Below are 228,579 nucleotides of genomic sequence, written 5' to 3'. Positions count from 1 at the left end.
GCCCGGCACATGAACGGGAAGAGCGAAATCGATCTTCACCAAGGATTATGCGCGAATCGACGTCCTTCTGCGATGGACAATCGCTGATATTTGCGGCAAGGCCACGACAGAAGATTACGGGGGCAGACGGGCACAATGGGTTCCATCATCTACAAGATCGTTCCGACCTCGCTGTGGCAGGAAGCCAAGCGCAGCGGACGCTTCGACGGCGCACCCGTCGACCTTGCTGACGGCTTCATCCATTTCTCCACCGCCGAACAGGCCCTGGAGACGGCAGCGCGGCATTTCGAGGGACAGGAAGGCCTACTTTTGGTCGCCGTTGACGGCGACGCGCTCGGCGTGGAACTGGTCTACGAACCCTCGCGCGGCGGCGCCCTCTTCCCGCATCTCTATGCACCCCTCTTCCTCTCCGCCGTGGTCTGGGAAAAGCCCCTGCCGCTTGGCGCCGATGGCTCGCATATCTTCCCGGAACTTGACGCATGAATCCGCTTACCAATCTCGCCCGCCGCGGCCTCTTCCTGTTCGATCCTGAGGCCGCGCACGGCCTGTCGATCAAGGCGCTGAAGACCGGGCTCGTGCCCAGCTGTCCTTCCAAGGCCGACAAGCGGCTTTCCCAGACGGTCGCCGGCATCGAGTTCCCAAACCCGATCGGCATGGCGGCCGGCTACGACAAGAACGCCGAGGTGCCGGAAGCGCTCCTGAAGATCGGTTTTGGTTTTACCGAAATCGGCACCGTCACACCGAAACCGCAGTCCGGCAACGACAAGCCGCGCATTTTCCGGCTGGTCGAGGACGAGGCCGTCATCAACCGCCTCGGCTTCAACAACGAGGGTCATGGCGCGGCGCTGGCGCGGCTCAAGGCCTGCTCGCGCGCTGCGCTGATCGGCGTCAATATCGGCGCCAACAAGGACAGTGCCGACCGCGTTGCCGACTATGTGAACGGCATTCACGCCTTCTATTCGGTCGCCCGCTATTTCACCGCCAACATCTCCTCGCCGAACACGCCGGGCCTGCGCGACCTGCAGGCGCGCGAGAGCCTCGCCGCCCTGCTGTCCGCCGTGCTCGCCGCTCGCGACGAGGAAGCCCGCCGTAGCAACCGGTACGTTCCGGTGTTCCTCAAGATCGCGCCCGATCTGACGGAAGAGGGCATGGACGACATCGCAGCCGAAGTTCTCGCCCACAATCTCGACGGCCTGATCGTCTCCAACACGACGCTTTCACGCGAAGGCTTGAAGGACCAGAACCAGGCGAAGGAAGCCGGTGGCCTCTCCGGCAAGCCGCTCTTCGAGAAGTCGACCGCGGCACTTGCCCGCATGCGCAAGCGCGTCGGACCAAATCTGCCGATCATCGGTGTCGGTGGCGTCAGTTCGGCCGAGACCGCGGCAGAAAAAATCCGCGCCGGCGCCGATCTGGTCCAGCTCTATTCCTGCATGGTCTATGAAGGCCCCGCGCTGCCCGGCCGCATCGTGCGTGGCCTTTCCGATCTCTGCGACCGTGAGCGGCTCAGCTCGATCCGCGATATCAGAGACAGCCGCCTCGACTACTGGGCCGGCCGGAAGGTCTGACGCGCCTTCGAGGGAATTCTCGAAAGCAGGAACAGGCCGCGCAGCAGCAGGAAGAGATTGAGGCCGGCCCAAAGCCCGTGATTGCCGAAGACGGGCACGAGCACAGCCAGCACCGCCGCGTAGCCGACAAAGGCCGCGACCATCATGTTGCGCATTTCGCGCGACCAGGTGGCGCCGATGAAGACGCCATCCATCAGAAAGGCGAGCGCGCCGGTGGTCGCAGTGACAGCCGCCCAGGGCAGATACTCGTAAGCGGCCACGCGGACATCGGCGGCCGTCGTCAACAGATTGATGAGCCGATCGCCGAAAAGCAGAAGGACGATGGTGGTGACCAAGGCGAGCCCCAGCGACCAGGCAGCCGTCAGGCGTAGCGCGCGATCGAAGGCTGGCCGGTAGCGGGCACCGATCGAGCGGCCGATCAATTGCTCGGCGGCGTTGGCGAGGCCGTCGAGATAGTAGCCGGCGACCAGGAAGATCGTCATCAGCACCGCGTTTGCCGCAAGCGTCACCGGCCCAAAGGCCGTGCCGATGCGCGTCATCAGCGTAAAGGCAGCGAGCAGCACGAAGGAGCGGATCATGATGTCGCGGTTGAGGCCGAAGAGCGGCTTCAATCGCTCGCGATCGAAGATCAGCGCCCAGCCCGGCGCATCGTTGCGGTCGAAACGGCCATAGACGATCGCAAAGCCGGCAAGCGCCCCGATCACCTCGCCTGTGACGGTGGCAAGTGCGACCCCCATCACGCCCCAGCCAAGGACGAGACCGAGCAGGATCGACAGCACGATGTTAATGCCATTGATCAGCGTCTGCAGCATCAGACCGATGGTGCCTTCGCCGCGGCCAAGCACGAAGCCGAGGATGGCGTAGTTCGCAAGGGCTGCCGGTGCCGAAATGATACGACAGAGAAAGTAGGTGCTGGTGACGGCCGCCACCTCCGGCTCCGGTCCCATCAGCCAGAGGCCGCCGGATAGCAGAAGAGGTGAAATGAGAACGCTGACCGTGCCGCAGACAAGCGCGATCGTAAGCGACCGCCAGAACACCGCCTGCTGCTCACGTCTGTCACCACGGCCATAGGCCTGAGCAACGAGGCCGGTCGTGCCGGCGCGCAGGAAATTGAAGGTGGTAAAGATCAGGTCGAATATGATGGCGCCGATCGCGAGCCCCGCGAGCAGCGTCGCCTGCCCCATGCGGCCGATAACAGCCGTATCGACCAGACCCAGCAAGGGCGTCGTCAGGAAGCCGAGCGTCATCGGCAGCGCAATCGCCAGGATCAGCCGATGGGTGACGTGAAAGGCGCCGGCGGGATCGTTCGGCGAGGCGGGAGAGGCGGTCATCGAACGGTCCGGGCGTTATGGGTGAGTGACGACCGTTTTAGGGAAAGTGCATGGGAGGATGCAAGCGCGCCGAGCAGTTGCGACGAAAAGGTTTCAGCGCGCAAGTAGCCCCTCACCCTAGCCCTCTCCCCGCAAGCGGAGAGAGGGGACGTGGACAAGCCGCAACACCGCATCCCGAGCCGCTATCGGAAGAGCAGTCCAATCGCATGGTTGCTGGGGATAGAGGGGGTGCGGCAACCTGCCTTCTCCCCGCCTGCGGGGAGAAGGTCCCGGCAGGGGATGAGGGGCCAGGTGCGGTTCAGATGTCCGCTAAGGCCGAATCAGGCCGACAGCACCATGGCCCAGAAGGGGCGGTTGCCGGATGAAGCGTTCTGGGCGACGGCAACGCCGAGACCGCGATAGTTACCGAGCATGTTTTCCAGATGCTTGGGCGACTTGTACCAGGCATCATAGGCGCGTTCGGCGTCGTCCTGGCCCATGGCGATGTTTTCGGCTGCCGGAAGCGTCACGCCCTGGCCCTTCATCCGGTCGTAGAAACTGTCGTTCCAGCCGATCAGATGCTGCATCTTGCCGACCCGTGCCATGCGCGCCGCCTGGTTCATCGCGGCGACCGAGGCCGCGTGGTCCGCCACGAGCTCCGTCAGCCCCTTGCCCTTGCGCAGCTTGTTGACGTAGCCGAGGCTCGCCTCGGTCTGGTCGCTGCCAGTGCCACTATCGGGCGTCAGCAGTTGGGACGTCGTGCAGCCGGCAAGCGCGCCGAGCGAGAGGATGGCGGTTGCACGCAGCAGGCCGCGGCGTTCGATCAAGAGAAACCGGTCGTGCATCATCAGCGCCGGTAGCTCATAACACGCAGGATCACGAAGGCCGGAACGACGATCGCCGCACCGAGCAGCAGATAGTCGCCCACCCGGCCAAGTGCGGCAAAGCCGGTGTACCAGAGGTCGAGCAGGAAGTTGCGGACCGCGAAATAGATGTCGGTCGGATACCAGCCGAAGACGGTCATGACGAAGCCGACGAGGATCGACACCACGACGAGCTTGACCAGCACCCGCAGCGGCGAGTCACCCAAAAATCTGTTCATTCCGTCCGACATCCGCGAACTTCTCCTGTTTGTCTTCACATAAGCCGCGATCGGCAGCGTCGCAAGTCGGCCAGACCTTGCACAGCGCCCAAGCTCTCGGTTTCAGCCAGATTCCGCTTGTGTTTTGCAGCATCCGGCGTCAGAAGCGCTGATCGCAACCGATATCTCACATTGATGACGCTCAACCAGCTCTCCTCCGGCGACCTGATCGCCGACCGCCGCGCCGACTACGCAAAAATGCTTGCCGAAGGCGGCGAGCCCGGAAGTGCTGCCGAACTCATGGCACAGGCGCTGGAACGGGCGCCGGACTGGGCAGCCGGCTGGTTTCGGCTCGCGGACTATGAGGAAAAATCGGGCCGGAAAGAGGCGGCGATCGACGCGCTCAGAAAAACCCTGGCGCTGAGCCCTCAGGACATCTTCGGCGCCGGCCTGAAGCTGGCGCTTCTCGGTGCCGCCGCGGTGCCCGAACAGCCGCCGAGCCTCTATGTCGAGCGCCTGTTCGACGACTATGCCGATCGCTTCGACCAGGCGCTGGTGGAAAAGCTCGGCTACACGGTGCCGCAAAAGCTCGCGGCGCTGATCCAAAGCCACACCGGGGGCCTCATCTTCGAGCATGTGACGGATCTCGGCTGCGGCACCGGCCTCTTCGGCGAACGCATCCGGGATCAGGCGCAATTCCTTGAAGGTTTCGACATCTCCATCAACATGCTCGCCAAGGCCGAGGCGAAATCCACCTACGATCGGCTGGCACGCGCCGATCTTTCGCTCCCGCCGGAAGCTTCCGGCATCTTCGGCAACTTCGCGTCCGCCCGCGCCGATCTCGTCAGCGCCGCCGATGTGCTCATGTATCTCGGCAATCTCGACAGTGTCTTCGACATCGCGCTCCGTCTGCTGGCCGCCGGTGGCTACTTCGCCTTTTCCGTCGAGGATGCGGGCGATGGCGTGGATTTTCTGCTGCGCCCCTCGCTGCGCTACGCCCATAGCGAAGCCTGTATTCGCGGCCTCTGCACGGCGCACGGGCTGAAGCTGCTGGCCATCGAGCGTACCGTCATCCGCATGGATGCCGGCGAACCGGTTTTCGGCATCCTGTTTCTGGCGCGCAAGCCTGCATAAAACGCAAGGCAGAGTCGCAAAAATAAGTCAGCATTACTGACATATTTTTCTTGAATATTGTTGTGCGTTGCAGCATTGCTGCGGCCATCGCAATCGAGGTTTTGCCATGGCTCAGATCAGCAGCGTTTTCGGTATCTGGAACACCAGCCCGACCCGGCATACGGCGGTCGAGGACCTGCAGGGCATCTTCACCGGCAGCCTGATCGCCGCACTCGGCCTCTATTTCCTGGCAAGCGCCGGCCTGCTCACCGGCAGCACGGCGGGCGTCGCCTTCCTGCTGCACTATGCGTTCGGCATCAATTTCGGTCTTGCCTTCTTCCTGCTCAACCTGCCGTTCTTCTATCTGTCGCTGAAGCGGCTCGGCCCGGCTTTCACGGTCAAGACCTTCATCGCCATCGGTCTTACCTCGTTCCTGACCGACATCCAGTCGCGCCTCTTCCAGATCGGTACGATCCAGCCGGCCTGGGCAGCGCTGCTTGGCGGCCTGCTGCTCGGTTATGGCCTGCTCGCACTCTATCGCCACCGCGCGAGCCTTGGCGGCGTCGGCATTCTCGGCATCTACCTGCAGGAGCGCTTCGGCATTCGCGCCGGCCTCGTGCAGCTTGCGATCGACATGGTCGTGCTCGTTATCGCCTTTGGGGTGACGACGCCCACGGTGGTCGCCTGGTCGGTGCTCGGCGCGGTCGTGCTCAACCTGTTTGTGGCCATCAACCACCGCGCCGATCGCTACATCGCACTCTAGATCAGTCCAGTCGTCACGCGAAAACGATTGCTCGGCTGTCTCAGGCGACCCTTTGCCGGTGCGTCGACCGGATGCGGGGAGCGGAAGCCGCCGGCGATCCGGTTCCGAACAGGAGTCAATGTGCCGCCCGGCGGCAAGTCTTCCGGGCTTCTCTTTTGACGGATTTGATCTACCTTTGTTCTCCGTGAACAGGATCGATTCCAGAGAACCGCAGGGCGATGCCCTGACCTTGCCCGCCCCCTTTCTGCGCTGGTTCGGCGAGAAGGGCTGGCGGCCGCGCGCCCACCAGCTCGAGCTCCTGGCACGCGCCGAAGCCGGGAACAGCACGCTGCTGATCGCACCGACCGGTGCCGGCAAGACGCTTGCCGGCTTCCTGCCGTCGCTGGTCGATCTCACTCGCCGCGGCAGGATCCCGCCCGGCTCTGCCTTCGTCGGCATCCATACGCTCTACATCTCGCCTTTGAAGGCGCTCGCCGTCGATATCGAGCGCAACCTGATGAAACCGGTCGGCGAAATGGGCCTGCCGGTTCGCATCGAAAACCGCACCGGCGACACGCCCACCGCCAAGCGGCAGCGGCAGAAGCTCAATCCACCCGACATATTGCTGACGACGCCGGAACAGCTGGCGCTGCTGCTTGCCAATGGCGAGGCGACCCGCTTCTTCAAAGACCTGCGCTACGTCGTCTTCGACGAGCTGCATTCGCTCGTCACCTCGAAGCGCGGCCATCTCCTCTCCCTCGGTCTGGCGCGGCTTCGCCGGCTGGCGCCGAGCGTGCAGACGATCGGGCTTTCGGCAACGGTTTCCGATCCCATGGACCTGCAGCGCTGGCTGGCGCCACAGGAGCCGGACATGAACAACCATGCAGGGCTCGTGCTTGTCGAAGGCGGCGCCAACCCGCAGATCTCCATCCTCAAGACGGAAGAGCACGTGCCCTGGGCCGGGCACTCGGCGCGCTACGCCATTGCCGATGTCTACGCCGCGATCAAGGAGCACGGCACCACCCTGCTCTTCGTCAACACCCGCAGCCAGGCGGAGCTGCTCTTCCAAGAACTCTGGACGATCAACGACGACAATCTGCCGATCGCGCTGCATCACGGTTCGCTCGATGTCACCCAGCGCCGCAAGGTCGAGGCGGCGATGGCCGAGAACCGGCTGCGCGCCGTCGTCGCCACCTCGACGCTCGACCTCGGCATCGACTGGGGCGACGTCGATCTCGTCGTGCATGTCGGTGCGCCGAAAGGCGCGAGCCGCCTCGCCCAGCGCATCGGCCGCGCCAACCACCGCATGGATGAACCCTCGAAGGCGATCCTTGTGCCGGCCAACCGCTTCGAGGTGATGGAATGCCAGGCGGCGCTCGACGCCAACTATATCGGCGCGCAGGACACGCCGCCGGTCGGCAAGGGCGCGCTCGACGTGCTCGCCCAGCACGTGCTCGGCATGGCCTGTGCCGCGCCTTTCGACCCGCTGTCGCTTTACGACGAGATCACCAGTGCCTCGCCCTATAGGACGCTCGCCTGGGAGACCTTCGAGCGGGTGATCGATTTCGTCGCGACCGGCGGTTATGCGCTGAAGACCTATGAGCGCTACGCCCGGATCCGCAAGACCAAGGACGGGCTCTACCGCGTCTCCAATCCGCTGGTGGCGCAACAATACCGCCTGAATGTCGGCACCATCGTCGAGTCGCCGATGCTGAACGTGCGCATGGTCAAACGCAACCAGCGCGGCTCGCTCGGTCGCGGCGGCATGTCACTCGGCAAGGTCGAGGAGTATTTCCTCGAAATGCTGTCCCAGGGCGACACCTTCATGTTCTCCGGCAAGGTGCTGCGCTTCGAGGGCATTCGCGAGAACGAATGCCTCGTCAGCCAGGCCTTTACCTTTGACCCGAAGGTGCCGAGCTATGCCGGCGGCAAGTTTCCGCTCTCGACCTATCTGGCACAGCAGGTTCGCAGGATGCTCGCCGATCCGGCGCGCAGGGCGGCACTACCGGAACAGGTGCGCGACTGGCTCTCGCTACAGAAAGACGTCTCGATGTTGCCGCGCGAGGACGAGCTTCTGATCGAGACCTTCCCGCGCGGCAGCCGCCACTACATGGTCATCTATGCCTTCGAGGGACGACTGGCGCACCAGACGCTCGGCATGCTGCTCACCCGCAGGCTCGACCGCGCCGGCTTGAAGCCGCTCGGCTTCGTCGCGACGGATTACTCGCTGGCGGTCTGGGCGCTCGACGACCTCGGCGCCACCTTCAAGCTCAAGCGCGGCGCGCTTGCCGAGCTGTTCGACGAAGACATGCTCGGCGATGACCTCGAAGCCTGGCTGAACGAGTCCTTTCTTCTGAAACGCACCTTCCGCAACTGCGCCGTCATCGCCGGCCTCATCGACCAGCGTCACCCCGGCAAGGAGAAGACCGGTCGGCAGGTGACGGTCTCGGCCGACCTCATATACGACGTATTGCACGCGCACGAGCCGGATCACCTGCTGCTCGAAGCGACCCGCAACGATGCGGCAACGGGGCTTTTGGACATCGCTCGGCTCGGGGATATGCTGAAGCGAATCAAGGGCCACATCACCCACAGGCGTCTCGACCGGATCTCGCCGCTGGCGGTGCCTGTGATGCTGGAGATCGGCAAGGAAATGATCCAGGGCGAAGCGCAGGACTTCCTGCTTTCGGAGGCCGCCGACGACTTGATCCACGAGGCGATGGGCGGTCTGGATGTGGATTGATAGGAAAATGGCTTTGAGAACGAGCAGTCTAACGAATTGGGCCGGTCACTTCCGTCTCGACAGTCAGTCGCGTGCGGGATCGTGACCATGCACCGCCTCGCCCACGCCCTATCAGCTCAGACGACTGCCCCCCTCCTCCACGCCCAGACGATCGTGAACGGCGTCGTCGCGATCTGCGATCCGCTCGGCAGTCTCTACCTGCCCGAGACCGGCACGCTCGTGGTTTCCGACCTGCATCTGGAAAAGGGTTCGGCGTTCGCCCGCCGCGGCATGCTTTTGCCGCCCTATGACACGCTTGCGACGCTGCGCGTGCTGGAGGCGGCGATCGTGCGCCACGACCCGAAACTCGTCATCAGCCTCGGCGACAATTTTCACGATCGTGTCGGTTCGGCCGTGATGCCGGACGCCTTCCGGCACATGATCGCGGCGATGGCGCTCGGGCGCGAGTGGGTCTGGATCAACGGCAATCACGATCCGGATGGCGCCTTCGGGCTCCCGGGCGCCTCGATGGACGAGCTCAACCATGCGGGTCTTGCCTTCCGGCACGAGCCCAAGCGCGGCGATGCCGTTGGCGAGATCGCCGGGCATCTGCATCCGGCGGCAACGGTGGTGAGACGCGAAAGGGCCGTGCGCCGCGCCTGCTTTGCGACGGATGGCACGCGCATGTTGATGCCCGCCTTCGGGGTCACGACCGGCGGGCTAGATCTGCGACACCGGGCCATGACCGGCCTCTTCGACCGCAGCAGGCTGGTCGCCCACATGCTCGGTCGCGACCGGATCTATTCGGTCCGGTTTGCCAATCTGATTGCCTGACGCTTGGGGAAGGCGTGCGGTTCCGTCCGCACACCGCCGACCCCGTGATCAGAACGCGTTGAAGGTCAGCGTCGTCAACGAGCGCGAGATACCCGGCACCGTGGCAATGTTGTCGTTGATGAACTTGCCGATGTCCTGGCCTTCCTCGATGTAGACCTTGATGATCAGGTCGTAGTCGCCGCTGGTCGAGTACATTTCCGAAACGATTTCCTTGCGGTAGATCTCGTCAGCGACCTCGTAGGTCTTGCCGGGAGCGCACTGCAACTGGACAAAAATCGGTTTCATCGAGCTTCCTCTGTCTGTGTGGCGTCGCTTGCCGCTACTAGCGCAAGCATCGCCTTCTCGAACTTCAGCGCGCGTTCGGCGCGGCGTGTTCAGATCAACATGTTCGAGATGCCTGGGTATTTTATCCCTACAGCATCCTGCTGCCCTTTCTTTAAACGCACGCCGGGCAAAAGAAAACGCAGGGTAAGCTCCTGGCCCAACTATTCCTTGCGGAAGATCACGCTGGCACCCCAGCCGGTGATGACTGCGAGCAGCACGGCGACGAGACCGTAGAAGAGCGGTTGCTGATGCGCTGCCTGGGTAATGAACTGTTCCAGGCCAGTCTTGACGACACGCAACGGCAGCGCCTTGGCGGCGACGAAGACGCCGTCGCGAAAGAGGTAGGCGCGCACCACGTGGACGCCGTTCGGCACGTTCGCCGGCAGGCGCACCGACGCCTTGAACAGGCTCGCGCTGATAAACTGCACGCCGCCCGGATCGCGCTCGTAGACGCCGCTCGTTTCGCGGATGCGGCGAAAGGCGTTGCGGAACTCGCCGAGATTGCTGCCGTCGCCGACGAAGCCGAGCGGCACCAGCCGCATGTGGTCGACGCCGATGCCCATATTGCCCATCTCGCCGGGCGGCGCGATCGTTTCGATGTCGCGCGTGCTTGACAGCGAATAGGATTCCGGCACCAGCTCGAAGGTCATCGACCGCGTGTTTACCCAGATGCCGAAGACGCGCTCCTTCTTGCGCACCGTCGCATTGTCCTTGGGGCCTTCGAGGGACACGATGATGTTGTACCTGCCCTGGGCCAGCAGTCCCTGGTCGAAACCATCGACGGCGCCGAAGATCGTCAGATCCGCGCCGCGGAAATCCGAGGTGATGGCAATCTCGTCGGTGGAGATGCCGATCTCCAGCTTCTCGGTGAAATCGGCGTTCTCGTCCTGCAGTGCCGCATGGGTCGGAGCGGCGACGGCGAGTGCCAGAAGGGCGAGAGCTGTGCGCGCGAACCGGATCATCAGAAGCCGAGCCCCGCTGATACGACCGAATAGATATCCTTCGGCGGAATGACGAGCTCGATCGCCAGACGAATGCCGACGGCAAGGACGAGCAACGCCAAGAGCGCTCGCAATTGTTCGCCGCGCAGCTTCTGGCCGACGCGCACGCCGTATTGCGCGCCGATGACGCCGGCGATCATCAGGACGAAGGCGAGTACGATATCGACGGTATAGTTGGTCGACGCCTGGACGATGACCGTATAGGCCGAGACGAAGACGATCTGGAACAGCGACGTGCCGACGACGACGTTGGTCGGGATGCGCAGGAGATAGATCATTGCCGGCACCATGATGAAGCCGCCGCCGACGCCCATGATCGAGGTCAGGATACCGATGCAGAAGCCGAGGAAGGCAACCGGAATGACGCTGAGATAGATCTTCGACTTCTTGAAACGCATCTTCAACGGCAGGCCGTGCACCCAATTGTGCTGGCCGGGGCGACGCAGGGTCGTCGCCTCGTTCTTGGCGGCCTTGCGCATGGCGACGATGCTTTCCCAAAGCATCAGACCGCCGACAGTGCCGAGCAGCACGACGTAGAGCAGCGAGATCACCAGATCGAGCTGGCCGAGGCGGCGCAGCAGCGAAAACAGCCAGACGCCGACCGTCGCGCCCACGAGGCCACCGCAGAGCAACACCGTGCCGAGCTTGATATCGATGGTGCCGCGCCGAAAATGCGTGATCGCGCCGGATATCGACGAGGCAACCACCTGGTTGGCGCCGGTCGCCACCGCCACGACAGGCGGAATATTGTAGAAGATCAGGAGCGGCGTGATCAGGAAACCACCGCCAACGCCGAACATGCCGGAAAGAAAGCCGACGGCCGCGCCCATACCGAGAATGATGAGTATGTTCACCGACAACTCTGCGATGGGCAGATAGATCGTCACGCCGGGTCCTCGATATGCCAACGGCCCGCAATGCGGGCAAACCGGTTAGTGTGGCAAGCAATTCACCACGAATGAGGGATTATTCGAAAGGCCGGCACCTCTCCCGAGGGCGAGGCGGCTTCCGTCATGCACTCCTGCAGCGTTGCGCTTCCGCCAGGACATGCCAAGGTCACAACCGGACCTTGATTGCTGCATCAGTTCTTCCCTAGCCTGATTCCGATTAAGGAATTATGCAGCAGGCCCGACATTTCAACCTTTTCAGCCACATGGCAGACGGCTTCGCCACCCGCAACCCGTGTCGCCCGGCTCTGCGGCTTTATTACGGCGCAAGCCCAAGGGTCAGGAATTGCGCTTCAGCAATTCCTTGACCAACTGCTCGGTGATTTCGCCCGTCGGCTCCTGGCCGACCGACTTCTGGAAGGCCTTGATGGCAGCCACGGTCTTCTTGCCCATCTGGCCGTCGGGCTTGCCGGCGTCGAAGCCGTTGTTGTTCAGGATCGCCTGGATATTGCGGACCGCCTTGGTCATGTCGACGCTGGCGGTCTTGTTGGCCGGGCCGACCCAGGCATCCGGAACGTCGACCGTGTTCGCCTTGGCGTCGACCGGCTGCACCTTCCAGGCATCGGCCTTCGCCTTGGCGCTTTCGAGCTGCTCAGGCTTCATCGCCTTGGCAACTTCGTCACGCTTGGCGGCGGCATCCATGTCGCCTTCGCGGGCGGCGGCGGAGAACCATTTGTAGGATTCGGTCAGGTCCTGCGGCACGCCGTTGCCACGCGCATAGAGGACGGCGAGGTTGAACTGGCTATCGCGAATGCCGAGTTCGGCAGCCTTCGCGAACCACTTCGTTGCCTCGGCAAAGTCAGGCGAAGCATCGCGGCCACTCGCCAGCATGACCGCGAGGTTGTGCATGGCGCTGGCATTGCCCTGGCCGGCGGCGGCGAGATAGAGCGCCTTCGCCTTGGAGGCGTCACGCGTTAGGCCCATGCCTTTTTCATACATGCTCGCGAGGCGATACTGCGCCGGAACGACGCCGGCGTCGGCGGCGCGCTGATACCACTTGGCGGCTTCCGCCATGTTTTCAGGAACGCTGCGGCCTTCGCTAAAGCGGGCGCCGATTTCGTAGAAGGCAAGCGGGTCGCCGCCCTTGGCGGCCGTCACCAGGGCTGCCGGGCCGAAGCCTTCCGGCAGCACGATCTCGCTCGGTGCGGCCACCGGCGCCAGCGCGGTCGTTGCCGCGCCCTCGGCCGGAGAACTGATAAGGGCCGCACCACTGGCGGGTGCGTTGCCAGCGGGCGTCGCCTGGAACTCGGAGGCCGCCGAAGCGGTTTTCGTTTCTGCGACCGGCGCGAGCATCGGTGCCTTCTCTTCGGCCGGTGTCGCAATGGTGGTCGTCGGCACGGCCGTCGCCGGTACCGAGATCGAAGCTTCGGATACCTTCGCCGGGGCTTCAACGGAATCGACCGGTGCTGCGACTGCGATTTCGGATGCCGTGACCGGCGTTTCAGCCGGGGCTACGGCCGCGGTCTGCGGCAGAAGGCCTTCGACGATCTTGTTTTCGCGCGATTCCGGCACCGCCTGCTGCTCGATGATCGCGGCCGGCTCCACCGGTGCGGTCTCTTGCTTCTTCAGCATATTGCTGACCAGCGGATAGGACATGATCGCCAGCAGGACCGCGCCGACGGCCATGAGGATCGGCCGGCGGTGACGGGCAAAAGCGCCGCCGATGCCGGAGGTCTTTCCGCTTTGACCAACCTTGTTCAGGGTGTCGGCCTCTTCAACGGCGAGCTGGGCAGCACGGCGGGCGGCAGCGATGAAGTCCGACTTGTCGCCATCGCCAGGCTGAATACCTGCCTTGTTCATCTGCCCGGCGCGCACGCGTTCCAGGATCTTCTTGACATCGGGAACGCCGGAACCCGGCTCCAGCAGCTGGTTGGCTTCCTCGGGCGCAAGCATTTCGGAGGGATCGATCGACGGAGTCGGCTCGACGACCTGTCGGGACTGCTCCTGCTCGTGCACCGGCTCGGACCGCTTGCCGGAGAAGCGCCGGGTCAGGCCGGCGAGCAGGCCGGTGCGGGCTGCAGCGGCCGGTTCGCGCACATTTTCGACTTCAACGGTCGAGACCTGCCGGTCATCGGCAAAGGTCGTTGCCGGCTCGGCGGTCTGGGTGACCACAGCCTGATCTTCGGCCTGCAGCGCGCGGACGTTGCGCTGCAGATCCTCGTAGCGGTCATCGAGATCGTTGTCGCCGAAGGGAGCGAGTTCCGGCTGCGCGGCCCTCGGCATCTGCGCGGGTTCGCGCAGCACCGGCGTTTCAGCCCGTGCCAGCATTGCCGGCTCGCGATTTTCGATGCGCTCCAGCTTGTCGGCGATATGCACGAGGGTCTCGTGCAAAGCCTCGAAGGTGCGCGCCGTGCGCTCCTCGCTGGAGCGGCTGAGGTCCTCGAGCGTGCGAAGGTCTTCGGCAAGCGCCGAGATTGCGGCCAGATCTCCGCCGGAACCCCGCGGAGAGCCGTTCTTGGCATAGGCTTCCATCACCGCTTCGGCCGCCTGGCGAGCGGCCTCGACGATGTATTCGTCGCTGGTCGAGAGGTAGTCCTCGAGCGCGCTCATGCGGTTTTCGAAATCGACGGGCACCGCGCTCGCAGCGACGTCCGCGCGCGGCTGGCTGACCAGCGTCGACAGATTGGCGATCTGCGCTTCGAGGTTCTGCAGGGCGACACGATCATCGAACGGCGCAGCGTGGGTCTCTTCCAGACGCTGCGCGATGCCGACAAGGCGATCTTCCAGCCGGTCGAAGCGCGGATCGGAGGCCGGTTGAACGCCATGGGCGTCGAGTTCGTCGATCCGGCGTGCCAGATAGTCGAGCCGCTCGGCCAGTGTGTCGTTGACGCTGCCCTGGTCCAGGGCCTCGATCTTGCGCGAAATATCCGACAGATAATCGTTGAGATCCGACTGCGCGGTCCTGTTGCTGCGCTCCATCACCAGCGAAAGCTGGTCGAGACGCTCTTCGAGACGGGCGGCCGCCTTTTCGCCGGCGAGATCTTCGACCCGGGCGGTCAAGGCTTCCAGGCGGGCGCCGAGGCCGGAATCGTTCGGGCGCGACAGGCTGTCGATCTGACGGGACAGGTCGCCAAGCCGGCTTTCCAGCCGGTTGACGAAGCTACCGTCGAGACCCGTCGCCGTGCGACTGTTGGCAGCGATCGCGCGGCTGATTTCATCGAGCCGACCGTCGAGATCCGCAAACTGCGAAACGAGACGGCGGTCATCGGGTTGGATCTGGCGGCCCAGCATTTCGATGGCCTGGGCGACGGCGATCAGTTTGTCCTCAAGCGCGTCGACGGCCGAGCTGCCCTTCAGCGAGCCGATCTGCGACTTGATCTCGTCCAGGCGATAGGCCAGCGCCACCAGCTCGTCGTCGCGGTTCTGATCAAACGCGATCAGCCGATCCTCGACGCCGGTCCAGCGGTTTTCCATGCGGCGCATGCTGTCTTCACGCGCAAGGCCGTCGATCATCGCACGCAGTTCGTCGAAGTCGCCACGCAGCGCGTCGGCCTGGGCGGGCGAGGCCTGGCGGCCGAGCTGCTGGATGCTGTCGGCAAGACGCTGCATGTCGCCGCGCACGTCTTCGGCGAAGCTGTGATCCTGCGCCTGAGCCTTGATGCCGCGAATCTCGGACCTGAGCGAATTCATCTCGCGCGTGAGGCCATCGGTGATGTCGCGCTTCAGGTCCTGGCGCAGACCGACGAGCGCCTCGGCGATATCGTTGACGGCCAAAGACGGGCGCTGCGGCTGGCTGTGCAACGGTTGCAGGCGGGGCTCTTCGGTAAGACGGTCAGAGGCCGGACGTTCGGGAACATAGCGTTCCGGTTCGCGCGCCGACATTCGGTCGCGAAGCGGCGGGCGCTCGCGCGAAGCGCTGAGGCTGCGCTGGCGCTGCATGATTTCGGCGACGGCGTCACGGGGCGTTGCGGGTTCTCTGGCTGGTTCGCGGGCCGGAAGACGCTCGGCAGGCCTTGGCGCCACGTCGCGGGCAGCGCCGCTCATCAGGCCTTCGATCCGCGCCTCAAGTCCTTCGATGGTGCGGTTCAAAGCGTCGAGCGACGGCCGCTCGCTATAGGACTGGCTGCCTGCGCGCTGAGGATTTGATCGCGATCCATTCATGGTGTTCTTCGCCCCTGTCGTCGGCCATCCCGAAAGTCGTCACGGAAGAAAACAGCTTTCCTCACCCCTGTGGCGCTTCCGACGTGGGCAAAGCTACAACGACACGACGCCAGGACCGGTTGCAGCTTTGACCATCTCAACACGCACCTTTCACGAAACGTGGTAAATAAGCCGTTAATCTGCCCAGGATTTTTAACGATTTGGCAGGATCGTACCGTGAGCGCGGGTTGCCGGCGCCCCTTTCGGCTCCCCTGGTGCCGCGACGAAACTTCGCAGCCCGCAATTTTTGACGTTTACGCAAACGTCAAAATTTTGTAGCATCCGGCCAACGATGCGAGACCGCCCTGGAGCAGGCCGCTTTCCTGTGGAATCACTGGAAGGGAAAGATGCTCTAGAATCAAAGACGATGGCGGCGCATCCGGCATCCTGCAACCGGGCGTCGACGACGAGGTACGGCGCCCGAAGCACCAAAAGGCGAGGAAAGCATGCCCATCTACAAGGCCCCGGTCGACGATACCCTCTTCATCCTGAACGACGTGCTCGGCATCGAGCGCTACAACAACCTGCCCGGTTTTGCTGATGCGACGCCGGACATGATCGAAGCGATCGTCGGCGAGGCTGCCAAGCTTGCCGAGGAGGCCCTGTTCCCCGTCAATCTCTCCGGCGATCAGGAAGGCTGCAAGCGCCGCGACGACGGCTCGGTCAGCGTGCCCAAGGGCTTCAAGGAAGCCTTCGACCTCTACCGCGAAGGCGGCTGGCTCGGCCTCGCCGTTCCGGAGGAATTCGGCGGCCAAGGCTTGCCCTATACGCTGCATACCGCCGTCGGCGAGTACATGTCCTCGGCCAACATGGCGCTGACCATGTATCCCGGCCTCACCCAGGGCGCGATCGCGGCAATCCTCGTTCACGGTACGGACGAACAGAAGCAGGCCTATCTGCCGAAGATGGTTGCCGGCACCTGGACCGGCACGATGAACCTGACCGAACCGCATTGCGGTACGGACCTCGGGCTGCTGCGCACCAAGGCCGTTCCTGATGGCAACGGCTCCTACAAGATTTCCGGCCAGAAGATCTTCATCTCCGCCGGCGAACACGACATGTCGGACAACATCATCCATCTGGTGCTTGCCCGCATCGAGGGCGCACCGGAGGGCGTGAAGGGCATCTCGCTGTTCATCGTGCCGAAGTTCAAGCTCGATGCCGACGGCGAGCCGGGCGAACGCAATGGCGTTTCCTGCGGCGCGATCGAACACAAGATGGGCATCCACGGCAACTCCACCTGCGTCATGAACTATGACGAGGCCGAGGGCTACCTCATCGGCACGGAGAACAAGGGCCTCAACGCCATGTTCGTGATGATGAACGAAGCCCGCCTCGGCGTCGGCCTGCAGGGCCTGTCGATCGCCGAGATCGCCTATCAGAACGCCGCCAACTATGCCCGCGACCGCATCCAGGGTCGTTCGCTCTCCGGCCCGAAGGCGCCGGACAAGAAGGCCGACCCGATCATCGTGCATCCGGACGTGCGCCGCACGCTGATGACGATCCGGGCCTTCAACGAAGCCGGCCGCGCCTTCACGCTCTGGACAGCGCTCAAATCCGATATCGCCCACCGCTCCGACAATGAGGCGGACCGCCAGACGGCCGACGACATTCTCGGCCTGATGACGCCGATCCTGAAAGGCGTGCTCACCGACAAGGGCTTCGACCACGCCGTCATGGCGCAGCAGATGTTCGGCGGCCACGGCTATATCGAAGAACATGGGATGAGCCAGTACGTCCGCGATGCCCGCATTGCGATGATCTACGAAGGCGCCAACGGCATCCAGGCGCTCGACCTCGTCGGCCGCAAGCTCGGCCTCAATGGTGGCCGCGCCGTCATGGCGCTGTTCAAGGAAATCGGCGATTTCTGCGAGGAAAACCGCAGCAACGAGAAACTCTCCGCCTATACCAAGGCGCTGAAGAAGGGCCTCAACGACCTGCAGGCCGCCACCATGTGGTTCATGCAGAACGCGATGGCCAAGCCCGATAATGCCGGCGCCGGCTCGACCGACTACATGCACCTCTTCGGCCTTGTCGTGCTTGGCTACATGTGGGCAAAAATTGCCAAGACGGCTGAGGAAAAACTTGCCTCTGGCGAAACGACGCGCGCAGACTATCTGAAGAACAAGCTGATCACCGCGACCTTCTTCATGGAAAGGATCCTGCCGGAAACGGCCCTGCGCAAGGCCCGCATCGAGACCGGCGCCGACACGCTGATGGCGCTCGACGCGGCCGCGTTCTGAGCCGTTCGATTTCAAAATGTTTTGACGGGCAGCACCTGGCGGTGCTGCCGAAAGGGAGATGAGACATGACGAAAGTCTTCGTTTACGACCACGTGCGCACGCCGCGCGGCCGTGGCAAGAAGGACGGATCGCTGCACGAAGTGCCGTCCGTTCGCCTCGCCGCCAAGATGCTGGAGGCGGTGCGTGACCGCAACGACCTCGATACTTCGACCGTCGACGACATCATCATGGGCTGCGTCGATCCGGTCATGGACGCCGGTGCGGTGATTCCGAAGGCGGCCGCCTTCGAAGCCGGCTATTCCACCCGCGCGCCGGGCATGCAGATCTCGCGCTTCTGCGCCTCCGGTCTCGACGCCATCAACTTCGGCGCGGCCAAGATCGCCCAGGGTGCAGACGACATCGTCATTGCCGGCGGCGTCGAGAGCATGTCGCGCGTCGGCCTCGGCATGTCCGGCGGTTCCTGGTTCATGGACCCCTCGGTCAACCTGCCGGCCTTCTTCATGCCGCAGGGCGTTTCGGCCGATCTCATCGCCACGAAATACGGTTTCAGCCGCGACGACGTCGACGCCTATGCGGTGGAAAGCCAGAAGCGCGCGGCGCATTCCTGGGAGAAGGGTTACTTCAAGAAGTCCGTCGTGCCGGTCAAGGACGGGAACGGTCTGACCATCCTCGACCGTGACGAGCACATGCGTCCCGGCACCGACATGCAGGCGCTCGCCTCGCTCAACCCGTCCTTCCAAATGCCAGGCGAAATGGGCGGCTTTGAAGCCGTCGGCATCCAGGCGCATCCGGAAATCGAAAAGATCAACTACGTGCACCATGCCGGCAACTCGTCGGGCATCGTCGACGGCGCCGCAGCCGTGCTGCTCGGCTCCAAGGCCGGCGGCGAGAGCATGGGCCTGAAACCCCGCGCCCGCATCCGCGCCTTCGCCAATATCGGCTCCGATCCGGCGCTGATGCTGACCGGCCCGGTCGACGTCACCGAAAAGCTTCTGAAGCGCGCCGACATGAAGCTGTCGGACATCGATCTCTTCGAACTCAACGAAGCCTTCGCCGCCGTCGTGCTGCGCTACATGCAGGCCTTCGACATCCCGCACGACAAGATCAACGTCAACGGTGGCGCGATCGCCATGGGCCATCCGCTCGGCGCCACCGGTGCGATGATCCTCGGCACCGTGCTCGACGAGCTGGAGCGCCGCGATCTCAACACCGCGCTCGTCACGCTCTGCATCGGCGCCGGCATGGGCACGGCCACGATCATCGAAAGGGTCTGACGATGGACGTGATGCGCCGCTCTCTTCTCGCGCTGATGGGCCTGGGGCTGCTTGCAGCCGCTGGCTGCGTCTCCGACGAGGAAGGCAGCGACAGCTTCACGCTCACCGGTGCGATCACCAATGTCGCGAGCGGCCCGGTTCCGGCCGGCACCGTCACCATCAGGCTCGAAGAGCAAGGCGTGATGGACGTCGCTGCCAAGCTGATCGCGGAAACGTCCGTCGTCAGCGATGGCAAGGCCACCCGCGTGCCCTTCGTGCTGCAGGTGCCGAAGCCTGAACTCAATAAGGCCACCGATGCGGGCTTCACCATCCGCGTCGAGCGCGACGACCGGCTGATCGCCACCAATACCAGCAAACAACGTTACAGCGGCGGATCGAATATCTCGCTGCGCATCGAACCCATTCTCTACTGAGGGGGAGAACCATGACGAATTACACCAATTTCAAGATCGAGACCGACGCCGACGGCATCGCACTCGTCACCTGGGACATGCCTGAGAAGTCGATGAACGTCTTCACCCAGGAGGTGATGGAGGAACTCAACGCCATCGTCGACGCAACGACTGCCGACGCAGCGGTCAAGGGCGTCGTCTTCACCTCCGGCAAGTCGACCTTCTCCGGCGGCGCTGATCTGTCGATGATCAAGTCGATGTTCACCTTCCAGCAGGAAGAGAAGAAGAAGGATCCGGATAACGCCGCCCAGAAGCTCTTCGACCTCGTCGGCCGCATGACCGGGCTCTTCCGCAAGCTCGAAACCTCGGGCAAGCCCTGGGTCTCGGCGATCAACGGCACCTGCATGGGCGGCGCTTTCGAGCTGTCGCTCGCCTGCCATGGCCGCGTCGCGTCCAATTCCAAGTCGGTGAAGATCGCCCTGCCGGAAGTCAAGGTCGGCATCTTCCCGGGCGCCGGCGGCACCCAGCGCGTGCCGCGGCTCACCAATGCGCAGGACGCGCTGCAGATGATGACGACGGGCTCGTCGCTGACGTCGGCTCGCGCCAAGGCGCTCGGCCTCGTGCACGAAGTCGTCGATGCGGACAAGCTGGTCGACGCCGCCAAGGCGATGATCAAGAACGGCCTGAAGCCGGTGCAGCCCTGGGACGAGAAGGGTTACAAGGTACCGGGCGGCGGCATCTGGACGCCGGCCTCGGCCCAGCTCTGGCCGGCCGCTTCCGGGATCCTGCGCCGCGAGACCTACGGCAACTATCCGGGCGCCGTTGCCATCCTGAAATGCGTCTATGAAGGCCTGCAGGTGCCGTTCGACACGGCGCTCAAGATCGAGCAGCGCTACTTCACCGAGATCCTTCAGACGACCGAAGCCTTCTCGATGATCCGCTCGCTGTTCGTCTCGATGCAGGAGCTCGGCAAGGGCGCCCGCCGCCCGGCCGGCGTGCCGAAGTCGGAGTTCAAGCATGTGGGCGTCGTCGGCGCCGGCTTCATGGGCGCCTCGATCGCCTATGTGACGGCTGCCGCCGGCATTGCCGTCACGCTGATCGACCGCGACATGGAAGCGGCCGAGAAGGGCAAGGCCCACTCGGAAGGCCTGGTCAAGGATTCGGTCGGCAAGGGTCGCCTGACCAAGGAAGAAGGCGAAGCGCTGCTCGCCCGCATCACGCCTTCGGCCGATTACAACGACCTGAAGGAAGTCGGCCTCGTGGTCGAAGCCGTCTTTGAAGACCGCCAGGTCAAGAAGGATGTCATCGAGAAGGTGGAGGCGGTGATCGGCGAAGACACGATCTTCGCCTCCAACACCTCGACACTACCGATCACCGGCCTTGCCAAGAACTCGAAACGCCCCGGCCAGTTCATCGGCATCCACTTCTTCTCGCCGGTCGAAAAGATGATGCTGACCGAAGTGATCCTCGGCAAGGAGAGCGGCGACAAGGCGCTCGCTACGGCACTCGACTACGTCGCCGCGATCAAGAAGACGCCGATCGTCGTCAACGACACCCGCGGTTTCTATGTCAACCGCTGCGTCTTCCGCTACATCCACGAAGCCTATGACATGCTGATCGAAGGCGTGCCGCCGGCGATGATCGAGAATGCCGCCAAGATGGCCGGCATGCCTGTTGGACCGCTGTCGCTCAACGACGAAGTGGCGATCGACCTCAGCCAGAAGATCCTCAAGGCCACCGTCGCCGACCTCGGCGAAAAGGCCGTCGATCCCAAGCACATGGCGCTGATCAACAAGATGGTCGACGACCTCGACCGCCGCGGCCGCAAGAACGGCAAGGGCTTCTACGAGTATCCGGCGAAGCCCGCCAAGAAGTATCTGTGGCCGGAGCTGAAGACGCTCTACCCGCAAAAGAACGCCGACAAAATCGACATCGAAGTGCTGAAGCAGCGGTTCCTGGCGACGATCGCGCTTGAAGCCGCCCGCACCATGGAAGAGGGCATCGTCACCGATCCGCGTGAGGCGGATGTCGGCTCGATCCTCGGCTTCGGCTTTGCCCCCTACACGGGCGGCACGCTCTCCTACATCGACGGCATGGGCGTAAAGGCCTTTGTCAAGATGTGCGACAAGCTTGCCAAGGACTACGGCAGCCACTTCAAGCCGACGGCGCTCTTGCAGGAAATGGCCGAGCGCGGCGAGACCTTCTACGGTCGCTTCAACCCCTACGGCGAGAAGAAGCAGGCGGCGTAAGTTCCGCGCATCGAATTGGAAGCAGGCCCCTCGGGGCCTGTTTTCGTTTGGGCGACGGCTCGTCCAAGGCTCATGGCCTAACGCAGCGCCCGCATTCGCGTGACCATCAAGTTGTTATGGTTGCGATGTTAGACCTATTCGGGTTGAAGCCGCGCAAGTGATGAAGCCATGAACAAAGTCCTGCTCCGCCCCGCGATCGCCGGCGACGAACCCTATCTGCACTGGCTGGAAGAGGCCTGCATGCGCGACTATGCCATGGCGCTCTGGGGCAACTGGCGGCCGCGTCCGGCGGATGCGCTTATCCTTGACGAACATCGCATCATCGTTGCGAACGGCGAGGATGTCGGCTGCGTCTCGGTCACCGTGCGCAACGACCATGTCTGGGTCAACAAGCTCTATGTGGCGCCCGGCCATCAGAAACGCGGCAATGGCGCGATCGCGCTCAGGCAGGTGCTCGGCGAAGCAAGGGCGGTTGGCCTGCCCTTGCGCCTCAGCGTCCTGGCCACCAACCCCGCCGTCGCCTTCTACCGACGCGAAGGTCTCAGCATCTACGAGGAGACCGCAGAACGGCGCTTCATGTCGTCGCAGGTGCGTTAAGGCTACTTGCACCTCCCGATTGACGGCCTCCCTGCGCGGGCGCATGCTCGCCGGGATCAGAGGGGGACACGCCATGAGCGAGCCTGATCTCTATCTGCTTGGGCGCGCCGGGCCCGAGGAAGAACGCCTGAAGCGACAGATCGCCAATCTCGCCCCAGATTCCGACCAGCAGTTCGAACGGGTCGGCATCCAGCCAGGCGAACACGTCATCGATCTCGGTTGCGGTCCCGGTGGTGTGCTGCACCTGCTTGGCAAACGCGTGGGGCCCACGGGCTCCGTGCTCGGTATCGAGCGCGACCCGCACTTCGTCGAACTTGCGCGCCGTTTCGTCGCCAGCCACGCCCTGCCCCAGGTGGAGGTGCGCGAGGGCGACGCCTATGCGACCGGCCTGCCGCGCCGCTCCTTCGACGGTGCCCATATGCGGCTGGTGCTCGTCAACGTGCCGCGGCCGGAGCTCATCGTGCTCGAAATGGTGTCGCTGGTAAAACCCGGCGGCTGGATCGCGAGCTTCGAGGCCGATTTCCTGGCGCATGTCTGCGACCCGCCGCTTGCCGCCTGGGACCGGCTGCTTGCCGCCTATATCGCCTATTCGGCGGCCAGAGGCATCGACCTCCATATCGGCCGCCGCCTGCATCGGCTGTTCCGGGAAGCGGGTGTCGAGGCAATTTCCGTCGACGCCGTCGCACATGTCTACCCGCCTGGCCACGACCGCCGGCCGATCTTTAAGGATTTCATCAACAATGTCCGAGACGGTCTTGTCGCCGAGGGTTTCATCGACAAGGCCCAACTGGACGACGATCTCGCCGCACTCGACCGCCACCTGGCCGACCCGAACGTGCTTGTCACGTCCCATCTGTTCTTCCGGCTGACCGGCCGCGTGCCTGAAGCCCTCGTCATCAAGGCCTGAAGCGGCGTTCCATCGGGGCCGTACCGCTTCGATATCCTCTAAGCGGCAGCACCGGCGCGACGGTGCGCCAGGCGTTCGCCGACGATGATCAGCAGACCGGCCGCGAAGATCAGGCCGGCGCCTGCAAAGACATTCATGGCCGGCACGTCGCCCCAGATCAGGAAACCGAGGCCGAAGGCCCAGACGAGCGAGGTGTATTCGAAAGGCGCGATGACGGAGATCGGTGCTCGGCGCATGCCCTCGAACAGCGCATACTGCCCCGCGCCGGCAATGACGCCCGTGCCGGCCATCAGTGCCACGTCGAAGAGCGCCGGCGGCGTCCAGAAGAAGCCGACCGCAAGCCCGGTCATGGCGATGAAGAAGACGTTGGAGATGGTCATCTGCACCAGGGTCGTTTCCTGCAGCGCGGTCTTGCGCAGCATGACGGTGCCGATCGCCCAGAAGACGGCGGCGGTGAGCGCCAGGAACACCGGCAGCGACAGCTTCATGCCGGTGCCGAGCGGGTCACAGGCGATGAGCACGCCGACGAAGCCGATGAAAACGGCGAACCAGCGGATCGGCGGCACATCTTCCTTCAGGATCGGCACGGCAAGCAGCGTCACGATGATCGGCGCTGCATAGTAGAGCGTCGTCATCTCCGCGAGGCCAAGATCGCGCGCCGCGTTGAAATAGGAAAGCCAGGCCGCGAGCAGCAGCAGGTTGCGCACGAAGAGCGGCTTGATCACCGGAGATGAGATGGCGCTGCGCACCAGCTTGCCGCGGCCGATGACGAGGCAAAGCACGAGAATGGTGATGCTGCGGGTAAACAGGATCTGCCAGACCGAATAGCCGACGACGAGCCATTTGACCGACGCATCCTGCAACGAGAACAGGAAATAGGAAAACGTCGTCATGACGATGCCTGACAGTACGGTCTTGTTCATGGGAGGCCTCGATCGCGCCGGCGGGAGAGAAGCGGCAGCGTCCCGTCTGATAGCGCGGCCGCGACACACGCGGAAGAGGCATTCCCACGGACACGTGTGGCGATTTCTTGCGGGTAGATTCCGGTACTATCGGGCGCCACGCTTGATGGAGATCAAGAGCGGACGCTTGCGCGGCTGGTAGAAGACGGCGATAACGGCCACAAAACCAGGTTCAACGACATGCAGCCGCTCACCTTCGCCCTCGCCGCCCTGATCCTGCTCGCAACGCCGGGGCCGACAAACACGCTGCTCTGGCTGTCCGGCGCCTCTGCCGGTTTCCGCCGTTCGCTGCCGTTGCTCACCGGCGAGCTCGGCGGTTATCTCGCCGTCATCATCCCGGCCGTAGCACTATTGGCGCCATTCCTTGCCGCCCATCCGCAGCTCGGCCTTGCGCTCAGGCTCGTCGCCGCCTGCTGGGTTCTCTACCTCGCCTATGCGCTCTGGACCACCGATGCCGAGCGCAGCGAAGGTGTCGTCATCTCCATCCGCCAGGTCTTCGTTACGACGCTGCTCAATCCGAAGGCGCTGATCGTCGCCCTGGTGCTCTTGCCACAGACTGGACTGGCCGCCGTCTGGCCCTGGATCGCCGGCTTCTCGCTGCTGGTCGTCGCCGCCGGATCGACCTGGATCGGCGCCGGCGCCATGCTGGTGCAGATGTCGAAGGGCTTGTCGGCCTCGCATCTGCCGCGACGGATTGCTGCCGTTTGTCTCACCCTTTTTTCGGTGGGCATCGCCGGCAGCGCGATCGCGGCCATGCACTGAGACCCCCCGGAGACAGAAAGGTCTCGGGGGTTCAATGCGCTCACGAGACCGATTGCTGCGTCACGCAGCAACAGCCGCTTCGCCGAGTTCCTCTGCCAGTGCCACACCGATCAATTGTTGCCAACCGTCGCGCCGGTATTCGAGCTTGTCGAGCCCGTCGAGGAAGGCAACCTGTTCGGTGAAGACGAGGCGCGTACCGTTGCCTTCCGGCTGAATGTCGACGGTCGCGACGGACGCCGAGATCCTCTTGTCGTTCTCAGCCATCGTGTAAGCAAAGATGATCCGGCGGTTCTCGACGATGTCGAGATAGATGGTGTCGTCATGATAGATCGTTTCGCCGTCCTGGCTGAAGCGACCGCTCTCGCGACCGCCGACGCGGAAGTCATGGCTGAATTCGGCCACCGGCCCGTCAGCACTGACGAACCAGCGTTCCTTCGCAGCCGGCTCGGAGAAAGCCCTGAACACCTGTCCCGGCGTCGCCTTGAAGCTGCGCTCGATGGTGAAGCTCGCATGTTCCACGGATCTGTCGGTCATGTTCTCTCTCCTCTGATGTTCGAATACCGCTGGCCTTTGCCTAACTGGTTTCATTTAAAAACTGCTCTAATTTTGAAAGCAGTTGCACGATAGCCTCACTGATGCGATAATGCAAGCGGTTTTGAAGAGGTGCCAATGAAGGACGACATTCGCTCGGGTTGCCCGATCAATCTTTCGCTCGAAGTGTTCGGCGACAAATGGAGCCTGCTGATCATTCGCGACATGATCTTCGGCGGTAAACGGCACTTCCGGGAATTGCTGCGTTCCCAGGAGGGCATCTCGTCCAACATCCTGGCGGATCGGCTGAAGATGCTGGTCGAGCAGGGCATGCTGACCAAGGCGGACGACCCCACGCACAAGCAGAAGGCGATCTACAGTCTCACGGAGATGACGATCGCGCTGGTGCCGATCATGGCCCAGCTCGGCGCCTGGGGGCGGCGCTATCTGCCGGTCAGCGAAGAGCTCAGTATTCGCGCCGAGCAGATGGAAAACGGCGGTCCGGAACTCTGGGACCGCTTCATGGACGAGTTGCGACACGATCATCTCGGCGCGCTGCTCGATGGTCCGCCGCGGGTGCGCGCTACACTGCAGGCAGCCTATGAAGAGGTGGTGGCAAGAAAGGCACGCGAAAAGGCGACGGCCTGAGGCTATACGAACAGGCACTTCATCCGCTCAGAGCCCGATCACAGACAGCATGACGAAGGTCGCGAACAGCACGAAATGAGTCATGCCCTCAATGGCGTTGGTCTGGCCGTCGTTGAGGTTGATCGCGGCCACGATCAAAGTGACCGCCACCATCACCGTCTGCACCGGCGACATGGCCATCAGGAAGGGCTGGCCGGTATAGAGCGCGATCGCCTCCATGACCGGCACCGTCAGGATGACCGTCGAAAGCGATGCCCCGAGCGCGATGTTGACGACCGCCTGCATGCGGTTGGCGAGTGCCGCCCGCATCGCGGTCATGACTTCCGGCGAGGCAGAGATCACGGCAACGACGATGGCGGTCACCGCCGGCGGGGCGCCGCTCCCCTTCAGGCCCGAGGTCAGCAGCGACGACATCACTTCCGCCAGCACGCCGATCAACACGATGCCAAGGATCAGTATCACGATCGACGGCAGCACCGGCTGATCCGGCCCACCCTGTATCGCGCTCCCCTCGCCCTTCGCCTTCGGATAGCTGTAGCTGAAGAAGTAGCTGTGCACCCCCACCTGCATGCGCAGGAACAGGGCATAGAGGGTGATCATCGCGCCGATGGTGAAGGCCGAATAGAGATGCCATCTCGCCGCCGGCACGAACTCCGGAACGACCATCGAGATGCCCATCGCCGTCAGAATCATGACGCTGTAGGTGCGGGCGGAATCGTCGTTATAGGGCTGCTCTCCATGTTTCAGGCCACCAAGCAGGGCGGCGAGGCCCAGGATGCCGTTGATATCGAGCATGACGGCCGCATAGATCGTGTCGCGCACGAGCGTCGGCGAGGTCTCGCTGGTCATCATGATCGCCAGCACGACGACCTCGACCAAGACCGCCGAGAGCGTCAGGATCATCGTGCCATAGGGATCGCCGACCTTGGACGCCAGCACCTCGGCATGGTGCGACACGCGCAGCGAGGCGAGCACGATCGCCACCACGAGACCGGCGGCACCGAGAAGCGTTGCCAGGCGCCCCATTTCGAGAAGCTCATGCTCCAGCGCGATCCCGGCAATCGCCGCAGCGAGGGCCACGAACAGCAGACGCTCCGATCTCATGCGCGCCAACAAACGTTCCCTCCGATGAAAGCCTGTCCTGCCCGTCACGCGAACTATAGGGGCCGCCGCCCCCAAAGCAAATGACGGAGAAAGGACTATTTTCCTTCGGATTCTTTACCGGTACTTCGCGTTTCGATAGTGTGGTGTCGAACAAACCCAGCAAGTGGCCGCCTGTTCGGCCCGGACCTTTCGCATGTTGTCTCACGGCACGATCTGGCACGCCATCGATGCATTGGCCGAGCGCAATCAGCTCTCGCCTTCCGGTCTCGCCCGCCGCGCCGGGCTCGACCCCACCTCCTTCAACAAGTCCAAGCGCCACTCTGCCGACGGGCGGGAACGCTGGCCTTCGACGGAATCGATCGCCAAGGTGCTCGAGGCGACCGGCGCCACGATGGACCAGTTCACCAGCCTGTTGAGCCCGAATGACACTCAGGCCACCCCGGCGACTGCAAGTGCCGCGATCCCGCTGATCGGCTTCGCCCAGGCGGGTGCCGGCGGCTTCTTCGACGACGGCGGTTTTCCGGCCGGCCAGGGCTGGGACGTGATCGACTTTCCAACAGTGGCGGAACGCCGGACGGGCATCTACGCGCTTGAGGTGCAGGGCGATAGCATGCTGCCACTGTACCGCGACGGCGACACCCTGATCGTCGATCCGGGGGCGCAGGTTCGGCGCGGCGACCGCGTCGTGGTCAAGACACGCGAAGGCGAGGTCATGGCGAAGGTCCTGACACGCCAGACGCCGCGCACGATCGAACTCCTTTCCCTCAACCCGGAGCACCCGAACCGGGGCTTCGAGATCAGCCAGATCGAATGGATCGCCCGGATCATCTGGGCCAGCCAATAGGACGTTCTTCCTGATGCGGCAGCATTTATACTCCCTTGCCGGCGGCATCGCCGCGATCGCGCTTTTCACCGGCATCCTCTACGCGGGTGCAGCCGCCATTCGCGACCGCGAGAGTGCCGCCACGCCGGACTTCGTCCTCGAAACGCCCGACATGACGGAAATCGAGCCGGCGCCGGATGACGCCGAAACGGATGATAACGTACCGCTCGACTTGGGAACACCGACCGACGGCACCGCGCAGCCCGGTGCGGTTACGACCGGCGATCAACCGCAGACGTCGACGACGGAAAACGCCGCACGCGCCATCGAGCCGCAACAATTCGGTCTGCCCGACACCGTCACCGGCGCGCCGCTCGAACGCGCGGAGCCGCGTGCCCCGCTGTCAGAGCCGGAGAAGCAAGCGAAGGCGACCGCCGGGCCGACCATCCTCTATCGCCCCGTGGCGATCGCCGCCGGTGTGATCCAGTTCGACAAGCTCACGCTGCAGATCGATGGCATCGAGCCCGAGCAGGCAGAGAGAACCTGCGAAACCGGGGGGAAGAGTTGGCCCTGCGGCATCGTCGCACGGACGGCCTTCAGAAACTTCCTGCGCGCACGTGCGGTCAGCTGCGACATGCCCGAGGGAAGCGCCGGCGCATCGGCCACTGCTTCCTGCTCTCTCGGTGGACAGGATCTCGCAACCTGGCTCGTCGACAACGGCTGGGCGACGCCGGTACCCGGCTCGCCGCTGAAGAAGCGGGCCGACGCCGCGCACCAGGCGAAGCTCGGCTTCTATGGCGAAGATCCGCGCGACCTCAGTCACACGCCGATGACGTTTGACGACCCAACGCTCGGCACCGGGATGGACGAGCCGCAGCCGGACTTGTAAACAGCCGCGGCAATTCCCAGCTCTCAACCGTCCAGATCATCTGATCGTTGAGACAGTGAGATGATCCAACTCTTTGAAACTATGCAATTCCGGATGAAAAACCGCTTCACGCCGTTCCCGGAATTGCGCTACCGCTGGAAAGACCCATGCTGCCAAGCCTCAGCCACCACGAAGCGCTCATCTATGTCATGGTGATGATGTCGGCGGTCGACCGCGAGATGAGCGACGACGAATTCACCCGCATCGGCCGGCTGGTGCAGTTCCTGCCGGTCTTCGAGGGGTTCAACGAGGATCAGCTCGTCCATATCGGCCACGAATGCTCCGCCCAGCTCGCGGCCCCCGAGGGGTTGGACATCGCTCTGGAAATCGTGCGCGAGGCGCTTCCGGAAAAGTTCCATGAGACGGCCTACGCACTTGCCGTCGAGATCGCCGCCGCGGACCAGCGCATTCGCAACGAAGAGATCCGGCTGTTGCAGTTGCTGCGCGACCGCCTCGGTCTCGACAAGCTCACCTGCGCCGCCATCGAACGAGGGGCGCTTGCCCGCTTCCGCCGGTAGCTCATCATTTCCTGGCGTTCACGCCAAGCTGTCTACAGCGCTGCGCGTCTTATCAGACGCGCAAAGGTCGCTGTAGCACTTTGAATTGCTGCATGTTTTTGACCTTTGACCGGGTACGATTAAAGGAAACATGCAGTGGGCGCTCAATAGATGCCGTTGGGGAAGTAGCGCAGGTAGATTTCCTCGAGCCGGCCGCTGCGCGAAAGCGCCAGCAGCGCGTGGTCGATCGCCTGGGTCAGCGCCGGTTCGGATTTGCGGTTCATGATCGTCAGGCCTTCACCGAGAAAGCGTTGCGAGAAATAGGCACCATCGACGAGTGCGCAGCAGCCCCCGGCAGTCGTGCCTGAGATCCAGAAGGAAAGCTGCAAACCGTCGGAAAAGACCGCCGGCACCTCACCCTTCTGCAGTGCCGTGAGCATGGCATCGCGATCTGGGAAGACCTTGGCCCCGATACTCGGGAAGAACGCCTTGAACATGGCCTCATGGGTGGTGCCCGCCACGACACCGACCGTTTTTTTCCTGAGGTCCTTCGGACCCGTCACGGCGCCGGCCGCCTTGGTGTTGATGGCCAAGCGGGCCGGAAGCCGCATGAAGGCGCGCGAGAAGCCGAAGCGCTGGCGCAGTTCCGGGCCGACGGCGATACCGGCGGCAACCGCTTCGCCCTGCCCCTGCTCCAGCGCCGGCAGCAGTTCCGCATAGGTCACTGCCTGGATCTGGCATTTGGCTTCGATGTCGAGCTCGCGGCAGATCTCGCGCACGAGATCGACGTGAAAACCGGAGAGCTTGCCGGACTGATCGATGAAGTTGAACGGCGGAAAGTCGACCGTCGTCAGGAAGCGCAAGCGCGCAAGGCCCGTGAGATCGGGCTTGGCGATGCGTTCGCGCGCATCGAACAGAATGGGCAGGTCCCTGGGCTGGGCCGCAAGCGGCGTTGCGATCAGGGACGCGCAGAGAGCGAACAGGGAAAGAAATCTCATGGGCAGCGGGCCGGCACGGTTCTTGTCTCAGGGGCGGCGCTTGGAACCGCGGGATGATTCATCGAGCGGTAAAGTAACCGTCCGCAAGGCAACTGGCCATAGGTCTCGCTCGAACGAGGCAAAAGAGGCTTCAGGAAGGATTGGAGCGGGTGATCGGGATCGAACCGACGACATCAAGCTTGGGAAGCTGGCGTTCTACCACTGAACTACACCCGCGATGCCTGCGAAATTTCCCGAACCGGGACGATCTGTCAAGGACCCTTGCGCGGTATCGCACGAGGGTCCCGTGCAAAATCCCTACTCGGCGCGGAAATGTTTCGAAAGCTTCAGGCCCTGGGCCTGGTAGTTGGAGCCGACGCCGAGGCCGTAGAGACCGTCAGGACGCTCCAACATGTGTTCATAGATCAGGCGGCCGACGATCTGGCCATGTTCGAGGATGAACGGCACCTCGTGGCTGCGCACTTCCAGAACGGCGCGGCTACCGCTGCCACCGGCAGAGGCATGGCCGAAGCCGGGATCGAAGAAGCCGGCATAGTGCACGCGAAACTCGCCCACCAGCGGATCGAACGGCGTCATCTCGGCCGCGTAAAGCGGCGGCACATGCACCGCTTCGCGCGAGACGAGGATGTAGAACTCGTCCGGATCGAGGATCAGCTCGTCGCGTCCGCGGCTGTAGAGCGGCTCCCAGAAATCGAAGATCTTGTGCTGCGCCTTCTTGTCGACGTCGATGACCGCGGTGTGGTGTTTGCCACGGTAGCCGATCAGACCCTCCGGACCGGTGCCCTTGAGGTCGATCGACAGCGCAATGCCGCCGCCGCTGACATTCGGGCGTTCGCTCGCCACCAGCACGTCGCTTTCATGCAGCGCCAGCAGCTCCTGTTCGGAGAGCAGCGACTGGCCCATGCGGAAGCGGATCTGCGACAGGCGCGAACCACGGCGCACGACGATCGGGAAGGTGCGCGGACTGATTTCGAGATAGAGCGGACCGCTATAGCCGGCAGGAATCTTGTCGAACTCCTGGGCGCGGTCGGTGATCACGCGGGTGAAGATGTCGAGGCGGCCGGTCGAGCTTTTCGGATTGGCCGAGGCCGACATGCCCGCAGGCAGCGCCAGGCTCTCCATCAACGGCACGATGTACACGCAGCCGGTTTCAAGCACGGCACCGTCGGTGAGATCGACGACATGCAGCTTCAGCCGGTCGAGCTTGTCGGCGACGAGGTGGGACGGGCCGGGCATGAAGCTCGCGCGGACGCGGAAAGCCTTGGCGCCAAGGCGCAGGTCGAGGCTTGCCGGCTGGATCTGATCGTCATCCAGCGGCCTCTCGCTCTTCAGGCGCCCCGTTTCGAGCAGCGCGGCGATCGCGCGGTCGGCCAAAATCCCAGTATCGCGGGCCATTGCAGTCCTCTTTCCAGTTGCGAGACAAAACCAAACTCCGGGAATTGACGCAAGCGCACCCTAGCAGTATTGAAGCTTTATCCCGTGGTGATTTGGCCGGTCGGCTTGCAGCCACGTTAAACAAGTAGCTAAAAAGGCCGGGTGTCAAACCGGCCCATTTTTGCGGCCGGTTTTTTTTGTTTTTGAAGGTGATCGTCACATGAGCAAAAACTGGCGCCCGGCAACACAACTCGTCCACGGCGGAACCACCCGCTCCCAGCACGGCGAGACGTCCGAGGCGATCTTCCTCACCCAGGGCTTCGTCTACGAGACATCCGAGGCGGCAGAAGCGCGTTTCAAGGGCGAGACCGAAGGCTTCATCTATGCCCGCTACGGCAGCCCGACCAACGACATGTTCGAAAAGCGCATGTGCATGCTGGAAGGCGCCGAAGACGCGCGCGCCACGGCTTCGGGCATGGCTGCCGTTTCCGCGGCAATCCTCTGCCAGCTGAAGGCCGGCGATCATATCGTTGCCGCCCGTGCGCTGTTCGGTTCCTGCCGCTGGGTGGTCGAGACGCTGGCGCCGAAATACGGCATCGAATGCACGCTGGTCGATGGACGCGATCTCGCCAACTGGGAAAAGGCGATCCAGAAGAACACCAAGGTCTTCTTCCTGGAAAGCCCGACCAACCCGACGCTCGAAGTCATCGACATTGCCGGTGTGGCCAAGCTCGCCAACCAGATCGGCGCCAAGGTCGTCGTCGACAACGTTTTTGCGACGCCACTCTTCCAGAAGCCGCTGGAACTCGGCGCCCATATCGTCGTCTATTCCGCCACCAAGCATATCGATGGCCAGGGCCGCTGCCTCGGCGGCGTCGTGCTTGCTGACAAGGAATGGATCAACGAGAACCTGCACGACTACTTCCGTCATACCGGCCCGGCCATGTCGCCGTTCAATGCCTGGACGCTGCTGAAGGGCATCGAAACCTTGCCGTTGCGCGTGCGCCAGCAGACGGAAACCGCACGCCGCGTCGCCGACTTCCTGGCTGAGCAGCCGCAGGTGGCGAAGGTCATCTATCCCGGCCGCAAGGATCACCCGCAGGCCGACATCATCGCCAAGCAGATGACCGGCGGCTCCACCCTCGTCGCCTTTGAACTGAAGGGCGGCAAGGATGCGGCATTCGCGCTGCAGAATGCGCTCGAGATCGTGCGCATCTCCAACAATCTCGGCGACAGCAAGAGCCTGATCACCCATCCGGCAACGACGACGCACAAGAACCTGACCGACGAGGCCCGCGAAGAGCTGGGCATTTCCGCCGGCACGGTGCGTTTCTCGGCCGGCATCGAAGACAGCGAGGATGTCGTCGAGGATTTCGCCCGCGCGCTTGAGGCCGTCAAAGCCTGAGGCAACGAAAAGATACGGCCGCCACAACAGACGGCGGCCGTCGATCCCTCGTGGCGCTCATGCAGCGGGCGCCCCGCCATCCAATATGGCCTCACCAGCGGGATCGAGCGGGTTCGAACAGCCGATCCGGATACCCGCAAGCCCTTGCCCCAGAATGGGTATGCACAATCTTGCCGTTATTCTTGACGAAACCATCTTGCTGTAGAATACCCTGAAAGACCGAAGCAAGGTGTTGCCCATGTATCGCGCTTTGACCCGCGACATAGAAGTTACGGTGGAGCCGTACTATCTCGAAGAGCAGTCGGACCCCGATGACGGCCGCTATGTCTGGGGCTATCGCATTGTCATCTCAAACCATTCGGACGCAGCCGTGCGGTTGATGACCCGCTACTGGCATATCACCGATGAGAATGGGCAGGTCGATGAGGTCAGCGGTCCCGGCGTGATCGGCGAACAGCCGCTGCTCAATCCCGGCGACACCTATGAGTATTCGTCCGGCTGCCCGCTGGATACGCCGTCGGGCGTGATGTTCGGCCATTACAGTATGGAAGCGGAAGGCGGAGAGACCTTCAACGTGGCCATCCCCGCCTTCTCGCTCGATTCACCCGGGCTCGTGCGTACCCTGAACTAGCTTGATCCGGAGTGGCGCCGGCTACTGTGGACGCACTTCGCTTGCCTCGAAACGATAGGTCGTCGAGCAGAATTCGCAGGTGACCTTCACGGCCCCATCCTCGATGGTGCTTTCGATATCATCAGCGTCCAGATTGGCGAGCACCGAGTGCAGCTTCTCGCGCGAGCAGCTGCAACGGTCATAAACCGCCTGCGGCTCATAGACGCGAACGCCGCGCTCGTGAAACAGCCGGTAGAGCAAGCGTTCGGTTCCGACCATCGGGTCGGTCAGCTCGTCGGTGTCGATCGTCTCGACCATCACCTTGGCTTCCGCCCAGAGATCGTCATCCTCGAAGACGCCTTCCCCGTCATCGCCATCGCCACCGGAAAGATCAGGCTGGCGCATGCGCTCCGGCGCTTCCGGCAGGAACTGCGCGACCATGCCGCCGGCACGCCAGCGATGGCGCGGCTTGCCGCTTTCATCGCGGTCGAGCAGCTCGGCAACGCCGAGCCTGACCTTGGTCGGGATCTGCTCTGACTGGCGGAAATAGACGCCAGCGATTTCTTCCAGCGTGGCGCCGTCCAGCGCAACGATGCCCTGATAGCGCTGAGTATGAGCGCCCTGGTCGATGGTGAAGGCGAGTACGCCCTTGCCAAGCAGTTCATGCGAAAGGGTGCGGCCATCCTTCTCGGCGTCGGCAAGCGCATCTGCATCGTAGCGGGCATAGGCGCGCACGCGATCCGGCGTCGAGAAGTCTGCGACGACGAGATCGACCGGACCATCGCCTTTCGTCTGGACGATCAGCTTGCCTTCGAACTTCAGCGAAGTGCCGAGCAGAACCGTCAGCACGACGGTTTCGGCAACGAGCCGCGCGACCGGAAGCGGATAGTTGTGGCGCTCCAGAATTGCGTCGAGCATCGGGCCGAGCTGCACGGCGCGGCCGCGCACGTCGAGGCCTTCCACCTGGAAAGGCACGACGTGATCGTCACCGGCGAAGTCGAATTCACCAAGCCCTGGCGTCATGTCAGTCATGTCTTGCTCCTTGCCTCAGCAACTGCGTTGCGCCGGGGACATTCCTGTCCCCCGGCGCAACGTGCCCGCTGTCCCAATCGATCCCGCGATAAACGGATTGTCCACCGGATATGTGCCATCAGCCATTGCGCCGCGCACCACCCGTGGCAGTCGGCGCTTCACTGTTGCCAGGAGCGCCCTGCAGCCGCCTAGATCGTGTCGCACGGCGGCAATGTCAATAGCCAGCCTCACAGCCGCCGAAGCGCTGCGCCATCGCGCTCACCGCGGCGCTCGCAAGGGCCTAGACGAGCCCCATGCACCAGGCGATGATCGACTTCTGCGCATGCAGGCGGTTTTCGGCCTCGTCGAAGACCACCGACTGCGGACCGTCGATCACCTCGTCGGTCACCTCCTCTCCACGGTGCGCCGGCAGGCAATGCATGAACAGCGCATCGGATGCCGCTTGCTTCATCAGCGCCTCGTTGACCTGATAGGGCTGGAAGACGTTGTGGCCGCGGGCACGATGCTCCTGGTTCATCGACACCCAGGTGTCGGTGACAACGCAATTGGCGTTGGCGACCGCCTGCTCGGCATCGTGACACAGCAGGATCTCGCCGCCGTTGTTGCGGGCCCAGTTCAGGATCTTGTCCTGCGGCTCGGAGCCGAGCGGCACGGCCATGTTCATGCGATAGCCGAAGCGGGCGGAGCCTTCGATCAGCGAGTGCAGCACGTTGTTGCCGTCGCCGGTCCAGGCGATCGTCTTGCCCTTCACCGGTCCGCGATGCTCCTCGAAGGTCATGATGTCGGCCATGATCTGGCACGGATGGGTGTCATCGGTCAGGCCGTTGATGACGGGTACCGTCGCGTGTTCTGCCAATTCCAGCAGGCGGCGATGGTCGGTGGTGCGGATCATGATCGCGTCGACATAGCGCGACAGGACCTTCGCCGTATCGCCGATCGTCTCGGCGCGACCGAGCTGCATCTCCGTGCCCGAAAGGAACAGGGTTTCGCCGCCGAGCTGGCGCATGCCGACATCGAAGGACACACGGGTGCGGGTGGACGGCTTTTCGAAGATCATCGCCAGCATCTTGCCGGCGAGCGGCTTCTCGGCGGTTCCGGCCTTGGTCGTCGCCTTTCGGACGCGGGCATCATCGATGATCGTCCGAAGATCGGCGGCCGTCATGGCCGAAAGATCGAGAAAGTGTCTGGTGCCTGCCATCGTACTCGGTTCCTCAAAAAATCGAACCTATGTGCGCCACGCAGCGGCGTGAACGCACGAAGGTCATTCTACCATCCTGGGTCAGTCTTGGCCCTATCGGTCAGGCCGCAGCGTTACCACTTGCCTTCGTCACTGCTTCGGCGGCGCGCTCGATGCGTACGAGGCCCTCGCGTGCTTCCTCCGCCGTCACAGTCAACGGCGGCAGCAGGCGCAACACGTTGTCGCCGGCCGGCACGGCCAGGAGCTTCTCGGCGCGGATCTCCTTCAGGAGATCGGCCGAGGGGCCCTTCACCTTGATGCCCAGCATCAGGCCATCGCCGCGGATATCCTCGATGACATCGGGATAGCGATCCTTCAGCGAAGCAAGGCCCTGGCGGAAGACGAGCGCGACGTCGCGCACATGGGCGAGGAAGCCATCAGCGAGGATGACGTCGAGCACGGCGTTGCCGACGGCCATCGCCAGCGGATTGCCGCCATAGGTCGAGCCATGCGTGCCCGCCACCATGCCGGCGGCCGCCTCTTCCGTCGCCAGGCAAGCGCCGAGCGGGAAGCCGCCACCGATACCCTTGGCAACGGCCATGATATCCGGGCGGATGCCCGTCCACTCATGGGCAAAAAGCTTGCCGGTGCGGCCGACGCCGGTCTGAACCTCGTCGAGGATCAGGAGCAGGCCGAATTCGTCGCAGAGGGCGCGCAGTTCCTGCATGAATTCCTTGGTCGCGGGACGGATGCCGCCCTCGCCCTGGATCGGCTCGATCAGGATCGCGGCGGTCTCCTCGGTGATCGCATTCTTGACGGCCGCGATGTCGCCGAACGGAACCTGGTAGAACCCTGGGGCCTTTGGCCCGAAACCTTCAATGTACTTTTGCTGACCACCGGCGGCGATCGTCGCGATCGTGCGACCGTGGAACGCGCCCTCGAAGGTGATGATGTGAAACTTCTCCGGCTGGCCTTTGGCGAAGTGGTACCGCCGCGCCGTCTTGATCGCGCATTCCAGCGCTTCCGCACCGGAATTGGTGAAGAAGACCCGATCGGCAAAGGTGACGGCCGCCAAGCGGCGTCCAAGACTTTCCTGACCGGGAACTTCGTAAAGGTTGGAAAGGTGCCAGACCTTCTCGGCCTGCGCCTTCAGCGCCTCGACGAGATGCGGATGCGCGTGGCCGAGCGAGTTCACGGCAACGCCGGCGGCGAAGTCGAGATAGCGCGAGCCGTCTTCGGCGATCAGCCAGACGCCCTCTCCTCGCTCGAAACGCAACGGCGCGCGCATGTAGGTATCGTAAAGCGGCGTGGTTGCAGTCATGCGAGGCTCTCCTTACTCCAGTCGGCATCGGTCCCGCTGCTTCATGCGGCCCGATAAAAATCAAAAATGCCGCCTTTCGGCGGCGCAGGCACTATTCCTATTTCGCGCCGCAATGTCAATAAAACCAAGCCTTGCAGTGCAACAGAGAAGCCCGTTTCCCGGCGGCGAAAAAATCGCCCGGAAGGGCTTGCAAAAATGCAACGCCAGCCGAGCAAGTTGGGGAAAACTACGAAATCGATTCGGCGTGAATCCCGGGACTCTTGCCACGGAGTCCGACGGTCAGTACGTTAACATTCAATTACTAGACGCATGCGGCGGACCTAGTCACCAAAAGAGTTATCGCGTTTGCAACCTCGGGATTCAACCGGGGTGCGGTGAGGGATTCTGCCATCCCCAACGCTGAGAACGGAGAGTGCAGAAATGAACTGGACTGACGAGCGGGTGGAGAAACTGAAGAAGCTTTGGTCCGAGGGCCTGAGCGCAAGCCAGATCGCGGCACAGCTCGGCGGCGTCAGCCGTAACGCTGTCATCGGCAAGGTTCATCGCCTGAGCCTTCCAGGCCGTGCCAAAGCCGGCGGCAGCACCACTGCGGCGGCCCGCCCGAAGCGGCCGACCTCGGCGCCGCGCGCTCCGAACTACGCCTCGCGCGTTTCGACCCGCACCGTTGCCCGTCCGTCCGGCGCCACCGTTCTCAAGGAAGAGATCGAAGTCGATCTCGTTGCCGAGCAGGATTTCAGCATCCAGACCGACGTGGTCGTGCCGATGTCGCGCCGCCTCGAGCTAACCCAGCTCACGGAACGCACCTGCAAGTGGCCGATCGGCGACCCGCTGAAGGAAGAGTTCCACTTCTGCGGCAACGATTCCCCGGAAGCTTCGCCCTATTGCAGCTTTCATGCGCGGCTTGCCTACCAGCCGTCCGCCGAGCGCCGTCGGATGCGCTAAGGATCCGCACAGGACCAAAACGAAAGGGGCCGATCGGCCCCTTTTTTATTGACTTCTGTTTGCCCTTCTCAGCTTTCGAGCGAGTAGCCGGCGCCGCGCACGGTGCGGATGACATCAGGCATGGTCGAGAAGTTCAGCGCCTTGCGCAGGCGGCCGACATGCACGTCGACGGTCCGCTCGTCGACATAGATGTCGTGGCCCCAGACGCCGTCCAGCAACTGCGAGCGCGAGAAGACACGGCCCGGAGAGGACATCAGGAACTCCAGCAGGCGGAACTCTGTCGGCCCCAGGCGAACTTCGCGGCTGCGGCGATGGACGCGATGGGTTTCCCGGTCGAGCTCGATGTCGCCGCAGCGCAGCAGCGTCGAGAGAACTTCGGGCTTCGCCCGGCGGAGCATCGCCTTGACGCGGGCCATCAGCTCCGGCGTGGAGAAGGGCTTGACCACATAGTCGTCGGCACCGGTCGCCAGACCGCGAACGCGCTCGCTTTCCTCGCCGCGCGCCGTCAGCATGATAATCGGCAGCCGCTCCGTCTCCGGGCGCTGGCGCAACCTACGGCAAAGCTCGATGCCGGAGACGCCAGGCAACATCCAGTCGAGGATCAGAAGGTCGGGCAGGCGTTCCTGTAGCCGGATCTCCGCCTCGTCACCCCTGAGGATCGTATCGACGTCGAAGCCTTCAGCTTCCAGATTGTAACGCAGCAGGACGCTCAGCGCCTCTTCGTCTTCGACCACGGCGATTTTTGGCAACATCAGGTAACGTCTCCTTACCGCGAGCGCCGCGCGGGTCCAGCGGACCGGCCGGCACTCAGACACTCTAAATCTGGAGCACATCCGCCGTTTTCAAAGGCGGGGCGAAAACCGCATGCTTCAGATACAGGAATTCGGGGCCGCGACCGAAGCCGCGACCGGATGATATTCATGGGGCATGCATTGCGAACGGCGCGTTTAACGCCAGAGCGGGATGAGGAAAAGTGTATGCGGTTGTCCCCCGCATCCCGCTCCAACCTTCTAGTCGTTGACCGAGCCCAACGTCGACGTGTTGTCATCCTTCGGGCGCTCGCCCTCCGGCTGGGCACCCGTCGCCATGTAATAGATCGTCTCGGCGATGTTGGTCGCGTGGTCGCCGATACGCTCGATGTTCTTGGCACAGAACAGAAGATGCGTGCAGGGCGTGATGTTGCGCGGATCTTCCATCATGTAGGTGAGCAACTCGCGGAACAGCGAGGTGTAGATCGCGTCGATCTCCTCGTCGCGCTCACGAATGCTGTTGGCCTTTTCCGGCGAACGCGACGCATAGACGTCGAGCACTTCCTTGAGCTGCACCAGAGCGAGCTCGGCGAGGTGCTCGAGACCGCGGGCGAGCTTGCGCGGGATGCCCGAACCGGCAACCGCGATCACGCGTTTGGCAGTGTTCTTGCCGAGGTCGCCGACACGCTCCAGGTCGGAGGCGATGCGGATCGACCCCATGATCTCGCGAAGGTCGGCGGCGACCGGCTGGCGCTTGGCGATCGTGACGATCGCCTTCTCGCCGATCTGACGCTCGGCATCATCGAGAACAGTGTCGTCCGAGATTACCTTTTGCGCCAGCGCCAGGTCGGAATTGACCAGAGCGCGGACGGATTCGGCGACCATCTGCTCGGCGAGACCGCCCATTTCCGAGATGCGGCGCGTCAGGTACTTCAGTTCTTCGTCATAGGCGGACATGATATGCATGGACATGATCGTCGATCCTTACGGGCGCTTTCCAGTGACTGTTGCAGCCGTGATTGGCCTCAGCCGAAGCGGCCCATGATGTAATCCTGGGTGCGCTGGTCATCCGGATTGGTGAACATCTTGTCGGTGTCGTTCTCCTCGACGAGATTGCCGAGGTGGAACATGGCGGTGCGCTGCGACACGCGGGCGGCCTGCTGCATCGAGTGGGTCACGATGACGATCGTGAAGTTCGTGCGCAGTTCATGGATGAGTTCCTCGACCTTGGCGGTCGCGATCGGGTCGAGTGCCGAGCAGGGCTCGTCCATGAGGATGACTTCCGGGCTGACGGCAACAGCGCGTGCGATGCAAAGGCGCTGCTGCTGACCACCGGAGAGGCCGGTGCCCGGCTCCTGCAGGCGGTCCTTCACCTCGTTCCACAAACCTGCCTTCTGCAGGCTGGTTTCGACGACCTCGTCAAAATCCGCCTTGGTGCGGGCAAGCCCGTGGATGCGCGGACCGTAGGCGACGTTGTCGTAGATCGACTTCGGGAACGGGTTCGGCTTCTGGAACACCATGCCGACGCGGGCGCGCAGCTCGACCACGTCAATGGTCGGGTCGTAGATGTCGTCCTCATCGAGCGTGATCTTGCCGGTGACGCGGCAGTTCTCGATGGTGTCGTTCATGCGGTTCAGCGTGCGCAGGAAGGTCGACTTGCCGCAGCCCGACGGACCGATCAGCGCCGTTACCGTGTTCTCGCGGATGTTGAGGTTGACGTCGAAAAGCGCCCGCTTCTCGCCGTAGTAGACCGACACATCCTTGCCGATCATCTTGAAGGGAACCGTGTTCATTTTCTGATCCAAGGCTTTCTCGACCGCTGCTTCTGACATGATGTTCATAGTAATTACCTCACTACCAACGGCGCTCAAAGCGACGTCGCAACAGAATGGCGCCAAGGTTCATGACGACGAGGAAGATGAGAAGAATGATGATCGCGCCGGAGGTGCGCTCGACGAAGGCGCGTTCCGCCTCGTTGGCCCACATGTAGATCTGCACCGGCAGCGCTGTCGACGGCTCCATCGGCGAACCGGGATAGTCGACGACGAAGGCGACCATGCCGATCAACAGCAACGGCGCGGTTTCGCCAAGCGCGTGGGCCAGGCCGATGATCGTACCGGTCAGAATGCCCGGCATGGCCAGCGGCAGAACGTGGTGGAAGATGGTCTGCATCTTCGAGGCACCGAGACCGAGCGCCGCCGAGCGGATGGACGGCGGGACCGCCTTCAAGGCCGCGCGGGTGGCGATGATGATCGTCGGCAGGGTCATCAGCGTCAGCACGAAACCGCCGACGACCGCTGCCGAACGCGGCATGCCGGCAAAGTTGATGAAGACGGCGAGACCCAACAAACCGTAGACGATCGACGGAACGGCCGCGAGGTTGTTGATGTTGACCTCGATCAGGTCGGTGAGCCGGTTCTTCGGAGCGAACTCTTCGAGATAGATCGAGGCGGCAACGCCGATCGGCAACGACAGCACGAGCACGATCAGCATCATGTAGAACGAGCCAAGGGCGGCAACGCCGACGCCCGCCGCTTCAGGACGGCTGGAGGCGCCGAAGGTGAAGATGCCGGTGTTGAAGCTCTTCTTCAGGACGCCGGCGCTTGCGAGCTCGTTCATCCAGGTGACCTGCTGGTCCTTGACCTTGCGCTTGCTCTCTTCGACCTTGAGGTCGATCTGGCCCTTGTTGGCGGAGTCGATGTTGGCTTCGGCCAACAGCGTGACCGGAATGGTCTTGCCGACGATGGACGGATCCGCCACGACCATGTCGCGCAAGAGCGTACGGGAGCTCGCAGAAACCATGTCGGTCGCCTGCTTGACCAGCGGCCGTTTGGTCGCATCGATGCCGAGCTGCTTGACGAGCGCATCACGCACCAGCAGCGGATAGTTGGCGGTCATCAGTACCTTGCTGTCGGTCGTGCGTTCGCCGTTGGGGTCGATGACCTTTTCGGTGAATTCGATCGGCAGCGTGATCGTCGTCTGCTGGAACGCGGTGTAGCCGTTGGAAATGACGGTCCACAGCAGCAGCGCCAGGAAGAAGAGACCGGTGCTGATTGCCGCAATGCCGTAGGCGCGGAACCGGCGCTCGGCGGCATAGCGACGCTTGATGCCGATATCGCGCTTTGCGGATTCAGGACGGGCGGAGATCCGGACGGTCGGGGAAGCGATGTCGGTCATTCGTACTGTTCCCGGTATTTGCGCACGATGTAGAGCGCGTAAATGTTGAGGCCGAGCGTGATGACAAAGAGCGTGATGCCCAGCGCGAAGGCCACCAGCGTCTGCGGCGAGGTGAACTCGAGGTCGCCCGTCAACTGGTTGACGATCTTCACGGTCACCGTCGTCATCGGCTCGAAGGGATTGATCTGCATGCGGGCCGCGACACCGGCTGCCAGCACGACGATCATCGTCTCGCCGACGGCACGCGATGCGGTCAGAAGCAGCGCGCCGACAATGCCGGGAAGTGCTGCCGGGAGAATAACCTTCTTGACCGTTTCCGAGCGGGTGGCACCGAGACCGAGCGAGCCGTCACGCAATGCGCGCGGCACCTGGGTGATGATGTCGTCCGAGAGCGACGACACGAACGGGATCAGCATGATGCCCATGACGATGCCTGCGGTGACCACGCTCTGCGCCTGGATGAAGTTCTGGTAATTGCCGGTGGCAAGGCCGTTCAGCTGCGCCGAGATATCACGCAGGAACGGACCAACGGTCACGAGAGCGAAGAAACCGTAGACGATGGTCGGGATGCCGGCGAGCACTTCGAGCAGCGGCTTTGCGGTCGAACGCAAGCGCGGGCTTGCATACTCCGCCATGTAGATGGCTGCGAAGAGGCCGATCGGCACCGCAAAGAGCATCGCGACGAAGGCGATGTAGAGCGTGCCGGTGAGAAGCGGGACCAGGCCGAACTGACCGGAGGCGCCACCGCTGCCGGCAGCAGCGAAGCGCGGATCCCAGACCGTGCCGAAGAAGAATTCGAACGGCGAGACCATGGTGAAGAAGCGGCCGGCTTCCGACAGCATCGAGGCGACGATGCCGACCGTCGTCAGGATGGCGATGGAAGACGCGACGATCAGCGAGCCGAGAATGACCCGCTCGACCTGGTTGCGTGCACGGAAGCGGGTCGCGATGTTGCGGATGGCGTAGATGCCGCCGGCAATCGCGATCAACAGTACGGCCGCGGTCATCAGCCAGCGGTTGGCGGCGGCCATCGCGTTGAAATGCTGGGCGACGGTGACCATGTAGGGCTCGCCTTCGCCGGCCAGGGCGACGCCCTTGGCTGCGAGCGTCGAGCGGAGATTGGCGGCACCGCTTTGAAGTGCCGCAACCTCCTCGCCGCTCAGGCGCAGCAGACCACCGGCAACGGACTTGACCTGGCCGAGCGCGAGCTGAACCGCGGCGGTCCCCTGGCTCTGGACGGTGTCCGGCAGGGCCGCGCGCGTGCTCCCGTCAATATAGATAGGAGCGGCAATCAGCCAGGTGCCGAGAACGAGCGCCGCCGGCAGCATCGCCCAGATAGCGACGTAGCTGCCGTGATAGCCCGGCAAGGAATGAAGGTTGGAGAGCTTGCCGCCAGCCTGCGCCAGCGAACGTGCGCGACCGGCAAAATAGGCAATGAAACCAATAACAATAATTAGCAAAAGAAGGAGCGAGGTACTCATCCGCACGTCTCCCCGGTATCGCCCGCCATGGGCCGCCGGCAAATCGAATGAAGGCATGCCCCGGCGCGAAGGATATCGCGCCGGGGCTTGTCGTTATCAGAGCATGTTGCCGGCTGCGAAAGCCTTGCGGATTTCTTCGCGCTCGGCGTCCGGAGCAGCAACCAGGCCGTACTCGGCGAGCGGGCTGTCCGGGCCGATCATCTGGTCGTTGATGAAGAACTCAACATATTCCTTGAGGCCCGGGATAACGCCAAGGTGTGCCTTCTTGACGTAGAAGAACAGCGGGCGGGAAACCGGATACTCGCCGGAAGCGATCGTTTCGGTCGACGGTACGATGCCGTTGACGGTCGCGACCTTCAGCTTGTCGGCGTTGTTTTCGTAGAAGGACAGGCCGAAGACACCGATGCCGTTCTTGTTGGCAGCGATACGGGCGAGCGTCTCGGTGTAGTCGCCGTCGATGTCGACAGCCATGCCGTCCTTGCGGACCGCGACGCACTTGCTGTGCTGCTGCTTTTCATCGGTAACGGCAGCCTTGATGACGTCAACGGCGCCGGCGTTCTTGCAGCCTGCAGCCAGGATCTTCTCTTCGAAGACTTCGCGGGTGCCGTGCTTTTCGCCCGGGATGAAGGCGGCGATTTCAACTTCCGGAAGGGCGGAGTTGACTTCCGACCACTTCTTGTAAGGGTTGGCAACGAGCTTGCCGTCGACGACGACTTCAGCAGCGAGAGCCTTGTAGAGGTCTTCCGGCTTCAGGGCGAGGTCGGCATTGCCGGCGTCGGTCGCGAAGACGATACCGTCATAGCCGATCTTGACTTCCTGGATTTCGGTCACGCCAGCGGCCTTGCAGGCCTCGACTTCGCTGTCCTTGATCTTGCGCGAGGAGTTCGCGACGTCGATGGTGTCCGGGCCGACGCCCTTGCAGAATTCCTTCAGGCCGGCCGAGGAGCCGCCAGATTCAACGACCGGGGTCTTGAAGTCGGGGAAGGTCTCGCCGAACGTCTCGGCTACGATCTTGGCGTAGGGAAGAACGGTCGAGGAGCCAGCGACCTGAACCTGGTCACGGGCGGCGGCTGCGCCGGCAAATGCGGCAGACGCTACCAGCGCCGCGACAGTGAGTTTAAGAGCTTTCATAAAAGTTCTCCCGGAATGGGCTTGTGTTGGTGTGCGCCAAGCGTTGCAGCGCTCTTCGCCGTCTTATCGGCTGCCCCTAGTTAGCTGCCGATGGCCACACCTTTTATGTCAGTTTGACGAAACATTTATGACAGCTCATGTCATTGAAAATGCTAAGGGAAAATGAACGGTCCCGGGTTTTCCCGCGCCAATATGTCAGAACCGGACCGTAAAAGTCGTACCTTTGCCGATCTCAGAATGGATCAGCAGCCGGGCACGGTGCCGGGTGAGGATGTGCTTGACGATGGCAAGGCCCAATCCAGTGCCCTTTTTCGAGCGGCTCGCCTCGACATTGACCCGATAAAAACGCTCGGTAATGCGCGGGACATGCTCGGCGGGGATGCCCGGCCCATAGTCCTTCACGATCACCTCGGCCTGCGTGCCTTCTTCGCCGCCACGCAAGGTTATGTCGACCTTCTTGCCCTCCTGGCCGTACTTGCAGGCATTCTCGATCAGGTTCTCGAAGACTTCGATGAGCTCGTCGCGATCGCCCTGTACGATGACGGGCTTGTCCGGCACCACGAGAGAGACCGTGACGTTCAGGTCCTTCGCCAGCGGCAGGAGGCTGTCGCGGACATGGCCGAGCAAGGGCGCAAGGTCCACCGGATCGTCCGGCGCGATATGCGAGCGCAGCTCCAGTCGCGAGAGCGACAGGAGGTCGTCGACGAGGCGGCTCATGCGCGTCACCTGCTCATGCATGATGCCGAAGAATTTTTCCTGCGCCTTCAAGTCGTTGCGCGCGGGGCCCTGGAGGGTCTCGATGAAACCGCGAAGCGATGCCAGCGGCGTGCGCAGCTCATGGCTGGCATTGGCCACGAAATCCGACCGCATGCGGTCGATGCGGCGCGCCTGCGAGATATCGCGAAAGGTGATCAGGAAGATGCGGGGCGTCCGCCCCTCGCCGCCGATTTCGGCGGGTGCCACGCGCACGACATAGACGGCATCCGACGGCAGCCGCTCGGTATGCTCGATCTGGTTGGCCTTGCCGGTCGCCATCGTCTCGCGGATCATGTCGAGAACACCGGGCGAACGCACCCGGGCGGCCAGGTAAGTGTTCGGCGGAATGGTGCCGAAGGCTTTCTCCGCGGCGATGTTCTGGAAAACCACCGTCTCATCGGCGGCGACGACCAACACCGGCATGTCGAGCGCATTCAGCGCCGGCACCAGCGGATCGCTGGTCGGGCCATCGACGGCCACAGCCTTGGCCGGGCTCAAGATCACCGAGGCCGGCGCACTGCGGTTGAGCAGCGCCGCAACCAGAACGATCCAGAAGGGAAGCACGATAAGGAAATGGATGCCGGCAAAGGTCGCAAGGATCGCCAAAAGCAGGGTGAGGCCCAGCAGCCAGCGCTCAGCCTTCAGCCGCGGCACCAGGTCCCGCCAGAACGCTTTCGAACCGTCCACCTCGACATCCTCATGAATCACTTTGTCTTCCTCCCGGACCAAAATGATCGAGGAATAGCGATCCTTCATGACATGATTTTCACGACCGGCTTGAATCCGCAATGCAATTGTGGCCTCCTCCAAGGAAATCGGGCCTTGAGCACCGCGACTTTTCGGCGCTGCTTGGAGCTGCAGAAGTTTGAAAACGCGCATGATCCTGCCGATGATCGAAGCCGGTTTTCGGGCCCGTGCGCCAAGCCGAAGGGGCGAGCATATGGCGTTAGCGGAGACGGCGGAAAAGGCGGAAAGCCGCGCAGTGGAGCTGCAGATCGACGGCAAGAGCCGCGTCTTCGACATCGACAATCCCGAGTTGCCGAAGTGGATCGACGACGCAGCGTTTGCGTCCGATGACTATCCCTACAAGAAGAAGCTCGACGAGGAAGAATATCTCGAGACGCTGGAGAAGCTTCAGATCGAGCTCGTCAAGGTTCAGCTCTGGCAGCAGAAAACCGGAAAACGCATCATCGCGCTGTTCGAGGGCCGCGACGCCGCCGGCAAGGGCGGCGCGATCCATGCGACCATGGGCAACCTGAACCCACGCTGGGCCCGCATCGTGGCGCTGACGAAGCCGACAGAGACTGAGCGCGGGCAATGGTATTTTCAGCGCTATGTCGCGACCATGCCGACGGCTGGGGAATTCGTGCTGTTCGACCGCTCCTGGTACAACCGCGCCGGCGTCGAGCCGGTCATGGGCTTCTGCACGCCCGAGCAGCACAAGCAGTTCCTGAAGCAGACGCCTCGCTTCGAAAAGATGATCGTGCACGAGGATATCCAGTTCTTCAAATTCTGGATCAACATCGGCCGCGAGATGCAGCTCAAGCGCTTCCACGATCGCTGCCACGATCCGCTGAAGATCTGGAAGCTGTCGCCGATGGACATCGCCGCCCTCAACAAGTGGGACGACTACACGGCAAAGCGCAACGAGATGCTGAAGGCAACACACACGGACCACGCACCCTGGACCGTGGTGCGCGGCAACGACAAGCGACGCGCGCGCCTCAATCTCATCCGCCACATGCTCTCCACGCTCGACTATGACGGCAAGGACAAGGGCGCGATCGGTGAGGTCGACGACAAGATTGTCGGGTCCGGCCCGGGCTTTCTGAAGTAGCGCCCATACGACAGCGGCCGAAGGCGACGGCCCCGCCAGAGGGCGGCCAACGCGGTCAATTGGGGTCAGAGGCTCGAGGACGAAGAGGCCTCGTGCGGGACTTATTGGCCCGGAAGGACGCGTATGGCGTAGAGGGTGAGGCCCTTGCCCTCGCCGCTGATATCGCTGTTGATCACGATCCGGCCGGCGGAGTTCGGTGCAAGGCTGCGATCGAAGGTGACCTTGAACAGCATGTCGAGCCGTTCGTCATGCACCGTGAAGCGATGACGGCCGCATTCGCCAAGCGAGGAGAAATTGCACTCGACGGCAAACTCGGTCGTCTTGCCTGGCTGGGCCTGCACCGTCAGCGCCATGGTCGAGGTTTTGCCGGACAGCTGCGCCAGGACCGTTGCCGGGATTTCGATGGTGATGTCGCCTTCCGTTTCGGCAACCGAGGAAGTCAACTGGATGCGCTTGCCACCGTCGTCATCCACCGGCTCGGCCTTGGCGCGTGAGCCCGCCACGACCGCGGCAGTGTTTTCAGGCGCAAAGACTTCCACCCAGTCACCGGTGAAGCCCTGCTGGGCGCCGAGCGTTTGCAGACCGGCAGCGCCGTCGAAATCTTCCGATGCCACCGATGCCGGCGGGTTGGCGACGTTGGTGTCGCGTTCGGCCGCGGATTTCAGAAGATCATTGGTCTGCACCCACCAGGCGGCAGCACCTGCGGCTGCGGCAAGGGTGACGACCACCATGGTGAAGGACAGGAAGCGGCTGCGCTTGCGGCGGCGCTTTCGATCGGTATCTCCACGAACCTCGGGCGCGGCGGCGGCTTCCGCGCTCTTTGCAGCAGTATCCGCTGCCGCACGCGTCGAGACGACCGGGCCAACACGGTCGGCACGAAGGCCGCCGAGACCGCCGTCATTCGCCGCGGGACGGGACGCATCGGCAGCAAAGCCAGGCTCGCGGCGGTCCGCCGCCGGCGACTGCGCTTGGGCCTGAGGCCGGGATTGCGCTTGGGATTGCGGCTCGATACGCGCCTGCTCAGGGCCACGTGCGCGGACGTTATCATCGACACTGACGACGGGAGGTGTGGCAACTGGAGGCGCCGGTTGCCGCGCCCTGAGGGCGGCACGCTCCTCCGTTTCGATCGCATGGATCACCGCCTCCAGCCGATGGCGCTGCTGGGCGATGACGTTGCCGTCCTCAATTCCCTGTTTCTGCAGCCCGGCTTCCAGCGCCTGGCGGGCCGACTGGTAGATGCGCGCGCGCGTTTCCGCGCTGGCGCGGTCGGAGCGCTCAAGCGCATTTCTGATCGCAGTCTCAAGTCCGCTCACATCAAGTCCTCTGTGTAGGCAGGGCTTTGGGCCTGCCGGCGCGCTCTAGCTGATCGGTACCCCTCGATCTTTCTCCAAGGGCCTAACGGTTAAATCTGGAGGCACGCCGTTGGTTTTGTTAACAATTGCGTAACCGCTGCTTTCGGAATCCGCAAGTCCGGCGGCCCGGTCGACCGGCCAAGCCCGGGGAAAACGCGACAACTTCGCAGGCACAATGCAGGATAAGCCGGCGTCGCCGGCGCGAAAACCACCTCTTTGCAAGCGATGAACTTGCTGCTATCTGTTTTGACGTTTACGCAAACGTCAAAGTTCAATGCGCCAATCGAGGGATGGAGAAACCGATGCCGCTTCCGCCAATTCTTTCCGGAACGACGAGACTGCCGGTCGTCGGCGCGCCCCTGTTCATCATCTCCAATCCCCAGTTGACGATTGCACAGTGCAAGGCCGGCGTGATCGGCGCCTTCCCAGCACTCAATGCTCGTCCGCATTCGCAGCTCGACGAATGGCTTGCCGAGATCACCGAGACGCTCGCCGATCACGACGCCAAGAACCCGGGCCGGCGCGCCGCGCCCTTCGCCGTCAACCAGATCGTGCACAAGTCCAACGCGCGCCTCGAACAGGACCTGATGCTCTGCATCAAATACAAGGTTCCGGTGGTCATTTCCTCGCTTGGCGCCGTGCCCGAGGTCAACGCCGCGATCCATTCCTACGGCGGCATCGTGCTGCATGACATCATCAACAACCGCCACGCCAATTCGGCGATCCGCAAGGGCGCCGATGGCCTGATCGCCGTTGCTGCCGGCGCTGGCGGTCATGCCGGCACGCTTTCGCCGTTTGCGCTCATCCAGGAAATCCGCTCCTGGTTCGATGGCCCGCTGCTTCTTTCCGGCGCGATCGCCACCGGCGGCGCCATCCTGGCCGCCCAGGCGATGGGTGCCGACATGGCCTATATCGGCTCGCCGTTCATCGCGACGGAAGAGGCGCGCGCCACCGACGCCTACAAGCAGATGATCGTCGACAGCAACGCTGCCGACATCGTCTATTCCAATTATTTCACCGGCATTCACGGCAACTACCTGAAGCCCTCGATCGCTGCTGCCGGCATGGATCCGGACAATCTGCCGGAAGCAGATCCGTCGAAGATGGACTTTGGCGCCGCAACCGACAGCGCCAAGGCCTGGAAGGACATCTGGGGCTGCGGCCAGGGCATCGGCGCGGTCAGGGAAGTGACCTCCGTCGCCCGTCTCGTCGACCGGCTCGAGCGCGAATACGATGCGGCACGTACCCGCCTTGGCCTGAACGCCATGCCCGTCGCGGCCACCAACAAGGAATTTTCAAGTTCTCGAAACTGATGGCTTGAAATCTTGGCGCTTTGCGTTTATCAGCGCCTCACATTCGTTCCGCGGTCTTCCGCGGAACCGCCTCCGGGCCGCTTTAGCTCAGTCGGTAGAGCACATCATTCGTAATGATGGGGTCACGTGTTCGAGTCACGTAAGCGGCACCATTCTTCTCCGGAAATCAAATCGAACTCCATTCAGCAGCCTGGTGCGGTGGCTCCCAAGTCTGCGTTTCGGCGCTTTCGCTTGCGGCAAGGCGACCGTTTGCAGGTCGCGACGGAGAACGGCGCTATGCCGCGTGGATCTTCCAACCATTAGCCAGGTCCGACATGGCTCCAGGCGCACACACGCCGCCCAACCAAATTTCCAAACCCTTGGCGCTCGGCAATTGGCGCTTTTCCGGGAACCATGGCCGCTTTGTATCCACGGCAATAAGCACCCCTTCATCATTCCCTATGGCGGCAAAGCCGGGAGAGGCCGGTCCGAGCGTTGCGACCCCGAACGTCCGGGCGGCCTCGGCAACGACACTCCCGACGTCTTCGGTCGGAAGTCCGACCTCGCTGAGGCAGGATAAATCAGCGCCGCTGAACGGCCGCTTTCCAGTCGGGCGGATTAGCCTCCGGCGGCCGATCAATTCCAGCACCGAGCTATCGGGACCATCGAAGTAGATGGATTTTGACTGCCAATGCCCCTCAAGAACGAAGCACTCTCCGCTATCCGGTTCCCGTTGGAGAGGCGTACGTTCCTTCAGCCATTCTATTGCGGCATCGAACCGATCATAGGGCACATTGAAAGCCAGGTGCACGCCGTGTGGTGCATCTCCAACGGCCGAGACCAGCCGGATTTCGCTCCATCCCACTTGGATGGAATTCCCGGCTGTCGGCAGTTTCAGCACATCGCGAAAGAAGGCTACGCTCTTCGAGACATCCGATGCAGGGAGTGTCAGTTTATTTATGCGCATGAAATCCGATCCCGACGACGCAATTAGCTTTTCGAGCTCCTTGTTACGACCTCAACATAAGTTGAGGTCAAGAAGCTCGCGATACCAATTCACCGCTGCCGGCGCCGTGTGCGCAAATGCCGGCCGTCGCCAACTGTCCTCCGGGCACGATGGCCGCGAGGGGCACTGGCACCGGCCGCGCATCAGCTTGGTCGGGATTATTGCGCCACTTTGACGCCCGGCGGCTGCCAGGTGCCCTGGCCCGCCGGCAAGATCGAAGGTGGCGTAGGCTTCGGCCAATATAGGCGCATCACGAGATAGATTTTGTCGTCCGGCGCCGGAAGCCAATTGGACTCCTTGTCCGCACCGGGGCTGTCTTTTTGGATGTACAGCGTCAGCGAGCCGTCCGCCCCCTTTTTCATCGCCGGCAACATCGGAGAGTTGATGAGGTAGCGATTGATCGGATTCTTGACCAAGAGCTGGCTCTTGCCGTCGTACATCGTAACGGACCAAAACGCATTCACTGGCGGCAACTGATCGGGTGCGAAGGTGATCGTGTAGTTATGCTTGCTGGCGTCGAGCGGCTCACCGGTAGCGTCCGTTCGGGTATAGGGGTACATGGCTTCTACGGCATCGTTGCCATAGAGGCCGCCCTTGGCGGCGCCTGCCCGCATCAACCAATCGCCGTTGTAGAAGGCCTCGTCGCCAAAGAACGAGCCGATGTTCCAGCCGTTGATGTCCTTGTTTCCGCTGGCCAGCCATTTGTCGACTTTGTCATTTCCTTGCTTCATGGCCACCAGGAATTCGGCTCTATGTTCGAGCGATAGATCCTTGAACTCGAAGGTCTTGCCGGGACCGATGCCAATCTTGGCAAGTTTCGCACGAACCTCCTTGTCCCTTGCCGTCTCAGGGACGAACTGCAGGGCCGCGTCGAGATACTGGAAGAAGTTATCCTTGATCCCGGCAGTGGTGGCAGGAAGGAACTCGATCTTGGGCGCGGCAAGCGGGGCGGGTTGTCGAAGGAAAGCGGAAAGCGGCTGCGCCTTGTAGCCGGCCTGAATTTTCTCGACGTTCGGCATGTCGTCAGGGTGGAAGAGCTGGGTACGGAAAGCCGCGAACGTGAACGGCGTCGTCGATCGGAAGACCTGCTTGATTCCGGGGGGCGTTTCCCCTTTCCAGTCGGGGCCGACCACCAGATAGTTGCCCGGCTCAGTCCCCGTGGCGCGCGTGCCGATGTAGCCGAAATTGTAGGTGTTGCCGTCGATCAGTTGGACCGAGTAGTAGCGGTCCTTTTCGACCGTCGGCACAGAGATGACCATCGGTTCGGCGCGCAAATCCAGCCAGAGAATCGAGTAAGGAGTGTCGCTGTTCGGCGTGATGATTGCCGTGTCCGCCGGGGTGGCGACATGGTGCATGTTGTAAATTTCGTTGAACGGTGCCTTGAACTGCCCCGAGTTTCGGTCTACGGCATACTCCTGCATGACCGCATAGTTCATCACGAGCGGCAGGCCATAGATGAAGCCTTCCTCGGCAATGTCCTTGGCCTCGATGATGCCGGGATAGCTCTGCGCCATCAGCAGGCTTGGCCTCGCAATCGCAGCGCTAGCGGCGATCACCGCGGTGGATCGAAGTAGATCTCTCTTCGTCAACATTTACCGTACTCCTCCATTATTCGATGAGTTATCGAAACGACGAGAGCTGTGGGGCAGCTCAGGAACCCTGGACGCAATTGTGCAGTTCGTTGGCTGTTGGTGAGGTATTCGCGAGAGCTGTGCAGGCTGCAGTCGGGATCGCACCGACGCGCAATCCGGCGGGTGCTAATACAGAAATGCCCGCCGGTAGCCGCGCCTGGCCACGCCTGCATAAGAGAGCGGCGTCAACGGCATGCCGATGATGTCGATGAACACAGAGACCTCGGAGCCCTTCTCCGGCATTTCGCCACCAACCACCTTGACCGTGTAAGTCAAGTTATTGTCGTTCAGCTCCGGATTCTCCAGGACGACGACAACCTGTCGGAGCTTGTTCCCTTCGAGGATCGACAGGTCGGCATTCGGCGGATCGGAAAGGAAGCTGTCCTTGCCCTTGCTCCAGAACGGCAAGAAAGCGGTCGTGGCCATGTTCCCGGCAATGCGCTCCGGACGGTCAGAGAAAAACAACGTGGCGCCGCCAATACCTTCGAGCGTCAGCTTGCTCGTCGCCTTGTCGAATTTCATAGCGCTTGCGGTTTGAACGAACAGGAAGTCGGCCGCTTCATCGGTCGCCTGCGCCAGTCGCGGCATGAACGGCACTGTCGTCGCCGCGACAGCTGTGGCTGCTAGCAGTAGGTTCCGTCTGGTTGTCATAGTCGTACCCCTCCCATAGGTCGCAAGACGTTCAGATCTCTACTTGTGCTACTCACACGTTTTACGGCACTAAACAGTATTCGCAATACAAAACCACTCATTTTGCGCCACGGCTGTCTTATTTCTGGAGTGTTGCACGCATGGCTGAGATCCCGGTCATCTCCAACCGCATCCTGTCTGGTATGCCGGCCTTCATACGCCGTGAAATGGGGCAAAAGGCGCTGCTGCAGGCCAATCGTGCTATCGGGTTCGATCTCGAACTGACCGAGGGAGAGAACTGCTTCATCCCGCACGCGGCGGTAATCGGCTTCGTCGAGGCGGCCGCGCGGACAGCCGGTGAGGCCAACTTCGGAATTCTGATCACGCCGATGATGAACATCGCCAACTATGGCAGCTTCGGACACTACGTGCTTGGCGCCGACTCCTTGGGGCAGGCCATCGAGCGCAGCATTGCTGGCCTTCGTTTTCACAGTACGGTTGATAGGATGTCAGTCGCAGTGGTTGGCGACGAGGTACGGTACAGCTATGCGTTCGCTTTGGCCGGCCACTCTGGATATGCCAGTATTGTCTGTGCCGCCGCGGGCGTCCTGCTCAGCCTCTTCAAGCCTTATCTGCCCTCTGACTGGCGACCGCTGCGCGTCGAGCTTGACACCGACAGACCGCGCCAGACGGGCATTTTTGAAGACGTCTTCCAGTGTCCGGTTCTCTTCAACGCACCCGCGACAAGCATCGTCATGGATCGCCATCATCTTTCCGCTGCTCCAAGGGCCGCTTCGTGGCCAATTGTCACCATCGAGGATGTGGCGCGAGACCGGCAAGGCGGCGCTCCACGGGATCTGCTCGAGGTCATCGTGGAGCAGGTGCGGGTCCAAGTTCTCACCGGCAGCGTGTCGATCGATAGCGCCGCGCAAACATTGGACACCAGCGTCCGGACGCTGCAACGTGAACTGAATCGGGCTGGCACCGATTTTCGCGGGTTGGCGGGCGCCGCAAGGGTTCAGCGAGCCATTGAGCTGCTGCTGCATACGAACGGCTCGATCACGCGCGTCTCGGCGGAGTTAGGGTATTCGTCCCCAGCCAATTTTGCCCGGGCATTCCGAAAGGCAACCGGCAACGGACCGCGGGAATTTCGCTCGAATATCTCGCCTTGAAGGTACGGCCGTTGGCCGTTCAGCAGCGTGAACGGCTGCCAAGGTGAGAAGTATTTGGTCAGTCTTGCTCCATGGGAACTCGGTCCATTCGTATCTGCCGCAACAGGTTTCGTCCCGCGATCAGCAATTCAAACAGGAATGCGACAAGTGATCCAATGAGCGAGACTATGGCACCACCGAAAAACCAGAAGAGATTCTCCTGGCGCAGCCCGATGGCAAGAGCGCCAGCAAGGAGATTTAGGATTGCGCCGCCCGTGCAAATGCCGGCCATCTTCCACCGGCATGCCTCCCGGGCCGACGGGCATGCATCCCGTGCCCGATTTCATGACGCGCCTCAGCCGCCTGCAGGCCGTGACGATCGTTTCCATTCGCGGGCGGGCAAGCGGCATCGGCAGCGAACTGGCGCTTGCGGCCGACATGCGTTTCGCCAGCCGCGAGAAAGCGGTACTATCGCAGTTCGAAGTCGGTGCCGGCTGCGTCCCGGGCGGCGGGCCGATGGCCTACCTGCCTCGCCTCGTCGGCCGCGGCCGAGCGATCGAAATTCTGATCGGCGCGGATGATTTCAACGGTGAACTGGCCGAACGCTACGGCTACGTGAACAGAGCACTACCGGACGCGGAACTGATGCCTTTGTCGATGCCCTGGCGAAACGCATCGCCCCGTTCGATCAATATGCCATTGTCGAGACCAAGAAGCTGATTGACAGCGCCAGCCTGCCACCGCAGGCGGAAATGCAACCCGGGTGGGATGCGTTCATCACTTCGGTCCAGCGCCCAGCGGCGCAATCCCGCGTCAAGGCTTTGGTCGAGCAGGGACTGCAGCAACCCGGCGACATTGAAAGGAACCTCGGCCACTACACCGCGAAGTACCGCGAGTAGCCGGTGCCATGCCAATCGGCGGCTCAACGGGAGCCGCCGCGTCAAAGGGAGCGAAAGATGAAGATACTGATGGTTCTGACCTCACATGACCAGCTTGGCAATACCGGCAAACCGACCGGTTTCTGGCTCGAGGAATTCGCTGCGCCCTATTACGTTTTCCGGGATGCGGGCGTCGACATTACCCTGGCCTCGCCCAAGGGTGGGCAGCCGCCGATCGACCCGAAAAGCGACGATCCGGGCAACCAGACCGAAGCGATGGCCCGCTTCAAGGACGATCCCGCCGCGCAACGGGTCCTCGCCAACACCCACCGGCTTGCCGACGTCAAGGCCGATGATTTCGACGCGGTGTTCTATCCGGGCGGTCACGGACCGATGTGGGACCTCGCCAACGACGTGAACTCGATCGCGCTGATCGAGAGCTTCTACAATGCCGGCAAGCCGGTCGCTGCCGTCTGCCATGGGCCGGGGGTGCTCCGCAAGGTAACCTATCAGGGTGAGCCTATCGTCAAGGGAAAGCGCGTCACCGGCTTCACCAACTCGGAGGAGGAAGCCGTGCAACTGACGGATGTCGTCCCCTTCCTCGTCGAAGACGAATTGAAGCGTCTCGGCGGTCGCTTCGAGAAGGCAGCCGATTGGGCGGATTTCACGGTCGTCGATGGCCGTCTCGTCACCGGACAGAATCCGGCGTCCTCGACCTCCGGCGCCAAGGAATTGCTGAAGCTTCTGCGGTGAATGCGAGGTGGCGGCCGGCATTTCAGCCGGCCGCTACATTCACAACGGGACATCAAACCCAGACCAACCTGCCGTTTCAGCCGTCACTTCAGGTTGCCGTCGCCACTGCGATCCGCAGTCTTGAAGTCGGCCATCACCCTGTCCAGAAACTCCTTCTGGGTGACCTTGCCGTCGCTGTTGGCGTCGGTGGCAGCAAACTGCTGAGCGTTCAGCGCCTGCTTCGTCTCGTCGGGGCTGAGACTTCCGTCCTTGTTCTTGTCGAGGTTGGCAAAGGCGGCCGTCATGAAGCTCTCGTATTCGGAACGTTCGACCGCGCCGTCCTTGTTGCTGTCGAGCGCACTCATCTGGCCCTGGTTCATCGTTGCAGCCTGCTGCGCGACAGCGAGACCAGCCGGGTAGAACACAAGGACGCTGAAAAGAACGAGCTTTCTCATCCCTCAACCTTCCGCGATCAATAGTAGCGGCACGTCAGCGCATTGCCGGCTGCAGCGCCAAGTGTCGCACCACCGCCAACCGCCCAGAGCTGACCAGTACCAGAGCCGATCGTCGAGCCGATCAGGCCGCCGACGATTGCGCCACCCACCGTTCCGGCAATGCAGCCGAATTCGTTGCCCGTCGGGCCGCTCTTCGACACGTAGGCAGATTGGCACCCGGACAAGGCTAGGGCGCCGGCAAGAATGATAGTTACGGTCTGTTTGCTCATTTTATCCTCCAATATGGCCGTCTGTTTGGAATAGAGATCGGGCGGAGGCGCCATTGAGTGGCGTCGGATGTAAATAAGCTTCCGAGTATGCTCCCAGGATAAGGGAGGCTCTTCTGTTTTTTCTGAAGCAGCTCACCAATAAAACACATAGTCCGGAGACAAGGGCCCCAAACTTGACGGGCGAATACTACCCTTTGCCGCCGGCAATGACAATGTTCCGCGTAGTATTAGCTTTCCCGCCGCAATAACCCACAGCCTTGGCCAGGGACGTGCGCCGACGGACGAAAAATCCCCTCGCCCTAGATTTATTTGGGTCTCCCGCGAGATATCATCGTTTGTGGCCTAGCGGCGAGCGGGCTAGGTCTGGCTTGCCCGGCACGGGCCTCTTGCTTTCACCTCGCGTATCCACCGCACGGACGAAACGCACATTCAGCGGAACCGACCCGATTATCCGCTGCTGTTTCGGGCAGATGCCCGATCCGGCCAAACCATGGGCATCCCCGCCTTGCAAGAAAGAGCAGACCGAATGGATAGAATGACGACAATCAAATTAGGGCTTACTACTGCAATCCTCTTTTCACTCACCGCGACCGTCTTTGCCGCGGACGGCGAGCAGGCCCGAATTGCCGCCACCGTGGACAAGGCAATCCGACCGATCATGGGCGAATACAAGGTGCCGGGCATGGCGATCGCGGTCACCGTTGACGGCCAGCACTACTTCGTCAACTACGGCGTCGCCTCCAAGGAAACGAAGGCGCCCGTCACCGAAAACACACTGTTCGAGCTGGGCTCGATCAGCAAGACCTTTGCCGGCACGCTCGCATCCTATGCGCAGGTGCTCGGCAAGCTGTCCTTCGACGACCATCCCGGCAAATACATGCCAGATCTCAGCGGCAGCGCGATCGACAAGGCGACCCTGCTCAATCTCGCCACCTATACCGCCGGCGGCCTGCCGTTGCAGTTCCCCGACGAGGTCAAGAGCAACGCTGACATGCTGACTTACTTCAGCAACTGGAAACCGGGCGCCGAACCAGGCAAGGAGCGTCGCTACTCCAACCCGAGCATCGGCCTCTTCGGCCATGCCGCGGGCCTGGCGATGGGCAGCAATTTCGCCACGGCGCTCGAGACCGAGTTGTTTCCGAAGCTCGGCCTCAAGCACAGCTATGTCACCGTGCCCAGAAGCGCGATGGGCAGCTACGCCTGGGGCTACGGCAAGGCAGACAAGCCGATCCGGGTCAACCCGGGCATGTTCGACGCCGAGGCCTACGGCGTGAAATCCTCCGCGGCAGACATGATCCGCTTCGTCGAAGCCAATATCCAGCCGGAGCAGTTCGACGGCCCCGTTCGCAAGGCCCTAGAGGGAACGCATATCGGCTACTTCGATACCGGCAAGATGATCCAGAGCCTCGGCTGGGAGCAGTATCCCTACCCGGTTTCGCTGGAGCGGCTGCTCGACGGCAACTCCGGGACGATGGCCATGGAAGCCAATCCGGCTACGGCATTGAACCCTCCGAAGCGGCCCGATGGCGCGACGCTTTACAACAAGACCGGATCCACCAGCGGCTTCGGCGGCTATGTCGCCTTCGTTCCGGAAAAGAAGATCGGTGTCGTCATGCTGGCGAACCGGAACTTCCCGAATCCGGAGCGCATCAAGGCAGTGCATGCAATTCTGAAGACGCTGGCAACTGCGGCGGAATAGGCGGCCAAGCGTCCATCAAAGGCACCCTCCCCGTGTTGCGGCAGCCCGCAGCACGGGAGAACCTGCGCTCATCAACAACCCAACGGCGAAACCGCAATCCCCAGCCGCTTGCACATTAGCGCCGAGTGTTGTCATCTTCGTTTCGCGAAAGCGCGATCAGATGCGGCCAAGTTCAGGCGTATATGGGGATGCCGATGTTCGAGCGGGTGGGGTTTCAGGGTTCGCTGCAGCACGGATGTGCAAGAGGAGGGCGGACAACCTTCGTCCTGGCGGCTTTGGCATTGCTTGCCGGATGCGGTGGTCATGCCAAGGGCGTGATGGCACCTGTCGCGGTCACCGCTCCCACCCCCGGTACATCGACCGTAGACATGCTTGTCGCAACCACGCGCCAACCGTCCGGCGATCCGGCGACGCTGTTTTCCGGCGAGCGAGACGCCAATACCTTCCTCACCGACGTCGCGGTCTCGATCCCGCCGGACACGGTGCGGAAATCTGGCACCGTGCAATGGCCGCGCAAGCTGCCCCCGGATCCCGCCAAGGAATTCGCCGTCACGCGTGTGCGTGAGCTCCAGACACTCGATGAAGCCAAGTCCTGGTTTCTACAACACGACGTCGGCGGCCACGCCTTCGTCTTCGTCCACGGCTTCAACAACCGCTACGAGGATTCCGTCTACCGCCTTGCCCAGATCGTCCACGACTCGGAGGTCCAGGCAACGCCAGTCCTGTTTACCTGGCCGTCCCGTGCCAATGTGTTCGACTACAATTACGACAAGGAAAGCACGAACTATTCGCGCACGGCACTCGAAGACATTCTGAAAAAGCTCTCGGACGCGCCGAAGGTGAAGGACATCACCATCCTCGCCCATTCGATGGGGACCTGGCTGACGATGGAATCGCTCCGGCAGATGGCCATCCGCGACGGCAACGTGCCGTCGAAGATCGAGAACGTCATTCTCGCCTCGCCGGATATCGATCTCGACGTCTTTGCCAAGCAATTCGTCGAGATGGGCAAGAAGCGGCCGAAGTTCACGATCTTCGTTTCGCAGGACGATCGTGCGCTGGCACTTTCGAGTTTCATTTCCGGTGACGTATCTCGCCTTGGCGCGATCGACCCATCGGCGGAGCCCTACCGTACCCAGCTGGAAAGGGCCGGCATCACCGCCATCGACCTGACCAAGGTCAAGACGGAGGACGGCCTGCATCACGGCAAGTTCGCAGAAAGCCCGCAGATCGTTCAGCTCATCGGCACGCGGCTTGCCACGGGGCAGACGCTCACCGACTCCGACATCTCGGTCGGAACCGGCATTGCCGCGGTTGTTGCCGGCACGGCGAGAAATGTCGGCAATGTCGCTGCGGTCACCGTCTCGGCGCCGGTATCGATCCTCGAAAATCCGCAGCCGACGAAGAAGAAGAGGGTGGTCGTCGGAGATACGCTGTCAAGCGACACGCCGCAGCCCGTGAAGATCAAGTGACGGATCAGCGGCTGCCGCTCTTTGACGGCAGCCCGCCATCAACCGTCGTCGCCGACGAAGCGGTAGCCGACGCCCGGCTCCGTGCGGATGATCTTCGGGTCGGCCGGGTCACGCTCGATCTTGCCGCGCAACTGACCGATGAAGACTCTGAGATAGTGCAGGTCCTCGCCATGCGCGACGCCCCAGACCGAGGTCAGCAGCGTCTTGTGGGTGACGACACGGCCGGCATGGTGCGCCAGCATCACCAAGAGATCATATTCCTTCGGCGTCAGCCGCACCGGCTCGCCATCCTTCGTCACCACGCGCTTGATGGTGTCGATCGATACGCCATCGGCAGAAAGCTGCGTCTGGCCGCCCTCCATCTGGATGCGGTGACGCAGTGCCGTGCGGATGCGGGCGGTCAGCTCGCCGATGCCGAAGGGTTTTTCAATGTAATCGTCGGCGCCAAGGTCGAGCGCGGCGATCTTTTCGCTTTCACGGTCGCGGGCTGACAGGATGATGATCGGCACCTGGGACCAGCCACGCAGGTTTGCGATGACCTCCTTGCCGTCCATATCGGGCAGGCCGAGATCGAGGATGACGAGGTCCGGCGCCGTCGTTGCGGCCGCCTTCAATGCCTCGGCACCGGTCATGGCCTCCAGCACGTCATAGCCGGCAGCGCTCAATGCGGGCTTCAGGAAACGCTGGATCTGCGGTTCGTCGTCGACAACGAGGATACGCTCCACGCTCATGCACTGTCCTTTTCGGAGATTTCGGCCTTGGCGGCAGGAAAGCGCATGGAAATGCGCGTGCCGCGGCGGCGAAGCGCCGGGCTTTCCGCTTTGATCTGCCCGCCCATGGCCTCGACGAAGCCCTTGGCGATCGACAGCCCAAGGCCTGTCCCTGGCGTACGGCCATCCGCCTTGCCGCGGCGGAAGAATTTCTCGAAGACCTGCTCGAGATCCTTCGGCGCAATGCCCCTGCCGAGGTCGGTCACCGACAGCACGATCTCGTTGCCGTCCGAGCGGGCATAGATGCTGATCGGCTCGTCGCCGCCGTATTTGTTGGCGTTGTCGAGCAGGTTGAAAAGCACCTGCCCGAGAAGCACGCTGTCGCCGCGCATCAAAGGCAGGTCCGGCGCGATGCTGGTTTCGATCTCGCGCTCGGGAAAGTACTTGCGGGCACGATCGACGGACGCCCGCACTGCGTCGGCGACGTCGACCCAGTCGCGCTTGGCGTTGACGGTGCCCGCTTCGATGCGGGTCATGTCGAGCAGGTTGGCAACGAAGCGCGTCAGGCGCGCTCCCTCCTCCTCGATCGACTGCAGCAGGTCATCGCGGCTTTCCGGCGGCATGCGGTCGCCGAGTTGGCGCAGGCTGGTGACCGCGCCGGTGATGGTCGCAAGCGGCGTCCGGAGGTCATGGGAGATCGACGACAGGAGGGCCGCACGAAAGCGCTCGCCTTCGAGCTTCGCCGCCTGGTCCAGGCTTTCGCGCGACAGACGCGCCCGGTCGACAGCGATCGCGGTCTGGTCGAGGATCGCCGCCAGCGCGCGCTCCTCGTTGATTTCAAGCGGCTTATCCGCCTGAACGAAGCCGCAGACGCCGACGACACCGTGCGGGCTGGTCAGAGGGCGGAAATGAAACGGGCTGTTGGGCAGGGTGCCCGTACCATTGCCGGCCGGCTCCCTTTTGTCCATCGCCCAGCGCGCCGCCATGATATCGGTGACATCGAGCTCGGTATCCGGCGGCCAGGCAGCCTTCAATTGCAGGTCGCCCTCCTCCGGCAGCAACAGCGCCGAGCTGCGCCTGAGTGTGGTCTGCATCTGCGTCACCGCCGCCCAAAGCACGTCGTCGGCCTTGGCGGTGCCGGAAAGCTTGCGGGAGAAATCGTAGAGCGCCTGGGTCGCTGCGGCGCGCCGGCGGGCGGTCTTCGCCTGTTCGCGCACCCGCGATGCGAGGCTGCCGGCAAGGGCAGCGGCGACCAGGAAGATGACCAGTGCAAAAACCTCGTGCGGCTCGGCAATGGTGAAGGTACCGGTGGGCTTGATGAAGAAGAAGTTGTAGGCGAGCACCGAAAACAGCGAGGCGGCGATCGCCGAGATGTGGCCGGCATAGGTCGCCGAAGCGAGCACTGCTAGCAGATAAAGCAGCGAAATGTTGGGCAGGACGACGAAGTGGCCGAGCAAAAGGCCGACTGCCGTCGACACAGCCACTGACCCGGCGGCGATGCCAACGGCGCGCGCGGTTCCGGGCGGCAGCGTCCTCTTCGCAGCGGACCGTCGCTTGGTTGGCACCGTCTCACGATCGGTGACGAGATGAATGCCGACGCCGGACACGCGCTCGGCCAAGGCGTCGGGAAGCGACTGGCGGAACAGCCGCATCGGAAAGGACTGGCGGCGCGCGCCGATGACGATCTGCGTCGCATGTTCGCGACGCGCAAGCTTCAAGATCTCCTCGACGAAGTCGTTGCCGATGATGCGGCGCGTCTCGGCGCCAAGCTGTTCGGCAAGACGAAAGGTCTCGTCGAGCCGGCGCACATCCTCACCATCGCCGCTCTCACGGTCGGCGCGCTCAATGAAGACGACAATCCAGGGAGCGTTCAATCCCTCTGCCAGCCGGCTTGCGGTGCGGACCACCTTCTCGGAAAGCGCATCGGACCCGATGCAGACGAGCAGGCGCTCGCCGCTCGCCCAAACGCCTTCGATCGCATTCTGCTTGAGGTAGTCGACCATCTGGTCGTCGACCCGGTCGGCCGTGCGCCTGAGCGCCAGTTCGCGCAGTGCCGTCAAGTTGCCGAGGCGAAAGAAGCGATTGACAGCACGCTTGGCGCTGTCGGGCAGATAGACCTTGCCTTCCTTTAGCCGCTCGATCAGTTCGGCCGGCGGCAGATCGACGAGCAGCACCTCGTCGGCGCGCTTCAGCACCGTATCCGGCACCCGCTCGCGCACCGGTACCCCGGCGATCTGCGCGACGATGTCCGAAAGGCTTTCGAGGTGCTGGATATTGAGCGCCGTCCAGACATCGATGCCCGCAGCGATCAGTTCCTCGATGTCCTGATAGCGCTTCGGATGCCGGCATTCAGCCGGGTTGCTGTGAGCGAGTTCGTCAACGACGATGATCTTGGGACGTCGGGCAAGGGCCGCATCCAGGTCGAACTCGGACAGCACGCGGCCGCGATGGTTCACATCGCGGCGCGGCAAGATTTCCAGATCCTCAATGAGCGCGGCGGTCTCGCTGCGCCCATGGGTTTCGACAAGCCCGATGACGATATCGACGCCGTCCTGCTTGAGCCGGCGGGCCCGCGTCAGCATCGCATAGGTTTTGCCGACGCCGGGGGCTGCGCCGAGGAAAACTGTCAGCTTTCCTCGGCGATCCTGCGCGGCAAGGGCAAGCAGTGCGTCTGGGTCCGGGCGACTTTTGGCGTCGCGTTCACTGTCGGGCATTCATCGTCTCAGGCGTGAGATATCAGGTTCGGGCGCATCAAGGGCCAGATTGAGTTCTAGCACATTGACGCGCGGCTCGCCTACGACCCCGAGCAGACGGCCTTCCGTTGCCTTGTCAACCAGCGCGGTAACATCGGCTTCGGTGAGACCGCGCGCCTTGGCAATGCGGGCCACCTGCGCCTGGGCAAAAGCCGGCGTGATATGCGGATCGAGGCCGGAGCCTGACGTCGTCACCGCGTCGGCGGGAATTTCGCCGGCAAGGCCGGCGGTCTTCAGTCGCTCGACGTCGGCGGCGACGCGATCCTTCAGCTTGACCGAGGTCGTGCCAAGGTTGGAGCCACTCGAGGCGCCGGCATTGTAGGCTTCCGGTCCGGTCGCCGATGGGCGCGGCCAGAAATACTTGTCGGAAGTGAAGTTCTGACCGATCAGCTCGGAACCGATCAGGGCACCGTCCTTCTCGATGAGGCTGCCGTTTGCCTGTGCCGGCATCAGCACCTGCGACATGCCGGTGATGGCGAAGGGATAGGCAAGCCCGGTGATGAGCGTCAGGAGCAATGTCATCACGATGGCAGGGCGAAGTTGGTTCAGCATGGTTACACCAGATTGAGTGCGTTGACGGCGAGATCGACGAGCTTGATACCTGCGAAGGGCAACAGGATGCCGCCGAGACCGTAGACGAGGAGGTTGCGGCGCAAGAGCGCTGCGGCACCGACTGGCCGATACTTGACACCCTTCAGCGCTAGCGGGATCAGCGCGACGATGATCAGCGCGTTGAAGATGACCGCCGAGAGTATCGCCGATTGCGGCGAGCCGAGGTTCATGACGTTGAGTGCGGCGAGCGCCGGATAGGTGGTGATGAACAGCGCCGGGATGATGGCGAAGTACTTCGCCACGTCGTTGGCGATCGAAAAGGTCGTCAGCGAACCGCGGGTCATCAGGAGCTGCTTGCCGATTTCGACGATCTCGATGAGCTTCGTCGGGCTGGAATCGAGGTCCACCATGTTGGCGGCCTCGCGAGCGGCCTGCGTGCCGGTCTGCATGGCAACGCCGACGTCGGCCTGGGCAAGCGCCGGCGCGTCGTTGGTGCCGTCACCGCACATCGCGATGAGGCGGCCGCCGTGCTGTTCCTTGCGGATATAAGCAAGCTTGTCCTCTGGCGTTGCTTCGGCGAGGAAGTCGTCAACACCGGCTTCGGAGGCGATCGCCGCGGCGGTCACCGGGTTGTCGCCGGTCACCATGACGGTGCGGATGCCCATGGCACGAAGGGCGGCGAAACGCTCCTTGATGCCCGGCTTGACGACGTCCTTCAGATGGATGACGCCGAGCAGGCGCGGACCGTCGGCAACGGCAAGCGGCGTGCCGCCGGTGCGCGCCACCTGGTCGACGGCGCGGCGGAATTCGTTCGGCACGTTTTCGTCGCGGATGCCGGTGAACTTCAGGATCGAGTCGACGGCGCCCTTGCGCAGCCGGCGGCCGCCAAAGTCGACGCCCGAGAGCCTCGTTTCCGCGGCAAAGGGAATGACAGCGTCGATCCGGGTCGCACCAGCCGGGCTTGTGCCACCGCCAACGGCAAGCGCGACGACTTCACCCTTTCCGGACGCGGGAAGCGAAACGGCAGGCGCCTGGCGGCCGAATTCACCCGTCGCAAGCGCTGCAATCGAACGCCCCTCGGGCGTTTCGTCCGCAAGGCTCGCAAGCAGCGCTGCGTCGGCAAGCTCTGCCTCGGTGACACCCGGCACCGGCATGAAGTCGGCGGCCATGCGGTTGCCAAAGGTGATCGTACCCGTCTTGTCGAGCAGCAGCGTATCGACGTCGCCGGCGGCTTCAACTGCACGGCCAGAGGTGGCGATGACGTTGAAGCGGACCAGACGGTCCATGCCGGCGATGCCGATCGCCGAGAGCAGCCCACCGATGGTGGTCGGGATCAGCGTGACGAGCAGCGCAGACAGCACGGTAACCGACAGCAGAGTGCCGGAATAGCCGGCGAGCCCCCAGAGTGTGACGACGGCCACGAGGAAGATCAGCGTCAGGCCCGAGAGCAGGATCGACAGCGCGATCTCGTTCGGGGTCTTCTGGCGCTGTGCACCCTCGATCAGCGCAATCATGCGGTCGACGAAGGTATTGCCGGGCGCAACGCCGATACGGACCTTGATCCAGTCGGAAAGCACCTGCGTGCCGCCGGTGACGGCCGAACGGTCGCCGCCGGATTCACGAATGACAGGAGCCGATTCACCGGTAATCGCGCTTTCGTTGACGGAAGCGACACCCTCGACGACGTCGCCGTCACCGGGGATCAGTTCCCCGGCTTCGACCAGCACGACGTCGCCGACCTTCAGCGAGGTCGCCGGGATCGTCTGGGTTTCGCGACCCTCGGCCGATACGAGCTTGCGTGCCGTCAGTTCGGATTTGGTGCGCCGCAGACTGTCGGCCTGAGCCTTGCCGCGGCCTTCTGCGACAGCCTCGGCAAAGGTGGCGAAGAGCACGGTGAACCACAGCCAGGCGGCGATCTGCCCGGAGAAGAGCGGGCTTCCGGTGCCGGTCATAAGATCGCGGACAAAGAGGCCAGTGACCACGGCCGCAACCACTTCGGTGACGAAAATCACCGGGTTGCGCACGAGTTGGCGTGGATCGAGCTTGACGAAGGCCGCCTTGACAGCCGGCAGGAGGATTGCCGGATCCAGCAGACTTGGAGCAACTGGTTTGGAAGACATGTGTCGAATTCCTTTAGAAGGTCTGGCCGGCAAGCATGGAAAAATGCTCGACGATGGGACCGAGAGCGAGCGCCGGGAAGAACTGCAGCCCGCCGAGAATGAGGATGATGCCAACGAGCAGGCCGACGAAGAGCGGCGTGTCGGTCGGGAAGGTGCCCTTGGAGGCCGGTACACGGGTCTTGACCGCGATCGAGCCGGCGATCGCCATGACGGGCACCGCATAGGCAAAGCGACCGAGCAGCATGGCGAGACCAAGCGTGGTGTTGTACCAGGGCGTATTGCCGGTAAGGCCACCAAAGGCCGAGCCGTTGTTGCCGGCAGCCGAAGTGAAGGCATAGAGGATTTCCGACAGGCCGTGCGGGCCTGCGGTACCGATGCTTGCGACGGCAAAAGGCAGCATGGCGGAGACGGCGGCAAAGCCGAGGATCGTCACCGGCAGGATGAGGACCGCGAACATCGCGTATTTCATCTCGCGAGATTCGATCTTCTTGCCGAGCAGTTCCGGCGTGCGGCCAACCATCAGGCCGGCGACGAAGACGGCGAGGATGGCAAAGACGACCATGCCGTAGAGACCGGACCCAACGCCACCAGGCAGAACTTCGCCGAGCTGCATCAGGAACATCGGTACAAGACCGCCGATACCGGTGAGCGAGCCGTGCATCCCGTTGACGCCGCCATCCGACAGGCCGGTGGTGACCGCGGCATAGAGCGCCGTCATCGCCTGGCCGAAACGGACTTCCTTGCCTTCCATGTTGCCCTGGGCAGCATCGAGACCGAGTGTCGTCAGGATCGGGTTGCCCTGCGCTTCCGCCCAGTAGACCACCGCGACGCCCGATATCAAAAGGATGCCGGTAACGGCGATGAAGGCCCAGCCCTGGCGACGGTTACCGACCATCTGGCCGAAGGTGTAGACGAGGGCGGCCGAGATCGACAGCATCGCGAAGATGTTGAGGTAATTGGAGAGGGCCGTCGGGTTTTCGAACGGGTGGGCGGCGTTGACGTTGAAGAAGCCGCCACCATTGGTGCCGAGCTGCTTGATCGCCTCCTGGCTCGCGACCGGGCCGAGCGAGATCGTCTGCTTGGCGCCTTCGAGCGTCGTTGCGGTGAGGTCCGCGTGGAAGGTCTGCGGCAGGCCGGTCCAGACCATGGCAAGCGCCATGACGACGGCGATCGGCAACAGCACGTAGAGGGTCGAACGGGTGAGATCGACCCAGAAATTGCCGACGGTTGAGGCGTTCGAGCGGGCAAAGGCGCGGGTCACGGCGAGCGCCATGGCGATGCCGGTCGCCGCCGACACGAAGTTATGCACCGTCAGCCCCGCCATCTGGCTGAAATGGCTGAGCGTGGTTTCGCCGCCGTAGTTCTGCCAGTTGGTGTTGGTGACGAAGCTGACAGCCGTGTTGAAGGCGAGATCGGATGGCATGCCGGCAAAACCCTGCGGGTTCATCGGCAGGTAAGCCTGCAGCCGCAGAATCGCATAGAGAGAAACGAAGCCTGCAAGGCTGAAGGCGAGCATCGACATCGCGTAGGCGAGCCAGCCCTGCTCCTTGTTCGGATCGACGCCGGCGGCGAGATAAAGACCGCGCTCGACAGGACCGAGGACAGGTGAAAAGACGTTGCGTTCACCGGAGAAGACCCGCGCCATGTAAAGCCCCAGCGGCTTGATGACGATCAGGACGGCGATGAAGAGGAGGCTGATCTGCAGCCACCCGATGATAGACATGAGATTTCTCCGCGAAGGGCGTCAGAATCGTTCGGGGCGAACGAGGGTGACGACGAGATAGGCCGCAAGGGCGACGGCGACTGCGAGACCAATCAGGGCTTCGAACATGACGCCCTCCTCAAAGACGGCTCAGCGCGCGCGCATAAAGCGCAAACACGACAAAGCCGCCGATGCCGGCGGCAAGGAAAAGAACATCGGACATGCAAAAATACTCCGGACTATTGAAGTCCGGATCTTGCGTCCGCTCAGGGTCAATTATCGATTGCGATGGTTGGGAGGGGGTGTAAGGAAAAGATAAAGACGCCCGCCGACGACATTCCGAGAGAGGCGGAAAGCGCAGATACGAGGCATCGGATCATCTCGCGTTTCCAATGAAACAGGGAGACGGTCTCACCGGCCGCGCCCAGGCAACCGGCGGCTCAGCCATTGGTGACTCAGCCCTTGATGATGTGGTTGACGGTCGTGTCGGTGGGGGTGGGGGTGGTGACTTCACGCATCCACTCGCGCCAGATGGCAACCAGCAGCGCCATCAGCACCGGGCCGACGAAGAGGCCGAGGAAACCCATGGTCTTCACGCCGCCGACGAGGCCGAAGAAGGTCGGCAGGAAGGGAAGCTTGATCGGCCCGCCGACGAGGCGCGGACGCAGCGTCTTGTCGACGATGAAGAGTTCGGTCGTGCCCCAGGCAAACAGCGCGATGCCGTGAACCGGCGAACCGCTGGCGACGAGATAGACCGAGACCAGCGAGAAGCACAGCGGCGCACCACCAGGAACAAGCGCCATCAGGCCGGTGATGATGCCGAGCGTGACCGGCGACGGAACGCCGGCGAGCCAGTAGGCGACGCCGAGAACTATGCCTTCTCCGATGGCGATGATGCCCATGCCGGTGACTGTGGAGCTGATCGTCATTGGCACGACGCGCGACAAGCGCTCCCAGCGCATCGGGAAGATGCGTTCGCCGAGACGGTCGAGCTGGCCGGAGAAGGACTGGCCATCACGATAGACGAAGAACAGCGTGATCAGCATGAAGAGCAGCGTCAGGAAGGCGTGAAAGGTCGACGCGCCGACGACGAGGACGCCGCGGTAGATGTTGCCGATGTTGGAGCCGCTGACCAACTGGACCAGTTCCCCGAGCGCACCCGGATGACCGACATGCTTGACCCATTGTTCGCCAAGCCAAACGCCGGCAATCGGAATGCTGGTCAGCCAGGCGGGAACCACGGCACCGTTGGCATTGGTCTCGACGGCCCAGACGACCCAGTCGCGCACTTCGTCCACCGCATAGACGGCAGCAAGAGAAATCGGCACGACGATGAAGGAGATGACGCAGACGATGGCGATGGTGGCCGCAAGCGTGCGGTTGCCGTTCACGGCGGCAAGCAGCCGGCGATAGATCGGCCAGCTGGCAAAGCCGATGACGACGGCGGCCAGAACCGGGACGAGGAAACCGTGGAAAAAGTAAACGCCGGCAAGAAGAACGAAGACCAGCATCCAGCGGGCAGCCGTCATCGGTCCAACGAGGGCATGGCGCGAAATCGCGGTGTGCCCGAGAAGCCGTGGCTCCACGGCGAAGTTTTCTCGTTCGCGATTGCCCAATTGCACCAATGATCCTCCGTCTTTCGACGAGCTTACAACAATCCAGAGGCCTTGCCAGCCTTTGCAGCGCCAAGCGCGGCCCTTTGCCCCTGCTTTACGGTAGTTTGAGGGCGATAACTGACGCTAGCGGCGGGACATGACAGAAAAATTTAGGAGGGTTCAAGATCCCCAGGCTTTCTTTCGGCCTGATCGGTCATTCCGCCGCAGGCTTGGCACGCATGCCGGCCGGTTGAGCGCGATCGACAAAGACGGATGCGAGGAAGATGCCGAAGCCGGCAACGCCGAGAACGGCGCCGACGAGGCCTGTGGAGGTCCAGCCATAGCCTGCAGCGATCGAGGCACCGCCGAGCCAGGCGCCAAGCGCGTTGGCGAGATTGAAGGCGGAATGGCTAAGGGCGGCGGCAAGCGTCTGTGCCTCGCCGGCGACATCCATCAGCCGGGTCTGCACGCCCGGCACGACGGCGAAACCGCCGCCGATGAAGAGCACGTTGACGATCGCGATCCACGGATTGCCCATGGTGAAATAGAAAAGCACATAGGCGAAGATGTTGAAGACGATGGCGATGCCGATTGCCGGCAGCAGCGCCCAATCGGCCAGTCGCGCGCCGACGATGTTGCCGAGGATCATGCCGGCGCCGAAGACCGAGAGCATGACCGGCACATTGGCAAGAGAAACACCTGCGACCTCGGTCAGCGCCGGCGTGATGTAGCTGAAGACTGCGAACATGCCGCCGCAGCCGATGGCGCAGATGCCAAGCATCAGCCAGACCTGCAGCTTGCCAAGCGCGCCGAGCTCGCGAAGCGGCGTTGCCTTCGGATTGCCCTTGTCGCGCGGCACGTGGACGAAGGTCAGCGCCACGGTCAAAAGGCTGATGGCGCCGACGATGGCGAAAGCGGACCGCCAGCCGAGCGCCTGGCCGAACCACGCGACAAGCGGCGTGCCGAAGAGGGTTGCGATCGTCAGCCCCATCATCACCCGGCCGACTGCGCGCGCCCGCTGGTTCGGCGCCGCGAGGCCGGCGGCCACCAAGGCGGCCACACCGAAATACGCACCATGCGGCAGGCCGGCGAAGAAGCGCGCGGCGATCAGCGTGTAGAAATCCGGTGCGATCGCGCTTGCAAAATTGCCGACGGCGAAAACCAGCATCAGCGCGAGCAGCACGCGGAAGCGGGAGAAGCGGGCAGCAAGCACCGCGATCAGCGGCGCGCCGACGACGACGCCGAGAGCATAGGCGCTGATCACTGCCCCTGCCCGCGGCACCGAAACGGCGACATCCTCAGCGACCTGCGGCAAGAGACCCATGATCGCGAACTCGCCGGTGCCGATCCCGAAGCCGCCGACTGCAAGCGCCACTTCGGCAGCAGAAACACGGGCACGGCGCGGTTCGACGGCGGAAGAACAAGCTTCGTCACACATGAGCAATGGCCTGCGTCGTCCGGCCCGAGCGGACCGGAGAAGAATCTGGGGGATATGTCGGCGGATGTTGGATCGAACCAACAGGGATATGCTGCAATGCAATACAGTGTTTTGCCCTAGCAGGCAAAGGCTTTGCAGCTCTCGTCATACTTTTTCAAGGGCGCAATCCGCGCCCGTTAACCGTAAGCTCAGTTGACGTTTACGTCAAAGTTATATAATCCCGAATCTCAGCTTGAAGAGGTGTCTCAAAAGCATCATCTTCATCGGCATGAGAAGGTCAGGAGGGATTTTCTCAGGCCGCGAGCAGGCCAGCCTGTGGCGACCAGAGGGAGAGAGGTCATGGTGGAAGTCAGCGCACAACAAACGGGTACCAGCCCAGGCAAGATCTGGCTGAAATCCTATCCACCCGGCATAGCCGCCGAAATCGGCCCCCTGCCCTATAAATCGATCGGCGAATTTTTCGACCACGCCGTCGCCCGCTATTCGACCCGCCCAGCCTTCACCTGCATGGGCAAGACGCTGAGTTTTGCGGACCTCAATGCCGAATCCGCCAAGATCGGTGCCTGGCTGCAATCTCTCGGCCTCGTCAAGGGCGACCGTGTCGCCGTGATGATGCCGAACATCCTGCAGAACCCCGTCATCGTCTACGGCATTCTTAGAGCCGGCTTTACCGTCGTAAACGTCAACCCGCTCTATACGCCGCGCGAGTTGCAGCACCAGCTCGTCGATTCCGGCGCCAAGGCGATCTTCGTTCTGGAAAACTTCGCGCATACGGTGCAGCAGGTGGCCGACAAGACCTCGGTCAAGCACGTCGTCGTCGCAACGATGGGCGACATGCTGGGCCTCAAGGGCGCGATCGTCAATCTCGTGGTCCGTCGCGTCAAGAAGCTGGTTCCCGCCTGGTCGATCCCCGGTCACCTCTCCTTCAAAAACGTGCTCGCCAAGGGCGGCCGAGCCAAGTTGACGAAGCCGAACGTTGTTCCCAGCGACGTCGCCTTCCTGCAGTATACTGGCGGCACCACGGGTGTTTCGAAGGGCGCAACACTCACCCATTCGAACCTGCTCTCCAACATGGCGCAGATGGAGATCTGGTTCCACACGGCGTTCCGCTCACGCGCCCGCCCGGAAAATCTCGTCTTCATGTGCGCGCTGCCGCTCTACCACATCTTCGCGCTGACGGTGAATTCGCTGATGGGCCTTGCCACCGGCGGCAACAACATCCTGATCCCGAACCCGCGCGACATTCCGGGCTTCGTCAAGGAGCTCGGCAAGCACAAGACCAATATCTTCCCGGGCCTCAACACGCTGTTCAACGCGCTGATGAACAATGCGGAGTTCCAGAAGCTCGATTTCTCGTCGCTGATGCTGACCTTCGGTGGCGGCATGGCGATCCAGCGTCCGGTCGCCGAACGCTGGAAGCAGATGACCGGTTGCTCGATTGCCGAAGGCTACGGCCTGTCGGAGACTTCGCCGGTAGCAACGGCCAACATCCTCGACGCGACCGAGTTCACCGGCACGATCGGCATGCCGATCCCTTCGACCGAAGTCGAGATCCGCGACGACCTGGGCAACACGCTGCCGATTGGCGAAGTCGGCGAGATCTGCATTCGCGGCCCGCAGGTGATGGCCGGCTACTGGCAGCGGCCGGATGAAACAGCCAAGGCGATCTCGCCGGACGGTTTCTTCCGCTCGGGCGATATCGGCTTCATGAACACGGACGGCCTAGTCAAGATCGTCGACCGCAAGAAGGACATGATCCTCGTTTCCGGCTTCAACGTCTTCCCGAACGAGATCGAGGAAGTAGCGATGACCCATCCGGGCATTCTCGAATGCGCCGCGATCGGCGTTCCCGACGAGCATTCCGGCGAGGCCGTCAAGCTCTTCGTGGTCAAGAAGGATCCGGCGCTGACGGAGGACGACGTGAAGCGCCACTGCGCCGCCAACCTCACCAACTACAAGCGCCCGCGTTACGTCGAATTCCGCACCGAGCTGCCGAAAACCAATGTCGGCAAGATCCTGCGTAAAGACCTGCGCGGCTGAATTAGTCCAAAATTCAAACGATTTAATAAATCCTGAAAACCGCCACTTCGGCGGTTTTGCGGGCTTGATTTGAGCGGCTTAAAGCGAATAGCTACGCAGGCGATTGTCCGACACCCCTGTCCGACACAAGGAGCCCTGCGATGAAAGCGCTTGTCGACCAACTCAAAGCAACCGCCTCTGAGACCAACGCAACCGATATCCGCGCTGCCTTCGCCAGCGACGCCGAACGCTTCCAGCGCTTCAGCACCACGCTCGGCGACCTGCTGCTCGACTATTCGAAATGCGCCGTCAATGACAGGGTGCTTGACGGCCTCGAAGCGCTAGCCAAGGCGGCCAAGGTCGAGGAGAAGCGGGACGCCATGTTCCGCGGCGACATCATCAACATCACCGAGGAGCGTGCCGTGCTGCACACGGCGCTGCGCAACCGCGGCAACCGCGCGATCCTCGTCGACGGCAAGGACGTGATGCCCGACGTCAACGGCGTGCTCGACGCCATGGGCGCCTTTGCCGACGGCATCCGCTCGGGCGCGCTGAAAGGCGCCACCGGCAAGAAGATCACCGATGTCATCAACATCGGCATCGGCGGCTCCGACCTTGGCCCGGTCATGGCGACGCTGGCTCTCGCGCCCTTCCATGACGGCCCGCGCCTTCACTTTGTCTCCAACATCGACGGCGCCCACATCGCCGACACGCTGAAGCTCGTCGATCCGGAAACCTCGCTCTTTATCATCGCCTCGAAGACCTTCACGACGATCGAGACGATGACCAATGCCGCGACCGCCCGCGCCTTCATCGCCGACAAGCTCGGCGAGGTCGCCGTCGGCCACCACTTCGCTGCCGTCTCGACGGCGCTCGACAAGGTCGCCGCCTTCGGCATCGACCAGGCCCGCGTCTTCGGTTTCTGGGATTGGGTCGGCGGCCGCTACTCGATCTGGTCCGCGATCGGCCTGCCGCTGATGATCGCCATCGGCAAGGAGAATTTCGGGCGCTTCCTCGATGGCGGCCATGCCATCGACGAGCATTTCCGCACCGCCCCGATCCGCAAGAACATTCCCGTCCTGCTCGGCCTTCTCGGCTTCTATAACCGCAACGTGCTCGGCTACCCGTCGCGCGCGATCCTGCCCTATGACCAGCGTCTGTCGCGCTTCCCTGCCTATCTGCAACAGCTCGACATGGAATCGAACGGCAAGGCGGTAACGCTCGACAGCACCCCTGTGGAGTATTCAACCGGCCCGGTCGTCTGGGGCGAACCCGGCACCAATGGCCAGCACGCCTTCTACCAGCTCATCCACCAGGGCACGGACATCATCCCGGCCGAGTTCATGATCGCGGCAAACGGCCATGAAAAGAACCTGCGCCACCAGCACGAACTGCTGATTGCCAATTGCCTGGCGCAATCCGAGGCGCTGATGAAGGGGCGTACCCTGGCTGAGGCCAAGGCGCAGCTCACCGCCAAGGGCATGGCCGACGTCAAGGCTGACAAGATCGCGCCGCACCGCGTCTTCACCGGCAACCGCCCGTCGCTGACGATCGTTTACGACCAGCTCGACCCGTTCGCGCTCGGCCGTCTGATCGCGCTCTACGAGCACCGCGTCTTTGTCGAAGGCGCGCTCTTCAACATCAACTCCTTCGACCAGTGGGGCGTCGAACTCGGCAAGGAGCTGGCAACCGGCCTGCTTCCTGTTGTCGAAGGTAAGGAAAGCGCTGCCGGCCACGATTCTTCAACCGCAGGTCTGGTCGCAGCGTTGCTGAAGGCCGCTCGCTGAGGAGCATCCCCAAGCGGTTCCATCCTGAACCGCATCGCGTCAAACGATAAGGCCCGAAGCGCAGATCGCGCCTCGGGCCTTATCATATAGCGCAGGCCGGCAGCACCGTGGCGCCCGCCGGTTTCAGCACCTGCATCAGATCGAGATTCTGATAGGACCGGAAGATAGTATTCAACAGCAGGAAAAGGCAGGGATTTTTGAGAAATCGAAGAGGCATGGCACGACACCAAAATCACAATTGACGAGAATTACTTATTGTTTTACGATAAAAACACAAGCCAAACGATAAGGGAATTTTTATGACGGAAACCGCCGAGAGGCTGCGCAAGCTCAGTCGCTTCATGAAGCTCATGGTGGTGTTGAGCGGCGCACTGTTTTGCTCGGCAGTCGTCTATGCGCATTGGCAGATTTTCTTTGACAGGCAGGGCTTCGAGCAGGGCATTCGCGACGTCGTCTTTCCCCGCGTGGAGGTAATCACCCTTTCCTACCGCGCCATCGCCACCGTCATTTTCCTGACCGCGATCAACAATGCGCTCGTCATCGCCGGCCTCGCCTTCGCGTGGCAGCTGTTCGACGGCTTCCAGCGCGGCGAGATTCTCACCAGCCGCAATGGCGTGCTGTTGCGGCGCGTGGGGCTGACGGCGCTTGCGGGAGCACTATGCATGACGATCAGCAATGGCATCGGCATCCTGGCTGTCACCTACGACAACCCGGGCACCACGGGACATGCGGTGGTCTTCGATATCAGTGGCGGCGCTATCATCGTGCTGCTGATGGCGGGGCTCGTCGTCGGTCTCGGCCACGTCCTGGTCATCGCGTCGGGGGTCGAGGCGGAGAACAGGAGCTTCGTCTAGCGGATGCCGATCGTCGTCAATCTCGATGTGATGCTGGCGAAGCGCAAGGTCCGCTCACGCGATCTCGCCGAGCAGGTGGGGATCACCGAGCAGAACATCTCGCTGTTGAAATCGGGAAAAGTGAAAGGCGTGCGCTTCGATACGCTGGAGAAGATCTGCGCCGTGCTGGAATGCCAGCCGGGCGATATCCTGGAATACCGCCCGGAACAGGAAGAGTAGGCCAGAGAAAATGACTCAGAGGCCGATTTCGTGCTTCCACGGCGGGTTCGCGCCGGCGCGCGAGACGGTGACCGCGGCGGCCTTGGCGGCGAGCGCCAGCGCGTTGCGAACGGCAGTTTCGCTGAGATCGGCGACATCGGCCTTGGTCAGGAGACCGCCGAGCTTGAGGGATGCCAGCACGCCGGCATCGAACGTGTCGCCGGCGCCGACAGTGTCGACCACCGTGACCTTCTCGCCCGCAACTTCGACCTTGTGGCGCGCCGTGTAGCCGACGGCGCCATCGGCGCCCTTGGTGATCAGCACCAGCTTCGGTCCGCGCTTCAGCCATTCGGCGGCAAGGTCGTCGTGGCTGCCTTCCATGCCGAACCAGGCAAGATCTTCGTCGGAGAACTTGATGATATCCGACATCGCCGCCATGCGGTTCATGCGGGCGAGATGTGCCTCGCGGTCCCGGATGAAGCCGGGCCGGATGTTCGGATCGAAGGAGATGACCCGCTTCTCGTGCTCGCGCGTCATCAAGGCTTCATAGGTCGAGCCGCAGGGCTCGGGGATCAGGCTGATCGCACCGAAATGCAGCGCCTCGCAGAAATCGCCAAGCGCCGGCAGGTGCTCTGACGTGATCATCCGGCCTGCCGTGTTTTCATCAAAGAAGGCGTAGCTTGCATGGCCATTGACGAGCTTAACGAAGGCAAGCGTCGTATGCAGCGAAAGCGTCGCGCACGGACCGAAATCGACATTCGCCGCCTTCAGCGTTTCGCGCAGGATATCGCCGAACATGTCGTCGGAGAGGCCCGTGAAGAAACCGGTCTGGATGCCAAGGCGCCCGAGCGCGATTGCCGTGTTGAAGATCGCTCCGCCGGCATAGGGCGCAAACGCGCTCTCGCCCGCGGCCGTGTCCCGCGGCAGCATGTCGATCAGCGCTTCTCCGCAACATACGATCATCGGCTCTTCCTCCTCGATGGACTTCAATCGATTTAAAAACGAAAACTCAGGAGTTGCGAGGCCCCGGCATAGCCGGGGCCTCTTCAATCGTTAGGCCAGGGCGCTCACGCCGCCGTTGCGGCCGGACCAGGCGAGCGGCGCGTTGAGGAAGGCTTCGACTTCGCTCAGCGTCTTCTCGTCGAACAGCGCCTGCTCGCGGGCAACCGCAAGGACGTTGCGCCAGGTCGCGATCCAGTGCAGATCGACGCCCTTGCCCTTCATCTCGCCGACCGCTTCCGGGAAGATGTCGTAGTAGAAGAGCGCAATGCCGTGGTCGACGATGCCGCCGGCCGCACGAATGGCGTCGATGAACTTGAACATCGAACCGCCGGCCGTCGTCAGGTCCTCGATAACGAGCACGCGTGCGCCTTCCGGCATGTGCCCTTCGATCTGGGCGTTGCGGCCGTGGCCCTTCGGCGCCTTGCGGACATAGATCATCGGCAGGCCCAGGCGCTCGGCGAGCATGGCCGCGAAGGGAATGCCGGCCGTTTCGCCGCCGGCAACCACGTCGAATTTCTCGAAACCGGCCTGACGCAGGATCGTGGCTGCGGCAAAATCCATCACAGCCGAACGGATGCGCGGGTAGGAAATCAGCTTGCGGCAGTCGATATAGACGGGGCTCGCCATGCCGGACGACAGCTTGTAGGGCTCATCGGCACGGAAGTGTACAGCCTTGATCTCCCAGAGCATCTTGGCGACCAGCTCAGCCATAACGGCCTTGTCGGTGAACGCGTTGGAAAACATCAAACTCTCCTTCAAAACTCTACAGCGCCGCGCGTCTGTTCAGACGCGCAAAGGTCGCTGTAACATTTTTAACTGCTGCATAATTTTGTCCTTGGATCCATCCGATCCAAGGAATTATGCAGTGATCAGACGACGGCCCAGTGCAGCGGGAACATCGGATCGAAAACGGTGACCAGACCGGCGCCGGTCTCGATCTTCTTGGGATAGGTGACCGCTTCAGCCTGCTTGCGCAGCGTGATCGTTTCCTCGTTGACCGGCAGACCGTACCAGGTGGGGCCGTTCAGCGAGGCGAAGGCTTCGAGCTTGTCGAGTGCACCCTCCTCCTCGAACACATGCGCCAGGCAGCTCATGGTGTTGATCGAGGTGTAGATGCCGGCGCAGCCGCAGGCGCATTCCTTCAGCGGATCGACATGGGGGGCGGAGTCGGTGCCGAGGAAGAAGCGCTTGTCGCCGGAGACGGCGGCCGCGCGCAGCGCCAGACGGTGGTTCTCACGCTTGGCGACCGGCAGGCAGTAGTAGTGCGGCTTGATCCCGCCGACCAGGATCGCATTGCGGTTGATGATCAGGTGATGGGTGGTGATCGAGCCGGCAAGGTTTGCCTTCGACGCCTTGATGTAATCGATGCCGTCCTTGGTGGTGACGTGTTCCATCGTCACCTTCAGTTCCGGCAGCCGCTTGCGCAACGGATCGAGCACGGTCTCGATGAACACGGCTTCGCGGTCGAAGATGTCGACATCCGAGCTCGTGACCTCGCCATGGACGCAGAGCGGCAGGCCGACCTTCGCCATGCGCTCCAGCACCGGCATCGCTTCATCGATGTTGCGCACGCCGCTGTGCGAATTGGTCGTCGCGCCCGCCGGGTAAAGCTTGACCGCCTTGACGAGGCCGCTCCTGTGGCCGGCCTCGACGTCGTCAGGATTGGTGCCTGCGGTGAGATAGAGCGTCATCAGCGGCTCGAACCGGTCGCCCGCGGGAAGCGCGGCGAGGATGCGCTCGCGATAGGCGCTGGCGTCGGCGGTCGTCACGACCGGCGGCACCAGGTTGGGCATGATGATCGCGCGGGCGAAATGGCGGCTGGTATCGGCGATAACGCCTTTCAGCATGTCGCCGTCGCGCAGGTGAAGGTGCCAATCATCCGGCCGGCGGATAACGAGGTCTTGCATGGTCAGCGTTCTCCTAGCTCAGAACGGAATGCAGGCGGAAACCGCTTACACTCATCCCGCTCTGCTCGCGCCCGATCCGCGCGCGCGGCTTTGCAGCCGGCAGGTGCGGGTGGCGGGCGGTTACTCATGTGGTGGAACCGCGTCTCGATAACACCAATGCGCCAGGAAACACAATCCGCAATCCGACCATCGATCAGAAATCCGCAAGCACGAGATCTGCGCGTCGCTGGTGCTCGACGACGCGATGCGCGTTGGGGATGTCGTTGCCGTGGGCTTTCCGCTTCGCCGCCTCCTCCTCGTAACCGTGATCGTACCAGCGTTTCAAAAGACGCCGCTCCAGCTCCTCGATCCCCGGGTTGATAAAGATGGAGAAATCGAAGGCACCCGCGAGCTTGTTCCAGGGGGCCTCGTCGAGAAGCAGATAGTTGCCCTCCACGAGAACCATGCGTGTTTCGGGCGCAACGATCCGGGCCGAGGCGATCGCCAATTCCCGCGACCGGTCGAAAACCGGAACAAGCACCTCGCCGTCATTGGCGCGGACCGCCTGAACCGTCGACAGGAACGCCCTAACGTCAAACGTTTCCGGCGCGCCCTTGCGAGGGAGCAGGCCCTTTTCTTCCAGGACGGCATTGTCCATGTGGAAGCCGTCCATTGGCAGCACCGCCGCCTTTTCGCCGCGGGCGACCAGGGCCTCGGCGAGCGCGTCCGACAGCGTCGACTTGCCGGCACCCGGAGGGCCGGCAATGGCGACGACGAAACGGGCAGCACCAGCCGCCCGTTTCAGGATTTCGTTGGCGATCGGCTCGACGTTCATGCCGCGAGCGCTTCGCGCGGCGGCTCCTTCGCCCCGGTCATGAAGGCGACAGCATCCGACATCGTGTGCTCCTTCGGATTGATGACGCATAGCCGTTTGCCGAGACGATGGACATGGATTCTGTCAGCCACCTCGAACACATGCGGCATGTTGTGCGAGATCAGCACGATCGGCAGACCGCGGGAACGCACGTCGAGGATCAGCTCCAGCACCCGCCGGCTTTCCTTGACACCAAGTGCTGCCGTCGGCTCGTCCATGATCACCACCTTGGAGCCGAAGGCTGCGGCGCGCGCCACGGCCACACCCTGGCGCTGGCCGCCCGAAAGCGTTTCCACCGCCTGGTTGATGTTCTGGATGGTCATCAGACCGAGCTCGGACAGCTTTGCCCGTGCCCGCTTCTCCATCTCCCCACGGTCGAGCGTGCGGAAGAGCTTGCCCATGATGCCCGGCTTGCGAATCTCGCGGCCGAGAAACATGTTGTCGGCGATCGACAGCGCCGGCGACAGCGCCAGGTTCTGGTAGACCGTCTCGATGCCGGCCGAGCGTGCATCCATCGGCGAGCGGAAGTGGACTGGCTGGCCCTCGAGCATGATCTCACCCTCATCGGGCGTGACGGCGCCCGATATCGCCTTGATCATCGAGGACTTGCCGGCACCGTTGTCGCCGATCACGGCGAGGATCTCGCCGGGATAGAGGTCGAAGTCGGCATAGTCGAGGGCGGTCACGCGACCGTAGCGCTTGACGAGGCCGCGGGCTGTGAGAATGGGTTCCTGTGTCATCAGGCAGCTACCTTTCTGATCCACTGGTCGATGGCGACGGCGGTGATGATCAGCACGCCGGTGAGGAAGACCTTCCATTGCGGGTCAGCGCCCAGCATGTTGAGGCCCATGGAGACGACGCCGACGATCATCGCGCCGATCAGGGTTCCAAGGATCGACCCACGTCCGCCGAAGAGCGAGATGCCGCCGATCACGGCTGCTGTGATGGCCTGCAGATTGTAGTCGGTGACGGCTGCCGACGGCGAGATCGAACCATTGCGGCCGATCGAGACCCAGGCGGCGAGTGCGGCGATCAGCCCGGCCAGTGTATAGGCGCTGAGCAGGACGCGGCTGGTGCGGATACCGGAGAGCTTGGCCGCTTCCGGATCGTCGCCGACAGCGTAAAGATGACGCCCCCAGGCCGTGTGATTGAGCGCATACCAGAGGCCGAAGACCAGCAAGACCATCATCACCACACCGAGCGTGAACACAGCGGAGCCCACCTTGAAGCTGACACCGAAGACGTGGAGCATCTGGGTGACGGCCGTCACATCGGCCTCGCGGATCGTCGCATTGGCCGAATAGATGAAGTTCGTCGACATGATCACGTACCAGGTGCCGAGCGTGACGATGAACGGCGGAAGCTTGACCCTGGAGACGAGGAAGCCGTTGAGAAAGCCGCAGGCGCCGCCGACGACGAAGCCGAGGAAGATCGCGATCGGTGCCGGAAGCCCATAGGTCACGGCGCAGTTGCCCATGATGACCGCCGAAAGCACCATGATCACCCCGATCGAAAGATCGATACCGGCGGTCAGGATCACCAGGGTCTGCGCGGCGCCGAGGATACCGACGATGGCGATCTGCTGGAGGATGAGGGTCAGCGTGTAGGACGAGAAGAACTTCCCGCCGATGGCAATGCCGAAGATCAGAATTGCTGCGACAAGCACGATGAACGGCACGGCCGCCGGCGTCGAATGCAGGAAATGCTGGATCTTCTGGATCGCGGTCTTGTCATGCGTATCGAACGACGCGACCTGCGTCGAACTGTTGACCAGGACTTTTTCGAATTCCTGGGATGGTTGTGCGGCTGTGTTGGGCTCGCCCATGGACCTTCCTCCCGTGAACCCCGCTCCCAAGGGGTTGCGATGCAGTCGTGCACAGCCCGCCCACAAAGACGCGGGCATAAGCACTCTTAAGAAGCTGCGCGGTTTTCATCGCCGTGTCAAAGACATCGGCGCTTACGCGAAGGGCGGCCGGGGCCGCCCTTCCGTTAATGGCTCATGCGTTCGAAGAGCAAAGGCGATCAGCCCCAGCACTTCTCCGTGCCGACCTTGGTGTCGATCGACTCGACGCCGGCAGCCGGCTTGTCGGTGACGAGCGAAACGCCGGTGTCGAAGAAGTCCTTGCCTTCCGTCGGCTTCGGCTTTTCACCGGTATCGGCGAACTTCTTGATCGCCTCGATGCCGAGGGCCGCCATCATCAGCGGATATTGCTGCGAGGTGGCGCCGATGACACCTTCAGCGACCGACTTGACGCCCGGGCAACCGCCGTCGACCGAGACGATCAGCACGTCCTTCTCCTTGCCGACGGCCTTCAGCGCCTGATAGGCGCCAACGGCGGCCGGCTCGTTGATGGTGTGGATCACGTTGATGTCGGGATCCTTCTGCAGAAGGTTTTCCATCGCCTTGCGGCCACCTTCTTCGTTGCCGTTGGTGACGTCGTGGCCGACGATGCGCGGATCATCTTCGTCGCCGATCTTGTTCGGATCCTTCGTGTCGATGCCGAAGCCCATCATGAAGCCCTGGTCGCGCAGGACGTCGACCGTCGGCTGCGACGGAAGTAGATCGAGGAAGCCGATCTTGGCGGTCTTGGCACCCTCGCCCATGGTGGCGACGGCCCATTGGCCGATCAGCTTGCCGGCGAGCAGGTTGTCGGTTGCAAACGTCGCGTCGGCAGCGGTCGGCGGATCGAGCGGTGTATCGAGCGCGATCACGAGCAGACCAGCGTCCTGCGCCTTCTTCACCTGATCGACGATCGCCTTGGTGTCGGAGGCGGCGATCAGGATGCCCTTGGCGCCATCGGCGATGCAGGATTCGATTGCAGCCACCTGGCTGTCGTGGTCGCCGTCGATCTTGCCGGCATAGGCCTTCAGCGTCACGCCGAGTTCCTGCGCCTTGGCGGTAGCACCCTCCTTCATCTTGACGAAGAAGGGGTTGGTGTCGGTCTTGGTAATGAGGCAGGCGCCGACATCAGCAGCCTGTGCCGGCGCGGCGAAAACGACGCCAAGGGACAGCGCGCCGAAAGCAGCGGAAAGAACAGTCTTCTTCATGAAATCCTCCCAAGGATTGAAAATCGGGTCGGCGGACCGCCCCCAGGCCACGCGACAGCAACATTTTCCTCCGTTGCAATCGACGCTTCCGAGACAAAAACAAACATTAAAATTCCGGGGTGTCAATAAATAAATCAAATTGAATTATTATTTCGATGTGGCATTCTTGGGATGACGACGCTCCGTCCGAGAAGCGGAGCGTCAGACAAATTGACAGAGTCACAGCAAGCGGAAACAACAGACCTGCGCCAAGCGGGCACCAGAGCGGAATGAGGAAAAGTGCATGCGGTTTTCCGCCTGATCCCGCTCCAGCTTTTGAGAAGCGATCACGTCTATGGTTTTGGGTCGATCCGACCCTGAACCATCGTGATCTAATGCCAACGGGAGGAGACGGTGGCATGTCACTGACAGACGGTCCTGATCGGGGACCGATGCAACCTGAGGTCATTGACCCTAGCGGCGGGGCCAACCAGACGCGCGTGCGCGCCTATAACGAGCGCCTGGTCATGTCGCTGGTCAGGCGTCACGGCGGCCTCTCCAAAGCCGATATCGCCCGGCGTTCCGGCCTTTCGGCGCAGACCGTATCGGTGATCATGCGGGCGCTGGAAAGCGACGGCCTGCTGGTCAAGGGCGATCCCGTTCGCGGCAAGGTTGGACAACCATCGACACCGATGCGGCTCAATCCGGACGCGGTCTTTTCCTTCGGCGTGAAAATCGGCCGGCGCAGCGCCGATCTCGTGCTGATGGATTTCGTCGGCACCATCCGGCTGCATCTGCATCATGTGCATGCCTATCCGCTGCCCGGCGATCTCGTCGATTTCATCATTTCCGGCATGGCGAAGCTCGAACAGCAACTCAACCCCGATCAGCGCAAGCGGATCGCCGGCATCGGCATCGCCACGCCCTTCGAACTGTGGAACTGGGCGGAGGAAGTGGGCGCGCCGCGGGAAGAAATGAACAAGTGGCGCGACATCGATCTGCAGGCGGCAATCTCGGCCCGCACCACCTATCCGGTCTTCCTGCAGAACGACGGCACCAGCGCCTGCGGCGCCGAGCTCGCCTTCGGCGTCGGCGCCATCTACCCGGACTTCGTCTATTTCTATATCGGCTCGTTCATCGGCGGCGGCGTCGTCCTGAACTCGGCGCTCTTCTCCGGGCGTACCGGAACGGCTGGCGCCATCGGCCCCCTGCCGGTCTCGGGCAAGGACGGCAGGACCATCCAGCTCCTCAAGATCGCCTCGGTCTTCGTGCTCGAAAATCTGCTGCGCGAACGCGGCATCGACCCGCGGCCGCTTTGGTACTCGGCTGACGACTGGATCGACTTCGGCGAACCGCTCGACATCTGGATCGACGACTGTGGCGCGGCGCTTGCCCAGGCTGTCGTGTCGGCCGTCTCGATCGTCGACTTCTCGGCCGTTGTCATCGACGGCGGCTTCCCACCCTGGGTCCGGGCCCGGTTGCTCGCCGCCACCCGCAGGGCGCTCTACGAGCTCGACCTCCAGGGCGTTACCATCCCTGAACTGGTGGAAGGCCTGGTTGGTAGCCACGCGCGCGCCATCGGCGGCGCCAGCCTGCCGCTCTTCTCCCGCTATCTGCTCGACACCAATGTCCTCTTCAAGGAGCTCGGCTGATGCTGAAAGGACTAAACCCGATCCTCAGTCCCGAGTTGCTCGCAACGCTCCGGGCGATGGGGCACGGCGATGAAATCGCGCTGGTCGACGGCAACTATCCGGGCCAGGAACATGCACGCCGTCTCGTCCGGCTCGACGGGCACCCGCTGATCCCGGTGCTCGACGCCATCCTCAGCGTTTTGCCAATCGACGATTTCGTGCCCGAAGCGATCTTCCGCGCCACCGTCAAACAGGACAGGGAGGCGCTGGACCCGGTGCATCAGGAGATCGTCGCGTGCTGCGCCCGGCACGAGCCCGGCCGCCGTGTCGTGCCCTTGCTCGGAGCGGATTTTTACCCGCGCGTAAGAGCCGCCCACACGGTCGTCCAGACGAGCGAGCCCAGGCTCTACGGCAACGTCATTCTGCGCAAGGGCGTGATTTATCCCTGAAATGCAAGAAGCCCGCCGAACGAGCGACGGGCTTGATGTTACTGCGGTAAACCAGAGTATGCCTTGTGCGTTGATCCCAACGCGCGGCATGTTCGGTCTCAGGCGCCGCGCTTGTCGACCGACAGAGCGCCGGGGCCGAAGACGGCGAGCACGAGGAAACCACCGGCGATCGCGATATTCTTCATCATCATCAGGCCGTTGAAGACGGTCAGCAGGCCGTTGGCTTCCGGCGGGAAGTTCGGGATGTTGATCGCTCCGCTGTGGAAGGCGAAAGCGGTGATAAGGCTGAACGCCGCAAGCAGATAGGCGGCAATCTTCGTCTGGAAGCCGACGAGAACGGCAAGACCGGCGACGAGTTCGAAGAGGCCGGCAAGGTAAGCGAGTGCGGTCGGTGCCGGCCAGCCAGCGCCGGTGATCATCTGGGCCGTGCCCGACGGATCCATCAGCTTGCTGAAACCGGACATGATGAACATGATAGAGAGGAGGACGCGTCCGATGAGGACGACAACATTCTGAGGCATGCGAGGCTCCTGTGAGAAACGGTTGTTGGCAACAGAAGTATCAGCATTTTGAAATTCATCTAGCCGCTCCGAGAGCGACAGATCGTTCAAGAAAATGAAACGACCAGCCGGCATCGTCAACCTCCGAGCTTGGCGCTTTCTGACTTATCCGCAGACAAACACGGAACTACATCGTCGGCACATCGTTCTTTTCTATTGCAAGGACGAGGCGGCTGGGCGAAGAATTTCGGCGCGGCAGGGGACGCCGCGCGGGGGCATGTCATGAACGAAATCAACAGGAGCCCGACTTTCTGGCGCTCGTTTCCGATCTTTGAAGAATTCGACAAGAATGCCATTGCCGAGCTTGCCGGCATCGCGACCTACAGGAAGTGGCCGGCCGGCACCGTAATCTTCCAGCGTGGCGACGAAGGCAATTACATGATTGTCGTCATTTCCGGGCGCATCAAGCTGTCGCTGATCACGCCGCAAGGCCGGGAACTAATGCTGCGCCAGCACGAAGCCGGCGCGATCTTCGGCGAGATGGCGGTGCTCGATGGCCAGACGCGGTCGGCCGACGCAACGGCGATGACAGCGTCGGAAGGGTATGTCATCGGCAAGAAGTCGTTCCTCGATATCGTCACCAACCGGCCGGAAGCGGCCGAGGCCGTCATCCGCTTCCTCTGCGCCCAACTGCGCGACACGACCGAGCGACTCGAGACCATCGCGCTCTATGATCTCAATGCCCGCGTCGCGCGCTTCTTCCTCGCCACGCTCCGCCAGATCCACGGCAACGAGCTGCCGGAAAGCGCCAATCTAAGGCTGACCATGAGCCAGACGGACATCGCCGGTGTGCTCGGCGCCAGCCGGCCGAAGGTCAACCGCGCCATCCAGTGGCTGGAGGAAAGCGGCGCGATCAGAAGAAACGAGGGCATCATCGCCTGCAAGGTCGGCCGCCTGCAAAGCATCGCCGATCCGGAGGAGGACTAGCGCGCATGGCCGCTGAGCCGCGCCGGCAATTGCGTTTCACTCCGCTTGCCGGCGGGTTCCTGACGAGCTTGCTGGTTGCCGTCGCCCTCTATCTCTTCGCCGAGCCGGTATTAGAAACGCAGCGCGAGCTGTTCTTCGACAGCCTGACACAGTGGATTCCCGCGCCGCAGTCGCCTGACATCATTGTGGTCGACATCGACCGCCAGGCCCATCAATCGCGCCCGTCAGGCGAATGGGACAGGACGGCAACCGCCGATCTTCTGTCGCGGCTTGCGACGGCCGGCGCCGAGGCCGTGGCGGTCGACTTCGTCTTCAGCGCCGATTGCAACACGACCGGCGACGGCAATGCGGCCCTCGCCTCCGCGCTTGGACGTGTCCCCGTCGTGCTCGGCTTTCTGATTGCCGATACGATCCAGGAGCGGCCGCGTCCGGTACCGCCGCTGGCACTGAGCCGCCCCTTCGCCCCGCCCGAACTCTGGTTCCTCGACGGCGCCGAAACCTCCTGTGCCGCGTTCATGGACCGGGCGAAGGCGGCCGCCGCTTCGTTTCTCGTTGGCGACGAGGACGCGCGGATCCGGCGGGTACAGGCCTATGCCATCCTCGGCAACGACGCCTATCCGACGCTGGCGATCGAGGCGACACGGCTGATGCGCGGCGCCGGCACGCCGATCCTCGGCGGCGCACCCGCCTGGTTGCGCATCGACGGACGGGTGATGGCGCTCGATGAAACCGGCAGCCTGCGCTTCGTCGCCAGTGCTGCGGACCGGCTCGCCGCCCGCACCGTTTCCGCCGCCGATGTGTTGTCCGGCAAGGCGGCGGCGGATCGCTTTGCAGGCAAACTCGTGCTCATCGGCAGCAGCCTGCCGAGCCTCGGGGGCTTACGGCCCAGCGCCTCGATGCCGCTCGAACCCTCGGTGCAGATCCACGCGGATATCGCCAACGCGGTCCTGACCGGCTTCATACCGAAGCGTGACAGCCGGCTTCCGCTCGCCGAGGCCGCCATGGCCCTCGTCGCCGGATGTGGTATCGCCTTCGCGGCCGCGCGCCTTCGGCCAATGATATCCGCGGCCCTTGGCCTTATCGCCGTCGGCGCCGTCGTCGCGGCAGCAGCGATCATCTATGACACCAGTGGCTGGCTTATCGATGCGATCAGCATTTCGGTCGCGCTCGCCCTCGTTCTGGCGGTGACGAGCATCCTGCAATTTGCTCGGGTGCGGCGATCCGAAGCGGCGGCACGGCAGAAATTTTCGCAATACCTGCCGCAATCGGTCGTCGCCCGCTATATCGACAATCCCGGGCTTACACGCGTGGCCGGCGAGGAACGCCAGGTGACGGCGCTCTTCACCGACATCGAGAGCTTTTCCTCCCTGTCGCAGAGACTGAAGCCGCGGGACCTCATTGCCTTGCTCGACATCTACTTTTCGGAGGTCAACGCGCTGGTGGCCGAGCACGGCGGCATGGTCGATAAGGTGGTGGGCGATGCCGTGCACGCCTTTTTCAACGCGCCCGAGGACCTGCCGGAACACGTCGACAGGGCGATCGCGTGTGCCAGAGCGATCCATGCATTGACGGAAGAGATGCGGGGACGCCCGCAGTTTGCCGCCAACAGCTTCGGCAGGACCCGGATCGGCGTCGAGACCGGACCGGCGGTGGTCGGCGAAGTCGGCGCCGGCGGCAAGCTCGACTACACCGCCCATGGCGACGCGATCAATCTGGCGGCGCGGCTTCAGGAGGCGAACAAGTTCCTAGGCACATCGATCTGCGTCGGGCCTGCTGCAGCGGCGGAAAGCAAGCAGCCGCTTCGCCCGCTCGGCAGCCACGAAATTCGCGGCTTCTCGACGATGGAGCTTTTCACGGTTTCGGAGTAAAGCGCCGCAAAGCCTGGGACACAATGCGCGGAGCGCGCTTTTCGTCGGGAGTAGCGACGGCTCAACGCGTTAGCCCGACGCTGGCATAGGCTTCCCTGATGCGCGGCTCACCCCAGTTGATGGGCTCGCTCGGGGCGTCACCGCGATGATGAAACTCCACCCCCTGCCCCGCAGCGACGATCCGGGTCACGCCGCCACGCGCGACCGAAACGCTCCCATGTTCGACGAAGACGGCAAATGCGGCCCGGCTCGGTCCGCAAAAGAACTTGGTGCCGCGCACGCCGATCATGCCGAAGGCCGTGCGGACCGCCACATCGACCTTGGGCAGGCCCTCGGGCCGATCGAACACCATGCGGCCCGTTCCGAGTTCGAGCGTACCACCCTGACCGGCGATGAAGCTGTCGACGAGCAGCTCGGTTTCGGCGCCGAGCAGCACGCGCGTATCGGTGCCGAGGTTCAAGGTCGCATAGCTCTCGACGTTCGTGCGCACGCGGTCGTTCTCGAAGAGCTGGCTACCGACCGTGAGCGGGTCGTCCTTTTTCGCCTGCTTCCGTCTAACGTCGCCGCGGACCTCCGTTGCCTCGCCAAGTGAAGGGCTTGCCCAGGAGGTGGCGACACCGCCGCCGGCCGCCGTCAGCAGCAGGCCGCCGACGACAACGCGTCGGCTCACCAGCATCTTGCGCATTGGCGCTGCCAGATCTTCCATTGCCCTCTCCCGTTTGAGCGTTGCGACCTTCGAGGATAGCCCCGGCGTTCCCGGATGCAAGCCGGCTCAAGGGCCCGGCTCTCTATGTCCCTCCGTCACTTCGCCAGAGCTTTCGCCACCAGGCTGTTCCCGCCGTAACAGCCCTCCGTGACGGTCGCCGATAAATTGATCCTGAAGACACGGGGAGAGCATCATGGAAAAGCGCAGCACATCCGGAACCCGCATCATCAATGCCCTCTTCCTGGCGATCGTCAGTCTGCTGGCAGTGGCCGCGATCGCCCTCCCGTCGGCACGCGCTGCCGATCTCTCCGCCGCCGAAGTCTGCGACCGCGAAGCGGGCAGCATCTTCGACCTGCAGCGCAACCAGACTTTCCCGGCCGTTTCCGCCGAAGACATCAGGATCGGCGTGGCGCTTTCGGCCTGCCGCGAGGCCTACAACCAGAAGAGCGGCGCCCGCACCGAATTTCAGCTCGCTCGCGTGCTCGACAAGGCCGGGCAGAAGACCCAGTCGCTGCGCATTCTCGGTGAAGCCGCCGAACATGGCCACGCGCTGGCGATGACCAACTATGCCGTTCTCGTCGGTGAACAGGGCGACACGGCAACCGAATTCGCGCTGAACCAGAAGGCCGCTGCTGCCGGCAACGTTCTCGCGGCCTACAATCTCGGCGTCTCCTACCGCGACGGCATGGGCACGCCGGTCAACGGCAAGCTGGCGATCGAATGGTTCGAACGGGCATCGCTCGCCGGCGACGACGTCGCCGCCTTCAACCTCGCGGTGATCCTGGACGAAGGCAAGCTGGTGCCGGAAGACAACGCCAAGGCTGCCAAGCTTTATCGCCTGGCCGCAGACCGCGGCAATGTCGATGCCATGGTCAATCTCGGCCTGATGCTCGAGAACGGTGAAGGCACCGCCAAGGGTATCCCGGCCGCCCGTGCGATCTTCCGCAAGGCCGCCAACGAAGGTGACGCCTTCGCCGAACGCAAGCTCGCGGAACTTACCGGCAACGACGCCCTGCAGACGGCCATGCTCGGCAAGACCAGCCGCATCAAATAATCCAACACGCCTCCCAAGGGCCGCGCGGGCCGGAGATCATAGGGATCTTCGGCCCGCGTTTTCGTTTGGGCAATTCCAGAAACGGTGTGAAGCGACGATTCATTCGGAACTGCATGTTTCAAAGCAGGTCGGGTTAGCGAATTTCGCCCGCCTGCGGTCCCCAGGTATCGGTCAGCGCAAAGCCGTCGGCCAGCGGATCGAAGGGATCGAGCGCCACCTGGTGCAGGCCGAAGGTCCAGCCGCGGCCAGCAATCGTCGGGATGATCGCCTCGCGGCCGGCGACGGTCGTCACGCCTTCGAGGCCCACTTCGAACTCGGAGCCGATGATCGAGCGCGACTTCAGGACGTCGCCGACCTTGACCTTGCCGCGGGCGTGCAGCGTCGCGAGATTGGCCGAGCTGCCGGTGCCGCAAGGCGAGCGGTCGACGCGGCCCGGCCACATGGTCGTGCAGGTGCGGATCGTGCCGTCCGCCTCGACATCGCGGAACATGACGTAGGCGACGCCCTTGATTTCCGGGATCTCCGGATGGACGACGGGGATGGTGCGGTTGACGATATCCTTCAGGATCATGCCCGCTTCGACGATCTCGCGGGCGTTCGCCTTGTCGATCGTGGTGCCGATCTGGCCGACATCGACCAGCGCGTAGAAGATGCCGCCGTAGCAGAGGTCGAGCTTGATCTTGCCCCACTTCGGCGTGTCGACCTCGACGTCGAGCTCATGCACGAAGGACGGGACCATCGTCAGCTTCACCTTCTCGCAACGGCCGTCGCGACAGGTGGCGGTGGCCTTGACGAGGCCGGAGGCCGTGTCGAGCATGACCACCGTTTCGGGCTCTTTCATTTCGATGATGCCGGATTCGAGCAGCGCCGTCGTGACGCAGATCGAGTTCGAGCCGGACATGGCATGCGCCTGGTCGGCCTGGAGGATGATGAAGCCGGCGTCTGCCTCCGGCCGCTTCGGCGGCACCAGCAGGTTGACCGAGCCGATCGAACCGGAGCGCGGCTCCAGGCACAGGAACCGGCGCAGGCTGTCATCGACCGTGTTGATGTGGTTGAGCTGCTCGGCGATCGAGTTTCCCGGGATCTTCGGCACGCCGCCGATCGCGACCTTGCCGATCTCACCCTCGCAATGAACGTCCAGCAACTGGATTGTGCGCTTCCACCGCATGCCGTTTCTCCAATTCGCTTGCCGTCGCCCTAGCGGCGATCATAGCTGATATATCAGATGCGTTTGCATTAGCGCTTTCCTAGGCCCGCCGCAAGAAGAACCGCCGAGCTCCGAGAGAGTCGCCCCAAAGTTGCCGCTTGACGCGTCATACGCCGCGCGACAGCTTGGGCCACCCGCGACGCAACCTTCTGGATCTCCATGACAAAGCTGATCATCTTTACCGACCTACACATGGTGCCCGAAGGCACGACGATCATCGGGCTCGATCCCTACCAGCGCCTGGCCAATGGCATCGAACACGTCAACCGTTACCATGCGGACGCCGACCGGGTGATTTTCACCGGCGACCTCACCCACTACGCCGATCGCGTTTCCTACGAACGGCTGAAGCAGCTTATCGATCAGCTCGCGCCGCCGGTTGCCATAACCATCGGCAACCACGATCGGCGCGAGGTCTTTCTCGATACCTTCCCGGACGCCGTGGCGGACGAGAACGGTTTCATTCAGCAGGCGATCGATTTCCCGGATTGCCGCGTCATCCTGCTCGATACGCTCTTTGCGCCGCCCTATGATTATCCCACCAGCCATGTCGGCGTGCTCTGCGCCAAACGTCTTGCCTGGCTCGACCGGCAGCTTGCCGACGCCGGCGACAGGCCGGCGCTGCTGTTCATGCATCATCCGCCACACAGAACGGGCTTTACCGGCATGGACATGATCCGGCTCGCCAACGAGACGGAGTTCTACGCGCTCGTCAAACGACACGGCAACGTGCGGCATATCTTTGCCGGCCACGTGCACCGCACGATCAGCGGCTCCAGCCGCGGCATTCCTTTCTCGATCTTCAAGAGCCCCGTGCACCAGCAGCCGATGCCCTTCGACACACCCGATACGTCTCTGTCCGTCGACGAACCGGCAGCCTACGGCATCGCCGTCGTGACCGACGATGGCGTGCTGGTGCATACGGAAGACTATGAGATTGCCCGCCGGGACGCGACCATCGCGTGAGGGCCATTTCAGACCGCGGACCTTCATGCTAGTTTGGCGCATGACCCATTCCGCTTCCGACGACATCTTCGATTGCCAGAGCTGCGGCGCCTGCTGCGCCTATTCGGCCGACTGGCCGCGCTTCTCGCTGGAGACGGACGAGGAGCTCGACCTGATACCGGCGGAATATGTGTCGGCCGATCTCGGCGGCATGCGCTGCGAGGACGATCGTTGCTCCGCACTCGGCGGCAAGCTCGGCGAACACGTCGGTTGCAAGATCTATGCGATCAGGCCAATCGTCTGCCGCACCTGCATGCCCGGCGACGACGAGTGCCTGATGGCCCGCGAGAAGCATTTCGGCAAGGCGGCCTGATCTCTGATCATCCGGTGGTATCGCGAACAATCCGCATTGTCTCCGGTCATGTTCGGCCGTAGCGGTGAAACATTCCGCAAAAGACAAAAAATGCCGGATGGATGTACGGCGAAAGGAAGCGTATTTTCCGCCCACGATCGGGGGCGCGCCGCGCCCTCCAAACCGCTTCCCGGAGGATAGCGCTCGATGAGCCAGACACCGCTTCAAAAGACCACGACCGAAACCGGCGCGCCGCAGGCTCCCTTCGCCGATTTCGCCCCGCCGGTGCGGCCGCAGAGCACGCTGCGCCAGGCAATCACTGCCGCCTACCGCCGCCCGGAAACGGAAGCGCTGCCGGCGCTGATCGAAGCCGCAACGCTTGACGCCGCGACCCGCGCGGCAGCGGCCAAGACCGCACGCAAGCTGATCGAGGCACTGCGCGCCAAGCACAAGGGTTCGGGCGTCGAGGGTCTGGTGCAGGAGTATTCGCTGTCGAGCCAGGAAGGCGTGGCGCTGATGTGCCTTGCCGAAGCGCTGCTGCGCATTCCTGATACCGCAACGCGCGACGCGCTGATCCGCGACAAGATCTCCGACGGCGACTGGAAGTCGCATATCGGCGGCGGCCGCTCGCTGTTCGTCAACGCCGCCACCTGGGGTCTCGTCGTCACCGGCAAGCTCACCGCCACCGTGAACGACCGCAGCCTTTCGGCCGCTCTGACCCGTCTCATCGCCCGTTGCGGCGAGCCGGTCATCCGCCGCGGCGTCGACATGGCGATGCGCATGATGGGCGAACAGTTCGTGACCGGCGAGACCATCGACGAGGCGCTGCGCCGTTCGCGCGCGCTCGAACAGAAGGGCTTCCGCTATTCCTACGACATGCTCGGCGAAGCGGCGACGACGGCTGCCGACGCGGAGCGCTACTACCGCGACTACGAGACGGCGATCCATGCCATCGGCAAGGCGTCCGCCGGCCGCGGCATCTATGAAGGTCCCGGCATCTCGATCAAGCTTTCGGCGCTGCACCCGCGCTACGCCCGTTCGCAGGCCTTGCGCGTCATGGAAGAGCTGCTGCCGAAGGTGAAGGCGCTCGCTCTCATCGCCAAGAAATATGACATCGGCCTCAACATCGACGCCGAGGAAGCCGATCGCCTCGAACTCTCGCTCGACCTGCTAGAAGAACTCTGCCTCGACAAGGACCTCGCCGGCTGGGCCGGCATGGGCTTCGTCGTCCAGGCCTACGGTAAGCGCTGCCCCTACGTGCTCGATTTCATCATCGATCTTGCCCGCCGCGCCGAACGCCGCGTCATGGTTCGCCTCGTCAAGGGCGCCTATTGGGACGCCGAGATCAAGCGCGCCCAGCTCGACGGTCTCGAAGATTTCCCGGTCTATACCCGCAAGATCTACACCGACGTCTCCTACATCGCCTGCGCCAAGAAGCTGCTGGCCGCGACCGACGTGATCTTCCCGCAGTTTGCGACGCACAACGCCCAATCGCTTGCGACCATCTACGAAATGGCCGGCAAGGACTTCAAGGTCGGAAAATACGAGTTCCAGTGCCTGCACGGCATGGGCGAGCCGCTCTATGACGAAGTGGTCGGCAAAGGCAATCTCGACCGTCCCTGCCGCATCTACGCCCCGGTCGGCACGCATGAGACGCTGCTTGCCTATCTCGTTCGCCGACTGCTCGAAAACGGTGCGAACTCCTCCTTCGTCAACCGCATCGCCGATCCGAAGGTTTCGGTCGACGAACTGACCGCCGACCCGGTCGAGATCGTCCGCGCCATGCCCATCGTCGGCGCGCCGCATGACCAGATCGCTCTGCCCGACAATCTCTTCGGCGAAACGCGCCGCAACTCGGCCGGTCTCGATCTCTCAAACGAAGCGGGCCTCACCTCGCTGACCGCCGCGCTGCAGGCGAGTGCAACCGTCGACTGGAAGGCCGTTCCGCAGCTGGCAACCGGCACTGCCTCGGGCGAAACGCGGGCCGTCGTCAACCCCGGCGATCACCGCGACGTGGTCGGCTCGGTCACCGAGGCTTCGGAAGCCGATGCCCGTCAGGCCGCGACCCTTGCCGCCAAGGCCGCCGCAAGCTGGGCCGCCGTCTCGCCGGCCGAACGTGCTTCTTGCCTGGTGCGCGCCGCCGATCTGATGCAGGCACGCATGCCGACGCTGCTCGGCCTGATTGCCCGCGAAGCCGGCAAGTCTCTGCCGAACGCCATTGCCGAAGTACGCGAAGCGATCGACTTCCTGCGTTACTACGCCGAACAGACGCGCCGCACGCTCGGCCCGGCCCACAAGGCGCTTGGACCCATCGTCTGCATCAGCCCGTGGAACTTCCCGCTGGCGATCTTCGCCGGCCAGATTGCCGCGGCCCTCGTTGCCGGCAACCCGGTGCTGGCAAAGCCGGCCGAGGAAACGCCGCTGATTGCCGCTGAAGGCGTGCGCATCCTGCACGAGGCCGGCATCCCCGCCGACGCCCTGCAGTTGCTCCCCGGCGACGGCCGTATCGGCGCGGCCCTGGTGGCTGCACCGGAAATCGCCGGCGTCATGTTCACCGGCTCGACCGAAGTCGCGCGCCTGATCCAGGCGCAGCTTGCCGACCGGCTTTCGCCCGCCGGCCGACCGATCCCGCTGATCGCCGAGACCGGCGGCCAGAACGCCATGATCGTCGACAGCTCGGCACTTGCCGAACAGGTCGTCGGCGATGTCATCGCCTCGGCTTTCGACAGCGCCGGCCAGCGCTGCTCGGCGCTGCGTGTTCTCTGCCTGCAGGAAGACGTCGCCGACCGCACGCTTTCGATGCTGAAGGGTGCGCTGCACGAGCTGAAGATCGGCCGCACGGACCGGCTCTCGGTCGATGTCGGCCCGGTCATCACCGCCGAAGCCAAGGGCATCATCGAGAAGCATATCGACGCGATGCGCGGTCTCGGCCGCAAGGTCGAGCAGATCGGCCTTGCCTCCGGAACCGAAGAGGGCACCTTCGTGCCACCGACGATCATCGAGCTCGACAAGCTCTCCGACCTCAAGCGCGAAGTCTTCGGTCCGGTGCTGCACGTCATCCGTTACCGCCGCGACGATCTCGACCAGCTGATCGACGACATCAACGCCACCGGCTACGGCCTGACCTTCGGCCTGCACACGCGCCTCGACGAGACGATCGCGCATGTGACCGCCCGGGTGAAGGCGGGCAATCTCTATGTCAACCGCAACGTCATCGGCGCTGTCGTCGGCGTTCAGCCCTTCGGCGGACGCGGCCTCTCCGGCACCGGCCCGAAGGCCGGCGGCCCGCTCTATCTCGGCCGTCTCGTCGCCACCGCACCGGTTCCGCCACAGCACAGCTCGGTTCACACCGATCCGGCGCTGCTCGACTTTGCCAAGTGGCTCGACGGCAAGGGCGCCAAGACTGAGGCAGAAGCTGCCCGCACCGCCGGCAGCAACTCGGCCCTCGGCCTGCTTTCGGAGCTTCCGGGCCCGGTCGGCGAACGCAACCTCTATGCGCTGCACCCGCGCGGCCGCGTCCTGCTGGTTCCGGCGACGGAAACCGGTCTCTACCACCAGCTGGGTGCTGCGCTTGCGACCGGCAACACCGTGGTCGTCGACGCCGCTTCCGGCCTCCAGGCCTCGTTGAAGGACCTGCCGGCGAGCGTTTCCGCCCGACTTTCCTGGTCGAAGGAATGGGCGGCCGATGGTCCGTTCGCTGGTGCACTCGTCGAAGGCGACGGCGAACGCGTGCGCGAGGTCAGCAAGGCGATTGCCGGCCTGCCGGGCCCGCTCGTTCTCGTCCAGGCGGCTTCGACCGAAGAGATCGGCAGGAACCCCGACGCCTATTGCCTGAACTGGCTGCTCGAGGAGGTCTCGACCTCGATCAACACGGCGGCCGCCGGCGGCAATGCCAGCCTGATGGCGATCGGCTGATCGTCACTCGTCCTCACAGACAAGAATGCCTCTCCCGAACGCGGGAGAGGCGATGAAGGGGCTGGGGCTTCACCCGGTCGTCGTGGCGCTGCCCTCTCCTCTTCATCTCTGTGCTTGTCACAGAGATCCAGCTGCGCCGCGTCGGCGGCGCGAAAGAACCTTTCAAGGCGACACTGCAGACGGCGCCGCAGACGCGCCGTGACTGCATTTCCGTGACAAGCACAGAAATGAGGGCCGGAAAAGTTCGGACCCGCTCCGATACTCAAGCCCTGTGTCGCGCCCCAAACCATGGTGGCGCCCTTGCCCGCAATCCGTTATCAGCGTTTCAGAAACGGAAGCAGCCATGTTCACCCTCACGCGCATCGAAACGGCAACCCAGGACGCCAAGAAGAGCCGGTTTCTGGCCATTGCCGCGCCTATTGCCGATGAACAGGCGGCGAAGGATTTCCTGAGCGCCCATTCCGATCCCACGGCGAACCACAATTGCTGGGCCTGGCGCATCGGCCAGGCCTATCGCTTCAGCGACGACGGCGAGCCGAGCGGCACGGCCGGCAAGCCTATTCTCGCCGCGATTGACGGCCAAGAGCTCGACCGGGTCGCCGTGGTGGTCACCCGCTGGTTCGGCGGTATCCTGCTTGGCAGCGGTGGCCTGGTGCGCGCCTATGGCGGCACGGCGGCGCTTTGCCTGAGGGCGGCGGAAAAGATCGAGATGATCGAAACCGTGCGTGCGACCGTCGCAGTCGACTTTTCCGACATGGCGCTGATCAAGGCGCGGCTCCTCGCCCGCGACGTGACCATTGCCGGCGAGAGCTTCACGGACAAGGGCCCGGTTCTGACCGTGGACCTGCGCAAGGATGAAGCGGAGGCGATCCTTTCCATGGTCGTCGATCTCAGCCGCGGCAAGGCCTTAGTCTCGCTCGACGACTAGCTCCCGGCGCGCCCACGCCCCAAGCGATCAGCTTCCGCCCGAAAACGCGTTCTCAGCCAGCCTGTCGAGAAAAGTGTGCGCGGTTTCCCGCTCTCTATCTCGCTCTAATTTACTCGATCAGACCGGTCATAATAGAAGCGCTCCACACAGCCTATGATCGACGACGCAAAACAGGAGACAGCACCATGAAAACGAGAGTTCTTGGCAAGACCGGCGCAACCATTTCCGAGATCGGCTTCGGCGCCTGGCAGATCGGAGGCTCCTGGGGCGATGTCAGCGAGGCAGACGGCAAGCGTGCACTCAATGCCGCACTTGATGCCGGCGTCACCTTCGTTGATACGGCCGACGTCTATGGCGATGGCCGGTCCGAAAAGATCATCGCGGCAGTGTTGAAGGAGCGCGGCGGCGACAGGCCCTTCGTTGCAACCAAGGCCGGCCGCCGGCTCAACCCGCACGTGACCGAAGGCTATACGGGCGAGAACATCGAGGCCTTCATCGACCGCAGCCTCGCCAATCTCGGCGTCGAGACGCTCGATCTCGTACAGCTGCACTGCCCGCCGACCGAGGTCTACTATCGTCCGGAGCTGTTCGGTGCGCTGGACCGGCTCGTCGCCAAGGGCAAGATCCGGCACTACGGCGTGTCAGTCGAAAAGGTCGAGGAAGCGCTGAAGGCGATCGAATATCCCGGCGTTGCGACCGTGCAGATCATCTACAACATCTTCCGCCAGCGCCCGCACGAGCTGTTCTTCACCGAAGCTCAGAAGAAGAATGTCGGCGTCATCGTACGCGTGCCGCTCGCCTCCGGCCTGCTTTCCGGCAAGATCACCCGGGAAACCGCCTTTGCCGCTGACGATCACCGCAACTTCAACCGGCACGGCGAAGCCTTCGACGTCGGCGAGACCTTTGCCGGTGTGCCGTTCGAAGCGGCGCTGGAAGCCGTCGAGCAACTTCGTCCGCTGGTGCCCGAAGGCGTGCCGATGGCACAGTTCGCGCTACGCTGGATCCTCGAGCAGCAGGCCGTCTCGGTGGTCATCCCCGGCGCCCGCAACGAGGCGCAGGCAAAATCCAACGCAGCCGCCAGCGCGCTTGCAGCCATCGACGAGCAGACCAAGGCGGCCATCACCGCAGTTTACGAGCGGCTGGTGAAGGTTCATGTTCATCATCGCTGGTAACTGACGCCACCGCCGCAGGCGTGGAGAAGGAGACGCGGCAATGCCTGATCCCTTCGAGCTCAAACGTTTCGTCGAAGCCCAGGACCGTGTCTATGCCGCGGTTCTGGACGAACTCGGCCACGGCCGCAAACGGACACATTGGATGTGGTTCGTCTTCCCGCAGATCGCCGGCCTCGGGCACTCGCCGATGGCAGAGCGCTACGCGATCTCCGGGCTCGACGAAGCGCGGGCCTATCTCGCCCATCCACTGTTGGGGTTGCGGCTTCGGCAATGCACCGAACTGGTCAATTCGGTTTCAGGGAAATCGGCACACGACATATTCTCCAGCCCCGACGACGTGAAGTTCCGGTCATCGATGACCTTGTTTGCCGAGGCCGACGAGGGCGGGCACCTGTTCGAACAGGCGCTTGAGCACTATTTCGGGGGAGAGAAGGATCGGCGCACTCTGGACATACTGGCGCACCTTCGGTGACGCTAACGCTCGCGGAACGTCGTTTGGTTCCGTCAGAGATTGGGCGTCGAGTTAACCAGGAAGAACAGGATCGTGAAGGCACATATCGAAAGGCCAGCTACGATCACCAGCAGTTCTTTCATCATATAGCGATACATCCGGCACCTCCTTTCCTTCAGTGGCCGCAATATCTTCCTGAATATAGGAAGTCATTGGGCCAATTCTCAGACACAGGCGTCAAAAGTTCGTGAAGGCGCTTCCGCCTTTTTGTGATCCGGAGTCACTATCCCCCAAAGGCTCCGAGACGGGTTCGGCGCCTCCACGACCTCTAGAAATTACATTATACTAATATATATTCCTTGTCACGTAACCACTTCGGAGCATTGAACAATTACCCCACGCTCCGTGCGGCGAATATGTCGCAGTATCAAAAATCGTCGTGACTGTGGGCAAGGCCCCTACCCCTCGAAGTGGACGGTCATCCGCAAATGACGATGCTCGTCGACGAGCAACGTCTCATGTGCGAAGTCGGTACCGACCTCGTCGTCGGCTCCGCACCGCCCGAGAAGGCAGGCTCCGCCTCGGCCATGACCGAAACCGTGCAGGAATCTCGGCATTTCGCTCGGCATCGCCGTGCTCGGCAGCATCTCGACTGCGATCTATCGCCATTCGATTGATCTCAGCACACCCGATGACCTCGGGGACGCGGCCCGCGAGGCAGTCAGCGACAGTCTGTGGGGCCCGCGGGCGGTGCGGGCGGAACTGCCGGCGGGCCTCATCGAGAATGCCCGGGCGGCCTTTACGACAGGCTTCAACAGCGCGGCCATCCTCAGCGCGATCGCCGTGACCATCCTTGCGGTCCTCGTAGCGGTGGCGCTGCGTCATATCGAGAAACTCGGGCCGCCATCCGAGCGAGCGGGATCGCTCGGCCGTTCGCGCACCGCCGCCAAAGCAATCGGCTCGCAACCAAGCGTGGCCGAACGGCTGCGCGACCGACAGCTGCGCCAACGTCGCACAGCGCCGCGCTTGACTGAAAGGATGGCCCCAAAACGCAAAAATCCCCGCACAAACGACGGGGATCTGGACTAGCCTAAGCTATTGAAGAAGAATGGCGCACCCGAAGAGATTCGAACTCCTGACCCCCAGATTCGTAGTCTGGTGCTCTATCCAGCTGAGCTACGGGTGCTTGCCTGAAGCGGTCGAACCGCTTGCGTGAGCGGTTCTCTAAAGGGTCCTTTCGGGGATTGCAAGCGCCGTTCGGCAAAAAAATTTCATTTTTACGACGATGCCCCGACTTGCTGTGGACAGTCGCTACGACTGCGGTGCAGCAATGCCCTGAAAAGCAGGGTGTTGCGCCGCGGAAGCGGCCCCGGAAAAATTTGTTGGAGGCGCCAGCCTTAGCGGCTACCCGCCTCATGGGGCGGGAATTGCCGTGCGCTAGTGGCGAAACTTCGAGCGGAATGCGTCGAGCGGCACCGGCCGGTCGGGCAGTTCGATGCGGAAGAGCGTGCCGGGCGTCGGCTTTTCGACAAGCGCGATCGTGCCGCCATGGGCAAGCACCAGCTCGCGCGCGATCGCGAGACCAAGTCCGGTGCCACCGGAGCGGGCCGAGCCGCGGAAAGCGGCGAACAGGTTTTCCCGCGCCTTCGGCGGCATGCCGGGGCCGGTATCGTCGACGGAGATGGTGACGACGCTGCCGATGCGCATGGCCGACACCGTGACAAGCCGCGGACGGCCGTCCTCCGGCTCATGGTTGGTCAGGGCCTGGACGGCATTGCGGCAGATATTGTGCACCACCCGGAAGAGCTGCTCGCTGTCCGCATCGACCTCGATGTCGTCCTGCATCTGGATCTGGAAATCGATGCCCGCCTGGGGATCGATCGCCAGCAGTTCGGCGACATCGGAAACAAGCGGCTTCAACGCCACGAAGCGGCGATGCGGCTCGGCCTCGGTGGTGCGGCCATAGGAGAGGACCTCGCGCGTATAGCCGACAGCCCGGTCGATGGTGCGCAGCAGGGTCGGGGCGAAACGCTTGACCACGGGATCATCCACGTCGGCCAAGCGGTCGGAGATCAGTTGTGCCGAAGACAGAATATTGCGCATGTCGTGGTTGATCTTCGACACGGCAAGGCCAAGCTCGGCAAGGCTCTTCTGCTGCTTCAGCGTCTTCTGCAACTCGCGCTGCATGGTGGCGAGATGCTGGCCGGCGACGGCAAGCTCATCTCGCCCCTCCGGCGGCACGAGCACCCGACCCGGATCAGCCGGATCGTCGGAAAATTCCTGCATGCTCGCCGTCATCCGCCGGATCGGCGTGATCAGCATGCGGTTGATGGCAAGGAAGATCAGCGCCGCCGTGATCAGCGAAATGATAAGCGACAGGACAAAGACGTTGCGCGAATAGACGAGCATCGCCTTGCGCAGGCTCGCATCCTTCATCAGGAGCTCGATCGTCGCGTCGCTTTCGCCGAGCGGCCCGTAGACACGGATTACACGATCGCCGCCGAAGAGCAGGGTATCGAAGGCATCGCGGATCGCTGCGAAGGCCGTGGAATTGGCGACGTCGTACTCGCCTTCGATCTCAAGGGGCATGTCGGTGAGCGCGATCATGCGCGACGCATCCTTGCGGCGGATGACGATCGCCTTGGTGCCGGTCGCCATCAGCGTGTCCTTCTGCACGCTGCGCGGCAGCTCGACATTCTGCAGGCCATCGACGACGACGGCAGCGGCGGCAGCCGTGTTCAGCCGATCCTCAAGCCAACGAATGCGCATGGTGGCGACAGACGGCGCGAAGATCAGCACCTCCGCCAGCATGACGAAGACGATGGTCAGCAGGAGCAGCTTGCCGGAAAGGCCCCGGAAGAACCCCGCACTCGTCTTCAGTGGCTCACTTGCCGTTGCCGGACGCGTCTCTTCCGCCATGCCTTACAAACTTCCCTGCCCGTCAACCAAAACGCCCGAGAGCCCGCACACGTGCCCGAGCCAAGCGGTTTCGCGCCAAGGGTCCATAATAGGAGATGGCCGTCTGTTTTCCAATCTCGGAGCGGCCGGGCGGGGTGCGACATAGGCGCGGACATCATTCAGTGTCGCGCCGTTGGCAATTGCAAAGGACCACATCCCGCTTATCTCCCTCCCCTCGCATCGCCGAAGAGAAATCTTCGGCGCGCTGCCGCCTCGGTCTGGCCTACCTGCACAGAATCCGGATCGGTGTAAGTCACCCAGGGAACAGTGCTGCAATCCTCTGGGCCGGTGCGTCGCGGGGGCAATGACGCCAGACCGGCGGCTGGCATTCGAGGCTGCCAAAACAGCGAACCCGCGGCACCATGACGGTACCGCGGGCTCCGATCACCTGCAGCGCCGCGCGTCCTCTCAGACGCGCAAAGGTTGCTGTAGCGCTTTCAAATGCTGCCTGCTTTCGCCCCTATTCACCTACCACTTGCGGAAACAAGCAGTCGCGAGGCAAGTCGCCGATCAGAACTCTTGCCAATCGTCCTTTGCAACAGCCACAGCGGAGCTACCGCCAAAGGCGCGAGCGACGTTGCCCATCATGCGGCGCGCCGGCGATTCGACCGGGCGGGCGGTTTCACGCGCGACGACCACGGGCCTTGCCACGGTATTGTCCACCTTGAAGTAGGCGATCAGGTTGGCGAGGTTGTTGGCCTCGGCGGAGAGCTTGTGGGTGGCGGCATTCGCCTCCTCCACCATCGCCGCGTTCTGCTGGGTCACTTGGTCCATCTGGTTGACCGCGGTGCTGACTTCACTGAGGCCCGTCGACTGCTCGCGCGCCGCCGTTGCGATCGAGTGGATATGATCGTTGATCTTCAGGACGCGGTCTTCGATCTCACCAAGAGCCGAACCGGTTTCCTGAACCAGCCGGACGCCGGTCGCCACTTCGCTGCCGGACTTCGAGATCAACGACTTGATGTCCTTGGCGGCACTTGCCGCACGCTGGGCAAGCTCGCGGACTTCCTGTGCGACGACCGCAAAGCCCTTGCCCGCATCACCGGCACGTGCCGCCTCGACGCCGGCGTTCAGCGCCAGAAGGTTGGTCTGGAAGGCGATTTCGTCGATCACGTTGGTGATCTGGCCGATCTCGCTCGACGCCTGCTCGATGCGGCCCATCGCGTCGACGGCGTTGCGCACGACAGCGGCCGACTGCGCGGCGCTGTGCTTGGCCTCGTTGACCATGACGGTCGCTTCCTGCGCCCGCTCGGTCGAGCTCTTCACCGCAACGGTGATCTCGTCCAGGGCGGCCGAGGTTTCCTCGAGGGCCGCGGCTTGCTGCTCGGTGCGCTTCGAGAGGTCGTCGGCTGCGGCACGCAGTTCGGACGAGTTGCCGTTGATCGTGTCGGTCGTCACGCGGACTTCACGCAGCGTCTTCTGCAGCGTCGACAGCGTTTCATTGACGTTCTTCTGCAGTTCGGCGAAGGCGCCCTGGAAATGGCCGTTCATGCTCTGGGTCAGGTCGCCGCCCGCCAGGCTCGCGACGACCCGGCGGGTCTCGGCGATGCCCGCATCGACGCTGCCGACCAGTTCGTTGACACTTGTGGCGAACCGGTTGAGGTCGTCGTTCTCGTAGTCCTTGCCGATGCGCTTGGTGAAATCGCCGGCGGCAGCGGCCGCCACGACGACGCCGATGCTCGACTGGAGGTCGGCGCTCTTTTCACGCAGCACCGCTTCCTGTGCATTGAGGTCGCGAACGGCAAGGCCGTTCTGCTTGAAGACCTGAACGGCTTCAGCCATTTCGCCGATTTCGTCCTTGCGGCCAGCGAAGGGCACGTCGACGGTCAGATCGCCGCCAGCCAGTTGCTTCATCTTGCCGGTCAGCTCGAGGATCGGGCGGCTCAAATGGTTCGTTGCGATATAGAAGGCCGCGCCGAGGCCGGCGAGCATGCCGAGGCCGGCGATGGCGAAAATGGTGATGATTACACCGCGCTCGAAGGTGGCAACGTCAGCCGTAACGACTTCAAGCGTCTTCAGGTTTATGTCGACAACGCCGTCGATCTGCTGCTGGAAAGCCTTGCGGTTCGCGCGATTGGCATCGGTGTTGCCCTGCTCGTTGGCGGCCTGCGGCGAGACCTCCTCGCCAAGCCGCGCCGTCTCGACGCGGAAAGTCTTGAACTCCGCGGCGCGGGCGACCAACGTATCGAAGGACGCTTTCGTTTCAGCCGGGATCAGCGGGCGCCACTCGGTGAGCAGCGCGTCGATCTTGTCGAGGTTCTTGCGGATGCCTTCGGCGAAGGGCTTGGCCTTCTCGATGGTCGGGGCGGCGTAAATACCGCGCGATTCCATGACGACCGCGGTCACCAGACGGTTCAGGCGTTCCGCGTTGAAGGCGCGCGTCGCGACATTCTCGTACTGGTGGAATTTCTCGTTGTATCTGCTGACAGCGACCAGCGACATCCCGGTCACCGCAACCGCCAGCAGGCTCATGATCCCGACGATCAGATAGATTTTACCGCGTATTTTCATCCCGACCTCCACAAGGTCGCGAGACCTGTCCGCTTATCGGACACGCCGCCACCCCATTGCACCGAGGCGACCCTAAAATAGCCGTAGTTAATAAAACTCGTCGCAGCCGGCAGGCATTCTGGGGAGCGCCGGTTAGAGTTCTGTTTACCAATCTCGGCTAGATGCCCGCCTTTCGCGCGCCTGTGACACGCCTCAATCCAGTGTGCCGGTTACTTTTACGATCCCGCGGCCACTGAATCGCCGGCCGCAATTGACTTTCCGGGAAATTTCCCCTTATAAGCCGCGCACGTCCGGTCAAGCCCTCCTGCCCGCAAGGCGGAGCCGCGTCCGGTAACGTAAACGCTCCTTGCTACACGCAAACCCAAGAAGGGCCGCACACCGCGGTATTAAATAAATGAAGCGTACCTACCAACCGTCCAAGCTTGTCCGCAAGCGTCGTCACGGCTTCCGTTCGCGTATGGCTACCAAGGGTGGCCAGAAGGTCCTCGCAGCCCGCCGGGCTCGTGGCCGCAAGCGTCTTTCGGCTTAAGCCGAAACTGCCCGAAACCAGTGTCCGGGCACATGACGTCAGATAAAGACAAAACGACTGTCGGGCGGCTGAAAAGCCGTCCGCAGTTTTTGGCCGTTCGGGCAGGAGAAAGCCGTAGAGGCCCCTTGTTTCTCCTCGAAGTGCTCGACCGCAACGATCCGGAGGGCGAAGCCCGCGTCGGCTTCACCGTTACCAAGAAACACGGCAATGCCGTCGAGCGAAACCGGATGCGCCGACGCCTGAAAGAGGCGGTGCGGCTTTCCGCCGGGTTTGCAATGAAACCCGGACACGACTATGTGATTGTCGCCCGACGCGATCTCCTGAACGCCCCCTTCGACGCCTTGACCCGGGGGCTTGGCGAGCGCATCGAAAACAAGCCGAAACAGAAGCGGCCGCCGGCCGGTTCCAGGAAACCATGATGGAAAAAAACCGCAACTATTTCGTGGCGATTGGCCTGTCCGTGCTGATCCTCATTGCCTGGCAGTTCCTTTACGTCAATCCGAAGATGGAAAAGGAACGCATCGCTGCGGAAGCCCTGCAGGCGCAACAGGCGCAGTCGCAGTCGCAGCCAGCGACCCCGACGCAGCAGCCTTCGGGCCAAGCTCTGCCGGGCAGCGGTGCAATTCCGGGCGCCGGCGAGAACCGCGACCAGGCAATTGCCAAAACGGCCCGCGTTGCGATCGACACGCCAGCCCTTTCCGGCTCCATCAACCTGACCGGCGCGCGCTTCGACGACCTCAAGCTCAAGGAATACCGCGAGACGGTCGATCCGAAGAGCCCCGTCATCACCCTCTTCAGTCCGGCAGAGACCACCGACGGCTACTTCGCCGAACTCGGCTATGTCGGCAGCGATGCGACCGGCGGCGTGCCCGGCCCGCAGACCGTGTGGACGCTTGCAGGCGGCGACAAGCTGACTGCGGCGACCCCGGTAACGCTGAGCTTCACCAACGAAAAGGGCGTCACCTTTACCCGCACGGTCTCGGTCGACGACCACTACATGTTCCAGGTGGTCGACAGCATCAAGAACGGCACGGCCGAGCCGCTGGCGCTTTCGTCCTATGGCCGCGTGACCCGCTTCAACAAGCCGACGACGCCGAGCGTCTACGTGCTGCATGAAGGCTTCATCGGCGTCCTCGGCGAACACGGCCTGCAGGAACTGAAATACGGCAAGATCGAAGACGAAAAGTCCGTCGAACCCGGCAAGGCGACCGGCGGCTGGCTCGGCATCACCGACAAGTACTGGGCAGCAGCGATCGTCCCGCCGCAGGCGACCCCTTACGACACCCGCTTCACGCACTTCACCGATGGCCGCGCCCGCTACCAGAGCGACTACAAGAGCGACGCCGTGACCGTGGCCCCCGGCCAGACGTCCGAGGTCAAGAACCTCGTCTTCGCCGGCGCCAAGGAAGTTCCTGTCGTCGACAATTACGAAGTGGCCTACTCGATCCCCAACTTCGACAAGCTGATCGACTGGGGCTGGTTCTACTTCATCACCAAGCCGATGTTCAAAATGATGGATTTCTTCTTCCGTCTGTTCGGCAACTTCGGCATCGCGATCCTGATCACCACGATCGTGGTCAAGGGCCTCTTCTTCCCGCTCGCCAACAAGCAGTACGCATCGATGGCGAACATGAAGAAGGTTCAGCCGAAGATGGAGGAACTGAAGAAGAAGTTCGGCGACGACCGCATGGGCCTGCAGCAGGCGATGATGCAGCTCTACAAGGACGAGAAGATCAATCCGCTGGCGGGCTGCTGGCCGATCCTCATCCAGATCCCGGTGTTCTTCGCACTCTACAAGGTGATCTACATCACCATCGAGATGCGCCATGCGCCGTTCTTCGGCTGGATCCACGACCTCTCGGCGCCCGATCCGACGACGATCGTCAACCTCTTCGGCCTGCTGCCGTTCGACGGTCCGACCTTCCTGCATCTCGGCGTCTGGCCGATCATCATGGGCGTTACCATGTTCGTGCAGATGCGCATGAACCCGACGCCGCCGGATCCGACCCAGGCAATGCTGTTCACCTGGATGCCCGTGGTCTTCACCTTCATGCTGGCATCCTTCCCGGCCGGTCTCGTGATCTACTGGGCCTGGAACAACACCCTTTCGGTGCTCCAGCAGTCGATCATCATGAAGCGCCAGGGCGTGAAGATCGAGCTCTTCGACAACCTGAAGGGCCTGTTTTCGAAGAAACCCAAACCGGCGGAATGACGCCGGCCGGCACGACAATCCCAAAGCCCCGGACCACGGTCCGGGGCTTTTTCGTTTCTGCGCCCTCGCGCGACACGCAATGGCGTTGACGCGGGCGCGCGGCGCGGGCATCAGGCGATATCGAAATCTCTGCGCCTCGCTCCAGGACAATTTGCCATGACCGACCCGTCGGCCACCTCCGCTCCGTTCGCCGCCAACGAGAAGCTTGGCGCCCTGCTCGTCTTCGGCTCGGCCTTCTTCTGGAGTTTCGGAGGAGCCATCGCCCGCTTCCTGGAGATCCCCGACAGCTGGACGATCGTCTTCTGGCGCTGCCTGTTTGCCGGCCTCTTCCTGCTTGCCTTCATGCTGGTGCGCGACGGACCGCGCGGCACTCTGGCACTCTTCAAGGGCATGGGCTGGCCAGGCATCGCCGTCGGGCTCTGCTTCACCATCGCCTCGACCTCCTTCATCATCGCCATTTCCTATACGACGATCGCCAATGTCGTGCTGCTCGGCGCCGGCGTGCCGCTGTTTGCGGCGCTGATGAGCTGGATCCTGTTTCGCGAGCGGGTATCGCGCTTCACCTGGGGCGCGATCACGGCCGTCATCGTCGGGGTCGCGATCATGGTATCGGAGAGCCTGACGGGCAGTGTGTCGCCGGTCGGCGATGCGCTGGCGCTGCTGATCCCTGTGGTCTTCGCGCTGGCAACCGTCATCACGCGCCGCTATCCGCATGTGCGGATGACGCCCGCCACCTGCTTCGGCTGCTTCGCGGCCAGCGCCATTGCGGGGGGCCAGTCTTCCGGGCTTGCGGTGACATCGGGCGAATTGGCACTTCTCTTCGTCTTCGGCGCCTTCAACCTCGGGCTCGGCATGGCGCTCTTCGTCACCGGTGCCCGGCTGGTGCCTTCGGCGCTGGCCGCTCTGCTCGGCACCGCCGAAACCGTGCTCGGTCCGCTCTGGGTCGCGATCATTCATGGCGAAGTGCCGAGCAGCCGGACGATCATCGGCGGCACCTTCATCTTTCTGGCGCTGCTTGCCTATCTCTTCAACGAGTTCCGGCGGGCGCAAACCATCCCCACACGGCCGGTCCGCACGCCGACGCCTTGACATCCACGGCCAAAACCGGGAAGCCATGGACTTTCTCGATGAAGGACCGACCGCCGATGGCCGAAAGCAAAACCAAAGACGACAAGCCGTTGTTCGGCCGGCCGTGGATTTTCATTCGCGGCGTGCCCGCCATGAAGTTCCTGCCGCCGGAGGGACCGGTGGAAATCGCCTTTGCCGGCCGCTCGAATGTCGGCAAGTCGTCGCTGATCAATGCGCTGGTCGGCCATAAGGGGCTGGCGAGAACCTCCAACACGCCGGGCCGCACGCAGGAACTCAACTACTTCGTACCCGATGGCTATTCCGGCGAGGCCGACGACCTGCCGCCGATGGCGCTCGTCGACATGCCGGGCTACGGCTATGCCCAGGCGCCAAAGGACCAGGTCGACGCCTGGACGAAGCTGGTGTTCGACTATCTGCGCGGCCGCTCGACGCTGAAGCGCGTCTATGTGCTGATCGACTCCCGCCACGGCATCAAGAAGAATGACGAGGACGTGCTCGCCCTGCTCGACAAGGCGGCTGTTTCCTACCAGGTCGTCCTCACCAAGACCGACAAGATCAAGGCCGCCGGCGTGCCGCGGCTGATCGCCGAGACGCTCGAGAAGATCAAGAAGCATCCCGCAGCTTTCCCGGAGGTTCTCTCGACCTCCTCGGAAAAGGGCCAGGGGATCGACGAACTGCGTGCCGCGATCGGCACGGCGATCGCCCGCTAAGGGGATCCTGGAAAGCGTTCGAAGCGCGTCTTGAACTGCGCGCTGCGCACGGGGTCGATCGACCCAAAGTCTTTGATCTCTGTCACTACCCCGATATGCAATCCGCTCTATCTCTGCGTTGCGTCCACATCGGTGGCGCGGCCAGAGATAGGAGAAAGTCATGTCCGATTTGATCGTTGTCGGGTTCGATTCCCCTGAGGAAGCCGATAGGGTTCTGGTCCGGCTCGCCGGGCTGAAGAAGGAATACCTGATCGACCTCGAGGACGCGGTCGTGGTCGTGCGCGACACGGAAGGCAAGGTTCATCTCAAGCAGAGCCTGAACCTGACAGCCGTCGGTGCCACGTCCGGGCTGCTCTCCGGTTCGATCTGGGGCGGGCTCGTCGGCCTCCTTTTCCTCAACCCGCTGGCGGGCTTTGCGATCGGCGGCGCGCTCGGCGCCGGTGCCGGTGCCCTCTCCGGGTCGCTGACGGACTACGGCATCGACGACGAGTTCATCAAATCGCTCGGCAACACCATTCCGAACAATTCCTCGGCACTGTTCATCCTCGTGCGCAAGGTCCAGCCTGAGAAGGTGCTCGCCGAATTCCCGGACCTGCGCGGCCGCGTCCTGAAGACGTCGCTTTCACCGGAACAGGAGCAGAAGCTCCAGGCTGCACTCTCCGGCGCCGCGGCAGCCTCGCCGCCAGCCGGGTCGTTCTAATCCCGCCGCGCGACGCTAGCGCTCCCGCCGGAGCGCCTAGCTGGATTTGGCCGCCGGTACGAAGGCAAGCGCCAGGCCATTGATGCAATGGCGCTTGCCGGTCGGCCGTGGACCGTCATCGAAGATATGGCCGAGGTGCCCGCCACAGCGGCGGCAATGGCACTCCGTGCGGGTCATGGACAGGGAAGTGTCCTCGCGCGTTGCCACGGCGCCGGGCAGCGATTGCCAGAAGCTCGGCCAGCCGGTACCGCTGTCATATTTCGCCTCGGACGAATAGAGCGGAAGCGCACAGCCGGCGCATTGGAAGATACCCTTGCGCTTCTCGTGGTTGAGCGCGCTGGTGAAGGGGCGCTCCGTATCCTCATGCCGCAGGATTCGGTATTGGTCGTCGGTCAGAACCGCCCGCCACTCCTCATCACTCCTAACGATCTCGAAGGATTCGCCGCCGGCCGCCCGGGCGAGCGGCGTGAGACTTTGGATTGTCGGCAGCGCGGCGAATGCGGAGCCCGCCAACAGGAAGACGCGCCGGTTGATCATAGAAGCCTCCCCTACCGATCCTTTCGTGAGCATAGCGACCGGCCACAACGACGGCAAAACAATGCGGATCAAAGCACCGTGAGGCGCGGTTCGAAAAAGCCAGCGGCCATCTGGCCGCTGGCAAAGCGCCGGGACGACGAACCGCCGCCTCGGCGCAAGCTCGTCAACCCTTCGGCAGCAGCACCTTGTCGATCACATGGATGACGCCGTTCGACTGCTTGACATCGGCGATCGTTACCGTCGCCGTGCCGCCGGTCTCGTCGGTCAGCATCAGCTTGCCGCCATCCTCCTTGGCCCTGAGAACGCAACCGCCGACGGTCTTCACGTCATGTTCGCCACCGTCGTCCTTGATCATGCCTGATATCGCCGAGGACATCGCGTCGGCGGCAACAACGTGGCAAGTCAGAATCTTGGTGAGCTTCTCCTTGTTTTCCGGTTTAAGAAGTGTCTCGACCGTGCCCGCGGGCAGCGCGTCGAAGGCGGCGTTCGTCGGAGCGAACACCGTGAACGGGCCCTTGCCCTCCAAGGTTTCTACCAGACCGGCTGCCTTGACGGCCGCGACCAGCGTGGTGTGATCCTTCGAATTGACGGCGTTCTCGACGATATTCTTCTCCGCATACATCGGCGCGCCGCCGACCATCGGATTTTCGGCATGGGCGACAAGTGCGCTTGCCGCAAGAAGGGACGCTGTCGCCAGAGTGCGGATAGCAGACGTGAACATCTTTCTCTTCCTTCCTGTTGAGGGAGGCGACGCGTGAGCCGCCCCGCCGAAGCTGCCGTTCCCACCGCGGGAACATAACAAGCAACGGAAGCGCGAGAGAAAGAGTTTCAGGAATTTTCCTGAAACGTATCTATCTGATAGAAAATGGGAATTCTTGCTCTATGGCGGATTAGAGGTTTCGCGCCTTGCCGAGCGCGATGATCGGCCCGGTCGCCGATCCGGTCGGCGACCCGCCCAGCGGCTCGACGCTGACCGCAAGAACCGAGCCGGTCGAAATTCTCGACCGGAAGGCCGATGGAACGGCGATCTCGCCTTCGCCGGACTGCGGCAGCACGCCGAGCGAGATCGCCGGATTGCTGCCATTGATGAGCCAGAGCTCAAGCGATTTCTGCTCCGCCTGCCTTGCTGCAACCGGCGTTACCTTCAGCCGCCCCGATGCCCGATCGAAGTGGGCGACGAGATCGATGGCAGTACCTTTGCCGGCGAGTTCCGCGACGAGCGAGGTGCCGGCCGAAGGCGCTTCGAACAGGCTGGCGAGCGAAGCGCCCATGACCATGACAGCGGCGAGCGAAGCCAGTGCCAGGCTCCGCCAAAGGGCCAGTGAGTTCCACAGCCCGCGGCGCGGCGTGACCGGCTCGGGCCGCGCCGTTTCGAAGAGCCGCCGCTCGATTGCCGAAAAGCTCCTGGGTGGGGGCACCACCGCGTCATAGGCCTCGTCGAAGGAGGAGAGATTGCTCTGCCAGCGGTCGACCATGGCGGCGAAGTTGCGATCGGAGGCAAGACGGGCCTCGACCTTGCGTCGGTCGTCAGCAGACAACACGCCAAGCACATATTCGCCGGCGATCACCTCGTCGCGGCGGAAGTCTCGGCCCTCTGGGGTTGGTGTCGTCATCGCTCCATACACTCTCGCAACTTCATGAGGCTGCGCCTCAACCAAGTCCGCATCGTGTTCAGCGGCACAGCGAAGGTATCCGCCAGTTCCTGGTAACTCAGACCTTCGACATAGGCACGCCGAACCGCCTCCGCGCGGTCCTTTTCAAGCTCCTCCATGCAGGCATCGATCCGCCTGCCCTCTGCTCTGACGACCGCCGATTTTTCCGGATCGGCAGCAGGATCAGCCAAATCGTAGGCTTCGTCAATCGCGTTGGCGGCCGGTTTTCGCGCCCTGACGACGTCGATCGCCTGATTGCGTGCAACGGCCGCCAGCCAGGACGTCGCCGCCGCCTGTCCTTGGGAAAATCGGTCAGCCCGCTGCCAGATCTTGACGTAGATTTCCTGCAGCGCTTCTTCCGCTTCACCCCGATTTCCGAGGATACGAAGGCAGATGCCGAAGAGTTTCGGGCTCGTCTGCCGGTAGAGTTCGGCGAAGGCGTCGCGATCGCCAAGCGAGACGCGACCAAGCAACTCGGCTACATCCTCCTCGATCATTCAGCGTGCGCCCCAAAATCTCGTCCGTAAACAGAGATAGGGCGCGGATCACAATGCACCAGCCATCTCCGTCATTCCGGCTTTATATTGCTCGCCGATCATTCCATCGGTCCGGAACTTGCGCTAAACAGCAGCCGGTATTTTTCGAGGGTCCGCCATGTCCGCCAATGAAAGTGAAATCCAGGCACGCCTGCTCACCCAGGCCCTGCCCTATATGCAGCGCTACGAAAATAAGACGATCGTCGTCAAATATGGCGGCCATGCCATGGGCAACAGCGAGCTCGGCCGCGCCTTTGCCAGCGACATCGCGCTTCTGAAGCAGTCAGGCGTCAACCCGATCGTCGTGCACGGCGGCGGCCCGCAGATCGGCGCGATGCTGACGAAGATGGGCATCGAATCGAAGTTCGAGGGCGGTCTGCGCGTCACCGACGAGAAGACGGTCGAGATCGTCGAGATGGTGCTGGCCGGCTCGATCAACAAGGAGATCGTCGCGCTGATCAACCAGACGGGCGAATGGGCGATCGGCCTTTGCGGCAAGGACGGCAACATGGTCTTCGCCGAAAAGGCGCGCAAGACCATCAAGGATCCGGATAGCAACATCGAACGCGTCCTCGATCTCGGCTTCGTCGGCGAAGTGGTCGAAGTCGACCGCACGCTGATCGACCTGCTCGCGCGCTCGGAGATGATCCCGGTCATCGCACCGGTGGCGCCCGGCCGCGACGGCCACACCTACAACATCAACGCCGACACCTTCGCCGGCGCCATCGCCGGCGCGCTGAACGCCACGCGCCTCCTGTTCCTGACGGATGTTCCGGGCGTTCTCGACAAGCAGGGCAACCTGATCAAGGAGCTCTCGGTTTCCCAGGCCCGCGCGCTGATCGCCGACAGCACGATCTCCGGCGGCATGATCCCCAAGGTCGAGACCTGCATCGAGGCGATCAAGGCGGGCGTCCAGGGCGTCGTCATCCTCAACGGCAAGACGGCCCACTCGGTGCTGCTCGAAATCTTCACCGAGCGCGGAGCCGGCACGCTGATCGTGCCCTGATCGGCTTTAACGACCTACACCGTATCAAACAAAGAAGCGGGAGACGGCATCGGCCTTCTCCCGCTTTCCTTTTGAGGGCGGTGCCCGATCAGCCCTTGTAGATCTCGGTCGCTGCGGCTTTCAGCTTCTCCATCATCACCCGGTAGGGGAACGGGCCATAGCTGATGCGCGCGACGCCGGCGCGGGCAAGCGTCTTCACGTCGGGCGCTGCCGGCCGCATCATGATGTTGACCGGCAGGCTGGAGGCAGCACAGACCTTGGCAATCAGCCCTTCGTCGACCAGCCACGGAACGAAGAAACCGTTGGCGCCCGCTTCGGCAAAGGCCTTGCCGCGCGCGATCGCCTCGTCGACGAGGCCGCCGTGTCGCGTCTCATCGCTCTCCTGCAGGAACAGGTCGGTGCGGGCATTGATGAACAACGGTATGCCGCGCCTATCGGCCATCTCGCGAATGGCGCGGATGCGTGCCGCCTGCTTGTCGACCGCATGCACGCCGCCCTTGCCGACCACCTGGTCCTCGAAATTGATGCCGATGGCACCGACATCGAGAATGCGCGAGACATTGGCGGCACCCGTCGCCGGATCGTCGGAATAGGCGCCTTCGAAGTCAACGGTGACGGGCAGTTCCGTCGAAGCCACGATCAGCCGCGAGACATCGGCGAGCCACGCCATCGGCACCTTCTCGCCATCGCCGAAACCATGGGCGGCCGCCACCGACCAGCTTCCGGTGGCAAGAGCCTTGGCACCGGCTTCGGCCACGGCCTTGGCGCTGCCGGCGTCCCAGATATTATAGAGCACCACCGGGTCGCCCTTCCGATGCAGGGCAGCAAAGGCGAGCGCCTTTTCCTTCTGGCTCATTGCATTTCCTCCACGAACAATCCCTTGGGTTTCAGTTTTCCTTCGTGCCGGAGCAGCCATTGCTTCCGCCAGAGCCCGCCGCCATACCCCGTCAGTGAACCGTCCGAGCCGATACAACGGTGGCAGGGGATGACAATCGCGATCCGGTTGGAACCGTTGGCCTTGGCCACGGCACGCGCGGCCTGGATCGTATCGACCTCGCGGGCAATGTCACCATAGGATCGCGTTTCGCCGACGGGAATTTTGGCAAGCTGCGCCCAAACGTTGCGTTCGAAGGCCGTTCCGCCCGGTGCGAGCGGCGTTTCGAAAGCGCCCGTTTTGCCCGCGAAATAGGCGTTGAGCTCGCTTTCGATCTCGTCGATCGGCCCCGTTCTGCCTGATACAATGGCCGAGCGTGTCCCTTTCTTCAGTTTCTCCAGTTCGGTCGGCAGCGCCTTGCGGTCGTGGAACTCGAGCAGATGCAGATGCGTGGCATCGGCAACGGCGACCATGGGCCCGAGCGGCGTTTCGATCCAGTCGGAGAAAAGCAGGGCCCTCCCCTGCGCTGCCGCCGGTGCGTCGCCGAGCAGCCGCTGGAACGCAGCGCGAAAGCCGCTTGGCGATTCATATCCGGCTTCGAGCTGGGCATCGATCACCCGGCCGCCGTCGGCAAGCTGGCGGGCGGCGAGCCCCAGGCGACGGTGCCGCGCGAGATCGAGGAAGGTGATACCGAGGCTGCGCTTGAAAGCGCGCCGCACCGTCGAGGGATCGAGGCCACGGCGAACGATATCGTCCTCACTCCAGCGCCGTTCCGGTGCCGCTTCCAGCGCCTGCAGCAGGTCCTCGACGAGCGGGTCCTTGGCGCCGAACGTCGCGAGCGGCCGGCAGCGCTGGCATGGACGGAAACCCGTCTCCAGGCAGGTCCCGATAGAGCCCACGAAGATCGTGTTCTCGCGCTTCGGTTTGCGGGCGGGGCAAGACAGGCGGCAGAAGACGCCTGTCGTCTTGACGCAAACGAAGGCAGCACCTTCGTATTCGGTGCTTCGCGCGATCAGCGCGTCGTAGAGCGTTTCATCGGAGGGAAGATCGAACAACATGCAGGCGTTCTACCACGCCCGCATGCGCGAAGGCGCCGGTTTTCGGGCGCCTATTTTTTCAGATCAGCACGCGTTTTCAGATCAGTACGAGCATCACCACGCCGAGCACGATCAGCAGGCAGCCGAAAAGTTCGAGCCGGTTGATCCATTCGCGGAAGATGAAGAAGGACGAGGCGAAGGTGAAGAGCATTTCCACCTGCGCCACGACCTTGACGACAGCGGCCTGCTGCAGCGTCATCGCCATGAACCAGCCGAAGGAGGCGGATGCGCCGACGAAGCCGACGACGAAGGCGGGCTTCCAGGCGGCGGCGATGCGTGGCAGCTCGTCACGCTCGCGAAGCACGATCCAGATCAGCATGACCACGGTCTGCAGCAGGATGACGAATCCGAGCGTATAGCTCGCCTGCATGATGTAGTCGGGCGCCGGAAGGCTCGGCGCGAGCGCCAGTGAGGCCGAACGATAGGAAACGGCCGAAAGACCGAAGAACGTACCTGACAGCAGACCGATGCCGGCCGTGCGACTGAACACCGAGGTCACGAGCGTGCGTGGGCTGAGTGTCGTGCGCGCCACCGAGATCAGCATCACGCCGACGACCGAGATGGCGATTGCCACCAGGGTTCCCTGGCTCGCCTTTTCGCCGAGGAAGATAAGGCCAAACACCGCCGCCTGCGCCGGCTCGGTGCGGGAATAGGCAGTGCCGACAGCAAAGTTGCGGAACGAGAAGAGGTGGACGAGCAGGAAGGTCGCAGCAATCTGCGCCAGCCCGCCGATAATAGCCCAGAGGAAGAACGTGCCATTCGGCACTGGAAGCGGACGACCGGCCACCTGCCAGAGCAGAAACAGATAGAGAAAGGCGAAAGGCAGGCCGAAGCCGAAGCGCACGAAGGTCGCGCCCGTCGTGCCCATGACGCCTTTCAGGTGTTTCTGCATGGCCGAGCGGACGTTCTGAAGGAATGCCGCAGCGACGGTGATGAGGACCCAGGTTTCCATGGCTGCGAGCTAGCACGCGGCTCCCGGCATTGCCAAGGCCCCGCGCGCTCCAGCGTTTCAGTCCGCCTTTTCCTGAGCCTCGGCGAGCACAACGGACGGATTGATCGCGATCCGCGGCGCCTCGTCCTCAAACGTCTTCACGCGCTGATCGTAGTTGGGTGCGAGCGTGCCGAGCACACGATCCCAGAACGAGAAATAGTTGGCGTAATTGTATTTGAAGCCTGAATGGTGCTGGTCATGGAACGTCGTGCACAACAGGGGAGACGGATAACGGGCCGTCGACGTGGCGAAATACTCGAAGCCGCAATGCCCGATCATGCCATTGAAATGCTCGAACAGCCTATGCCCGATGAGGATCACTGGCGGAAACGGCACGACGAAAACGACGACGGCGGAAAAGCTCTGAAGCAGGAAGTTGTCAAAGACATCTTCCGAATAGGTGCTCCAGATCGTCGGCGCGACGCTTTTATGATGCAGGGCATGCAGCGGATAGAGCCACTTGGTGTGCAGCAGCCGGTGCATGAAATAGAACCAGGCATCGTAGAGGATCATGCTGAGCACGAAGAACGGCACCGCCCACCACCAGCTGAAATCCCAGGGTGCCGGCGCCCAGCCTTTCTGCTGCGCATAGAGGCCGATCGTCAGCGGCAGGCAGGCGCTGAACATCGATGCCAGGCTCTGGCGGATCTCGGCTTTGCGCCGCTTGTCGGAGCCGCGTCCCTTCTGGATCTTTCGCTCGGGATTGCGCTCGTTGAGCCAAGTGATGCCGTAACCGAGCGCGAAATAGGTCCCGACAGTGAACGAATAGAATCCGAACAGAAACAGCAGATAGAACAGTTCGTCCGACATTGGCACCTACATTCCCCCGAGCCAAAACCGCGCGCCGGAAGATGCCACGCCGGTTTGACAATTCAAAGTGGAATTCTATGCGCCAGCATTGCGGCCCGAGCAGCGATTTGCATTTTTCTCATTTGCCGCCACCTTTCCCCATGTCATAAGGCGGTCATGAAAAAGCTCAACCGCCTGCCGAACCAATCCGACTTCGCCCATGTCACCGACTGGGTCTTCGACCTCGACAACACGCTCTATCCGCACCACGTCAACCTGTTTGCGCAAATCGACCGCAACATGACGGCCTATGTGGCGAAGCTTTTGTCGCTGGACCCGGCCGATGCGAAGAAGCTGCAGAAAGACTACTACCGCGACCACGGCACGACGCTCAAAGGTTTGATGATCCACCACGGCATCGACCCGAACGAGTTCCTCGAGCAGGCGCATGCGATCGACTACTCGATCGTGCCGCCGGATCCGGCACTCGGCGAAGCCATCAAGTCGCTTCCAGGCCGCAAGTTCATCTTCACCAACGGCAGTGTCGCGCATGCGCAGATGACGGCGCGAGCGCTCGGGATCCTCGACCATTTCGACGACATCTTCGACATCGTTGCCGCCGATTTCGTGCCGAAGCCGGCTGGTGAGACCTATGACAAGTTCATGAGCCTGCACCGGGTCGACACCCGGAACGCCGTGATGTTCGAGGACCTGCCGCGCAACCTCCTGGTGCCGAAGGCGCTCGGCATGAAGACGGTGCTGCTGGTGCCGCACAACCTCGAATATACGTTCGCCGAATCCTGGGAGAAGTCGAACGATACCGACGAGCAGATCGACTACGTGACGGAGGACCTCACCGGCTTCCTGCGCCACGTCCTGTCCGATCTCTGACCGACACAATTTGGCCGGCAAAAAACCTCTTTCCGGCCAATGACTTAAATTACGAAAGTTTAACTGGAACGGCGCGCTTCACCGGCTATCCTTTCGATCAGGGACAACCCGATCGAAAGGAAGCATGATGCCGAACAAGATCCTGATCCTTACCGTGACCGCGCTCTCAGTCGCCGTCACCGGCATGGCCGGCCCCTCTTTTGCCGCGCGCGAAAAGATGACGCCCGAGCAACGGGGCGAGCGCATGATCCAGCGGCTCGACACCGACAAGGACCAGAAGGTTTCGCTCGCCGAGTTCCAGGCGCGGATCTCCGACAACTTCAAAACCTTCGACACCAATGGCGATGGCCAGATCAGCGCCGATGAGATGAAGGCCAAACGCGAAGCCTTCCGCGAGGCACGCAAGGCCTGGAAAGAGGCCAAGGACAAGACTGGCACCGAGCGCGAAGCGGCCCTTGCCAAGGTCAAGGAAGTTCGCCCAACGATGCTGCCGGGTCTCAGGCCGAAGGCCTTCAAACGCATCGACACCGATGGCAATGGCTCGCTCAGCGCGAGCGAAGTTTCGAGCGCCGCCGAGACCATGTTCAAGCGGCGAGACAAGAACGGTGACGGTGTCATCGACGCAGCCGACTTCACCAAGAAGATCTGACGGGAGCATCCCCCTCTTTCCACCGCCCGGTGGAGAGGCTCCTGCCTGACCCATAGCCCCTTGCAACCCGCGCAAGGGGCTATGTGCATTATTGAACGCCGCGCCTAGCGCCGCCCGTTCGCCATCGGCACCGACTTCGGATCGACGGTTTCGTAGAAGCGGGCAATGATCTCCCAGGCTTCGTCCGCCGTTTCGACAAAGTGTACCAGATCGATGTCATTGGGTGCGATCGTGCCAAACTCGGCAAGCGCCTCGAAGTTGACGATCGAACGCCAGAACTTTTCGCCGAAGAGAATGAGCGGCACCAGCGCCAGACGTCCGGTCTGCATCAGCGTCATCGTTTCAAAGAGCTCGTCGAGCGTGCCGAAGCCACCGGGGAAGACGGTGACGGCCTTGGCACGCAAGAGGAAGTGCATCTTGCGGATGGCGAAGTAGTGGAAGTTGAACGACAGTTCCGGCGTCACGAAGCGGTTCGGCGCCTGCTCATGCGGCAGCACGATGTTGAGGCCGATCGACGGTGCACCGACATCGTGGGCGCCGCGGTTGCCCGCCTCCATCACGCCAGGTCCGCCGCCGGTGACGACCACATATTCCTTGTGGTGCAGCTTGGCCGAATGCTCGGAGCAGAGCCGCGCGAACTTGCGCGCTTCCTCGTAATAGACCGAGGCCGCCTCGAGGTTCTTGCGCTGGGTCTCGTTCTTTGCCGCCCAGGCATCACCGCCGGGCTCGGGAATGCGGGCACCGCCGAACATCACTATGGTGGAATTGATGCCGCGTTCTTCCAGCATCATCTCGGTCTTCATGAGTTCGAGCTGCAGACGGACCGGGCGCAGTTCCTCGCGGCAAAGGAAATCGTCGTCGATATAGGCGAGGCGATAGGAGGGCGATGCCGATTGCGGCGTGATCGGGACCGTCTGCGCTCGCTGCCGGCTCTGCGAGCTGTCGGCCAGTGGATCCCAGACCCCGTCCTTGCGGCGCAGTGCGCGCTTCTTCATGCGTGCCATCGTGTCGTCTTTCTCGTCGCGTTCCGGACAATCGGCATCTCGGCCAGACGCGTCCTATCCTCAATCCTCGGTCATGAAGGTTGCAAGCGCACCACTGCGCTGCGCGCCCCTTGCGCGTCCCGAACGGGTGCGCGGCGCTGTAGTGCAGGAATCGCCCGGATTTGCCAACCCCGGGCAAGCGCATCGGCCTGAAAAGCCCTTCAACTTTTCAGGACCGGCTTCTACAGCGCCACACGTCCGCCAAGACGTGTCAAGATCGCTGCAGCACCTAGATCTGCTGCGTATTTTTGTCCTTAAATCGATTCCGATTTGAGGAATTATGCAGTAGAGCTTTCGCAGGATAACCGCCGAACTTTAAGGAATTCCGATGACGAACCACGACCTCACCTCCCTGTCGCAGACGATCGAGACCGCCTTTGAAGACCGCGATTCCGTCAGCACCGGAACGCGCGGCGCAGTGCGCGATGCCGTGGAGACGGCGCTGAACCTGCTCGACGGCGGCAAGGTCCGCGTTGCCCAGCGCGGCGAGGATGGCGTATGGACGGTCAATCAATGGCTGAAGAAGGCGGTGCTGCTCTCCTTCCGCCTCAACCCGATGGAAATCGTCAAGGGTGGACCGGGCCAGTCCGTCTGGTGGGACAAGGTACCGTCGAAGTTCGACGGCTGGAGCGTCAACGAATTCGAGAAGGCTGGTTTCCGCGCCGTACCGAACTGCGTCGTGCGCCGCTCGGCCTATATCGCCCCCAACGCGATCCTGATGCCATCTTTCGTCAACCTCGGCGCCTATGTCGGCGAAGGCACGATGGTCGATACCTGGGCAACCGTGGGCTCCTGCGCCCAGATCGGCAAGCACGTGCATCTCTCTGGCGGCGTCGGCATCGGCGGCGTACTGGAGCCGATGCAGGCCGGCCCGACGATCATCGAGGACAATTGCTTCATCGGCGCCCGCTCGGAAGTCGTCGAAGGCTGCATCGTGCGCGAGGGCTCGGTCCTCGGCATGGGCGTCTTCATCGGCAAGTCGACCAAGATCGTCGACCGCGCCACCGGCGAAATCACCTATGGCGAAGTGCCGCCCTATTCCGTCGTCGTCGCAGGCTCGATGCCATCAGGCTCGACCATGGGCAACGGCCAGCCGGCACCGAACCTCTATTGCGCCGTCATCGTCAAGCGCGTCGACGAGAAGACCCGCTCGAAGACCGGCATCAACGAACTGCTGCGGGACTGATGCGATGACACCGGAGGGGCCGCAGCCGAGCATGACCTGGCTGTTCTTCAGCCCCTCTGGTCGCATCGGCCGCCTGCCCTTCTTCCTGTCCTGGCTGTTCTGGTTCCTCATCGGCGGCTTCATCGTCGCCAGGATGGTTGCCAACGAAGAACACGAGACGGCGCTGGCCCTCTGGACACTGGCGTTCGCCATCTCGGCGATCGTCTCCCTGCCCTCGATCGCCATGCTGGCGATCAAGCGCCTGCACGATATCGGCTATCCCGGACCGCTCTCGCTCTGTCTGTTCATTCCCGTCCTCAGCCCGGTGGTTTTCATCGCGCTTTGCCTGTGGCCGGGTGAGCCGGGACCCAACGAATTCGGCGCGCGCAGCGACCAACCGGGAATCTAGACACGATGATTTTGGATCGGATCGACCCAAAATCACAAACGGATCGTTTCCTGTAAGTTGGAGCGGGATACGGGCGGAAAACCGTGCACACCTTTCCTCATCCCGCTCTGGACCCTTCGCCCCTGTACAAGAACCGTGCGAGCGCGTATGTAGCGCGCCATGACAGGCCCGCGACGTGCTGGCCACGGCAATTCGCGCCAATGACGATCCGATCGTCCTGGGCATGACGACCGAAATCCGAAAGACACGATATGACTGAATTCGAAGGGATCGCGCCTGCGATCGCCGAGGCGTTGGCAAAACGCGGTTACAACGAATTGACGCCGGTTCAAAAGGCGATGCGCGACCCGGAGCTCGCCGACAGGGACGCGCTGGTCTCGGCGCAGACCGGTTCCGGCAAGACGGTCGCCTTCGGCCTTGCGCTCGCGCCGACCCTGCTGGGTGACGAGCGCCGCTTCGGCCCGGCCGGCGCACCGCTGGCGCTGGCGATCGCCCCGACGCGCGAATTGGCGCTGCAGGTGAAGCGCGAGCTCGAATGGCTCTACGAACAAACCGGCGCGACCATCGCTTCCTGTGTTGGCGGTATGGACATGCGTACCGAGAAGCGGGCGCTGGAACGCGGCGCGCACATCGTCGTCGGCACGCCCGGACGTCTTTGCGACCATATCCGCCGCAACTCGCTCGACATTTCCTCGCTGCGCGCCATCGTGCTCGACGAGGCCGACGAGATGCTCGACCTCGGCTTCCGCGAGGACCTCGAATTCATTCTCGAGGAATCCCCCGATGACCGCCGCACGCTGATGTTCTCGGCAACCGTGCCGAAATCGATCGCGACGCTTGCCAAGAACTACCAGCGCGACGCCGTGCGCATCAGCACCGCTTCCGAACAGAAGCAGCATGTCGACATCGAATATCGCGCCCTGACGGTGGCGCCGAACGATCGCGAGAACGCGATCATCAACGTGCTGCGCTACTATGAGGCCAGAAACGCGATCGTCTTCTGTTCGACCCGCGCCGCGGTCAACCACCTGACCGCCCGCTTCAACAACCGCGGCTTCTCGGTGGTGGCGCTCTCGGGCGAACTCAGCCAGAACGAACGCACCCACGCGCTGCAGGCCATGCGCGACGGCCGCGCCCGTGTCTGCATCGCCACCGACGTCGCCGCCCGCGGCATCGACCTGCCGGGCCTCGAACTGGTCATCCACGCCGACCTGCCGACCAACTCGGAAACGCTGCTGCACCGCAGCGGCCGAACCGGACGCGCCGGCCAGAAGGGGGTGAGCGCGCTGATCGTGCCGGTCAACCAGCGCCGCAAGGCCGAGCGCTTGCTCGACGGCGGACGGATCACCGCGACATGGGCGCGGCCACCGTCGGCCGACGAGGTCAGCCAGCGTGACGACGAGCGCCTGCTTGCCGACACCAGCTTTGCCGAGCCGATCCGCGAGGACGAGGAGGCGATCGTCGCAGCGCTCATCGAACGCCACGGTGCTGAACAGATGGCCGCTGCCTTTGTGCGCCAGTTCCGCTCGGGACGCTCAGCCCCGGAAGACCTGATCGAAGTTACTGTCGGCGCCAAGCCGCGCCGCGACGAACGCGCACCGCGCGATGACCGTGCACCGCGCGAGGACTTCGGCGCCGAACGGGCGGACTTCAGCGACGGCAGCTGGTTCTCGCTTTCGGTCGGCCGCAAGCAGAGCGCCGAGCCGCGCTGGCTGATCCCGATGCTCTGCCGCCACGGCAAGCTGACGAAGCGCGACATCGGCGCGATCCGCATGCAGCAGGAGGAAACCTTCGTCGAGATGACCTCCGAGGGTGCCGAACGGTTCCTGTCGGCCATCGGCAAGGACAAGATGCTGGAGAAAGGCATTCGGGTGAAGCCGCTCGCTGGCGCGCCTGACCTTTCGCAGCAGCGTCAGGAAAAGCCGAGTTACTCCAAGGACAAACCAAACTTCTCCAAGGACAAGCCGGGCTTTGCCAAGAAGCGCCCCTATTCCGACGATGCTGTGCGGAGCGATGATCGCGGCGACTTCAAGCCGAAGCGGAAGTTCGAAAAGAAGGCCGCCTATTCCGATGGACCGGCCCATACCGAGGACCGGCCGCCGGCCAAGGGTGCCGACAAGCCCTGGAACAACAAGAAGAAGGGCAAGCCGGACGCCAGCAAGGACGGCGGCTTCAAGCCCAAAACCAAGCCCAAGGGCAACGCCAAGAACCGCCAGGGCTAAGCCGACACCGGCAGAGTTCTCAGTCAATTAAAAAGCGCCGCGATCGGATCGCGGCGCTTTTTTCGTGAGCAGGGTTGCGAACGATGTGGTCTCAGGCTTCCAGGAAGCGAAGGCCGGCGACGGCGACGATGATCATCGCGATGCAGGTGATGCGCATCCAGGAGATCGGGTCGCCGAAGAGCACGATGCCGAGCACAGTGATGCCGACCGAGCCGATGCCGGTCCAGGCGGCGTAGGCTGTGCCTGCCGGCAGGTCTCGCATGGCGATCGTCAGGAGATAGACGCTGCCGAGCGCTGCCGCGATGCCGATCGCGCTAGGCACCAGTTTCGTCCAGCCCTCGGCGTATTTCAGCGCCAGCCCCATGACGATCTCGACGAGGCTCGCCGCTATCAGAATGATCCATGCCATGTTCGTCTCCATCGGAATTCTCACATGGTTCACAATCTGGTAGAGTAGGCACCAAATAACAATTACGCACCTTTTGGTAACTATGGAAAATCCGGAAAGCCCGGCGAAAGCGCCCGCAGCCTCGATCCCTGACGTGTTCGATCCAACCTGCTCGTCACGCCACGCGCTGGAGCTGATCGCCGGCAAATGGCCGATGCTCATTATCTCGGCGCTCGAAGGTGGGCCGATGCGCAATGCCGCGCTGATGCGCCGGCTCGGCGACATCTCGCAGAAGATGCTGACGCAGACGCTGAAGGAGCTGGAGCGCAACGGCCTGGTTGTCCGCGAGGACAAGAAGACCGTGCCGCCGCATGTGGAATACAGCTTGAGCCCGATCGGCCGCTCACTCAGCGAAACCTTGCTGGTGCTCGATCGTTGGGCCGAGACGCATTTCGGCGCGCTGGATGTGGCCCGCGAGCGCTACGACGCCGAACGAGACAAGTGAGGCTCACTCCGCGTCGAGTTGCGACTGGGCGACCACCTTCACCACCCAGTCGGCAAAGACGCGCAGGCGACTGCTCAAGTGGCGGTTCGGCGGATAGACAAGATAGACCGGCTCCGGATCGATCTGCCAGTCGCTGAGCACCGGAACCATGGTGCCGGCCCGCAGATCGTCGCGGACCATGAAGAGCGGCACCTGGATGACACCCAATCCGGCGCGCGCGGCAGCAAGATAGGTCGTCGCCTCGTTTGCCGCGACGCTGTAACGACCCTGGACCTCCATCTCTTCGTTGCCGCGGCGGAACTGGTAGGGCATCGGCTGGCCGGTCTTCGGCATGAAATAGCCGACAACGGAGCAATTCTTCGCGAGATCGGAAGGATGCTGCGGCATTGCGTGCCGCTTGAGATATTCCGGCGAGGCGCAGGTGACGAATTTCATCTCTGTAATGCGTCGGGCGATCAGCGACTGATCCGTCAGTGCGCCGCCACGGATGGCGCAATCGACGTTCTCCGCGAGATAGTCGACGGTGCGATCGGAAACGCCGAGGTCGATCTGGATGTCCGGATACTTCCGATTGAACTCAGGAAGCGCTGGAACGATGATCAGATTGGCAAAGGCGCCCGCCGTCTCGACACGCAATCGCCCCTTCGGCAAACTCTGGGCGCTCGACAGGCTGCCGTCGAGTTCATCGAGATCGGTCAGCAACCGAGCGGCCCGCTCGTAGTAGAGCGCGCCATCCGGCGTCACCAGCACCCGGCGGGTGGTGCGGTTCAAAAGTTTTGTGCGCAGATGCGCTTCCAACCCCTGAATGAGATTGGTGAGGGTCGCCTTGGGCATATTCAGCGAAGCGGAGGCGCGGGTAAAGTTTCCGGTTTCGACGACCCGGAGGAACGCACGCATGGCCGTGAGCTGGTCCATTTTCAAGAGCCATAATTGTTCGAGAATACGAATAGTGTAGTCAGTTTGAAAAGACTATTCCAGACAGAAGACAATGTTATTCTCCTACCGTGGCGTGTTGTCGCCACATGTGGGTTGAGCTCGGGCCGAAGGCAAGAGAGATGGGCGAACTGTTCAAGGTGGAGACGATGCAGACCGGCCAAGGCTGCTGCGCGGCACGCGTCTACCGCGGCGAAGCTTTGCTCAATCCGCCGCCGATCGTGCTGCACCTGCATGGCGGCTCCTTCATGGGCGGAACGATCGCCGCCGGTGAGCGCGTCGCCGAGGCGCTTGCGGCGGCTGGAGCGGTGGTGATCTCGCCGGAATATTCCACAGCTTGCCTCAATCCGTTTCCCGCGGCGCTCGATGTCGCCTACGCCATGCTGTCGTCGATGCGCTCGCGCTGCCCACAGTTCGCGCACAAGAAATCGTCGCTGTTCGTGGCCGGCGAAGAGGCGGGCGGCAATGTTGCCGCCGGCGCCGCGCTGATGGCGCGTGACCAGTATCTGACCGACCTCAAGGGTCAGATTCTTTTGTCGCCGATGCTCGACCCTTGCCTGGCGACGGAATCGTTCCGGCAATACTGTCCGCAGTCCTCGGCGCAATCGATCGCCGACGGCTGGCAGCGCTACCTCGGGCAAAGCGGCGGCTTCACGCATCCTTACGCCGCGCCGGCCCACTGCACGCGGCTCGCCGGCCTCGTGCCTTCGCTGATCCTGACCAGCGAGGAGTGTCCGATGCGCGACGAAACCGAAGCCTACGCCAAACGCCTGCGTCAGGCCGGCGTGTCGGTTGAATCTCACGTCCTGCCGGGACGAGCCGGATGGCTGCCGCAGAATACGGTCGCCAAGGAAAACTGGGCGGCACAGCAGGAAGAAATTACCGGCATCTTCTCCCGATTCTTCCAGAAGACGGGGGCGAAGCCGGCGGAAATGACGGTGCGTTAGACGAGAGCGGCGGTCACCCAGCCCCTTCACCTTGTCTGACATCGAAAGCAACGCGCCGGCTCCCAACCGGCAAGGAGAGAAAAGATGACATCGATAGTGACCCGTCGGGCCCTCTGGGGCGCCGGCCTGAGTATCCTTTTGTCTGTCGCCGGCGGTGGTGCCGTCATGCTCGGCCTGCCGCAGCATTTCGAGGCCGACGCTGCAACCGAGACCGCCGCGGCGCCACCTCCGGCCGTGCCGGTCTCGGTGTCGCGGGCGCAGTCCAAGCGTATCACCACCTGGGAGGAATTCTCCGGCCGGCTCGAAGCGATCGAGCGCGTCGAGGTTCGCCCGCGCGTCGGCGGCGCCATTCTCAAGGGGCATTTCCGCGAAGGCGCGCTCGTCAAGCAGGGCGATCTCTTGGTAACGATCGATCCCGAGCCCTATGCCGCGGCCGTCGAACGGGCGAAGGCCCAGGTCGAGGCAGCCGAAGCGCGCGTCGCGCTTGCCAAGATCGAACTCGAGCGCGGCCGCAAGCTGGTGACCACCAGCGCCGTGCCGCAGAGCAGCGTCGACCAGCGCTCCAGCGCCTATGACGAAGCTCAAGCCGAAGTGCGCTCGGCCAAGGCGGCGCTGCGCACCGCCGAACTCGACCTGCAATATACGGAGGTGCGGGCGCCGATTTCCGGCCGCGTCGGCCGGCTCGACGTCACCGCCGGCAACCTGGTCGCCGCAGGCTCTGCCTCGCCGGTGCTGACGACACTCGTCTCGGTCGATCCGATCTATGCGAGCTTCAACGCCAGCGAAGAGGTGGTCACGACCGCACTCGCCAAACTTGCCTCCTCGGCAGGCGGCGACGCGATCGAGCGCCTTCCGGTCCAGGTCGGCACCGCCGCGGACGAGGGCACGCCGATCACGGGCCATATCCAGCTCATCAACAACGAGGTGGATGCGGCAACCGGCACGATCCGGGTGCGTGCAGCGCTCGAAAACGCCGACGGCAAGCTGATCTCTGGCCAGTTCGTCCGCATCCGCATCGGCGAGCCGGATCCCGAGGAAAAGCTCGTTATCAGCGACCGCGCCATCGGCTCCGACCAGGACAAGAAGTTCGTCTTCGTCGTCGGCACCGACAACAAGGTCGAGTATCGCCAGGTGAAACTCGGGCCGAATTCCGATGGTCTGCGGATCGTCGAAAGCGGCCTGAAGTCTGGCGAGAACATCGTCGTCAACGGCCTGCAGCGGGTTCGCCCCGGCGTTGTCGTGGCGCCGCAGCAGGTCGAGGAAACGACTGCCTCGATCGCCAAGTAATCCAGGTGCCTCTTCGCCTGGTGTGAAGAGGCGGCCGGCCTAGGCATCACTCAGCAGACAGCGCCGCGCGGCGACACCTTTCGCCGCGGGACACCCGCCGTCTGCGCGAACTCGTCCCAAGGGGGATACCATGAATTTCTCACGCTTCTTCGTCGACCGCCCGGTCTTCGCGGGCGTTCTTTCGGTCCTGATCTTCGTGGCCGGCCTGATCGGCATGACCGGTCTGCCGATCTCCGAATATCCCGAAGTCGTGCCGCCGCAGATCGTCGTGCGCGCGCAGTATCCGGGCGCCAACCCAGCCGTTATCGCCGAGACGGTGGCGACACCGCTCGAAGAACAGATCAACGGCGTCGAAGGCATGCTCTACATGCAGAGCCAGGCGACCGCCGACGGCCTGATGACTCTGACGGTCACCTTCGAACTCGGCACCGATCCCGATCAGGCCCAGCAGCTCGTGCAGAACCGCGTCTCGCAGGCCGAGCCGCGGTTGCCTGAGGAAGTGCGCCGCCTCGGCGTCACCACCGTCAAGAGCTCGCCAGACCTGACGCTGGTCGTGCACCTGATCTCGCCGAACGGGCAATATGACATCAACTATCTGCGCAACTACGGTGTGCTGAACGTCAAGGATCGGCTGGCCCGCATCGACGGCGTCGGCCAGGTGCAGATCTTCGGCGGCGGCGACTATTCGATGCGCGTCTGGATCGACCCGCAGAAGGCCGCCGAGCGCGGTCTTGCCGCAAGCGACATCGCCAATGCGGTGCGCGGTCAGAACGTCCAGGCGGCCGCCGGCGTCATCGGCGCCTCGCCCTCCGTGCCCGGCCTCGACCTGCAGCTTTCCGTCAACGCTCAAGGCCGTCTGCAGACGCCTGAGGATTTCGCCAACATCGTCGTCAAATCCGGCGCCGAGGGCGAAGTGACCCGCCTTGGCGACGTCGCCCGCGTCGAGATGGGCGCTGCCGACTACTCGCTGCGCTCGCTGCTCGACAACAAGCCAGCGGTCGGCATGGGCATTTTCCAGGCCCCGGGCTCGAACGCGATCCAGATCTCCGAAAACGTGCACAAGGCCATGGCCGAGCTGAAGCTCACCATGCCCGAAGGCGTCGACTACGAGATCGTCTACGATACGACCCAATTCGTGCGCGCCTCGATCGAGTCGGTTATCCATACCCTGCTCGAAGCGATCGCGCTCGTGGTACTTGTCGTCATCATCTTCCTGCAGACCTGGCGCGCCTCGATCATCCCGCTCGTCGCCGTGCCGGTCTCGATCGTCGGCACCTTCGCGGTGATGTATGTCTTCGGCTTCTCGATCAACGCGCTCAGCCTCTTCGGCCTGGTGCTTGCAATCGGCATCGTCGTCGACGACGCGATCGTGGTGGTGGAAAACGTCGAACGCAACATCGAGCAGGGCCTGTCGCCGGTTCAGGCGACCTATCGCGCCATGCAGGAGGTCTCCGGCCCGATCATCGCGATTGCGCTGGTGCTCGTCGCCGTCTTCGTGCCGCTTGCCTTCATCACCGGCCTCACCGGCCAGTTCTATCGCCAGTTCGCGCTGACGATCGCGATCTCGACTGTCATCTCTGCTCTCAACTCGCTGACGCTGTCTCCGGCGCTGGCCGCCCTTCTCTTGAAGGACCATCACGCGCCGAAGGATTGGCTGACGCGGGCGATGGACAAGGCCTTCGGGTGGTTCTTCCGCGGCTTCAACCGCTTCTTCGGGGCAAGCTCGGGGGCCTATGGCCGCGGCGTCGGCCGGATCCTGACGCGCAAGTCGCTGATCATGGTCGTCTATGTCCTGTTGCTCGGCGTCACCTTCACGCTGTTCCGCGCCATCCCCGGCGGCTTCGTGCCGGCCCAGGACAAGCAGTATCTGATCGGCTTCGCCCAGCTTCCGGATGGGGCAACGCTCGACCGCTCGGAAGACGTGATCAAGCGCATGAGCGAGATTGCGCTCAAGCATCCGGGCGTCAAGAACGCCATCGCCTTCCCGGGCCTGTCGATCAACGGCTTCACCAACTCGTCGAACTCCGGCATCGTCTTCGTCGCCCTGAAACCCTTCGAGGAACGCAAGACGCCCGAACTGTCCGGCGGTGCGATCGCCATGCAGCTCAACCAGGAATTCGGCGCGATCCAGGATGCCTTCATCGCCATGTTCCCGCCGCCGCCCGTGCAGGGCCTCGGCACAACAGGCGGTTTCAAGCTGCAGCTCGAGGACAAGAATGGCCTCGGCTACCAGGCGCTCGACGAGGCGACCAAGGCGTTCCTTGCTAAGGCCTATCAGACGCCTGAGCTGGCCGGGCTCTATTCGAGCTTCCAGATCAACGTGCCGCAGCTCTATGCCGACCTCGACCGTGTCAAGGCGCGCCAGCTCGGCGTGGCGGTCACCGACGTCTTCGAGACGCTGCAGATCTACCTGGGCTCGCTCTATGTCAACGACTTCAACGCCTTCGGCCGCACCTACAGCGTGCGCATCCAGGCGGATGCCAACTACCGCAGCCATGCCGACGACATCGGCAAGCTGAAGGTGCGTTCGCAGACCGGCGAGATGATCCCGCTGTCGGCACTGTTGAAGGTCGAGCAGACCGTCGGCGCCGAACGGGCGATCCGCTATAACGGCTTCCTGTCGGCCGACATCAACGGCGGCCCGGCTCCGGGGTTCTCGTCCGGCCAGGCGCAGGCAGCCATCGAGAAGATCGCCGCCGAAACCCTGCCGCCCGGCATCGGCTACGAGTGGACCGATCTCACCTACCAGCAGATCCTGGCCGGCAATTCCGGTATCCTGGTCTTCCCGCTGGCACTGCTGCTGGTCTATCTCGTGCTTGCGGCCCAGTATGAAAGCTTGACGCTACCGATCTCGATCATCCTGATCGTACCAATGGGCATCATGGCGGCGCTGGTGGGCGTCTGGCTGACGGGAGGCGACAACAACGTCTTCACCCAGATCGGCCTGATCGTGCTGGTCGGCCTTTCGGCGAAGAACGCCATCCTGATCGTCGAGTTCGCCCGCGAACTCGAACTGTCGGGCAGCACCCCGGTCAAGGCCGCGATCGAGGCGAGCCGGCTGCGTCTTCGTCCGATCCTGATGACCTCGATGGCCTTCATCATGGGCGTCGTGCCGCTGGTCACGTCCACGGGGGCCGGTGCGGAAATGCGCTCGGCCATGGGTGTCGCGGTCTTTGCCGGCATGATCGGCGTCACCGCCTTCGGCATCTTCATGACGCCGGTCTTCTACGTGCTGATCCGCAAGCTTACCGGCGAGCGGCCTCTGAAGCACGCCGGAGCCCATATCGAAGCGCCGCATCTCGCACCCGGAGAATAGGGCCCTTCTACCCGTTACACTCTTCACGCGGGCCGGATCCATCCCGGCCCGCTGACGCTGCGGCGTCGCGCCTCCGCCCAGGCGCGGCGCCGCATTGCATCCCCGCGTGACAGTTCCCCATCCCGCGTGACAGTTCGCTGGCGATCGGATAAACCAGCAGCCTCCATTCCATTGGCCCCAGCGGCCAAGCAGACGGCATAGCGTTAGATGACCCCCACCGATCCGATCGCCAATCTCGCCACCCTCATTCGCTGCCCCTCTGTCACCCCAGCCGAAGGCGGAGCGCTTTCCGCCCTTGAGGCGATGCTGAAGCCGCTCGGCTTTGCGGTCGATCGCGTGGTGGCGAAGGACGTCGGCACGCCCGATATCGAGAACCTCTATGCCCGGCTCGGAACGGAAGGCCCGCACCTGATGTTCGCCGGCCACACCGACGTCGTGCCCGTCGGCGACGAAGCCGCATGGAGCCACGGCCCGTTCTCGGCCGACATCGCCGGTGATGAGATGTACGGCCGCGGCGCCGTCGACATGAAGGGCGGCATCGCCTGCTTCGTGGCGGCGATCGCCCGCCACATCGAAAAACATGGGCTCCCGAAAGGCTCGGTTTCCTTCCTCATCACCGGTGACGAAGAGGGGCCGGCAATCAATGGCACCACCAAGCTCTTGCAATGGGCGGCCGACAAGGGCGAGCGCTGGGACGCCTGCCTCGTCGGCGAACCGACCAATCCGGACCATCTCGGCGACATGATCAAGATCGGCCGGCGCGGCTCGCTCTCCGGCCGCATCACCGTCAATGGCGTGCAGGGCCATGCCGCCTATCCGCACCTTGCCGACAATCCGGTGCGCGGCATCCTGCAACTGACCCAGGCGCTGATGGATCCGCCCTTCGACAACGGCACCGAGAGTTTCCAGGCATCGAACCTTGAGGTGACGACGATCGATGTCGGCAATGGCGCCGTCAACGTCATTCCGGCCAAGGCGAGTGCCGCCTTCAACATCCGCTTCAACGACACCTGGACGGCGGAAAGCCTGATGGCGGAGATCGTCGCGCGGCTCGACCGTGCCGCAGCCGCCGGCAGCCTGCGCCCGGACCGCGCGCCCGTCCGCTACGAGATCACCTGGGCCGAGCGCCCGAGCCACGTGTTCCTGACGCGCAACAATGCGCTGATCGATTCTCTTTCGGGCGCGGTCGAGGCTGTCACCGGCCGGCAGCCGAAGCTGTCGACCACGGGTGGCACTTCGGATGCGCGCTTCATCAAGGACTATTGCCCGGTGGTCGAATTCGGTCTGGTCGGCCAGACCATGCATATGGTCGACGAGCGCGTCGCCGTCGCCGACCTCGAGACGCTGACGAATATCTATGAAACCTTCATTTTCAGCTGGTTCGGCCATGCCGCTGCTTGATGAGGTGCTTGCCTATATCAAGGGCCTCTGGCTCTTGGCGCAGGGCAAAGAGGAGGGATTCCGCTGGCTGGATTTCAGTGAGAGCGGCCTCTGGCGCTCCTTCACCTCCATGCTCTGGTGCCTGCCGGCGATCGCCGTCACATGGGCGTCCTGGCGGTTCTATTATCTCTCGGCGATGCCTGCCGGAACGACCATCGGCATCGGTTTCATCTTCAAGCTTCTGGTCGTCGATCTCGTCAGTTGGCTGCTGCCGCTGGTGCTGATCGCCACTCTGTCGCGCCCGCTCGGCTTTGCCGGGGCCGTGGTGCCCATCGTCGTCACCACCAACTGGCTCTCCGTCCCGCTTTCCTATGCGATGGCCATTCCCGCCGCCATCCGCCTGATCATTCCGGGAAGCCAGGGCCTGACGAGCCTGATCTGGCTGGCGCTGCTCGTCGTCAGCGTCGCGGTGCTTTTCCGGCTCCTGCGCATGATTACCGGCAGCCAGACCCTGCTTGCCTCGGCGCTGACGGCGCTCTTCCTGCTGCCGTCGATGATGATCGGTGATCTCCTGCAGCGCTTCTTCGGCCTGATCCCGGGCTAGCGCATGTCGCGCAAAAGTGCGCAGCGGTTTTGCGATAACGACATGCGGAATTTCAAGGACTCAAAGCGCGAGCGAATCTGAAGATCGAGACACGCTTGGAGCCCGGGATCAGCCGGCGATCAATAATCCACTTGCAGGAAATAGAGCCCGTCGGGCGGGGCCACGGGGCCACAGGCCTTGCGATCGTGCGCTTCGAGTGCGGCCTGCAGGTCGTCCGGCGTCCACTTCCCCTCGCCCACCAGCTTCAACGAACCGGCAAAGGAGCGGATCTGGTTGTGCAGGAAGCTCTGCGCCGTGGCGCGGATTTCGATGACACCGGCGACGAGCGCGACATCCAGCCGATCGAGGGTGCGCACCGGGCTCGCTGCCTGGCAATGGGCGGAGCGGAACGTGGTGAAGTCATGGTGGCCGACTAGACGTTGCGCGCCTTCGTGCATCGCCGCGTGGTCGAGCGGCTTTGGCACCCACCAGGCGCGCCTGGCTTCTAGCGCCAGCGGCGCCGGCCGGGAAATGATGCGGTAGAGATAGTGCCGGCGCAGCGCCGAGAAACGCGCGTCGAACTCCGGCGACGTTTCCTCGGCTTCGAGGATCGCCACACGCTCACCCGCAAGCCCCAGATGCGCGTTCAGCGCGTTGCGCAGCGTATAGGGCTTCCACGGGCGCGTCAGATCGACATGCATGACCTGGCCACTGGCATGCACGCCGGAATCGGTGCGGCCGGCGCCGCGGATCGAAACGGTCTCGCCGGTCAAGGACAGCACCGCCTTTTCGATCGCCCCTTGCACGGATTGGCCGTTGTCCTGCCGCTGCCAGCCGACATAGTCGGAGCCGTCATATTCGACGGTCAGCTTGAACCGCGGCATCAGCCGACCCTCGTGCCGGACGCGACCGGCGTTCCGCGCAGGAAGTCGGCGGCGCCGAGCGCCTTGCCGCCGGCGCGCTGCAGGCGCGTGAGCCGAACCGCACCCTCGGCGCAGGCAATCGTGAGATTGTCGTCAAGCGCCGTGCCGGGCTCGCCGGCACCCGATGCCGGCTCGGAATTCAGAACCTTGATACGTTCCGGCTTGCCGGCGATTTCGAGCTCGAACCACGCACCCGGGAATGGCGACAGGCCGCGAATATGATCATGCACCTCGCGAGCGCTGCGGGCAAAGTCGATGCGGGTTTCCGCCTTGCTGATCTTCGCCGCATAGACGACGCCCTCGTCGGGCTGCGCGGTCAGCGGCAGATCGCCGGCCGCAAGCTTGGCCATCGCCTCTTTCATCAGCGTCGCACCGACCTGCATCAGCCGGTCGTGCAATTCGCCCGCCGTCATCGTCTCGCCGATCTGGACGGCCTTGGTGAGGGCGACGGGGCCGGTATCGAGCCCCTTGTCCATCTTCATCACCATCATGCCGGTCTCATGATCGCCGGCCATGATGGCGCGCTGGATGGGGGCAGCACCCCGCCAGCGCGGCAGCAGCGAAGCATGGCCGTTGTAGCAGCCGTATTTGGTGCCGGTGAGGATCGCCTCGGGCAGAAGCAGGCCATAGGCGACGACGACGGCGACATCGGCGTCGAAGTCGCGGAAGGTCTGGCGATCCGGCTCGTCCGTGAAGTTGACCGGCGTCAGCACGGGGATGCCGAGCAGCTCGGCCGCCTGGTGCACCGGCGACTTCTGCAGATCGAGCCCGCGTCGGCCGCCCGGCCGCGGCGGCTGCGTATAGGCGGCAACAATCTGGTGGCCAGCCTCGGCAAGCGCCGCCAGCGTCGGCACCGAAAACTCCGGCGTACCCATGAAGATGATGCGAAGTGACAAGGCGGTAACTCCGTCCTTTCAGATCACTTCATGCGGGGAAACAGCGAAATGATCTCATTCTCTGAAACAGGACAACCCCGGGCGGAAAACCGTTTCACGCTTTCCTGGGATTGCTCGGTGGATCCCCGCCCTCAAATCGTGCCATCGCGCGATCTGTTCGCGACCGCTTGCGTGGTCGGCGTCAGATCGCCTTCGCACCGCGCGTCTTGGCGGCCTTGGTGAACTTGCGGATCACCATGTCGCGCTTGAGCTTGGAGATGTGATCGATGAACAGCACGCCGTTCAGGTGATCGATCTCATGCTGCAGGCAGGTGGCGAGCAGGCCATCGGCCTCGATCATCTGTTCCTTGCCGTCACGGTCGAGATGCTTGACGGTGATCGCCGCGGGGCGCTCGACCTCGGCGTAATAGTCCGGGATCGACAGGCAGCCTTCCTCGTAGATCGAACGCTCATCGGACGAAGCAACGATCTCGGGATTGATGAAGACGAGCGGGGTCTTGTCGTCGCCTTCTTTCGAAACGTCGAGCACCAGCATGCGTTTGGCAACGCCGATCTGGATCGCGGCAAGGCCGATGCCGGGCGCGTCATACATGGTTTCGAGCATATCGTCGGCCAGACGGCGGATGTCCGCGTCGATGGTTTCGATCGGCGTGGAAACCTGGCGAAGCACAGGATCGGGAAGGATGATAAGCGGCTTGATCGTCATGCTGCTCCCATAGCCGATCTTTCCACCGGCGTGCAAGAAAATTGCCTTGCCACCCTCAGCGGCCGTTTCCCATGGCCTCGCGTTAACCGCACGGTACAGATGTTCATGTTTTGATCTATAAAACATCCGCGAATCTGTTAGGCTTACACCATGGAACCAGCGCCCATCGACCTTTCCCAGCCATTGTTTTTCATCGGCACTCTGCCGGTCACGCTGGGCCATCTCGCCATCGCCGGCGGCCTGATAGTGGTAGTCGCGCTGCTGATGGCGCTCTCGCGGCGGCGGGATACCCGCGACGAGGAGCGGCAGGAACAGATGGCGATGCTGCTTGCCGCCCAGACGGAGATGCAGGGGCGGGTTGCCGCCATGGCCGAGGTGTTCGGCGCCCGGCAGGCCGAACTCAACCAGTCCCTCAGCCAGCGCATCGACGGCATGACCCATCGGATCGGCACTTCGATCACCGAACAGACCAAGGCGACGCACGAAAACCTCAGGCGGCTGCAGGAGCGCCTGGCGGTCATCGACAATGCCCAGAACAACATCCAGTCGCTGGCCAAGGACATGGCCGGGTTGCAGGCGATCCTTTCAAACAAGCAGACGCGCGGCGCCTTCGGCCAGTCACGCATGGAGGCGATCATCGCCGATGGGCTGCCGATGGGCGCCTTTGAATTTCAGACGACGCTGTCGAACGGCGCACGACCCGACTGCACCATCCGCATGCCGAACGGCCAGCCGGCGCTCGTCATCGACGCGAAATTTCCGCTGGAAGCCTGGAACGCGATGCGGGATGCCCCGAATGCGGAACGCCGCCAACAGATCGCGCAACTCTTCCGCCGCGACATGGAAACCCATGTGCGCGATATCGCCAGCAAATACCTGATCCCCGGAGAGACACAGGACACCGCCTTCCTCTTCGTGCCATCGGAATCGATCTTCGCCGAAATCCACGAGCATTTCGAAGCGATCGTGCAGAAGGCGCATCGCCAGCGGATCGTCATCGTCTCGCCGTCGCTGCTGCTCTTGTCGATCCAGGTGATCCAGGCGATCCTCAAGGATGCGCGCATGCGCGAGCAGGCGCATCTGATCCAGGGTGAAGTAGCCAGGCTGATGGAGGACCTCAGCCGTCTCGACGAGCGCGTGCGCAAGCTTCAGGGCCATTTCGCCATGAGCCAGAAGGACGTCGAGGATATTCTGATTTCGTCCAGCAAGCTCACGCGGCGCGGCGCCAAGATCGAGGCGCTCGAACTTCAAGCCGAAGGCGGGACGCAAGAAGCAAGCGATCCGCGTGCCGCCGTCGACAACCGCGTCGGGCAATTGCGCCTGCGGGTGGTTGACGAGGACTGAGGCTGTCGGGCACTCTCCGGCCCACTTTGCAATCCGACGGGAAATTTTCACATGATCACTGTTTTTGGGTCCATCAACATGGACCTGATCGCCACGACCGCACGCCTTCCGAAGCCGGGCGAGACCGTTGCCGGAACTGGTTTTTCGACCGCCGCCGGCGGCAAGGGCGCAAACCAGGCGCTTGCCGCGCGACGTGCGGGAGCGACAGTTAAGATGGCTGGTGCTGTGGGCAAGGACAGTTTTGCCGATGGCGCGCTGGAACTGCTGAAGGGTGCTGGCACCGACCTCTCCCTGACCAAGACGGTGGAAGAGCCAACCGGCACCGCGCATATCTTGGTCGGCGGTGACGGCGAAAACGTCATCGTCGTCGTCGCCAGTGCCAATGCGACTGTCAATGAGGCCGATGCGGTGAAAGCCGTCGACGGCATGAAGCCCGGCGACACGCTGATGCTGCAGCTCGAAATTCCGGCAGCCTCCGTCGAGAAGGCGCTCAATGTAGCCAAGCAGAAGGGCGTCCGGTCTGTCATCAACATCGCGCCGTTGACCGCGGATGCGGCTCGCCTCGGGCGCATGGCCGATATCGTCATTGCCAATGAGACCGAATTCGAGCTGCTTGCCGGCAGGAGCGGCATCAGCAGCGCGGAACGCGAAGACGCGATGAAGGCGCTTCACGCCGAGACCGGCCAGACGGTCATCGTCACGCTCGGCGCCGAAGGCGTCGTCGCCGTGCACGAAGGCGAGATCCAGCGTGCCAAGGGCCTGAAGATCGAACCGGTCGATACCGTCGGCGCCGGCGACACCTTCTGCGGCTATCTTGCCGCCAGCCTCGACGCCGGCATTGCCTTTCCCGATGCGCTGCGCCGTGCAGCCGTCGCCGGCTCGCTCGCCTGCCTGAAGAGCGGCGCCCAGCCCTCGATCCCGCTTTCCTCGGAAGTGGCGTCGCGTATCTAGATCGCGACAACCTTGGGTCGGACCGACCCGTGATAGGCCAAAGGGCATCTGGTGCGGGCGGAGATCGCCCGCATTTTTCTTGCCGGCTCTCTGCCGCCGCGCGTTTCCAACCGTCTCAAAATCTCCGCTTGCGCAATCCGGACAGCCGATGTCGCGGAGATAAAACTCCGCGCGCAATTTTATCAAAGCAACAGGTAAAACAGCGTCCGCGTTGGGCCTATTTTAAGAATCTCCAGTCTATTCAGGAGCCTGAGAAGGCCGGTCGAAGCGATCTGGTTGCCTCCAACATGCCGGTCGGCATCTGACGCTCCATGATGGAGTTCACCCCCATTGCGAAATGCGTCCACCGCAGGCGAGAGCCGGCGGACCTCCCAGCACGTGAGGATTTCATGTTCAAGTTCCAAGCCAAATCGCTGGCGACCAAACTGATCGCGGTGACAGGCGGCACGATTGCACTTGTCCTGCTCGCCTCGAATTTCGTTCTCATCTCCCAGACCCAGGATCGCGTCGAAACGCTGGTCCTTGAACAGGCAAACGGTGAAGCCCGCGCGATCGCCTCCGACATCGCCGGCGACGTCGGCGAGCTTGCGAGCGCTGCCCGCTCGATGGCCGGCGTTCTCGGCCGGGCACATGCGGAAAAGTCGATGGAGCGCACCGGGGTGATCAATATCCTGAGGGCGAACCTCGAGCAGAACCCCTTCGCCTTCGGCAGCTGGTTCGCGGAAGAGCCCAAGGCCTTCGACGGCCGCCAGGAAGATGTCGTCAACAATAAGGAACTGGGCGGCAACGAGCTCGGCATCTTCACGCCCTACTGGTCGAAGACCCGGAACAACGAAATCCAGTACTCCACCTTCAAGGCCGATTATCCGGCGGAGTGGTATGCGCTCGCGGCAAAGAGCGGCAAGGGCGCGATCACCCAGCCCTATACTGCCGAGGGTACCGACATTCCGACCGCGATGAGCTCGATCGCCTATCCCGTTATGTCAGGCGGCAAGCTGATCGGCGTCTCCGGCGTCGACATTTCACTCGCCTCGCTGGCCGAGGGTCTGGCGAAGTTGAAGCCGTTCGAAACCGGCCGCGTCTACCTGCTGTCGCAGAGCGGCAAGTGGCTCGTCGCGCCGATCCCGGAACTGCTGCTCAAAGCCTATGACGGCGAAGGCAACGACATCGTCAAGAATGCGCTTGATTCCGGCAAGCCTGGCGTCATTTCCAACCTTTCCTATGACGGCAACGAACCCTTCGACCGCCTCGTCTATCCCTTCGCGCTTTCAGGCGTGAACACCAGCTGGGTCGTGCTCGTCGACGTGCCGCGCGCCGCGATCAATGCCCCGGTCAAGGACCAGACCTACATGATGATCGTCGGCGGCCTGGTCGTGCTCGGCGCCGTTCTGCTCGGTCTCTATCTCGCCGTCCGCGGCTTCGTGCAGAAGCCTCTCGCCGCCCTCGTGAACGACGTCAAAGGACTCAGCCACGGCGACTATACCAAGGCGATCGCCGGCCAGGATCGCTCCGACGAAACCGGCGAAGTCGCCAAGGCACTCGAGGGCTTCCGCCACCAGCTTGCCGACACCAAGCGCCTGGAAGGCGAAGCCCGCCATGAGCGCGAACAGGCCGAGCGCGAACGCGGCCGGTCGGAAACCGAGCGTGCCGAGAGCAGCGCCTTGCAGCGCGACATCGTCGCCCGCCTCGGCAAGGGCCTGTCCCATCTCTCGTCCGGCGATCTCGCGTTCCGCATCACCGACGAGTTCCCGGGCGAATATGCCCAGCTCAAGCGCGACTTCAACGCGACGATGGAAAGCCTCGAAGCGACGATCCGCACCGTCAACCATTCGGTCGTCAACATCGGCAACGGCACGAGCGAAATCAGCAGCGCCGCCAACGACCTGTCGCACCGCACCGAACAGCAGGCGGCGAGCCTCGAAGAAACGGCAGCAGCCCTCGACGAGTTGACCTCGCAGGTCAACGCCAGCGCCGAAAACGCCAAGGTCGCCGCGAAGTCGGTGGAAGTGGCCAGCAGCGATGCCGGACAGTCGGGCGAAGTGGTACAGAAGGCCATCGCCGCGATGAAGGGCATCGAGCAGTCGTCGCACGAGGTCAGCCGCATCATCGGCGTCATCGACGAAATCGCCTTCCAGACCAACCTTCTGGCGCTCAACGCCGGCGTCGAAGCGGCCCGCGCGGGCGAAGCCGGCAAGGGTTTTGCCGTCGTCGCCCAGGAAGTACGCGAGCTTGCCCAGCGCTCCGCCAATGCCGCCAAGGAGATCAAGACGCTGATCAACACTTCGGCCGGCCAGGTGCGCGAAGGTGTCGACCTCGTCGGCAAGGCGGGCGGCGCGCTCGAAAAGATCGCCGAGCAGGTGGTGCAGATCAACGGCCTCATCCGCCAGATCTCGAGCTCGGCCTCCGAGCAGGCCGTCGGCCTCAAGGAGATCAACTCGGCCGTCAACCAGATGGACCAGGTGACCCAGCAGAACGCCGCCATGGTCGAGGAGACGACGGCCGCCGGCATGGCGCTCAACGAAGAGGCCCGCACGCTCAACGCCCTGGTTGCCCGCTTCCGCGTCGCCCAGTCCTCGACGTCGGCCCAGCCTACCTCGTCGGAGATGCTGCGTGGCACCGCCGAACGCATGCGTGCGGCCGAACGCCCGGCACCGGCACCTGCCCGCGAGGCGCGGCCGGCTCCGGCAGCAAGCCCGGCACGAAGCAGCTACTCGGCTTCAACGCAGCGGGTGCTCACCCAGACCTCGGGCGCCAACGCGCTTGCCCAGGACAATTGGGAAGAGTTCTGATCAACAGATCGAGAAAAGAAACGGCGCCTCTCGGGGCGCCGTTTTTGTTTGAAGCATGATGATCGAGCGTAGGCTCAGATGCGCGACAGGCGCTCGGTCAACAAATCGAAAAAGCCCTGGTCGTCGACGAAGCGCATGACCTTGGCATTGTGCGGCCGGCCGGTGACCTGCCACCAGTCGACAACCGTCATGCCCGCCGTCAGCGGCGACTTGGTTTCGATCTCGACGTTGCAATCCCGACCGGTGAAAAGCTCGGGGCGCAGCAGATAGGCGATGACCGTCGGGTCGTGCAGCGGGCCGCCATCGGTGCCGTATTTCTCGATGTCGAAGCGTTCGAAGAATTCGAGCATCTCGGCCATGGCGATCGCCGGGCGGCTGCCGATGTCGCGGATCTTCTGCACCCGCGCCTTGTGGGTGAGCACGCGATGGGTGACGTCGAGCGGCATCATCACGATCGGAATGCCCGAGCGGAAGACGATATCGGCGGCTTCCGGATCGACATAGATGTTGAACTCGGCCGCCGGCGTGATGTTGCCGCCTTCGAAGAAGCCGCCGCCCATCATCACCAGTTCCTTCACCCGCGGCGCAATCTCAGGCGCCTTCTGGAGCGCGAGCGCGATGTTGGTGAGCGGTCCCAGCGTGCAGAGCGTCACCGAGCCCTCTGCCTCGTTGCGCAGCGTTTCGACGATGAAGTCGACCGCGTGCTGCTCCTCGAGTTTCATCCTGGGCTCATCGAGCGTCGGGCCGTCGAGGCCGGTCTTGCCGTGCACGTGCTCGGCGGTGACCAGCGGACGGGCGATCGGCTTGTCGGCGCCGGAAAAAACCCGAACCTTCGGCCGGTCGCAGAGCTCGCAGAGAATGCGCGCATTGCGGGCCGTCAAGGTCAGCGGCACGTTGCCGGCGACCGTGGTGATGCCGAGCAAGTCGATCTCTTCCGGACTGCCGAAAGCGAGCATGATGGCGGCGGCATCGTCCTGCCCGGGATCGGTGTCTATGATTATCTTTCTGGGCACGGGCACTCTCTCGTCCTCCCTGGATCACGTTTGGCTGGGTCGACCCGACCCAAAGCCAGGCGCGATCGATTTCAATGCACCGGAGCGGATACGGGTAGCGTCGCATGCGCCCTCCTCGTCCCACTCTTGGATTCTGCGAGAGCGGACTATGATTTGCGTGCACGTCCGAGGCAAGCGGCTTGCACTCATTGCGCACAGCTACCATATTGCGGCAAGGATGCTGCTGGGCAGGTCCGAACATCGGTCGCTTGATCTCGCAAGGACTTGAAGAATGAGCCGAATTACGCCCTTTACGAGCCCGCTTCTGCTGGGTTTCGACACAATGGAAAAGACCCTTGAGCGCATCGCCAAGGGCAATGACGGATACCCGCCCTACAACATCGAGCGGATCCGCGGCGATGCCGCCGTTGACGCACCCGAGCGGCTCAGAATCACGCTTGCCGTGGCCGGGTTTTCCGAAGAAGACCTCGAAGTGACCACCGAAGAGAATCAGCTCGTCATCCGTGGCCGCCAGGTCGACAACGGCGATCGCGAGTACCTGCACCGCGGTATCGCTGCGCGCCAGTTTCAACGCACCTTCGTTCTCGCCGATGGCATGAAAGTTCTCGGCGCCGAGCTGCGCAACGGCTTGCTCTCCGTCGACCTCGTCCGTCCCGAACCGGTGCGTATGGTAAAGAAAATTAACATTTCAGTCCCAGAGTAGGATAACCGGCGGGATTTTCCCCTGGCCGGCGACCACGGAGTATCACCATGGGACTGAAAGCTGTCAGCTCGTCACTGTCGAAGAACGACCTCGCACATCTCGGCGAAGGCGAAATCGGCTACATCCGGAAAATGCGTTCGGAAGAAGTCTCGCGCTGCTTCCCGGAAGCACCCGAGATGGGACCGGGCATCGATCTCTGGGCCCTGTTCGGCGCCGACGGCACGCCGATCCTCCTGACCGACAATCGTTCCAGCACCTTCTTCAAGGCCGCCGAGGATGACCTGAAGACGGTCACCCTGCATTGATCAGGCTGCCGTCGCTGACGGTAGATCTATGGGGCTGAATTGAAGCCGCCGCTCTGCATTGAACGACGCAATTCCAGACGGAAAACCGCTTCGCACTTTTCCTGGAATTGACTGTGAAGCGACACAATTCCGGACGGAAAACCGCTTCGCACTTTTCCTGGAATTGATTTTGGAGTGCCGCAATTCCGGGCGGAAAACCGCTTCGCACTTTTTCTGGAATTGCTAGGCTCGGCGGAAAGTGAGATAGGCGGAGCTCCGGCCTTCCCGGCGTGCCTTGGCCTCGTAGCGTGTGCTCGGCCACCCCTCGTACGGCGTCAGCCAGTCGGCTGCCTTCTCCGCCGTCCATTCGAAGGCCGCGTGATCGCGGCAATGCAACAGCGTCCAATTGACATAGGTGTCGATATCCGAGGCGAAGCAGAAAAGCCCGCCCGGCTTCAGCACGCGCGCAAAGCGGTCGAGATTGACCTTGGAGACGAAGCGGCGCTTCCAGTGTTTGCGCTTCGGCCACGGGTCCGGATAGAGCAGGTCGATCTGGTCGACGGAAGCGGCCGGCAGCCAGTCGAGAACCTGGGTGGCGTCGTCGTCATAAAGGCGGATGTTGCTGACACCGCGAGCCTCGATGTGGCCGACGAGCTTGGCCATGGAATTGACGAAGGGTTCGACGCCGATAAAGCCTGTCGAAGGCGTCTCGGCGGCGCGGTGGATCAGATGTTCGCCGCCGCCGAAGCCGATTTCCAGCCGGATGCGATCGACGCCCTGAGGAAACAACGTCTTCAGTTCCGCCGGAGCCGGGCTCGACAGATCGAGCTTCAGCGTCGGCAGCACGGTTTCCAGATGCGCCGCCTGCCGCTCGCGCAGCGGCTTGCCCTTGCGGCGGCCGAAAAAGGCCTCGGTTGCTCTGGCACGGCGCGGTTCGGTCATGTCGTTTGTCCCTTGGTCACGCTGATCCCCGATCAAGCCGACCCAAAATCAAAATGAACGAAGCGGGCGCTCCTTGCCGGAGCGCCCGCCCTGAATTTCGCAAGCGCCTGATAGCAGGCCGCTGCGCTATCTTCAATGCGCGGCGTTACACGCCACGCCAATCGCAGGATTACGCGGCTGCCCGGCCGTTGACGGCACCGCTCTGCTCGATCGCCGCCTTCAGCGGCTTCACCAGATCGAGCTTCTCCCAGGAGAAGGAACCGTCGCGGCCAGCCTTGCGGCCGAAGTGGCCGTAGGCAGACGTCTTGGCGTAGATCGGCTTGTTGAGGTCGAGGTGACGGCGAATGCCAGACGGCGACAGGTCCATCGTCTTGCGGATGGCCTGCTCGACCTGGTCTTCCGAGACCTTGCCGGTACCGTGCAGGTCGACATAGATCGACAGCGGCTGGGCAACGCCGATGGCGTAGGAGAGCTGGATCGTGCAACGATCGGCAAGACCGGCGGCTACGACGTTCTTTGCCAGGTAGCGCGCGGCATAGGCAGCCGAACGGTCGACCTTGGTCGTGTCCTTGCCCGAGAAGGCGCCGCCGCCATGGGGCGCAGCACCACCATAGGTGTCGACGATGATCTTGCGGCCGGTGAGGCCGGCGTCGCCGTCCGGGCCACCGATGACGAACTTGCCAGTCGGGTTGATGTACCAGGTGCAATCGTCGGCGATCTTCAGATCATCGAGCGCTTCGCGGATATAGGGCTCGACAACCGAGCGAACCTTGGCCGAATCCCAGGTGTCATCGAGATGCTGCGTCGACAGAACGATCGAGGTGACTTCCGCCGGCTTGCCATCGACGTAGCGCACGGTGACCTGGCTCTTGGCGTCCGGACCGAGCTTGGCGACTTCGCCTTCGCCCTTCTTGCGGGCGGCGGCGAGCAGATTGAGGATGCGGTGCGAGTAGTAGATCGGCGCCGGCATAAGTTCGGCGGTCTCGCGGCAGGCGTAGCCGAACATGATGCCCTGGTCGCCGGCACCCTCTTCGCCCTGCATGTCGGCAGCGCTGTCGACGCCCTGAGCGATGTGGGCGGACTGGAAGTGCAGAAGCACGTCGATCTTGGCCGTCTTCCAGTGGAAGCCGTCCTGCTCATAGCCGATCTCGCGGATCGCCTTGCGGGCGGCGGACTTGAACTTCGAGGGGTTGATGACGTCGTTGCCGTCCTTGTCCTTCTTCAGAAGGCTCGGCGGCAGGCGCACTTCGCCGGCGATGACGACGCGGTTGGTGGTCGCCAGGGTTTCGCAGGCGATGCGAACGCCCCACGGGTCGACACCGGTCTTGGCCGCTTCGCGGTAGACCAGATCCACGATCTCGTCGGAGATACGGTCACACACCTTGTCCGGATGACCTTCGGCTACAGATTCACTCGTGAACAGGTAGTTTGCACGCATGCGGGAAGTCCCCTCAATGAAGAAAAAGCGCTGGCATGGTGTTAGTGGTTTTGCGCCCGAAAAACAAGCGCACAACGACATAAATATATCTTTATATCACCGTCAGAGCCAATCACTTTGGCGCGCCCGGAGAAAAGCGCGCATGAAAAAAGCGGCACAAAGGCCGCTTTGTTTTCAAGTCCCGACGGGGAACGTTGGAACTATTCGCTTTCTGCTTCCGCAGCGAGAGCCTTGACCAGATCGACAAGCCGGCGGCGAACCTTCGGATCGGTGATCTTGACGAAAGCGCGGTTGAGTTGCAGCCCCTCGGAGGACGACAGGAAATCGACAACGTAGTTGGAACTGGACGCTTCTGCCATGCCGGGCTGACCGGTACCGCTATCACCCGGGGCATCTTCGAAGAAGAAGGAAACCGGAACATTCAGGATGCCCGAAATGTTCTGCAACCGGCTCGCGCCGACGCGATTCGTGCCCTTCTCATACTTCTGGATCTGCTGAAAAGTGATCCCCAGACTTTCGCCGAGCTTCTCCTGGCTCATGCCAAGCATCGTGCGGCGAAGACGAATCCGACTACCGACATGAATGTCGATCGGGTTCGGCTTCTTTTTGTTTTCGATCATATCTGCGTTCCCAAACACGCTGTTTCGTTTGATCCACCGCCCGGCATGAAGCACCGCTCACCGAGGCGACCGCCACGGTGATACGACAAAGCCGCCACAACAAGGACGATGGTGCGGACCACTATGCAATTTTAGGGGTTTTAGGTCAATTCTTCCTAATATTAAAACCAACACGCGAAAACACTGCAACCAGAAGGAGCAAGAGTGCACTCAGCCAGAAGATTCGGCTTCGCATAGCGTCGTCCAAAGGCGTAGGCATCTTTCCCGGCAGAAGTGTGTCGACCACTCCCCTATAATTGTAGGACAATCCTACCATTAAAACCCCACGTGCATCAACAATTGCTGATATACCGCTGTTGGCTGCGCGGATCAGGGGGGTTCCGGTCTCGATGGCGCGCAGTTGTGCCTGATGGAAATGCTGGCGCGGACCGGGCGTGTCGCCGAACCAGGCATCATTGGTGATGTTGAGAAGCGCATCCGTTCCGCGCGCGGCCCCGTCGATCTCGTCGGGGAAGATCGCCTCGTAGCAGACCAGCGGATAGAACTTCCTGCCGCCGGGCAAGGTCAGCAGCGAGCGGCTCTTTGCCGCCGAAAACCCGCCCGGCATGGAGGCGGCGATGGAACTCAAGCCCCAGGACGACAGCACCTCCTCGAACGGCAGATACTCGCCAAACGGGACGAGATGCACCTTGTCGGCGGCACCAATGATCTGACCGCGGCCATCGATGACATAGATCGAGTTGTAGTAGCGCGGCGGCAGGCCGGCGCCCGCGTCCTCGGCGCGTACCGCACCGGCGATGAGGATCTGATCGTCGTCGAGCACCTCGGCGATGCGCGCCAGGGCGTCCGGGTTGTCGGTGAGGATGAAGGGGATCGAGGTCTCGGGCCAGACGACGATGTCCGGGCGCTTGCCGCCGTTTTCGGGCGCGGCGGTGGTGAGCGAAAGATGCTCCTCGAAGACCGCCGCACGCTCGCGGTCGTCGAGCTTTTTCGCCTGATCGATCACCGGCTGGACGAGACGGACCGTCAACGGCGGCTCGGCCGCAGCGGGGGCTGGCTGTGCCAGGCGATAGAAGCCGAAGCCGATATGCGCCGTGAGGAGGACGAGTGCGGCCGCGAGACCAATCCGACTTCCCCTGCCGGTGGCAATGAGTGCGGGTGCCGCGAAGACGAAGACCGCCAGCACGTTGATGGTCGCAAGATTGACGACGCTTGCAGACTGCATCATCAGCGGCATCGGCATCGCCGCATAGCCGATGGCATTCCAGGGAAATCCGCTGAAGAGGAAGCTGCGCAGCCATTCGCAAAGGCCAAAGGCCAGAGCAAGCGCCGCGATCCGCCCGACACCATCGGACCAGAACAGGCGCGCGATCAGCGTCGCGAGCGCATAAAAGAGCGCCAGGAAGGCCGGGAGACCGACCACAGCGAGCGGCAACGCCCAGGCGAAGTCGTCGGCCTCCACCAGGAGCGCGTTGCCGAGCCACCAGAGACCGCCGAGGAAGTAGCCGAAGCCGAACCACCAGCCGATCGCCGCCGCCGGCCAGAGCCGCCTGACGATGCCGCCATCCGGATTTCCGGTCGCGCCGTCGAGCAGCCAGACGAGGATCGGGAAAGCGACGAAAGCAAAGGCGAAGATGCCGAAGGGCGGTTGCGCCAGAACCGCGAGAAGCCCCGCAAGGAACGCGAGCAATGCCCTCGGGAAACCGGAGAGAAGCATCACCCTGCCAGCCAGTCTTACCATGCAGCCTCCAGTCGATCCCGGCCGCTAGCCGCGGCGCCGGAGCGAAACAACAACCGAATCAATCGGCGCCAGTGTTCCAAAAAACCGGCTGCTTGTCCCCTTCAGGGGCGGATTTGGATATGGAAGGCATGTGCTCCGGCTTGGGTCGAACCGCCGGTCCTTGAGAACCGCGTTCAAGCCGGGAGACGTCAAGTGGATGGGTGAGAGGCATCTGCCCCGCGCACCCTGCCCCGCGCACATGGAAACGTGCGCGGGAGCCGAACGATTATTGCTCGTCGGCCGCTGCTTCGGAAGATGCTGCACCGTTGGCACGATTGACCATAACCGTCTCCGGAACGGTTTCACCCTCCGGCCGCAACGGGCGACGGCGAGCCGGCGGACGCTTGCGCATGATGCGAACGCGTTTCACACGACGCGGGTCGGCGTCGAGGATCTGGAACTCGAAGCCCGGAATGGCCTGAACGACCTCGCCGCGCACCGGAATGCGGCCAAGCGAGGCGAAGATCAGGCCGCCGAGCGTGTCGACGTCTTCGAGTTGCTCACGCACGTCAAAATCGGGGCCGATCGCCGCGGCGATCTCTTCCAGCTCGACGCGAGCGTCGGCGAGGAAAACATCGTCCGAGGTACGGGCGAACATCACTTCGTCATCGTCGTGCTCGTCCTCGATATCGCCAACGACCATCTCGACGATGTCTTCGAGCGAAACGAGACCGTCGGTGCCGCCGTATTCGTCGATGACGAGCGCCATCTGGATACGGGCGGCCTGCATGCGCTGCATCAGGTCCGAGGCCAGCATCGAAGGCGGCACGAACAGGAGCTGGCGGACGATGCCCGCCTCTTCCAGCGACTTGCCGAGATCGACGCGGGAGAGGTCGAAGCTCGCCTTCGGCGATCGGGGCGTCTTCTCGGTCTTTTCGCCCGTGACCGTCACGGCAGCCGGCGCCTTGCCGTTGCGGCGCCGGTTGCGGGCCTGCTTGGTGACATAGGAAAGCAGGTCGCGAATATGCACCATGCCGCGGGGATCATCGAGCCCTTCGTTATAGACCGGCATGCGCGAGCGGCCGGACTCCTCGAAGATCACCATCAGCTCGCCGATGGTGATGCTCTGGTCGACTGCTTCGATGTCGGCACGCGGGACCATGACGTCCTCGACCCTGATCTCGCGGAAACGCAGGATGTTGTTGAGCATCGCCCGTTCGCCGGGCGAGAAGGCCGTGTTGCTGTCGGCATCGGTCTGAAGCGCGTCGGCAAGATCCTCGCGCAGGCTCGATGGACTTGCGCCGCGCAACAGGCGCGCGGCCCGGCTCCAGAAGGTAGAAGTGGATTTCGTGCCCTCGTGTCGAGTGGCGGTGCTACTACTGCCCGCCTCCGCCTCTCCGGAGGCGTCTGCCTCCTCGGTCGCCAGCGCGACGGGCTGTGTTTTGTAATCGCTCATCGGTCCAAACTGTTAATCCGGGGTACGACCCCGTAGGGGTCAGATAAGCCAAGACGCGCCAAAATGCGAGTCTCCAGGCTTTCCATTCTTTCGGCTTCGTCATCTTCCATATGATCATAACCGAAAAGATGCAGGAATCCATGCACGAGAAGATGCGTCAGATGCGCATCGAAGGATTTCTCGAGTTCCACGGCTTCGCGCTCGAGCGTCTCGCGGGCGACGATGATGTCACCCAGCATCGGTCCCGGCATCGCACCCGGTTTCACCGGGAAAGCGGGGAAGGACAGCACATTGGTCGGCTTGTCCTGGTTGCGCCATTCGGCGTTGATCGCCCGCATGGAAGCGTCGTCGGTGAAGACAAGGGAAAGTTCCGGCGGCATCTGCGGCAGCGGCTGCTTCTCTTCGGCCGCGAGATAGGCTGCAGCCGCTTCGAGCACGGGCGTTGAGAAGGCAAGCAAGGCCTCTTCCTCGGGCCAATTGCCTTCTTCCACGCTGATCTGGATGTCCAATGCCGTCATGATCGCAACGACCGCCGATCAGCGGTCGCTCTGCTCGCTTTCGTCGTGAACGGCCGTGTGGGACTCGTAAGCCCTGACGATACGCGCCACCATCGGATGACGGACGACGTCGACGTCCTTGAAGCGCACCACCGAAACGCCCTCGACGCCCCTCAGGATCTGCAGGGCCTCGACCAGGCCGGACTTGACGCCGCGCGGCAGGTCGACCTGGCTCGGATCGCCGGTGACGATCATGCGGCCGTTTTCGCCGAGACGGGTCAGGAACATCTTCATCTGCATCGATGTCGTGTTCTGCGCCTCGTCGAGGATGACGGCGGCATTGGCGAGGGTACGGCCGCGCATGAAGGCGAGCGGCGCGATTTCGATGACGCCGGCGGTAATCGCCCGTTCGACCTTGTCACCCGGCATCATGTCATAGAGCGCGTCGTAGAGGGGCCGGAGATAGGGGTCGACCTTCTCCTTCATGTCGCCGGGCAGGAAGCCCAGGCGCTCGCCTGCCTCGACGGCAGGACGCGAAAGCACGATACGGTCGACGGCGCCGCGCTCCAGCAGCTGTGCTGCATGGGCAACCGCGAGATAGGTCTTGCCGGTACCAGCCGGACCGACACCGAAGACGAGCTCGGAACGCTCGAGCGCGCGGATATAGGCATCCTGCGTCGGCGTGCGGGCGACGATCGTCTTCTTGCGCGTCGAAATCTGCGCCATCGTCAATTTGGCTTTTTTCTCCATGGTCGGCAATTGTAGCTGATCGTCGGCAGCGACCGCCATCCGGATCGCGCCTTCCACATCCGACGTATCGATCGATCCGCCGCTCTGCAACCGTCCATAGAGAAAATCGAGAGCGCGCCGCGCCTGATTGGTGGCGACGACATCACCTGAGATCGCAACGGAATTACCGCGCGGGTGCGCTTCGATCCGGAGCCGCTCTTCGAGGAGCTTCAGATTCTGGTCGAACTGCCCGAAGAGTTCGCTGGCGAACCGGTTGTTCTCGAACGTGAGCACGAAGTGATTGGCGTCTGTCGCAGTTGTTTTCGACTGGCGCGATGATGAAGAGATCAGTTCGTGTCCGTTCAAGCGGTTCAGGCTCCTTGTGTTCGGTCCTTACCCGATCATCTCCGCAAACAGGCTGTTCGGCCCGGCCTTGATGATTCGCACCTTGATAATGTCACCGATTTGCGATGCTTTTGCATCAACATTCACGGGCTGCAGCCAAGGGGAACGCCCGACGAGCTGGCCCGGCATGCGTCCTGCCTTCTCCAAAAGCAGGTCGATTTCGCGGCCGACGCAGGATTCGGCGAAGGCGCGCTGCTGCGAAAACAGCAAAGCCTGCAATTTTTCCAAGCGCTTGGCCTTTACGTCCTCGGGAACCTGGTCGCCGAGCTCGGCGCCGGGCGTGCCGGGGCGTGTCGAATATTTGAATGAAAATGCCTGTGCATAACCCACGGCCTCGACCAGGCGCATGGTGTCTTCGAAGTCCTCGTCGGTCTCGCCCGGGAAGCCGACGATGAAATCGCCCGACAGTGCGAGGTCCGGCTGGACCGCGCGGATACGCTCGATCAGCGCCAGATATTCGGCCGCGGTGTGCCTCCGGTTCATCGCCTTCAGGATGCGGTCGGAGCCGGACTGCACGGGCAGGTGCAGGTAAGGCATCAGCTTGCCCATCGAGCGATGCGCTTCGATCAGGCTGTCGTCCATGTCGCGCGGGTGGCTCGTCGTGTAGCGGAGCCGCGCAAGCCCCTCGATCTCGCCGAGACGCGTGAGCAGGTCGCCAAGCCCCCATTCGCGGCCATCGGGTCCGACGCCATGCCAGGCGTTGACGTTCTGGCCGAGCAGGGTGATTTCACGGACGCCGCCATCGACCAGCTTTTCCGCTTCAAAGACGATCTGCGCAACCGGGCGGGAAACTTCCGAGCCGCGCGTATAGGGCACGACACAGAAGGTGCAGAACTTGTCGCAACCCTCCTGCACCGTCAGGAAGGCGGTGACGCCGCGGGCGCGGGTCTTCGCCCTGTCGGGCGCCGGCAGGTGTTCGAACTTGTCCTCGACGGCATAGTCCGTCTGGACGACGCGCTCGCCGCTGCGGGCACGTTTCAGTGCTTCCGGCAGGCGGTGATAGGTCGTCGGGCCGATCACCAGATCGACCGCCGGCGCGCGCCTGAGGATCTCGTCGCCTTCGGCCTGTGCGACGCAGCCGGCAACGCCGATCACCATCTCGCGGCCTTCCTTGGCCTTCGCCTTCTTCAGGTCACGCAGGCGGCCAAGCTCGGAATAGACCTTTTCCGCCGCCTTCTCACGGATATGACAGGTGTTGAGGAGCACGAAGTCGGCATCTTCCAGCACGTCGGTCGAGACATAACCATCACGCGACAAGGCATCCGACATGCGGTCGGAATCATAGACGTTCATCTGGCAGCCATAGGTCTTGACGAAGACCTTGCGGGCCGGCACGCGCTCGTCGCCCGTTACGGGCGTTGTCGACAGAAGGGCTGTATCCTGGGTCATGGCGGCTTACTTAGTGCAAAGCGGCCCGAAGTTGAAGTATTTTCGGCACGGCTGCCTTTGCCGGCAGGCGTCAGGTCCGTCCGCGCAACCGGTCCGACAGCATGCTACGGATGCGCTGTTCGACTTTGCGGCTCACTTCCTTGCGATTGGTGTGCCGATCGTAGTCGATGGCTTCACCGAAATCGACGTCAACCTCGATCGCCCCTTCGCGCAGGATGCCGAGCAGATGCGGCACCAGTTCGGTGTCGCCCGGCCATGCGGCAATCGGCCGATTGAAGCGACCCATCGGCATGCCGTGGATGCCGGTATAGGAGATCGCGACTGGCTGGACATGCACGAGCCCGGTCGGCGAATGCGGCACGGCGGAAGCAGCAGCGCCGAAGAGCGAGGTCTTGATCTCCAACAGGCGGTTGCCATCCGAGGTCGTTCCCTCCGGAAAGAGCACGACGATTTCGCCCGACGCCATGCGCTGACCGATTTCGCTCACCTGCTTGCCGGTCGAGCGCTTCTGCTCGCGCTCGACGAAGATCGACGCCTGCAATCGTGCGAGGTGGCCGAAGACCGGCCAGCTTTTCACTTCGGACTTTGCGACGAAGACGACGTCGGTGACCGAGGACAGTACCAGAATGTCCTTCCAGGAGGCGTGATTGGCGCAGATGAGCAGCGGCCGCCGCCGCTCGACCTCGCCGTGAACCCGCACCTTAATGCCGAGAAGATAACAGGCGAGCCGGTGCCAGTATCGCGGTAAGCGACGGCGGGGTTTCAGGTCGAGCCAGAGGCAGACGATCTGGATCGGCATCAGAACGACCGAAACCAGCGCCAGAAGCGCTGCGAAGATCGCAATCCGTAGCCAATTGATCATCCGGAAAGAGTTCCCGCGCGCATCCTTGAAAAGTTAGAGCGGGATGCGGGCGGAAAACCGCATACACTTTTCCTCATCCCACGCTAATCCGCGCTTGGGACTAGCGAAGATCAAGCCTCATGACAAGCGCGGCAGTCCGCTGGCCGGCCTTGTCCTGGTAATAGGCGCGGCGTTCGCCGACCTTGTTGAAGCCGAGCTTACGGTAAAGCCCCATCGCCGCTTGATTGGTCTCGTCCACTTCGAGGAACAGCGCTTCGGAACCCTTGACCAGGGCCTCGCGCATCGCCGCCTGCATCAGCCGCCAGCCGAGACCGGAGCGCGCATAACGCGGCTCGACGCCGATCGTCAGGATTTCGGCCTCGCCGGCGACGGCGCGCGACAGGACGAAACCGCCAAAGGCCGGACGGAACGAGCCGTTCGTCTGGCGGGCGACAAAACCGAATACCGTGTCCTGCACCAGCAGCGCGTGAATTTCGCCGTCGGTCCAGGGGCTTGCAAAACGCTGGCGGTGCAGCGCTGCCGCCGCAAGAAGGTCGGCTTCCTCCAGCGGAAAAATGTCGAACTCGGTACGGCGAGTGAAGTAATCGGTGAAGCTCATCTCGGTCTACGCTCGGGCAATCGCGAAGCCCACCTGCGGCTTGGCGTCGGGGCCTCGGAGATATAGCGGTCGCGGCTTGGCCGAGGCTGGATCAGCAGCGGCGCCGAGCGCGGCGACAAAGGCAACATCGATGAGTTCGGAGGGTTTGGCAGGGGCGTTCGGGGCAACGAGAGCCGCGCCGGAGCCGCCGATGACGCCATCAAAGCCGGAGAAGCGTTCGCGCGCCACCTCGACAGCGAGCGCTTCGGGCTCACTTATGGCATCACCGGTCGCGCCGAAAGCCTGGACATAGACTTCGTCCCGCTTGGCATCTATGGCCACGAGGATGTCCCTGCCGGGCGCTGCAGCACGTATGCCTTCAGCCAGGACTGCGAGCGTCGAGACGCCGACCGCAGACTTGCCGAGCGCCAGCGCCAGGCCACGAGCGGCCGCCACGCCGACGCGAATGCCGGTGAACGAGCCCGGACCGACGGTGACCGCGATGCGGTCGATATCGGCAAGCGATCGGCCAGCCGCGGCCAGCGCCTCGTCAACGAATTCCATCAGCCGCTCGGCATGACCTTTGCCGAGATCGGCGCCCGAGCGCCCGAGCACGACAGCCGCTTCGCCGTCGTAGACGGCAACGGAGCAGCCGGAGCCGGACGTGTCGATCGCAAGTACAATCATTTCAACGCTGGATCTTTCAGACGCCACAAGCCGCAAGGCCGACCAGGCTTTGCGGCAAAATCGATACTACTCGGTCAGGTCAGGATGCGGGCGGAAAACCGCGCACATTTTTCTTCATCCCGCCCTTTTTCGCGAGACGCCGGACGGCGTCCGGTGTCAGACGGCCTCGACGGCTTGCACCTCGGGAACGAAATGGCGCAGCAGGTTCTGCACGCCATGCTTCAGCGTCGCCGTGGACGACGGGCAGCCCGAGCAGGCACCCTTCATGTTGAGGAAAACGGTGCCGTCCTTGAAGCCTCGGAAGGTGATGTCGCCACCGTCCTGTGCAACGGCCGGGCGCACGCGGGTTTCCAGAAGCTCCTTGATCGTGGCAACGATCGTCTCGTCACCTTCGTCGAAGAACTCGTCTTCCTGATCCGACTGCTCGGCGCGGCCGCTGCCAGCCATGATCGCCTGGCCCGACATGAAATGCTCCATGATCGAACCGAGGATCGCTGGCTTCAGGTGCTGCCACTCCTGGCTTTCCTTGCTGACGGTGATGAAATCGTAGCCGAAATAGACGCCGGTGACGCCCGGAATCGAAAACAGCCGTGCCGCCAGCGGCGAGCCGGCGCGGGCTTCTTCCTCGTCGCGGAATTCGGCGGTGCCGTTTTCCATAACAACCTTGCCCGGCAAAAACTTCAGCGTTGCCGGATTCGGCGTGGCTTCGGTCTGAATGAACATGTCTGTCTCCGTTTCGCCGGGAGCGACAGTCGCCCAGCTCTTTAGAATTATTCAAAAGAATATAGGGGCATGGCCCTCTGGTCGCAAGAGTACATAAAGCGGGATGAGGAAAAGTGTGAGCGGTTTTCCGCCCGCATCCCGCTTGACCCATGAAAAGCGACGCAGGTCAGCTGAGCGCGTCGATCTCCTCGTCCGTCAGGGCATCGGGGATGACCGTGACGGGGATCGGGAAGGCGGCTGCCTTGCCCGCGATCGACGACACCAGCGGGCCTGGGCCCTCTTTTGCCGATCCGGCGGCGAGCACCAGAATGGCGATGTCGCGGTCCTCCTCGATCGCCGCATGAATCTGCTCCGTGGCAGTTCCCTCGCGGATGACGATCTCCGGCTCGATACCGATCCGTTCGCGGACCGACTGGGCCACCTTGGCGAGCGTCGCCTCGGCTTCCTCGCGCGCTTCCGCACGCATGATTTCCTCGACCCCCAGCCATTGCTGGAAGTCGCCATCGGCGATCACATAGAGCAGGACGAGACCGCCATTGGAGTTCTTGGCGCGCATGCCCGCATAGTGCACGGCGCGCCCGCATTCCGGGGTATCGTCTATCACCGCCATGAATTTGCGGCGGTGACCTTCAAGTCGAGAGAGTCGGGTCGAGACCATAGGGTGAACAATACATCCCGGGTTGGCCGCCGCAAGGTCTGATTTTCGCGTTTCGGAGCGGGACACGGAAAAGTGCCCGTGGCCTTCCGCTCTTGGTCCGCTCCGACTCCTGAACCGAAGTGAATCCGGGTCCGAGGACCCGGATTCAGTCAACTACTGCAGAAAACCGATGATCTCGCGCACTTCGCTCATCGTCTTTTCCGCCCGCGCCCGCGCTCGCTCGCCGCCATCGCGGAGAATGGCGTCAATGTGAGCGGTGTCGCCCATCAGGCGGCGCATTTCGGCGGTGATCGGCGACAGGACCTCGACCGCGAGGTCGACGAGCGCCGGCTTGAAGACCGAGAACTGCTGCCCGCCAAACTCGGCCAGCACCTGCTCCTTGGTCTTGTCCGACAGCGCCGCATAGATGCCGACGAGGTTTTCCGCTTCCGGACGACCCTTGAGCCCTTCGACCTCGCTTGGTAGCGCATCCGGATCGGTCTTGGCCTTGCGGATCTTCTTCGAGATCGTCTCGGCGTCGTCCATCAGGTTGACGCGCGAAAGGTCGGACGGGTCGGATTTCGACATCTTCTTCGTGCCATCACGCAGCGACATGACGCGCGGCGTCGCGCCGCCGATCAGCGGCTCGACCGGCGGGAAATAGGCGTGGATCGGCTCTTCGCCGACAACCATATCGACACCGTAGCCGGCGCTGCGGATATGCTCCATGAAGTCGATATTGAACTTCTGGGCAATGTCGCGCGTCAGCTCCAGGTGCTGCTTCTGGTCGTCACCGACAGGAACGTGGGTGGCACGATAGACGAGAATGTCGGCCGCCATCAGGCTCGGATAGGCTAGCAGACCGAGCGAGGCGTTCTCGCGGTCCTTGCCGGCCTTGTCCTTGAACTGCGTCATGCGGCTCATCCAGCCGATGCGGGCGACGCAATTGAAGATCCAGGCGAGTTCGGCATGCTGGGGCACGGCCGACTGATTGAAGACGATATGTTTCTTCGGATCGATGCCCGAAGCGATGAAGGCGGCGGCGATCGAGCGGATCTGCCCCTTCAGGTCCTCGTGCACGAGCTGGGCCGTGATCGAATGCAGGTCGACGACGCAGTAGATGCAGTCGTTGTTTTCCTGCAGTGCCACGAACTTGCGGATCGCACCGAGATAATTGCCGAGATGGAGATTGCCCGTCGGCTGTACGCCGGAGAATACGAGCGGCTTGAATTCGTTCATGTCGTCCTCAATAGGCTGGTGGAGGGCCCCAGGGCTTTGTCGCCCATGTAGCTAACGGCATGGCTTATGCACGGGTGGCGGTAGGCAATCAAGAGGTCGCCGCAGCCTCGTCTATTCCGCCGGTTGCAGCAGATCCCAATGGTTGCCGAACGGATCGCTGAAGACCGCCACCGTGCCATAGGGCTCGTGGCGCGGCGCTTCCAGAAAGGCGACGCCGTCGGCCAGCATCGCCGCATGGTCGCGCGCGAAATCGTCGGTGAAGAGGAAGAAGCCGACACGGCCGCCGGTCTGGTTGCCGATCGCCGCCTCCTGGCGTTCGCCGTCGGCCTTGGCAAGCAGCAGCGAAGTCTCAACCGCGCCCTTGGGGCGAACGACGACCCAGCGCTTGCTGTCGTCGAGCCTCGTGTCTTCCACGAGGTCGAAGCCGAGCTTGCCGCAATAGAAGGCGATGCCGGCATCGTAGTCCGGCACGACCAGGGCAATGCGTGCGATCGTCTGGCGCATCAGTCGCTCGCCTCCGGTGCTGCAGCGGGTTCTGCCGGTGCTTTGGCCTTGCGCTTGATGCTCCGGCGGATCATGCCGAGGCTGGCGCCGCCGAGACCGAAGGCGAGCGCGAAGTAGATCACCATCGCCACCGAGACCAGACCGAGCAGGGTTACTGCCCGTGTCACGAGCGGCGCGGCGGAAGAGAGCTCGAAGGCGAACCAGTCGATCGCGAAATACAGCGCCGCAGCCATGCCCGCCGCCGCGATGGCGAGGCGCGGAATGCGGGTCAGCAACGGGATGTCCCTGCCCCAATGGCCGCGCCAGACGAGTGTTGCGAAGAGCAGGACGGCGTTCACCCAGCCGGCGACGATCTCGGCTGTAGCGATGCCGCTTGCGCCGAGCCGCGGAAACAGGGTCAGCGCCAGCGAGACGTTCACGACGACGGAGATGGCGGCGAAGATCATCGGCGTGCGCGTATCCTCGCGCGCGAAGAAGCCGGGAATGAAGGCCTTGATCAAGACGAAAGCCGGCAGGCCGAGACCGTAAATTGCCAGGATGTGACCGACGATGACGGTCGATTCCGGCGAGAACTTGCCGCGCTCGAAGAGCAGCCGGACGATCGGCTCGGACATCACGAGCAACGCAGCTGCCGCCGGCAGCGTCAGGAACAACGTGAACTCGACCGAGCGGTTCTGCAGGTTCGACGCTTCGTTGACATTGCCGGAACGCAGCGCCCGGGCAAGTTCCGGCAGCAGCACGGTTGCCACCGCGATGCCGACGACGCCAAGCGGAAGCTGGTAGATCCGGTCCGCATAGACCAGCGACGAGACCGCGCCTTCGCTCGCCGAGGCGATATTGGTATTGATCAAGAGGTTGATCTGGGTGATGCCGCCGGTGATCGCCGCCGGCAGGGCTAGCACCAGCAGGCGCCTGACACTGGCGGTCATCTTCGGCCGGCGGAGGCCGATCTTGATGCCGGCGTCGCGCACGGCGATCCAGACGATCGCAAGCTGCACCAGACCGGCCGCCATGACCCCCCAGGACAGCGCATAGCCGACGGCCACCGGATCTTGGCCCTCATACCAGGCGTAGGCCAGCACCGCGATCAGGATGACATTGAGGAACACCGGCGCAATCGCTGCCGCAAAGAAGCGATGCAGCGAGTTCAGCATGCCGCCCATCATCGCCGCCAGCGACATGCAGGCGAGATAGGGGAACATGATGCCTGCAAAGACGATGGTGTTGCCGAGCTTTTCCGGATCGTCGGCAAAACCGGGGGCGATCAGCTTGCTGACGATGAAGGGCATCGTCAGTTCCATCGCGATCGTCAGGAACAGAAGCACGGTGAAGAGAACGCCGAAGACTTCCTCGGAAAAGCGCCGCGCGCCCTCCATGCCGTTCGCCTCGATCTCCTTGGCAAAGAGCGGCACGAAGGCGGAGTTGAAGGCCCCTTCGGCAAACAGCCGGCGGAAGGTGTTCGGCAGGCGGAAGGCCGTGTTGAAGGCATCGGCGACCGGGCCGGTGCCGAGGGCGGCCGCCATGAAGGTTTCGCGGATGAAGCCGAACAGGCGGCTTCCAAGCGTCGCGCCGCCGACGGTTGCAAATTTCTTGACCAGACTCATGTTTCGGCTTTTGTCGTTCTTTGAGCGGAGGAGACACCCGGTGGCGGCGCGATGATGCCGGAGGGCATGCGGTCGCGGGCTTCGTCACCCTCACCGGCCATGACGGCCTTGAGGCGGGCGGCAATGTTCATCTGACGGTTCTCGCTCGTCACCTTCTGACCGACGAGGTCGGTGACATAGAAGGTGTCGATCACCTTCTCACCGAAGGTGGTGATGTGCGCCGAGGCGATATCGAGCGAGAGATCGGAAAGCACTGCGGTGATCTCGGACAAGAGGCCCGGACGGTCGAGGCCCTCGACCTCGATCACCGTAAACTTGTTCGACAATGTGTTGCTGATCGTCACCTCGGGCGTCACGGTAAACGCCTTGGTGCGCTTCTTCACCTTCGTCCGGCTGGCAATCACTTCGGGCAGGCGTTTGCGGCCGGCAAGTACGTCCTCGATCAGCTTGCCGATGCTGCCCGCTCGCCGCATCTCATCCCCGTCGACGGCGAACTCGCGGTTCACCAGGATCGTGTCCAGTGCCCGTCCGTCAGAGGTCGTGAAGATCTGGGCATCGACGATGTTGGCGCCGGCGGCAGCGCAGGCGCCGGCGATCACGGTCAGGAGACGCGGATGGTCGGGCGAAAGCACGGTGATTTCGGTGATCGCATGGAACTGGTGCGTGCGCACCATCGTCGCCAGCGCCTTGTCGGCGGCGTCCGCTTCGCGGATGAAGCGTGCATGGCGCACCTGATCTTCGAGCGCGACGGTCAGCAGATAGGGCTGATAATGCAGGCGCACATAGTCGTCGCGCTCCTTCTCGGACCAGTCCGTCAACGCCTCGCCGAGCATCATCGCGGCATGCGCGGCGCGCTCCTTGCGCGACAGTTCCGAGAAGCCGCCCGACAGCAACAGTTCGGTCTCGTAATAGAGCGTGCGCAACAGTTGCCCCTTCCAGCCGTTCCAGACGCCTGGACCGACGGCGCGGATATCGCAAACGGTCAGAACCAAGAGCATCTTCAGCCGGTCGAGCGACTGCACCCGCTCGGCGAAGTCGACGATCGTCTTGCGGTCGTTGAGGTCGCGCGTCTGGGCGACCATCGACATCAACAGATGCTCCTCGATCAGCCAGGCGACGAGTTCGGTCTGCTTTGGCGACAGCCCGAAGCGCGGGCAGAGCTTGCGCGCCACCTTTGCGCCGGCGGTCGAGTGATTCTCGGGCCTGCCCTTGGCGATGTCGTGCAGCAGCACGGCGACGTAGAGCGCCTCGCGCTCCTCGATCCCCGGCATCAGCTGGGCGACCAGCGGATGCGCCTCCTCCTCGATGCCGCCTTCGATGCGCGAGAGCACGTCGACGGTGCGCAGCAGGTGCTCGTCGACCGTATAGTGATGATACATGTTGAACTGCATCATCGAGACGATCTTGCCGAAATCCGGAATAAAGCGGCCGAGCACGCCCGCTTCGTTCATGCGCCTGAGGATGAGTTCCGGCTTGCGGCGCGAGGTGAGGATCGACAGGAAGAGGCGGTTCGCCTCCTCGTTTTCGCGCAGCGCCGGCTTGATCAAACTCAGCGACCGCGTCACCTGGCGCAGTGCCGCCGGATGGAACTCAAGCCCGTTGATGTCGGCGATGTGGAAGAAGCGCAGCAGGTTGACCGGATCGCGCTTGAAGACGTCGGGGCTCGCGAGCGCGATGCGGCCGCCGTCGTCGACAAAATCGAGCGTGCCGGGGATCTTGCGACTGCGATGGGTGAAGCGGCCGATGATGCCGGAGATGCCGGGGGCATCCTTGGCCTGCTGGTCTTCGAGTGCGGCGCAGAAAATGCGGGTCAGGTCGCCGACGTCCTTCGCCACCAGGAAGAAGTGCTTCATGAAGCGCTCGACGGCGGAAAGGCCCGGATGGTCGTGGTAGCCCAGCGCTTCGGCGATCTCCCGTTGGATGTCGAAGGAGAGCCGCTCTTCCGCCTTGCCGGTCAGGAAATGCATATGGCAGCGCACAGCCCAGAGGAAATCCTCGGCCTTCTGGAAAAGCTGGTACTCCTGCCGCGACAATACCCCGACCTTCACGAGGTCGGCGGTGTCCTTGAGGCGGTAGAAATATTTGGCGATCCAGAACAGCGTGTGCAGGTCGCGAAGACCGCCCTTACCTTCCTTGACGTTCGGCTCGACGAGATAGCGCGTATCACCGGCCTTGCGGTGGCGCTCATCACGCTCGGCAAGCTTGGCGGCGATAAAATCCGGGCCTGTGTTGCGCACGATTTCATGATCGAAGCGCGTTTCGAGCTCGGCGCTCAGCGTCTCGGAGCCGCAGATGTAACGCGTCTCGAGAATGGCCGTGCGAATGGTCATGTCGGCGCGCGACAGGCGGATGCATTCGTCAATGGTGCGGGTGGCGTGGCCGACCTTGAAGCCCAGATCCCAGAGGATATAGAGCATGAACTCGATCGCCGGTTCCGCCCACACGGCCTTCTTGACCGGCAGCAGGAACAGAAGGTCGATGTCCGAGCCCGGCGCCAGCGTGCCGCGGCCATAACCGCCGACCGCAGCCACCGCGATGCGCGAGGCCGGCGGCGCATTGGCAGCGTCGAAGATCTCGTTCAGCACGAAATCATGCAGTACGGTGATCAGCTGATCCTGCAGCCAGGAAATGCGCTCGGCGCACAGAATGCCGGCTCCGTCGGCATAAAACAGTTCGCGCGCCTTGGCCCGGCCGGCGACGTTTGCCTGCTTGAAGGCGGCCAGCAGCGCCTGGCGCATCGGCTCGCGCTGCTCGGCATGGGCCGAGGCGATGAAGTCGCATTTTGCCCGGAGCGCTGCGACATCGAGGATTTCGGGAAAGAAAGTTTCGTGTCTGCCCATGTAGTGCCGAGGGGCGTCCTGTCCGACTGGTTGCGTGGTTCGCTCGCGATCGAGCGCTCCTGCATGATCCTTACGACCGAGGCCGAACAAAGACCACACAGCATTTCAATCGCCGCGCCGGCAAAGGCGCGCGGCGCTGTATAGCCTTTTTACGGAAGGCTGCACAGGAAAAAGGCGCGCGCCGCTTTAGCCAGCGGTTGGCGGGATGCGGGCGGAAAACCGCACACACTTTTCCTCATCCCGCCTTGGCGACGCTCAGTTCCTTCTTCAGCGCATAGAGCGCGTCGAGCGCTTCGCGCGGCGTCATGTCGTCTGGGTTCAGCGTCTTCAACGCCTCCTCGACCTTGGACGGACCTGCGGCCTTCACCTCTTCGCGGCGGATCGCCACCTGGAAGAGCGGCAGATCGTCGATCAGCTGGCTCGCCGGGTTCTTGCGGTCGGCATCCTCGAGCTTGGCGAGCACGTCCTTGGCACGCGCCACCACCGAGGCCGGCAGGCCGGCAAGGCGGGCGACCTGGATGCCATAGGACCGGTCGGCAGCGCCCGGGCCTACCTCGTGCAGGAAGATCACGTCGCCGTGCCATTCCTTGACGCGCATCGTCGCGTTCGAGAGACGGCCGAGCTTTTCCGAAAGCACCGTCAGCTCATGGAAGTGGGTGGCAAACAGGCCGCGGCAGCGGTTTGCCTCATGCAGGTGCTCGACCGCCGCCCAGGCGATCGACAGGCCGTCGAAGGTGGCGGTGCCACGACCGATCTCGTCGAGGATCACCAGCGAGCGGTCGGTCGCCTGGTTGAGGATTGCCGCCGTCTCGACCATCTCGACCATGAAGGTCGAGCGGCCGCGCGCCAGATCGTCGGAGGCGCCGACGCGGGAGAAGAGCCGGTCGACGATGCCGATATGGGCGCTTGCGGCGGGAACGAAAGTGCCCATCTGCGCCATGATCGCGATCAGCGCATTCTGGCGCAGGAAGGTCGATTTACCGCCCATGTTGGGACCGGTGAGCAGCCAGATCGCACCGCCTTCTTCGCCCTCAGGAGGTGAGAGATCGCAGCCATTGGCGACGAAGGCATTGCTTGCCTGGCGCTTCAGCGCCTGCTCGACGACAGGATGGCGGCCGCCGTCGATCGCGAACTTGCGCGAGCGGTCGACGTTAGGCCGTGCATAGGCCTGCTCCTCAGCAAGCACGGCAAGGCCGACGGAGACGTCCACGGTCGCCAGCGCCAATGCCGCCGCCTTGAGCGTCTCGGCAGCCGCAACGACCTCGGCCGTCATCGCCTCGAAGGCTTCAAGCTCGATCGACAGGGCGCGGTCGGCGGCGTTGGCGATCTTGCTTTCAAGTTCCGCCAGCTCCGTCGTGGTGAAGCGCATGGCATTGGCCATGGTCTGGCGATGGATGAAGCGGGCGCGGCCGGCATCCGTATCGGTCATCGAGCCGGCATTGCCGGCGGTCACCTCGATGAAATAACCAAGCACGTTGTTGTGCTTGATCTTCAGCGACTTGATGCCGGTTTCTTCGGAATATTGCAGCTGCAGCCCGGCGATCACCCGCCGCGACTGGTCGCGCAGCGCCCGGACTTCGTCGAGCTCGGCATTGGCACCTGAGCGCAGGAAGCCGCCGTCGCGCTTCAGCAGTGGCAGTTCCTCGCCAAGGGTGGCGTCGAGCAGGCCGAGCAGACCCGCAGGCAGCGCATCGATCGCGGCGCGTGCTTCCTTCAGCTCATCCGATAGCGTGCCGGCCGCCATCCGGCGCGAAATCGACGCCGACGCATGCAAGCCGGCCTGGATGGCGCCGAGATCACGGGGACCGCCGCGGCCGAGCGCCAGTCGCGACAGGGCGCGCGGCATATCCGGCGCACGGCGCAGCGCGTCGCGCAGGTCGCCTGCGAAGGAAGGCTGATCCGCAAGGATCTCGATCGAGTCGAGGCGCTGGTTGATACGGTCCGGATCGGTCAGCGGCGACATCAGCCGCTCGGCGAGAAGCCGGGCGCCGCCGCTCGTCACCGTGCGGTCGAGCGCCTTCAGCAGCGTGCCCTCGCGCGCGCCGGAGAGTGTCTTGACCAGTTCAAGGTTGGCGCGGGTCGCCGGATCGATGAACAGCGTCGAGGCGGCACTTTCGCGCTCGGGGGTGCCGAGCGCCGGACGTTCGGCAAGCTGGGTCTTCTCGACATAGGAGATCGCAGCCGAAGCGGCGGCCAATTCGGCGCGCGAGAATGTGCCGAAGCCGTCGAGCGTCTTGACGCCGAAATAGCGGCTAATGCGGCCCTCGGCCGTCGCGCTGTCGAACAGCACCGCCGGCTGCGGCACGGCCACGCGGCCGAGCACGTCGAAGACGGGCCTCAATTCCGGATCGTGAAACACCGTATCGGCAAGGATCAGTTCGCGCGGCTCGATGCGCAGGATATCGGCGAGCAGCCGGCTTTCGGCGGTCTCGGCCAGCCGGAAGATGCCGGTGGAGATATCGATCCAGGCAAGCGCGTAAGCGGGTTCGGACCCGCTCTTGATGCGCGCCAGCGCCATCAGGTAGTTGGTCTCCGACGGCGACAGCAGCTTCTCTTCGGTGATCGTGCCCGGTGTCACCAGGCGCACGACGTCGCGGCGCACCACCGACTTGCCGCCGCGCTTCTTGGCCTCCGCCGGGTCTTCGACCTGCTCGCAGACGGCGACGCGGAAGCCGAGGCCGATCAGCTTCTGCAGATAATCGTCGGCGGCATGCACCGGTACGCCGCACATCGGGATTTCCTGTCCCATGTGCTGGCCGCGCTTCGTCAGCGTGATGCCGAGCGCGCGCGACGCTTCGACCGCGTCCTGGAAGAACAGCTCGTAGAAGTCGCCCATGCGGTAGAACAGCAGCGAATCCGGGTTGTTCGCCTTGATCTCGATGAACTGTTCCATCATCGGCGTGGCCGTGGAACGGCTTTCCTCGCTCGCCAGTTCGGCTGCGGACAACACCTCCCCGGCGCGGTTCGATTGGTCTGTCACGAAATTCATGATTGTTCCGAAAAAAGAGATGGCACACTATCCCCAAGCAATTGTAGACGACAACCATAAAGAGGCGCGCCGCAAGGCTCGCCCACAGGAGGATAGAGGAAACATGCCGGCCACCGACAAGACCGATCGCACAATGACGAGCGTCACCGCGCAAGAAGCGCTCGATTTTCACTCGCAGGGTCGTCCCGGAAAGCTGGAGATTTCCCCCACCAAGGCCATGGCGACCCAGCGCGACCTGTCGCTTGCCTATTCGCCGGGTGTCGCGGTGCCGGTGAAGGCGATCGCCGAGGACCCCAGCACCGCCTATGACTACACGACGCGCGGCAACATGGTCGCCGTCATCTCGAACGGCACCGCCATCCTCGGCCTCGGCAACCTCGGGGCGCTTGCCTCCAAGCCGGTCATGGAAGGCAAGGCGGTGCTGTTCAAGCGCTTCGCCGACGTCGATTCCATCGACCTCGAAGTCGATACCGAGAACGTCGACGAGTTCATCAACTGCGTGCGCTTCCTGGGGCCGTCCTTCGGTGGCATCAACCTCGAAGACATCAAGGCCCCGGACTGTTTCATCATCGAGCAGAAGCTGCGCGAGGTCATGGACATCCCGGTGTTCCACGACGACCAGCACGGCACCGCGATCATTGCCGCTGCCGGCCTGATCAATGCGCTGGCTTTGACCGGCCGCGACTTCAAGACGACGAAGCTCGTCTGCAACGGCGCGGGTGCTGCTGCCATCGCCTGCATCGAGCTCATCAAGTCGATGGGCTTCAATTCGGAAAACATCATCCTTTGCGACACCAAGGGCGTGATCTTCGAGGGTCGCACCGAAGGCATGAACCAGTGGAAGTCGGCGCACGCGGTCAAGACCGACCGCCGCACCCTCGCAGAAGCGCTCGAGGGCGCAGACGTGGTCTTCGGCCTTTCGGCCAAGGGTGCGCTTTCGGAAGACATGGTCCGCTCGATGGCACCGCGGCCGATCATCTTCGCCATGGCCAACCCGGATCCGGAAATCACGCCGGAGGAAGTCGCCCGCATCCGTGACGACGCGATCGTCGCGACCGGCCGTTCGGACTATCCGAACCAGGTCAACAACGTGCTTGGTTTCCCCTATATCTTCCGCGGCGCGCTCGACGTGCGCGCCTCGACGATCAACGACGCGATGAAGATCGCGGCGGCTGAAGCGCTGGCAAGCCTTGCCAAGGAAGATGTGCCTGATGATGTTGCGGCCGCCTACCAGGGCAACCGTCCACGCTTCGGCGCGCAATACATCATCCCGGTCCCCTTCGATCCGCGGCTGATCTCGTCGATCCCGATGGCGGTCGCCAAGGCTGCGATGGAAAGCGGCGTCGCGCAGAAGCCGATCACCGATCTCGAAGCCTATGGCCGTCAGCTTTCCGCCCGCCGCGACCCGATCGCCTCGACGCTGCAGCGTATCTACGAACGCGTCCGGCGCCAGCCGAAGCGCATTGTCTTTGCCGAAGGCGAAGAGGTGCAGGTCATGCGCTCGGCGATCGCCTATGCCAACCAGCAGCTCGGCACCGCCATCCTGCTCGGCCGCGAGGAGCGCATGCGCGAGACGGCGGAGCGCGAGGGCATCGACCTAGACCGCCCCGGCATCCAGATCGTCAATGCACGCCTTTCCAAGCGCGTCGGCGCCTATACGGACTATCTCTATGCCCGCCTGCAGCGGAAGGGCTTCCTCTTCCGCGACGCCCAGCGCCTGATCAACAACGACCGCAACCACTTCGCCGCCTGCATGGTGGCACTCGGTGACGCCGACGGGATGGTGACGGGCCTCACCCGCAACTATTCGACCGCCCTCGAGGACGTGCGCCGCTGCATCGATCCGAAGCCGGGCCATCGCGTCATCGGCGTCTCGATCGCGCTCTGCCGCGGCCGCACCGTGCTCGTCGCCGACACGGCAGTGCACGACATGCCCTCTTCGGAGGAGCTTGCCGATATCGCCGAGGAGGCAGCCGGCCTCGCCAAACGGCTCGGTTACGTGCCGCGCGTGGCGATGCTCGCCTATTCCACCTTCGGCCACCCCTCGGGCGAACGCTCCGAGCGGGTGCGCGAGGCGGTCAACATCCTCGACAAGCGCCGCGTCGACTTCGAATATGACGGGGAAATGGCGGCGGACGTGGCGCTCAACGCCCGCGTCATGGAGCAATATCCGTTCTGCCGCCTCTCCGGCACCGCCAACGTGCTCGTCATGCCGGCGTTCCACTCGGCGTCGATCTCGACCAAGATGCTGCAGGAACTCGGCGGCTCGACGGTGATTGGTCCCCTGCTCGTCGGCTTCGACAAGTCGATCCAGATCGTCTCGATGTCGGCCAAGGATTCCGACATCGTCAACATGGCGGCGATTGCCGCCTACAACGCCGGCATGTGACACCGACGGATGTACTATTTTGGCGCAGGCCTGGCACTCAAAGTCGCCAGGTCTGCCGAAATAGTAACAAATCGCTACAAGTTATAAAAAGAAGAGCCCGCATCCCCTGGAGAGAAGAAGCGAGCTCATAATCAGGCAACCGAACTACGTTTCAGGTAATGAAAGACGGAGGATTTGGGATTTCATGCCGGCCAACCTCCGGAAATGATCGGCCATTCCTCCGTTATTTTCTCTATTCTCTCGTGATGAAATTAGAGAATAACTTGACAATACAAGTCTCTCTTTCAGTCTCGAAAGTCAAACTCGTCATTAAGACTTGGTTAATCCAGTCGCGCGCCCGTCAGGAGACGGAGGTCGCGAACCGCCCTGCGTCTGCGCCGTAATAATTGAGATAACGGCCGGAGATATTGCTGATCGGCAGCACGATCAAAACATCCGTCGTGCGGAATGCATGATCGACCACCGCGCCGTCGCCGACCATTGCGCCCAGACGCATATAGCCCTTGATCAGCGGCGGCAGGGCGCCGAGCGCCTTTTTCGCATTGATCGCCTCGGCCGGCATCAAATCCATGGTCCGATGCAGTTCCGGACGTGCGCTCACGGCCCATTCGTCACGGGCGCGGATGTTGTGATGCAGGAAGGAAAGCGCCAGCGCATGCTCGGCCGGCACCACGCCGGGGAACGAACCGCAGCCGAACATGGCGTCCATGCCGTATTTGAGGGCGTAGGCCCAGTTTCCCTGCCAAAGCAGTTCCACCGTCCGCTTGGTACGGTAGTCCGGCAACACGCAGGAACGGCCAAGCTCCATGAAGCGCTTGGTCGGATGGCGAGCGAGAAGCTGGTCGATGGCAAATTCGGAAGCCGAGTAGAAACCGCCCGAGCGCTCGGCCACGTCCTGGCGGAGCAAGCGATAGGTGCCGACGATCTGATCCTCGGCATCGCCCTCGATCGAGGTATCGAGAACCAGAAGGTGATCGCAGATCGCGTCCCAGCTGTCGATGTCGCGCTTGCGGCGGTCGGCTTCGGCGCCAACCTGCGCATTCATCTCTTCGACGAAAACCTTGTAGCGTACGGCCTGGGCGGCATCGATCTCCGATGCCGTCCGTGCCAGGCGCGTCTCGAGATTGGCGATCCTGCCAAGAACGTCAGTCGTCGGGGCGGCAGCCTTCTTGCCGATGCAAGCCTGAGAAGTGTCAACCACGTTCGCTGAATCCAGTAGCTCGATGGCCATCCGCGTCATCCCGAATCAATTCTATCTGCCGGGCTTAGACCACGTTTCTGCAACAACATAGTGACATGAAAGCGGCATACAACCCCCACGCCCCGATGGTTACGGTTACCACTGCCGAAGTTACCGTTCGCGCAGCAGGCGGGCGATCTCCGATGTCAGCAGTTGCGGATCGGCGGGCTTCGACAACACGAAGTCGGCGCCGGCGCCCATCAGCCTTTCGCGCATGTCGGCACGAACATCCGACGTCAGGACGATGACGGGCAGCCGGGGCGCGGATCGCGCGGCCTCATCGGCGCGCAGGTGCTGCAGCAGCGAAAGGCCGTCGCCACCCGGCATGTTGAGATCGGTCACCAGCAGCTCCGGAAGCGAGCGCTGGCCGGGCGCATGCAGGGCCTCAGCAACGGCGCCGAAGTCGCTGACAAGGCGGACCGAATACCCCGAGCGCTGGAGCACGGTGCGAACGATCAGCGCGTTGACCGGATCGTCTTCGGCCAGCAGGATCCCATTCGCCCTGTTGTAAACAGGCGTGGTCGCAGGCTCCTCTCGCAGAACGGGCCGGTTGTCGTTGATCGCGTCGCGTTTCTCGATACCCTTCAGGCGACCGAGCAGCACCTCGACCAGGGACTTTTCGCGCAGCGGCCGGATCAGCCATGCCTCGTAGCCGTCCATCTGGTTGACGGGGTGGCTGTTGCGCTCCTCCGGATTGATCAGATAGGTGCGCCGCACCTCCAGCCGTGCAACGGACGGCTGCAGGGAAAGAAGCTGCTTGTATTGCTGGGCATGGCGGTGGTCGACGATCACGTCCGTCAGCGGCGCGCCGCCGGCGAGCACGTCCGCAAGGACATGCTGGGCCGCGGCAAGCGTGGTGGCACGATGGCACCGCCCGCCGAGTGTCGCGATCGTCGCGGCGAGCGCCGCCGAGGCCGGACCATCGGGCGCCATCACCAGGACATGCGAGCCCGCAAGGCACGACCGGCGCTCCGGTGCGACCGCCTCGATCTCGGCAAATGGCAGACGAATTTCGAAACGGCTGCCGCGTCCCGGCGCGCTTGCGGCCGTAAGGCTGCCACCGCAGGCCTGCATGATCCTGCGGGAGATGGCGAGGCCAAGGCCGGTGCCCTTCGCCCGCTGTTCGTCGTTTCCGGCCTGCTCGAACTCCTCGAAAATGCGCTTCAGGTCGTCAGGCGACATGCCCGGACCGGTGTCGTCGATCCGGATCCGCACGCATTCGTCGACCGTATCGGCGCCGACAAAGACGCCGCCGACCTCGGTGAACTTCACCGCATTGCCGATCACGTTGAAGAGCACCTGGCGCAGGCGCGCCGCATCGAAGGCCATCTCAGCGGGCACATCGACGGCGACCGTGGCACCGATCTCGATGCCTTTCTCATGCGCCCGGTTGGAGAGCATTTCCACCACGCTCTCGATGACGCCACGCGGATCCTGTCGGGTCGGGCGAAACTGGAAGCGACCGGCCGACAGCGACGAGAAATCGATCAGGTCCTCGACGAGCTGGACCAGCGCATGGCCGGACTGCTGCATGCCGGCGAGGTAGTTCTTCTGCTCGCTCGACAGCCGGGTCTGGCCGAGTAGGTGGCTCACGCCGAGGATGCCGGAAAGCGGCGTACGGATCTCATGGCTGACTGTGGCGAGAAGCCTCGACTTCGCCTTGCTCGCCTCCTCTGCCCGCCGGCGCGCCGCTTCGCGCTCACGCGCCGCCGCGGCCTCCTCGGTGACGTCGCGCGCGATGCTGTGGCGCATGAGCCTGCCACTTGCCGGATCGCGGGCGATCACGTCGTGCCAGTCGTAAAGGCGCACGCCGTCCGATGCGGCAATCCGGACCAGATAGTGATTGGGCGCAGCCTTTGGCTCGAAGCTCAGGCCAAGCGCCGCGCAATCGAGGCCGTGGACATCGGAGTGGCCGCAGACCTGATGGAAGACCGCGTTGGCATGAACGATCTTTCCGTCCATGCCGCGCATGATCGCGAGGTCACCCAGCGCATCGTGAATGGTCGAGAGCAACGCCGACGTCTCGGAGCGATGCCAATCGCGATCCCGGTCCGCTTCGTCGCCTGCCTGCCTGCCATCGAACGACCGTATGGCTTCGACGACGAGCAGGAACACGCCGACAGAGCCTGCCGCCGCAATCGCTGCGGAAAACAGGTAAAAGCCGGCGCTCATGCCGATGACGAGAATGAGACCGGAGGCGACAAGGCCGAGCAATGCCAGCGACGCCTGATTGACCGCATGGCGCTTGCCCTTGACGGGTGCTTCCTGCTCGTGAGCCGGAGGCGATACCTCGACAGGGAGCGGAGCCACCGGCGGCGCGTCACCCGTCCGGCTTCCTGTCCGGAAGCCGGATTCGATCCGCTCCAGCAATCGTGACGGTTCGCTCATGCAATCCGGCTAACACGACAAGCGTTCCGAATGGCTTCAATGCACCGGTAAAATCTTAACGATCGGCCTTTTTCGCGTGCAGCAGTTCGTCAAGGATGATGGCTCCGGCGCCGATGGTGATGAAGGTATCGGCCAGATTGAAGACGGCGAAGGACCATGTTTCGGTATAGAAAAGGATGTAGTCGATCACGTAGCCGAAGATCAGCCGGTCGACGAGGTTGCCGAGTGCGCCGGCGATGATCAGCGCGTAGCCGAAATGCGCAAAGAACCGGTCCTTCGGCGTGCGCTTCCAGAGCCAGAGCACGAAAGCGACGACGGCAAGCCGCATGCCGACGATGAACCAGCCTTCCATGCCCGACAGCATCGAGAAGGCGACGCCATAGTTGTAGGTACGGTAAAGCGCCAGCATCGGCACGACGTGGACCGCCTGATTAAAGGGCAGGTAGATCTCGACCAGATACTTGATCAACTGATCGGCGATGAGCGCGAGAAGGATGAAGACCGCGATCGGCAGCGGCCGCGAAAACAGAACCTGCCTCTCGCTCATGCGCGGGCGTCCAGCGTCAGCAGATGACGGCGCGCCTCGAACAGCATGATGCCGGTAGCGATCGCAAGGTTGAGTGAATCGGCGCGTCCGGCCTGCGGGATGCGTGCGAGCGCACCTGCCTCACGGGCAAGCTCCTCCGGCAGACCCGCCTGTTCGTTGCCCATAAGGATCACCACGGGCTTCGACTTGTAATCGATGGTGCGGTAATCGACGGCGCCGGCGAGATGGGTGGCAACCACCTTCACGCCGGCGGATTTCTGCCAGCGGATGAAGTCGTCCACGCTGGCGCGTGCCACCGGCATCGCGAAGACCGAGCCCATGGTGGCGCGCACGGTTTCAAGCGAAAACGGGTCGGTGGTCTCGCCGACGAGAATGATGCCGGAGGCACCGGCGGCATCGGCCGTGCGGATGATCGTGCCGAGGTTGCCGGGATCGCGCACCCGGTCCAGCGCCACATAGGTTTCTCCCAGTTGCGGCTTCAGATCCTTTAGCGCCTGGTAGCGCTGCTCGAAGATACCGACGACCATCTGAGGATTGTCGCGCCGGGTGATCGTCGTCAGCACCTTCTCGCTGACCTCGAGCACCAGACCACCCTTGGCGAAGGTCTTCGCCGCCACCTGCTCCACATGCGGCTTGCCCTTGGCCGCCTTGGCATAGATCAGCGTCTTGATCTTCCAGCCGAGATCGAGCGCGTCGATCACCAGCTTCAGGCCTTCGGCCATGAAGGACCGCGTCTCGTCGCGATGCTTCTTCTGTGCCAGCGCGCGGATATCCTTGATGATCGGGTTGGTGAGGCTCGTGACCTCCTTTACCTGACCCACACGACCGGCGCCGTGTTCGCTTCTGTCGTTCGTCATTGCGGTACCCAGCGGCTGAAGAGAGAGGTCGAAAGCGCCCTGCCCGGCTCGCGTCCGTCAAGCCCGCCCTCGCGGATGATGAGCTCGCCCGATTCCACCCGGCCGCCGCGGCCGCGCATCGTCTCGCGCATCAGTTCATGGATCGAATAGAAGCTCGCCCGGATGGAATAGGCGGTCAGCACCAGGCCGCGCGCCTCCGGCGAGAGGATCTCGCGGCAGATGTCGAGCATCGCCGCCAGGTGATCAAAAAGCTGCCAGACCTCGCCATTCGGACCACGGCCGAACTTCGGCGGGTCGGTCAGAATGATGTCGTAGCGGCTGCCGCGGCGCTCTTCGCGCTGGATGAACTTCATTGCGTCGTCGCAGATCCAGCGGATCGGCAGCTTGTCGGCCCGCGCCAGCAGCTGGTTCTCGCGTGCCCAGCCGATCGCCTTCTTCGAGGCGTCGACATGGGTGACCTCGGCGCCGGCCTTGGCGGCGATCAGCGAGGCGACCCCGGTATAGCCGAACAGGTTCAGAACCTTGAGCGGTCGCCCTGCAGCTTCCACCTGGTCCTTGACCCAGCTCCAGTGCGCGAGCTGTTCGGGGAAGACGCCGACATGGCGGAACGAGGTGAAGCGGCCGTGGAAATCGGTTCCGAGAAGCTGCATCGGCCAGGTTTCGCCGAGCACGGCGCCCGGAAAGCGCCAGCGGCCCATGCCGTCCTCGTCGGTGTCGCCGGTGAAAATCGCGTCGGCCTTTTCCCAGACGCCGTCCGCCAGGCTGCGCGGCCAGAGCGCCTGCGCCTCGGGACGCACGATGCGATAGGGACCGTATTGTTCGAGCTTCTCGCCGGCGCCGCTGTCGATCAGATGGTAGCCGGAAGCGCCCACGGTCTCGAGAATGAGCGGCACGCGCTCGGCCGGCTTTTCGCCGGTTCGCCGAGCAATCGCCCGTACAGGTGCTTCCTGCACGGCTGCCTGTTTGGCGGGCCTGTCGCGTGTCTCCGCGGCCTGCGCTGCCACCGGGCGCGCCGGCCGTTCCTTGAAGCCGCCGCCCTTCGGCGGTACCGGACGCTTCTGATCGTGGCGACCGCCGCCACGCGCCTCGGCGCCGCGGCCTTTGGCCATCGTCACGGAGGCATTCTTCGACCGCCGGTCCTTTTCCTTCACGCTGAGATCCCTGGGCTTGTTAGTGCATGTGCCGCCTGCCCGCTGCAGTATCGAGTGCGCGCGGGCGGACGCCATGAGGTTTGTCGCCGCAGCCTTCAGCCGCAGCATCTATTGAAGCTGCAAATAGCATCGCTGATGCACTTGGCAAAGTCGTTTCCGTTTTGCGAAGATCGGCGCGGGAGAACCCGCTGCAAATTTCCTCGGGTCGGAAACGGCGTGAGGACAAAATTCTGCAGCAGACCTAAAGTGTTACAACGACTTTGGCGCGTCGATGCCGATGCGCGGCACTGCAATGGGAGGAAAGCGCATGGACATGACCGGCGAAGAACGGATTTCGGCTGGGCGCGACGCCGTGTGGCGCGGCCTCAACGATCCGGAAATCCTCAAACGGTGCATCCCCGGCTGTCAGTCGCTGGAGATGACTTCGCCGACCGAACTTGCAGCGGTTGTGAAGATCAAGATCGGACCGGTCTCTGCCTCCTTCACCGGCAATGTCGTGCTCTCCAATCTCAATCCGCCAGAGGGCTACACGATCTCGGGCGAAGGAAAGGGCGGGATCGCCGGTTTTGCCAAGGGGGGCGCCGACGTCACGTTGACGGAGGATGGCGCAGACACAGTGCTGCGTTACGACGTCAAGGCAGAGATCGGCGGCAAGCTCGCCCAACTCGGCTCGCGCCTCATCGATTCGACCGCAAAGAAGTTGGCCCAGCAGTTCTTTACCGACTTCGGCGCCGCCGTCAGCGGTACCGCGGAAGCGGCGAGCTGACGGCTCGCCACTCCGCAGCGTCAAGTCAAACGTTCAGTTCTGAGGGGCAGCCAACGTCGCCTGAGTGGCGAGCTTTTCTGCCTGGCTGCGATGCTTCTCGGCTTCGCGATGCCACTTCACCGCCTCATTCGCCTCGGTGCGTGCACGGCGACGGTACGTGCCCTGGCTGAACCAGGTCGCTGCTGCGCCGAGGATCATGCCGACGATGACGGCAAGGAACAGGAAGACGAAGAAGGGCGCGCTGACCGAAAGCACGCTGTCTTCCGGGCGGAAAGGGTTCAGTGCCAGCGTCACGCTCTGGCGATTGGCGACGCTGAGAACGATCAGGATCACGCCAACCGGAATGAGAACAACGATATTGATCAGTTTCTTGAACATTCAAGCGCTCCAGCTTGCGAGCGGCCGCGTGGTTTCCGTTGGCCACGCGGGACGACGGGCGTCCATTGCGCCAGGCCGCTGAGACCGAGAAAGACGATCAGTCTTCGTCGTCACCATTCATGCCGGGATTAAGGCGCTCGCGCAATTCCTTGCCGGTTTTGAAGAACGGCACCCACTTTTCCTCGACGAAGACGGAATCGCCGGTGCGCGGGTTGCGCCCGGAACGCGACGGCCGGTTCTTGACGGAGAAGGCACCGAAGCCGCGCAGTTCGACCCGGTTGCCTGACGCGAGCGCGTCCGTGATCTCATCGAGAACCGCATTGACGATGTTTTCGACATCGCGGTGATAGAGATGCGGATTGCGAGCTGCAACAATCTGCACCAGTTCTGACTTGATCACTGTCGCCCCCTCAAATTCTTGTTTGTTTTGCTTTTTCGGTCTGCATTGTGATTGCTGCAAGAATATCGACGACGCTTGCAAAAACGCCGCCAACTCCTCACGGCTCAGGCTGGGTATATGTCGCCTTCCTCATTGGCCATCAACCTGCCAAACGGAAACAAGACCGTCAAGAAACAACTTGTCGCCCGCAATTTTTTCGAGGCCGCTCATTGCCGGAAAAGCGTCATATCCCAACATCTTGATCCAGTTGCCGACCAGCGCGCCGAGGCCAAAAGGCAGGGTCTTGCGCGGTGCTTCCCAATCGACGATCGGCAGGTCCTTCGATACCTTTTTCTCCGTCAGAAAGGCGCGAATTTCGTCCTCGCCGCCAAGCGTGTCGACGAGCTTCGCCTTCAGCGCCTGGCGGCCGGTGAAAATGCGGCCGTCGGCGAGCAGCAGCGCCTCGGGGCGCTGAAGCTTGCGGCGCTCGGCAACCAGGTCGACAAACCAGGCATAGCTGTCATCGATCATCGACTGGATCATCGCCTTCGCCTCGTCGCTCGCCGGATGGAAGGGCGACGGCTCCGCCTTCAGCGGCCGCGACTTGATCGATTCCAGCGACACGCCGAGCTTGTCCATCAGGTCCTTGATCTGCGGATACTGGAAGATGACACCGATGGAGCCGGTGATCGAGCTTTCGCCCGCGACGATCGTGTCGCCTGCGAGCGCAATCATGTAACCCGCAGAAGCGGCGAGCGTGCGCACATCGGAGACAACGGGCTTCTTGGCGGCAACCTTGCGGATCGCCTTGTAGATCACTTCGCCGCCATAGGTGGTGCCGCCCGGGGACGAAATGGTGACGACCAGTGCTTTGACGCTGTCGTTGTCGGCGATCTTCTGGAGGCGATCGAGAAGCTCCCGGTCGTCCTGGATCAGACCACTAATGGTGACGCGAGCCACGTGCTGACGAGTGCGGCCGACATCGTCCGCAGCGCCCGACCAGACAAAGATCGCGAGCGCTGCCACAAGAAGCAGCCCCGCCACCACAAAGCGCCAGAAACTGAGTTTCCGGCGCAGGCTGCGGCGATCGGCGATGGCGAGTTCGTCCATGTGGGTTTCTCCCGAATTGTTGGCGCAGCTTCTGTCAGTTTCCGCGGGAACGTGCTATCTGCGCGCGCAGAGGCATATTCCATAAACGCGCTTGGCCACGGTTGAAAGCCGCGGCTGGCGTTTTCGTGCTTCACCCGAGTTTTTTTGCAGCGCCATTGTGCAGCAGCAAAAAATATCCATATTTGCGACGACTTACACCATTGTATGTATATGATCCCTTGATGGGTTCAGCGATAAAAGCAGTAGAACCGACAGGCCCTTTCATGTTGAACCACGCGCCAGCCCCGGGCATTTTTGCCGATACGGGTGAGAGCTCCGCCGACGCCTATGCGCTCGCCGCGAGACACTCCGTGCGCGTCCGCCGGCTGAAAGTCATCCTGCCCGTGGTCGCCGGCGTCATCGCGGTGATCTTTGCCGCCGTTTCCTTCGTCCGGGCCTTCATGCCCGTCGATCTGCAACTCGAAACGGCGACGATCGAGGACGGCAAGATCGTGATGCAGAATCCGGCCATCTCCGGCCGCAACAAGCAGGGGATCAGCTATTCGATGAAGGCCCAGCGAGCGCTCCAGGACATCGCCAATCCTGACATCATCACGCTGCAGACGATCCATGCGGAAATGCCGATGAAGGATTCGATGGTCGCGACGGTGGACGCCACCAACGGCATCTACGACCGCGGCGCCAATACGCTCGATATGAACGCCCCGTTCACCATTTCCGTCAATAATGGCATCAACGCCGACTTCCAGTCGGCCTATCTGGACATCAATGCCGGCGAGATGGAAACGAAACAGCCCGTTGCGATCAGCATGAAGGGCGGTTCGATCATTGCGCAGACGCTGCGAATGACGGATAAGGGACGTATTGTAATATTTGAGGGCATGGTGAGGGTGAACGTCGAGCCCACCGCCATCCGCAAGAACGCGAAATAGGACCCGGTGCACTCCATGTCGGTCACAACCGCCTCTTTTTTCAAGATTTCCGCCAGCCTGGCGATTGCCGGTGTCGGCGCTTTGATCATTGCCTCCGGCGCTTCGGCGCAGGCCACATCCAGCAAGATGAAGGGCCTTGAACTCTCCAACGACAAGCCGATCCAGATCGAGAGCGACAAGCTCGAAATCAAGGATCCGGAGAGCAAGGCGATCTTCACCGGCAACGTCAAGGTCGTGCAGGGCACGACGACGCTGCAGGCCGGCAACATGGTGGTGTACTACAAGTCCGGCGGCGGCTCGGTTTCGAGCGGCGACGCCGACATCGACCGCATCGAGGTCAGCCAGAAGGTTTTCCTGAGCTCGGGCACGCAGCAGGCAACGGCAGACACCGGTTCCTTCGACATGACGAAACAGGTCTTCGTGCTGAAGGGCGAAAAGGTGGTGTTGTCGGAAGGCAAAAACGTCTTCGTCGGCTGCCAGCTCAACGTCCAAATGGAAACCGGGGAGGCTCAGCTCGAAGCCTGCGGCGGCCGCGTGCAGATCCAGCTCGACCCGAAGTCCCGCAAGCAGAACTGACGTAGATCGCTCGTGCACTTTCCCTTCCTTCACAAGCGCAAACGGGTCCGCAAGCCGTCGGCGACAGCTGCGGTTGTTTCCGGACACGCGGTCGACAAGGCGCGTTACGACGGCACGCTGATCGCGCGCGGCCTGACGAAGGCCTATCGCGAGCGCCGCGTCGTCAACGGCGTTTCACTGGTGGTGCGGCGCGGCGAAGCCGTGGGCCTGCTCGGACCGAACGGCGCCGGCAAAACCACCTGCTTCTATATGATCACCGGCCTCGTACCGGTCGACGAAGGCTCGATCGAGATCAATGGCAACGACGTCACGACCATGCCGATGTACCGGCGTGCCCGTCTTGGCGTCGGTTACCTGCCGCAGGAAGCATCGATCTTTCGCGGGCTGACGGTCGAGGAAAACATCCGCGCCGTGCTCGAGGTCCATGACAAGAACCTGGAGCGGCGCGAGAGCAAGCTCAACGACCTGCTCGGCGAGTTCAACATCACGCACCTGCGCAAGTCCCCCGCGATTGCGCTTTCGGGCGGCGAGCGGCGGCGTCTCGAAATCGCCCGTGCGCTTGCGACAGATCCGACCTTCATGTTGCTCGACGAGCCCTTTGCCGGTGTCGATCCGATCTCGGTCGCCGATATCCAGGCGCTTGTCCGTCACCTGACCTCGCGCGGCATCGGCGTGCTGATCACCGACCACAACGTCCGCGAGACGCTCGGCCTCATCGACCGCGCCTATATCATCCATGCCGGCGAAGTGCTGACTCATGGTCGCGCCAACGATATCGTCACCAATCCTGACGTGCGCCGGCTCTATCTCGGCGACAATTTCAGCCTTTGAGACCGCTTCGCGGGCGATTCCGCCCGCGACCACGCTTGACCAAACCTTCTCGATAAGCAATTTTTGGGCCAATTGATAAGGGCCACCCCGGCGACCGGAGAAACACCGCGGCCCAGGAGATTTCTCGGGAGTTTCGCGTCAGCATGGCACTGTCCGCCAGCCTTCATCTGCGCCAGTCCCAGTCCCTGGTGATGACGCCACAGCTGATGCAGTCGATCCAGCTGCTGCAGATGACGCATCTCGAACTCAATCAGTTCATCGCCCAGGAAGTCGAAAAGAACCCGCTGCTCGAATTTCAGGCGAATGACGATCTGCCAGGCACGCCGGAGCGCGGCGAGAGCACAGCCGGGGACGAGCCTGCCGGCGACGACTTCGGCGCGCAGGACGATCTCTACGACAGCGCGACATCGCCGACCAGCGAGCGGCTTGGCGAGCAACTCGACGCCGACTTCGCCAATGTCTTTCAGGACGACACGACACCGCAGCGCGCCGATGCCCCGGAACTGCTCGGCCAGTGGAAATCGATGCCCGGCAGCAGTGAAGGCGAAGACTATGACCTCGACGACTTCGTTGCCGGCCGCAAGAGCCTGCGCGAGACGCTCACGGAGCAATTGCCATTTGCGCTGCCCGCCCCCTCGGATCGGCTGATCGCGCAGCACCTTATCGATCAGCTCGACGACGCCGGCTATCTCCAGGCGGACCTTGGCGAAGTCGCCGAACGGCTGGGCGCCGCGCATACGGATGTCGTGCGGGTATTGCTGACGCTGCAGCAGTTCGATCCGCCCGGTGTCTTCGCGCGTTCGCTTGGCGAATGTCTTGCAATCCAGTTGCGCGCCCGCGACCGCCTCGATCCGGCGATGGAGGCACTGCTCGCCAATCTCGAACTGCTGGCGCGGCGCGATTTCGCGACGCTCAAGAAGATCTGCGGCGTCGATGAAGAGGACCTGATCGACATGCTGGCGGAAATCCGCAAGCTCGATCCGAAGCCCGGAACCAGTTTCGAGACCAGCGTCAGCGAGGCGATCGTGCCCGACATCGTCGTGCGGGCCGCGCCCGACGGCTCCTGGATGATCGAACTCAATCCGGACGCGCTGCCGCGCGTGCTGGTCAACCAGGACTATTTCGCCAAGGTCTCGCGCGGGACGCAGAAAAACAGTGCCGACCAAGCCTTCCTCAACGAATGCCTGCAGAACGCCAACTGGCTGACACGCAGCCTCGACCAGCGCGCCCGAACGATCATGAAGGTCGCCACGGAGATCGTTCGCCAGCAGGACGCGTTCCTGGCCAACGGCATCGGTCACCTACGGCCGCTGAACCTCAAGACCGTCGCTGACGCGATCAAGATGCATGAATCGACCGTCAGCCGCGTCACCTCGAACAAATACATGCTGACGCCGCGCGGGCTGTTCGAACTCAAATATTTCTTCACCGTCTCGATCGGCTCGGCCGAGGGCGGCGACAGCCATTCGGCGGAAGCCGTGCGCCACCGGATCCGCGCGATGATCCAGGAGGAAAGCGCCGAAGCGGTGCTTTCCGACGACGATATCGTCGATGTCCTCAAGAAGGCTGGTATCGACCTTGCCCGTCGCACTGTCGCCAAATATCGCGAAGCGATGAGCATCCCCTCCTCCGTACAGCGGCGACGGGAAAAGCGGGCGCTGGCCAAAGCCGCCGGTTTCTGAGCACCGGAAGTTAAGCCGCATTAACTTTTTTGCGACCTTCGATTGACTCTCTCCGACACAGGCGATATGAGCCCGCCGCAATTGCCGGGGACAAGCTCGCCCCGGAAGCGGACCGGTACGACCGGTAGCTGCGACAGAGGCGCGCCCGCAAGCCTGAAAGGCTTGGATGACGGGACCGCTTGGAATAGACTGGCTGCGCAAATCACGAACGAGAGAGGAAACTCCATGAGTGTGCGTGTATCCGGTAAACAGATGGAAATCGGCGATTCGTTTCGAGCTCGCATCGGCGAGCAGATCGAGCAGGCCGTTACCAAATATTTCGACGGAGGATATTCAAGCCAGGTCACTGTGGAAAAATCCGGGCCGCGCTTCAGCGCCGACTGCAAGCTTCATCTCGATACGGGCGTGGTTATGCAGGCGAACGGTCAGGCGAACGACCCACAGGCTGCGTTTGACGCGGCGTCGGATCGCATCGAAAAGCGTCTGCGCCGCTACAAGCGGAAGCTGAAGGATCACCATAACGGCAACGGTACGAATGCTGCCGAAGTGGCTTACACGGTGATGGATTCGGTGCCGTTCGAGGACGATGAGGTCCCCGAGGATTATGCACCGACGATCGTCGCCGAAAGCACGAAACAATTGAGGACGATGTCTGTCGCCAGCGCCGTGATGGCACTCGACATGACCGATGAACCCGTCCTGATGTTCCGTAGCCCCGGCAAGGACGATCTGAATATCGTCTACAGACGCAACGATGGAAATATTGGCTGGATTGACGCTGCCAATATCAAAGCATGAGCGGATAGGGGAGTGCCGGCACGCCGGCACTCCCCGCGCCCAGAATCAGCGGGCAGGCCGGAAAATGTGACTTTTCTGTGCATGGAACCCGCCATGACAAAGATGGTTAGAGCCATTGCGACGCATTTATGATGATGTTGTCCGGCTCTAACCGGCGAACGAGGACAAAAGAATGGCATTGGCAGGTCTACTGCATCAAAATGCGATCATCCCGGCCATGAGGGCCAACTCGAAAAAGCAGCTCCTCCAGGAATTGGCGGCAAAAGCATCAAAGATCACCGGGCTTCCCGAGCGTGAAATCTTCGACGTGATCCTGCAGCGGGAGCGTCTTGGCTCCACCGGTGTCGGCAATGGCATCGCCATCCCGCACGGCAAGCTCAACAATCTTCCCTCGATCATCGGCATCTTCGCGCGACTGGAAACATCTGTCGATTTCGAAGCGCTCGACGACCAGCCCGTCGACCTCGTCTTCCTGCTGCTCGCCCCGGAAGGTGCCGGCGCCGATCACCTCAAGGCCCTGTCGCGCATTGCCCGCGTCCTGCGTGATCAGGACATGGTCGCCAAGATCCGCTCGAGCGATTCCGCCAGCGCGATCTACACGCTGCTCGACGACGACGCGACCTCGCACGCCGCCTGAAAATAGCAACGGCGCGCGTCCGCCGGACGCGCAGTGCCTGCGTCAGTAAAGCTGACGACCGTTCAAATGATCTATGAAAATCCGGAACAAAGCGCCCTGGCTCGAAATGCCGAGCCGGCGATAGATGTTCTTGCGATGGATCCGGACCGTTCCCTCGGCAATGTTCATCACCTTGCCGATCGAAAGGTTGCTGTGTCCCCGAAGGATCAGCCGCACGATGTTGCGCTGCTGCTTCGTCAGCCGGTCTGAACAAAGGCTGTCGAACGCCGCTTCCATTACATTGTCGCCCTCTTCGGAGGGCGGCGGCGCAAAGCTCCGGCCGTGCTGGCGCCAGTTCGAGCGGACCGCCTCGCGCACGATCGGCTCATAGACGCGCAGTCGCTCGAGTTCGGCCTCGCTGAAAGGCTGGCCGCCGCGGCCGCGCATCAGCGAGTAGGTCGCCTGCAGGCCACCGTCGAGCGGAATGACGAAGCCGACCTCCTCCACCAGCACACCCGATTCCATCGATACGCAGGGGTGAACCTCGGCGGACGACGAGAAGTCGGACTGGAAGAATCGGTCCGGCGCGAGTTCTCGCATGCGCCAGAGGCCGGCCGGCTGGCCGGCAGAGCAGGCGACGTAGAAGGGATCGAGCAGATAGGCGCCGCCGAGATAGGCGGAAAGCGCGCTCGCCGATACCTTTGCCGTGTAGCCGTCGTGCAGCACGATCGGCCTGGCATCGTACGGATAGGCAAAGGCGACGGAGAGGTCGAAACTGGTGAACGACCGCAGCATCCGGTCGAGCGCCTGGCCGAAATCCTGCGTGCCGATCAGACCGATCATCGCCGAAATATCAGCGGACTCCCTTGCCAGCATTCCGGTTTCATCCCCCCGCTCCTCGTATCCCCCATGGGATATCGACAGCCCCTGCTTCGTCAACAATAATTCCCCCCGGGAGAGCAACAGGTCGTCGCGAAACGGGTCGCCCTTGGCGAACACTGCGGCGAACGCCGATGAGGAGGGCGCAATGGCAGGCAGGCTTTCAGGCAAGGTGGCGCTGATCAGCGGTGGCGCGGGAGGCTGCGGCCTGGCGGCGTCGGAGCTTTTCGCGCGCGAAGGCGCCAAGGTCGGTATCGTCGACCTGCCGCGCAGCAAGGGCGAAGAGGTCGCGGCATCGATCCGCGCCAATGGCGGCGAGGCGATTTTTGCCCCTGCCGACGTCTCGGTATCCGCAGAAGTGACATCGGCCGTCAAGGCGGTGGAGGCGGCGTTCGGCGCCATCACGGTGCTCTTCAATCACGCCGGCATTCTTGCCGTCGGCCCCTTCCTCGAGGTCGAGGAAGACGAATGGGACCGACTGATGGCGGTCAATGTGCGCAGCATGTTTCTGATGACCAAGGCTGTTTTGCCCGGCATGCTTTCCGCCGGCGGCGGCAGCATCGTCTGCACCTCGTCGATCTCGGCCGTGGCGGCAACGCCGATGGAGGTGCTCTACGACACGACCAAGGGCGCCTGCCACATGTTCGCCCGCGCCATCGCCGTCGAGTTCCGCGACCGCGGCATCCGCTGCAATGCCGTCTGCCCGGGCTTTATCGCCACCGATCATGGCAAGCGCGAGCTCGTCGGCCTCAGCAAATACGGGGTCGACGTTTCGGAGGCGGCCATCGCCGTGCAGCAGGGCCGCATGTGCGACCCGAAAGAGGTGGCGAACGCGGCGCTGTTTCTTTCGAGCGATGAGGCGAGCTTCATCAACGGCACGCATCTGTTCGTCGACAATTGCTTCACCGCGGTTTGAGGGAGGGGAAAATGCTTCAGGCAGGTGGCCACTGGCGCAACTGGGTCGGAAACCAATCATGCATCGTGCGTCATCGCGGCGCGCCGGAGAGCGAGGCAGCTCTTGCCGAAATGGTGCGCGAGGCGACGTCGCAAGGGCTGAACGTGCGCTGCGCCGGCTCCGGCCATTCCTTCACGCCGGTGGCGCTGACCAGCGGGCTGCAGCTGACGCTCTCCAACATGCAGGGTGTCGTCGGCATCGACTACGCGCGCAAGCGCGTCGCGGTGAAGGCGGGTACCACCATCAATCAGCTCGGCAAGGTGCTGAAATCCAACGGCCTGTCGCTGATCAATCAGGGCGACATCGACAGCCAGGCGTTGGCTGGCGCGCTGACGACCGGGACGCATGGGACCGGCGCCAAGCTCGGCAACATGGCCTCGCAGATCGTCGGCATGCGCCTGGTGCAGCCGGATGGGAGCATTCTCGTTGTCGACGAGACGACACCGGATCTGCTCGAGGCGGCGCGGGTATCGGTCGGCATGCTTGGTGTGATCTCGGAGATCACGCTGCAGGCGATGGACAGCTACAATCTGCATGAAAGGCTCTGGCGCTGCACCTTCGACGAAATGATCGAACAGCACGACGAACTGGCCGCCAAACACCGCCACTTCGGCTTTTTCTGGTGCCCAGTGCCCGAGAGCCGGCATTGCTATTGCCTGCCGGACACCGCATCGGTCTCGACCACAGACAGCACCTCCGACGTCTGCGAGATGAAGGTGATCGACATCACCGAGGAAGCACCGACGGAGCGCCGCTTCGAGAAGATCGCATATTCCTCCGAGATCTATCCGATCGAATACGTGCCGAATTTCCACGAACTCGAATATGCGGTGCCCGTCGCCCACGGCAAGGATGCGGTGAAGGCGGTGCGCAAGCTGATGCTGGAAAAGCACCCGACCTGCATCTATCCGATCGAGTACCGTTTCACCGCCGGAGACACCGGCTGGATCAGCCCCTTCTTCGAGCAGGACTCGATCACGCTCTCGGTCTCGGGCGAGCCGGGAACCGATTATTGGGACTACCTGAGGGATGTCGATACGATCCTGCGGCAGTACGGCTCACGGCCGCATTGGGGCAAGCTGCATTTCCTCGGCGCCGAGGATGTGACGGCGCTCTATCCCCGTGCAGGCGATTTCCGGGCGCTGAGGGCCAAGGTCGATCCGGAGGGCCGCTTCCTCAACGATCACCTGCACCAGCTTTTCGGATAGCGTTTGCGGCTGACGCCGCTCAAAACAAAAACGCCGCGCGAACTTCGCGCGGCGTTTCTTTAAACTCTGATCAGTTGGATCAGGCAGTCGGTGCGTCACCGTTTTCGCCGGCCACGACCTTCGGTCCGCCCTTGGAGACGCCGACCATGGCCGGACGCAGAACACGGTCACCGATCACGTAGCCGGCTTGAACGACCTGCAACACCGTGTTGTTGGGCACGTCCGCATTGGGAATCTCGAACATTGCCTGATGGAAGTTCGGGTCGAACTTCTGGCCTTCCGGCTCAAGCTTCTTGACGCCGTGGCGCTCAAGCGCTGAAAGCATCGAGCGCTCGGTCATTTCCACGCCCTCGATCAGGGCGGTGAGGCCAGCCTCGCCTGCTTCCCTGGCCTCTGCCGGAATGGCATCGAGGGCGCGGCGCAGGTTATCCGAAACGGCGAGCATGTCGCGGGCGAAGCCGGCGACGGAATAGGACTTCGCATCCTTCACGTCGCGTTCGGTGCGGCGGCGCAGGTTGTCCATCTCGGCGGCAAGTCGAAGGTACTTGTCACGCAGCTCGGCGCTCTCCGCCCTGGCGAGCTCCAACGGATCGGGCTCGGCAACCGGCGCAGCTTCAGCGGCGTCGGCCGCATCGGGCGCGGCATCGAATACCTCGTCGGTGGCCTCGGGTCCGTGCTTGTTCGTATCGTCGGTCATGACGTTCTCCGCAGTGTCGTCTCTATCGTCCTTCGCATTTCCACGCCGCAAGCGCGAGCCTGCGTGTCAGCAAAAATGCCCTGTGACTGGATTTGAAGCCGATATCGAGGTTTGGGGCCGAAAAATCAAGGGTTCAATCGCGCTCCTACAGCGCCGCGCGACTGATCAGACGCGCAAAGGTTGCTGTAACACTTTGATTTGCTGCATGTCTTTGTCCTTGATCGAGGTCGATTTAAGGAGACATGCAGCGACTAAAAGCCCGCCTTTAGCGGGAAAGCCGCGACATCAGCTGCGCGGTATAATCGACCATCGGCACGATGCGGGAGTAGTTGAGCCGCGTCGGTCCGATGACGCCGACCGCGCCGACAATGCGATCCTCGCCATCGCGATAGGGCGCGACGATCAGCGAGGAGCCGGAGAGCGAGAAGAGCTTGTTTTCCGAGCCGATGAAGATCCGGACGCCCGGACCGCTCTCGGCAAGATCGAGCAGCTCGATCAGGCTGTCCTTCTTTTCGAGGTCGTCGAAGAGCATGCGCAGCCGATCGATATCCTCGGCCCCCTCCAGCCCTTCGAGCAGGTTGGCACGGCCGCGCACGATCAACCGCGCCGGCTTCTCGTCGCCTTCATTGCCCGACCAGATGGCGAGACCGCGCTCGACGAGGTCTTGCGACAGCGCGTCGAGTTCGCCGCGCACCGTCTGCTTCACCGTTTCAAGCTGGGTGCGCACCTCTCCGATCGTCTGGCCGGCAAGATGGGCGTTAAGGAAATTCGCGGCTTCGGTGAGCTGCGAGCTGGTGACCCCGGCGGGTAGTTCGATGATGCGGTTTTCCACCTGGTCGTGCTCGCCGACGAGAACGGCCAGCGCCTTGGTCGGCGCCAGGCGAATGAACTCGACATGCTTCAGTACGGGATCGGCCTTGGCGGTGATGACGAGGCCGGCCCCGCGTGACATGCCTGACAGCATCTGGCTGGCTTCGGTCAGCAGCGCATCGACCGGCTGCATATGATCATCGCGCCGCACCTGACGGTCGATCGACGCCCGGTCCTCGACCGAGAGATTGCCGACCTGCATGAAGGCATCGACGAAGAAGCGCAGCCCCGTCTGGGTGGGCAGACGGCCAGCGCTGACATGCGGCGAGTAGATGAGACCGAGATCTTCGAGATCGCTCATCACATTGCGAACGGAAGCGGGAGAGAGCGACATCGGCAGGAGCCGCGACAGATTGCGCGAGCCGAGCGGCTCGCCGCTCGTCAGATAGGTTTCCACGATGCGACGGAAAATTTCGCCCGAGCGCTCATCCAGCGCGGCTGCGATTTCCTTTGCTCCGGGATTGCGCAGTACCATGTCACTCCACACTCGCAGGCACATCCTACCGTGCCCGGAATATAATGATCCTGCCGCCCGATGGCAAAAGGGAAAAATCGACTGGTCCCCCGGCTATCCACCGGTTCCCTTTGCCTGCGCCATGCTCTAGAAGGCTGACGAGATACGATAGGAGTTGACGATGCGGCCATCCGGCAGAAAAACCGACCAAATGCGCAAGGTTTCTTTCGAGCGCAATTTTTCCAAGCACGCGGAAGGCTCCTGTCTGGTGCGGTTCGGCGACACGCACGTGCTGTGCACCGCCAGCCTTGAGGAAAAGGTTCCGGCCTGGCTGCGCAACGGCGGCAAGGGTTGGGTGACGGCGGAATACGGCATGCTGCCGCGCGCCACCGGCGAGCGCATGAAGCGTGAGGCGGCAAACGGCAAGCAGAGCGGCCGCACCCAGGAAATCCAGCGCCTGATCGGCCGGTCGCTGCGCGCCGTCGTCGACCTTCCGGCGCTCGGCGAGCGCCAGATCTCGATCGACTGCGACGTCATTCAGGCCGATGGCGGCACGCGCACGGCCTCGATCACCGGTGCCTGGATCGCTCTCTACGATTGCCTGAAGTGGATGGAAGCGCGCAACATGGTCAAGGTCGAGAAGGTCCTGAAGGACCATGTCGCCGCCATCTCCTGCGGCATCTTCGCCAACCAGTCCGTGATCGACCTCGATTACCTCGAAGATTCCGCCGCCGAGACCGACGCCAACTTCGTCATGACCGGCTCCGGCGGCATCGTTGAAATCCAGGGCACGGCCGAAGGCAAGCCGTTCTCGGAAGAGGAATTCGCAAGCCTGATGGGCTTGGCAAAGAACGGCATTGCCGAACTGGTCGCGCTGCAGAAGCAGGCGATTGCAGGCTGACCACAGGAGAAAAGATGGCCCCGGCACTGGAAGGCATACTCGAGACTGCGCTCTACGCGACCGATCTCGATGCCGCCGAGGCCTTCTACGGCGGCGTTCTCGGCCTTGAGAAGATCACCCGCGCTGGAAACCGGCACGTGTTCTTCCGCTGCGGCCAAGGCGTGCTTTTGATCTTCAATCCGGCCGAGACGGTGAAACCGCCAGCGCCGGACGCCGCCCTGCCGGTGCCACCGCATGGCACGACCGGCCGGGGACACATGTGCTTTCGCGTGCGCGCCGAGACGCTCGACGCCTGGAAAGCGAAACTGGAAGCGGCCGGTATCAAGATCGAAAGCGATCTGCGCTGGCCGAACGGCGCGCGGTCGTTCTACTTCCGCGATCCGGCCGGCAACAGCCTTGAATGTGCGGAGCCGGGCCTCTGGTCCATCGAATGAATATGAAACGAGATACCATGCGCAAACTCGACAACAAGACGCTGATCGTCGCCAGCCACAATGCCGGCAAGATCCGCGAAATCCGCGATCTCATCGGCCCGCTCGGCTTCGAGGCGAAGTCGGCGGCGGACCTCAATTTCATCGAGCCCGACGAAACCGGCACCACCTTCGAGGAGAACGCCACCATCAAGGCGCTCGCCTCCGCCAAGGCCTCGGGTCTGCCGGCGCTTTCGGACGATTCCGGTCTTTCAATCGACGCACTCGACGGCGCGCCCGGCGTCTATACCGCCAACTGGGCCGAGCGCGAGGACGGCAGCCGTGATTTCGCCATGGCGATGGAGAAGGTCGAAAACGCACTGCAGGAAAAGGGCGCAACGACGCCCTCCGAGCGCGCCGCCCGCTTCGTCTCGGTGCTCTGCCTTGCCTGGCCGGACGGCCATGTCGAGCTCTTCCGTGGCGAGGTCGAAGGCTTCGTGGTCTGGCCGCCGCGCGGCAGCCAGGGTTTTGGCTACGATCCGGTCTTCCAGCCGAAGGGCTACGAGACCACTTTCGGCGAAATGAGCGCCGACGAGAAACACGGTTGGAAGCCGGGCGATGCGCAGGCCCTGTCGCACCGCGCCCGCGCCTTCAAGATTTTTGCCGAGACCTGCCTCGGAGCCTGATCTGAGCGGGATGAGGAAAAGTGTGTGCGGTTTCCCGCCCGCATCCCGCTCCCTACTGAAAGTGACCATGAGAGACGCAACGATGCAGACGGCCACGCTATCGGCGATTGGTGACGGCATGGACCCCGGTTTCGGGGTCTATGTACACTGGCCGTTCTGCGCGGCCAAATGCCCCTATTGCGACTTCAACAGCCATGTGCGCCACCAGCCCGTGGACCAGCCGCGTTTCGTTGCCGCTTTCCTGAAGGAGATGGAAGAGGTGCGTGAGCTCTCAGGTCCGCGCACCGTCACCAGCATCTTCATGGGCGGCGGCACGCCGTCGCTGATGGAGCCCTCGACGGTGGACGCGATCCTCCAGGGTATCGCTCGCCATTGGCACGTGCCCGACGGCATCGAGATCACCATGGAAGCCAACCCTTCGAGTGTCGAGGCGACGCGCTTCCACGGCTATCGTGCTGCTGGCGTCAACCGCGTCTCGCTCGGCGTCCAGGCGCTGAACGACCGCGACCTCAAATTCCTGGGGCGGCTGCACAATGTCGAAGACGCGCTGAAGGCGATCCGGCTGGCGCGCGAGATCTTCCCGCGCATGTCCTTCGACCTGATCTATGCCCGCCCGAACCAGACGGTCGAAGAGTGGGAGCGCGAGTTGAAGGAGGCCGTCTCCTACGCGGTCGATCACCTGTCGCTCTACCAGCTGACAATCGAAGAGGGCACGCCCTTCTACGGCCTGCACAAGGCCGGAAAGCTCATCGTTCCGGACGGCGAACAATCGGCCGTGCTCTACGAGGCAACGCAGGCGATCACGGCATCGATCGGCATGCCGGCCTACGAGGTCTCCAACCACGCCCGTCCGGGTGCTGAAAGCCGGCACAACCTGACCTACTGGCGCTATGGCGACTATGCGGGTATTGGCCCCGGCGCACACGGGCGCCTCGGCATCGGCGGCGGCAAGGTCGCGACGGCCACCGAACGCAAGCCCGAGGAATGGCTGCGCCTCGTCGAGACCTACGGCCACGGCATGGTCGAACGCGAGGCGCTCGACCTCGAAGCGCAGTCGGATGAACTGCTGCTAATGGGCCTGCGCCTCAAGGAAGGTGTCGACCTTGCCCGCTGGCAGACCCTTTCCGGCCGCGATCCGGACCCGGAGCGCGAACAGTTCCTGATCGACAACGGCTTCATCGAGCGGCTCGGCAATTCGCGCCTGCGCTGCACGCCGGCCGGAATGCTGATCCTCGACGCCGTGGTGGCCGACCTCGCTTGCCCCTGAGGCAGCAGGCGGTCTTCGCCGGCTACAGACTCAATCGAACGTTTCACCGGAGAGCGGTGTCGACCGCATCGAGGCGCGCTCCTCGAACACGTCAAACCAGCGTGTCAGCGTCGGGCGGTTACGGAACGATGGCAGGTTGCGAAATGCCATCCAGGAGAGCGCCGTCGCCAGCGCGATCTGGCCGATATCAACGGCCGCCTCGGGCTCCAGCGTGCGCTCCAGCCAATCGTAGGTCTCCTCGATCTTCTCTTCATACCCCTTGGCGAGTTCCGGAAAACGCAAGTGCTCCGGCCGACGCTCCCATTCCCAGCGAAGACCGATGCCGGTCTGGGCGAGGACCTGCGCCACAGACTGCATGCGCAGCGCCCGCCAGCGCGGTTCGCCGCTTTCCGGGATCAGCTTGCGTCCATCCTGCAGCGTGTCGAGATAGGCGCAGATGACGTCGCTGTCGAAGATCGGTTCCTGCCCCTCGCGCAACAGCACCGGCACCTTGCCAAGCGGGTTTTCGGCATAGACTTCGTCGTTGCGCCGAGTCGGGCTGGTCTCGTGGTGGATGACCTTCAGCCGTTCGGCGAGACCGGCCTCGTGGGCGAAGACGAGCGCCTTGCGGGCGAAGGGGGAGTGGGTCTGATAGTAGAGGATCATGTTTGCCTCGCGGGATCTGGCGTGAATGCCTGTTCCCGTGAAGAGATATTGCATCGCAGCCGATAAAGGCGCTCTGTTTTACCGGCAGCGCTGCAAGTTTGTTTCGCGAACCGCTACTTCATCGGATCGCCTTTCAGCCGGTTGAGTTCAATGCCCTTTGCGACCAAGCGGGCCACATGGGCGTCGTCGACGTCGTCCGTGGCGCGCAGGCGGATATAGGCCATGTCACCCTTGCCGCCGCCCTTTTCCAGGCGCGGATCGAGATCGAGCATCTCCGCCCCACGCCAGAAGCCGAAGGTCACGTGATCCTTTGCTCCCTTCAGGAGGCAGACTGCGCCGCCGGCCTCGTAGATGGGGTGGCCCCACTTCACGATATCGGTGAGCCCGCCTGCGGCAATGAGCGCTGCGTGCAGACGTTTTGCCACGTCTCCCGGAACCCCGGAAAGGCCGGCAATGTAATCTTCGACAGTCCTGGTCATGATCGACTTTCACTTGTTCGGTTGGAAGGCAGTTTTCAGTTCTTGAATGGGATCAGGCTGCGCAGGCGCGAATCTCGGAGCCACAGGCCGCCCCAGGCGATGACGCCCAGGTAGAAACCGAAGAACAGATGGCTGAAGAGTGGACTGCCGGCCCGAAGATGCGTCGCCATGGCGCCGCCGAGATAACCGGTCAGCAGAATGGCGCCGAGGATCGAGGTCCGCGGGATCACGTAGAGCACGGTGCAGAGCAGCGTGAGCACCCCGAGCAGACGCGCCAGGTTTTGATCTGCCGAGTAACCAAGCGCCAAGATGGTTTCGGTAACGACCTGAAGCGGCACGAGCTTGATGACGGCATCGAAGACCAGGAAGGCGACGAGCACGCCACTGAGGACGCGGCCGAGGATGACGGATTTGGCAGTCGGGGCGGAAATGGCAAGGCTGGTATTCACTGGGATTTCTCCTTGGATCTCGTTTTCAGTCCAAGGACGAAGCAAGGCGGCCCGCCCCGACAGCCGCCTCGTGGCTTTTTCATCTTTTTTTGACGACGGCGTCTTCGACGCCCGGCTCCTCGTCGAGCTTGTCGAGTTGCATGCGGATATAGGCGCATTCGGCGGCGTTGGTCGCAAGCGCGATGGCATGATCAAAAGCGACGCGTGCCTCGCGGACCTTGCCGAGCTGCTTCAGGAGGTGGCCGCTGAGGCCGTGGAAATAGAAGTAGCCAGACAGTTTGCCGGCCAGCGGCTCGATCATGGCGAGTGCCGCCTCCGGACCGTCACGCTTCGAGACGGCAACGGCCCGGTTGAGGGTAATCACCGGCGAGGGCTGCAGCCGTTCGAGCGCTTGGTACAGCAGGTCGATCTGCGCCCAGTCGGTGTCTTCAGGGCGTTCCGCCCGCGCATGCAGGGCAGCGATCGCGGCCTGGATCTGATAGGCGCCGGGCTGGCGGTGGCGCATCGCCCTGTCGATCAGCGCCAGCGCCTCATCAATCAGTGGGCGGTTCCACAATCCGCGATCCTGGTCTTCGAGCAGGATGACGGCGCCATCGGCATCGAAACGGGCGCGCGCGCGGGAATGCTGTATCGTCATCAGCGCCGTCAGCCCCATGATCTCCGGTTCCGCGGGAAAAAGCTCCAGCAGCAGACGCCCGAGCCGGATCGCCTCCTCGCAGAGATCGGCCGAGACGCTTTCCGGGCCGTTCATCGCCGAATAGCCTTCGTTGAAGACGAGATAGATCATCGTTGCGACGGCGGCGAGCCGGTCGGCACGATCGGCAACATCGGGCGTTTCGAAAGCAAGGCCGGCCGCCGCGACGCGGGACTTGGCGCGGGTGATGCGCTGCTCCATCGCCGCTTCGCTGACGAGAAAGGCGCGGGCAATCTGCTTGACCGAAAGGCCCGAGACGATGCGCAGAGCCAGCGCGATCTGCTGGGTTGCCGGCAGAGCCGGGTTGCTGCAGACGAACAGCAGCCGAAGAATGTCGTCGCGATATTGCGAGCCATCCAGCCGGTCGGCGAGATTGCTCTCCTGATCCTCGAGATCGGAGAGCATTTCCTCCGGTGGCAGCGCCGTCTCGCGGGACTGGCGCCGGACCTTGTCGATGCCGCTGTTGCGGCCGACGAAGATCAGCCACGCCGCAGGATCGCGCGGCGGGCCACTCTTCGGCCAGGTCTTCAAAGCCCGGATGCAAGCCTCCTGGAACGCTTCCTCGGCCGTATCGAGATTACGGAAATAGCGCAGCAATGCGCCCACTGCCTGCGGCCGGGCTGAAACGAGTGCGAGGTCTATCCAGGCTGTGTCTGTCATGAAGCAAGCTCACTGGGTTTGTAGATGGCAAGGGGTCGGATTTCGTAGGAGCCGGCCGCCGGGTTGGCAGAACTCAGATCACGAGCAAATTCGAGTGCTTCGTCCATAGACGCGCAGTCGACGACATAGAAGCCGAGCAACTGTTCCTTGGTTTCGGCGAAAGGGCCGTCGGTGACGATCGTCTCGCTGTGAGTGTGCCGAAGCGTCGTCGCCGTTGTCGTTGGCATCAGGCGGGCCACCGGCCCAAGTTTTCCGGCTTCAGCATATTTGCTCTGTACGGCCGCCAAGTCACGCATGACCTTATCATCCTGCTCCTTGCTCCACTCACTGGTGACATTTTCGTTGTTGTAGCAAAACACGGCGTAAAGCATCGGAACTCCTGCTCCTGAAACAAAGACGGTGGCGGCAAGGAATAGCCGACAACCCAGCTGAAAAAAACAGGGCCGGTGGTGCTTTCGCCCACCGGCCCGCAATGCGTGTAAGAAGGGAACGCTCAGACGTTCTCGCGGCACTCTAACTTGGGGTCGACGGCCGGCCGAGAAAAGAGGCGAAGAAGTCGCCCGTCGATTGCTGCCAGACCCGCTGCAATCAGCGCCATGCCGAGAAAGTGCTTGGGCTCCAGCGTCTCGCCCAGGAACGTCGCGCCAAGCAGAATGGCGCTGACCGGGATCAGGAAGGTGACGAGCATCAGGTTGGTGACTCCAGCCGTTTCCAGGATGCGGAAGAACAGGACATAAGCGAGCGCCGTGGAGACCAGAGCAATGCCGACGATTGCGGCCCAGACGTCGAGGCCGGGCATCGTAAGCGTCCAGGGATGATCGACGAGCAGCGACAGCGGCACCAGCATGATGCTGGCAGCAGAGACCTGGCCGGTGGCCGTCACGATCGGTGCCACGCCCATGCGCTTGAAGCGGCGGGCAAAGACACCGGCGAGCGAATAGGAGAGCGCCGCACCGAGAACGGCAAGCTGAGCAACAAGGTTCGAGCCGAGCCCGCCGAGTGCCGCCGGACCAATCATCATGGCAACGCCCAGGAAACCGACGACCACGCCGGCGAAGCGGTTGACGGTCAGCTTCTCGTCATCGGTCAGCAGATGCGCGACGATCACGCCGAAAAGCGGCGTGGTGGCGTTGAGGATCGAGGCGAGGCCGCTGGCGATATGCGTCTGCCCCCAGACGATGAGCGAAAAGGGGATGAGATTGTTGAGCAGCCCCATGCCGAAGAACGCCAGCCACACACGCGGGTCCCGCGGCATCGACAGTCCCGCAAGGCGCAGGAAAACGAGCAGTGCGACCGCCGCGAGGCTGACCCTCAGCGCCACGATCGTAAATGGCGGCAGCGCCTTGACGGCGATACCGATGAAGAAGAAGGAGCCGCCCCAGAGGAGAGAGAGCATGATCAACATGCCCCATTCCCGCGCTCCCATGACCTTGGCCTGAACCGGCTGCACCATCGCGAAAACCCTCATTTGTTTATCTGACTAAATCGAAACGGTGTTGACCGTCGTGAATTTATGCCATTATTCTCAGCATATTACGCTTCGGACAAACGATCATTTCTCGCTGGATGATTGAGTTTGGTTAAACCATGACCACATCCCTTCCCTCCCTTGCATCGCTTCGCGCCTTCGAGGCGACGGCGCGTCATTCAAGCGTCACCAAGGCCGCGCACGAACTCAACGTCACGCCGGGCGCCGTCAGCCTGCAGGTGCGGGAGCTGGAGCAGACGCTGGGTGTAACGCTCTTCGAACGAAGGCCCAGGCAACTGGTTCTGACGGAAGACGGCAGCCTCTATTTCGCAACGCTCCGACGTGCCTTCCGCATGATGCGGGAGGCAACCGAGGAGCTGACGGCGCGCAAACGTGCGCCGGTGCTGACGGTGAGCTGCACGCCGACCTTCGCCGCGCAATGGCTGGTGCCGCGCATCGGCGCCTTCGAACAGAAGGTGCCTGGCATCGACGTCCGCATCAGCACCACGAACCGGCTGACGGATTTTAACAGTGACGGCGTCGACGTCGCCATCCGGCATGGGCTCGGCCGGTATGACGGTCTGGTCAGCGAACGGCTGATCGACGACGACCCGGTTCCGGTCATCCATCCGGCGCTTCGGGCCAAACTGCCGCTCGACACGCCCAGCGACCTCGCCCGCCATGCGCTGTTGCACGACGTGCACCGCCAGGACTGGCGGCTGTGGCTGGATGCGGCAGGGGCCGAAGGGGTGGATCCCGGGCGCGGGCCGGTCTTCGTCAACAGCAACGGCGCCATCGAGGCGGCCAAGGCCGGCGACGGGGTCGCCCTGGTGCGCCTGTCGCTCGTGGCGCGGGAGCTTGCGGAAGGCCTGCTGGTTGCCCCCTTCCCGGAGGGAGTGATGACCGGCCTTGCCTATCACCTCGTCTATCCGCCGGCCGCTCTCGACCGACCGCCTGTCGTCGCCTTTCGCAGCTGGATCATCGCGGAGGCCCGCACATCGCAGGTCGTCGAGGACCAGCCGATCAGGCCGTCTCAGCGACCGACGTTGAAGGCGGTGCGTTAGCCCAAACGAAAAAAGGCCCGGAAAACCGGGCCTTTTCTTTGAAACAGTCAGCTGCGACTATTCGTTGATCAGACGCTTCAGAAGCTCGATCTCGTGGCTGAGTTTGGTATCGCCCGAAATCAGCTCTTCGATCTTGCGCACGGCATGCAGCACCGTCGTGTGGTCACGTCCGCCGAAGCGACGGCCGATCTCCGGGAAGGAGCGCGGCGTCAGCGTCTTCGACAGATACATGGCGATCTGGCGCGGCTTGACGATGACGCGGGTGCGACGGTTGGAGACGAGCTCCTGGCGCGAGACGTTATAATGCTTGGCGACGACGCGCTGGATGTCCTCGATCCTCACGCGGCGTGGTTCGCCGGCATTGACGAGGTGGCCGAGCAGTTCATCGACGCGCTCGATCGAAAGCTGCGGCTCGAAGGAACGACGGAACAGAAGCTGGTTGAACGCGCCTTCCAGCTCGCGGCCGCTCGCCGTCACATTGCGGGCGACATGGCTCAGGATATCGCCGGGAATGTCGAGCGATCCATCGTCCTGGCGGGCGACGTCCAGCCGACGCTTCAGCATTTCGAGGCGCATGTCGTAGTCGGGGCCGTCCATCTCGATGGCGACACCGCCCTGGAGACGCGAGCGAACGCGGCTGTCGAGCGATTCCAGTTCCCACGGAGCGCGGTCGGCGGCGACGACGACCTGCTTGGCGGAGTCGAGCAGCATGTTCAAGAGATGGCAGAACTCGTGCTGGATCGACTTACCCTGCAGGAACTGCATGTCGTCGATGATCAGCAGATCGATGTTGCGCAGCGACTCCTTGAGCGACAGCGCATCGTTGTCGCGAATGGCGGTGGCGAAACGCCACATGAAATATTCGGCCGTCAGATAAACGACACGCGGTGCACGCGCGCTCTGCAGCGCCTGGATGGCGATGGCCTGCAGGAGGTGCGTCTTGCCGAGACCGACGCTCGAATGGATGAAGAGCGGGTTGAACCGCACGGCACCGGCGCCGGCTTCCGCGATCGTCCGGGCAGCGGCAAGCGCCACGCGGTTCGAGGAACCCTCGACGAAGCTTTCGAAATTATAGCGCTGGTCGAGCGGCGAGCCGAAAAGCGGCGCCTGGACAGGCCTCTGTACGCTCGCAATCGCCGCTGCGGCAACGGTTGCGACCGGCTGGGCTGCTGCCGGACGGCGCGCCGGTGCGGTTGGAGCCGCTTCGGTCGCCTGCGGCAACACGTCTTCCTGTGTCGTCGGCCGGGCGCCACGGGTCGCGGTGCGCACCAGGATTTCGACCTTCAGAATCTCGCCGTCTTCCTGCTGGAAGAGCGACGTGATGAGATCGAGATAACGATTGTTGATCCAGGACTTCAGGAACGTGGTCGGCACCGAGAGGCGCACGACGCTCTTGGATACGGAATGGAGCTTCAGACGCCCAAACCAGCTCGCAAAGACATCCGGACCGACCTGAGCCTTGAGACGCGCACTTACTCGCTCGAACAGTGCGTCGTGCCTCATGTCGACTTTTTCCCCCGCCGCCTGAGATAGATTGCTTCCGGCTTGGAATGCGTCTCCTTCTTTCTGAAGTGCGCCCGCCGTCACCAAATTCATCTGCATTTTGCCGCCTTCCAGTTCATGTTCAGATGCCGTCATCACTGCCGGCGTCATCTCGTATGTCCGTCGCCCGCGGCGCCCCGAAAGGCCATGCCGCACTCGCCGAACGTCACAGTCGCAGTCGACGCCGGGCTCCTCATCTCCCGCCTCGCTGCGCGCTACGCGCATCCACCAGCCCACCTGTGGCCGGAGATGTCCCCTCGCGCCTCTTGTCAACAATCCTCCGGTGCGCTTCCGCACCGCCTCGGATCCTCCTCCTCGTCAACAGCTCTTCGCACCCTCGTACGAAGCGATGAGCCGCGCGTTGGACCTTTGTCTGCCGGCAGGCGCCGCTTGCACCCGCCGTCACGAGCCAAGCCCCGCCACACAACCATAGGACGAAAGCTCCTCACCCGGAGTGGAACGAACCATCCGGTTTTTTCACCTTCGACTTGTCTGATTGAACGACGCGGAGCCGCCCTGATACAAAGGACAGAAACATCGAAACCATTTCTTCGAAATGGCGTCTTCTGCTTCCTTTACAGATGTGGTCCGTGTCCCCTGTGGAGGGCATTTAGGCAGGATCGATGGGCAAGATCAATCGCGATTTTTAAGCAACCTTAGGCACTGACCGTTGACTCTCAGCCTGCCTTTTGCTTGCCGCATTCCGAGTCCGTGAAGAATCGCTTTTGAATCAAGGGTTTTGATTTTTCGCCCTTTGCTTAGCTGGCGAAAAAGAAAAAAAATAAAAAATCGCTTGACTCATTACGGGGTCAGGAGAGCCCCGGCCAGAGACATCCTTTTGATAAGGACCTCCCGTATGTCATTGAATTTATTTCATAAATTTTGTCATCGCATTGACACAACGTAATACCGTCGGATTAACCATCGCGATGACAGAAGTATGAATCCGAAAAGCCCGGCGCAAGGGCCGGGCTTTTCGTCAACAGATTTTTCTTAGCCGGATTAGGCCGAAAGCGACTTCACGCGCTGCGCGAGGCGCGAAACCTTGCGCGATGCAGTGTTGGCGTGCAGGACGCCCTTGGTGGCTGCGCGCATCAGCTCGGGCTGAGCTGCCTTGAGCGCTGCGGCTGCAACTGCCTGATCGCCGGTAGCGATCGCTTCTTCGACCTTGCGGATGAAGTTGCGAACGCGCGAACGACGGGCCTTGTTCACTGCGGTGCGGCGTGCGATCTTGCGGGTCGCCTTTTTCGCCGAAGTTGTATTGGCCATTGGTGCCTCTCTTCGAAAACTGACATGAACTCCGCCCTCGCCGTGCCGGGTCACTGCGACCTGTCATCAAAGCAATTCGGGAATATTTCCGGAAAGCCCAAAATGGCGTTCCAAACTGAGGGCGGCGTATAGCGGGAAACAGCCGCCCCGTCAACGCGCATTTTCTAGAATCTGCGCCGTGCTCTGGCTTAGATCACGATGGTCTTGGGTCTGATCGACCCAAAACCATAAACGTGATCGTTTCTAACAGGCTTGAGCGGGATGCGGGCGGAAAACCGTAAACACTATTCCTCATCCCGCTCTAGCGATGTTTGAACTCCGGCTTACGCTTGGCGACGAAGGCGGCCATGCCTTCTTTCTGGTCTTCGGTCGCAAACAGCGAATGGAAGAGACGCCGCTCGAAACGAAGGCCTTCGGCGAGCGTCAGCTCGAGAGAGCGGTTCACCGCCTCCTTCGCCATCATGACCGCCGGCAGCGAGAAGGATGCGATCTTCTCTGCGGCAGCCAGCGCTTCCTCCATCAATTTCTCCGGCGCCACCACACGCGAAACGAGTCCTGCGCGTTCCGCCTCCGCCGCGTCCATCATGCGGCCGGTCAGAACCAGGTCCATCGCCTTCGCCTTGCCGACGGCGCGCGTTATGCGCTGCGAGCCACCCATGCCGGGAATGACGCCGAGGGTGATTTCGGGCTGGCCGAACTTCGCGGTCTCGGAGGCGATGATGAAGTCACACATCATCGCCAGCTCGCAGCCTCCGCCGAGCGCATAGCCAGAGACAGCGGCGATCACCGGCTTGCGGGCCGCAGCCACCTGGTCCCAGCCGCCAATGAAATCGCCAAGATAGCTGTCGACGAAATCGAGCGCCTGCATCTCCTTGATGTCGGCGCCGGCTGCAAATGCCTTCTCCGAGCCGGTGACGACGACGGCGCCGATCTCCTTGTCGGCATCGAAGGCCTTCAGCGCTGCGGCAAGCTCGCGCATGACGGTCGAATTCAGCGCATTCAGCGCCTGCGGACGGTTGAGCGTCACGAGGCCGACGCGGCCGCGCGTTTCGACCAGCAGCGTTTCGTAGGTCATTCCTGTTTCCTCCGGTTCATCTCCGACGCCAGGCCGCGGACAGCCCGACGTTCATTTCTGGCAATGCGGGCAATAGAAGGTCGACCGGCCCGCCTGCACGATACGGGCGACCGTACCGTTGCAGCCCTGCGTGCGGCAAGCCTCTCCTTCGCGGTCGTAGACGGAGAAGGAGTGCTGGAAGTAACCGAGCGAGCCGTCGGCCTGGATGTGGTCCTTCAGCGACGAGCCGCCAGCCGCAATGGCATCGGTAATCACCTCGCGGATCGCGTCCGTCAGGCGCACCAGGCCATCTTTGGGCTTGCCACGCTTGTCGACGAGTTCGCCCGCGGGCTTCACCGGCGACAGGCTCGAGCGCCAGAGCGCCTCGCAGACATAGATATTGCCGAGACCGGCGATGTTCTTCTGATCGAGCAAGGCCGCCTTCAGCGGCTGCGCCTTGCCGGAAAAGCGTACAGCGAGATAGGCGGCATCGAGCGCGTTTCCGGTCGGCTCCTCGCCAAGCGCGCGAAAATAGGCGTGGCTTGACACCGTGTCGCGGCGGGCAAGATCCATGAAACCGAAACGACGCGGGTCGTTGTAGATCACCCGCACCGGGCCTTCGGCGCCGTCGAGATGAAAGATGACGTGATCGTGCTTCTCGTCCTTGCCGCGCGGATGGTGAAACTCGCCCGGCGTCGCTGCAGCCGGCCCTGCCTCGATGCGGAAGGAACCGGACATACCGAGATGGGCGATGATCACGTCGCCGGCTTCCAGATCGATCATCAGGTACTTCGCCCGCCGTGACAGCGAGACAATGCGCTGGCCGGCAACGGTCGAAGAAAAATTCTCCGGAAACGGGAAGCGCAGGTCCGGACGGCGCAATTCCGCATTGACGATCCGCGCGCCCTCCATGGTCGGCGCCAGGCCGCGCTTGACGGTTTCGACCTCGGGCAACTCCGGCATAAATGCACTCCTACGATCTCAGCCACCGGATGCGGTGGTTGGCATTTCCTTGGCGGCCTTCTTATCCTATAGGGAGTGCGCTATGCCGCAGGCGCGGTCCCGTCCACGAGATAGCGCGGATGGGGCCTTTTCGCTATGGTGCCGGAAAAATTGGTTCAGGTGGAGTTCTTCGTATGACGGATCAGCGCGTATCGGCCGATGGCGGCATGGAAACATCCTTCGGTTTCCGCAATGTCGACGCCGGCGAAAAGCAGCCGCTCGTCAACGACGTCTTCCATAAGGTGGCGAAGCGCTACGACATCATGAACGACGTGATGTCGGCCGGCCTACACCGCGCCTGGAAGGACGCGATGATCGCCGCCCTCAACCCGCCGCGCCGCGAAGACTACAAGGTTCTGGACGTTGCCGGCGGCACCGGCGATATCGCCTTCCGCATCATCGAGGCCTCCGACCGCAAGGCGCATGCGACCGTGCTCGACATCAACGGCTCGATGCTCGCCGTCGGCGCCGAACGGGCGGAGAAGAGGAAGCTTTCCGCCAATCTCGAATTCGTCGAGGCCAATGCCGAGGAACTGCCCTTCGAGGCCAATTCCTTCGACGCCTATACGATCGCCTTCGGCATTCGCAACGTGCCGCGCATCGACGTGGCGCTGAAAGAGGCGCACCGGGTGCTGAAGCGCGGCGGTCGCCTGCTGGTACTGGAATTCTCCGAAGTGGAGATGCCGCTGCTCGATCGCTTCTATGATGCCTGGTCGTTCAACGCGATCCCGAAATTCGGCAAGCTGATCACCGGCGACGAGGCGCCCTACCAGTATCTGGTGGAATCGATCCGCAAGTTCCCGAACCAGCGCAACTTCGCGACGATGATCAAGGAGGCCGGCTTCTCACGCGTCTCCTTCACCAATTACACCGGCGGCATCGCAGCGCTGCATTCCGGCTGGAAAATCTGAACCCGATGAGCACGCCTGGAACATATGTCCGCCTTGCGCGGATCGGGTGGGTTCTCGTGCGCGAAGGCGTCGTCTCAGCCGTCCCAACCGAGCATCTGCCGTCGTTTGCCCGTTTCGCCCAGAAGGCGGCAGGACTTCTGGCGCGCCGCAGGGTGCCGGGCGAGGAACGCAGCGACCGCTTGTCACGCGCGGTCGCCCGCCTCGGGCCCTCCTATGTCAAGATCGGTCAGTTCCTGGCGACGCGCCCGGATGTCGTCGGCGCAGAGTTCGCGGCCGACCTGTCGCTCTTGCAGGACAGCATGGCGACCTTCCCGCAGAGCGAGGCGAAGGCCGCAATCGAAGGTTCGCTCGGCCGCAAGGTCGAGGACCTCTACGCCGAGCTCTCCGAACCGATGGCGGCCGCCTCGATCGCGCAGGTGCATCCGGCCATCGTGCTTCGCGACGGCAAGCCCGAAAAGGTCGCCGTCAAGGTCATCCGCCCCGGCGTGCGCCAGCGTTTCGCCTCCGATATCGAGGCGATGTATCTCGTCAGCCATATGCAGGAACGGTTCCTGCCCTATACGCGCCGGCTGAAGCCGGTCGAGGTCACCAAGACTCTGGAGCAGACGACGAAGATCGAAATGGACCTTCGTCTGGAGGCCGCCGCCCTTTCCGAGCTTGGCGAAAACACCAAGGACGATTCCGGCTTCCGCGTGCCGAAAGTCGATTGGGAACGGACCGGGCGCGACGTCGTCACGATGGAATGGATCGACGGCGTCAAGATGTCGGATATCGAGGGGTTGCAGGCCGCCGGACACGACCTCAACGAGCTTGCCGAGACGCTTATTCAGTCCTTCCTGCGCCACACGCTGCGCGACGGCTTCTTCCATGCCGACATGCACCAGGGCAATCTCTTCGTCGACGATGCCGGCCATATCGTCGCCGTCGACATGGGCATCGTCGGCCGTCTCGGCAAGAAAGAGCGCCGGTTCCTGGCGGAAATCCTCTTCGGCTTCATTACCCGTGACTACCAGCGCGTCGCCGACGTGCACTTCGAGGCGGGCTATGTGCCTTCGCATCACGACGCCGCGAGCTTCGCCCAGGCGATCCGCGCGATCGGCGAGCCGATCCACGGCCAGCCGGCCGAAACCATTTCGATGGCGAAGCTCTTGACGCTGCTCTTCGAGGTCACTGAACTCTTCGACATGCAGACGCGCCCCGAGCTCGTCATGCTGCAGAAGACCATGGTGGTCGTCGAAGGTGTGGCCCGCACGCTCAATCCGCGCTTCAACATGTGGAAGGCTTCGGAACCGGTCGTCGGCAAATGGATTCGCGACAATCTCGGACCGAAGCGCATCGTCACGGATCTGCGCGACGGCCTGCACGCGGCGCTCCGGCTCGCCGAGGCCGCCCCCGAGATCGCCGCCCGCACGGAAAAATTCTCCAGCGAGATCATGGCGATGAGCGAGAACGGCCTGCGCTTCGACGCCGAGACGGCGCACGCGATCGGCAAGGCGGAGGCCCGGCATACCCGTTCAGGCCGCGTCGCCCTCTGGCTGATCGCCGCCACGCTCGTCTATATCGCCTGGCAGGTCACCTGATCGCGGCGCGCAGAGCGTTCTGCGCGTTCTGCGGACTTGCCTTTCCACTTGCGCTTGTTATTCTTCCGCCATGGACAATCGCTCGACAATCGCAATGGTGCTTTGCACGCATACCCCAGGGGTGTGCGGGAGACCTGTTGCGCTGATTTAAGCGAAATGTCCCCCACCAACCCTGCCGAGGCGAGCAGGGTCGGGTCCTGTTTCCTCGGCGCAAAGAGAGGAAACAATGACCGAAACACACGCTCCTCCTGAAACCAAGATCCGCGCGGCGCGCATCGTCGACTGGGAGGCGGTCGCCGCCTTGATGAGCCAGCCAGGCATCCGATCTGGAACACTCCGACTGCCCTTTTCCACCCCGGAACAAACGCGCAAGTGGATCGAGACAAGATCGGACGACGACACGGTCATCGTTGCCGAACGCGACGGGCATATAGTCGGCATGGCCGGCCTGCACCGCAGCAAGGGACGTCGTCAGCATTCGGCTGCCCTTGGCATCAGCGTCGATGACAATCACCGTGGCGAAGGCATCGGTAAGGCACTGCTTACGGCTTTGATCGATGCCGCCGACAACTGGCTGGGCATCAGCCGCATCGAGCTCACGGTCTTCACCGACAACGAGTCTGCGATCGCACTCTACCGCAAGGCGGGTTTCGAGATGGAGGGCACACACAGGGCCTATGCGCTCAGGAACGGCGCATTGGCCGACGTCTTCGCGATGGCGCGCATCCGCACTCCTAGCGGATCGCGCGCTGCCTGACGGGCGGCAATGCGCCGATCGGCACCGGTCATGGCCGGGTTCGCAGCCCCCTTGGCAGCAGCCGGCCATGACCATGTTCCATCCGGAACTGCGCGCTTATCCGCGATGTGAGACCTTCTTCTCATGGATGACGAAGCGATCATCCCAACCAATCCAGAGGAGAGACCATCATGCGCAAGATCATCATCGCAGCCGTTGTTGCCGTTACCGCCGCCGTCTCCTTTGCCGCCCCGTCGCAGGCCGGCGGTTTCTCGATCGGCTTCAGCAATGGCCACTACGGTCATGGCTGGGGTGGGCATGTCGGCTATGTCGGCGACTACTACGGCGGCCCCTATTATTACGAAGACGAACCGTACTGCTTCCTCAAGAAGGTCAAGCGCTACGACCACTACGGCAACGTCTACTTCAAGAAAATTCGCATCTGCCGCTGATGCACTCAAGAAGGGCGAGGGGCAAAAGCCCGGTCGGTTTTCCGGTCGGGCTTTTCCGTTCGGCCTGCCTTCGCCATTCGCCGACGGTCAATTCGATTCCGCTTCGAGTAAAACTGTAGTAGCTCCAGTTCCTGGTCATTCTGAATTCCACATCGAGGAGAACCGGTCATGGATCTTGGTATTGCTGGAAAGCGCGCGCTGGTGCTCGGCGGCAGCAAGGGATTGGGCCGCGGCATTGCCGAGGCGCTGGCAAGCGAAGGCGTCATCGTTGCGCTGACCGGTCGCGATGCCGCATCGGCGGCCAAGGTCGCAAGCGACATCGGCCCGTCGGCGCGGGGCTACGCGCTCGACCTCTCGAAACCCGATATGCTCGACCGCCTGCTGGATCGGCTCGAAGCCGATTTCGGCGCGATCGACATTCTGGTGCTGAATGGCGGCGGACCGCCGGCCTCGGCGATCGAGCCCGATTTCTGGCGGGCGCAATTCGAAACCATGGTGCTGGCCGGCATGCGCATCACCGGACGGCTGCTGCCCGGCATGCGGGAACGCCGGTTCGGACGCATCATCGCCGTCGCCTCCACCAGCATCCGCGAGCCGATCGTCGGGCTCACCGCCTCGAATGCGCTCAGAAGCGCTGTTGCAGGCTGGCTGAAGACACTTGCCGGCGAGGTCGCAGCCGAGGGCGTGACCGTCAACCTGCTTCTTCCAGGGCGGCTTGCCACCGACCGCACGCTCAGCTTCGACCGGATGGATGCCGAAAGCGAGGGCGTCGATATCGCCACGGTCGCGGCGCGCAGCCAGCAGGAGATCCCGCTTGGGCGCTACGGCACGCCGGCGGAATTCGGCGCGGCCGCGGCCTTCCTCGCCAGCCGCCAAGCAAGCTACATCACCGGCGTCGCGTTGCCCGTCGACGGCGGTCTCAGCCGCTCGATGCTCTAGGGCCGTTCAGGACAGCGTCCGTCCACGGATGGTGTGATTATCCGTCAGATCACACCTCGCTTCTGGTACCCATCACCTCCGGGCTGATGACCAGGTGGAATGCAATCGGCTCGCCGTGGCCCTGAAGCCTCAGCAATCGACCACGGTCGCGAATGCTATGAGCAGATCCAGGTCGAACGGCAACGCATTCATATTTCCCCTTTTCATCATTCATACATTTAATTTCCAAATGGATGGCCCGCCACCTACGGTCGGCGTCCAGGGCGCCATGCCGGGCGCGGGACAGGTTCGGCAAGACGCGCATCTTGCGCCCTTGAAAAGGTCACGGGCCGGCTCAAGTAAGCACGAGATCGCAAAGAGCGAGAGCGGCACGAAAGCGCGGCCAATTCCGGGCTTCCACGTCTCGCCCTTAACCGGAACCACTGCGATCGGTCGGCCTGTTCGACCGGTCGGCATGATCGGAAAGACCAAATGCGACCAAGACTATTCGGCTCGCTGGTCGGCGCATCGATCGCCGCCTTCAGCCTTTCACCCGCAGCCGTGGGGGCCTCCATGCTCGAAACCCAACTGATTTCTGCTGCCGAGGCCGGTGATACGGACAAGGTCAAATCGCTGCTGCAACAGGGCGCAAGCATCGAGACCCGTGATGCCAGCGGCGCCACGGCCCTTCTCGTCGCCACCCACGAAAACCGCGTCGATGCGGCACGCGCGCTGATCGAGGCCGGCGCCGACGTCAACGCCAAGGACAAGATCCAGGACAGTCCTTACCTCTACGCCGGCGCACGTGGCCATCTCGAAATCATGAAGCTGACGCTGGCCCATGGCGCCGACCTCAAGAGCACGAACCGCTATGGCGGCACGGCGCTCATTCCGGCCGCCGAGCGCGGCCATGTCGAGACCGTCAAGGCGCTGATCGAAGCCGGCGTCGATATCAACCACGTCAATCGCCTCGGCTGGACAGCGCTGCTTGAGGCGATCATCCTTGGCACCGGCGGCGAAAAGCACACCGAGATCGTGCGGCTGCTGATCAAGGCCGGCGCCGACGTCAACCTCGCCGATGGCGAAGGCGTCAGCCCGCTGAGCCACGCGCGCCAGCGCGGCTACGGCAGCATTGAAACGCTGCTGGTCGACGCCGGCGCGCGTTAGAAAGAACTCCCATGAACCAGGAACAGACCTATCTGGCCGAGGCGGTAACGCTTGCCCGCCGCAACATCGAGGATGGCGGACGGCCCTTCGGCGCTGTCGTCGTCAAGGACGGCGAGATCGTCGGCCGCGGCGTCAACGAGATGCTGTCGACCGGGGACCCGACTTCGCATGCGGAACTCAACGCATTGCGTGCCGCCGCCCGGACGCTCCGCTCCCCGCGGCTCGAAGGTGCTGCCGTCTATGCCAGTGGACAGCCCTGCCCGATGTGCCTTGCGGCCATGCGCATGGCCGGGATCACCGAGATCGCCTATGCGAACTCGAACGCCGATGCCGAATCTTTCGGCCTGTCGACAGCGGCGATCTACGCGGAACTGGCAAAACCGCTTGCCGAGCAGGCCATGCGCTTCCGCCATGTACCGGTCGACGATTCCGACACAACACCGCTCTACGTGACCTGGCAGGAGCGGCAGGGGAACGAATAGCCGGCAGGTGAAACAGCCCTGAGGCGGCCACGGCCGGTGGCCGCCTTGCATTTTCGTTCAGACCACGGCCGAGTGGGAAACCGACGCCCTCAGCCGACAGGGACAGATTGCCGCTGGATAGCTGCCCACTTGCCGAGTACACGCGACGGATGTAATCGCAAAGGGAGTCTTCTTCCTTACTCCCGTCGCTCGACATTCCCACGGAAACCGAGCGCTCCCAGCCTGCAGGTGCCCGTGATGAATGCCTATTCCGAAAAAGCGGGTCGCCGTGTTGCGCTGCTTCTCATCGCGGGTTCCGGCGTGGTGACGATCGCGAAGGGCATGAGCCTGACCTTCCTCGCGATCCGCCTGCAGCGTGATTTTGGCCTCAGCCCCGCAGGCATCGGCGCTCTCATCGGCGCCGGCCCGCTGCTCGGCGCAATCGTCAGCCCCTTTGCCGGCACGCTGTCCGATCGCATCGGCCGAAAAGGGGTGCTGACCGCAGCGCTTTTCATGGCCGGGCTGGCGCTGGCGGGGCTCGGACTGGCGCAATCGATCGCCGCCTTCGCGCTGGCGCACATCGTGTCTGCCGTCGCAGCCGCCGTCTACGAACCGGTTGCGCGTGCCTTGATGAGCGATGCAGCGCCTGAGCATCTGCGCCTTAAAGTCTTCTCCTGGCGTTATCTCGCCATCAATGCCGGCTGGGCCATCGGGCCGCTGATCGGCGTCTGGGTCGGTGCTGCCTATTCGACGCTGTTCGTCAGCGCCGGCGTCATGCACGCAGCCTTCGGCCTGGTGCTCTTCTTGAACGTGCCCGAAGCCGGCAACAGGCAGATGATCCAAACCAAAGGGGCAACACAGGCTGCCGGTGGCTGGCGCGGGCTTGTTGCCGCCCTGCGCGACCGAAGGCTGGTATTCTTCGTCATCGGCGGCACGCTGCTCTTGGCCGTTCATGGTCAATGGTCGGTGACCTTGTCGCAGTATCTCAACACCGGCTTTGCGGATGGCGTCACCCTCTTCGCGCTCCTGGTTTCGACCAATGCCGCAACGGTGCTGATCGCCAGCACGCCTGCCCGCTTCGTCATCGAACGGATCGGCGCGCTGCCGGCACTGTCACTCGGCTGCCTCTTGTTTCTGCTTGGCGAAGTCGGTTTTGCGGCCTCGTCCGGAATGGAAATGCTCGTCGCCTCGATGATCCTCTTCACCATCGGCGAGGTGCTCGTCGTGCCCTCGGAATATGTGCTGGTCGATGGTATCTCCGATGCCGGCAATCGCGGCACCTATTTCGGCGCCCATTCGCTCTCGACGGTCGGGAACTTCCTTGGGCCACTGATCGGCGGCCTGGCACTCGGCACCATCGGCGGCGCCGGCATGTTCCTGCTGTTTGCATTTCTTTCGGCGGCAAGCGCGCTTCTGTTTGCGATCGGCCACTCCATGCCGCCGCCGCGCCCTGAGACCGCGCGCGCCGATGCGTCCGACGGTGGCGCCATTAGCGGCGATCTCCTGCGGCTGGGTCAATTCGCCTAGCGCCGTTATCCTCCCGTCGCAGGCGCCGACGAGGCGTTGATCTGCTGTTGCACCCGTTCGAGCGGCCCCGGCGCCAACGCCGCTGGCGGCTGATACGGATTGGAGAAGGCATAGATCAGAAACAGAATGATGCCCGTGTACGCGCCGAAGAGGCAGAGCAGCAGCAGATTGCGCCGCATTGGCGGGAAGGAATAATAGGCGAGCGCGATGAAGATGACGCCGGAGAGTGCCGCGAACCAGAAGATACTGTCGATCGAGTCCGCGACATTGCTTTCCCGCTTGGTCCGGCTTTGCGAGATGTCGTGCAGCCGCTCCAGCATCTGGCTGCGCAGGCTCTCCTGGCGCTTGTCGGCCGGGACCAGGTTCAGCACGTGCTGATAGGCGCGATCCCAGTGCACCCAAGCCTGTGGTGAAAGACGTCCCTTGTCCGCCAGTGACTGCCATTCACCATCGATCACCTCGGCCGCATAGGCGGAGATCGCCTGCTGGATCGGCGCCTTGACGGCTTCACCGTAACGTTCGGCGTCGTAGAAGATGTCAGCGGTCGCCCCGGCTTCGGTAGCCATCTCGTATTTGAGCTGCTGGTACTCGACCATCTCCTGCGCAAAGACCAGCGCGAGGATCAAGCCATGCAGCGCCGAAATGCGAAAGATGACCAAACTGGCAAGTTCCTTTTCGTGCCCTTCCGCCTCGCCGCCCATGATCAGCCGCATTGCAAAGTAGGACGCGAGCGTCAGGGCGACCGTGCCGAAGACGAATAAGGCACCGAGCAACATCTCGACGATCATTTTCCCCTCCGCCGGCCGCCGATAACATCGGCAATTCTGAGCGTCGAGGCCTGGAAACACAACGCCTCGCTTTATTAGCAAATGCACGCAACAGCTGTCTTGCCTGCAGGCAAACCGCTATGTTTGCAGCCGCCGCCACCATTTCGACATTGCCAACCCGTAAGCGCCGCGCCGAAACAGGAGTAAAAACAACATCATGACCGCCCCAAGCGAACAGACAGTCCTCAAGCAATCGATCGCGGCCACCGTCGTCGTCGGGGTGACGGGCGTGATCTTCGGTCTGCTTTCGGGCTCGGTTTCCATCGTCTTCGACGGCGTGTTCTCGGCCGTCGATGCCTCCATGACCGTGCTTGCGCTCGGCGTGACGCAACTGATCCCGAAGCAGAGCAAGCGGTTCCAGATGGGTTTCTGGCATATCGAGCCCATGGTGCTGCTCTTCAATGCCGGGCTGCTGACGCTGCTTTCCTTCTACGCGATGGTCAACGCCGTCGGATCGCTCCTGTCGGGTGGCAACCATCTCGCCTTCGACTGGGCGATTGCCTATGCCGCCGTCGTCGTGGTGATCTGCCTCGTCATGTTTTTCTACATTCGCCGGGCAAACCGGCCGATCGGCTCGGAGTTCCTGGCGCTCGACGTGCGTGCCTGGGCGATGTCCGGTGCGATCACCTCGGCCCTGCTCGTCGCCTTCGTGATCGCCGCGGCGTTGAAGGGTACGGCTTACGAACACTGGACGCCCTATGTCGACCCGGCGATCCTGATCGTGCTGACGCTCTGCCTTATTCCGCTGCCGATCCGCACGGTCTTCCAGGCATTGAAGGAGATCTTCCTGGTCGCGCCTGCCGAACTCGACGAGCGCGTGCGTCAGGCGGCGGCAAATGCGGTCGCGCGCCACGGCTTTGCCGACTATCGCACCTATGTCGCCAAGGTCGGGCGCTCCAAGACGATCGAGGTCTATCTTATCGGAACGCCGGAAACCAAGGTCGGCACCCTCGCCGAACTCGACCGGATCCGCGCCGAGGTCGGCGAGGAGATCGGCGATCCCGGCCACGACCGCTGGCTGACGATCGCCTTTACCGGCGAAGCGCGCTGGGCTGAGTAATCTTCCCCCGTCAGGAAAGCTCGATCCGCCTGTTGATGCCGATCGCCTCCAGGAAGGCGTGGTCGTGGCTGACGACGAGCAGCGCGCCGTCATAGGCTCTGAGACCCGCCTCGACCGCCTCGACGGATTCGATATCCAGATGGTTGGTCGGCTCGTCGAGGATCAAGAGCTGCGGTGGGCTGCTGCCGCCGAGCACGCAGGCAAGCCCTGCACGCAGCATCTGGCCGCCGCTGAGGCTCGAAACGACCTGCAAGGCCGCGTCTGCCCGGAACATGAAACGGGCGAGCGCCGCGCGGCAGTCGTTCTCGCTGGCGTCAGGATTAAGTTGCCGGAAATTGTCACGGATCGAAAGACGGGGATCGATCAGGCTCACCTGCTGGTCGAGCATGGCGTATTCGACCAGGACACGCACATTGCCGGACCATGGCTTGAGATCACCGGTCAACAGCGACAGCAGCGTCGTCTTGCCCGAGCCGTTGCGGCCGGTGAGTGCTACGCGCTCGGGGCCGACGATCGAGAGCGACAGCCGGTCGATCACTGGCGTTCGCGGCTGATAACCCGCAGTGACGGCATCGACCTGCAGCACGCCCCGGCCGGCGGGCAGGCCGGTCGCAGGCAGGCGGACGGTCAGCGGCTGCAGGATTTCGATGCGTTCGCGTGCCTCGGCCACATCGCCGATCGCAGAATCGCGGCGGCGCTCGGCAAGACGGGCATTGTCGCCGCCCGTCTTCTCGCTGCGCTCCTTCCTCGCATCGAGCAGCAGCAGCGGCTCATCCCCCTTGGCCCGCTTACGGCGGCCTGACGCGTCCTTGCGCGCCTTGCGCTCGGCTATCTCTTGCGTTTTTCGTTGGACCTCGGCCAGACGGCGCTCCGCGTCGGCGAGATCGTGACGGGCCGACGCGAGCTCGATCGCCTTGCGCTCGCGGTAGTGGCTCCAGTTGCCGCCATAGGTCGTGGCGCCGAGCGATGTCAGCTCGACGATCGCATCCATCGTCTCCAGGAGTTCGCGGTCATGGCTGACGACGATGGCGCCGCCGCGCCAGCCCGCCATCAACGCGGCAACGGCAGCCCGCCCCTCGCGGTCGAGATTGTTGGTGGGTTCGTCGAGCAGGATGAAATCCGGTTCCTGGAAGACGAGGGCGGCAAGCTTCACGCGGGTCATCTGCCCGCCGGAAAGTGCTGCAAGGCGCGTCCCCGCCGACGCCTCCAGACCGACGCGCGCAAGTGCTGCCTCCAGCCGGGATTCGAGCGTCCAGTCGGCCGCGGCAAGCTCGTCCATGCTGGCCAGCCCTTCTTCCGCACGCTTGAGGACGCCAAGCGCATCGCGGATGCCAAACAGGTCGGCGACGGTTTCATTGTCCGCGACCTGGACGGTCTGGCTGAGCATGCCGAGGCTGCCCGTGACCGTAACCTTGCCGGCCTGCGGCGCGAGTGAACCTTCGATCAGCCGCAGGAGCGTCGACTTGCCGACGCCGTTGCGGCCGACGAGACCGGTGCGCAAAGCACCAAAGCTCAGGTCGAGATTGGAAAAGAGGCTTCGGCCCTCAGGCGTGGACCACGAAAGTTGGGAGAGTGAAATCGAAGCAGGCATGGATACGGTTTTCCCTGATGGCAAGACGGTTCGGCTTGGCGGTCAGGGTGAAATCCATCGATGCGTGTATCCTGTTCAAATTTCTATCGCGGCAATAGATAGCATCGAATGCGCCCGTTTCAAGGCGGGACATTCGATTGCCGCGCGGCGATAAGCGGAGGATCAGGCGAGGCTGCGCCGCGCCTCGTCATGGCCGAAAGTCAGCCCGGAGGCGCGCACGCTTCGGTTTCGGCCGTGGTTCTTGGCGTCGAGAAGAGCGGCGTCAGCCCGCGTCAGCAGGGTAGCGACGGGCCCGTCGTCCGGAGCCGAGGCAATGCCGACCGAGACTGAAACCGTGCCCAGAATCCGGCCGCGATGCGACAGAGGGGTGGTGCCGATCCGGGTCCTCAGCCGCTCGGCAAGCTCGAAACCTGCCGCCTCGTCTGCTTCCGGCAGCAACACCGTAAATTCCTCGCCGCCGAAACGATAGGCGCTGCCGGCGTCGGCCACCGTATCGACGATGATCTGCGCGACATATTGCATGACGACGTCGCCGGCATCGTGGCCGAACTCATCGTTGAAGCGCTTGAAATGGTCGATATCGATCATCAGGCAGGTGAGTGGCTTGCCGCCCTGCCCGCGCGGCTCACGGTTCAGCGCCTCGTCGAGGCAGCGCCGGTTGAGCAGGCCCGTCAGCGCGTCGCGCACCGCCAGATTGGTGAGCTTCTCGCGCAGCTGAAGATTGGCGACGGCCAGCCCGATGTTTTCGGCGATCAATTCGAGATAGAGGCGCGATGCTTCGACTGCGAATGTTTCGTCAGAGCGCTCCTCGAAATAGAGGAGACCAATGGTATCGCCCTGGGCTGTCAGCGGCACGCAGAGACCGACCGCGCCATCGTCGTCGAGATGCTGGCAGGCGATGTCGCTGTGACCGCGATTGCTGACATGCGGCCGGCCGCGGCGAAGTCCCCAGCAGGCGCTGGACGGGAAGGATGGCGCAGAATGCTGCGGATCGAACCAACTGCCGACGCGGGTCAAGAGCGTCCGGCTGTCGCTCAGCACGTAGAGATGGCCAGCAAGATTGGGAAAGACCTGCGGCGCGAAGCGGGCCACGACCTCGGCCAGTTCGTCCTGGCTCTGGCAGGCCTGCAGCCGGTGCATCATCTGCAGGATCAGGTCCTTGGTCTGCTGGTCCAGGCGCCGCTCCGCATCGAGCCGATCACGTTCGATACCGTTTTCCCGAAAGATATGGATCGCCTTGTTCATCTCGCCGATTTCATCGCGGCGCCGATCGAGCGGCACTTCCACAGCGTAGTCCTGCTCGGCGAGACGCGTGACGATGCCGCTCATGCGGGTGAGCGGCATGGCGACGCGGCGCTTGAGAATGAAATAGAGCACGCTCAGGAACAGGGCGGCGGTGATGCCAAGCATCGTCTTGGCGGCGATGGCGAACCAGTCGCTGCGCGCCTGTGCCTCGTTGAGCGCCCCGCCTGTGCGAGCATTGGTCAAGTCTCGAAACCGTGCGACCGTGTCGAGAAGCGCTGTCTGCAGGCGCTCGTGCTCCGGGCCGAATAGCTTCTCCAGGGCGGTCGTGCGATCGCCCTTCTGATAGGCCTCGATGGCGGCAACCTCGATCTTGTCGAGTGCCTCTGCCTCGCGCATCGTCTCCTGAAGGGCTGCGATCTCGCCCTGGGACGCGCCGAAACTCGTGGCCGTCTTGATCGCCTCTTCGCGCTTGCGCTCCTCTTCCTCCGCGCGATGGAAGGTTTCGAGGTGACGCTCGTCGCCGCGCATGACGTAAAGGCGCGCCTCGTCGGTCCGTACTTCCGCTCCGAGCGCAAGTTCTTCGCCAAGCGTATCGAGGGCAAGATGCTGTTCGACCGCGCGCCTCTCCTCGAGAGCGCTATTCGTCGACAGGATGAAGGCGGCGCCCGAAAGCCCCGTCAGAAGCACGGTAACGCCGTAGGCCCAGTTGGTGATCGCATTTATTCGCATGAGAAGAGCTTACCCTGCGCGGATTGAAAGCGGATTAATCGCATTCCCTGGCTTCGGCAACAGGCCCGGAGCATGTTGACGCGGGCGGCACGGCTTTTGTTCCATTGCGCGCTACGGGCGGGAACAACCGGTGGTGATGCCCGGGGGGCCAGCATAGCGAAACGCCATATCGCACGGATGTCAGCGCAGGCTACCTCCTCCGGTGGGACACGTTGCGCGCAGCGGATCGCTCAAGTAGGTTCGATCTCGAAGGCGCTGGTGAGGCCAGCCGCTGGAATATTCTGGTATCGCGTAGAACCCGGCAGCCCATGCCGGGCAAGAGGACGGCCGAAAGGCCGGGTGCAAATGACACTGTCGGGCAAGCGTATTCTCCTGATCATCTCCGGCGGCATCGCGGCCTATAAGAGCCTCGATCTCATCCGACGTTTGCGGGAACGCGGGGCGAGCGTGCGGCCGGTGATGACGGCCGGCGCGCAGCAGTTCGTGACCCCGCTTGCCGTCGGCGCGCTGTCCGCCTCGCACGTCTATATCGATCTCTTTTCGCGCGAGGACGAGCAGGATGTCGGCCATATCCGACTGGCGCGCGAGTGCGACCTGATCGTCGTTGCGCCGGCGACCGCCGACCTGATGGCCAAGATGGCGAACGGCCATGCGGACGACCTCGCCTCCACCATCCTGCTCGCGACCGACCGGCCGGTGCTGATCGCTCCCGCGATGAACCCGAAGATGTGGGCGCATCCGGCAACGCGCCGCAACCGGGCGACGCTCGCCAAAGACGGCATCCGCTTCATTGGCCCCGAAGCCGGCGAGATGGCGGAAAGCGGCGAGGCCGGGGAAGGCCGCATGAGCGAGCAGCTTTCGATCGTGGCCGCCGTCGAGGATCTTCTCGGCGGCGCCGCGAAGCCGCTTGCCGGGCGCAGCGTGATCGTAACCTCAGGGCCGACGCATGAGCCGATCGACCCAGTGCGTTACATCGCCAACCGTTCCTCCGGCAAGCAAGGCCACGCGATCGCCGCCGCGCTGGCAAAGCTCGGCGCTAATGTCACACTCGTCTCCGGCCCGGTGACGATCCCGGATCCCGCCGGCGTCAAGGTCGTGCACGTGGAGCGGGCCGAGGAAATGCGCGACGCGGTGCTAACCGCCCTGCCCGCCGATGTCGCCGTGATGGTTGCCGCCGTTGCCGACTGGCGGGTAGCCAGCGCTGCCGGCAACAAGATCAAGAAGAAGCCGGGCGAGGCCCCGCCGCCGCTGCAGCTTGCCGAAAACCCCGATATCCTGAAGACGGTCGGCCATCATACCAAGCGGCCGAAGCTCGTGATCGGCTTTGCCGCCGAGACCGAAAACGTCGCCGACAACGGCCGCGCCAAGCTCGAGCGCAAGGGCGCCGACTTCATCCTCGCCAACGACGTTTCGCCGGCAACCGGCATCATGGGCGGCGACCGCAACAAGGTGAAGCTGATCTCCCCTGCCGGCAACGACGACTGGCCGGAGATGGACAAGGACGCGGTTGCGGAAAAGCTGGCCGTGATGATTGCCGAGCAACTGGCGCGGATCGACAAGGGCTAGCTCCGAATTACCGATGCCCCTCACCCTAGCCCTCTCCCCGCAAGCGGGGCGAGGGGGGACGTGCCCTGAGTGAACGAAGCGTTCGCAGCAAGCAGATAGATTCGGGAGAGTGCGGCATGTCCCTTCTCCCCGCCTGCGGGGAAAAGGTGGCGGCAGCCGGATGAGGGGCCACCTGCCATCGACCATCAAGATACTGCGCCTCAAGCCATCTGACGTGTCTTCACCGGCGTCCCCTGCGTCGAGAACAGCCGGACATCGACACCATTCTCACCGACAATGACCGCCGTGCCGTCCGGGATTTCCACCCAGGCGCTATCGTCGTCGTTGAGCGGCTCGGAAACGAGGCAATAGCCGCCGCTCGGGCCCATGGGTGCCGCGTAGAGCGTCGGCGCCTTCCAGTCGGAGGCATAGCGCACGGCGTAGAGATCCTGGCCGTCGGAGAAGGCGGCGGTGAAGCGGACCAGCACCTGGCGTTCGAGATGTTCGGCAAGCTGCTCGACGAAGGCGAGTGCCTCGGCGATCGCGCCGAGCGGATCGCGGTCGAGCCCGAACTGCATGGCAAGCAGGAACAGAAGCTCGGAATCGGTCGTGCCGGTGCGCGCCGAATAGAGATCGTTGTCGAGCATGCTCTCCATCGGCCGGCGCAGATGCTCGAAGTCGCCGATCTGGCCGTTGTGCATGAACGACCAGCGGCCGAAGACGAAAGGATGACAGTTGTCGCGCCTTGTGCCACCGCCGGTCGCGGCGCGCACATGGGCAAGAAAGAGCGGCGAGCGGATCTGGCGGGCAATGCTCTTGAGATTGCAGTCCGACCAGGCGGGCAGGATATCGCGGTAGCGCCCCGGCTCCGGGTGATCGCCATACCAGGCGATGCCGAAGCCGTCGCCATTGGTGGCCGTCTTCGCCCGCGTCGCGCAATGGGACTGTTCGATCAGCGAGTGCGCGGGAGAGGTTACCAGTTCCTCGAGATAGAGCGGGTCCCCGCGATAGGCTGCCCAGCGGCACATGCTGATTTCACTCCAGCTCCGCCCCGTAGACTCCGGAGCGATTCGTTAACCATGACGAAGTGCGATGTTCCAACGGAACATGGTAAAAATGCGTTAACACATTCCCCCTTGGTCAAGATGAGCCTGGCCGGAACGCACAGATTTGGCCGTTTCGATGGACACCGTTCCCCTATTACCGTCGCATTTCGAATAAATATTCCATATTGACAAAACTTGCACAATTCATTTCATTTTGGACCGATTGCAGCGGCGCCGACCGGGAGGACTTCAACATGGCCAGCAAGCGCAAACTCGGGATCGGCCTGATCGGCACGGGCTTCATGGGCAAGGCCCATGCGCTCGGCTTCACCATTGCCGCGCGGGTCTTCGACCTGCCCTTCGAGCTCGATCTCGTTTCGGTCGCCGACGTGACCACCGAGAGCGCTGAACGGGCTCGCGGCCAACTCGGCTTCCGCAAGGCGACTGCCGACTGGCGCGAACTTTTGACCGATCCGGATATCGACATCATCGACATCACCACGCCGAACCTCCTGCACAAGGAAATGGCGCTGGCGGCAATCGCCCATGGCAAGCATGTCTATTGCGAAAAGCCGCTGGCGCCGACCGTCGCCGAATGCAGCGAGATGGTCGAGGCCGCCGAGAAGGCCGGCGTCGTCACCCAGGTTGGCTTCAACTATCTCAAGAACCCGCTGATCTTCCTTGCCAAAGACATCATCGAAAGCGGCGAGATCGGCGAGATCCGCTCGATGCGCGGCATCCATGCGGAAGATTTCATGGCCGATGCCAACGTGCCGTGGGGCTGGCGCCTGAACCCGGCCAGCGGCGGCGGCGCGCTTGCCGATATCGGCAGCCACATCATCGCCTCCATGCGCCACCTCGTCGGCCCGATCAAAGCGGTGTTGGCCGAAACCATCATCCAGATTCCGGAACGCCCCGTTGCCGCCGGCTCCAGCGAAACACGCGCCGTCGAGGTCGACGACATCACGCGCGCCTTCGTGCGGTTCGAGAACGGCGCCACCGGCAGCTTCGAGGCCAGCTGGATCGCAACGGGGCGCAAGATGCAGCACGATTTCGAAATCTACGGCTCCAAGGGCAGCATCGTCTTCACCCAGGAGCGGCTGAACGAAATCCGCCTCTACAAGACCGGCGACGACATCCGCACCCGCGGCTTCCGCACCATCTGGGCGGGACCGGAGCATCCGCCCTATGGCGCCTTCTGCGTGGCTCCCGGCCACCAGATCGGCTTCAACGACCTGAAGGCGATCGAGGTCAAGGAATTCCTCGACGCCATCGCCGGGGGCAAATCACCCTCGACCGATTTCCGCGAAGGCTTTGAGGTACAGAAGGTGCTGTCGGCGACCTATCAGTCTGCCAGGACCAATGAATGGGTGCATATCTAGAAAATGGAACGTCTGTTCTATGCCGTTCCCGGCTAATCGATTAGAGTGAGGATGCAAACGACACCGAAGACCGAGGAGACGAATAAGACATGGCCATGCCGGAAACGACGACGGAGGTCCCGCAGGATTTCGAGGCGCTGAAGGCCGCCATTCTGGAACGCAAGGCGCAGCTACCGAAACGGCTGCGCCAGGTCGCCGCCTATTCGCTCGACAATCCTGACGAAATCGCCTTCGGCACGGCGGCGAGCATCGCCACCTCCGCCGAAGTGCAGCCGTCGACGCTGGTGCGCTTCGCTCAGCATTTCGGCTTCGAGGGCTTCTCCAGCCTGCAGCAGATCTTTCGCGCGCGGCTGCGCGAGCGCACGCCCGGCTACGAGGATCGGCTGAAGGCGCTGAGCAACAACGACCATAGCAGGCTCGAAAGCGGCTCGATCTTCAACGGCTTCGTCGCCGCCGCCCACCGCTCGCTCGACAACATCGCCTCTTCGGTCGATCCGGGAGCCTTCGAGCGGGCCGTCGACATTTTGGCCAAAGCTGACACGATCTACCTGATCGCCAAGCGCCGCTCCTACCCGATCTCCAGCTACATGGCCTATGCCTTTGGCAAGCTGAAGGTGAAGTACCAGCTCGTCGGCACGGCCGCCGGCATCGACGAGGATGTGCTGGCCATGGCGACGAAGAACGATGCGGCCTTTGCCGTCAGTTTCTCACCCTATGCCTCCGAAAGCGCCGCCCAGGCGAGGCTTCTCGCGGAACGCAAGGTGCCGGTCGTGTCGCTGACGGATTCGGCCTTCTCGCCGCTCGCGGAATCCTCGAAGGTCTGGTTCGAACTGGTCGAGGCCGACCATGCCGGGTTCCGTTCGCTCTCCGCCAGCATGGCCTTCGCCATGGCGCTGACCGTCGCCATCGCCGAGAAGCGTCAGCGCCTTGCCGAAGGTGGCTAGGTCAAACGGAACAGATAGAATGAAAATTCCATATTGACGAAACGTCGGAATTTATGTTTCATACCGCCATCACCCACAGTACGAAAATGGTCGGGCCCGCCAAGGTGTCCGCGGGGAGGAAGCAGTGAGCCAGAACGTTTCGGCACAGGGAGCAAAGTCGCTCGACCTGATCACCATCGGCCGAGCCTCGGTCGATCTCTACGGCCAGCAGATCGGCACGCGGCTTGAAGACGTTTCGAGCTTTGCCAAGTCGGTCGGCGGGTGCCCGTGCAACATCTCGGTCGGCACGGCCCGCCTGGGCCTCAAGTCGGCGTTGCTGACCCGCGTCGGCGACGAACAGATGGGCCGCTTCATCCGTGAGCAGCTCATCCGTGAAGGCGTCGAGACGCGCGGCATCGTCACCGATCCGGAGCGGCTGACGGCGCTCGCCATCCTCGCGGTCGAAAACGACAAGTCCTTCCCGCTGCTCTTCTACCGCGACAACTGCGCCGACAACGCGCTCTGCGAAGACGACGTTTCGGAAGACTTCATCCGCTCGGCCCGCGCCATCCTCGTCTCCGGCACGCATTTCTCCAAGCCGAACACCGACGCCGCCCAACGCAAGGCCATGCGCCTTGCCAAGGAAAGCGGCGCCAAGATCGTCTTCGACATCGACTACCGTCCGAACCTCTGGGGTCTTGCCGGCCATGATGCCGGCGAGAGCCGCTACATCGCCTCCGACCGGGTTTCGGCGCACCTGAAGACCGTTCTTGCCGATTGCGACCTGATCGTCGGCACGGAAGAGGAAGTGCTGATCGCGTCCGGCGAAAGCGACCTCTTGCAAGCGCTGAAGACAATCCGCTCGCTTTCCAAGGCGACGATCGTTCTGAAGCGCGGACCGATGGGTTGCATCGTCTATGACGGCCCTATCTCCGACAATCTCGAAGACGGCATCGTCGGCAAGGGCTTCCCGATCGAGGTCTACAACGTGCTCGGCGCCGGCGACGCCTTCATGTCCGGCTTCCTGCGCGGCTGGCTGAAGAACGAACCGCATGCAACATCTGCCACCTGGGCCAATGCTTGCGGCGCCTTTGCCGTATCGCGGCTGCTTTGTGCGCCTGAAATTCCGACCTGGACCGAGCTGCAGTTCTTCCTGGAAAACGGCAGCAAGGAACGGGCGCTGCGCAAGGACGAGGCGATCAACCACGTTCACTGGGCGACCACCCGTCGCCGCGACATTCCGCTTCTGATGGCGCTTGCGATCGACCATCGCAGCCAGCTCGAAGATATGGCCGCCGGCGACCAGGCTCTGCTTGCCCGTATTCCCGCCTTCAAGGTGCTGGCGGTCAAGGCCGCCGCCCAGGTCGCGGCCGGTCGCTCCGGCTTCGGCATGCTGATCGACGATAAATACGGCCGCGATGCGCTTTATGCCGCCGGCGCACACCACGATTTCTGGATCGGCAAGCCGATCGAGCTCCCGGGCTCGCGGCCGCTGCAGTTCGAATTCAGCCAGGACCTCGGCAGCCGCCTGATCGATTGGCCGGTCGATCATTGCATCAAGGTGCTCTCCTTCTACCACCCGGATGATCCCGCAGACCTCAAGGCGCAGCAGGTGGCGAAGCTCCGCTCGGCCTTCGAAGCGGCCCGCAAGGTCGGTCGCGAGATCCTGATCGAGATCATCGCCGGCAAGCATGGCAAGCTCGACGACCAGACGATCCCGCGGGCGCTGACCGAACTCTACGACGCCGGCCTCAAGCCCGACTGGTGGAAGCTCGAGCCGCAGGCAAGCCGCGGCGCCTGGGCGGCGATCGACGCCGTGATCGAGGCCCGCGATCCGCTCTGCCGCGGCGTGGTGCTCCTGGGCCTCGAGGCGCCCTATGAGCAGTTGAAGGATGGCTTTGCAGCCGCCCGCACCTCGAAGACGGTCAAAGGCTTCGCCGTCGGCCGCACGATCTTCGCCGATGCCGGCAAGGCCTGGCTCGGCGGTACGATGACAGACGAGCAGGCGATCGCCGACATGGCCGGAAAATTTGGGGCGTTGGTGGATCTCTGGCTGCAACTGGGTGAAACAAAGGCGGCATAGGATCGACGGATAACCATCGATAATGCTGCGGACAGGGTGGAACGGGACGATTCCGCCACGAGGAGGAAACAGACAATGAGCCAGAAGACCGTGCGCCTGACCATGGCCCAGGCCGTGGCGCGGTTCCTGACCCGCCAGATGACCGTGATCGACGGCAAGAAGGTACCGATCTTCGGCGGCGTCTTCGCCATCTTCGGCCACGGCAACGTTGCCGGCGTCGGCGAAGCGCTGCATGCAATCAAGGACACGCTGCCGACCTACCGCGCTCAGAACGAACAGGGCATGGCCAATGCAGCGATCGCCTTTGCCAAGGCGAGCTTCCGCCGCCGCTTCATGGCCTGCACAACCTCGATCGGCCCCGGCGCACTCAACATGGTGACCTCGGCGGCACTCGCCCATGTCAACCGCCTGCCTGTCCTGTTCCTGCCCGGCGACGTCTTCGCCAATCGCCGCCCCGATCCGGTGCTGCAGCAGGTGGAAAGCTTCGGCGACGGCACGATCTCGGCCAATGACTGCTTCCGTCCGGTGTCGCGTTACTTCGACCGCATCACACGGCCCGAACAGATCGTGCCGGCGCTCCGCCGCGCCATGCAGGTTCTCACCGATCCGGCTGATTGCGGCCCCGTCACGCTGTCGCTCTGCCAGGACGTGCAGGCTGAAGCCTATGACTATCCGGAAAACTTCTTCGACGAGAAGGTCTGGGTGCCGCGCCGCATCGAGCCCGATCTCGACGAACTGGCAACGGCAATCGCAGCGCTGAAGCAAGCGAAGAAGCCGATCATCATCGCCGGTGGCGGCGTGCTCTATTCGGAAGCGACCAAGGAGCTCGGCGACTTTGCCGAACGGCACGGCATTCCCGTCGTCGAAACGCAGGCCGGCAAGTCGGCGCTGCCGCATTCGCATTCCCTTAACATGGGCTCGGTCGGCGTCACCGGCACTTCCGCCTCCAACGCGCTCGCCGAGGACGCCGATGTGGTTCTCGCCGTCGGTTCGCGGTTGCAGGATTTCACCACCGGTTCCTGGGCGCTCTTCAAGAATGAGGGCCTCAAGATCATCGGCCTCAACGTCCAGCCGTTCGATGCCGGCAAGCACAACGGCCTGCCTCTGATTGCCGACGCCCGCGCCGGTCTCAACCGGATCTCTGGCGGTCTCGGCAGCTACAAGGCCGACCCGAGCTGGACCGCCAAGGCCAAGGCCGGCAAGGCCGAATGGCTGACGGCTGCCGACAAGGCGACCGCCACGACCAATGCGGCGCTTCCCTCCGATGCCCAGGTGATCGGCGCCGTCCAGCGCGCCCGCGGCGGCAAGAACACGACCCTCGTCTGCGCCGCCGGCGGTCTGCCGGGCGAGTTGCATAAGCTCTGGCAGGCGGAAGAGCCTGGCGGCTACCACATGGAATACGGCTTCTCGACCATGGGCTACGAGGTCGCCGGCGGCCTCGGCGTCAAGCTTGCCAAGCCCGAGAGCGATGTCATCGTCATGGTCGGCGACGGCAGCTATATGATGCTGAACTCGGAGATCGCCTCCTCGATCATGCTCGGCGCCAAGTTCACCATCGTGCTGCTCGACAATGCCGGCTACGGCTGCATCAACCGGCTGCAGATGGGCACCGGCGGCGCCAACTTCAACAATCTCTTGAAGGACACCCATCACGTCGAGCTGCCGCAGATCGACTTCGCGGCCCACGCTGCCGCGATGGGCGCCGTCACCCGCAAGGTCGGCTCGATCTCCGAGCTCGAAGCGGCCCTCAAGGAGACGGCGGGCGAGGCGCGCACGACCGTCATCGTCATCGACACCGACCCGCTGATCACCACCGAGGCCGGCGGCCACTGGTGGGATGTGGCAGTGCCCGAAGTCTCGGGCCGCAAGCAAGTCAACGAGGCGCGCGAGGGCTACGTAAAGGCGCTCACCTCCCAGCGCTTCGGCTAAGATTGCCCTTTCGGCGCCCGCGTCTTTGCCTGTCGGGCAACGTCCGGAAGGATGAGACATCGAGAGCGGCCCCTCACCCTAACCCTCTCCCCGCGAGCGGGGAGAGGGAACACGGAGGGCGCGGCATTTCCCTTCTCCCCGCCTGCGGGGAGAAGGTGGCGGCAGCCGGATGAGGGGGCAATCGCCCCGTCCCCGCTGCGCACCCATGAGGCACCACGAACGATCCGCCTGCGCGGACAATGCTATAGGAAACGACTAACATGATCCGCTACGGAACCAACCCGATCGCCTGGAGCAACGACGACGATCATACGATCGGCGCGCATCTGACGCTCGAGGATTGCCTCTCCGATTGCCAGAAGATCGGCTTCGACGGCATCGAGAAGGGGCACAAGATGCCAAGCGATCCGGAGGCACTGAAGCAGAAGCTCGCCTCCTACGATCTCGTCTTCGTTTCCGGCTGGCATTCGACCAACTTGCTCACCCACGACGTCGAGGCCGAGAAGAAGGCGATCCAGCCACATCTCGACCTCCTGAAGCACAATGGTTGCAAGGTGGCGATCGTCTGCGAAACCTCGAACGCCATTCATGGCGACGACACGAAGTCGGTTGCCAACGATAAGCCGGTGCTGCCGGCCGACCAGTGGAAGAAGTTCGGTGCCGACCTCGAAGCGATCGCTGAGTATTGCGCCGGCCAGGGCATCGACCTCGTCTACCACCACCACATGGGCACGATCGTCCAGACCGGCGAGGAAATCGACCTCCTGATGCAGAACACCGGGCCGGCGACCAAGCTGCTGCTCGATACCGGCCACGCCTGGTTCGGCGGCTCCGATCCGGCGGAAGTCGCAAGCAAGTACATGCACCGTGTACGCCACATCCATTGCAAGAACGTGCGGCCGGCCATCCGCAAAGTCGTCGAAGGTGAAGACCTCTCCTTCCTCGAAGGCGTGCGCCGCGGCGTCTTCACCGTGCCCGGCGACAGCGAGGGCGGCGTCGACTTCCTGCCCGTGCTGAAGATCGCGGCCGAGCACGACTATTCCGGCTGGCTGGTGATCGAGGCCGAACAGGATTCGGCCGTGCGCAACCCGTTCGAATACCAGTCACTCGGGCTGAAGTCGCTGAAGGCCCTTGCCAAGGAAGCCGGGCTCGACAAGTAAGCTCACGGTTTCGGTCGCCGGACTTCACGGGGATTGCCCCTCATCCGGCTGCCGCCACCTTCTCCCCGCTTGCGGGGAGAAGGGATATGCCGCTGGCTCCCCAATTCCTCGCGACGTAAGGTGGAGAGCATGCGGCAAACTCCAGATTCCCTCTCCCCGCCTGCGGGGAGAGGGTTAGGGTGAGGGGCAAGCCACACGTTCAGAGCGCCCCGGGAAAGGAATCAGGGAGACCGTCACATGTCCAAGCTGCTCGTCAAACCGAAGGCCAAATCGGGCCTGATGCAAAACGTGACGCCGGAGAGCGCCGGGTGGACCTATGTCGGCTTCGCGCTTGAACGGCTGAAGGCCGGCGAAACGACCGAAGGCGAGACCGGTGACAAGGAAGTCTGCCTCGTGCTGGTCTCCGGTAAGGCGAAGGTATCCGTTGACGGCGAAAGCTTCGGCGAACTCGGCGGGCGCATGACGCCGTTCGAGGGCCAGCCCTATGCCGTCTATGTGCCGAAGGGCAGCCGCTGGCAGGCAACGGCGACTTCGGATCTGGATCTTGCCATCTGCTCGGCACCGGGCGGCGAGGGCTTCAAGGCGAAGGTCATCGCGCCGGGCACGCATCCGCAGATGACGCGCGGCAAGGGCACCAACACCCGCTACGTCACCAACATCATGCCGGAAGATGACGGTTCGGCGCAGTCTCTGCTCGTCGTAGAAGTGATTACGCCCGGCGGCCACACCTCCTCCTACCCGCCGCACAAGCACGACCAGGACGACCTGCCGGCCGAAAGCTATCTGGAAGAGACCTACTATCACCGGCTGAACCCGCCGCAGGGTTTCGCCATGCAGCGCGTCTATACCGACGACCGCTCGCTGGACGAGACCATGGCGGTCGAGGACGGCGACGTGACGCTGGTGCCGAAGGGATATCACCCCGTTGCCGCAGTACACGGCTACGACGTCTACTATCTCAACGTCATGGCCGGGCCGAAGCGTATCTGGAAGTTCCACAACGCCCGCGAACACGAGTGGCTGTTCACCGGCGTGTAAGTTTCTACTTACGCAATCGTGGCCCCATGCCTCCAGCCGCTGCAGCCAGTGGCGATTGTCGTCGATAGTCAGGCGTGAGCTATCCAAGCTCAAACCCGGAAAGCGGCATACACTTTTTGCTGCTCCGCTCTAGCTTCTGTGCTTTCAGGGAGGCCTCCATGCGCATCGACGGGCAATGCCACTGCGGCTACGTGACCTATGAGGCCGAGATCGATCCGGGCGACGTCGCGATCTGCCATTGCACCGATTGCCAGCAACTGACGGGATCCGCCTATCGCGTGACCGCAGGTACTGCCCGCGAGAACTTCCGGCTGACCGGCGGCGAACCGAAGCTCTATACGAAGGTCGCTGAAAACGGTCGCCAGCGGCTGCAGTTCTTCTGCCCGAACTGCGGCTCGCCGATCTATACGACCGGCACGGACGAGGATGCGTTGGAAGTCGGCATCCGGGTCGGCACGATCAACCAGCGCCGGGAGCTCAAGCCACGGTCGCAGATCTGGTGCTCCTCGGCGCTGCCCTGGATCGGCGATGTCAGGAAATTGCCCGGACGCGACCGCGATGAGGCGCCCTACTCTTAGATCACGATGGTTTAGAGCGGGATGCGGGCGGAAAACCGCACACACTTTTCCTCATCCCGCTCTGGCCGCTCAAGCGGCGGCCAGCAGGCCTTGCTTCAACGGCGCCCAGGCTTCGCCGATGACGACGGAAGCAGGTGTCGCCGTCATCTGCGACGGGTGTGCATCGGGGTTCGCTGCGAGATAAGTTTTCACAAGGTGATAGCCGATCGTATAGCCGGCCCAGCGCGGCAGCGCACGATCGCAGCCAAAGAACCAGCCGGCATGATCATAGCCCTCCGCCCAGAGTTCCCGCTCGGCGCGCTCCAGCAAATCTGCCCAATCGCCCGCTGCAATCGCGTGGTTCCAAGGATGGCCGTCGCCGCCATTGATCTCGACATCGAAGGCATCCGCAAGGCCCTCGGTGACCAGAGCTTCGCCGAGCTTGGAGCCGTAGCCGCAGGTCGCGTGGCGGAAGGAATGATGCAGCTCATGCGTCAACATTTTCCGCAACTCGCCGGCGGCAAGGCTGGCATGGAAGTTCTCGTTGTCGGGGTCGAGCGTCAGGTAGACCAATCCTCTGCGATAGCAGCTACCGGCCACACCCAGTTCGGGAATGGTCTCTCCCGGCCTGTTTTCGACGACGATATCGATGGGAGCGGCACTGTCGGCGGCAGGAACACGCGCGCCGACCCGCTCGGCCGTCTCGTCCACCTGGCGCAAAATCTGTTCGCGCCAAGCGGCAAGCGATCCATAGGCCTCAAGGAAGTGAACACGCAGGTCCAGCATCTGGCGAATCTCCCGTCATCGACATCACTCTACCGCGCGGCAAGGTAAGCATGCGGCCGGTGATTGCAACGCCGAGCGAGAGAAGGTTTCAACCTGCAAGCGAACCTGCGGCAAAAGGCGCAGGTCGGATGGCCGCCCTCGGCACCCGCCTGACGCCAAAAGCGGCACCTATGCCGATCAGGACCGGATCGTCGTAGCCGATCACGGCGATGCCTGTGGCAAGGTCGCGCAAGGCGCCTTGCCAGCGCCGCTCGTTGTCGCGACTGACATTGGCCGAGATGACGACCGGGGTCTCGCCGGATAATCCCTCCGCCTGGAGGCGCGCGGCGATAGCAGGTGCAGTGCGACCGCCCATGTAGAAGATCGTCGTGGTCTTCGGATCGGCCAAAGCGCGCCAGTCCATGTCCGACGGCAAACCGCCATGACGGGAGTGGCCGGTGACGAAGCGCACCGCCTGGGCATGGTCGCGATGGGTGAGCGACAGGCCGAGACGCGCCGCCATGGCGCTTGCGGCGGTGATGCCGGGCACGACATCGACCGGGATCCCTTCCTGCTCCAGACGGGCGATCTCTTCGCCGGCACGGCCGAAGATCATGGGATCGCCGGCCTTCAGGCGAACGACACGTTTGCCGGCGCGCGCCAGCGCCACCATCATGTCGTTGATGTCCTCCTGCCGGCAGCTCTCGCGCCCGCCGCGCTTGCCGACCAGCATGCGCTTGGCCTCGCGCCGGGCGAGCTCCAGAACCTCGTTCGAAACGAGATCGTCGAACAGGATGACGTCGGCGGCTTGTAGGGCCCGTACCGCCTTCAGCGTCAGATACTCGCTGTCGCCGGGGCCAGCGCCGACAAGCGTCACGCGACCGGTGGCGGCATGGTTCGCCGACAAGCGCTCCATCTCCGCCACCAGCCGCGTCTCGACACCCTCCTCCGGTGTCGCTTGAAAAGCGAGATCGACGAACCGCTCCCAGAAGGCGCGGCGCGGCGCGCCGGGCTTGAGCCGGGCATTGACCTTGTCTCGCAAAGCCTGCGCCAGCGCTGCCCAATCCTTCAGCACCGGCGGCAGCAGCGTCTCGATGCGCCGGCGGATCGCCTGGGCGAGGATGGGTGCCGCACCATCGGTCGAGATCGACACCACGACCGGCGAGCGGTTGACGATGGAACCGAACTGAAACTGGCAGAAAGCGGGCTTGTCGATGACATTGACCGGTACGCCGGCCTGTTGCGCCGCCGCAAAAAAGGCTTGCGCTTCGTCGTCGCTCTCGCAATCGGCGACCGCAAGCGCGGCACCGGCAAGCACATTCGCCTGCCAGCTCTCGCGGTGATGGACGAGACGACCAGTGGGATGAGCGGCGCCCTGGCTGATCAAAGCCGCGCAGACCTCGCCGAGCTCTTCCTCCGGCGCATAGATATGAACCTCGGCGCCGCAGGCGGCCAGCAGTTCCGCCTTCCAGGCCGCGGCATCGCTGCCGCCCGCCACCACGACACGCTTGGCTTCGAGCGACCAGAAGACCGGCAGCTTGGCAAGCGCGGCCATGCTCACCGGCTCGCGGCGCGATTGAATTTCATTCCGCAGCGGCAGCAAGGCATCCATCGACGATCCCCCTGATCTCGGCGCGGCAGGAGCCGCAATTGGTTCCGGCGCTCAGCGCCCGCCCGACAGCTTCAACCGAACGGCAGCCGCCGCGGACAGCCGCGACGATCTGATTGACGCCGACATTGAAACAGGAGCAGACGGTCGCGCCGGGGTCCGGCCGGTCGGCGCCCGGCCGGCCGGCAACGAGCGCAAAGCGCGTGCGCAGGTCCGTATGCGAGGCGCTCAGCTGTTCGACCGCCCAGTTGCGGGCTACGGCGACGGGTTCAGGTGCGAGAAACAGCGCCAGCAGCAAGCGATCGCCGTCGAAGAAGGCGAGCCGTCTTTGGCCGGAGGGCCCATCCGCATAGCCGATCGGCTCGATGTCCCCAGTAAGGCCAAAGGTCTTCCGGCACCAGGCGACCCAATCCTCCGGCGTCGTCTCCGCAGCAAGTTCCAGACGCCAACCGCCCCTCGCCTTGGCGACGGCCCAGTAGCCGAGATCGAGACCCGAGGGTTTCGACGCGCTGACCGCAAAGCCGTAGGTCGAAGCGGAAAAACGGCGGATCGCAACGGCGGCATTTTTCGAGGCCGGCTGGCCCGAGACCGGATCGGTAACCGGCGGGACCAGCGCATCGATGCGCGCCTTGGCGGCAAACTGGTCGTTCCAGTGCATGGGCACGAAGAGATTGCCACGCGCCTGGCGCTCAGTGATGAGTGCGCGGACGATCGCCGAGCCGTAAGGGCTCTCAAGGGAAACGAGATCGGCGGGGGCGATGCCAAGATCCATCGCGTCACGCGGGTGGATCTCGACGAAAGGTTCGGCGAGGTGGGCGGAGAGGCGCGCGCTCTTACCGGTGCGGGTCATCGTGTGCCAGTGGTCGCGCACGCGGCCGGTGTTCAAGGTCAAAGGGAAGCCGCCACTGACGCGGGCCGGCACGGCGCTCGCAACCGCGACGAAGCGGGCACGCCCATCCGCGTGGAAGAAGCCACCATCGGCAAAGAAGCGGGTCTCGCCCTCTGGCTTCCCCAGCGATTGCGGCCATTGGAACGGCGCGAGCGCGTCGTAGGCCGCAGCATCGATCTCCGCATGGGCGCCGATGTCGAAATCGCGCCGCCCGTCATTCTCGAACGCCGAAAGACCAGCATGCTCGGCGAAGATTTCTGAGGGTGAGGTATAGGCGAAGGCACCCTGGAACCCCATACGGCGCGCCACTTCGTTCAGCTGCCACCAGTCGGCGCGGGCCTCCCCCGGGGCCGCGAGAAAGCCGCGCTGACGGGAAATGCGGCGCTCGGAATTGGTGACCGTCCCGTCCTTCTCGCCCCAGCCGAGCGAGGGCAGGAGCACATGGGCGTGACGGGTGGTGTCGGTCTCCTGGAGCACATCGGAGACGACGACGAAGGGACAGGCCTTGAGTGCGGCCTCGACGGCGTCGGCATCCGGCATGGAGACCACGGGATTGGTCGCCATGATCCAGATCGCCTTGATCCGGCCGTCTGCAACCGCACGAAACATGTCGACCGCCTTCAGCCCCGGCCTGGTCGCGATCGATGGCGCGCCCCAGAAGCGGCGCACCTGATCGCGGTGCCCGGCCTTTTCGATGTCCATATGGGCGGCAAGCATGTTGGCGAGGCCGCCGACCTCGCGGCCGCCCATGGCATTGGGCTGACCGGTCAGCGAAAACGGCCCCATGCCCGGCCGGCCAATGCGGCCGGTGACGAGATGACAGTTGATGATGGCGTTGACCTTGT

At 63.1% G+C, this 228,579-nt stretch carries 207 protein-coding genes, 3 tRNA genes, 3 pseudogenes and 1 riboswitch (1 of these 214 running past the window's edge); of the genes and pseudogenes, 101 read left to right on the top strand and 112 right to left on the bottom strand.

The window, feature by feature from the left end:
* Window positions 1–135: 135 nt before the first annotated feature.
* Window positions 136–483: a DUF952 domain-containing protein gene (locus tag ASE60_RS02490; protein ID WP_057248134.1), complete on the top strand. Its 348-nt coding sequence runs from the start codon at window positions 136–138 to the stop codon at window positions 481–483.
* The gene (locus tag ASE60_RS02485) at window positions 480–1,565 is read left to right on the top strand and encodes a quinone-dependent dihydroorotate dehydrogenase (protein WP_057248133.1); all 1,086 of its coding nucleotides are present in this window, start codon (window positions 480–482) and stop codon (window positions 1,563–1,565) included. Before ASE60_RS02490 ends, ASE60_RS02485 begins: the two co-directional genes overlap by 4 nt.
* On the opposite strand, the gene ASE60_RS02480 is transcribed toward ASE60_RS02485, so the two are convergent.
* The 3 genes from ASE60_RS02480 to ASE60_RS02470 all read right to left on the bottom strand — a co-directional run bounded on the left by ASE60_RS02480 (window position 1,541) and on the right by ASE60_RS02470 (window position 3,989).
* A complete protein-coding gene (locus ASE60_RS02480; protein WP_057248132.1) occupies window positions 1,541–2,896 on the bottom strand; it encodes an MATE family efflux transporter in 1,356 nt (451 codons plus the stop codon). The two genes, ASE60_RS02485 and ASE60_RS02480, sit on opposite strands and share 25 nt — an antisense overlap.
* Window positions 2,897–3,216: 320 nt before the next feature.
* Entirely contained in the window at window positions 3,217–3,720 is a 504-nt protein-coding gene (locus tag ASE60_RS02475) for a CAP domain-containing protein (RefSeq protein WP_057248263.1), read from the bottom strand.
* 2 nt (window positions 3,721–3,722) lie between these two features.
* Window positions 3,723–3,989: a DUF6460 domain-containing protein gene (locus ASE60_RS02470; RefSeq protein WP_057248131.1), complete on the bottom strand. Its 267-nt coding sequence runs from the start codon at window positions 3,987–3,989 to the stop codon at window positions 3,723–3,725.
* 162 nt (window positions 3,990–4,151) lie between these two features.
* Between ASE60_RS02470 and ASE60_RS02465 the strand changes: the two genes are divergently transcribed.
* The 4 genes from ASE60_RS02465 (at window position 4,152) to pdeM (ending at window position 9,367) form a co-directional block, all read left to right on the top strand.
* Window positions 4,152–5,090 (top strand): methyltransferase, encoded by a 939-nt coding sequence (locus ASE60_RS02465; RefSeq protein WP_057248130.1) that lies wholly within the window; start codon window positions 4,152–4,154, stop codon window positions 5,088–5,090.
* A gap of 106 nt (window positions 5,091–5,196) precedes the next feature.
* A complete protein-coding gene (locus tag ASE60_RS02460; RefSeq protein ID WP_057248129.1) occupies window positions 5,197–5,832 on the top strand; it encodes a YitT family protein in 636 nt (211 codons plus the stop codon).
* Window positions 5,833–6,007: 175 nt separating this feature from the next.
* The gene (locus ASE60_RS02455) at window positions 6,008–8,554 is read left to right on the top strand and encodes a ligase-associated DNA damage response DEXH box helicase (RefSeq protein ID WP_057248262.1); all 2,547 of its coding nucleotides are present in this window, start codon (window positions 6,008–6,010) and stop codon (window positions 8,552–8,554) included.
* Window positions 8,555–8,641: 87 nt separating this feature from the next.
* Entirely contained in the window at window positions 8,642–9,367 is a 726-nt protein-coding gene (gene pdeM, locus ASE60_RS02450; protein WP_057248128.1) for a ligase-associated DNA damage response endonuclease PdeM, read from the top strand.
* A gap of 48 nt (window positions 9,368–9,415) precedes the next feature.
* On the opposite strand, the gene ASE60_RS02445 is transcribed toward pdeM, so the two are convergent.
* From ASE60_RS02445 to ASE60_RS02430, 4 genes are all read right to left on the bottom strand, one after another.
* On the bottom strand, window positions 9,416–9,652 hold the full coding sequence (locus ASE60_RS02445; protein ID WP_034797129.1) for an Lrp/AsnC ligand binding domain-containing protein: 237 nt from the start codon (window positions 9,650–9,652) through the stop codon (window positions 9,416–9,418).
* Window positions 9,653–9,852: 200 nt separating this feature from the next.
* Window positions 9,853–10,653, bottom strand: a complete 801-nt coding sequence (locus tag ASE60_RS02440; RefSeq protein ID WP_057248127.1) for a TIGR02186 family protein — start codon at window positions 10,651–10,653, stop codon at window positions 9,853–9,855.
* Window positions 10,653–11,579, bottom strand: coding sequence for a sulfite exporter TauE/SafE family protein (locus ASE60_RS02435; protein ID WP_057248126.1), 927 nt, complete (start codon window positions 11,577–11,579; stop codon window positions 10,653–10,655). Before ASE60_RS02435 ends, ASE60_RS02440 begins: the two co-directional genes overlap by 1 nt.
* A gap of 339 nt (window positions 11,580–11,918) precedes the next feature.
* Window positions 11,919–15,740: a peptidoglycan-binding protein gene (locus tag ASE60_RS02430; protein ID WP_057248125.1), complete on the bottom strand. Its 3,822-nt coding sequence runs from the start codon at window positions 15,738–15,740 to the stop codon at window positions 11,919–11,921.
* Between the two features lie 485 nt (window positions 15,741–16,225).
* Here ASE60_RS02430 and ASE60_RS02425 point away from each other — a divergent pair, with 485 nt between their 5' ends.
* The 6 genes from ASE60_RS02425 (at window position 16,226) to ASE60_RS02400 (ending at window position 23,441) form a co-directional block, all read left to right on the top strand.
* On the top strand, window positions 16,226–18,022 hold the full coding sequence (locus ASE60_RS02425) for an acyl-CoA dehydrogenase C-terminal domain-containing protein (protein WP_057248124.1): 1,797 nt from the start codon (window positions 16,226–16,228) through the stop codon (window positions 18,020–18,022).
* Window positions 18,023–18,087: 65 nt separating this feature from the next.
* Window positions 18,088–19,296 (top strand): acetyl-CoA C-acetyltransferase, encoded by a 1,209-nt coding sequence (locus ASE60_RS02420; RefSeq protein ID WP_057248123.1) that lies wholly within the window; start codon window positions 18,088–18,090, stop codon window positions 19,294–19,296.
* 11 nt (window positions 19,297–19,307) lie between these two features.
* Complete coding sequence (locus ASE60_RS02415) at window positions 19,308–19,709, top strand: YbaY family lipoprotein (protein WP_162261269.1); 402 nt, start codon at window positions 19,308–19,310, stop codon at window positions 19,707–19,709.
* An 11-nt stretch (window positions 19,710–19,720) separates the two neighbouring features.
* Complete coding sequence (locus ASE60_RS02410) at window positions 19,721–21,937, top strand: FAD-dependent oxidoreductase (RefSeq protein ID WP_057248121.1); 2,217 nt, start codon at window positions 19,721–19,723, stop codon at window positions 21,935–21,937.
* 168 nt (window positions 21,938–22,105) lie between these two features.
* Entirely contained in the window at window positions 22,106–22,534 is a 429-nt protein-coding gene (locus ASE60_RS02405; protein WP_057248120.1) for a GNAT family N-acetyltransferase, read from the top strand.
* Between the two features lie 73 nt (window positions 22,535–22,607).
* The gene (locus tag ASE60_RS02400) at window positions 22,608–23,441 is read left to right on the top strand and encodes a methyltransferase domain-containing protein (protein WP_057248119.1); all 834 of its coding nucleotides are present in this window, start codon (window positions 22,608–22,610) and stop codon (window positions 23,439–23,441) included.
* A gap of 38 nt (window positions 23,442–23,479) precedes the next feature.
* On the opposite strand, the gene ASE60_RS02395 is transcribed toward ASE60_RS02400, so the two are convergent.
* On the bottom strand, window positions 23,480–24,364 hold the full coding sequence (locus tag ASE60_RS02395) for a DMT family transporter (RefSeq protein ID WP_057248118.1): 885 nt from the start codon (window positions 24,362–24,364) through the stop codon (window positions 23,480–23,482).
* Between the two features lie 219 nt (window positions 24,365–24,583).
* Here ASE60_RS02395 and ASE60_RS02390 point away from each other — a divergent pair, with 219 nt between their 5' ends.
* On the top strand, window positions 24,584–25,165 hold the full coding sequence (locus tag ASE60_RS02390) for a threonine transporter RhtB (protein WP_057248117.1): 582 nt from the start codon (window positions 24,584–24,586) through the stop codon (window positions 25,163–25,165).
* A gap of 60 nt (window positions 25,166–25,225) precedes the next feature.
* Here ASE60_RS02390 and ASE60_RS02385 read toward each other — a convergent pair whose 3' ends face one another.
* On the bottom strand, window positions 25,226–25,699 hold the full coding sequence (locus tag ASE60_RS02385; RefSeq protein ID WP_057248116.1) for an SRPBCC family protein: 474 nt from the start codon (window positions 25,697–25,699) through the stop codon (window positions 25,226–25,228).
* Window positions 25,700–25,834: 135 nt separating this feature from the next.
* Between ASE60_RS02385 and ASE60_RS02380 the strand changes: the two genes are divergently transcribed.
* Window positions 25,835–26,344: a helix-turn-helix domain-containing protein gene (locus ASE60_RS02380; RefSeq protein WP_057248115.1), complete on the top strand. Its 510-nt coding sequence runs from the start codon at window positions 25,835–25,837 to the stop codon at window positions 26,342–26,344.
* A gap of 27 nt (window positions 26,345–26,371) precedes the next feature.
* On the opposite strand, the gene ASE60_RS02375 is transcribed toward ASE60_RS02380, so the two are convergent.
* On the bottom strand, window positions 26,372–27,460 hold the full coding sequence (locus ASE60_RS02375) for a calcium:proton antiporter (protein WP_082615702.1): 1,089 nt from the start codon (window positions 27,458–27,460) through the stop codon (window positions 26,372–26,374).
* Between the two features lie 181 nt (window positions 27,461–27,641).
* Between ASE60_RS02375 and ASE60_RS02370 the strand changes: the two genes are divergently transcribed.
* The 3 genes from ASE60_RS02370 (at window position 27,642) to ASE60_RS02360 (ending at window position 29,717) form a co-directional block, all read left to right on the top strand.
* Complete coding sequence (locus ASE60_RS02370; RefSeq protein ID WP_057248113.1) at window positions 27,642–28,292, top strand: helix-turn-helix transcriptional regulator; 651 nt, start codon at window positions 27,642–27,644, stop codon at window positions 28,290–28,292.
* A gap of 13 nt (window positions 28,293–28,305) precedes the next feature.
* Window positions 28,306–29,160 (top strand): thermonuclease family protein, encoded by an 855-nt coding sequence (locus ASE60_RS02365; RefSeq protein ID WP_057248112.1) that lies wholly within the window; start codon window positions 28,306–28,308, stop codon window positions 29,158–29,160.
* Window positions 29,161–29,306: 146 nt separating this feature from the next.
* The gene (locus tag ASE60_RS02360; RefSeq protein WP_057248111.1) at window positions 29,307–29,717 is read left to right on the top strand and encodes a tellurite resistance TerB family protein; all 411 of its coding nucleotides are present in this window, start codon (window positions 29,307–29,309) and stop codon (window positions 29,715–29,717) included.
* Window positions 29,718–29,860: 143 nt separating this feature from the next.
* Here ASE60_RS02360 and ASE60_RS02355 read toward each other — a convergent pair whose 3' ends face one another.
* The 3 genes from ASE60_RS02355 to ASE60_RS02345 all read right to left on the bottom strand — a co-directional run bounded on the left by ASE60_RS02355 (window position 29,861) and on the right by ASE60_RS02345 (window position 32,089).
* The gene (locus tag ASE60_RS02355; protein ID WP_057248110.1) at window positions 29,861–30,694 is read right to left on the bottom strand and encodes a transporter substrate-binding domain-containing protein; all 834 of its coding nucleotides are present in this window, start codon (window positions 30,692–30,694) and stop codon (window positions 29,861–29,863) included.
* Between the two features lie 141 nt (window positions 30,695–30,835).
* Window positions 30,836–30,910 (bottom strand) — tRNA-Gly (locus ASE60_RS02350).
* Window positions 30,911–30,991: 81 nt separating this feature from the next.
* Window positions 30,992–32,089 carry a 2'-deoxycytidine 5'-triphosphate deaminase gene (locus ASE60_RS02345; RefSeq protein WP_057248109.1) on the bottom strand — a complete coding sequence of 366 codons (1,098 nt, stop codon included), beginning with the start codon at window positions 32,087–32,089 and terminating at the stop codon, window positions 30,992–30,994.
* A gap of 74 nt (window positions 32,090–32,163) precedes the next feature.
* Window positions 32,164–32,242, top strand: a riboswitch (SAM riboswitch).
* Between the two features lie 46 nt (window positions 32,243–32,288).
* Between ASE60_RS02345 and ASE60_RS02340 the strand changes: the two genes are divergently transcribed.
* Together ASE60_RS02340 and apaG are read left to right on the top strand one after the other, a co-directional pair.
* Window positions 32,289–33,473 carry an O-succinylhomoserine sulfhydrylase gene (locus ASE60_RS02340; RefSeq protein WP_057248108.1) on the top strand — a complete coding sequence of 395 codons (1,185 nt, stop codon included), beginning with the start codon at window positions 32,289–32,291 and terminating at the stop codon, window positions 33,471–33,473.
* A gap of 238 nt (window positions 33,474–33,711) precedes the next feature.
* Window positions 33,712–34,104 carry a Co2+/Mg2+ efflux protein ApaG gene (gene apaG / locus ASE60_RS02335; RefSeq protein WP_057248107.1) on the top strand — a complete coding sequence of 131 codons (393 nt, stop codon included), beginning with the start codon at window positions 33,712–33,714 and terminating at the stop codon, window positions 34,102–34,104.
* A gap of 21 nt (window positions 34,105–34,125) precedes the next feature.
* Here the strand turns inward: apaG and ASE60_RS02330 are convergent, their stop codons facing one another.
* From ASE60_RS02330 to ASE60_RS02320, 3 genes are all read right to left on the bottom strand, one after another.
* Window positions 34,126–35,115 (bottom strand): Hsp33 family molecular chaperone, encoded by a 990-nt coding sequence (locus ASE60_RS02330; protein WP_057248106.1) that lies wholly within the window; start codon window positions 35,113–35,115, stop codon window positions 34,126–34,128.
* A gap of 280 nt (window positions 35,116–35,395) precedes the next feature.
* Window positions 35,396–36,313, bottom strand: coding sequence for an ornithine carbamoyltransferase (argF, locus tag ASE60_RS02325; protein WP_057248105.1), 918 nt, complete (start codon window positions 36,311–36,313; stop codon window positions 35,396–35,398).
* 100 nt (window positions 36,314–36,413) lie between these two features.
* Window positions 36,414–37,613 (bottom strand): aspartate aminotransferase family protein, encoded by a 1,200-nt coding sequence (locus ASE60_RS02320; protein WP_057248104.1) that lies wholly within the window; start codon window positions 37,611–37,613, stop codon window positions 36,414–36,416.
* 420 nt (window positions 37,614–38,033) lie between these two features.
* Here ASE60_RS02320 and ASE60_RS02315 point away from each other — a divergent pair, with 420 nt between their 5' ends.
* The gene (locus ASE60_RS02315) at window positions 38,034–38,555 is read left to right on the top strand and encodes a GcrA family cell cycle regulator (RefSeq protein WP_057248103.1); all 522 of its coding nucleotides are present in this window, start codon (window positions 38,034–38,036) and stop codon (window positions 38,553–38,555) included.
* 68 nt (window positions 38,556–38,623) lie between these two features.
* On the opposite strand, the gene phoB is transcribed toward ASE60_RS02315, so the two are convergent.
* The 7 genes from phoB to phoR form a co-directional block, all read right to left on the bottom strand.
* On the bottom strand, window positions 38,624–39,307 hold the full coding sequence (gene phoB / locus ASE60_RS02310; protein WP_057248102.1) for a phosphate regulon transcriptional regulator PhoB: 684 nt from the start codon (window positions 39,305–39,307) through the stop codon (window positions 38,624–38,626).
* Window positions 39,308–39,565: 258 nt separating this feature from the next.
* A complete protein-coding gene (gene phoU / locus ASE60_RS02305; protein ID WP_093231848.1) occupies window positions 39,566–40,279 on the bottom strand; it encodes a phosphate signaling complex protein PhoU in 714 nt (237 codons plus the stop codon).
* A gap of 50 nt (window positions 40,280–40,329) precedes the next feature.
* The gene (gene pstB, locus ASE60_RS02300; RefSeq protein WP_057248100.1) at window positions 40,330–41,145 is read right to left on the bottom strand and encodes a phosphate ABC transporter ATP-binding protein PstB; all 816 of its coding nucleotides are present in this window, start codon (window positions 41,143–41,145) and stop codon (window positions 40,330–40,332) included.
* A 13-nt stretch (window positions 41,146–41,158) separates the two neighbouring features.
* Window positions 41,159–42,481: a phosphate ABC transporter permease PstA gene (pstA, locus tag ASE60_RS02295; protein WP_057248099.1), complete on the bottom strand. Its 1,323-nt coding sequence runs from the start codon at window positions 42,479–42,481 to the stop codon at window positions 41,159–41,161.
* Entirely contained in the window at window positions 42,478–43,962 is a 1,485-nt protein-coding gene (gene pstC, locus ASE60_RS02290) for a phosphate ABC transporter permease subunit PstC (protein ID WP_057248098.1), read from the bottom strand. Before pstC ends, pstA begins: the two co-directional genes overlap by 4 nt.
* A gap of 96 nt (window positions 43,963–44,058) precedes the next feature.
* The gene (locus ASE60_RS02285; RefSeq protein WP_057248097.1) at window positions 44,059–45,093 is read right to left on the bottom strand and encodes a substrate-binding domain-containing protein; all 1,035 of its coding nucleotides are present in this window, start codon (window positions 45,091–45,093) and stop codon (window positions 44,059–44,061) included.
* Window positions 45,094–45,288: 195 nt separating this feature from the next.
* Window positions 45,289–46,557: a phosphate regulon sensor histidine kinase PhoR gene (phoR, locus tag ASE60_RS02280; protein ID WP_057248261.1), complete on the bottom strand. Its 1,269-nt coding sequence runs from the start codon at window positions 46,555–46,557 to the stop codon at window positions 45,289–45,291.
* A 232-nt stretch (window positions 46,558–46,789) separates the two neighbouring features.
* Between phoR and ppk2 the strand changes: the two genes are divergently transcribed.
* Entirely contained in the window at window positions 46,790–47,686 is an 897-nt protein-coding gene (gene ppk2 / locus ASE60_RS02275) for a polyphosphate kinase 2 (protein WP_057248260.1), read from the top strand.
* A 101-nt stretch (window positions 47,687–47,787) separates the two neighbouring features.
* On the opposite strand, the gene ASE60_RS02270 is transcribed toward ppk2, so the two are convergent.
* Window positions 47,788–48,999, bottom strand: coding sequence for a hypothetical protein (locus tag ASE60_RS02270; protein ID WP_057248096.1), 1,212 nt, complete (start codon window positions 48,997–48,999; stop codon window positions 47,788–47,790).
* Between the two features lie 341 nt (window positions 49,000–49,340).
* On the opposite strand from ASE60_RS02270, the gene ASE60_RS02265 reads away from it, so the two are divergent.
* Both ASE60_RS02265 and ASE60_RS02260 read left to right on the top strand, forming a co-directional pair.
* Entirely contained in the window at window positions 49,341–50,351 is a 1,011-nt protein-coding gene (locus ASE60_RS02265) for a nitronate monooxygenase family protein (protein ID WP_057248095.1), read from the top strand.
* 76 nt (window positions 50,352–50,427) lie between these two features.
* Window positions 50,428–50,503 (top strand) — tRNA-Thr (locus tag ASE60_RS02260).
* 122 nt (window positions 50,504–50,625) lie between these two features.
* On the opposite strand, the gene ASE60_RS02255 is transcribed toward ASE60_RS02260, so the two are convergent.
* The 3 genes from ASE60_RS02255 to ASE60_RS02245 form a co-directional block, all read right to left on the bottom strand.
* Window positions 50,626–51,297 (bottom strand): hypothetical protein, encoded by a 672-nt coding sequence (locus ASE60_RS02255; RefSeq protein ID WP_057248094.1) that lies wholly within the window; start codon window positions 51,295–51,297, stop codon window positions 50,626–50,628.
* Window positions 51,298–51,494: 197 nt separating this feature from the next.
* Window positions 51,495–52,928, bottom strand: a complete 1,434-nt coding sequence (locus ASE60_RS02250) for a DUF1254 domain-containing protein (protein WP_057248093.1) — start codon at window positions 52,926–52,928, stop codon at window positions 51,495–51,497.
* Between the two features lie 165 nt (window positions 52,929–53,093).
* Entirely contained in the window at window positions 53,094–53,555 is a 462-nt protein-coding gene (locus ASE60_RS02245; protein WP_057248259.1) for a hypothetical protein, read from the bottom strand.
* Between the two features lie 203 nt (window positions 53,556–53,758).
* Here ASE60_RS02245 and ASE60_RS02240 point away from each other — a divergent pair, with 203 nt between their 5' ends.
* Window positions 53,759–54,769 (top strand): AraC family transcriptional regulator, encoded by a 1,011-nt coding sequence (locus ASE60_RS02240; RefSeq protein WP_057248092.1) that lies wholly within the window; start codon window positions 53,759–53,761, stop codon window positions 54,767–54,769.
* Window positions 54,770–54,827: 58 nt separating this feature from the next.
* Here the strand turns inward: ASE60_RS02240 and ASE60_RS36150 are convergent.
* Window positions 54,828–55,040, bottom strand: a pseudogene (locus tag ASE60_RS36150) (DUF2721 domain-containing protein); the annotation flags it as partial.
* Window positions 55,041–55,042: 2 nt separating this feature from the next.
* Between ASE60_RS36150 and ASE60_RS02230 the strand changes: the two are divergent.
* Together ASE60_RS02230 and ASE60_RS02225 are read left to right on the top strand one after the other, a co-directional pair.
* A pseudogene (locus tag ASE60_RS02230) lies at window positions 55,043–55,647 on the top strand (enoyl-CoA hydratase/isomerase family protein); the annotation flags it as partial.
* Between the two features lie 57 nt (window positions 55,648–55,704).
* Entirely contained in the window at window positions 55,705–56,379 is a 675-nt protein-coding gene (locus ASE60_RS02225) for a type 1 glutamine amidotransferase domain-containing protein (protein WP_057248091.1), read from the top strand.
* 83 nt (window positions 56,380–56,462) lie between these two features.
* Here the strand turns inward: ASE60_RS02225 and ASE60_RS02220 are convergent, their stop codons facing one another.
* On the bottom strand, window positions 56,463–56,813 hold the full coding sequence (locus ASE60_RS02220) for an EF-hand domain-containing protein (protein WP_057248090.1): 351 nt from the start codon (window positions 56,811–56,813) through the stop codon (window positions 56,463–56,465).
* A 17-nt stretch (window positions 56,814–56,830) separates the two neighbouring features.
* On the bottom strand, window positions 56,831–57,082 hold the full coding sequence (locus tag ASE60_RS02215; RefSeq protein ID WP_057248089.1) for a glycine zipper 2TM domain-containing protein: 252 nt from the start codon (window positions 57,080–57,082) through the stop codon (window positions 56,831–56,833).
* A 535-nt stretch (window positions 57,083–57,617) separates the two neighbouring features.
* Here ASE60_RS02215 and ampC point away from each other — a divergent pair.
* Both ampC and ASE60_RS02205 read left to right on the top strand, forming a co-directional pair.
* Window positions 57,618–58,781 (top strand): class C beta-lactamase, encoded by a 1,164-nt coding sequence (gene ampC / locus ASE60_RS02210; RefSeq protein ID WP_200964154.1) that lies wholly within the window; start codon window positions 57,618–57,620, stop codon window positions 58,779–58,781.
* Window positions 58,782–58,975: 194 nt separating this feature from the next.
* Entirely contained in the window at window positions 58,976–60,253 is a 1,278-nt protein-coding gene (locus tag ASE60_RS02205) for an alpha/beta hydrolase (RefSeq protein ID WP_082615711.1), read from the top strand.
* Window positions 60,254–60,291: 38 nt separating this feature from the next.
* Here the strand turns inward: ASE60_RS02205 and ASE60_RS02200 are convergent, their stop codons facing one another.
* The 8 genes from ASE60_RS02200 to ASE60_RS02160 form a co-directional block, all read right to left on the bottom strand.
* The gene (locus tag ASE60_RS02200; RefSeq protein ID WP_057248087.1) at window positions 60,292–60,984 is read right to left on the bottom strand and encodes a response regulator; all 693 of its coding nucleotides are present in this window, start codon (window positions 60,982–60,984) and stop codon (window positions 60,292–60,294) included.
* A complete protein-coding gene (locus ASE60_RS02195; protein ID WP_057248086.1) occupies window positions 60,981–63,677 on the bottom strand; it encodes a sensor histidine kinase KdpD in 2,697 nt (898 codons plus the stop codon). The genes ASE60_RS02200 and ASE60_RS02195 overlap by 4 nt, the downstream gene beginning before the upstream one ends.
* Window positions 63,678–64,268: a potassium-transporting ATPase subunit KdpC gene (gene kdpC / locus ASE60_RS02190; RefSeq protein WP_057248085.1), complete on the bottom strand. Its 591-nt coding sequence runs from the start codon at window positions 64,266–64,268 to the stop codon at window positions 63,678–63,680. It abuts the gene before it with no gap.
* A 2-nt stretch (window positions 64,269–64,270) separates the two neighbouring features.
* Window positions 64,271–66,388 carry a potassium-transporting ATPase subunit KdpB gene (kdpB, locus tag ASE60_RS02185; protein ID WP_057248084.1) on the bottom strand — a complete coding sequence of 706 codons (2,118 nt, stop codon included), beginning with the start codon at window positions 66,386–66,388 and terminating at the stop codon, window positions 64,271–64,273.
* 13 nt (window positions 66,389–66,401) lie between these two features.
* Window positions 66,402–68,111 (bottom strand): potassium-transporting ATPase subunit KdpA, encoded by a 1,710-nt coding sequence (gene kdpA / locus ASE60_RS02180; RefSeq protein WP_057248083.1) that lies wholly within the window; start codon window positions 68,109–68,111, stop codon window positions 66,402–66,404.
* Window positions 68,112–68,132: 21 nt separating this feature from the next.
* Window positions 68,133–68,219, bottom strand: a complete 87-nt coding sequence (gene kdpF / locus ASE60_RS02175) for a K(+)-transporting ATPase subunit F (protein WP_057248082.1) — start codon at window positions 68,217–68,219, stop codon at window positions 68,133–68,135.
* A 326-nt stretch (window positions 68,220–68,545) separates the two neighbouring features.
* Complete coding sequence (locus ASE60_RS02165; protein WP_057248257.1) at window positions 68,546–69,712, bottom strand: AI-2E family transporter; 1,167 nt, start codon at window positions 69,710–69,712, stop codon at window positions 68,546–68,548.
* A 187-nt stretch (window positions 69,713–69,899) separates the two neighbouring features.
* On the bottom strand, window positions 69,900–71,123 hold the full coding sequence (locus tag ASE60_RS02160; protein ID WP_057248080.1) for an MFS transporter: 1,224 nt from the start codon (window positions 71,121–71,123) through the stop codon (window positions 69,900–69,902).
* 339 nt (window positions 71,124–71,462) lie between these two features.
* Here ASE60_RS02160 and ASE60_RS02155 point away from each other — a divergent pair, with 339 nt between their 5' ends.
* The 4 genes from ASE60_RS02155 to ASE60_RS02140 all read left to right on the top strand — a co-directional run bounded on the left by ASE60_RS02155 (window position 71,463) and on the right by ASE60_RS02140 (window position 76,002).
* Window positions 71,463–73,163, top strand: coding sequence for a long-chain fatty acid--CoA ligase (locus ASE60_RS02155; RefSeq protein ID WP_057248079.1), 1,701 nt, complete (start codon window positions 71,463–71,465; stop codon window positions 73,161–73,163).
* A 140-nt stretch (window positions 73,164–73,303) separates the two neighbouring features.
* Window positions 73,304–74,929 carry a glucose-6-phosphate isomerase gene (gene pgi / locus ASE60_RS02150; protein ID WP_057248078.1) on the top strand — a complete coding sequence of 542 codons (1,626 nt, stop codon included), beginning with the start codon at window positions 73,304–73,306 and terminating at the stop codon, window positions 74,927–74,929.
* A gap of 299 nt (window positions 74,930–75,228) precedes the next feature.
* Window positions 75,229–75,783, top strand: coding sequence for a DUF2975 domain-containing protein (locus tag ASE60_RS02145; RefSeq protein WP_057248077.1), 555 nt, complete (start codon window positions 75,229–75,231; stop codon window positions 75,781–75,783).
* A 3-nt stretch (window positions 75,784–75,786) separates the two neighbouring features.
* Window positions 75,787–76,002 carry a helix-turn-helix transcriptional regulator gene (locus ASE60_RS02140; protein ID WP_057248076.1) on the top strand — a complete coding sequence of 72 codons (216 nt, stop codon included), beginning with the start codon at window positions 75,787–75,789 and terminating at the stop codon, window positions 76,000–76,002.
* Window positions 76,003–76,017: 15 nt separating this feature from the next.
* Here the strand turns inward: ASE60_RS02140 and ASE60_RS02135 are convergent, their stop codons facing one another.
* From ASE60_RS02135 to ASE60_RS02105, 7 genes are all read right to left on the bottom strand, one after another.
* Window positions 76,018–76,944, bottom strand: coding sequence for a carbohydrate kinase (locus tag ASE60_RS02135; protein ID WP_057248075.1), 927 nt, complete (start codon window positions 76,942–76,944; stop codon window positions 76,018–76,020).
* A gap of 90 nt (window positions 76,945–77,034) precedes the next feature.
* Window positions 77,035–77,727, bottom strand: coding sequence for an orotate phosphoribosyltransferase (locus ASE60_RS02130; RefSeq protein ID WP_057248074.1), 693 nt, complete (start codon window positions 77,725–77,727; stop codon window positions 77,035–77,037).
* Between the two features lie 125 nt (window positions 77,728–77,852).
* Entirely contained in the window at window positions 77,853–78,890 is a 1,038-nt protein-coding gene (gene pyrC, locus ASE60_RS02125; protein ID WP_057248073.1) for a dihydroorotase, read from the bottom strand.
* 193 nt (window positions 78,891–79,083) lie between these two features.
* A complete protein-coding gene (locus ASE60_RS02120; protein WP_057248072.1) occupies window positions 79,084–79,704 on the bottom strand; it encodes a nucleoside triphosphate hydrolase in 621 nt (206 codons plus the stop codon).
* Window positions 79,701–80,483: an ATP-binding cassette domain-containing protein gene (locus tag ASE60_RS02115; protein ID WP_057248071.1), complete on the bottom strand. Its 783-nt coding sequence runs from the start codon at window positions 80,481–80,483 to the stop codon at window positions 79,701–79,703. Before ASE60_RS02115 ends, ASE60_RS02120 begins: the two co-directional genes overlap by 4 nt.
* Entirely contained in the window at window positions 80,483–81,568 is a 1,086-nt protein-coding gene (locus ASE60_RS02110) for an ABC transporter permease (protein ID WP_057248070.1), read from the bottom strand. The genes ASE60_RS02115 and ASE60_RS02110 overlap by 1 nt, the downstream gene beginning before the upstream one ends.
* A gap of 197 nt (window positions 81,569–81,765) precedes the next feature.
* Window positions 81,766–82,791: a sugar ABC transporter substrate-binding protein gene (locus tag ASE60_RS02105; RefSeq protein ID WP_057248256.1), complete on the bottom strand. Its 1,026-nt coding sequence runs from the start codon at window positions 82,789–82,791 to the stop codon at window positions 81,766–81,768.
* A gap of 398 nt (window positions 82,792–83,189) precedes the next feature.
* On the opposite strand from ASE60_RS02105, the gene ASE60_RS02100 reads away from it, so the two are divergent.
* Window positions 83,190–84,422, top strand: a complete 1,233-nt coding sequence (locus ASE60_RS02100) for an ROK family transcriptional regulator (RefSeq protein WP_057248069.1) — start codon at window positions 83,190–83,192, stop codon at window positions 84,420–84,422.
* Window positions 84,422–84,850 carry an RbsD/FucU family protein gene (locus tag ASE60_RS02095; RefSeq protein ID WP_057248068.1) on the top strand — a complete coding sequence of 143 codons (429 nt, stop codon included), beginning with the start codon at window positions 84,422–84,424 and terminating at the stop codon, window positions 84,848–84,850. Before ASE60_RS02100 ends, ASE60_RS02095 begins: the two co-directional genes overlap by 1 nt.
* A 98-nt stretch (window positions 84,851–84,948) precedes the next feature.
* Here ASE60_RS02095 and ASE60_RS02090 read toward each other — a convergent pair whose 3' ends face one another.
* Window positions 84,949–85,371, bottom strand: coding sequence for a DoxX family protein (locus tag ASE60_RS02090; protein WP_057248255.1), 423 nt, complete (start codon window positions 85,369–85,371; stop codon window positions 84,949–84,951).
* Window positions 85,372–85,632: 261 nt separating this feature from the next.
* Here ASE60_RS02090 and ASE60_RS02085 point away from each other — a divergent pair, with 261 nt between their 5' ends.
* The gene (locus ASE60_RS02085; RefSeq protein WP_057248067.1) at window positions 85,633–86,337 is read left to right on the top strand and encodes a Crp/Fnr family transcriptional regulator; all 705 of its coding nucleotides are present in this window, start codon (window positions 85,633–85,635) and stop codon (window positions 86,335–86,337) included.
* Between the two features lie 5 nt (window positions 86,338–86,342).
* Window positions 86,343–88,205 (top strand): CHASE2 domain-containing protein, encoded by a 1,863-nt coding sequence (locus ASE60_RS02080; protein WP_057248066.1) that lies wholly within the window; start codon window positions 86,343–86,345, stop codon window positions 88,203–88,205.
* Between the two features lie 61 nt (window positions 88,206–88,266).
* Here the strand turns inward: ASE60_RS02080 and ASE60_RS02075 are convergent, their stop codons facing one another.
* A complete protein-coding gene (locus tag ASE60_RS02075; protein ID WP_057248254.1) occupies window positions 88,267–88,890 on the bottom strand; it encodes a FecR family protein in 624 nt (207 codons plus the stop codon).
* 214 nt (window positions 88,891–89,104) lie between these two features.
* On the opposite strand from ASE60_RS02075, the pseudogene ASE60_RS36145 reads away from it, so the two are divergent.
* Window positions 89,105–89,650: pseudogene (locus ASE60_RS36145) on the top strand (SEL1-like repeat protein); the annotation flags it as partial.
* Entirely contained in the window at window positions 89,627–89,965 is a 339-nt protein-coding gene (locus ASE60_RS36140; protein WP_309140260.1) for a tetratricopeptide repeat protein, read from the top strand. The pseudogene ASE60_RS36145 and the gene ASE60_RS36140, both read left to right, overlap by 24 nt.
* A gap of 133 nt (window positions 89,966–90,098) precedes the next feature.
* On the opposite strand, the gene ASE60_RS02065 is transcribed toward ASE60_RS36140, so the two are convergent.
* Window positions 90,099–91,133, bottom strand: coding sequence for a proline racemase family protein (locus tag ASE60_RS02065; protein ID WP_034797259.1), 1,035 nt, complete (start codon window positions 91,131–91,133; stop codon window positions 90,099–90,101).
* A 198-nt stretch (window positions 91,134–91,331) separates the two neighbouring features.
* Between ASE60_RS02065 and ASE60_RS02060 the strand changes: the two genes are divergently transcribed.
* The 8 genes from ASE60_RS02060 to ASE60_RS02030 all read left to right on the top strand — a co-directional run bounded on the left by ASE60_RS02060 (window position 91,332) and on the right by ASE60_RS02030 (window position 100,024).
* The gene (locus tag ASE60_RS02060; protein WP_057248065.1) at window positions 91,332–92,138 is read left to right on the top strand and encodes a phosphodiesterase; all 807 of its coding nucleotides are present in this window, start codon (window positions 91,332–91,334) and stop codon (window positions 92,136–92,138) included.
* A gap of 40 nt (window positions 92,139–92,178) precedes the next feature.
* Window positions 92,179–92,490: a YkgJ family cysteine cluster protein gene (locus ASE60_RS02055; RefSeq protein ID WP_057248253.1), complete on the top strand. Its 312-nt coding sequence runs from the start codon at window positions 92,179–92,181 to the stop codon at window positions 92,488–92,490.
* A gap of 186 nt (window positions 92,491–92,676) precedes the next feature.
* The gene (putA, locus tag ASE60_RS02050; RefSeq protein ID WP_057248064.1) at window positions 92,677–96,384 is read left to right on the top strand and encodes a trifunctional transcriptional regulator/proline dehydrogenase/L-glutamate gamma-semialdehyde dehydrogenase; all 3,708 of its coding nucleotides are present in this window, start codon (window positions 92,677–92,679) and stop codon (window positions 96,382–96,384) included.
* Between the two features lie 343 nt (window positions 96,385–96,727).
* A complete protein-coding gene (locus ASE60_RS02045; protein ID WP_057248063.1) occupies window positions 96,728–97,312 on the top strand; it encodes a YigZ family protein in 585 nt (194 codons plus the stop codon).
* A 185-nt stretch (window positions 97,313–97,497) separates the two neighbouring features.
* Entirely contained in the window at window positions 97,498–98,484 is a 987-nt protein-coding gene (locus tag ASE60_RS02040; RefSeq protein ID WP_057248062.1) for an aldo/keto reductase, read from the top strand.
* 40 nt (window positions 98,485–98,524) lie between these two features.
* Window positions 98,525–98,956, top strand: coding sequence for a DUF1810 domain-containing protein (locus ASE60_RS02035; RefSeq protein ID WP_057248061.1), 432 nt, complete (start codon window positions 98,525–98,527; stop codon window positions 98,954–98,956).
* A gap of 467 nt (window positions 98,957–99,423) precedes the next feature.
* Window positions 99,424–99,612, top strand: coding sequence for a hypothetical protein (locus tag ASE60_RS34995; RefSeq protein WP_158539360.1), 189 nt, complete (start codon window positions 99,424–99,426; stop codon window positions 99,610–99,612).
* Complete coding sequence (locus tag ASE60_RS02030) at window positions 99,569–100,024, top strand: hypothetical protein (RefSeq protein WP_057248060.1); 456 nt, start codon at window positions 99,569–99,571, stop codon at window positions 100,022–100,024. Before ASE60_RS34995 ends, ASE60_RS02030 begins: the two co-directional genes overlap by 44 nt.
* A gap of 20 nt (window positions 100,025–100,044) precedes the next feature.
* Here ASE60_RS02030 and ASE60_RS02025 read toward each other — a convergent pair.
* The 3 genes from ASE60_RS02025 to ASE60_RS02015 form a co-directional block, all read right to left on the bottom strand.
* Window positions 100,045–100,121, bottom strand: a tRNA-Arg gene (locus ASE60_RS02025).
* 251 nt (window positions 100,122–100,372) lie between these two features.
* Window positions 100,373–101,854, bottom strand: coding sequence for a HAMP domain-containing sensor histidine kinase (locus ASE60_RS02020; protein WP_057248059.1), 1,482 nt, complete (start codon window positions 101,852–101,854; stop codon window positions 100,373–100,375).
* A 549-nt stretch (window positions 101,855–102,403) separates the two neighbouring features.
* Window positions 102,404–104,404, bottom strand: coding sequence for a methyl-accepting chemotaxis protein (locus ASE60_RS02015; RefSeq protein WP_057248058.1), 2,001 nt, complete (start codon window positions 104,402–104,404; stop codon window positions 102,404–102,406).
* 394 nt (window positions 104,405–104,798) lie between these two features.
* Between ASE60_RS02015 and rpmH the strand changes: the two genes are divergently transcribed.
* The 6 genes from rpmH to ASE60_RS01990 all read left to right on the top strand — a co-directional run bounded on the left by rpmH (window position 104,799) and on the right by ASE60_RS01990 (window position 109,644).
* Window positions 104,799–104,933, top strand: coding sequence for a 50S ribosomal protein L34 (gene rpmH / locus ASE60_RS33335; protein ID WP_077962533.1), 135 nt, complete (start codon window positions 104,799–104,801; stop codon window positions 104,931–104,933).
* Window positions 104,934–104,953: 20 nt separating this feature from the next.
* Window positions 104,954–105,352 (top strand): ribonuclease P protein component, encoded by a 399-nt coding sequence (rnpA, locus tag ASE60_RS02010; RefSeq protein ID WP_057248057.1) that lies wholly within the window; start codon window positions 104,954–104,956, stop codon window positions 105,350–105,352.
* Window positions 105,352–107,145 (top strand): membrane protein insertase YidC, encoded by a 1,794-nt coding sequence (gene yidC, locus ASE60_RS02005; protein WP_057248056.1) that lies wholly within the window; start codon window positions 105,352–105,354, stop codon window positions 107,143–107,145. The genes rnpA and yidC overlap by 1 nt, the downstream gene beginning before the upstream one ends.
* Before the next feature lie 156 nt (window positions 107,146–107,301).
* The gene (locus tag ASE60_RS02000; RefSeq protein ID WP_057248055.1) at window positions 107,302–108,234 is read left to right on the top strand and encodes a DMT family transporter; all 933 of its coding nucleotides are present in this window, start codon (window positions 107,302–107,304) and stop codon (window positions 108,232–108,234) included.
* Between the two features lie 56 nt (window positions 108,235–108,290).
* Complete coding sequence (gene yihA / locus ASE60_RS01995; protein ID WP_057248252.1) at window positions 108,291–108,944, top strand: ribosome biogenesis GTP-binding protein YihA/YsxC; 654 nt, start codon at window positions 108,291–108,293, stop codon at window positions 108,942–108,944.
* 160 nt (window positions 108,945–109,104) lie between these two features.
* The gene (locus ASE60_RS01990; RefSeq protein ID WP_057248054.1) at window positions 109,105–109,644 is read left to right on the top strand and encodes a DUF1269 domain-containing protein; all 540 of its coding nucleotides are present in this window, start codon (window positions 109,105–109,107) and stop codon (window positions 109,642–109,644) included.
* Window positions 109,645–109,680: 36 nt separating this feature from the next.
* Here the strand turns inward: ASE60_RS01990 and msrB are convergent, their stop codons facing one another.
* From msrB to ASE60_RS01970, 4 genes are all read right to left on the bottom strand, one after another.
* Window positions 109,681–110,181, bottom strand: a complete 501-nt coding sequence (gene msrB / locus ASE60_RS01985) for a peptide-methionine (R)-S-oxide reductase MsrB (RefSeq protein WP_057248053.1) — start codon at window positions 110,179–110,181, stop codon at window positions 109,681–109,683.
* Window positions 110,182–110,344: 163 nt separating this feature from the next.
* Entirely contained in the window at window positions 110,345–110,902 is a 558-nt protein-coding gene (locus ASE60_RS01980) for a fasciclin domain-containing protein (protein WP_057248052.1), read from the bottom strand.
* A 169-nt stretch (window positions 110,903–111,071) separates the two neighbouring features.
* A complete protein-coding gene (locus tag ASE60_RS01975) occupies window positions 111,072–111,794 on the bottom strand; it encodes an anti-sigma factor (protein WP_057248051.1) in 723 nt (240 codons plus the stop codon).
* Window positions 111,791–112,330 carry a sigma-70 family RNA polymerase sigma factor gene (locus tag ASE60_RS01970; protein WP_057248050.1) on the bottom strand — a complete coding sequence of 180 codons (540 nt, stop codon included), beginning with the start codon at window positions 112,328–112,330 and terminating at the stop codon, window positions 111,791–111,793. Before ASE60_RS01970 ends, ASE60_RS01975 begins: the two co-directional genes overlap by 4 nt.
* A gap of 157 nt (window positions 112,331–112,487) precedes the next feature.
* On the opposite strand from ASE60_RS01970, the gene argB reads away from it, so the two are divergent.
* On the top strand, window positions 112,488–113,375 hold the full coding sequence (argB, locus tag ASE60_RS01965) for an acetylglutamate kinase (RefSeq protein WP_057248049.1): 888 nt from the start codon (window positions 112,488–112,490) through the stop codon (window positions 113,373–113,375).
* 88 nt (window positions 113,376–113,463) lie between these two features.
* Here argB and ASE60_RS01960 read toward each other — a convergent pair whose 3' ends face one another.
* The 4 genes from ASE60_RS01960 to ASE60_RS01945 form a co-directional block, all read right to left on the bottom strand.
* Window positions 113,464–114,231: an isocitrate lyase/phosphoenolpyruvate mutase family protein gene (locus ASE60_RS01960; protein WP_057248048.1), complete on the bottom strand. Its 768-nt coding sequence runs from the start codon at window positions 114,229–114,231 to the stop codon at window positions 113,464–113,466.
* Window positions 114,228–115,307, bottom strand: coding sequence for a trifunctional transcriptional activator/DNA repair protein Ada/methylated-DNA--[protein]-cysteine S-methyltransferase (locus ASE60_RS01955; protein ID WP_057248047.1), 1,080 nt, complete (start codon window positions 115,305–115,307; stop codon window positions 114,228–114,230). The genes ASE60_RS01960 and ASE60_RS01955 overlap by 4 nt, the downstream gene beginning before the upstream one ends.
* 76 nt (window positions 115,308–115,383) lie before the next feature.
* Entirely contained in the window at window positions 115,384–116,298 is a 915-nt protein-coding gene (locus ASE60_RS01950; RefSeq protein ID WP_057248046.1) for a DMT family transporter, read from the bottom strand.
* 57 nt (window positions 116,299–116,355) lie between these two features.
* Complete coding sequence (locus tag ASE60_RS01945) at window positions 116,356–117,147, bottom strand: sterol desaturase family protein (RefSeq protein WP_057248045.1); 792 nt, start codon at window positions 117,145–117,147, stop codon at window positions 116,356–116,358.
* A gap of 156 nt (window positions 117,148–117,303) precedes the next feature.
* Here ASE60_RS01945 and ASE60_RS01940 point away from each other — a divergent pair, with 156 nt between their 5' ends.
* Both ASE60_RS01940 and ASE60_RS01935 read left to right on the top strand, forming a co-directional pair.
* On the top strand, window positions 117,304–118,017 hold the full coding sequence (locus tag ASE60_RS01940) for a pyrimidine 5'-nucleotidase (RefSeq protein WP_082615700.1): 714 nt from the start codon (window positions 117,304–117,306) through the stop codon (window positions 118,015–118,017).
* A gap of 127 nt (window positions 118,018–118,144) precedes the next feature.
* The gene (locus tag ASE60_RS01935; protein WP_162261268.1) at window positions 118,145–118,666 is read left to right on the top strand and encodes an EF-hand domain-containing protein; all 522 of its coding nucleotides are present in this window, start codon (window positions 118,145–118,147) and stop codon (window positions 118,664–118,666) included.
* 104 nt (window positions 118,667–118,770) lie between these two features.
* Here the strand turns inward: ASE60_RS01935 and ASE60_RS01930 are convergent, their stop codons facing one another.
* Entirely contained in the window at window positions 118,771–119,670 is a 900-nt protein-coding gene (locus ASE60_RS01930; protein ID WP_057248043.1) for an LOG family protein, read from the bottom strand.
* Window positions 119,671–120,037: 367 nt separating this feature from the next.
* Here ASE60_RS01930 and dapD point away from each other — a divergent pair, with 367 nt between their 5' ends.
* The 3 genes from dapD (at window position 120,038) to ASE60_RS01915 (ending at window position 123,505) form a co-directional block, all read left to right on the top strand.
* Window positions 120,038–120,895, top strand: coding sequence for a 2,3,4,5-tetrahydropyridine-2,6-dicarboxylate N-succinyltransferase (dapD, locus tag ASE60_RS01925; RefSeq protein ID WP_057248042.1), 858 nt, complete (start codon window positions 120,038–120,040; stop codon window positions 120,893–120,895).
* A 4-nt stretch (window positions 120,896–120,899) separates the two neighbouring features.
* A complete protein-coding gene (locus ASE60_RS01920) occupies window positions 120,900–121,283 on the top strand; it encodes a DUF805 domain-containing protein (protein ID WP_057248041.1) in 384 nt (127 codons plus the stop codon).
* A 251-nt stretch (window positions 121,284–121,534) separates the two neighbouring features.
* Window positions 121,535–123,505 carry a DEAD/DEAH box helicase gene (locus ASE60_RS01915; RefSeq protein ID WP_057248040.1) on the top strand — a complete coding sequence of 657 codons (1,971 nt, stop codon included), beginning with the start codon at window positions 121,535–121,537 and terminating at the stop codon, window positions 123,503–123,505.
* A gap of 91 nt (window positions 123,506–123,596) precedes the next feature.
* Here ASE60_RS01915 and ASE60_RS01910 read toward each other — a convergent pair whose 3' ends face one another.
* On the bottom strand, window positions 123,597–123,914 hold the full coding sequence (locus ASE60_RS01910; RefSeq protein WP_057248250.1) for a multidrug efflux SMR transporter: 318 nt from the start codon (window positions 123,912–123,914) through the stop codon (window positions 123,597–123,599).
* 133 nt (window positions 123,915–124,047) lie between these two features.
* Here ASE60_RS01910 and ASE60_RS01905 point away from each other — a divergent pair, with 133 nt between their 5' ends.
* Window positions 124,048–124,398: a helix-turn-helix domain-containing protein gene (locus ASE60_RS01905; RefSeq protein ID WP_244495505.1), complete on the top strand. Its 351-nt coding sequence runs from the start codon at window positions 124,048–124,050 to the stop codon at window positions 124,396–124,398.
* Between the two features lie 3 nt (window positions 124,399–124,401).
* On the opposite strand, the gene ASE60_RS01900 is transcribed toward ASE60_RS01905, so the two are convergent.
* Window positions 124,402–125,313, bottom strand: a complete 912-nt coding sequence (locus tag ASE60_RS01900; RefSeq protein WP_057248038.1) for a LysR family transcriptional regulator — start codon at window positions 125,311–125,313, stop codon at window positions 124,402–124,404.
* 140 nt (window positions 125,314–125,453) lie between these two features.
* Here ASE60_RS01900 and ASE60_RS01895 point away from each other — a divergent pair, with 140 nt between their 5' ends.
* From ASE60_RS01895 to ASE60_RS01875, 5 genes are all read left to right on the top strand, one after another.
* The gene (locus tag ASE60_RS01895) at window positions 125,454–126,278 is read left to right on the top strand and encodes an alpha/beta hydrolase fold domain-containing protein (RefSeq protein ID WP_057248037.1); all 825 of its coding nucleotides are present in this window, start codon (window positions 125,454–125,456) and stop codon (window positions 126,276–126,278) included.
* An 84-nt stretch (window positions 126,279–126,362) separates the two neighbouring features.
* Complete coding sequence (locus ASE60_RS01890) at window positions 126,363–127,565, top strand: efflux RND transporter periplasmic adaptor subunit (protein WP_057248036.1); 1,203 nt, start codon at window positions 126,363–126,365, stop codon at window positions 127,563–127,565.
* Window positions 127,566–127,695: 130 nt separating this feature from the next.
* A complete protein-coding gene (locus tag ASE60_RS01885) occupies window positions 127,696–130,881 on the top strand; it encodes an efflux RND transporter permease subunit (protein WP_057248035.1) in 3,186 nt (1,061 codons plus the stop codon).
* A gap of 207 nt (window positions 130,882–131,088) precedes the next feature.
* Entirely contained in the window at window positions 131,089–132,282 is a 1,194-nt protein-coding gene (dapE, locus tag ASE60_RS01880) for a succinyl-diaminopimelate desuccinylase (RefSeq protein ID WP_057248034.1), read from the top strand.
* Window positions 132,269–132,865, top strand: coding sequence for a hypothetical protein (locus tag ASE60_RS01875; protein WP_057248033.1), 597 nt, complete (start codon window positions 132,269–132,271; stop codon window positions 132,863–132,865). The genes dapE and ASE60_RS01875 overlap by 14 nt, the downstream gene beginning before the upstream one ends.
* A gap of 119 nt (window positions 132,866–132,984) precedes the next feature.
* On the opposite strand, the gene truA is transcribed toward ASE60_RS01875, so the two are convergent.
* The 3 genes from truA to def form a co-directional block, all read right to left on the bottom strand.
* Complete coding sequence (gene truA / locus ASE60_RS01870) at window positions 132,985–133,728, bottom strand: tRNA pseudouridine(38-40) synthase TruA (RefSeq protein ID WP_057248032.1); 744 nt, start codon at window positions 133,726–133,728, stop codon at window positions 132,985–132,987.
* Entirely contained in the window at window positions 133,728–134,663 is a 936-nt protein-coding gene (gene fmt / locus ASE60_RS01865; protein ID WP_057248031.1) for a methionyl-tRNA formyltransferase, read from the bottom strand. The genes truA and fmt overlap by 1 nt, the downstream gene beginning before the upstream one ends.
* 181 nt (window positions 134,664–134,844) lie before the next feature.
* Window positions 134,845–135,369, bottom strand: coding sequence for a peptide deformylase (def, locus tag ASE60_RS01860; protein ID WP_057248030.1), 525 nt, complete (start codon window positions 135,367–135,369; stop codon window positions 134,845–134,847).
* Between the two features lie 150 nt (window positions 135,370–135,519).
* On the opposite strand from def, the gene ASE60_RS01855 reads away from it, so the two are divergent.
* From ASE60_RS01855 to ASE60_RS01845, 3 genes are all read left to right on the top strand, one after another.
* Window positions 135,520–136,713, top strand: coding sequence for a DNA recombination protein RmuC (locus tag ASE60_RS01855; RefSeq protein ID WP_057248029.1), 1,194 nt, complete (start codon window positions 135,520–135,522; stop codon window positions 136,711–136,713).
* A gap of 51 nt (window positions 136,714–136,764) precedes the next feature.
* Complete coding sequence (locus ASE60_RS01850; protein ID WP_057248028.1) at window positions 136,765–137,664, top strand: ribokinase; 900 nt, start codon at window positions 136,765–136,767, stop codon at window positions 137,662–137,664.
* A gap of 389 nt (window positions 137,665–138,053) precedes the next feature.
* Window positions 138,054–140,453 carry a methyl-accepting chemotaxis protein gene (locus ASE60_RS01845; RefSeq protein ID WP_057248027.1) on the top strand — a complete coding sequence of 800 codons (2,400 nt, stop codon included), beginning with the start codon at window positions 138,054–138,056 and terminating at the stop codon, window positions 140,451–140,453.
* A gap of 74 nt (window positions 140,454–140,527) precedes the next feature.
* On the opposite strand, the gene ASE60_RS01840 is transcribed toward ASE60_RS01845, so the two are convergent.
* On the bottom strand, window positions 140,528–141,472 hold the full coding sequence (locus ASE60_RS01840) for a nucleoside hydrolase (protein ID WP_057248026.1): 945 nt from the start codon (window positions 141,470–141,472) through the stop codon (window positions 140,528–140,530).
* Between the two features lie 265 nt (window positions 141,473–141,737).
* Here ASE60_RS01840 and ASE60_RS01835 point away from each other — a divergent pair, with 265 nt between their 5' ends.
* Both ASE60_RS01835 and ASE60_RS01830 read left to right on the top strand, forming a co-directional pair.
* Window positions 141,738–142,169: an Hsp20 family protein gene (locus tag ASE60_RS01835; protein WP_057248025.1), complete on the top strand. Its 432-nt coding sequence runs from the start codon at window positions 141,738–141,740 to the stop codon at window positions 142,167–142,169.
* Window positions 142,170–142,216: 47 nt separating this feature from the next.
* On the top strand, window positions 142,217–142,474 hold the full coding sequence (locus tag ASE60_RS01830) for a DUF1150 family protein (protein WP_057248024.1): 258 nt from the start codon (window positions 142,217–142,219) through the stop codon (window positions 142,472–142,474).
* Window positions 142,475–142,696: 222 nt separating this feature from the next.
* Here ASE60_RS01830 and ASE60_RS01825 read toward each other — a convergent pair whose 3' ends face one another.
* From ASE60_RS01825 to mutS, 18 genes are all read right to left on the bottom strand, one after another.
* Window positions 142,697–143,395, bottom strand: a complete 699-nt coding sequence (locus ASE60_RS01825) for a tRNA (guanosine(46)-N(7))-methyltransferase TrmB (protein ID WP_057248023.1) — start codon at window positions 143,393–143,395, stop codon at window positions 142,697–142,699.
* Between the two features lie 169 nt (window positions 143,396–143,564).
* Window positions 143,565–144,833, bottom strand: a complete 1,269-nt coding sequence (gene metK / locus ASE60_RS01820) for a methionine adenosyltransferase (protein ID WP_057248022.1) — start codon at window positions 144,831–144,833, stop codon at window positions 143,565–143,567.
* 200 nt (window positions 144,834–145,033) lie between these two features.
* The gene (locus ASE60_RS01815) at window positions 145,034–145,453 is read right to left on the bottom strand and encodes a helix-turn-helix domain-containing protein (protein WP_057248021.1); all 420 of its coding nucleotides are present in this window, start codon (window positions 145,451–145,453) and stop codon (window positions 145,034–145,036) included.
* A 145-nt stretch (window positions 145,454–145,598) separates the two neighbouring features.
* Window positions 145,599–147,194 carry an apolipoprotein N-acyltransferase gene (lnt, locus tag ASE60_RS01810; protein WP_057248020.1) on the bottom strand — a complete coding sequence of 532 codons (1,596 nt, stop codon included), beginning with the start codon at window positions 147,192–147,194 and terminating at the stop codon, window positions 145,599–145,601.
* A 265-nt stretch (window positions 147,195–147,459) separates the two neighbouring features.
* On the bottom strand, window positions 147,460–148,629 hold the full coding sequence (locus ASE60_RS01805; protein WP_057248019.1) for a hemolysin family protein: 1,170 nt from the start codon (window positions 148,627–148,629) through the stop codon (window positions 147,460–147,462).
* Window positions 148,626–149,147, bottom strand: coding sequence for an rRNA maturation RNase YbeY (gene ybeY / locus ASE60_RS01800; RefSeq protein ID WP_057248018.1), 522 nt, complete (start codon window positions 149,145–149,147; stop codon window positions 148,626–148,628). Before ybeY ends, ASE60_RS01805 begins: the two co-directional genes overlap by 4 nt.
* Window positions 149,148–149,165: 18 nt before the next feature.
* Entirely contained in the window at window positions 149,166–150,221 is a 1,056-nt protein-coding gene (locus ASE60_RS01795) for a PhoH family protein (RefSeq protein ID WP_057248017.1), read from the bottom strand.
* Between the two features lie 27 nt (window positions 150,222–150,248).
* Complete coding sequence (miaB, locus tag ASE60_RS01790) at window positions 150,249–151,649, bottom strand: tRNA (N6-isopentenyl adenosine(37)-C2)-methylthiotransferase MiaB (RefSeq protein ID WP_057248016.1); 1,401 nt, start codon at window positions 151,647–151,649, stop codon at window positions 150,249–150,251.
* Between the two features lie 70 nt (window positions 151,650–151,719).
* Window positions 151,720–152,511 carry a 1-acyl-sn-glycerol-3-phosphate acyltransferase gene (locus ASE60_RS01785; protein ID WP_057248015.1) on the bottom strand — a complete coding sequence of 264 codons (792 nt, stop codon included), beginning with the start codon at window positions 152,509–152,511 and terminating at the stop codon, window positions 151,720–151,722.
* A 100-nt stretch (window positions 152,512–152,611) separates the two neighbouring features.
* The gene (locus ASE60_RS01780) at window positions 152,612–153,109 is read right to left on the bottom strand and encodes an N-acetyltransferase (protein ID WP_057248014.1); all 498 of its coding nucleotides are present in this window, start codon (window positions 153,107–153,109) and stop codon (window positions 152,612–152,614) included.
* Window positions 153,110–153,115: 6 nt separating this feature from the next.
* Window positions 153,116–153,775, bottom strand: coding sequence for a tRNA (adenosine(37)-N6)-threonylcarbamoyltransferase complex dimerization subunit type 1 TsaB (gene tsaB / locus ASE60_RS01775; protein WP_057248013.1), 660 nt, complete (start codon window positions 153,773–153,775; stop codon window positions 153,116–153,118).
* 156 nt (window positions 153,776–153,931) lie between these two features.
* Complete coding sequence (locus ASE60_RS01770) at window positions 153,932–154,498, bottom strand: NifU family protein (RefSeq protein WP_057248012.1); 567 nt, start codon at window positions 154,496–154,498, stop codon at window positions 153,932–153,934.
* Between the two features lie 166 nt (window positions 154,499–154,664).
* A complete protein-coding gene (locus ASE60_RS01765) occupies window positions 154,665–155,156 on the bottom strand; it encodes a universal stress protein (RefSeq protein ID WP_057248011.1) in 492 nt (163 codons plus the stop codon).
* A 153-nt stretch (window positions 155,157–155,309) separates the two neighbouring features.
* Entirely contained in the window at window positions 155,310–156,374 is a 1,065-nt protein-coding gene (gene trpS / locus ASE60_RS01760) for a tryptophan--tRNA ligase (RefSeq protein WP_057248010.1), read from the bottom strand.
* Between the two features lie 111 nt (window positions 156,375–156,485).
* Window positions 156,486–156,878 (bottom strand): VOC family protein, encoded by a 393-nt coding sequence (locus ASE60_RS01755; RefSeq protein ID WP_057248009.1) that lies wholly within the window; start codon window positions 156,876–156,878, stop codon window positions 156,486–156,488.
* Window positions 156,878–158,482 (bottom strand): murein biosynthesis integral membrane protein MurJ, encoded by a 1,605-nt coding sequence (gene murJ / locus ASE60_RS01750; protein ID WP_057248008.1) that lies wholly within the window; start codon window positions 158,480–158,482, stop codon window positions 156,878–156,880. The genes ASE60_RS01755 and murJ overlap by 1 nt, the downstream gene beginning before the upstream one ends.
* Window positions 158,479–161,322 carry a [protein-PII] uridylyltransferase gene (locus ASE60_RS01745; protein ID WP_057248007.1) on the bottom strand — a complete coding sequence of 948 codons (2,844 nt, stop codon included), beginning with the start codon at window positions 161,320–161,322 and terminating at the stop codon, window positions 158,479–158,481. Before ASE60_RS01745 ends, murJ begins: the two co-directional genes overlap by 4 nt.
* A 235-nt stretch (window positions 161,323–161,557) precedes the next feature.
* Window positions 161,558–164,311 (bottom strand): DNA mismatch repair protein MutS, encoded by a 2,754-nt coding sequence (gene mutS, locus ASE60_RS01740; RefSeq protein ID WP_057248006.1) that lies wholly within the window; start codon window positions 164,309–164,311, stop codon window positions 161,558–161,560.
* A gap of 103 nt (window positions 164,312–164,414) precedes the next feature.
* Here mutS and ASE60_RS01735 point away from each other — a divergent pair, with 103 nt between their 5' ends.
* Window positions 164,415–166,700: an NADP-dependent malic enzyme gene (locus tag ASE60_RS01735; RefSeq protein ID WP_057248005.1), complete on the top strand. Its 2,286-nt coding sequence runs from the start codon at window positions 164,415–164,417 to the stop codon at window positions 166,698–166,700.
* Window positions 166,701–167,040: 340 nt separating this feature from the next.
* Here the strand turns inward: ASE60_RS01735 and ASE60_RS01730 are convergent, their stop codons facing one another.
* The 5 genes from ASE60_RS01730 to ASE60_RS01710 form a co-directional block, all read right to left on the bottom strand.
* On the bottom strand, window positions 167,041–167,931 hold the full coding sequence (locus tag ASE60_RS01730; protein ID WP_057248004.1) for a GNAT family N-acetyltransferase: 891 nt from the start codon (window positions 167,929–167,931) through the stop codon (window positions 167,041–167,043).
* A 120-nt stretch (window positions 167,932–168,051) separates the two neighbouring features.
* Window positions 168,052–170,328, bottom strand: a complete 2,277-nt coding sequence (locus ASE60_RS01725; protein WP_057248003.1) for an ATP-binding protein — start codon at window positions 170,326–170,328, stop codon at window positions 168,052–168,054.
* 55 nt (window positions 170,329–170,383) lie between these two features.
* A complete protein-coding gene (gene lspA / locus ASE60_RS01720; protein ID WP_057248002.1) occupies window positions 170,384–170,875 on the bottom strand; it encodes a signal peptidase II in 492 nt (163 codons plus the stop codon).
* A complete protein-coding gene (locus ASE60_RS01715; RefSeq protein WP_057248001.1) occupies window positions 170,872–171,732 on the bottom strand; it encodes an RNA methyltransferase in 861 nt (286 codons plus the stop codon). The genes lspA and ASE60_RS01715 overlap by 4 nt, the downstream gene beginning before the upstream one ends.
* The gene (locus tag ASE60_RS01710; RefSeq protein ID WP_057248249.1) at window positions 171,729–172,883 is read right to left on the bottom strand and encodes a class I SAM-dependent rRNA methyltransferase; all 1,155 of its coding nucleotides are present in this window, start codon (window positions 172,881–172,883) and stop codon (window positions 171,729–171,731) included. Before ASE60_RS01710 ends, ASE60_RS01715 begins: the two co-directional genes overlap by 4 nt.
* Window positions 172,884–173,190: 307 nt before the next feature.
* Between ASE60_RS01710 and ASE60_RS01705 the strand changes: the two genes are divergently transcribed.
* Window positions 173,191–173,649, top strand: coding sequence for a carbon monoxide dehydrogenase subunit G (locus ASE60_RS01705; RefSeq protein WP_057248000.1), 459 nt, complete (start codon window positions 173,191–173,193; stop codon window positions 173,647–173,649).
* Window positions 173,650–173,682: 33 nt separating this feature from the next.
* Here ASE60_RS01705 and ASE60_RS01700 read toward each other — a convergent pair whose 3' ends face one another.
* From ASE60_RS01700 to sppA, 3 genes are all read right to left on the bottom strand, one after another.
* The gene (locus tag ASE60_RS01700; RefSeq protein ID WP_057247999.1) at window positions 173,683–174,027 is read right to left on the bottom strand and encodes a hypothetical protein; all 345 of its coding nucleotides are present in this window, start codon (window positions 174,025–174,027) and stop codon (window positions 173,683–173,685) included.
* 97 nt (window positions 174,028–174,124) lie between these two features.
* Window positions 174,125–174,427, bottom strand: coding sequence for an integration host factor subunit beta (locus ASE60_RS01695; RefSeq protein ID WP_057247998.1), 303 nt, complete (start codon window positions 174,425–174,427; stop codon window positions 174,125–174,127).
* Between the two features lie 129 nt (window positions 174,428–174,556).
* Window positions 174,557–175,516 (bottom strand): signal peptide peptidase SppA, encoded by a 960-nt coding sequence (gene sppA, locus ASE60_RS01690; RefSeq protein WP_057247997.1) that lies wholly within the window; start codon window positions 175,514–175,516, stop codon window positions 174,557–174,559.
* Window positions 175,517–175,779: 263 nt separating this feature from the next.
* Between sppA and lptC the strand changes: the two genes are divergently transcribed.
* From lptC to ptsN, 6 genes are all read left to right on the top strand, one after another.
* Window positions 175,780–176,448, top strand: coding sequence for an LPS export ABC transporter periplasmic protein LptC (gene lptC, locus ASE60_RS01685; RefSeq protein WP_057247996.1), 669 nt, complete (start codon window positions 175,780–175,782; stop codon window positions 176,446–176,448).
* A 15-nt stretch (window positions 176,449–176,463) separates the two neighbouring features.
* Entirely contained in the window at window positions 176,464–177,024 is a 561-nt protein-coding gene (locus tag ASE60_RS01680) for an LptA/OstA family protein (protein ID WP_057247995.1), read from the top strand.
* Between the two features lie 12 nt (window positions 177,025–177,036).
* Window positions 177,037–177,855 carry an LPS export ABC transporter ATP-binding protein gene (gene lptB, locus ASE60_RS01675; RefSeq protein WP_057247994.1) on the top strand — a complete coding sequence of 273 codons (819 nt, stop codon included), beginning with the start codon at window positions 177,037–177,039 and terminating at the stop codon, window positions 177,853–177,855.
* 143 nt (window positions 177,856–177,998) lie between these two features.
* A complete protein-coding gene (gene rpoN, locus ASE60_RS01670; protein WP_057247993.1) occupies window positions 177,999–179,537 on the top strand; it encodes an RNA polymerase factor sigma-54 in 1,539 nt (512 codons plus the stop codon).
* A 225-nt stretch (window positions 179,538–179,762) separates the two neighbouring features.
* Window positions 179,763–180,335, top strand: a complete 573-nt coding sequence (gene raiA, locus ASE60_RS01665; RefSeq protein ID WP_057247992.1) for a ribosome-associated translation inhibitor RaiA — start codon at window positions 179,763–179,765, stop codon at window positions 180,333–180,335.
* A 172-nt stretch (window positions 180,336–180,507) separates the two neighbouring features.
* A complete protein-coding gene (ptsN, locus tag ASE60_RS01660; protein WP_057247991.1) occupies window positions 180,508–180,972 on the top strand; it encodes a PTS IIA-like nitrogen regulatory protein PtsN in 465 nt (154 codons plus the stop codon).
* Between the two features lie 42 nt (window positions 180,973–181,014).
* Here the strand turns inward: ptsN and ASE60_RS01655 are convergent, their stop codons facing one another.
* Entirely contained in the window at window positions 181,015–181,827 is an 813-nt protein-coding gene (locus tag ASE60_RS01655; protein WP_057247990.1) for a helix-turn-helix transcriptional regulator, read from the bottom strand.
* Window positions 181,828–181,978: 151 nt separating this feature from the next.
* Between ASE60_RS01655 and ASE60_RS01650 the strand changes: the two genes are divergently transcribed.
* A complete protein-coding gene (locus ASE60_RS01650; RefSeq protein WP_057247989.1) occupies window positions 181,979–182,746 on the top strand; it encodes an SDR family NAD(P)-dependent oxidoreductase in 768 nt (255 codons plus the stop codon).
* Between the two features lie 11 nt (window positions 182,747–182,757).
* Window positions 182,758–183,993 (top strand): D-arabinono-1,4-lactone oxidase, encoded by a 1,236-nt coding sequence (locus ASE60_RS01645; protein ID WP_057247988.1) that lies wholly within the window; start codon window positions 182,758–182,760, stop codon window positions 183,991–183,993.
* Between the two features lie 79 nt (window positions 183,994–184,072).
* Here ASE60_RS01645 and grpE read toward each other — a convergent pair whose 3' ends face one another.
* On the bottom strand, window positions 184,073–184,690 hold the full coding sequence (gene grpE / locus ASE60_RS01640; protein WP_057247987.1) for a nucleotide exchange factor GrpE: 618 nt from the start codon (window positions 184,688–184,690) through the stop codon (window positions 184,073–184,075).
* A gap of 265 nt (window positions 184,691–184,955) precedes the next feature.
* The gene (gene hrcA, locus ASE60_RS01635; protein ID WP_057247986.1) at window positions 184,956–186,035 is read right to left on the bottom strand and encodes a heat-inducible transcriptional repressor HrcA; all 1,080 of its coding nucleotides are present in this window, start codon (window positions 186,033–186,035) and stop codon (window positions 184,956–184,958) included.
* A gap of 160 nt (window positions 186,036–186,195) precedes the next feature.
* Between hrcA and rph the strand changes: the two genes are divergently transcribed.
* The 4 genes from rph (at window position 186,196) to hemW (ending at window position 189,278) form a co-directional block, all read left to right on the top strand.
* Entirely contained in the window at window positions 186,196–186,915 is a 720-nt protein-coding gene (gene rph, locus ASE60_RS01630; protein ID WP_057247985.1) for a ribonuclease PH, read from the top strand.
* 14 nt (window positions 186,916–186,929) lie between these two features.
* Complete coding sequence (locus tag ASE60_RS01625; protein ID WP_057247984.1) at window positions 186,930–187,349, top strand: VOC family protein; 420 nt, start codon at window positions 186,930–186,932, stop codon at window positions 187,347–187,349.
* Window positions 187,350–187,366: 17 nt separating this feature from the next.
* The gene (gene rdgB / locus ASE60_RS01620; protein ID WP_057247983.1) at window positions 187,367–188,011 is read left to right on the top strand and encodes an RdgB/HAM1 family non-canonical purine NTP pyrophosphatase; all 645 of its coding nucleotides are present in this window, start codon (window positions 187,367–187,369) and stop codon (window positions 188,009–188,011) included.
* Window positions 188,012–188,093: 82 nt separating this feature from the next.
* Complete coding sequence (hemW, locus tag ASE60_RS01615; RefSeq protein WP_057247982.1) at window positions 188,094–189,278, top strand: radical SAM family heme chaperone HemW; 1,185 nt, start codon at window positions 188,094–188,096, stop codon at window positions 189,276–189,278.
* 30 nt (window positions 189,279–189,308) lie between these two features.
* Here the strand turns inward: hemW and ASE60_RS01610 are convergent, their stop codons facing one another.
* The 6 genes from ASE60_RS01610 to ASE60_RS01585 all read right to left on the bottom strand — a co-directional run bounded on the left by ASE60_RS01610 (window position 189,309) and on the right by ASE60_RS01585 (window position 193,631).
* Window positions 189,309–189,923: a glutathione S-transferase family protein gene (locus tag ASE60_RS01610; RefSeq protein WP_057247981.1), complete on the bottom strand. Its 615-nt coding sequence runs from the start codon at window positions 189,921–189,923 to the stop codon at window positions 189,309–189,311.
* Window positions 189,924–190,036: 113 nt separating this feature from the next.
* A complete protein-coding gene (locus tag ASE60_RS01605) occupies window positions 190,037–190,402 on the bottom strand; it encodes a DUF1801 domain-containing protein (RefSeq protein ID WP_057247980.1) in 366 nt (121 codons plus the stop codon).
* A gap of 35 nt (window positions 190,403–190,437) precedes the next feature.
* The gene (locus tag ASE60_RS33330; protein ID WP_244495504.1) at window positions 190,438–190,851 is read right to left on the bottom strand and encodes a DoxX family protein; all 414 of its coding nucleotides are present in this window, start codon (window positions 190,849–190,851) and stop codon (window positions 190,438–190,440) included.
* A gap of 79 nt (window positions 190,852–190,930) precedes the next feature.
* Window positions 190,931–192,205 (bottom strand): RNA polymerase sigma factor, encoded by a 1,275-nt coding sequence (locus tag ASE60_RS01595; protein WP_057247979.1) that lies wholly within the window; start codon window positions 192,203–192,205, stop codon window positions 190,931–190,933.
* Window positions 192,202–192,576 carry a YciI family protein gene (locus tag ASE60_RS01590; RefSeq protein ID WP_057247978.1) on the bottom strand — a complete coding sequence of 125 codons (375 nt, stop codon included), beginning with the start codon at window positions 192,574–192,576 and terminating at the stop codon, window positions 192,202–192,204. The genes ASE60_RS01595 and ASE60_RS01590 overlap by 4 nt, the downstream gene beginning before the upstream one ends.
* A 122-nt stretch (window positions 192,577–192,698) precedes the next feature.
* A complete protein-coding gene (locus ASE60_RS01585) occupies window positions 192,699–193,631 on the bottom strand; it encodes a DMT family transporter (RefSeq protein WP_057248247.1) in 933 nt (310 codons plus the stop codon).
* A 161-nt stretch (window positions 193,632–193,792) separates the two neighbouring features.
* On the opposite strand from ASE60_RS01585, the gene gcvA reads away from it, so the two are divergent.
* Window positions 193,793–194,737: a transcriptional regulator GcvA gene (gene gcvA / locus ASE60_RS01580; RefSeq protein WP_057247977.1), complete on the top strand. Its 945-nt coding sequence runs from the start codon at window positions 193,793–193,795 to the stop codon at window positions 194,735–194,737.
* A gap of 57 nt (window positions 194,738–194,794) precedes the next feature.
* Here the strand turns inward: gcvA and dnaA are convergent, their stop codons facing one another.
* The 4 genes from dnaA to mutM all read right to left on the bottom strand — a co-directional run bounded on the left by dnaA (window position 194,795) and on the right by mutM (window position 199,565).
* Window positions 194,795–196,240: a chromosomal replication initiator protein DnaA gene (gene dnaA, locus ASE60_RS01575; RefSeq protein WP_057248246.1), complete on the bottom strand. Its 1,446-nt coding sequence runs from the start codon at window positions 196,238–196,240 to the stop codon at window positions 194,795–194,797.
* 1,041 nt (window positions 196,241–197,281) lie between these two features.
* Window positions 197,282–197,548 carry a 30S ribosomal protein S20 gene (rpsT, locus tag ASE60_RS01570; protein ID WP_034797494.1) on the bottom strand — a complete coding sequence of 89 codons (267 nt, stop codon included), beginning with the start codon at window positions 197,546–197,548 and terminating at the stop codon, window positions 197,282–197,284.
* A gap of 301 nt (window positions 197,549–197,849) precedes the next feature.
* On the bottom strand, window positions 197,850–198,623 hold the full coding sequence (locus tag ASE60_RS01565) for an enoyl-CoA hydratase (RefSeq protein WP_057247976.1): 774 nt from the start codon (window positions 198,621–198,623) through the stop codon (window positions 197,850–197,852).
* Between the two features lie 51 nt (window positions 198,624–198,674).
* Window positions 198,675–199,565, bottom strand: coding sequence for a bifunctional DNA-formamidopyrimidine glycosylase/DNA-(apurinic or apyrimidinic site) lyase (mutM, locus tag ASE60_RS01560; protein ID WP_057247975.1), 891 nt, complete (start codon window positions 199,563–199,565; stop codon window positions 198,675–198,677).
* A 173-nt stretch (window positions 199,566–199,738) separates the two neighbouring features.
* On the opposite strand from mutM, the gene ubiE reads away from it, so the two are divergent.
* The 8 genes from ubiE (at window position 199,739) to ASE60_RS01520 (ending at window position 207,356) form a co-directional block, all read left to right on the top strand.
* Entirely contained in the window at window positions 199,739–200,515 is a 777-nt protein-coding gene (gene ubiE, locus ASE60_RS01555; protein WP_057247974.1) for a bifunctional demethylmenaquinone methyltransferase/2-methoxy-6-polyprenyl-1,4-benzoquinol methylase UbiE, read from the top strand.
* Window positions 200,516–200,520: 5 nt separating this feature from the next.
* On the top strand, window positions 200,521–202,095 hold the full coding sequence (gene ubiB, locus ASE60_RS01550; protein WP_057247973.1) for a 2-polyprenylphenol 6-hydroxylase: 1,575 nt from the start codon (window positions 200,521–200,523) through the stop codon (window positions 202,093–202,095).
* A gap of 226 nt (window positions 202,096–202,321) precedes the next feature.
* Window positions 202,322–202,852, top strand: a complete 531-nt coding sequence (locus ASE60_RS01545) for a GNAT family N-acetyltransferase (RefSeq protein ID WP_057247972.1) — start codon at window positions 202,322–202,324, stop codon at window positions 202,850–202,852.
* A gap of 170 nt (window positions 202,853–203,022) precedes the next feature.
* Complete coding sequence (locus ASE60_RS01540; protein WP_057247971.1) at window positions 203,023–203,283, top strand: hypothetical protein; 261 nt, start codon at window positions 203,023–203,025, stop codon at window positions 203,281–203,283.
* Between the two features lie 168 nt (window positions 203,284–203,451).
* Window positions 203,452–204,222 (top strand): SDR family oxidoreductase, encoded by a 771-nt coding sequence (locus ASE60_RS01535; RefSeq protein WP_057247970.1) that lies wholly within the window; start codon window positions 203,452–203,454, stop codon window positions 204,220–204,222.
* 552 nt (window positions 204,223–204,774) lie between these two features.
* The gene (locus tag ASE60_RS01530; RefSeq protein WP_057248245.1) at window positions 204,775–205,368 is read left to right on the top strand and encodes an ankyrin repeat domain-containing protein; all 594 of its coding nucleotides are present in this window, start codon (window positions 204,775–204,777) and stop codon (window positions 205,366–205,368) included.
* A gap of 11 nt (window positions 205,369–205,379) precedes the next feature.
* Window positions 205,380–205,850 (top strand): nucleoside deaminase, encoded by a 471-nt coding sequence (locus ASE60_RS01525; RefSeq protein ID WP_057247969.1) that lies wholly within the window; start codon window positions 205,380–205,382, stop codon window positions 205,848–205,850.
* Between the two features lie 237 nt (window positions 205,851–206,087).
* A complete protein-coding gene (locus tag ASE60_RS01520) occupies window positions 206,088–207,356 on the top strand; it encodes an MFS transporter (protein WP_210334375.1) in 1,269 nt (422 codons plus the stop codon).
* 5 nt (window positions 207,357–207,361) lie between these two features.
* On the opposite strand, the gene ASE60_RS01515 is transcribed toward ASE60_RS01520, so the two are convergent.
* Entirely contained in the window at window positions 207,362–208,144 is a 783-nt protein-coding gene (locus ASE60_RS01515) for a DUF4239 domain-containing protein (RefSeq protein ID WP_057247967.1), read from the bottom strand.
* 196 nt (window positions 208,145–208,340) lie between these two features.
* Between ASE60_RS01515 and ASE60_RS01510 the strand changes: the two genes are divergently transcribed.
* Window positions 208,341–209,243, top strand: coding sequence for a cation transporter (locus tag ASE60_RS01510; RefSeq protein ID WP_057247966.1), 903 nt, complete (start codon window positions 208,341–208,343; stop codon window positions 209,241–209,243).
* A 10-nt stretch (window positions 209,244–209,253) separates the two neighbouring features.
* On the opposite strand, the gene ASE60_RS01505 is transcribed toward ASE60_RS01510, so the two are convergent.
* Both ASE60_RS01505 and ASE60_RS01500 read right to left on the bottom strand, forming a co-directional pair.
* Window positions 209,254–210,834, bottom strand: a complete 1,581-nt coding sequence (locus tag ASE60_RS01505; RefSeq protein WP_057247965.1) for an ABC-F family ATP-binding cassette domain-containing protein — start codon at window positions 210,832–210,834, stop codon at window positions 209,254–209,256.
* 162 nt (window positions 210,835–210,996) lie between these two features.
* Window positions 210,997–212,808, bottom strand: coding sequence for a diguanylate cyclase (locus tag ASE60_RS01500; protein ID WP_057247964.1), 1,812 nt, complete (start codon window positions 212,806–212,808; stop codon window positions 210,997–210,999).
* 345 nt (window positions 212,809–213,153) lie between these two features.
* Here ASE60_RS01500 and coaBC point away from each other — a divergent pair, with 345 nt between their 5' ends.
* Window positions 213,154–214,374 (top strand): bifunctional phosphopantothenoylcysteine decarboxylase/phosphopantothenate--cysteine ligase CoaBC, encoded by a 1,221-nt coding sequence (coaBC, locus tag ASE60_RS01495; RefSeq protein WP_057247963.1) that lies wholly within the window; start codon window positions 213,154–213,156, stop codon window positions 214,372–214,374.
* Window positions 214,375–214,574: 200 nt separating this feature from the next.
* Here coaBC and ASE60_RS01490 read toward each other — a convergent pair whose 3' ends face one another.
* Window positions 214,575–215,381 (bottom strand): class II glutamine amidotransferase, encoded by an 807-nt coding sequence (locus ASE60_RS01490; protein ID WP_057247962.1) that lies wholly within the window; start codon window positions 215,379–215,381, stop codon window positions 214,575–214,577.
* Between the two features lie 272 nt (window positions 215,382–215,653).
* Between ASE60_RS01490 and ASE60_RS01485 the strand changes: the two genes are divergently transcribed.
* From ASE60_RS01485 to ASE60_RS01455, 7 genes are all read left to right on the top strand, one after another.
* A complete protein-coding gene (locus ASE60_RS01485; RefSeq protein WP_057247961.1) occupies window positions 215,654–216,781 on the top strand; it encodes a Gfo/Idh/MocA family oxidoreductase in 1,128 nt (375 codons plus the stop codon).
* Window positions 216,782–216,870: 89 nt separating this feature from the next.
* Window positions 216,871–217,725, top strand: coding sequence for a MurR/RpiR family transcriptional regulator (locus ASE60_RS01480; protein ID WP_057247960.1), 855 nt, complete (start codon window positions 216,871–216,873; stop codon window positions 217,723–217,725).
* 124 nt (window positions 217,726–217,849) lie between these two features.
* Window positions 217,850–219,787, top strand: coding sequence for a 5-dehydro-2-deoxygluconokinase (gene iolC, locus ASE60_RS01475; protein WP_057247959.1), 1,938 nt, complete (start codon window positions 217,850–217,852; stop codon window positions 219,785–219,787).
* 75 nt (window positions 219,788–219,862) lie between these two features.
* On the top strand, window positions 219,863–221,716 hold the full coding sequence (gene iolD, locus ASE60_RS01470; RefSeq protein WP_057247958.1) for a 3D-(3,5/4)-trihydroxycyclohexane-1,2-dione acylhydrolase (decyclizing): 1,854 nt from the start codon (window positions 219,863–219,865) through the stop codon (window positions 221,714–221,716).
* A gap of 260 nt (window positions 221,717–221,976) precedes the next feature.
* Entirely contained in the window at window positions 221,977–222,876 is a 900-nt protein-coding gene (gene iolE / locus ASE60_RS01465; RefSeq protein ID WP_057247957.1) for a myo-inosose-2 dehydratase, read from the top strand.
* A gap of 237 nt (window positions 222,877–223,113) precedes the next feature.
* Window positions 223,114–223,914: a 5-deoxy-glucuronate isomerase gene (gene iolB / locus ASE60_RS01460; protein ID WP_057247956.1), complete on the top strand. Its 801-nt coding sequence runs from the start codon at window positions 223,114–223,116 to the stop codon at window positions 223,912–223,914.
* Window positions 223,915–224,072: 158 nt separating this feature from the next.
* Window positions 224,073–224,492 carry a GFA family protein gene (locus ASE60_RS01455; RefSeq protein WP_057247955.1) on the top strand — a complete coding sequence of 140 codons (420 nt, stop codon included), beginning with the start codon at window positions 224,073–224,075 and terminating at the stop codon, window positions 224,490–224,492.
* Between the two features lie 69 nt (window positions 224,493–224,561).
* On the opposite strand, the gene ASE60_RS01450 is transcribed toward ASE60_RS01455, so the two are convergent.
* The 3 genes from ASE60_RS01450 to ASE60_RS01440 all read right to left on the bottom strand — a co-directional run.
* Window positions 224,562–225,257, bottom strand: a complete 696-nt coding sequence (locus ASE60_RS01450; protein WP_057247954.1) for a DUF2268 domain-containing putative Zn-dependent protease — start codon at window positions 225,255–225,257, stop codon at window positions 224,562–224,564.
* Between the two features lie 88 nt (window positions 225,258–225,345).
* Complete coding sequence (gene cysG / locus ASE60_RS01445; RefSeq protein ID WP_057247953.1) at window positions 225,346–226,848, bottom strand: siroheme synthase CysG; 1,503 nt, start codon at window positions 226,846–226,848, stop codon at window positions 225,346–225,348.
* On the bottom strand, window positions 226,820–228,579 hold the 3' portion of the coding sequence (locus tag ASE60_RS01440; RefSeq protein WP_057247952.1) for a nitrate reductase. Its footprint extends 898 nt past the window's final position; the window shows 1,760 of its 2,658 coding nt (coding positions 899–2,658); the start codon falls outside the window, past its right edge — the gene reads right to left on this strand; it ends in the stop codon at window positions 226,820–226,822. The genes cysG and ASE60_RS01440 overlap by 29 nt, the downstream gene beginning before the upstream one ends.

Source organism: Ensifer sp. Root278, assembly GCF_001429285.1.
GTDB lineage: Bacteria > Pseudomonadota > Alphaproteobacteria > Rhizobiales > Rhizobiaceae > Ensifer.
Note: the sequence above shows the minus strand (reverse complement) of the source record. Positions and strands in the feature narration are given on the sequence as shown.

Bases quoted from the DNA above. Each gene is read 5' to 3' on its own strand.
- ASE60_RS02020 (WP_057248059.1), bottom strand. From the start codon at position 101,854: ATGGCGGAAGAGACGCGTCCGGCAACGGCAAGTGAGCCACTGAAGACG.
- ASE60_RS01835 (WP_057248025.1), top strand. From the start codon at position 141,738: ATGAGCCGAATTACGCCCTTTACGAGCCCGCTTCTGCTGGGTTTCGAC.
- ASE60_RS02380 (WP_057248115.1), top strand. From the start codon at position 25,835: ATGAAGGACGACATTCGCTCGGGTTGCCCGATCAATCTTTCGCTCGAA.
- ASE60_RS01455 (WP_057247955.1), top strand. From the start codon at position 224,073: ATGCGCATCGACGGGCAATGCCACTGCGGCTACGTGACCTATGAGGCC.
- ASE60_RS02430 (WP_057248125.1), bottom strand. From the start codon at position 15,740: ATGAATGGATCGCGATCAAATCCTCAGCGCGCAGGCAGCCAGTCCTAT.
- ASE60_RS01830 (WP_057248024.1), top strand. From the start codon at position 142,217: ATGGGACTGAAAGCTGTCAGCTCGTCACTGTCGAAGAACGACCTCGCA.
- ASE60_RS02345 (WP_057248109.1), bottom strand. From the start codon at position 32,089: ATGGCCCGCGATACTGGGATTTTGGCCGACCGCGCGATCGCCGCGCTG.
- ASE60_RS02240 (WP_057248092.1), top strand. From the start codon at position 53,759: ATGGCTGAGATCCCGGTCATCTCCAACCGCATCCTGTCTGGTATGCCG.
- ASE60_RS01700 (WP_057247999.1), bottom strand. From the start codon at position 174,027: ATGTTCAAGAAACTGATCAATATCGTTGTTCTCATTCCGGTTGGCGTG.
- ASE60_RS01515 (WP_057247967.1), bottom strand. From the start codon at position 208,144: ATGATCGTCGAGATGTTGCTCGGTGCCTTATTCGTCTTCGGCACGGTC.
- ASE60_RS02480 (WP_057248132.1), bottom strand. From the start codon at position 2,896: ATGACCGCCTCTCCCGCCTCGCCGAACGATCCCGCCGGCGCCTTTCAC.
- ASE60_RS02370 (WP_057248113.1), top strand. From the start codon at position 27,642: ATGTTGTCTCACGGCACGATCTGGCACGCCATCGATGCATTGGCCGAG.
- ASE60_RS01875 (WP_057248033.1), top strand. From the start codon at position 132,269: ATGCCGCTGCTTGATGAGGTGCTTGCCTATATCAAGGGCCTCTGGCTC.
- ASE60_RS02085 (WP_057248067.1), top strand. From the start codon at position 85,633: ATGAACGAAATCAACAGGAGCCCGACTTTCTGGCGCTCGTTTCCGATC.
- ASE60_RS01900 (WP_057248038.1), bottom strand. From the start codon at position 125,313: ATGGACCAGCTCACGGCCATGCGTGCGTTCCTCCGGGTCGTCGAAACC.
- lspA (WP_057248002.1), bottom strand. From the start codon at position 170,875: ATGAGCGAGAGGCAGGTTCTGTTTTCGCGGCCGCTGCCGATCGCGGTC.
- ppk2 (WP_057248260.1), top strand. From the start codon at position 46,790: ATGGCGTTAGCGGAGACGGCGGAAAAGGCGGAAAGCCGCGCAGTGGAG.
- coaBC (WP_057247963.1), top strand. From the start codon at position 213,154: ATGACACTGTCGGGCAAGCGTATTCTCCTGATCATCTCCGGCGGCATC.
- ASE60_RS01990 (WP_057248054.1), top strand. From the start codon at position 109,105: ATGTCCGATTTGATCGTTGTCGGGTTCGATTCCCCTGAGGAAGCCGAT.
- ASE60_RS02255 (WP_057248094.1), bottom strand. From the start codon at position 51,297: ATGCGCATAAATAAACTGACACTCCCTGCATCGGATGTCTCGAAGAGC.
- ASE60_RS01590 (WP_057247978.1), bottom strand. From the start codon at position 192,576: ATGCTTTACGCCGTGTTTTGCTACAACAACGAAAATGTCACCAGTGAG.
- ASE60_RS01930 (WP_057248043.1), bottom strand. From the start codon at position 119,670: ATGGCACGCATGAAGAAGCGCGCACTGCGCCGCAAGGACGGGGTCTGG.
- putA (WP_057248064.1), top strand. From the start codon at position 92,677: ATGAGCCAGACACCGCTTCAAAAGACCACGACCGAAACCGGCGCGCCG.
- ASE60_RS02365 (WP_057248112.1), top strand. From the start codon at position 28,306: ATGCGGCAGCATTTATACTCCCTTGCCGGCGGCATCGCCGCGATCGCG.
- miaB (WP_057248016.1), bottom strand. From the start codon at position 151,649: ATGACCCAGGATACAGCCCTTCTGTCGACAACGCCCGTAACGGGCGAC.
- ASE60_RS01735 (WP_057248005.1), top strand. From the start codon at position 164,415: ATGCCGGCCACCGACAAGACCGATCGCACAATGACGAGCGTCACCGCG.
- ASE60_RS02490 (WP_057248134.1), top strand. From the start codon at position 136: ATGGGTTCCATCATCTACAAGATCGTTCCGACCTCGCTGTGGCAGGAA.
- ASE60_RS02470 (WP_057248131.1), bottom strand. From the start codon at position 3,989: ATGTCGGACGGAATGAACAGATTTTTGGGTGACTCGCCGCTGCGGGTG.
- dapD (WP_057248042.1), top strand. From the start codon at position 120,038: ATGACGAACCACGACCTCACCTCCCTGTCGCAGACGATCGAGACCGCC.
- ASE60_RS01545 (WP_057247972.1), top strand. From the start codon at position 202,322: ATGACCGAAACACACGCTCCTCCTGAAACCAAGATCCGCGCGGCGCGC.
- ASE60_RS01755 (WP_057248009.1), bottom strand. From the start codon at position 156,878: ATGCGCCAGACGATCGCACGCATTGCCCTGGTCGTGCCGGACTACGAT.
- yihA (WP_057248252.1), top strand. From the start codon at position 108,291: ATGGCCGAAAGCAAAACCAAAGACGACAAGCCGTTGTTCGGCCGGCCG.
- ASE60_RS02410 (WP_057248121.1), top strand. From the start codon at position 19,721: ATGACGAATTACACCAATTTCAAGATCGAGACCGACGCCGACGGCATC.
- ASE60_RS02340 (WP_057248108.1), top strand. From the start codon at position 32,289: ATGAGCAAAAACTGGCGCCCGGCAACACAACTCGTCCACGGCGGAACC.
- ASE60_RS02055 (WP_057248253.1), top strand. From the start codon at position 92,179: ATGACCCATTCCGCTTCCGACGACATCTTCGATTGCCAGAGCTGCGGC.
- ASE60_RS01815 (WP_057248021.1), bottom strand. From the start codon at position 145,453: ATGATCGAAAACAAAAAGAAGCCGAACCCGATCGACATTCATGTCGGT.
- ASE60_RS01525 (WP_057247969.1), top strand. From the start codon at position 205,380: ATGAACCAGGAACAGACCTATCTGGCCGAGGCGGTAACGCTTGCCCGC.
- metK (WP_057248022.1), bottom strand. From the start codon at position 144,833: ATGCGTGCAAACTACCTGTTCACGAGTGAATCTGTAGCCGAAGGTCAT.
- ASE60_RS02135 (WP_057248075.1), bottom strand. From the start codon at position 76,944: ATGATCGTATGTTGCGGAGAAGCGCTGATCGACATGCTGCCGCGGGAC.
- rdgB (WP_057247983.1), top strand. From the start codon at position 187,367: ATGCGCAAACTCGACAACAAGACGCTGATCGTCGCCAGCCACAATGCC.
- argF (WP_057248105.1), bottom strand. From the start codon at position 36,313: ATGGCAGGCACCAGACACTTTCTCGATCTTTCGGCCATGACGGCCGCC.
- ASE60_RS02110 (WP_057248070.1), bottom strand. From the start codon at position 81,568: ATGGGCGAGCCCAACACAGCCGCACAACCATCCCAGGAATTCGAAAAA.
- ASE60_RS02400 (WP_057248119.1), top strand. From the start codon at position 22,608: ATGAGCGAGCCTGATCTCTATCTGCTTGGGCGCGCCGGGCCCGAGGAA.
- msrB (WP_057248053.1), bottom strand. From the start codon at position 110,181: ATGATCAACCGGCGCGTCTTCCTGTTGGCGGGCTCCGCATTCGCCGCG.
- ASE60_RS02130 (WP_057248074.1), bottom strand. From the start codon at position 77,727: ATGTTTTCCAACGCGTTCACCGACAAGGCCGTTATGGCTGAGCTGGTC.
- raiA (WP_057247992.1), top strand. From the start codon at position 179,763: ATGAGTGTGCGTGTATCCGGTAAACAGATGGAAATCGGCGATTCGTTT.
- ASE60_RS02140 (WP_057248076.1), top strand. From the start codon at position 75,787: ATGCCGATCGTCGTCAATCTCGATGTGATGCTGGCGAAGCGCAAGGTC.
- pstA (WP_057248099.1), bottom strand. From the start codon at position 42,481: ATGACCGACATCGCTTCCCCGACCGTCCGGATCTCCGCCCGTCCTGAA.
- ASE60_RS02040 (WP_057248062.1), top strand. From the start codon at position 97,498: ATGAAAACGAGAGTTCTTGGCAAGACCGGCGCAACCATTTCCGAGATC.
- ASE60_RS01920 (WP_057248041.1), top strand. From the start codon at position 120,900: ATGACACCGGAGGGGCCGCAGCCGAGCATGACCTGGCTGTTCTTCAGC.
- kdpC (WP_057248085.1), bottom strand. From the start codon at position 64,268: ATGCTGAACCAACTTCGCCCTGCCATCGTGATGACATTGCTCCTGACG.
- ASE60_RS01565 (WP_057247976.1), bottom strand. From the start codon at position 198,623: ATGACCTACGAAACGCTGCTGGTCGAAACGCGCGGCCGCGTCGGCCTC.
- ASE60_RS02145 (WP_057248077.1), top strand. From the start codon at position 75,229: ATGACGGAAACCGCCGAGAGGCTGCGCAAGCTCAGTCGCTTCATGAAG.
- ubiE (WP_057247974.1), top strand. From the start codon at position 199,739: ATGACGGATCAGCGCGTATCGGCCGATGGCGGCATGGAAACATCCTTC.
- ASE60_RS02465 (WP_057248130.1), top strand. From the start codon at position 4,152: ATGACGCTCAACCAGCTCTCCTCCGGCGACCTGATCGCCGACCGCCGC.
- ASE60_RS02200 (WP_057248087.1), bottom strand. From the start codon at position 60,984: ATGAGCGTGGAGCGTATCCTCGTTGTCGACGACGAACCGCAGATCCAG.
- ASE60_RS01585 (WP_057248247.1), bottom strand. From the start codon at position 193,631: ATGGGAGCGCGGGAATGGGGCATGTTGATCATGCTCTCTCTCCTCTGG.
- lptC (WP_057247996.1), top strand. From the start codon at position 175,780: ATGTTGAACCACGCGCCAGCCCCGGGCATTTTTGCCGATACGGGTGAG.
- ASE60_RS01535 (WP_057247970.1), top strand. From the start codon at position 203,452: ATGGATCTTGGTATTGCTGGAAAGCGCGCGCTGGTGCTCGGCGGCAGC.
- ASE60_RS02115 (WP_057248071.1), bottom strand. From the start codon at position 80,483: ATGACACAGGAACCCATTCTCACAGCCCGCGGCCTCGTCAAGCGCTAC.
- ASE60_RS01825 (WP_057248023.1), bottom strand. From the start codon at position 143,395: ATGACCGAACCGCGCCGTGCCAGAGCAACCGAGGCCTTTTTCGGCCGC.
- ASE60_RS01785 (WP_057248015.1), bottom strand. From the start codon at position 152,511: ATGATCAATTGGCTACGGATTGCGATCTTCGCAGCGCTTCTGGCGCTG.
- ASE60_RS02155 (WP_057248079.1), top strand. From the start codon at position 71,463: ATGGTGGAAGTCAGCGCACAACAAACGGGTACCAGCCCAGGCAAGATC.
- rpsT (WP_034797494.1), bottom strand. From the start codon at position 197,548: ATGGCCAATACAACTTCGGCGAAAAAGGCGACCCGCAAGATCGCACGC.
- ASE60_RS01610 (WP_057247981.1), bottom strand. From the start codon at position 189,923: ATGATCCTCTACTATCAGACCCACTCCCCCTTCGCCCGCAAGGCGCTC.
- ASE60_RS02095 (WP_057248068.1), top strand. From the start codon at position 84,422: ATGCTGAAAGGACTAAACCCGATCCTCAGTCCCGAGTTGCTCGCAACG.
- ASE60_RS01715 (WP_057248001.1), bottom strand. From the start codon at position 171,732: ATGACGAACGACAGAAGCGAACACGGCGCCGGTCGTGTGGGTCAGGTA.
- ASE60_RS02330 (WP_057248106.1), bottom strand. From the start codon at position 35,115: ATGACTGACATGACGCCAGGGCTTGGTGAATTCGACTTCGCCGGTGAC.
- phoB (WP_057248102.1), bottom strand. From the start codon at position 39,307: ATGTTGCCAAAAATCGCCGTGGTCGAAGACGAAGAGGCGCTGAGCGTC.
- pstC (WP_057248098.1), bottom strand. From the start codon at position 43,962: ATGAGTACCTCGCTCCTTCTTTTGCTAATTATTGTTATTGGTTTCATT.
- ASE60_RS01480 (WP_057247960.1), top strand. From the start codon at position 216,871: ATGGCCATGCCGGAAACGACGACGGAGGTCCCGCAGGATTTCGAGGCG.
- ASE60_RS01595 (WP_057247979.1), bottom strand. From the start codon at position 192,205: ATGACAGACACAGCCTGGATAGACCTCGCACTCGTTTCAGCCCGGCCG.
- rpmH (WP_077962533.1), top strand. From the start codon at position 104,799: ATGAAGCGTACCTACCAACCGTCCAAGCTTGTCCGCAAGCGTCGTCAC.
- pstB (WP_057248100.1), bottom strand. From the start codon at position 41,145: ATGAACATCATGTCAGAAGCAGCGGTCGAGAAAGCCTTGGATCAGAAA.
- ASE60_RS02395 (WP_057248118.1), bottom strand. From the start codon at position 24,364: ATGAACAAGACCGTACTGTCAGGCATCGTCATGACGACGTTTTCCTAT.
- ASE60_RS01705 (WP_057248000.1), top strand. From the start codon at position 173,191: ATGGACATGACCGGCGAAGAACGGATTTCGGCTGGGCGCGACGCCGTG.
- iolE (WP_057247957.1), top strand. From the start codon at position 221,977: ATGATCCGCTACGGAACCAACCCGATCGCCTGGAGCAACGACGACGAT.
- ubiB (WP_057247973.1), top strand. From the start codon at position 200,521: ATGAGCACGCCTGGAACATATGTCCGCCTTGCGCGGATCGGGTGGGTT.
- hemW (WP_057247982.1), top strand. From the start codon at position 188,094: ATGCAGACGGCCACGCTATCGGCGATTGGTGACGGCATGGACCCCGGT.
- ASE60_RS01490 (WP_057247962.1), bottom strand. From the start codon at position 215,381: ATGTGCCGCTGGGCAGCCTATCGCGGGGACCCGCTCTATCTCGAGGAA.
- ASE60_RS02425 (WP_057248124.1), top strand. From the start codon at position 16,226: ATGCCCATCTACAAGGCCCCGGTCGACGATACCCTCTTCATCCTGAAC.
- ASE60_RS02265 (WP_057248095.1), top strand. From the start codon at position 49,341: ATGCCGCTTCCGCCAATTCTTTCCGGAACGACGAGACTGCCGGTCGTC.
- ASE60_RS02215 (WP_057248089.1), bottom strand. From the start codon at position 57,082: ATGAGCAAACAGACCGTAACTATCATTCTTGCCGGCGCCCTAGCCTTG.
- kdpF (WP_057248082.1), bottom strand. From the start codon at position 68,219: ATGTTCGAAGCCCTGATTGGTCTCGCAGTCGCCGTCGCCCTTGCGGCC.
- ASE60_RS02385 (WP_057248116.1), bottom strand. From the start codon at position 25,699: ATGACCGACAGATCCGTGGAACATGCGAGCTTCACCATCGAGCGCAGC.
- ampC (WP_200964154.1), top strand. From the start codon at position 57,618: ATGACGACAATCAAATTAGGGCTTACTACTGCAATCCTCTTTTCACTC.
- ASE60_RS01890 (WP_057248036.1), top strand. From the start codon at position 126,363: ATGACATCGATAGTGACCCGTCGGGCCCTCTGGGGCGCCGGCCTGAGT.
- ASE60_RS01885 (WP_057248035.1), top strand. From the start codon at position 127,696: ATGAATTTCTCACGCTTCTTCGTCGACCGCCCGGTCTTCGCGGGCGTT.
- ASE60_RS02160 (WP_057248080.1), bottom strand. From the start codon at position 71,123: ATGTGTGACGAAGCTTGTTCTTCCGCCGTCGAACCGCGCCGTGCCCGT.
- iolB (WP_057247956.1), top strand. From the start codon at position 223,114: ATGTCCAAGCTGCTCGTCAAACCGAAGGCCAAATCGGGCCTGATGCAA.
- tsaB (WP_057248013.1), bottom strand. From the start codon at position 153,775: ATGATTGTACTTGCGATCGACACGTCCGGCTCCGGCTGCTCCGTTGCC.
- ASE60_RS02220 (WP_057248090.1), bottom strand. From the start codon at position 56,813: ATGAGAAAGCTCGTTCTTTTCAGCGTCCTTGTGTTCTACCCGGCTGGT.
- ASE60_RS02315 (WP_057248103.1), top strand. From the start codon at position 38,034: ATGAACTGGACTGACGAGCGGGTGGAGAAACTGAAGAAGCTTTGGTCC.
- ASE60_RS02075 (WP_057248254.1), bottom strand. From the start codon at position 88,890: ATGCGCAAGATGCTGGTGAGCCGACGCGTTGTCGTCGGCGGCCTGCTG.
- ASE60_RS02440 (WP_057248127.1), bottom strand. From the start codon at position 10,653: ATGATCCGGTTCGCGCGCACAGCTCTCGCCCTTCTGGCACTCGCCGTC.
- ASE60_RS02090 (WP_057248255.1), bottom strand. From the start codon at position 85,371: ATGCCTCAGAATGTTGTCGTCCTCATCGGACGCGTCCTCCTCTCTATC.
- ASE60_RS02485 (WP_057248133.1), top strand. From the start codon at position 480: ATGAATCCGCTTACCAATCTCGCCCGCCGCGGCCTCTTCCTGTTCGAT.
- ASE60_RS02080 (WP_057248066.1), top strand. From the start codon at position 86,343: ATGGCCGCTGAGCCGCGCCGGCAATTGCGTTTCACTCCGCTTGCCGGC.
- ASE60_RS02475 (WP_057248263.1), bottom strand. From the start codon at position 3,720: ATGCACGACCGGTTTCTCTTGATCGAACGCCGCGGCCTGCTGCGTGCA.
- ASE60_RS02035 (WP_057248061.1), top strand. From the start codon at position 98,525: ATGCCTGATCCCTTCGAGCTCAAACGTTTCGTCGAAGCCCAGGACCGT.
- def (WP_057248030.1), bottom strand. From the start codon at position 135,369: ATGACGATCAAGCCGCTTATCATCCTTCCCGATCCTGTGCTTCGCCAG.
- ASE60_RS01500 (WP_057247964.1), bottom strand. From the start codon at position 212,808: ATGCGAATAAATGCGATCACCAACTGGGCCTACGGCGTTACCGTGCTT.
- ASE60_RS01805 (WP_057248019.1), bottom strand. From the start codon at position 148,629: ATGAGCGATTACAAAACACAGCCCGTCGCGCTGGCGACCGAGGAGGCA.
- ASE60_RS01955 (WP_057248047.1), bottom strand. From the start codon at position 115,307: ATGTTGTTCGATCTTCCCTCCGATGAAACGCTCTACGACGCGCTGATC.
- ASE60_RS02355 (WP_057248110.1), bottom strand. From the start codon at position 30,694: ATGAGATTTCTTTCCCTGTTCGCTCTCTGCGCGTCCCTGATCGCAACG.
- ASE60_RS01780 (WP_057248014.1), bottom strand. From the start codon at position 153,109: ATGAGCTTCACCGATTACTTCACTCGCCGTACCGAGTTCGACATTTTT.
- murJ (WP_057248008.1), bottom strand. From the start codon at position 158,482: ATGAGTCTGGTCAAGAAATTTGCAACCGTCGGCGGCGCGACGCTTGGA.
- ASE60_RS01915 (WP_057248040.1), top strand. From the start codon at position 121,535: ATGACTGAATTCGAAGGGATCGCGCCTGCGATCGCCGAGGCGTTGGCA.
- kdpA (WP_057248083.1), bottom strand. From the start codon at position 68,111: ATGTCTATCATCGGGTGGCTGCAGATCAGCCTCCTCTTCATCGCCGTC.
- ASE60_RS02045 (WP_057248063.1), top strand. From the start codon at position 96,728: ATGTTCACCCTCACGCGCATCGAAACGGCAACCCAGGACGCCAAGAAG.
- ASE60_RS01520 (WP_210334375.1), top strand. From the start codon at position 206,088: ATGAATGCCTATTCCGAAAAAGCGGGTCGCCGTGTTGCGCTGCTTCTC.
- ASE60_RS02250 (WP_057248093.1), bottom strand. From the start codon at position 52,928: ATGTTGACGAAGAGAGATCTACTTCGATCCACCGCGGTGATCGCCGCT.
- ASE60_RS01730 (WP_057248004.1), bottom strand. From the start codon at position 167,931: ATGGCCATCGAGCTACTGGATTCAGCGAACGTGGTTGACACTTCTCAG.
- ASE60_RS01530 (WP_057248245.1), top strand. From the start codon at position 204,775: ATGCTCGAAACCCAACTGATTTCTGCTGCCGAGGCCGGTGATACGGAC.
- ASE60_RS01855 (WP_057248029.1), top strand. From the start codon at position 135,520: ATGGAACCAGCGCCCATCGACCTTTCCCAGCCATTGTTTTTCATCGGC.
- ASE60_RS02060 (WP_057248065.1), top strand. From the start codon at position 91,332: ATGACAAAGCTGATCATCTTTACCGACCTACACATGGTGCCCGAAGGC.
- ASE60_RS01765 (WP_057248011.1), bottom strand. From the start codon at position 155,156: ATGGTCTCGACCCGACTCTCTCGACTTGAAGGTCACCGCCGCAAATTC.
- ASE60_RS02100 (WP_057248069.1), top strand. From the start codon at position 83,190: ATGTCACTGACAGACGGTCCTGATCGGGGACCGATGCAACCTGAGGTC.
- ASE60_RS02415 (WP_162261269.1), top strand. From the start codon at position 19,308: ATGCGCCGCTCTCTTCTCGCGCTGATGGGCCTGGGGCTGCTTGCAGCC.
- ASE60_RS01510 (WP_057247966.1), top strand. From the start codon at position 208,341: ATGACCGCCCCAAGCGAACAGACAGTCCTCAAGCAATCGATCGCGGCC.
- ASE60_RS02015 (WP_057248058.1), bottom strand. From the start codon at position 104,404: ATGAAAATACGCGGTAAAATCTATCTGATCGTCGGGATCATGAGCCTG.
- dapE (WP_057248034.1), top strand. From the start codon at position 131,089: ATGACCCCCACCGATCCGATCGCCAATCTCGCCACCCTCATTCGCTGC.
- mutM (WP_057247975.1), bottom strand. From the start codon at position 199,565: ATGCCGGAGTTGCCCGAGGTCGAAACCGTCAAGCGCGGCCTGGCGCCG.
- ASE60_RS02120 (WP_057248072.1), bottom strand. From the start codon at position 79,704: ATGAACGTCGAGCCGATCGCCAACGAAATCCTGAAACGGGCGGCTGGT.
- ASE60_RS01770 (WP_057248012.1), bottom strand. From the start codon at position 154,498: ATGTTCATTCAGACCGAAGCCACGCCGAATCCGGCAACGCTGAAGTTT.
- ASE60_RS01655 (WP_057247990.1), bottom strand. From the start codon at position 181,827: ATGCTGGCAAGGGAGTCCGCTGATATTTCGGCGATGATCGGTCTGATC.
- ASE60_RS01505 (WP_057247965.1), bottom strand. From the start codon at position 210,834: ATGCCTGCTTCGATTTCACTCTCCCAACTTTCGTGGTCCACGCCTGAG.
- mutS (WP_057248006.1), bottom strand. From the start codon at position 164,311: ATGAATTTCGTGACAGACCAATCGAACCGCGCCGGGGAGGTGTTGTCC.
- ASE60_RS02245 (WP_057248259.1), bottom strand. From the start codon at position 53,555: ATGCCGCGACTGGCGCAGGCGACCGATGAAGCGGCCGACTTCCTGTTC.
- ASE60_RS02420 (WP_057248123.1), top strand. From the start codon at position 18,088: ATGACGAAAGTCTTCGTTTACGACCACGTGCGCACGCCGCGCGGCCGT.
- grpE (WP_057247987.1), bottom strand. From the start codon at position 184,690: ATGACCGACGATACGAACAAGCACGGACCCGAGGCCACCGACGAGGTA.
- ASE60_RS01935 (WP_162261268.1), top strand. From the start codon at position 118,145: ATGCCGAACAAGATCCTGATCCTTACCGTGACCGCGCTCTCAGTCGCC.
- ASE60_RS01605 (WP_057247980.1), bottom strand. From the start codon at position 190,402: ATGACCAGGACTGTCGAAGATTACATTGCCGGCCTTTCCGGGGTTCCG.
- apaG (WP_057248107.1), top strand. From the start codon at position 33,712: ATGTATCGCGCTTTGACCCGCGACATAGAAGTTACGGTGGAGCCGTAC.
- ASE60_RS02390 (WP_057248117.1), top strand. From the start codon at position 24,584: ATGCAGCCGCTCACCTTCGCCCTCGCCGCCCTGATCCTGCTCGCAACG.
- sppA (WP_057247997.1), bottom strand. From the start codon at position 175,516: ATGGACGAACTCGCCATCGCCGATCGCCGCAGCCTGCGCCGGAAACTC.
- ASE60_RS01945 (WP_057248045.1), bottom strand. From the start codon at position 117,147: ATGTCGGACGAACTGTTCTATCTGCTGTTTCTGTTCGGATTCTATTCG.
- truA (WP_057248032.1), bottom strand. From the start codon at position 133,728: ATGCCGCGGTTCAAGCTGACCGTCGAATATGACGGCTCCGACTATGTC.
- ASE60_RS02445 (WP_034797129.1), bottom strand. From the start codon at position 9,652: ATGAAACCGATTTTTGTCCAGTTGCAGTGCGCTCCCGGCAAGACCTAC.
- ASE60_RS01845 (WP_057248027.1), top strand. From the start codon at position 138,054: ATGTTCAAGTTCCAAGCCAAATCGCTGGCGACCAAACTGATCGCGGTG.
- pyrC (WP_057248073.1), bottom strand. From the start codon at position 78,890: ATGCAAGACCTCGTTATCCGCCGGCCGGATGATTGGCACCTTCACCTG.
- ASE60_RS01650 (WP_057247989.1), top strand. From the start codon at position 181,979: ATGGCAGGCAGGCTTTCAGGCAAGGTGGCGCTGATCAGCGGTGGCGCG.
- ASE60_RS01450 (WP_057247954.1), bottom strand. From the start codon at position 225,257: ATGCTGGACCTGCGTGTTCACTTCCTTGAGGCCTATGGATCGCTTGCC.
- ASE60_RS01680 (WP_057247995.1), top strand. From the start codon at position 176,464: ATGTCGGTCACAACCGCCTCTTTTTTCAAGATTTCCGCCAGCCTGGCG.
- ASE60_RS01910 (WP_057248250.1), bottom strand. From the start codon at position 123,914: ATGGCATGGATCATTCTGATAGCGGCGAGCCTCGTCGAGATCGTCATG.
- ASE60_RS01850 (WP_057248028.1), top strand. From the start codon at position 136,765: ATGATCACTGTTTTTGGGTCCATCAACATGGACCTGATCGCCACGACC.
- yidC (WP_057248056.1), top strand. From the start codon at position 105,352: ATGGAAAAAAACCGCAACTATTTCGTGGCGATTGGCCTGTCCGTGCTG.
- ASE60_RS02285 (WP_057248097.1), bottom strand. From the start codon at position 45,093: ATGAAAGCTCTTAAACTCACTGTCGCGGCGCTGGTAGCGTCTGCCGCA.
- ASE60_RS02460 (WP_057248129.1), top strand. From the start codon at position 5,197: ATGGCTCAGATCAGCAGCGTTTTCGGTATCTGGAACACCAGCCCGACC.
- pdeM (WP_057248128.1), top strand. From the start codon at position 8,642: ATGCACCGCCTCGCCCACGCCCTATCAGCTCAGACGACTGCCCCCCTC.
- dnaA (WP_057248246.1), bottom strand. From the start codon at position 196,240: ATGAGGCACGACGCACTGTTCGAGCGAGTAAGTGCGCGTCTCAAGGCT.
- lnt (WP_057248020.1), bottom strand. From the start codon at position 147,194: ATGGTAAGACTGGCTGGCAGGGTGATGCTTCTCTCCGGTTTCCCGAGG.
- ptsN (WP_057247991.1), top strand. From the start codon at position 180,508: ATGGCATTGGCAGGTCTACTGCATCAAAATGCGATCATCCCGGCCATG.
- cysG (WP_057247953.1), bottom strand. From the start codon at position 226,848: ATGGATGCCTTGCTGCCGCTGCGGAATGAAATTCAATCGCGCCGCGAG.
- ASE60_RS01960 (WP_057248048.1), bottom strand. From the start codon at position 114,231: ATGAGCCAGAAGGAAAAGGCGCTCGCCTTTGCTGCCCTGCATCGGAAG.
- ASE60_RS01485 (WP_057247961.1), top strand. From the start codon at position 215,654: ATGGCCAGCAAGCGCAAACTCGGGATCGGCCTGATCGGCACGGGCTTC.
- rpoN (WP_057247993.1), top strand. From the start codon at position 177,999: ATGGCACTGTCCGCCAGCCTTCATCTGCGCCAGTCCCAGTCCCTGGTG.
- ASE60_RS01940 (WP_082615700.1), top strand. From the start codon at position 117,304: ATGAAAAAGCTCAACCGCCTGCCGAACCAATCCGACTTCGCCCATGTC.
- ASE60_RS01980 (WP_057248052.1), bottom strand. From the start codon at position 110,902: ATGTTCACGTCTGCTATCCGCACTCTGGCGACAGCGTCCCTTCTTGCG.
- ASE60_RS01895 (WP_057248037.1), top strand. From the start codon at position 125,454: ATGGGCGAACTGTTCAAGGTGGAGACGATGCAGACCGGCCAAGGCTGC.
- ASE60_RS02405 (WP_057248120.1), top strand. From the start codon at position 22,106: ATGAACAAAGTCCTGCTCCGCCCCGCGATCGCCGGCGACGAACCCTAT.
- ASE60_RS01725 (WP_057248003.1), bottom strand. From the start codon at position 170,328: ATGAGCGAACCGTCACGATTGCTGGAGCGGATCGAATCCGGCTTCCGG.
- ASE60_RS02205 (WP_082615711.1), top strand. From the start codon at position 58,976: ATGTTCGAGCGGGTGGGGTTTCAGGGTTCGCTGCAGCACGGATGTGCA.
- hrcA (WP_057247986.1), bottom strand. From the start codon at position 186,035: ATGGTACTGCGCAATCCCGGAGCAAAGGAAATCGCAGCCGCGCTGGAT.
- ASE60_RS02105 (WP_057248256.1), bottom strand. From the start codon at position 82,791: ATGAAGAAGACTGTTCTTTCCGCTGCTTTCGGCGCGCTGTCCCTTGGC.
- trpS (WP_057248010.1), bottom strand. From the start codon at position 156,374: ATGAACGAATTCAAGCCGCTCGTATTCTCCGGCGTACAGCCGACGGGC.
- kdpB (WP_057248084.1), bottom strand. From the start codon at position 66,388: ATGTCTTCCAAACCAGTTGCTCCAAGTCTGCTGGATCCGGCAATCCTC.
- rph (WP_057247985.1), top strand. From the start codon at position 186,196: ATGCGGCCATCCGGCAGAAAAACCGACCAAATGCGCAAGGTTTCTTTC.
- ASE60_RS02000 (WP_057248055.1), top strand. From the start codon at position 107,302: ATGACCGACCCGTCGGCCACCTCCGCTCCGTTCGCCGCCAACGAGAAG.
- ASE60_RS01970 (WP_057248050.1), bottom strand. From the start codon at position 112,330: ATGATCGAGGAGGATGTAGCCGAGTTGCTTGGTCGCGTCTCGCTTGGC.
- ASE60_RS02360 (WP_057248111.1), top strand. From the start codon at position 29,307: ATGCTGCCAAGCCTCAGCCACCACGAAGCGCTCATCTATGTCATGGTG.
- ASE60_RS02225 (WP_057248091.1), top strand. From the start codon at position 55,705: ATGAAGATACTGATGGTTCTGACCTCACATGACCAGCTTGGCAATACC.
- ASE60_RS34995 (WP_158539360.1), top strand. From the start codon at position 99,424: ATGACGATGCTCGTCGACGAGCAACGTCTCATGTGCGAAGTCGGTACC.
- ASE60_RS01540 (WP_057247971.1), top strand. From the start codon at position 203,023: ATGCGCAAGATCATCATCGCAGCCGTTGTTGCCGTTACCGCCGCCGTC.
- ybeY (WP_057248018.1), bottom strand. From the start codon at position 149,147: ATGACGGCATTGGACATCCAGATCAGCGTGGAAGAAGGCAATTGGCCC.
- argB (WP_057248049.1), top strand. From the start codon at position 112,488: ATGTCCGCCAATGAAAGTGAAATCCAGGCACGCCTGCTCACCCAGGCC.
- iolD (WP_057247958.1), top strand. From the start codon at position 219,863: ATGAGCCAGAAGACCGTGCGCCTGACCATGGCCCAGGCCGTGGCGCGG.
- gcvA (WP_057247977.1), top strand. From the start codon at position 193,793: ATGACCACATCCCTTCCCTCCCTTGCATCGCTTCGCGCCTTCGAGGCG.
- pgi (WP_057248078.1), top strand. From the start codon at position 73,304: ATGAAAGCGCTTGTCGACCAACTCAAAGCAACCGCCTCTGAGACCAAC.
- ASE60_RS02065 (WP_034797259.1), bottom strand. From the start codon at position 91,133: ATGCGGTGGAAGCGCACAATCCAGTTGCTGGACGTTCATTGCGAGGGT.
- ASE60_RS01645 (WP_057247988.1), top strand. From the start codon at position 182,758: ATGCTTCAGGCAGGTGGCCACTGGCGCAACTGGGTCGGAAACCAATCA.
- ASE60_RS01975 (WP_057248051.1), bottom strand. From the start codon at position 111,794: ATGACGACACCAACCCCAGAGGGCCGAGACTTCCGCCGCGACGAGGTG.
- ASE60_RS01745 (WP_057248007.1), bottom strand. From the start codon at position 161,322: ATGGGCAGACACGAAACTTTCTTTCCCGAAATCCTCGATGTCGCAGCG.
- ASE60_RS01625 (WP_057247984.1), top strand. From the start codon at position 186,930: ATGGCCCCGGCACTGGAAGGCATACTCGAGACTGCGCTCTACGCGACC.
- ASE60_RS02320 (WP_057248104.1), bottom strand. From the start codon at position 37,613: ATGACTGCAACCACGCCGCTTTACGATACCTACATGCGCGCGCCGTTG.
- ASE60_RS01950 (WP_057248046.1), bottom strand. From the start codon at position 116,298: ATGGAAACCTGGGTCCTCATCACCGTCGCTGCGGCATTCCTTCAGAAC.
- ASE60_RS02195 (WP_057248086.1), bottom strand. From the start codon at position 63,677: ATGCCCGACAGTGAACGCGACGCCAAAAGTCGCCCGGACCCAGACGCA.